This is a genomic window from Paraburkholderia atlantica (assembly GCF_000092885.1).
Lineage (GTDB): Bacteria > Pseudomonadota > Gammaproteobacteria > Burkholderiales > Burkholderiaceae > Paraburkholderia > Paraburkholderia atlantica.
On the sequence record NC_014118.1, the window covers coordinates 2,341,940 to 2,572,625 of the forward strand.

Sequence of the window (230,686 nt, forward strand, 5' to 3'; positions counted from 1 at the left end):
CGAAGAAGCACGCCGTTCGCGGGAGGGTAGGCAATGAACCACTCTGAGCACTCCGACTTCACGGACGTGAAGGGCAACCGCCTGATCGTGCGCTATACGCCGAACGAGCGCACGAATCATTGGATCACCGCGATCTGTTTCATCCTGCTTGCGCTGTCCGGTCTCGCGTTGTTCCATCCGGCGATGGCGTTTCTGTACGTCGTGCTTGGCGGCGGACAGTGGACGCGGATCCTGCACCCGTTCATCGGCTGCGTGATGTTCATCTCGTTCCTGATTCTTGCGTTGCGCTTCTGGCATCACAACTATCTTGACCAGGCGGATATCCAGTGGATGAAGCAGTTCCGCGACGTGCTGAACAATCGCGAGGAACGCCTGCCCGCAATCGGCCGGTACAACGCCGGGCAGAAGCTGCTGTTCTTCGTGATGGTGATCTGTATGCTGCTGCTGTTGCTGAGCGGCATCGTGATCTGGCGACGCTACTTTTCGCTCTACTTCCCGATTGGGCTGATCCGGCTGTCCGCGGTCGTGCACGCGGTGACGGCGTTTTTGCTGATCGTCGGCATCATCGTGCATATCTATGCGGGGCTGTGGGTCAAGGGCTCCATAGGTGCGATGATGCGCGGCACCGTTACCTATGGCTGGGCGCGCAAGCATCATCCGAACTGGTTCAGGGAAATCATCGGCAAGTAAAGTATGCTGATTCGGCGCTGCCCCAGCGCGTGTTTCAATGCGCCGCACGCAGCACCCCGCGCACCGGGCCGCCGCGCCACGTCGATGACGTGGCGGCGGCTTTTCAGTTTTCAGAGGACGATACCTTGGTCCAACGCATTCTCGAAGCCGCCGACATCGAGTCGCTCGATCCCTCGGCAATACCCCGCATCCGCATGCCGGAGCGGCTTGCGGTGTTCGCACCGCGTGCCGCGCGGCTGCGTCAGCTCGCGTCGCGCGGCAATCCGATCGCCGGCTACCTGCGGTTGATGGCGGCGCTCGCCGATGCGCAGCAAGCGGTGCTCGCGCATTTCAAGGCGCAGCCGCCGAGCCCCGAGCTGATCGCGAGCGCGCAACAGTATTCGATGCCGCTGATTCCGGCGCTGTCCGGCGCGCGCGATCCGGCGTGGCAAGACGTGCTGCTGCAACTGCTCGACAGGATCGAAGCCGCGGGCCCGTTGACGCCGCAACTCGTCGCGGTGTTCGAGCGGCTGGGCTCGCTCGACGCCGCCGCGCTCGAAGCGCAGGCCGACGCAATCTTCGCGCAGCGCTTCGCCGACGTCGAGCCGGCGTGCGCGCCGTTCATCATGGCCGCGCTGCAAGTCGTATGGACCGACCTCGCCGCCGACATCGACAAGCGCGCCGTGCCGTACCTCGACACGCCGGGCCTGTGCCCGGTGTGCGGCTCGCATCCGGTGGCCAGCACGCTACGCATCGGCGGCGCGTACGACAACTATCGCTATCTGCAATGCGGGCTGTGCGCGACCGAATGGCATATGGTCCGCAGCAAATGCTCGAACTGCGATTCGACGAAAGGCATTGCGTACCAAGTGGCCGGCTCGCCCGACGCCGACGCGGCCACCCGCGAAGCCGAAACGAAAAACGCCGTGCTAAAGGCGGAGTCGTGCGACGAATGCCATACTTACCGCAAGATCGGCATCCAGGCGAAGGACTACGAGTTCGATCCATTCGCGGACGACCTCGCGAGCCTCACGCTCGATCTGCTGATGGGCGCGGAAGGTTACCGGCGCGCGTCGCCGCATCCATGGCTGTGGCCGGAGCGGACGGCCGGCGGGACGGAAGCGGAGGACGACGAGTCCGCCTGACGGCGGCCTGACCGGACGCAAGTTCAACACGACATAAGGATTGCTCGTGAGCGATGTGAGCAACTCGGAATTGCGCGCGCTGATGGCGCGCGTGCCGTCGGTGGACAAGGTGATGGCGTCGGCGGAATTCGCGCCGCTGATCGGCGAATACGGCCGCACTCAGGTGCTCAATGCGCTGCGCGACGCGCTCGACGCGTGGCGTATCGGCGCGCAATCGGGCGATGCGGCGGCCGACCCGGCGGTGAGCGCGCTCGATACCTCGCAACTGCATGCGACGGTCGCCGCGGCGCTGCTCGCACGCAACGCGTCGCGGCTGCGCAGCGTATTCAATCTGACCGGCACCGTATTGCACACGAACCTCGGCCGCGCGCTGCTGCCCGACGAGTCGGTGCGCGCCGTGATGACTGCGCTCACGCAACCCGCCAACCTCGAGTTCGATCTCGCCACCGGCAAGCGCGGCGACCGCGACGACCTGATCGACGATCTGATCTGCGAGCTGACCGGCGCCGAAGCCGCGACCATCGTCAACAACAACGCGGCCGCGGTGCTGCTCACGCTGTCCGCGCTCGCCGCGAAAAAGGAAGTGGTGGTGTCGCGCGGCGAACTCGTCGAAATCGGCGGCGCGTTTCGCATTCCCGACATCATGAATCGCGCAGGCGCGAAGCTGCGCGAAGTCGGCACGACGAACCGCACGCATCTGAAGGACTATGAACAGGCGATCAACGCGCGCACTGCACTGCTGATGAAAGTCCACGCGAGCAACTACGCGATCAGCGGCTTCACGAAGGAAGTCGGCATCGACGAGATCGCACCGCTCGCGCATGAGCACGGGCTCGCGGTCGCCGTCGATCTCGGCAGCGGCACGCTGGTCGATCTCGCCGAATGGGGCTTGCCGCGTGAGCCGACGGTGCGCGAGACGGTCGCGGACGGCGCCGATGTCGTCACGTTCAGCGGCGACAAGCTGCTCGGCGGCCCCCAGGCCGGATTGATCGTCGGACGGCGCGAGCTGATCGCGAAGATCAAGAAGCATCCGTTAAAGCGCGCACTGCGGGTCGGCAAGCTGACGCTCGCGGCGCTGGAGCCGGTGCTGCGGTTGTATCGCGCGCCGGAGAAATTGGCCGACCGGCTGACCACGCTACGGCTCCTCACGCGGCCCGCCGAGGATATTCACGGCGCCGCTCAGCGTGTCCTGCCCGCGCTTCAGCAGGCGATCGATGCGCGCTACACGGTGGCCGCCGAGCCGATGTTCAGCCAGATCGGCAGCGGCGCATTGCCGGTCGAGGTGCTACCAAGCTATGGCCTCGTGATCCGGATGAGCGACGGCAAACGCGGCGGCCGCCATCTGCTCGCGCTGGAAAAGCAGTTGCGCGAGATGGCGCGGCCGGTGATCGGCCGGATCGCCGACGACGCGTTGCGGCTCGATCTGCGCTGCCTCGAAGCTGCCGACGAAGCGCAATTGATCGCTCAGCTCATCGCGCAACCGCAAAGCAACTGAAGGACGGGCACGCATGATCGTCGGTACTGCTGGGCATATCGACCACGGCAAAACGAGTCTCGTGAAGGCACTCACGGGCGTCGATACGGACCGCCTCAAGGAAGAAAAAGCGCGCGGCATTTCGATCGAACTCGGCTACGCGTATGTGCCGCTCGACAACGGGGACGTGCTCGGTCTGATCGACGTGCCGGGCCACGAAAAACTGGTGCATACGATGACCGCCGGCGCGAACGGCATCGACTTCGCCTTGCTCGTGATCGCCGCCGACGACGGCGTGATGCCGCAAACACGCGAACATCTGGCGATCGTCGAACTATTGGGCATTGGGCGGGGCGCTATCGCGTTGACAAAAATCGATCGCGTCGACGACGAGCGCCTGCGCGAAGTGCGCGATGAAGTGAGAGCGTTCGTCGCTGGCAGCGTGTTACGCAACGCGCCTGTGTTCGAGACCAGCGCGACACGCGGCGGCGATCCGGGCGTCGCCGCACTGAACGCGCATTTGCGCGAGCAGGCCGCGGCATGGCGCATGAAGCGCGACGACGGGCTGTTTCGCCTCGCCGTAGATCGCGTGTTCACGCTCGCGGGGCAAGGCACGATCGTCACCGGGACCGTGGTGGCGGGCAGCGTGAGCGTCGGGGACACGATGCTGCTCGCACCGAAACAGCAGCCGGTGCGCGTGCGCAGCATCCACGCGCAGAATCGCCCCGCCGAAGCCGCTCACGCTGGCCAGCGCTGTGCGCTGAATCTGGCGGGCATCGACAAGAGTGCGATCGAGCGCGGTGACTGGATCGTCGATGCGCGGCTGTCGCAAGCGAGCGAGCGCATCGACGTCGCGTTGACGCTGCTCGCCGACGCGCCACACGCGCTCGAACATTGGGCGCCGCTGCATGTACATCTCGGTACGCAGCATCAGGTTGCGCATGTCGCGCTGCTCGACGGCGATGCGCTTGCGCCCGGTCAACGCGCGCGTGTGCAACTCGTGTTTGAGCGGCCGCTGTGCGCGGTGCCGGGCGATCGCTTCGTCGTGCGTAACGCTCAGGCCAATCGCACGGTCGGCGGCGGGCACGTGCTCGATCCGTTCGCTCCGGCGCGCAAGCGGCGCTCGCCGGAGCGCTTCGGCTGGCTCGACGCAATCCAGACGCTGCTCGACACCGGCTCACTCGACGCGCTGGTGGCGCGCGCGCCGCACGGCATGTCGCGGGCGTTGCTGGAGCGCCTCACTGGGATGCCGGCCGCCGCGGTCGCGTTGCCCGCCGGGACCCGCGCGATCGAACTGCCGGGCCATGACGCGCTGCTGGTCGCCGAGGCGACATGGCACGCGCTCGGGGGCCGCCTGAGCAGTGCGCTCGCGCAATATCATGATCGCTCGCCTGACGAACTCGGCCCCGACGCGTCGCGCTTGCGGCGCATCGTGGCGCCACTGGTCGACGACACGCTATGGCGAGCGCTGATCGACGATGCGGCGGCGCGTGGCGAACTCGTCAGACGCGGACCATGGCTGCATTTGCCCGGCCACGCGGTGACGCTCGACGCCGCCGATCAGGCGCTTGCCGCGACGCTGCTGCCCGAGATCGAGGCGGGGCGTTTCGATCCGCCGTGGGTTCGCGAGCTCGCGAATGCGCATGGTGTGCCGGAGGAGCGCGTGCGTCAGTTGCTGCGCAAGCTCGCGCGTCAGGGCGAAATTTTCCAGATCGTGCATGACCTGTTCTATCACCAGCAGGTGATTCGCGAGCTGGCGTCGATCGCGGCGACGGAGGCGCGCAAGAACGGCGGCACCGTGGCGGCCGCGCCGTTTCGCGACGCGACCGGGCTCGGCCGAAAACGGGCGATCCAGCTTTTGGAATTCTTCGACCGGGTTGGCTATACTCGCTTCCACCGTGGCCTGCACCTCGTGCGCACGGATAGCCGCTGGCTCGATCTATTTTGATGATCTGTCTTGATGACCTGACTGGGCGTACGGTTCCGTCGGTCGCGCTTCATTCGATCACCGTAGGAAGGCATTCGTACCCGGTGGTGCGGCTGGGCTTCAAACCCAGTTGGGGGCGTCAGACGCTCCCGGGTAGGTTCGACTCCTGCTGCCTTCCGCCACATGGGCCTTCCGGGCCATTCCGGCATCTTCTTCCGTTGATGTCCTGTAGATCGCTGATTTTAAAGCGGTTTATGGGTAACGGCGTGCTTGCGGCTACCGTTGACGTCCCGCACAATTTCCTCACGAAGTATGGGTAGCGATGTGGGTTTGTGGGTAGGGAGGGCAACATGGCTGGACGACCGTTGCATCGACTCAGCGCTCTGCGGGTCGCGAAGGAGGTGACGCCGGGTCATTACGCGGATGGCGGTGGCCTCTACATGCAGATCGCGGACAGCGGTGCGCGTTCATGGGTGTTGCGGTTCAAACTGAACGGTCGCATGCGGGAGATGGGTCTCGGTCCACTCTCGCGGGTCTCTCTGGGCGAGGCGCGGAAACTGGCCGTCGGGTACCGTGACATGGTCAGGGACCTGATTGATCCCATTCTCGCGCGGCGTGAGCAGCAGCGAAGGCAACTGCTTGACATGTCTCCGGATAACAATGTGACGTTTCGTGAAGCAACTGAGGCGTTTATCCGTGCGCATGAACCCCAGTGGCGAAATCGCAAGCATGTTCAGCAGTGGGGTAACACGCTCAAAACGTACGCGTATCCGGTGATCGGTGACGTCCGGGTGCGCGACATTGATACCGCGATGATCGTACGCATCCTTCAGCCGATCTGGACGAAGAAGGCGGAGACTGCGCGCCGTGTACGCGGCCGCATCAAGGCAATTCTCGACGCAGAGACGGTGCTGGGTCATCGGGTCGGCAGCAACCCTGCGCGATACGTTGATCATCTGCAACTTGTGTTGCCGCGGTCGAAGAAACGTTCGCAAGTGAACCATCATCCGGCACTACCCTGGGATGACTTGCCTGCGTTTATCCGCGAGCTTGAACAACGTCCGCGGCGTGCTGCGCGTGTGTTGCATCTGCTGATCCTTACGGCGACCCGCACGAACGAGGTGCGTTTTGCGCGGCCCGAGGAGTTTGACCTCGCCGCCCGCACGTGGTCAATTCCTGGCGATCGCACCAAGAGCGGCCGGCCCCTTCGCGTACCGCTGTGTGACCGCGCCGTCGAGATCGTGCGCAACGCATTGCCGAAGGCAAAATACGGATATCTGTTTCCGGGCTGCAAGGAAGGACGTCCGTTGTCGAATATGGCGATGCTGACGCTTCTGAGACGTATGTCGCGGCACGGAATCACCGTACACGGATTCCGGTCGACGTTCCGCGACTGGGTTGCCGAATGTACGGACTATCCCGATTCGCTCGCGGAGGAAGCCCTGGCTCATGTCATCGCATCACAGACAGTGGCGGCTACCGGCGTCGCGACCAGCTCGAGCGTCGGCGCCTGATGATGGAGGACTGGGGAAGGTATTGCGGCGAAAAGAAAGAGGGCGCTGCGATGATGGCGTCGGCTGCATAACATGCGTTCGTTGCATGGTTGTTGTTCAGAGCCAACTCGGGATCGTGGAAACCTATGCACGCTGTGGCTCAATGGCTGGTCGCAGAGTGGCATGTCTGGTTTTTACCCGCGATTTACCCGAACGCTGCGATCGATGCTCCGGGACATGGCCCGGCCTGACGGTCCGTGCGTGGTTCGCGGGGTTGTCTACGCGTCAGAACCATCACGCCGACGGATCGAACTTTGTGCGCGCGTGAAAGACGGAGCGATCATTTGCCGCTTTTTCCTCAGGGGGCATGGTTGGGTACAGTTTGACGCGCGACCCGCGGCCCTGTAGCGCACGCGTGTGGGACGACGGGCAAGCAACCACGCAAAGCCAAAGGATACATCGGCCAAGAAGACAACATCCGGCGTAATTCTGACGAGTCGAGTAGATGCCATCAGACTGTGGTCACGCCAGTCGAAGCATGAGCGTCAGCGGATGAATCGCCGATGGCCGGAAGCCATATGATTCGTAAAACGCTGCCGCGTGCGTGTCAATGGCATGCACGAGCATTGCGCGCACACCGAGATCTCGTGCTACAGCGCTGGTGCGATTGACTGCATCCTTCAGGAGGGATGCCCCGAGCTGAACACCCTTCACGTCCCGAGCGGGCCGACCGAGCACCACAACCGCGATCGGATCTGGCATGTTGCGGCGAACGTTGCCCGTCGCCTCAGCATGGGCCACTGCCCCGGCGGCGAGGGCGGACTAGCACGCCAACGCGAACCTTTGCTTGGTCCTGTTTCCACCGAGACAGACCCTTCGGCAAGATGAAGCCGAGGATGACGGGCAAGCGTCGTCTTGCGGCGAAGGCGATCTCGACGGAGACCGCCAACGACCAGGCGGGTTGTTGCCGCCGTTGCCACACCCCCGAAGCGACGGGGCGGTGGGCCTCACCACGCGAACCCGGATCACGGACGGCACCGGGTGGGCGGCGAAGCACGAGAGTAACCCGATTGGACCACGAGCAACTCGGCCAATAAAGGCGACGGGAGCGCCGTTCAGCGCGCGGCCCGAGCGGCGGATTCCTTGGGCGGGGTAGCCTCGGCCGCACCAATCACGTTGAGGTCGAATCGGAGTCGATATTCGAAGAGCGAGACATTCGGCACGACGGCGATCGCTTCGCGCAAGCTCTCGTTGATCGAGCGCGCGACGATGACGCCGCTGACCGCCTTACCGCGCGAGAGGTTCAGCGACACCCAGCCCATATAGCTCGCGATCTGGCCAATGGCTTTGTCCGGGGCTTCGCCGCGTTTCAATTCGAAGACGACGAAATTGCCGTCGTCGTCGACGGCGAGAATGTCGATCCGCCGGCCACTGCTCGTGGGGTATTCGCGGCCACCCGACACGCCGTCTGAATAGAGGTGCAGGCGCTTGCCGTTTACGGGGATCGATTCGAGGTTATCGGCGATGAACTCTTGCAACTGCCGTTCCAAGTGAAATACGGTGTTGGCGAGTGACTCGGAGTCGTCACTGGATTCGGGTAGCGCCTCGGCGTCGCCGGTCATGTCGCCCAGGAGCTCTTCAGCCTGGCCCGCTTCGCCCGGGCGCTGGATGCGCACCTCCGTCGGCGTTTCGACTACGCTCCACCCCATTTTCTCGAAACCCCGGCGCAGCCGCTGCGAATTGTCGCCGCCGGTGGCCGCCGCAGACATCCCGGGCGGCGTTTGCTCGGGGTGCAGCCGGCACCACTTCTTCATTTCGTGCACTTGCACGCCACCGTCGGGCGTCGCCTCGACAATCAAATAGCGCTTCGGGCTTTGTCGTTCCATGCGCGTCCCTCTTCTCGGCGAGGCGGTGCCTCCGTTATGGGCTGGCACATTTTAGCGGAATGTGCCTGACTCGAAGCGACCAACCCAATGCGAGCGCGACGTTAGAGTTTTCTGGCTTTGCGCGATAATCACGAGGTCGTGAGTGGCGCTGCGGCCGATTGTGTCGAAACGAGGGGGCGCCATTCGCTGCGCGGTCTGCTCCGTTGTGCGTTCATGCAGTCTTACGGGGATGGCATTGGTCGACGTAGGCGTTCTGTCTGGCGCATTGTCACACGAAGATCAATCCGCCTTGCGTAGGGCGTGCTTCATTGCACGTTTGAAAATCTATCTCGATTCTTCACATCGCGGATGCACAAAGATGCACGGCCATTGTCACAGGACCAGCGCGGCGCACTTGAACTCACATCGATCAGTCCCGTACAGGGGGAGGGGCATCAGTATGAACTCCACCTGGATTAGGCTGTCCCAATTGAGGTTTTGGCATCGGTCGGCTTTGATCGGACAGCGTTGGAAAATACGTGACGGTATCGATGACGGTATCGTCACCACCGATCGTGTCGAGGTGCGCCATCTTCGCGATGTTTTGAGCAAAGTTGGCACTGGTTCTCCATTGCGGGCCGGAGAGAGGTGGTAAGTGCCGCCAGTATTCTTCGGTATCGGCGACGGTATCGTGGCAATGTGAACCGGCGGAACGGCCGCCCATACACGGGTCCAGCCCGCAGGTTGACAATCGAGTGGGAGTAATTCAGGTTGTTCTGCAACGGACTGCGGAAGTCGAGACCAGACATGCCAGTCCGCGGAGGATGACGGCTATCCCTTCACGAAACTTGGCGTGAGACCGTATACCGCCAGCGGTGCGCGCGGTTGCCGACAATAGCGGAAATCTGCTGCGGGTCACCGGCCATTGCATAGGTACCGGGCCTACCCAGCAGAGCGAGGTGTTGTGCCTGAAGTGCAGCGCTTAGGTAGCTCACCACGGTACGTAGTGAAATGCCGCGTTCCCTGTTTGCGATCTCATCTGCGCTCGATCGCGGCGTACATCAGACGCTCAACGTTCTATAAAGCGACCGGCCTCGCGAACCCGACACCCATCTCCAGATGTTGCGCAAAAGGGCATCAAGCAGTTTTGGAGATGCCGATGAACCTGCGTCGGACATTGCGTTTTCCGTCTCGGTATTTTCCCCGATAACCGTCCGTCCCAAACTGCAAACAGCCAGACCCAAAATGTCAATCGAGGAGAATTTGACGCTCCTATATTGACTTGTCGATGGTGCCGGTCACATCGGCTTCAAAATGAACTGCGGGAATAGGCCTGGCGGCAGCACATTGGGTGCGTCGCGGATGCTCCGCCGCAGCAGAGTCACACAGCTCCCATCACAGGAATCCGTCCGTGTCCACGACCTCCACGCAACCGGCCGCCAACCACGAAGCCGCATTGGAATCCTTGTATCGCCGAGTGAACTGGCGGATCCTGCCGTTCCTGCTCATCTGCTATTTATTCGCCGCCCTCGACCGGCTCAACATTGGCTTCGCGAAACTTCAGATGCAGAGCGACTTGGGGCTTTCGGACGCCGTGTATGGCCTCGGCGCCGGCATCTTCTTCCTTGGCTACGTCCTCTTTGAGATACCGAGCAACCTCTTGCTGCCCAAGCTGGGCGTGCGCCGCACGATGGCGCGCATTCTTGTGCTATGGGGCCTCACCTCCGCCTCGATGATGTTCGTGCGGAACGTGCCGACTTTCTATACGCTGCGTTTCTTACTGGGCGTGTTCGAAGCGGGTTTCGCACCAGGCATCATTTTCTACCTCACTTACTGGTACGGCGAAGCGCGCATGGCGCGGGCGATCGCTATCTTCCTGACAGCGGGACCGCTTTCCGGCGTGGTTGGCGGGCCGCTCTCGGCGTGGGCCATGACGACGTTGCACGACGCGGCTGGCCTAGCGGGATGGCAGTGGGTGTTCCTCATCGAAGGGTTGCCGAGCGTCGTGCTGGGCATCCTCGCTTGGTTCGTGCTTGCCGACCGTCCCGAGACAGCGCGCTGGCTCTCAAGCGAAGAGCGCGCGACGTTGCAGACGCAACTGCGCGCGCCGGCTGAGAAGACTCACCGCTCGTTTGCGAGCGTTGCCCGCGATCCGTGGATTTACCTGATGGCGGCCGCCTACTTCTGCGTGGTCTGCGGCATCTATGCCGTCAACTTCTGGCTACCCAGTATTCTCAGGGCCGACGGCGTGACCGACCCGATGCGCATCGGATTCTATTCGACAATCCCGTTTATTGCTGCCGTGACCGGCATGGTCGTCGTGGGCCGCAGCTCCGATCGTAGCGGCGAGCGTCGCTGGCACAGCGCGCTGCCATCGTTTGCCGGCGGTGTGAGCCTCGCCATTGCGGCGACGTCGGCCGGCCACCTGGTGACCTCGCTGCTCTTCATGACGATTGCCACGCTGATGATGTTTGCCTCCTACACCGTGTTCTGGGCAATTCCCTCCGATTACCTGAAGGGCGACGCGGCCGCAGGCGGCATTGCGCTCATCAACACCATCGGCCAGTTGGGCGGCTTCCTGAGCCCGACGATTATTGGGTTCGCGACTACAGCCACAGGCTCGTTGCGCGCGGGACTCTATGTGATGGTCGCGCTACTCGTGATCGGCGCGTGCCTGATGGCAATACGACTACCGAGACCCCACGGTTCGATGCATGAGAAAAGCAGCGAAACGTTCGCCGCCGCGAATCACCCCTGAACCGTGCGGGGACGGCATGGAGCTAACGTCTGCGTCCGTGCAGCCGCGTTTGCAGCTCGTGTGCCCCGGGCTTTCCACGTCACAGGCGCTGAGTCGCGCATGCGGTCTAAAGGAGGCGGTACTTGCCGGCAAGTATGACGATGACCCCAGCGTCGCTCACTGCCATGATTCCCGGCTTTCAGCTCGAATCGGACACTTTTCGCCCTGCCGCGCTACCTGGTGCCGGTGATGCGGGCAGAATTAAGAATCGATTGTGCCAAGGCTCGTCGATCAAAGAATGGTCCCAATCGAGGTTTGATCCACTGGAGGTATCGATCGCGATTTTTCAAGACTATGACGCTTACGACGGGGTGGGTTTGGCCGAGCTAGTCAAGCATGGAGAAGTGAGCGCGGACGATCTGATGGATACGGCGATCGCTCGGGTCGAAGCCCGGAACCCGAAAGTCAATGCTTTCTCTTCCTTGTTTGAAGCGCGGGCCCGGCGCGATATCCAGGCTGGATTGCCCGACGGGCCATTTCGCGGTGTACCGTTTGCGCTTAAAGATCTATTTATGCAGTACGAAGGTGAAGTCACAGGGAATGGCTCCCGATTTTTTCAAGGCGTTGTCGCAACGCGCGACAGCGAACTGTTCGCGCGCTACCGCAGGGCCGGCTTTGCGATCTTCGGCAAGACTACGACACCGGAGTTGGGCATTGGGCCGGCAACCGAGTCGCGCGCCAACGGCATTACGCGCAATCCCTGGAATCTCAGTCGGACAGCGGGAGGGTCCAGCGGAGGAGCAGCTTCCGCCGTGGCTGCTGGCATCTTGCCGCTCGCGCATGCGAGCGACAGTGGAGGCTCCACGCGCGTTCCTGCGTCATGTTGTGGGCTGTTCGGGCTGAAGCCGAGCCGCGGTCGGATGCCAATGGGCCCCGAGCGCGGCGAGTCGAGCGGCGGTTTTGGCAGCGCCCATGCGGTGACGCGTAGTGTGCGTGATAGTGCCGCATTGCTCGATGTAACAGCAGGCCCGGATCTGGGCGCACCCTATGGCATTGCGCCGCCGGATCGCCCTTGGAGGGATGAAGTGGGTGCCGCTCCAGGGAGACTGAGGATCGCCGTATGGAGCGAGCCGCCGCAGGGCATCGAGTTGCACGAAAGGTGCGCACTCGCCCTGCAAGATGCGGCGACGCTATGCCGCGATCTGGGTCATTACGTCGAGGAGATGCGCCCCGCTGTGGACATAGGCGAGATAGACCGAAGTGGCATTGTCGTTATGGCAGCCTCCACACGGCTACTGATCGAGGCCAGGGCTGCCGCGCTCGGCCGGCCTCCCGGACCGGATGATCTCGAGCCAGCTGTCCGCGCTTTTTACGAGGCCGCCGACAAATATTCGGCTTTCGACTACGCACGGGCGGTAGCTGCGACCCATCGTGCCAGCAGGGACCTCGCCGCATTCCAGACGAAATGGGATCTTATTCTGATGCCTACGCTCGCTCAGCCGCCAGTTCCCGTCGGCACGATAACTTCTTCGGACATGGATCGGTCCGGCATGCGGCCATTGAGCCGGGCTTTCAACCCGTTTTGTCCACTCGCTAACCGGACAGGCGTACCCGCCGCGTCCGTGCCTCTTTTCTGGGACCAGGATGGCCTGCCAATTGGAGTGCAATTCCTTGCGCGATTCGGCGATGAAGCTACGATCTTCCGGATCGCTGCACAACTGGAGCACGCGCGACCTTGGGCGGCACGCCGCGCGATGTGACGGCGCGTTCAGCACGCTCGTGTCCAACGACCGTGCGGGGGCTTGATGCACGTCATCCGATTTACGAATGCACAGGTCAAACGCGGCTTGTCGATCAAGTTGACGCAGACGCGGCGACAGTCGGCAACGAGTAGGCCCTGACATCGACGATATCCTCGGTGTCCACAGCGCGGACCTTCAACAGTTTCGTGATCTGATCCACGGTGCAACAATCGCGCGCGGTGGAGAAGGGCGGTTCGTTTCGGGCTCCTTGCTCACGGCTCGCACTGAACCGACCTGTGGATCGAAGACGACGAGGCACTTTCTGTATGTAGCCAACCTATGTCGGCATTGCGTGTCCCGTCTGCGCCCGGGTAGATCTGGCGAGCAACATGAAGGCACCACACGGCATGACTACCGGGATACAGCGCCGTCAGCCCGGTTGCGGCCGCATGTTTGCGCGGAAGTCGATCCGTTCGCGATGCACCTGCGGGTGAGCCTCGAACAGTACATCAGTGCGCCCCCAGTGCGGCTGAGGCAACGATTACGATAAACACCGACACCCTTTGCATGCTGCCAGCATTGCGGCTGAGATCGCACGGCGCGGCCAGCCTCATGGCAGCGGCCTGGGCAAAACCTGCTGGCTCGTCGAGCGGACCATCTTCTGGCTTGACAACTTCCGGTCTGCGCATCCGCTTCGAGCACCTGGATTTCATTCACGAAGCTTTCCTTAGGATGGCCCGCTGCATCATTGGCTGGCGATAGCCTCAAAAGTCATTTAGTTGACGCCTCCAGGAGGCGTCATCCGTGCACTAAGGTCGACCCGTACCGGCCCAAACGGTGTTTGCCGGTCATCATCTTTCATCACGATGGCGAACTTCGAGCGCCTCAGATCGGACGCCGGGTAGCGTTCGTTTCGCATGCCGCGACAATCACTTCCGCCGCGCGAATCACGGGCAGATCAACCATGCGGCCGTCCAGGCTGAATGCTTCGCCGCCGTGCGTCGCGGCTTCTTCGAGTACGCGGCGCGCCCACGCCTGCTCGGCCTTGGTATGGCCCAGCGTCTCGTTTACGCCGGCCACCTGGGCCGGGTGGATGCAAAGCTTGCCGCCGAAGCCGAAGGCCCGCGCGCGCCGGGCATCGATCGCCAGACGTTCGGCGTTGCCGGTATCAGTGGTCACGCCGTCGATAGGCGCGGGCAGCCTCGCGCGGCGCGACGCTGCCACGAGCGCGTTGCGCGCGAGGGCCAACTCGGGTTCCTCTGTGGTTGCGTGCATCCCCAGGTCCAGCTGGAAATCGAGGTGACCGAAGGCGAGGCGCGCGACTTGCGGCTCGTGCGCGAGCGCATCGGCCGCATCGAGGCCCGCCAGCGATTCGATCAATGCGACGATGCGTGCGGCTGCGCCGAGCCTTTGCGCCACGCCTCGCAGCGCTTCGGCAGCTTCGGCCTTGGGACACATCACCGTCACGCCTTGCCCCGCCCAGGCGCGCAGCAGCGCGATATCGGCTTCGTGCCAGGGCGTGCCCACAGCGTTCACGCGGACTACTGTTCGCGTCAGTTGCACGGGCGTAAGTTGCGGCAGGTGATGCAAGAGCTGCGCGCGCGCGCTGTCCTTGCGGCTATCCGCCACGGCGTCCTCGAGGTCGATGACAATACAATCCGCGCCCGAATCGAGCGCCTTGGTGAAGCGTTCAGGCTTCGTGGCGGGCACGAAAAGCAGGCTGCGCGCACGGCTCACGGGAGCTGCCAGGTTTGCGCACATGGGTCAGATCACTCCATCGGCATGAAGCTTCTGGATATCGGCCTCTGACCGTCCCAGTTCGCGCAGAATCGCCGCGCTGTGTTCGCCCAGCGCGGGCACGGGATCCATCCGGACATCGAAGCTATCGACATTGGCGGGCGGCAGCAGCGCCTGAAGCTCACCGGCGGGTGAACCGATGGTGGCGAAACGCTCACGCGCCCTCAACTGCGGATGCGTCCACAAATCGCCGACCTGATTGACGGCGGCATTGGCAATCTGCGCCTCATCGAGACGCGCGATGACGTCCTGCGCCGTCAGGCTGGCAAACGTCTGCTCGATGACCTCCTTTAAGGCCGCGCGGCTTTCCACGCGGCGCACGTTGGCATTGAAGCGCGGGTCGGTTGCGAGTTCAGGGCGGCGCAATACGGCGTCGCAGAACAGCTTCCATTCGCGCTCGTTTTGCAGACCCAGCATCACCACCCGGCCATCGCCCGTCCTGAACGGACCATAGGGATAGATGGTGGCGTGCGCCGCGCCGTTACGTCCGGGCGGCTGCTGGCCATCGTAGGCGTAGTACATTGGAAAGCCCATCCATTCGACCAGCGCTTCGAGCATGGATACTTCGACATGTGAGCCCTCGCCGCTGATGCCACGTTGCAGCAGCGCGCTCAGAATGCCCGTGTAGGCGTACATACCGGCCGCGATGTCGGCAATCGAGTTGCCGGCTTTGCTGGGCTCTTCCGACGTACCTGTGATCGAGAGAAAGGCTGCCTCGCTCTGGATCAGCAGATCGTAGGCTTTCTTGTCGCGATAGGGCCCATCGGCGCCATAGCCCGAGATATCGCAGACGATGAGTTTCTTGTGCTTCGCGTGCAGTGTCTCGAACGACAAACCCATGCGCGCGGCTGCGCCGGGCGCAAGGTTCTGCACGAGGACGTCGGCCTCGGCGATCAACTCGCCCAGCACTGCCTGAGCCTCGGGCTGCTTGAGATCCAGCGTCAGACTTTCCTTCGAGCGGTTGGTCCAGACGAAATGCGAAGCCAGTCCGCGCGTGCGATGGTCGTAAGCGCGGGCAAAATCGCCGACGCGAGGACGCTCTACCTTGATTACGCGCGCGCCCAGGTCGGCGAGCTGACGGGTGCAGAACGGTGCGGCGATCGCGTGTTCCAGGGTGACGACAGTCAGGCCGCTGAGCGGGCCTTTGCGATTGGGTTTTGACATGGATTTTCTCGTCTTTCGTGTTGATCGCCCGATGCTATTCAACTTCCGCGCTGGCCTGCATCGCCAGCTGGCCCTCGAACCCGCGCGCCCATAAATGCGCCGTGCTGCCTTCGAGCTTGCCATTGACCGAAAACGGCGTGGTGTCGAACAACGGGCTCACAGCCTTGAATTCGAAGCGGCGCACGATCTTGTCCGGATGCGCGTGCCGCAGCGTCTCCATCAATAGCGTGGCGATTAGCGGCCCATGCACGACGAGGCCCGGATAGCCCTCTTCCTGCATGGCATAGGGACGATCGTAGTGAATGCGGTGACCGTTGAAGGTCAACGCCGAATAACGCATCAGCAGCACGGGGTCGGGTGTGACGGTGCGGCCGAACTGCTCATCGTCGGGTGCGGCCGCGGGCTGGGGCGTGGCGGCGCCGGGCGCCGCCGCGTCACGGTAGACAATGTCCTGCTCTTCGCGAATGGCGACGCCGTTGTCGCCGCTGATTTCGTGCAGCACGGTCACGAACACCAGTTGGCCGCTGCGCCCGAACTTGCTCTGAACGCTCGTGATCGTCGAGACGCGCCGAATCGGCTCACCGACGCTCAGCGGGCGTGGAAACCTCAGCCGCCCGCCGGCCCACATGCGGCGTGGCAACGCGATGGGCGGCAGAAAGCCGCCGCGCTTCGGATGTCCGTCCGTACCGATGCCCGACTGGCGCTCGCCTGGCAGAAAATACAGCCAGTGCCATAGCGGCGGCAGTTCGGAGGTCAACTCCCCGGCATCGCCGGCGTCCAGCGTGGCCTGCATGAGACGCACAGGCGCCTCGGTGACAAGGTCTGAGGTTTCCGCGTGGCGGCCCACCCAGGCCTCGAAGGAAGCAGGGCTTTCAAGACTCGTATGCATTGCGCTCTACCCGAGGAATCAGAATGACGGCCGCTTCGGGCCTTACAGTGCCTTGACCAGTTCGGGCACGGCCGCAAACAGATCGGCTTCGAGACCGTAGTCGGCCACGCTGAAGATCGGCGCCTCGGCGTCCTTGTTGATCGCGACGATCACCTTCGAATCTTTCATCCCCGCCAGGTGCTGGATCGCTCCCGAGATGCCGCAGGCCACATACAGCTGCGGCGCGACGATCTTGCCCGTCTGGCCCACCTGCAGGTCGTTCGGCGCGTAGCCCGCGTCCACTGCCGCGCGCGACGCGCCGATCGCCGCACCAAGCTTGTCCGCGAGCGGCGTGATGATTTCCTTGAACCTCTCTTCGCTGCCGAGCGCCCGGCCGCCCGAGACGACGATTTTCGCCGCCGTCAGTTCGGGGCGGTCGCTCTTCATCACCTCGCGGCTTACGAAACGGCTCTTGCCGCAATCGGCCACAGCCGCCACCGTTTCAATCGCGGCGCTACCGCCGGTGGGCATCGCCTCATCGAAGCCCGTGGCGCGCACGGTGATAACTTTGACGGCTTCGTCCGATTGCACGGTGGCAATCGCGTTGCCCGCATAGATGGGGCGCTCGAAGGTGTCGCTGCTCACCACCCGGGTGACTTCGCTGATCTGCGCCATGTCGAGCTTCGCCGCGACTCGCGGCGCGACGTTTTTACCGCCGGTGGTTGCCGCGAACAGGAGATGGCTGTAGTTGCCGGCAATGGCCAGCACCTGCGCCGCGACGTTTTCAGCGAGACCGTCCTTCAACGATACGCCGTCGGCGTGGACGACCTTGGCCACGCCGACAATCTGCGCGGCCGCCTGGGCAGCGGCTGCGGCGCACTCACCGGCTACCAGCACATGGACTTCGCCGGCACAGGCTGCGGCCGCGGTGACCGTGTTCAGCGTGGCGGTTTTGATCGAAGCGTTGTCGTGTTCTGCAATAACGAGTGCGGTCATTTCCATCGGCTCCTTAGATCACTTTGGCTTCGTTCCTGAGTTTGTCGACGAGCGCGGCCACATCGGCCACCTTGACGCCGGCCTTGCGGCCTGCGGGCTCCGTCACCTTGAGCGTCTTGAGCCGAGGCGCCACGTCGACATCGAGTTCCGCAGGCGTGACGGTCTCAAGCGGCTTCTTCCTGGCCTTCATGATGTTGGGCAGCGTGACATAGCGCGGCTCGTTCAGACGCAGGTCGGTGGTCACGACGGCGGGCATGGAAAGCGACAGGGTTTCGAGGCCTCCGTCCACTTCGCGCGTCACGTTGACACGGTCGCCGTCCACTTCGACCTTCGAGGCAAAGGTCGCCTGCGGCAGGTCAGCCAGTGCCGCAAGCGTTTGACCGGTCTGGTTGGCGTCGTCGTCGATGGCCTGCTTGCCAAGGATGACGAGGCCGGGCTGCTCCTTGTCCACGAGTGCCTTCAGGATTTTGGCGACGGCCAGCGGCTGCAGTTCGGCATCGGTTTCGACCATAATGCCGCGGTCCGCACCGATCGCCAGGGCGGTGCGCAGCGTTTCCTGGCACTGCACTACACCGGCGGAAACGGCGATGACTTCGGTGGCCACGCCCTTTTCCTTCAGGCGCACGGCTTCTTCCACGGCGATCTCGTCAAAGGGGTTCATGCTCATCTTGACGTTGCCGATATCAACGCCGCTGCAATCGGCCTTGACGCTAACCTTCACGTTGTAGTCGACCACTCGTTTGACAGGTACGAGAATCTTCATTACGCGGATTCCTTTTCGAGGATCAGTAGGAACGCGGAAGCTGCAGCACGTGTTCGGCCACATGTCCCAGGATCATGTTGGTGGAAATGGGCGCGACCTGATACAGGCGCGTTTCGCGAAACTTGCGCTCCACGTCGTATTCGCACGCGAAGCCAAAGCCGCCATGCGTCTGCAGGCAGGCGTTGGCCGCTTCCCAGCTGGCCTTGGCGGCGAGGTACTTGGCCATGTTGGCTTCCACGCCCGCGTTCTGGCGCGCGTCGATCTTCTGGCAGGCGCGCCAGCGCATCAGGTTGGCCGCTTCGAGTTCGATGAAGGATTCCGCCAGCGGGAACTGGATGCCCTGGTTCTGGCCGATGGGACGCCCGAACACGTTGCGCTCGCTCGCATAGTCGCGTGCCTTTTCGAGGAACCAGTAGCCGTCGCCGATGCATTCGGCGGCGATCAGTGTGCGCTCGGCGTTCAAGCCGTCGAAGATCACTTTGAGACCCTTGCCTTCGGTGCCTAACAGCGCATCTTCGGGCAATTCCAGATTGTCGAAGAACAGTTCGTTGGTCTCATGATTGACCATGTTGAGAATGGGCCGCACCGTGAGGCCGTTGCCGATCGTCTTGTCCAGTTCCACGATGAAGCAGGAAAGCCCATCGCTCTTCTTCCGCACCTGGTCGATCGGCGTGGTACGCGCGAGAAGAATCAGCAAGTCGCTGTGCTGCACGCGCGAGATCCACACCTTCTGGCCGTTGACGACCCAGCGGCCGTCCTTTTTCACAGCTGTCGTCTTGAGCTTCGTGGTGTCGCTGCCGGTAGTGGGTTCGGTCACACCCATAGACTGCACGCGTAGCTCGCCCGCGGCGATACGAGGCAGATAGCGCTGCTTCTGTTGTTCCGTACCACTGAAGACGATAGTGTTCATCACGTACATCTGACCGTGGCAGGCGCCCGAGTTGCCGCCAGATCGATTGATCTCTTCCATGATGACCGACGCCTCGGCCATCGACAGTCCTGGTCCGCCGTAGTCCTGCGGAATCAGCGCGGCGAGCCAGCCGGCCTTGGTGAGTGCGTCGACGAATTCCTCGGGGTAGCCGCGCTTCTCGTCGATGTGGCGGTGGTAGTCGGCCGGGAAGTGGTCGCACAGCGCGCGCACTGCGTCGCGAATCTCCTGGTACTGGTCGGGGGCGGAAAAAATGGAAGCACTCATGGAGGCGGTCTCGATCGTTGCTTGTGTTGATCCATAGTAATATTTGATGGATTTACAGAAAAATAGAATTCTTTGATCGAGGCATCAATTTTCGGAATAGAGGTGTCCGCGATGGATCTCAAGCAACTGCGCGCCTTTGTGACCGTGGCCGAGACCGGCAATGTCACGCGCGCTTCCACCGTACTGAATCTCGTACAGCCCGCCGTATCGCGCCAGTTGCGCCTGCTCGAGGAGGACATGGGCACGGAGCTGTTCGACCGCAGCCGCCATGGCATGCAGCTCACGTCTTCGGGCAAGACCATGCTCGAATACGCGCACCGCATCCTCAACGAGGTGGCGCGCGCCAAGGCCGAGATCCAGCCGACCGAAGGGCCGGTCGCGGGAATCGTGAGCATCGGGCTCCTCGCCAGCACCTCAGATCTGCTGGCCACGCTGTTGACGAGCGAGGTCGCACGGCGCTACCCGCACATCCGACTACGGCTGACGATAGGTTACGCCGGACATCTGCAGGACTGGCTTGAAGCCGGCGATGTCGACGCCGCGCTGCTCTATGGCCAGAAGGAAACACCCGCATTGCATGTGAAGGCACTGATCGAAGAAAGCCTCTGGGTGGTGTCGGAGCCATCCGCGAAGTTGTCGCGTAAGCGCCCGCTCGCGTTCGCACGCGTCGCGCGCGAGCCTTTCGTGCTGCCCTCTGCGCCGCGTGGCCTGCGCGCCTTGATTGAGCACGCCGCCGCCGCTGCTAATCTGACGCTGCAGGTATTCGCCGAAACCAATGCGGTTAGCGTGCAAAAGGAACTAGTTGCGCAGGGCCATGGCTGGACGATTCTTCCGGCCGTATGCGTCAGGCAGGAAGTCGAAGACGGTCTGCTGTGCGCCGCGCCGCTGGCCTCGCCGGGTTTGCAGCGCACCATCGTGCTGGCGGCGCCCAGCAGTCGCCAGGCTACGGCGCCGGTGCGCTGCGTGGTGGGTGTGCTGATGGACTGCGTGAAGAACACTTTCGAAGAGGGCCGGTGGCCCGACGCGCGCTGGCTGGGCTAGGCAGGTGGATTTGGAGGGCTGAACCTCACGCAATAGCACCGGAGATCGTTATTTACCGTTCCTGCTGCAATGGCGAGATGTAATCGGGGCGCGACCGAAACGAGCAGTTTGCCGAGCGGCGCCTCGGCGAGCTTGAACGTCAAAACTTATGGTAAATCCCGATGCTGGCTCCAAGTTGCCCGGCGCCGAGCAACGTCTGCGTTTGGGTGTCTATGCCCATATTGCTCGCGGCCGTGTTCCAGACCTTGCCGACATTCCCATAAAGCGCCGTTCTTTTGGAAAGGAGATATTGGGTTTGAAAGGCCACGGAAGTCGGTTTCGCATCGATGCCGGTGACCTGCTGATGGTACACGCCCAGCGCGACGAACCATGCAGCGCTTAGTTGTTCGGTGGCGCCTGTCCAAAAGAGATTCGAGTTCTGGATCTGACCATCGACGATCGTGCGTAAATGGCGGTAGCCCGCAAACAGCGAGGTGTCCTTGAACGTATATCGCCCGGCAGCCGCGATCCGCTGCGCGCGTTCACCCGTAGTCGGCGCGGTGATCGAGAGGGCGGGTACGAAGAGCCCGAGTTGGTATTGATTGGCGACGAGCGGGCCGTGAATGTCATCGTAGACGAGCGCCACCATCGCGGTCTTTGTCGTGTAGTCGATGGACGCTGAAATCTCCTTCGAATTCCTTGCCGCGCCTGCCGTCGTTCCGAGCGGCGCGTCGACCGCATCGTGCCCGAAGCTGTACACCACGTTTTCGTGAAACGGGCCGTCGGTACGCGTATAGCGCACGCCATTGTCGACGCGCGACGTGAAGCCGCCATCCTGAGTGAGCAAACTCACGTTCGATCCCAATAGCGGGTCGAGATAAAGCAGGACGTCGTAGAACGGGGTATAGACCCTGCCGAAGATGATCTTGTTGTTGTCGTTCGCCAGCCCCACCCACGCCGATCGCCCGAACAGACGGCCGCCTTGCAAAGACGCCCCGGTATTCGGATTGAGGCCCGCTTCGAGCTTGAAAATTGCCTTTATGCCACCACCCAGGTCTTCGGAGCCGGTCAATCCGACCAGGCTGCCGTAGACCTCGCCCGAGCCCGCCTGCACCACCGAGTGACGCGTCTTCTGTGCGTTCGTCTGGTATTCGATACCGGTGTCGATGACGCCGTAGAGCGTCACGCTGCTCTGTGCAGATGCCATCTCGGGATAGATCAGAATAAATAGTACTACGATAAAAATCGAAGGGATTTTTTTCATGGCGAAGGAATGAGATCGAATTGTTTTTGCGGGTTGCGCCTTGCACGTCGACGGGTCGGGCGCTCACGAATTCTTAGGCAGAGCGTCCGCGTGTATCGGGCAGGAGTGGTTCGCAGAAAGGCGGCGGCTGGATGAGAGGTACATCAGGATTACCGCGCAAACACACGAAACGCCCAGCACAGTCACGAACGCGGTGAGTAGGCCGTGCGGATCGCCCTTCATCCGGTCGCTGAGCGCGCCGACCGCCGCCGGCCCAAGGCTGGCGCCGATCATGTAGTTGGACATCAGGAACACGCCCGTGGCGCGCCCGCGCATGCGGTTGGGCACCACGAGTTGGATTGGCGTGACCATGAACGTCGTGACAGCGGAGAACACCGCTACCTCGCAGGCATAAAACCAGTAGGCCGTCGTGGCCGTATCGACGAGTACGAAGGCGGCGATCAACGGAATCTGTATTGCCAGCACGATCGAAAGGCGGCGCAGCAGCGGGCTGAGCAGGTCACGATTATTCAGCTTGCGCAGCAGCAGTTGCGAGAGGAAACAGCCGCTCAAGCCGACCGCGAGGAACATCACGCCGAGCGGCCGGCCGATGGTCGACGCCGTACCGAAGCCTTCACGGATCATCACGCTCGGAAACCATGTCAACAGCACGAATAAGCCCGACGAAATAAACACCCATCCCGCGTAGTACAGCACCAATTGCGACGAGCCGGAGAGCATCTTCAAGGTGGCCCGCGTGGAGATGTCGTTTTCGTGGCCGCCGACCTCGCGGCGCTTCGGTTCGCGTATCAGCAAGAGCAGCGCGGACAAGATCAGACCGGGCAGACCCAGCACGATAAAAACCGCTTGCCACGGAGTAAAGTGCCCAGCCATCGGCAAGGCGATGCCGCCGGTGTCTGTGAAGTGCCGCAGCGCGGCGCTGCCCAGGATGAGCGCCATGCCACCGCCGATATATGGCCCGGTGTTGTAAACCGAGGTGGCTCTCAACAGCGCGCGGCCCGATAGCATGTCGGAGAGTATCGAGTATGCGGCGGGCGAGCAGCCCGCTTCGCCCATAGCAGTGGCCGTGCGCGCGGCGAAAAACTGGCCGAAACTGCCACTCAGCCCGCACGCCGCAGTTGCCACACCCCAGACGGCGACGCAGGCGGCGGCGATCCTGACACGATGGTAGCGATCCACCAGCCAGCCGAGCGGAATTCCCGCGAAGGCGTAAAACGAGCTGAATGCGAGCCCCTGAAGCATGCCGATCTGCGTATCGCTCATCGAGAAGGCATGGCGGACCGACTCGAACAACAAGGGCAAGACTTGTCGGTCCATGTATGAGAAAGCGAACGACAGCGCCAGCAATCCAGTGGCCACGATGGTGCGCCACGCCGGTACACCGGAACGTGGACCATGCTCATATTCACGCATGTTTTTGCCTTCAAAAGATGAGTTTCAGTATGGAAAGCTCAGTCGTTGCTGTCAGTCACAGAGATAAGGGCTTTCGCTTCACCGCCGAACAGGCACGAATTGGCGCGTCGCCTGTTCCGATTCCGTTCAGGAAGCAGTCGATCGTTCAGCGCCACCGCCCCGAAGTGATCGGAGTGGATATCAATGTAAGTGCGTCAATTTCTTTGTAATTGACATCGTGGGACAGACGTTTTTCAGAATGGGACATGCGCCCAAGGGGAAAACCCTGACGAGGTCGGACGGGCGGGAGGGCGTTGACTAGGCGCCACCCAAAGCGGACAGCGCCTCATGGAGTTTCAGGTCAATGCTACGAAGAGGGTTCGCCGTACGCGGCAATACGTTATTGAACCGCAGGGCGATGCTTGCGCTTCCACTCCGAAGCGCTGCAACCGAAACTGCTCTGGAACCATCTGGAAAACGAACTCAGACTGCCGAACCCGACCGCTTCCGCAACCTCGGCTAGAGGTATCGAATTCAGCTCGATCATCCGCTTGGCGGCGTCGCTGCGCACCTGCTGCAACAGCGCCGAATAGGAAAGTCCGCGGCTCGCGAGCCGCCGGTGCAGCGTGCGACGGTTCATGCCCAGAATGTCGGCCAGCGTGTCGGCGTTGTAATTCGAATCATGCAATTGCTGGCTCATGATTTGTGCGACGCGGACTTCGAAATGATCGGGCGCGCTCATGAGCGTTTGCTCTATCAGCGTTTTGGCCTGGCGCCGCAGAACTGCCGGAGATGCAGTGACTTTCAGGCTCAACGCGTCGCGCCCAAGCAGAATGCCGCTGATGACCTGATCGTAGCGCGGTTCGCAGCGCAGGAAGGCGCTTTGTGTGATTGCGTGAGTGTGACGGGAATGTTCATGGCACACAGTCGAGGGGTTCCAGTCGGAACCAACCAGCCAGCGAATAAGCTGGACGAGTCCGCAGGCGGCGAATTCCATGACCTGCGTGGTCGGGTAGTCGGAAAAGATCCGAAACGAGAGAAACGGATTGCCAAAGCGCGTATCGAGACTGACGTAGATGCCATCACAATGATGGTGCAGATGCGCAACATGCGTGCGCAACGCGTCGCCTAGTGTTTCTTCTTCGCGCAGCAGCAGGCTGACGAGCCCGTAGTCGGGAACGCCGCGCGCGATCGCTACCCGTGCGCCGAAATCGTTGCGACCCGACTCGACGGCGGAGAGATCCAGTAGCCGCACGAACGCGTCCAACGGAATGAGGCTGTCCGGATGATCGGCGAAATCCTTGCTCAATCCCACTCGGCTCAGCATGGCTTCGCCGTCGATGCCGACTTCGCTGGCCGCCTTCAGATAGCCAAACAACGTCCCGCTTCTCACGACTCTTTTCACTGTGCCGTCTCCCACGCTCCGCGAGCTGCTTTGCAAATTGTGTCTCTATTAGAAAAGCCGATGTCCCAAATTGTCAACTGGTAAATAACTGGTTCTTTTAAAGTCATCGACATGACGGGGTGTGTCAAGGCATGCCTCCTGCCGCTGGCATTGGATTGAATGCCGTGCGCCAAGCCGCTTCGATTCATGTGTTTACCCGCAGCCATTGCGCGCGGGGCGTTTCCTTAACTTTGAGCTGCGCGCAAGCGCACGATGCGAGTTCCCGATGACCGAACAGATAACGATGCAACCGTGGCAATGGCCCGAATCCGAATGGCGCAGACGCGTCAACCGCGTTCGCGCCGGGCGCAGACTCCGCCCAAAAACGTGGGAGGGCGGCACGAAACTCGCCGTGGCGTTGTCATTCGACTCGGACCACGAAACGAACGAGTTGCGCGATGGCGGGGTATCCATCAATCGTCTTGCGTGGGGGCAATATGGCCACCGCGTGGGCGTGCCCCGTTTGCTGGCGTTGCTGGAAAAGCATGACGTGCCTGCGAGTTTCTACGTGCCTGCGGTTACCGCGCTGCTGTATCCGGACGAGCAGCGGCGCATCGTGGATGCCGGCCACGAAATCGGCGTGCATGGCTGGATCCACGAACTCAATTCGAAGCTGGCGCTCGAAGATGAGCGCGATCTTCTCTCGCGCTCGCTCGATACGCTGGAAGACGTGACCGGCAGACGCCCGACAGGATTTCGCTCGCCCTCGGGGGACTTTTCGGAGAACACGCTTCAGCTTTTGCGCGACCTCGGCTTCGTCTACGATTCCTCGCTCGGCGCGGACGACGACTGCTACGAACTCGATCTGAACGGTGTGCCCTCGGGCGTCGCAGAGATTCCGTTCGACTGGGTTCGCGACGACGCCGTATATTTCCTGATGCATCGCTTCCAGGGACTGCGTCCTTACACGCCGCCCACGGGCGTATTCGACATCTTCAAGCGCGAACTCGATGCCGCATACGAAGAAGGTGGATTGTTCGAACTGACGATGCATCCGCACGTCATCACGAACCGCTCGCGCATCTGGATACTCGACGAGTTGATCAAGTATGCGAAGAGTCTGCCGGGTGTGTGGTTCGCGCGGCACGACGAGGTCGTCAACTATGCCTTGCAGCATGCAGACGCGTAACGGGAGTCATCGCATGAAAGTCCTGATTGCAGGGTTCAAACACGAAACCAACACGTTCGCGCCGGATCTCGCGCCCTGGTCCTCCTTCGAGGCCGGTGAGATTTTTCCGCCGGCCGTGCGTGGCGAGCCAATGCTTGCCATGCTCGACAAGGTACCGGTCCCGGGCATGGGCTTTTTGCGCTTCGCACGCGAACAGGCGTGGGAGCCCGTGCCTAGCCTCTGGTGCGGGGCAGTACCGTCGTCCTACATCACGGCTGAGGCATTTGAAAAGATCAGCGCAGAAATCTGTGCAGACGTAAAAAGAAAGCAGTTCGAAGCAATATACCTGGACCTGCACGGCGCCGCGATGGCAGAGGGAGTCGACGACGCGGAGGGCGAACTGCTGGCCCGTATTCGCGCGCTCGTTGGAGACGACATGCCGATCGTCGCCAGTCTCGATCTGCACGCGAACGTCACGCACCAAATGCTCGCTTGCGCCGACGCACTGCTTTCGTTTCGCACTTACCCGCATATCGATTATGTCGAAACGGGCGCACTGGCGGCGGAGGCGTTGCGCCGCCGGCTCCTGCACGGCCGCCGCGAAACGATCCACTACGCGCGACTGCCGTTTCTGATTCCGGTGAACTCGCAGAATACGACCTTCGGAAAGCCGAAAGAGATTTACGAGCGCCTGGCGCAAATCGACGTAGAACTCGGCACTCTGTCCAACTTTTGCATGGGTTTTCCGTCATCTGATTTCGCGGAATGCGCGCCGATGATCTGGAGTATCGGCGAGAAAGCGCAAGAGGCCGTCGCGCAACTCGAGGCCATGGCGAGCGAGCCTACGCAATGGCGGCTGAACGTGTATTCGGCGCAAGACGCCGTGAAGGAAGCCATCCGGCGCGGCAAGGAAACCGACAAACCCGTAGTGATCGCCGACACGCAAGACAATCCCGGCATTGGCGGTACGGGGTCCACGACGGGCATGCTGCACGCGCTGCTCGAAGCGCGCGCGGGGGCAGTTTTCCCGCAGCGTGTCGCGCTCGCTGTTATGAACGATCCCGCGTTCGCTGCTCAAGCCATCGAGGCCGGTGTCGGCGGGCGCTTTTGCGGGCGCCTGGGGCAGCCGTCGATGCTGTGGGACGGTCCCAGCGATCCGCCGGTGGAAGGCGAGTTCACGGTCAAGGCGGTGAGCGACGGCTGGGTAACCTACAAGGGGCCCAAGATGACGGGGTTTCTTGCCGAGCTGGGACCCTCCGCGTGCGTTGAAATCGACGGCGTGCTGGTCGTCGTTGCCAGCGCCAAAATCGGTGCGCAGGACAGGGAGATTTTCCGCTTCGTCGACGTTCACCCGGAGCAGATGAAGATCATCGTGGTTAAGAGCAGCAACCACTTTCGCGCCGACTTTGCGCCGCTTGTCGAGAACGAGCGCACGGACATCCTGACGGCCAAGGCGCGCGGCGCGATGGCGGTGGATCCAGGCGACCTGCCGTGGCAAAAACTGCCCGACACAATCCGTCGACGACCTTGAGGCAAAGAGGGGTAATGGGGCAAGCCGCGCAGGCGCGTCGTGAATGATGCGCTGCCGGTTTGCCAGCGTCGCGAGCGCGCCTGCCCGGATGGCCGGCGGCTCGCGACGTCAACTATTGAAGCTGGAGAAACGCGCATGAGTGTTGGATATTCCGCACAGGTGAGTGCAGGCGGGTGGCCCGCCAGCGAAAACGATAGCGATCCGCAAGAGACGGCGGAATGGCTCGAAGCGCTGGAAGGTGTCGCGCATCACGTTGGCATCGAGCGTATTTCATTTCTTTTGCAGCGACTTACCGACCACGCGAGCCATCTCGGTGCGCCGCCGGATGCGCATAGGCTTTCGCTGTACCGCAACAGCATTCCGGTCGAAAAACAGCCGCCGTATCCGGGCAATTTGGCTATCGAGGAGCGCATTACATCGATCATCCGCTGGAATGCGCTGGCTATGGTCGCGAAGGCGAACAAGGCTTACGGAGAACTCGGCGGCCATATCGCGAGTTACGCTTCGGCGGCGGAAATCTTCGAGCTGGGTTTCAATCACTTCTTTCGTGCCGATGGGCCAGCGGGCAAAGGCGATCTGGTCTATTTCCAGCCGCACTCGGCGCCAGGCATCTATGCGCGTGCGTTTCTCGAGGGGCGTCTCGCGCAGGAGCAACTGGAGCGCTTCCGGCAGGAAGTGGATGGTGGTGGGCTCTGCTCGTATCCGCACCCGTGGCTGATGCCCGAGTTCTGGCAATTTCCCACTGGATCGATGGGAATCGGGCCGATCAGCGCAATCTATCAAGCGCGCTTTCTGCGCTACCTGGAACATCGGGGAATTGAGCAGACCGCCACGCGCCGCGTCTGGGGCGTATTCGGTGACGGGGAAATGGACGAACCCGAGTCCATCGCTGCGTTGTCGCTCGCGTCGCGTGAAGGCCTCGACAATCTGACGTTCGTGATTAACTGCAATTTGCAACGGCTCGACGGACCAGTACGCGGAAACGGTCAAATCATTCAGGAACTGGAATCGTTGTTTCGGGGCGCGGGCTGGAACGTCATCAAGGTGATCTGGGGCTCGGACTGGGATGCTCTGTTCGCTCGCGACCGCAATCACGCGCTGTTGCGCAGGCTTGCGAACACGGTCGACGGTCAATATCAGACGCTCGGTGCGAACGATGGCTCGTATAACCGCGATAACTTTTTCAATCTCGATCCCGAACTGGAGAGCCTGGTTTCGCACATGTCGCCGGAGGAGATCGATGCGTTGCGACGCGGTGGTCATGACTTCCGCAAACTGCACGCTGCGTTTTCTTCCGCCGTGGCGCATCGTGGCCGGCCCACAGTGATTCTCGCCAAGACGAAGAAGGGCTTTGGCATGGGCCAGGCCGGCGAGTCGCGCAACACCGCGCATCAGCAGAAGAAACTCGACGTTGACGCACTAAAGGCGTTTCGCGATCGATTCGCGCTGCCGCTCAACGACACACAGGTGGCGGAGATGGCGTTCTACCGACCCGACGAAGACAGCGAAGAGTTGCGCTATCTGCGTAGACGGCGCGAGGCGCTCGGAGGCTATCTGCCTCGTCGCGCGACGCTTGCCGACGTCGTGGCCGTGCCGCCTATTCAAAGGTATGCAGAATTCGCGCTGGCCCCCGATGCGCGCGAAAATTCCACCACCACCGCGCTCGTGCGGATGTTCACCAACCTGCTCAAGCATCCGGAGTTGGGCGCGCGCATTGTGCCCATCGTCGCGGACGAAGCACGCACCTTCGGAATGACAAGTCTGTTCCGGCAGGTGGGGATCTATTCTCCGCACGGTCAACTCTATGAGCCCGAGGACGCCGGCTCGATGCTGTTCTACAAAGAGGCGAAGGACGGGCAGTTGCTGGAAGAGGGCATCACGGAAGCGGGCGCGCTGGCTTCGTGGACCGCCGCGGCGACCTCCTACAGTGTGAACGGCATTTCCATGCTGCCGTTTTATATCTACTACTCGATGTTCGGGTTCCAGCGCGTAGGCGACCTTATCTGGGCGGCGGCGGATCAGCGCGCACGTGGCTTTCTCGTCGGCGCGACAGCGGGACGCACGACGCTGTCGGGCGAAGGACTGCAGCATCAGGACGGGACGAGCCATGTGGTCGCGGCCGCGGTGCCGAACTGTCGCGCCTATGATCCGGCGTTTGCCGGCGAGGTGGCAGTGATCGTCGATCATGGTGCGCGGCGCATGCTCGAACAGCAGTGCGACGAGTTTTACTATTTGACCGTGGTCAACGAAAACTACACGCATGCACCCATAGGGCTGGATCAGTATTCCGACATCGTTAAGGGCATGCGCCGGTACGGCACGCGTGGCGACGGGCCACCCAGCGTTCGGCTGCTTGGCTCAGGGGCAATTCTTCGCGAAGTCATTCTCGCGGCGGAGTTACTGGAAAAGGACTGGCATGTTCCGTCGGAAATCTGGAGCGTGACTAGTTTCTCGGAGCTCGCACGAGACGCGCGCGCGGCGGAACGCTGCGATCTCTTTGGAGGAAATGGGTCGCACACGAGTCACCTCAAGCGCTGTCTGCCGGGCACGGTGCCCGTAGTTGCGGCGAGCGATTATGTGCGTGCTTATGCTCAGTTGATCGGTTCGTATCTGGAAGCACCTTATACCGCGCTTGGCACTGACGGTTTCGGCCGCAGCGACACGCGTGGAGCGTTGCGGCGTTTCTTCGAAGTGGATCGCTGGCATATCGCTACGGCCGCGCTCGCCTCAATCGATCGGGAAAAGCACGCCGCCGCCCTGAAGCGCTATGAGATCGACCCGACGGATTCGCCTTGGGAGAGGTGAAGCTTTCTTGAAAGCGAAGTAAGTTGGCGTGGCGGCGGGCACCAGGTCCGCCGCTTTTTTTAAGCGCTGCGTAATTTACTGAGGCGCGTTAAAACGGCGGTCATTCGTTGATAGCTGGCTCGTCGTTACGTTCCAGCGATGGAGGCAACCACCCAAACGTTTCGGGCGCCCATTCGCTGAATACCGGATTATCTAGCGGTACGAAGTCGCCGAGCGTTCCAACATGCTTGCAGCCTTTCCAGCCGGAATACTGACAGTGAGGGTCCGCGACCATTCGATAGATTTACATGAAATATTTCGACGTTATCGGCTTCATCTTGCACGGAACCGCCCTGCTTGTTACGGGGCGTATCGACTGACGCGTGCGGGCGTTGCCCATTCAGCCGTAATCTTTCACACTGCGCGAGCCTGACGGCCGAAATGGACCCGGCATCTGTAAATAGTCGGCGCTGTGACTTCTGTGACTGGCCATGACGACGTTCAGCAGGCGCGCCACCCGGCGCTTTGGTCCCGAACCAGTACCGTCACCTTGCGGCTACGGAATACTCAGACACTTCCGAGCACGCCCTTTAGCAGCGCCTGCGCATAGCTCACGTCGGGAAGCTGCTTCGCGAACAGGATCCGGTACACGACAGGCGCGATCACACGATCGAAGAGCACGTCGGTCTCAGGCGGAGTCTCGCCCCGCTGGATCGCGCGAAGCCGAATTGCGTCGAGCTGCTGTTGCGTCCTGCTCGAACAAAGCTGCGCATTCTCGCTGCTACCCGCTCCTAATATTTCGCATAGCAACGCGCGGCCGGGGCCCGACGCTAGTTCGTCAACGTATTCGTCGAGCCAGCGGGCGAGGTCGTCGCCCAGCGTGCCGGTATCCGCCGGCTCCGAATCTGGCCGCAAGCGTTTTACCGCGACGTCCGAGAGCAGTTGCGCCAACGTTCCCCAGCGTCGATAGATCGTCGAGGGCGTGACGCCCGCTGCGGCCGCGATGGCCGGCACAGTCAATTCGGCCGGAGCGACTTCTTGCTGAAGGCTTTCGACAGCGCTGAAAATCGCAGCCTGGATGCGGGCGGCCCGGCCGCCCGGCCGCGGTGCCGCTGCCTTGACTTCGGCGGATTCAGCCTGGAGTTTCGTCGTCACGTGTCCCTTTCCCAATGTGGCGCCACCCGGCGTCGGCGATATCCGCAAACGCAAAATATTTGCTTTAGTCTCGCGAATGGCGATAAACTCTAATAATTAGCTTTTACCACGAACCCTCCCTAAGGTCACGCGCGCCTGACTGAGCCGGAGAAACCGCGGCGACGCGCCGCGCGCCCGGTCCCTTGATCGCGTTCGGGACCCACTTGCGAGATAGCCCGATGAATAATTTAGATATCCTGTCCACTCCATATCGACTGAAAAATCTGCATCTGCCCAATCGCGTCGTCATGGCTCCGATGACGCGCGGCTTCTCGCCCGGTGGCGTCCCTACCGCGGATGTGGCCGCTTATTACCGGCGGCGCGCGGAGCATGGCGTGGGCCTGATCATCACCGAGGCAACTGGCGTCGATCGACCTGCTTCGGTCAACGAGCCAGATGTGCCGCTCTTTTACGGAGAGGCTGCGCTCGCCGCATGGAAAAAGGTCGTCGACGAGGTCCACTCCGCCGGCGGGCGCATCATGCCGCAACTGTGGCACGTGGGGCAAAAGCGTTCGAACAACAAACCGAATTGGCAACCGCCGGCACCTTATGAAAGTCCGTCCGGTCTTTCCGTGACCGGCAATGTGGCCGGAAAGCCCATGACCGACGGGGACATCGCAGACACGATCGATGCCTTTGCGCGCGCCGCCGCGCAGGCCGAGCGGCTCGGCTTTGATGGCGTGGAGTTGCACGGTGGCCATGGCTACCTGATTAACCAGTTCTTTCTCGCGGAGTTGAACACGCGTGATGACGCGTACGGCGGCGCGACGCTCATCGAACGCTCGCGCTTCGCCGTGGAAATCCTGAAGGCGGTTCGGCGCTCAGTTAGCGCCGACTTCCCGGTGATTTTTCGCTTTTCGCAGTGGAAGCCGCAAGACTTCGAGGCGCGCCTTGCCGAGAGCCCGGAGGTGCTGGGCAAATGGTTGAACGTTCTTGTGCACGCCGGCGTAGACGCCTTCGACTGTTCGCAACGCCGCTATTGGGAACCCGCTTTCCCGGAAGCCGACGAGACGCTCAACTTCGCCGGATGGGCGAAAAAGTTGACGGGTGTAACGTCGATTGCCGTGGGGTCCGTTGGTCTTGGCGGGGACGTCTATGGCTCGTTTGCCGGCAAGCGGTTCAAACCCGCGCCGCTCAAACCACTGCTCGCGCGACTGGAACGAGACGAATTCGATCTCGTCGCGGTGGGACGCCCTCTTTTGCAGGACCCGGCGTGGCTGGAAAAGGTGTTGGCGGCGCGCACAGATGAGCTTGCTGACTTTACGCCGGAAGCGCTTGCCTCGCTGAGCTGAATTGCGTCGATGCGGTACATGTTCACGTGGAAAGTGGACAGTCGATAGGTGACTGAAAGGGATCGAGGTTCTCATGGCATCCGCGAAAGTTGCCGATTGCGGATTTCGGAATACTGGGCATCGGCAACGTAAACTTTTGCTTATGCAAACTTGAAACAGCGATGGGGCGGCTCGTGTGGGTCTCCTCGCTTTGGCAGTGTGCGTTGGGAACGGGTGATCTGAACCTGGTGGTATCTGTTGACTGGCAATTGAACAGCGATCCCGAACTCCTGGTCCATTGGGGGGCGGGCGTGGCACATTGTCCGGGGCGGGACGGGCTGAGCGGCCTGAATGCGAGCCCGAACCTGCTGTTGCAGGAAGTATGGGTACGATTATGGGTATGTGACGGTTGGTCGAGGCGGGAGTCATACCTGGCGGCGCTGTCCGGGCGGGAGTTGTAGTCGGCTGCCTTCCGCCATAAGGCTTTGCGCGATTTCGAGACTCCCGTGTAGAGGTAACCATAAAACTTCCGTTTGGAAGCTATATGGTGAATTTTTTGCCGCAAGTTGTAACAAGCTGCACGTTCAGGAGGGCTGGGCGTCTCGTTCTCCATCGTGTGCGGTATAGACGGGCATCACCGCTAGAAGCGGTTCCAACTTGCCATGCACTACGTCTCTATCCGCTGATGCGGTAGCTCAGGATGCGCGTGCGACACTTCTTTATCTGATTTTGCGCATGCCTCGGCTACGGTTTGGAGGCGCTCTCCTCCGATGCGGGGCGTCTAGAGACCCGCGCTCAAGCGCGCCAAGCTGCGCCCGCGGATGCAACGACGGTCCGTCGTTTTGTCCACGCCAAGTCCTCGCAATTTAGCGAATTGCAGGAGTTTCTTGACGGTCGGATATTCCCCTTCCGAAATCATGCGAGTCGTCTCGATCGATACACTCTCGCTAAGGAAAGCTTCTCGCTTTTGGTGGGCCTCTTGGAGCAATTTGTCGCGCTTGTCGTGGGTCGATTTCGCAATTTGTCGACACAGATCCGGAAAGTGAGCGTATACCTGACTCGGCTCTAGATGTAGTGCTCTCGCAGCGGACGTCAAGCTGTCAAATGAATGTTCGCCGGTTGCGACTTTCGTCAGGAACTTCCGGATTTCTTTCCAGTCCCTCGGTCGGGTATTGGCGCGGGCGTGCCTGCGAGAGTGTCGGGCGGGAAGCGGGAGGGGGCGGCTGCATTTGAAATCGTCGATTCCCATGACCAACTCACGCAGGGTACTTGGAGACAGTACGAGATGTCGATAAGCGTGTTGGCTTGTGGAGGTCCCGCATCACGCCAATATCGGGGGCTGGACTTCGATACGCCAATGTGCTCACAAAACGCAGCCGCGTTCCCATCGAAAAAACGGCGAATGCCTCGATCAATGACTTTTGAAATGCTTCTCCTGCCATCTGCAGTGGTTGTCGGCGGGTGATTGGCGAGAAGATTTGCAACGCATTCTGCTGCCCAAGCCTCATAGTGCTGTTCCGCTGTTAGTCGCGCGGGCAGTGACTCAGCTTTTTCAGCGCCGAGCCATCCTTGGCATCGGGAGCAATAGCCGCATAGCTGTCGGGAAGAAATTTCGAATCGCCGCTGGTATCCGCATGTGGGGCAGTGGTTACTGAGACGACACTGATGGCGCTGACAAATTTTGATCCAACGAATCGACCAGATTGCATCTCGCGTCGGTGACCGTGTCCCAGGACGGCATTTGCGCCTGTTCGTTTCGGAACTGGAAGCGTGTTCGAATAGAGTCCTGTCAGGGTGGTCGCGCCCTTCAATGAGCCGAAAACCGTCAAGCAACTCTTTCGCGAGAGTTTCTCTCTGCATCAATCTGAGGTTGCCACGCTCAAGAATATCGGCTGTGATTCTTTCTATTTCCTCGTCGATTGCTAAGTCAACTGCTTCGTCCAAAATCTCCTTTAACAGGCCAATGCAGCCGAGCGACATGACGAAGTGAACCGCACCGAATTTTGTGGAGGCTCGAATTCTTGAGAGAATCGAGCCATGAACAAGAAGATAACGGAGTTTTCCCCGGAAGTCCGGGAGCGCGCAGTGCGTCTGGTGCGCGAGCAGCGTAGCGAACATCCGTCGATGTGGGCGGCGGTCGAATCGATTGCGCCGATGATCGGCTGCACACCGCAGACACTGCACGGGTGGGTCAAGCGCGACCAGGTCGACCACGGGGAGCGCGAAGGCGTAACCACGGACGAGCGCGAGCGCCTCAAGGCCCTGGAGCGCGAAGTCAAGGAGTTGCGTCGTGCCAACGAGATTCTCAAGGTCGCGAGCGCGTTTTTCGCCCAGGCGGAGCTCGACCGCCGTTTCAAGTCCTGAAGGCCTTTATCGATCAGTATCGCGACACCTTCGGGGTCGAGCCGATCTGCAATGTCTTGCGGATTGCCCCGTCGGGCTACCGACGCCATGCTGCGCAGCTTCGCGATCCTGCCAAACGCTGCACCCGCGCCAAACGCGATGAGATTCTGCAACCAGAGATCAAGCGCGTCTGGCAATCCAACATGCAGGTCTATGGCGTGCCGAAGGTCTGGAAGCAGATGAATCGCGAAGGTATTCCGGTGGCACGCTGTACGGTTGCGCGGCTGATGAAACTGCAAGGTCTGCGTGTCGCGGTTCGCGGCAAGCGGGTTCGCACGACGACGCCCGATACGAGCGCGCCGCGCCCGCTGGACCGGGTCAACCGGCAGAAGGCTGAGCGGCCGAATCAACTTTGGGTGTCGGATTTCACCTACGTCTCGACCTGGCAGGGCTGGCTGTACGTGGCGTTCGTAATCGACGTGTTCGCCCGTCGCATCGTTGGCTGGCGCGTCAGTTCGTCGATGACCACGGACTTTGTTCTGGATGCGCTTGAACAGGCGCTGTATGCTCGCCAACCGGGCGACGACGGGACTTTGATACACCACTCCGATAGAGGGGCGCAACTTAGGTTCAAGGGGTCGTTGCAACACCTGATGTTTATGACGCGAGTAGTAGATCTCTCAGTGCTTCTGCTGGTGCTTTCCATCCAAGGCTTTTACGCGGTCTGCAATTCAGTGCGTCTGCGACGGCATCGAGTTCACGCTCCGTGTACCGACTGATGTCAGTGCCTTTCGGAAAGTATTGACGTAACAGACCGTTTGTATTCTCATTGGTCCCACGTTACCACGGGCTTTGAGGATCGCAGAAATAGATCTCCAGACCCGTATCGATTCGAAGCTGCACATGCTGGGCCATCTCTGCGCCTTGGTCCCACGTGAGTGATCGTCTCAACCGCTCTGGCAATAACACGATCTTGGCAGCTATGGCATTACGGACAGCCTCCGCTCCTCGTTCCCTGCCAGCCTGGACGCTTTGGGACGTTCCGCTGCACGCTCTGCTTTCCACTGAGCAACCGTCGCCCTGTATATCAAAGTACCACCACGGGTTGCAGCGTTACGGCGCAACTCGCGTGAGATGGTCGAAGGTGAGCGCTGCAGTCTCCGCGCGATCTCACGAACCCCGCAACCCTGTGCCCGCAGCAACGCGATTTCTTCGCGTTCAGAAAAAGACAGATAGGGCCCACCGCCCGGCGTCAGTTCGATTGGCGGCATTCCTCCCGCCTCACGAAACCACCTTGGTCCCAGAGGTTGCGACACGCCACATTCCAGCGCTGCAGCCTCGGTCTCCATGCCCTGCCGGATACAGTTCCAGAACGCTCGCTTTGTCTCGAGTTGATTGACACCAGGCCTGCCAGGCGATCGCATTATTGGTCTTCCCGTCTTTTCCGAACCCCAGCCCTGTGGTCGTCCCATTTGACACCTCCTTTAGGAGATGTTGCAACGACCGGTTGAATCCGCCCAATACGTCAGCATTCGATACAGCGAACGTTTGGCCGAGGCGGGTATCGAGCCGTCCGTCGGTAGCCGTGGCGACAGCTACGATAACGCGCTGGCTGAAACGATCAACGGCCTGTACAAGACCGAACTGATTCATCGGCGTGCGCCGTGGAAAACGAGAGAATCCGTTGAACTGGCGACCCTGGAATGGGTGGCTTGGTACAACCATCATCGGCTGATGGAACCGCTCGGCTATATCCCGCCTGCCGAGGCTGAGCAAACTACTACAGGCAACTCAGAAATGCCCCTTAAGTACCCGCATTAACTTAAACCAACCGGCCTCCACGATTCCCGGTGCGGTTCAATTTACATGGGCGTGATGCTCGCTACATGCTGCGAGCAGTTCCCGGCGCGCGTGCGCGCAAGTGGCTTCAATCTCGGGTACAACCTCGCGTCGGTTTTGGCGGGGGGCACTGCGCCGTATCTGGCGACATGGCTGATCTCGGCAACAGGCGATGCAAAGGCGCCCGCCTGGATGCTGACGATCGCCGCGCTCCTTTCTTTGGTGGCCGCGCTGTCGCTGAGTGAAACGGCGCGGCGACCTTTATCAGTGGCCTAGCCGTGTCACCGGGCGGAGATGGAACTACCGTCCGTACACCTGCGCGCTATGTAAAGAGGTAAGGCCGAATTGGCTCGATTTCGTCTGGCAGCTCACGATCGCACAGTTCGAGTACCGACCGTTCTATGTTACGCGTTATCGCATCGAGCGCGAGTGCATTCTGCGCGAAGCTAAACGGTTCAGCAACTTCGCTGGCGATTGCTTCGAGGGCAATCAGCGTGTATGAAATGAACACGCAAAGCAGCGGAGTAAAGAATTCTGTTGAGTCGACAAGGCCGAACGGCAGTAAAACGCAATACGTATACACGGTACGGTGAAGCAGTACGTTGTATGCAAAAGGGATCGGCGTGGAAGCAATACGCTCGCATCCACCGACGCTTTTTCCCAGTTCATTGAGTTGCAGGTCGAACATCCAGAGCTGTGTGCCGGAAGCGAGCCCCCGACTCTGCAGGTCGGCGAGTCGCAACGAATTGCGTTGAGAAGCGCGACGGGCTGGTAGCGCCTCTTTCGCAGCGGCTCTGTTCGAGCGCGTCCAAGAAGGCGAATGAGGTCCGCGCTCGAATCCGTTCCGCGCAACTGATGCTTCAATGAATAGACGAATGCAACGAGTGAATGCGCAAGGGCGATCTTGTCAGTACTCGCCGGGACGTAACAGATAATCTGTGATGTCAGCTCACGCGCGGAGATCAGCATATTGCCCCAAAGGCGACGGGCCTCGTCGAATCGCTGATAACTCGCATTATTACGGAATGCAAGGAAGATGGCGAGTGTGAGACCGAACAGCGTAAATGGCGTCGTGTTTAGCGGGATCTTTGCTCCGAAGATGCGTCCGTGCGTTGCGACAGCCACGCTGCTGACAATCGCCATCAGAAAGAGCTGGGGAGAAATCGACCGCAATACAGAGCCGTCGTTCCAAACGAACAGCAGTCGGAACCAGTTCTGCTTTGGCATCAAAATCATGTCGTTGCTCTACCTGTGGAGCGAGCGATTCACGAGAGAACGGCGGCCCCCAGCAACATGCATTGGCATATCCCGAGCCGCGGCGTGTGCGGTCAGTGATAGCCGGTATCTCGCGCGCTCACTTTGCCCCGGAATACTCGATATTGCATCGCGTGATAGACAAGGTTGAAGGGGAGAATCATCACCGTACCCACCAGCGAGAAAAGCTGGCTCGAGTGGCTTGACGACGCCTGCCAGATCGTCAGCGATGGCGGAACAATGTTCGGCCAGATGCTGATCAGCAAGCCGCTGTATCCGAGGAAGGACAGCGCAAGCGTCAAAATGAAAGGCATGGCCTCAGCGTACGACCGGAGCGACCGCACGATCCCCCACACACATGTAATCACGAGGATCGGCACTGGCAGGAAATATATGAGGTTACCGCCGCCAAACCAGCGATGCGCGACCATTGGCAAACCGACCACCGTCCATAGGCTCACCACGGCGATTACACCAAGCAGCACGTACACCAACGGCCGCATCAACAAACGCATCTTGAGTTGCAGCTCACCGTCCGTTTTGAGAATGAGCCAGCCACAGGCTAGCGAGGCGTATGTGACGAGCAGGCCGATACCGCAGAATAGACTGAAAGGAGAAAGCCAGTCGAACGCGCCTCCAACGAAACGCCCATCGACAATCGTGGTGCCCTGTAGCAGCGATCCCAATACGATGCCCTGACAAAGCGTCGCGATGCCCGAACCACCAATGAACGCGAGGTCCCACGCGTGCTGCGTGCGGTTCGCCTTCGCGCGCAGTTCAAAGGCGGCTCCACGAAAGATCAGGCCCACGACCATCAGGATCAGCGGTAGGTAGTTTGCCGGCAGCAGCGTGGAATAGACGACCGGGAAGGCGCCATATAGGCCAGCGCCGCCGAGCACGAGGAAGGTTTCGTTGCCGTCCCAGACCGGCGCGACCGTGTTTAGCATCGCCTGGCGATCACCCTTCGCTTCGAAGAACGGGAACAGCAGTCCGATGCCAAGATCGAATCCATCCAGCATGATATAGAGAAAGACGCCGAGCGCGATTATCACCGCCCACAAGACCGCGAGCTCGATTTGCATCACGTCATTCTCCTTGCAGTGCTTCGGTCGCACGGTTGCTCATCACGCACGGGCTCTGTCGTTCGAGATTCGCGCGGTGCTCTTCTGGCCCACGTCTCATCAACATCAACATGTAGTAGATGCCGGCGCCGAACACGAGGAAATATACGAGAACAACGATCAGCAGCGAAACGCCCACCTGCTGCGCATCGACCGGCGACAGGGAGTCAACCGTTCGCAACACGCCATACACCGTCCAGGGCTGACGGCCGACTTCTGTGGTGATCCACCCCGCCAACAGCGCCACGATTCCAGAAGGCCCCATGACGAACACCAAACGCTGATACCAGCGTGCCTCGAAGAGTTGACCGCGTATCTTTAGCAGTAGGCCTGCCAGCGCCGTAAGCAGCATCAGAAAACCGAGGCCGGCCATGAGTCTGAACGACCAGAAGACGACCGGCGAGTATGGGCGGTCCTGAGGGGGAAATTCCTTGAGGCCCCGAACTGCCCCGTTCCAGCTATGCGTCAGGATGAGGCTACCGAGGTGCGGTACCTGAAGCGCGTATCGTGTCACCTGGGCATTCATGTCGGGTAGTCCGACAAGATTCAGCGCAGTACCGTTTGTTTCGGTATCCCAGAGTCCCTCGATCGCCGCGATCTTCGCCGGCTGATATTTGCGAGTGTTGATGCCATGCGCGTCACCGATGGCGATCTGTATCGGTGTCAGCAAAAGTAGTATCCATAACGCCATCGAGAAACTGCGTGTGATGGGTTTATCGCGTCTACCGTGCAACAAATGCCACGCGCCGCAGGCTGCGACGATGAACGCGGCCACCACGAAGGCGGCTATCGTCATATGCGCGAGGCGATACGGAAACGAAGGGTTGAAGATCACCTTTAGCCAGTCGACGGGCACGATGCGGCCGCTTACGACCGCGAATCCTTGCGGCGTTTGCATGAAGCTGTTCGAGGCCAGAATCCAGAACGTGGAAATGAGGGTGCCGGCCGCTACCATTATCGTCGCGAAGAAATGTGCGCGCGGACTGACGCGATCCCAGCCGAACAACATCACACCGAGAAAGCCGGCCTCGAGAAAGAATGCCGTCAACACTTCATAGGTAAGGAGCGGTCCCGTGATGTTACCCGCCACGTTCGCGAACCCGGCCCAGTTAGTCCCGAATTCATAAGCCATCACGACGCCGGAGACGACTCCCAACCCGAAACCAACGCCGAAGATTTTCGACCAGAACTGGAACATATCCCTGTACGAAGTATCGCCCGTGGATAGCCAGCGCCATTCGAGCACAACAAGAAAGTTCGCGATGCCGATACTAATCGCTGGAAAGACGATATGAAACGAGACCGTGAACGCAAACTGCATTCTCGCAAGGTGATAGGCGTCGAAGATTTCCATGATGAGCTAGTGCTTCCGGGTAATGAAAGGAGTCGCGTGGCAACGCGACGCGGCTGGCGCCACGGTCTCACGGCCGTCCTTGATGACACTTCTTCTGGTATTCAGCGGGCGGCAGGTATCACCCGGACTGGCACCGACTTGTAAGCAGGCGTGCCGCATTCCTTGTCGAGGTGGTCGAGCGGCACCAGAACATTGGCCTCCGGATAGTACGCAGCGACTGAGCCCTTCGCGATCGCGTACGCGATTGCGGTGATGTTTTTCAGTCGAAGTTGGCGGCCCGAAGTGACCGTCTCGATATCGACGAGATCGCCGTGCTCGAGTCCGTGCTCCTGAAGATCGGTCTCATTCATGAACAATACGTCGCGTCGGCCGAATACGCCGCGATAACGGTCATCCATCGCATAGACCGTGGTGTTGTATTGATCGTGGCTGCGAATGGTGATGAGGCGAAGCGCCTTGATGTCATCCGGAGCGTCTGTGCCGCTCCCGATACCTTCGTAGACGGAGAACTCGGCCTTCCCGGAAGATGTATGCCACTGCCGTTCGGTTGGGGGTATCGGGAGACGAAATCCGCCCGGGTGCCTGATCCGCTCGTTGAACGCTTCGAATCCAGGTACGGTGCGTTCGATCAGATCGCGGACGTTGTCGTAGTTGGCGATCAGTTCTGTCCACGCTACCTTGCTGTCGGGCAACGTCGCGCGTGCTATGCCAGCAACGATGGCGGGCTCGGAGCGCAAGTGTTCCGACGCCGGGGTGAGCTTGCCAGCAGACGCGTGGACCATCGACATGGAGTCTTCGACGGTGATTGACTGATGGCCTCCTGCCTGCACGTCGGCTTCGGTGCGGCCGAGGCATGGGAACAGGTACGCTTCCTTCGAGACGAGCAGGTGGGTGCGATTGAGTTTTGTGCCGATGTGTACACTCAGGTCGAGCCCCGTTATGGCGGGGAAAGACCTCTGTGCATCGGGCAATGCGACTGCGAAGTTTCCGCCGAGAGCGATGAGCGCCTTTGCGTTGCCGTCGATCATCGCTTGAACCGCTTGAACTGCGTCATGACCGTGAGCCGACGGCGGGGTGAACCCACACGTCTCTTCAATCAGCCGAAGAAAATCTGCGGATGGCTTCTCGGTGATGCCCACAGTGCGATTCCCCTGGACATTTGAATGTCCACGTAGAGGACAGATGCCGGCACCCGGCTTGCCAAAGTTACCGCGCAATAGCAAAAGGTCAGCAATCAGGCGTACGTTTGCCGTACCGTTGCAATGCTGAGTGATCCCCATTCCATACGTGACGATCGTGGCATTGGATTTGGCGTAGGCGAGCGCGACCGCTTCGAGATCCGCGCGCGAGAGGCCACTTTCCTTCTCTATCCGGTCCCACGGGACCGCTTCGATACTGGCGGCGAATGCATCGAATCCCTGCGTGTGTGTTGCGATGAACTCACGATCAAGTATCTGTCCTTGATCGCGCTCCACCGTTAGCAGTGCCTTCATGATACCTTTCAGTGCGGCCGCGTCGCCGCCGGCAGCGACCTGATAGTAGGTCGATGCGATGCGCGTCGAACCATAGGTTGCCATTTCGACCAGGTTCTGCGGATCCGTGAATCGTTCAAGCGCTCGCTCGCGCAACGGATTGAAGACGATGATGGGGACATTGCGGCGTGACGCTTCGTGTAGCGTTCCCATCATGCGCGGGTGATTCGTGCCCGGGTTGTGGCCAATCGAAATGATGAGTTCAGTCGATTCAAAATCGTTCAACGAGACGGTCCCTTTGCCGATGCCGATCGACTGTGGCAGCCCCACGCTGGTTGCCTCGTGGCACATATTGGAACAATCAGGAAAATTGTTCGAGCCGTACTCACGGGCGAATAGTTGGTACAGGTACGCAGCTTCGTTCGACGCGCGACCTGACGTATAGAACTCCACCTCGTTCGGCGAGAGTCCCCGCAAAATTTCGCCGACGCGCGCAAACGCGTCCTCCCATTCCACCGCACGGTACGTGTCGCTCGCGCGGTCGTAGACGAGGGGATGGGTGAGACGGCCCAGATCCTCCAACTCGAAGTCACTTTTTTGCAGTAGGGACGTAACGGTGTTGCGCGCAAAGAACTCCGGGGAAACACGCCTGGTTGTCGCTTCCCATGTGACCGCCTTTGCTCCGTTCTCGCAGAATTGGAAAGTTGAGCGGTGTTCCTTGTCGGGCCATGCACAGCCAGGACAATCGAAGCCGGCGGGCTGGTTCACCCTCATCAGCGTGATCGGGGCTGATATGTTGTCCATCTGTCGGCGGATGGCCTGTGCGGTGGCTTTCAGCGCACCCCAGCCGCCGGCGGGCTCGTCATACGGGCGGATGCCCGGCACGTTTCGTCGCGTCGTCATGTGAAGTTCCGTCGAGGAATTCTCAGCGATACCTGCGACCGTATCGTTGCCGATCCTGGGAGTTCAGTAGCGAGTTACCGGATCGGAACGAGGTCAGCGATGGCGCTATACAGAAATCAACCCAGCTTGTAGGAGGCCGCTCCAGTGCCCGCGAGTTTTCCGCCGTTGACGATCAGGTACTCCGCACGGATGGCTCTCCCTTCGAGGAAACACTCCAGGATCTCGCGCGTACCGGCCGCATACCGCGCTTGTGCCGACAGCGACGCCCCTGAAATGTGGGGTGTCATCCCCTCGTTCGGCATACTGCGCCATGGATGTTCGGCCGGAGCCGGTTGCGGGAACCAGACATCCCCACCGTAGCCGGCGAGACGGCCGGACTGGAGTGCGCGCGCGACCGCATCGGCGTCGCACAGCTTTCCACGCGCGCAATTGATCAGATAAGCCCCCGGCTTGATTTGCGCCAGCATTGCATCGTTGAACATGTGTTCGGTCGAGGGATACAGGGGGCTCTGAAGATTGATCACGTCGCATACCCGGACCAACGACTCAGCGCTCGAATGAAAGGTGACGTTCAACTCCCTCTCGAGTTCCGGGGAGAGTCGATGCGGATCGTAGTAGTGCAGGTGCACGTCGAACGGTTTCAGCCGTCTCAACACGGCAAGCCCGATGCGGCCGGCTCCGATCGTACCGAAGTGCATCCCTTCGAGGTCGTAGCTACGAGCGACGCAGTCGGCGATGTTCCAGCCCCCATTCACTGCATACTGATGGGAGGGCAAGTAGTTGCGCACCAACGCTAACACCGTCATCACGACGTGCTCCGCTACGCTGATACTGTTTGAAAACGTCACTTCGGCGACGGTAATGTCACGTTCTGCCGCTGCCTGAAGGTCTACGTGATCTGATCCAATGCCTGCAGTTAGCGCGAGCTTCAGCTTCTTTGCTTTCGCAATGCGTTCGCGGGTCAGATAGGCCGGCCAGAAGGGCTGTGAGATAACGATGTCCGCGTCGCAGAGATGGCGTTCGAAGATTGAGTCCGGCCCGTCTTTGTCGCTCGTCACGATCAGTTCATGACCTTGACTCTCGAGATAGTGACGCAGACCCAGTTCTCCCGACACGGAGCCGACCAATTCCCCGGGCTTGAACCCCAACGGTCCCTTAGGCGAGGGAGGACGTTGCCCGCCCGGGTACGATGCAATCGACGGAACGTCTGTGCGGGCGTAACTCGGCGGATAGCCAGTCACGGGATCAGGGAAGAGCGCACACAGGATCTTTGCCACCGTTTTTCTCCTAACTTGTGTATAGCGCCATTAGTGATGCGCTACCCGCAGCTTAGGGGCGGTTCGGTGCGTTTCGTTGCGTCGCCAGATCAGATTTTGTGCAATCGCATGGCGGATTATCGCCTGGCGAAGCTAGTCGCTCATGTCGGCTTGGCGAGGATGACTGCGTGTGTCACGACTGCAACCGTGGCTAATTGTCCGCAGACGGGAGCGTGACCTGAAAAGTGGTGCCGCATATTTGATTGGGAACTGCAAGCAGACTTCCGCCGTGGGCGTGAACGATGGAATGTGCAACGGATAGGCCAATGCCCATCCCGGTTTCCTTCGTTGTGAAGAATGGCTCGAAAAGCCGATCGACGTGCGCTGCGGGAAGACCTGGTCCCGAATCCGATACTTGTATTTGGACGTCGCCCCCGTCGATCACAGATGTCTCGATGTCCAGCGTTCGTCTGCCTTCATTGACCGCGCTCATTGCTTCAATCGCGTTGACAATCAGGTTGAGCACGACTTGCTGCAGTTGAACCCGATCTCCACTAACGAATGGTGCGGGGGCAGCCAGTTTTGTTTTGATCGCAACGCCGTTCTTTTCCGAATCACGTCGAGTAATGAACAGAACTTCGTTGATGGCCGAATTGATATCAACCGTTTCCTCGCGGGCTGGTGTCTTGCGGACCAGATTTCGTATGCGATCGATGATATCGCCCGCTCGCATCGCGTCTCGGACAATCAGATTCAGTGCGTCGCGAGCCCTGTCGACATTTGCGGGAGCCGCGGATAGCCAGCGCAATGCTGCGTCGCCGTTCGCAGCCATTGCCGCGATGGGTTGTTTCACCTCGTGGCTGATCGTTGCAGTCAGTTGCCCGATCGTGGACAGCCGATTCGCATGGGCCAGTTCACGCTGCACTTCGCGAAAGCGGATTTCGCTTTCTCGCGCCTCCGCCTCCGCGAGTTTGCTCGCGCCCAAATCGAGAACAAACGCTACCCCTTCCTCGTGCAATGGCGGAAACATTGCGGCGCCAACCAAAACCGGAACGCGGCTGCCGTTCTTGCGGAAGTATTCCTTCTCGAGTGGCGGTAGAACGCCGTCTTTGCGAAGTATCGGCTCGTGAACGGTAAGGTCTCGCTCCAGCCATTCGACGGGAGTCAGGACTTTCCAGTTCAGTTCCCCCCGCTGTAGTTCCTCCCGGCTGTATCCGACCAATTCAAGGAAGGCGGCGTTAGCGTCCAGCAATGTTCCATCGAGCGAAAAGATCGAAATGCCGATGATATTTGCATCGACGAGTCGCCGGATTCTCGCTTCCCGGTCCGACAATTCCCTGTAAAGGCGTGCGTTTTCGAGCGCAATTGTCACTTGCGATGCCAGAACATTGAGTGCCGCGACGCGAGAGTCGACGAACGCGCCAGCGGCGAGTCTGTTCTCAAGGTACAGAGCTCCCGCCAACTGGCCTTGGCGCAAAAGAGGCATGCACAGCGTCGCACGTACACTATGCGCAGCGAGATACGGGTCCGCACCTAATACAGGGTCGGCAGCACTATCGCTAACGATGGCAATTTCCCGTGTTCGCAACACGTAGTTCACGATTTTCATCGCAAGGCGGCGCTCGTCAACAGCGACGCTTTCCTGCTCGACGATGACCGTGTCTTGACGGACGGTTGCTTCCGCCTCTATTCGTGGTCCGCCTGGCGGCAGGGTGAGGATCAACACGCCACGGTCGGCGCCCGCGTGCGTAAGGACCGCTTTCATGAAAGTGTCGATCACATTTTCCAGCACGATTTCGGACGAGATGCGTTGCGACACCTCAATCAACAGACCGAAATCGAGGTCGCCCGCCTGCGACTTTATCGTGTCGCGGGCGAGGCTGCGGCGTTCGCCGGCGGCAAGGTGCGGATATGTCTTGTCGAACTGTTGGACCTTCCCCGTCGCACCCCAACGCAGATAACAGTAGCGTGCGTTGCGAAGATAGGCATCCGAGATGATTTCGAAGCCGCGCGCGCGATAAAAACGTGCCGCCAGTTCGCTCGCGATTGCTTCCTGATGGGGAAAGTCGCTACCGCGAGCCGACCGGATTGCGCGTTCGTAGGATTGCTCCGCCTCGATGATCGCGCCTTCGAGACGCGCAACCTCCGCGTTGACCAGCGCTGCACGATCCTCGAAATTCTTGGGCCAGTTGCTCGCCCAACACTTCAAAAGCGTATGGTGATAAGCGATCCGCTTCAAATGCTCATCACGTTCGTCAACGGATACATGTTCAGCGCGTGCGGCCAACGTAAGCGCGGCATAGAAATGAAATTCCGCCTCTTCGATGAACATCGACGAGGTCCACAACAACGATCGGGCCTTTGATAGCGCAATAACCGCCGTCTCGTAGTCGCCGGCAAGATAGCGTGCCTGCATTTTCCGCGTCCAGTACCAGCATTCCGCAATGGCTAAACCGGGGTTCTGAGCCAGACGCGATTCGAACGCCTGTTCTTCGAAATGCTCGTGATCGAACGATCCGAGGCGGCGAGTTTGGCCACGCATCGAGCGGATAAAAGCGAGCTGCGTCGAGACGATGTCGACGACAAGCGCATATTGCGCCTTTTCGGCGAAGATCAGGCCGTCTTCGGCGTGGCTTTGGACATTTTGCAGCGCTTCGCCCGAAAACAGTAAATTCGTGTTGAGGTGATTGCGGGAAAACGACGCGTACAGAAGGTCTCCGGCTTGATTCGCAGACGCGAAAGTCCGTCTAAATAAAGGTTCTGAAAGGCGGACGTGTTCTATCCAATTCAATGTGAAAGCTGCGAACACGAGACAAGTGCTCGCATGAAAACGGTGATGCGCATTGAGTTCGGCGATCCGGTAGCCAGCCTGGCTGAGACGAACGCCAATTTCAAAATCACCAAAACGGGGGCCGGCAATTCTGCTCAGGGTTCCGTAAGCGACGCAGGAGGCTTCACAGTTTCCGTTCGCGAGGCTAAGGTTGATCGCCTTGCACGTGATAAACGAATTAAGATTGAAGTCGGTGAAGCAGGCGGCAGACAAGAGACGCGTCAACACTTCCACGGTCATCAGCGTGGTCGGGTCGGTCATCGGGGGGAGCTTGACGATATCCGTGACTGAAAGACCGGCCATTCTTCTCCGAAGCTCTTCGTACTCTTGTTTGACCTCATCGTCGGCAGGGTGGGCCGAGCATGATATGCCTGCATTCCGCAAAAATTCGAGGGCTATGGAGACGACTCGATCGTTTTGGTCCAGGGTGGTGCAGACATCCATTCGGCTGACTGTAACTCGGCCTTGATCAGGCAGACTCATGGCCTTCGTTGACAGTTCCGTCAACCGGCGTTCCGCGTCCGAGAGCTTGCCGGTAAGAAATTCGCACTCCGCGATCTCCAGTTCAAACCGAAAGTGGATATCGGACTGCCGCTCGGTTTGGCCGTGGGCGAAGAGTGCCGCGCCGGCGTTCAGGTAACGCAGCGCAGCGTCGTAGGCTGCAGTACGCTTGGCACGTATGCCGGCACGAAGATTAATCTCCGCAACTGCCTCGCGCTCTTCATTGGATGTGACACCGCTCAGGGCACGATTGAACTGGCTGGCGATTTCAAAGAGTCCGTCGTCGTTCTCGTCTGAGAGATGGCTCGACAATCGCCGGGCAAGCGTGAGATGAGTTTCAGTGCGTGCGCAGTCGGGTGTGAGGCAATAGGCTGCCTCCTGAACGCGGTCGTGCGAGAACCGATATGCGTTGCCGATCCTTTCAACGAGTTCCTGTTGCACAGCACTTCGCAGGCTCAAATGGATTGCATCTTCGGTCGCTTGCCGGACGATTGCCAGGCTGTGGGCTGTTGCGGTGTTGCCGAGGCATGCGAGGTCGCGAAGAATGTCAAGACAATCACGCGGTAAGCGCTGGAGTCGGGCGCTCATCAAGTCGGCCACATTGTCGGTGTAGCCGGCGCTCTGAATGGGCTGAATGTCCCATGACCAGCGACCCGCGGCGTTGTCTTTGACAATCAATTGCTCATCGGCAAGCGTGTGAAGAAACTGAATGACGAAGAACGGGTTGCCGGCAGTTTTTGTATGAATGATATTTGCCAACGGTTCAACGAGCTCGTCGTTGGAACGCAGCACGTCGCCAACCAGCGACACGACTTGCCCGGGCTCCAGTGGCGCGAGCTTTACTTCCTCGATGTCAGCACCGATTGCCCTGGTCGCGGCAATTTTCTGCGCGAGCGGGTGGGACTCGTCGACCTCGTTATCGCGATAGGCGCCAATTAGCAGCAGATGGCCCATATCGGATTGCCCGGCGATGCCGCCCAAAAGATCGAGCGTAGCGGCGTCTGCCCACTGTAGATCGTCGATGAACAGTATGAGCGGGGTGTTCTCGCGTGCAAAGGCGTTGATGAAGCGGCGCAGCACAAGCTGGAATCGGCTTTGAGCCTGTTGAAGCGGTAGCTCAGGCGCAGCAGGCTGTTCGCCGATGAGCAGTGCCAGTTCAGGAACGAGGTCGGTAACGAGTTTCCCGTTCGGCCCTAGCGCTTCGCGAATGGCGTTGCACCAGTGGCTTACTTCGTCTTCCTGTCTCGTGAGCAACTGCTTGACCAGATCTTTCAGCGCTAGCCTGAGGGCCGCATAGGGCACGTCGCTATTGTGCTGGTCGCATTTTCCAGCAGCGAATGTCCGTTGCGAGACGACAAGGGACCGCGGCAGTTCCCATACCACGGAAGATTTGCCGACGCCAGAGTACCCAGAAACGAGTACTACTTCGGCGCAACCGCACAGCAGCACCCGCTCGAATGCACTCACCAGTCGGGCCAATTCTCGCTCTCGGCCGTACAGTCTGGCCGGTCCAGCGAACCGGTCTGGCAGATCGGCCTCGCCAGCGTTGAATGGACGAATGTCACCGTGAGCGGACCATTCTTTCATGCAAAGGCGAAGGTCGCATTCGAGGCCCGCTGCACTTTGATAGCGCTCCTCGGGCCCCTTCTCTAACAGTTTGATGACGATAGACGACAACTGAACCGGCACCGACGGTGATCGCACGTGCGGCGGCACGGGTTTTCTCGACGTGTGACTGTGAATCCACTCCATTGGCGTATTGGCCGAAAAAGGCAGCGTTCCAGTCAGCATGCGGTAGAAAACCACGCCGAGGCTATAAAGATCGCTGCGAGCGTCAATGGAGCGCCTCAGGCGGCCTGTCTGCTCGGGCGCCATGTATGCCATCGTGCCTGCGATCACATCAGGAGGAGCGGCAGGCCCTTGGTGAGGCGCAATCTCGGAGGCGATTCCGAAGCCGGTGAGTCTGATCCTTGCGTTGACTTTGTCGACGTAAAGATGAGCAGGCTTCAGGTCCTTGTGCACGATACCGCAGTGATGCATGCGTGCAACGGCGGTCGCCGCACTGATGGCCAGCGTCAAGAAGTGACTGATAGGAAGCGCACCGGTCAACAAACGCTCGAGCGGCTCGGCCCCATTGTTGTCAAGGACCAGACTGGGGCGGTCGTTCTGGCGCTGCAATTCGAGCGGACGGATGGCCCAAGTCTCGTCGAGCTTATCTCTCAGCCGATACTCGTTCGACAGGCGCTCGAATGTGGCGATATCGGGTGCGGCGCTTGTCGGTCGGGCTACCAGCAGACATCTGCGAGTTCCATCTTGGTCCGTGGCTGACGCTCTGCAATAGGTTACGTCGGCGTCTTCGTGAACGATGTCCGCGATACTGATTTGAGTGAAGTGAACTGCCGGCGAGGCCGCGGCCTCAGTGATTGAAGAAGGCAGAGTCGTCGGTCTATTCATGGCTGGGCGGATTTGGCTCGCGGTTGACCGTTTCAATCGCGCACGGTAGGTCCGGCAGGGCCTTTGACGAGACCCAATGCCTCGGCCTTCAGTACGAAATCGGCGAAGGATGGCGATTTCATTTTCTTCATCGCCTGGCCGCGATGGAGCTTGACCGTGATTTCGCTGAGATTCAGTTCGGTGGCAATCTGCTTGTTGAGCAGTCCACTGGCAACCAATTCCATGATTTTGCGTTCACGCGGGGTCAACGATTCATACTGCTTGCGCAGTGCCACCGCGGATTGCTCTTTCGCGCGCCTTTCCCGGTCCACCTCCAAAGCGGCAGTGACCGCTTCGACCATATCCTGACCGCGAAAAGGTTTCGGCAGGAAGTCGACTGCGCCAGTCTTCATTGCGCGAACCGACATCGGAATGTCGCCGTGCGCGGTCATCAAAATCACGGGCAGCCCAAGCTGGCGGGCAATCTGCTCTTGCACCTGGAGCCCGTTTTGTCCTTTGAGCCGAACGTCCAGAACAACGCAGCTGGGCACATCAGGAAGATCCATCGCCAGAAATTCTGTTGGGCTGGCAAATAGTTTGACGGTCAGGTCGACGGAGTCCAACAATGTCTCGACCGCTTGGCGCATCGCGCTGTCGTCATCGATCACATAGACGATAGAGTCGATGGCATCGTCCGGCATGTTCGTCATTGCATTCCCCGTCATTAGGCTCAAAGGCGAGACCGGTGCCCCAATATTCCCGCGTGGGTCGTTCCGATCGACATTCGACATTCTAGCCAAAACGTATGGCAAGAAATCGCCTTATATAAGCCTAAAAGAGGAGCTAACGCTAGCTGCGCAGTGATGTGTTGCCACCGACGGCGTTCGGGACGGAGTCTGCGCTCCGTCCCACGCGCGGATGCTTTACTTGAACGACCGCGGCTTGAGCAGGTCGGCGAGGCCGACTCGGTGCAGCATTTCCGAACGAAGACGGTCGAGTACAGTGAAACCGACGTTCGCGCCGTCTTCGGTGGGATCGATGTGGACTCGGAAGGGGCGCTTGCCGAACGGCGCATTCACGACATCGACGACCGCGCTTGCCACGAGTCCCGCATCTGCATCGGGCGGCACGATCGCCGAGAACGCCGTCTGCACCTGTTCGCCAAAGCCGGCATATGGACCGTTGTCGTATTCGCCGGCACGGTCCTTGTCGTCAGGTAGCCCCGCGTGGGCGAAGTGGTTCGTGCCTTTCGTGAACGCGCCGGGCACGATGAGGGATGTCTCGATCCCCCAACGCGAGAGTTCGCGAGCGTACTGGACCGCGATCGCATCCATGGCGGCCTTTGCGCCGAAGTACGGTGCAAGCCACGGCGGCGTGCCACCGGCAGAGCTGCTGCTCGAAATCCAGACCAGCAGGCCTTGCTGTTGATTACGCATATGTGGCAGAACCGCACGGTTGACGCGCTGCGTGCTGACGACGTTCACGTCGTACAGCGCCGCGTACTGTTCTGGCGTGAAGGCTTCCGCGGGACCAAACACCATGTGACCGGCGTTGTGAATCAGCACGTCGATCTTGCCCTCGTCGCCGATGACCTTCGCGACGGCCGCTGCTACCGAACGCTCGGATTGCACGTTCATCTCGACTGGACGCAGAGCGATTTGTTCCCTTTGCGCGAGGTTGATCAGTTGCGCGGCCACCTCGGCATTGCGTTCGGCGATGTCGCGCATCGACGCATAGACCGTGTATCCAGCTCGCGCGAGTGCGACGGAGATCAGACGCCCGAATCCGCTGGACGCCCCGGTGACGAGTACTGTCTTGCTCATGATTTCTCCAGAGTGGTAGATCGATTACCGTGTTGTGGTCAGCCAGGGTGATTTTCTTGCCGGCGGTACGACGTCGATTGCGAGATCGAGTGAATTCTTTCAAATTCGAACGTGATGCCTCAAGTGCACGACAGAGGCTCGTTCAATTCGTTTGCGCCGGATGAATAGCGGATTCCGATCTTGACCCAGCAAGGAGAAGCAGAGCGAACAGACTCGCCACGCAGGCGAGCAGAATGTACCAGGTCGGTGCGTAGTGGCTGCCGGCCCAGAGGTTGAGCGACGCGACGATTAACGGTGCTGTCCCACCGAATAGCGCGACGCCGACGGAATACACCAGCGACAGCGACAGCGCGCGTTGACGCTCCGGAAACATGCGCAGAATTTCGACGATGGCAGGGCCGCCGCCTGCCATTGACAGCCCGGCGAACAACATGATCGCGGCGAGCAGGGACGAGTCACTGCCCGCAGACGCTGCGAACCGAAAAGCGGGAAATACGACGATCATGGTCATGACCCGCGACAGTGCAATGATGCGGCTGTTGCCGAAGTGATCCGCCAGCCAGCCGCCGGCCACCGACGCCACGACGCTGATCAGGCCGACCAGCATCGTCGCAGTGGCGGTGAGTTTCGCGGTCGGTACTGCTCCGCCGACGCCGAAAGCAGCGGTGTACGCTGCCATGTACGTCGGCACTGTGCCGCCAAAGATGAGCAGGAGCGCAATCAACCACTGTCTGCCGTGGCCGGACGTGTAGGTCCGCACCGGAAGAACCGTCGTTGGTTTGCGCCAATCCTCCTTGATGTGGCGACGCAAAAGATACTGCAGCGGAACGATCGCGGTGGCGAGCGCAAACGGCAGTCGCCATCCCCACCGCTCGACTTCGGCTGGCGGCAGCACCTGGACAATCGCCATCCCGCATAAGCCGGACGCGATCAGTGCCAACCCCTGACCGGCCATGAGCCACCCGGCGTACCAGGATTGCCGTTGCGGAGGGCAGGACTCCATCATCAGCGACGCGGACACGCCCATCTCCCCGCCGATTGCGACACCCTGAACGAGCCTGCAAAGCAGCACCAGCGTCGGAGCGGCCAATCCGATCGTCGAATAACCCGGAACCGCTGCGACGCCGAGCGTGCCTATGGTGATCAGTAGCGAAGTCAGTAGCAAAGCCGGCTTGCGGCCCGCGGAATCCGCATGCAGGCCGATCAAGATCGCGCCGAGCGGACGGGCCAGGAATCCCGCGGCGAAAATTCCGAAGGAATAGACCATGCCGGCAGCGCTACTGGAGTGCGGGAAAAACGCCTTGTTTATAAACGCGATAAACGTTGCGTACGAGAAGTAATCGAAGAATTCCAGTGCGTTTGCAATTACCACGGTCGCCGCAGTCCGTTTGGTCATCATGTGTGCGGCCTCAACTGGGTAATTCGCGCGGAAGGTGGGCATGTCGATTTCTATGGCGTTGCCTGACCCGTGCAATGCCGGGCAGTCTGTCATCAGGAATCGCGGCTAAGCGTTGCCGCATTGTCAGCATGGACGTCCACGGTATCGTTGACGCCTGTTTCTGGACGCGGCAGCGTAAAGCAGAAGCGAGTTCCGGTTTTCCCGGTGGACCCCACCCAGATCTTGCCCCCGTGCGATTCAACGATCGATTTCGAAATCGGCAGGCCCATCCCCATGCCATCGCGCTTCGTGCTGAGGAAAGGCTGAAAAACGGCCTGTGGATCGGCACTGTCGATGCCGCAACCGGAGTCGACGACTTCGAACAGCACCTGCGTCTCGCTGTAACTTACGGCCCTGACTCGCACGAAGGCCTCGCCATCCCGGCCGCGTGCTTCGATCGCGTGGACGCTGTTGATCAGCAGGTTGGTCAGAACCTGCTGGACATGGATGTGATCAGCGAATGCCGTTAGCCCGGGCTCGACCTCTTTGCGCAGCGAAATCGACTTCGCATTTGCTTCCGGCGCAACGAGGAGCATCGCTGATTCGATGATCTCCGCACAGTCGAGACGCCGCGCTTGTATCGGTGCGTTGCCGAGAAAACCGCGCAGCCGGCGGCAAATCTCGGTCGTGTCGTCGGTCCAGCGAGCTGCATTGCGCAGCGCGGCTACCGCCTCCGTCACGTGGGGTTCCTCGCGGCCGAGCCAGCGAATCGCGGCCTCGATCGCCGTGCGGATCGCAGCGAGCGGTTGACCGATTTCGTGGGTAATCGATGCGACCAACTGGTCGACCGTCGATACCCGCTGCGAGTGCGCCATCTCGGCGCGCAGCGCATCGAGCCGAGCGCTGTTTTCCTTGTACTCGGTGACGTCGAACGCGTAGAAGTGAAGCCGTCGGTATTGCTCGATCTTGTCGGGCAATGCGCAGCGCCAGACGATCGGTACCTTCCGTCCTTTCAGCGACGTGAGTGTGCGCTCGCCCTGGCACGACGCGTGGCCAAGCAGCATCCCGCGCAAGACCTGTGAGTTACTGAATCGATCGGCCGGCAACAACTGACGCGACCACGCGTGAAATATCTCCTTTGATTCAGCCTCGAAAAGAGAAAGGGTGGCTTCGTTAGCGTCTACGATCGAATGCAGGCGGCGCAGTTCGTCGATTAACCCCGGATTCGCTTCTATGTACGCATCGAGGTCCGTAACGCCGCTTTCCCTCAGAGCGTCGATTCGCCGTTTGACCTCCGACCAGTCTTCCACAAGAATCGGAATTGGGGCGAGACGGAACAGCTCCTGAGGCACGGCTCCCGCAATGCCGGCAGCGTTGACGGCGTTCGGCATTGCTTGAGAGGAGGTCGTCGCAGCGGTCGGATCGATCGTGCTGGAGGGGCCATCGAGCGAAGCGGTCGGTCCAGGTTTGATCATCGCTGTATCTGGAAATACGACTGAACGGATTTCGAACCGATTCGAAGGTCTGCGGAGCCAGCAGATAAGGTTGTGGCTGGTTCCTGTGCTGTCTTCGACAATAACAGCACGAGCGGGTGATGGCCACTACACCATGGTATAAGCCGCTTTCGCTATTGCTTAGGGCGTTAAACGCTGGTTTAGCCGACTCGAATGCGCCGTTGATCTTCCGAAGGGTGGCCGACTGCTTGTAACGGCCGCTATGCAGCCTTTAGCGACTGCGCCGGGAGACCGAAGTCGACGTGGCGGGCGGTGATCGGCTGCCCCGCGCGCCGGCCACCGCGAGGAATGCATTGCGTCAGCGGTTACGCTTTTCGCTATCCAGCTCCGTGAGCAACGCGGGTGCGTAACGTTCGCCAGCCGCTGCGCCTTTCGGCACCGCATGCTCTATGTCGGCAATGTCGTTCGCGTCGAGTTCGACGTCGAGCGCGCCGAGTGCCTCGTTCAGCCGCTCGCGCTTGCGGGCGCCGACGAGCGGCACGATATCGTTGCCTCGTGACGCGACCCAGGCAATCGCGAGCTGAGCGACAGTCACGCCCTTACGATCGGCGACGGCCCGCAATGCCTCGACGAGTGCAAGGTTATGTGCCGCATTTTCTCCCTGAAAGCGAGGGCTGATCGCGCGAAAATCGTTCGTGCGCGTTCCCGGCTGCCAGTGCCCGCTGATGAGTCCGCGCGAAAGCACGCCATACGCGGTAACGCCGATACCCAAGGCGCGACAGGTCGGCAGGATCTCGTCCTCGATGCCCCTCGAAATCAGGGAGTATTCGATCTGCAGGTCGCTGATGGGATGAACGGCCGCCGCGCGACGGATCGATTCGGAACCGAGTTCGGACAGACCGATATGGCGCACATATCCCGCCTTTACCAGATCCGCGATTGCTCCGACCGTGTCCTCGATCGGGACGCTGGGATCGAGTCGCGCGGGCCGATAGATATCCACATGGTCGACACCGAGGCGCTGCAGTGAATAGGCCAGAAAGTTGCGTACTGCCGCCGGACGGCCATCGTAGCCGTGCCAGCCTCGCGCGGGATCGCGCAGTGCACCGAATTTCACGCTGATGATGGCCGAGTCCCGACGCGACGGCGGGATGCCCGACAGTGCGTCGCGAATGAGCAACTCATTGTGACCCATGCCATAGAAGTCGCCGGTATCGAGCAGCGTGACGCCGGCTTCGAGCGCGGCGTGCAACGTGGCGATGCTTTCCGTGTGGTCGGCCGGTCCGTAAAAATCGGACATGCCCATGCAGCCGAGGCCGAGCGCCGACACCGTCGGGCCATGTTGCCCCAGGGTACGCGTTTTCATGTTGCTTTCTCCAGAGTGAATGAGAAGTGTCCGCTTCAATCGCGCGACGCTGCCGCGCTCTGGGCTCGCGGTGCCCATTTTTCCTCGACGCGGCCTAGCTTCCAGATGGCAATCGACACGAGCCACGTCGCGACGAACAAGCCGGCGATTGCAAAGCCAATCTCGTCGAGGTCCAGCTCGGCGAGCCACGCGAATGCGCCGTGATGCAGATCGAGCCGCTCCCGAAACAGGCCGAGTATTTCGAGCGTGCCAATCAGCAATGCCACGCCGATCGAGAGCGAGGTTACGACGATGTTGTAGTAGATCTTGCGCACGGGGCGTGAGAGCGCCCACCCGTACGCGACGTTCATGAACGAGCCGTCGAGCGTGTCGAACAGCAGCATTCCGGCAGCGAAGAGCACGGGCAGACACAGCGTGGCGTACCACGGCAGGCCGGACGCCGCACCGGAACCGGTGATCACGAGAAGCGCGATTTCAGTCGCGGTATCGAAGCCAAGGCCGAACAACAAGCCGACGATATACATATGTGCGGACTTGCTGACGATTCGCATGAACGGTGCAAGCAGCCGGTTCAGGAAACCGCGCCGGTCGCTTAGCGCATCGAGGGATGCTTCGTCGAAGTGTCCATGTCGAAGTTGCCTGAACAGTTTCACGATGTCGATCAGCGTAACCAGATTGAACGCAGCGATCAAATAGAGAAACGCGCCCGAAACACTAGTACCGACGATGCTGGTGAGCGCATGAAAGGCCGAATTCTCGCGATTGATGTATCCGGCAACCGAATGCACACCGAGCGCCAGTAGAAGGGTCAGCGCGAACACTATGGTCGAATGACCGAGCGAAAACCAGAAGCCGACCGATACTGCCGGCTTGCCCTCGCCGGCCAGCTTGCGCGTCGTGTTGTCGATCGCGGCGATGTGGTCCGCGTCGAACGCATGACGCATGCCGAGCGTGTAGGCGGTTAGGCCAACGCCGATGCCGAACGCCTTCGAACCCACGCTGAGATGCAATGGATCGACGAGCATGATCAGCGTGCCCCACCCGACAATGTGAAGTAGCGCGATAAAGACGAGCAGCGCAAACAGGTTTGCGCCTTGGGCCGGCGTGGAGGGTAGTAATGCTATCGAGGGGCGAGCCTCGGAATGCTTCAGTCGGAAATCGGAGGGCATGGACGTCTCTCGCAAAGCGGCCGGAAAGTGCGAACCCGCGCGGCGCGGGTTCACACCGCGCGTCAGATCCTGGGCACATACGGGAAGCTGGTGCTCGGCTTCCGGGATACGGATTCCTTGCCGATATGTTGGCTGACAGGCGTATTCGCCGCGATAGTGAACATGACGTCCGGCGCGTTGTCAGTCAATGAGCGGCCGTTCCAACTGGCCATGCCAAAGACTGCCCGGGTGCCGACGGCGTAGGGCAGGATGTTCGGGAGGAAGCGATGTGCGACGGAGGTAGCGTATCCGATCGGATCTTCAGCCGTCCCATTGGCCCTAACCGCGCCTGCGACGGCCTTGATGATCGTTTCGCCGAACGTGGCGAAGTCGTCCGCTGGGTTGCCCGCATTCAGCCGGTTACCGAGATCCTCGTTGAACTGCGTGAAGAGCGGATGAATCATTGGGAGGCCAACGCGGTTGATCGAGCGCCAGCCGCCCGCGTCAGTTGCCAGCGAGGCGACCGCCCACACGCCGATGCGACGGTCCGGCCCAGCCAGCGCGAGGAGTTCGGCATCGGGAATCTCGATGACGATCGAATAGACAGTATGACCGGCGAACAGGTTGCGAGCATCTTTCGGCGTCCATGCGCCCAGCTCGAGCGGTGTGCCATCCTGGAAGGCGTGGCCTACCGCGTGCAGTACGTCGGCCTCGATCCAGAACGGATCGCCTGCCTTGCCAGCCCACGCCCGCAGCCCCGACGCAGCGGTAACCACGGCTTCGGTGGCGCCTTCAACGACAACTTCTCCCGGTGCGTGCGGGTCCACCGCTCTGTCACCGGCAATGCGGCGCAATATAAAGCGTTGCTTGCCCTGCGCTTCGCGGTCGCCAAACGTCAGGCGATATGTAATGTCCTCAACGGCATCCGCGTTCGTGTCAATCTTGAATTCGTACATGCCTTCCGGATGGTAGCCGGGAACCATGACCTCGCCCAAAAACGAATGACAGACGTTGATGACGAGCACCGTGCCAGTCTGCCCTCTGAAGCAGTAAAGGTCGGTGATATCCAGGCGAATATCCTGGCGCGCAATAGGGGAGTCCAAATGGTGGGACATGGCTTTATCCTGTGGGTCGTGAGGTAATTTGGCGCGTTTGCGTTGTTCGTACTCACGGCACCCGGGCAGATCCCGGCGAATACCGAAAGCAGCCGTCCAATACGCGATGGCGACGGGGATAGCGTGCCACTACCAGACCATGATCGCTGTCGAAGTCAATGGTCCTTTTTTGAAATCCGCACGGCAGCGGAAATACATTTGCGCGCGCCGTTTCGGAGCAGAGCAGCCGGCCGCCCCAAATCCGTGCCTGCCAGACTGACGTGGAAACAGTGGCGTACCCGGTGCGCATATGCGGAGCAATCAAAACTAATACGTAGATATAGTTGCCACACCGGGAGATATAGTGTTGACTGCGACGTTAGCCGTCTAGAATAGCTGGCAAGCGCCCCGCTCAAAACGCTGCCCGCACGAGGACCATTCGCTTGCCTCCCGCCATGATTGTCTCGGTCGTTGACGATGACGAAAGCGTGCGTCTCGCGACTGGCATGCTCTTGATGTCACTGGACTGTGATGTCCTGCTATTCGCGTCGGCTGCCGCGTTTCTCGACTCAGGCCGACTCGGCGATATTGATTGCGTGATTTCGGACGTGCAGATGCCCGGAATGGATGGCCTCGAAATGCAACGCACGCTTATCGAAAAGAAGATTGCGCTTCCTATTATTTTTATCAGCGCTTTCGGTTCTGACGCGATGCGCAAGCAAGCTTTCGCCAACGGCGCGGTGTGCTTTCTCGACAAACCTGTAACTGGCGCCGACATACTCGCGTGCCTCGAAAAAATAGGCAAAAGAACATGAATTACGGCAGCATCAGGAGAGCGGGGCATGAGTTCAAAGTATGACGAAACGGGGGAAGCACTGAATCGGATCGTCTACGTTGTCGACGACGACGATTCAATGCGGGAGGCTCTGAGTACTCTGCTGCGATCGGTGGACCTGCCCGTCGCAGCGTTCTTGTCGGCGCGAGATTTCCTGGCGTTCGAGAAGCCAGACGTACCGAGCTGTCTGATTCTCGACGTGCGCCTCAAAGGGCAGAGCGGACTTGCGGTGCAGGAGCAGATCGCTACGAGCAACCTCCGTATTCCGATCATCTTTATGACCGCCCACGGCGACATTGCCATGACGGTCAAGGCGATGAAGGCAGGTGCGACGGACTTTCTTGCGAAGCCGTTTCGCGACCAGGACATGCTCGACGCCGTCGATCAGGCATTGGCAGCCGACGAAAAGCGTCGCAACACGGAGCGCGCCTCTTCGGCGCTCAGGAGATGCTACGAATCGCTTACTCCACGGGAGCGCGAAGTTATGGCGCTCGTTGCATCAGGGCTGCGTAACAAGCAGATCGCCGCGGAGATGGGACTCAGCGAAATCACCGTCAAAATCCATCGCGGGCAGGCGATGCGGAAAATGGAGGCGAGCACGCTCGCCGACTTCGTACTGAAGGCCAAGGCACTCGGAATCGGAATCAGCCCGGACGAGAGCTGAGAATTTGGGCCACGCCAGCGGCATACACCATCGGTCCATCCCCTAGCGCCATCGTATAGCCCGGTTATGCCACGGCCCGATGGCCCGCGTCGACCCTAGTCCCTATACTTCTTCAGGCACGAAAGAGCGGCGCCTACGCTCGAGATCGTTCCGGCTACTGGATGCTGGAGACCAAAGCGAAGCACGCGTTTTCTCGCGACCGACATTGGTCTCCCGGACTGCGAATCAGGCGAGTCCGACGCAATTCCATCAGCAGCGGTGCGAGGCGATAGCACGGGCCCGTTCGTCGTTAGCGTCTTTTCCACAGTCCAGGAGCATGTCATGACAGAATCGATCAAAGTGGCGTTGGTGACCGGCGCTTCCGGTGGCATCGGTAAGGAAGTCGCTCTGCGCCTTGCAGAAGACGGATTCGCCATCGTAGCCAACTACGCTGGTAACCCAGCCCATGCGGATGAATTGGTAACGGAAATCATTAGCCGCGGCGGTCGTGCGATCGCAGTGCCTGCCAACCTCGCCAATGCCGACGCAGTTGCAGACCTATTTAGCCGCACGCTTTCAGAGTTTGGGCGTCTGGACGCGGTCGTAAACTGCGCAGGCATCATGCCCCTCAAACCGATCGAGCCAGATGCGATCGAGATCTTCGATCGCGTAATCGACGTGAATCTGCGTGGCAGCTATCTTGTGATGGCTCACGCGGCGAAGCATTTGGGACCGGGCGGACGGATCGTAGCCTTCACGAGCAGCGTTATCGCAAAGTCGTTTCCAGGATATGGCGCGTATATCGCATCGAAGGCGGGTGTTGAGGGGCTCGTTCGGGTACTCGCTAATGAGATGCGCGGGAAGGGCATTACCGTGAACGCCGTGGCACCGGGCCCGGTTGCCACGGAGCTATTCCTCAAAGGAAAAACGGCGGAACAGATTCATCAGCTCGCGCAGCTTGCGCCGCTGCAGCGGCTCGGCGAGCCGGCGGATATCTCCGGCACCGTGTCGTTTCTGGTCGGCAAAGACGGCGAGTGGGTAAACGGACAGGTTCTGCGCGTGAATGGAGGCTTTGCCTAATCCGACGTGAATGCTTCCCTTCGTGACCGGTGCTCACCGGTCGCTAGTGTGTTCTTGATGGCGGTCTCTGGACCGCCTTTTTTTTTGCGCGATGAACGCGAACCCGGCTCGAGAAAGCGCGCGAAAACATCTATATCTCGCGACTAATACCGAAGTATGGGGCCGAGATACAAATAGCCAGAAACTTCCCGAAAAATGCACCTAAAAATCAACCAATCGGTAATTGCATAGTACGTCAAGCCAACAAAGCGGTCTCTCTGCTGTCGGCGGTATTAGCCATACCAAACCGGATGGCCAATCGGCGAATCGATTGTAGGGCTAGTGGCGATTGGGCTTGTGGGCTACCTTTGAACTTGAATAATTGCTCATCATCGCGCCGCTGTGAAAGACCGAGGCGGCCGGGAACGGAGATAAACCATGAGTAGCGTGCTCGAATGTCCTCAACCTGCAACCGGCGAGTTGCCCCTCGTAGCTCGCGGGCGAATCGATCAAGAAGATCGCTGGCGGAATCCCGAGGCAAGGCTTCAGTCCTCCCCGGATGTACTCGTCCAGCGATGGACCCATACGGGGAGCACGCCGCTTGATGTCTCGAGCGACGGGCATCCGGCGTTGCACTGCATCGCGCTGAACCTGAAGTGCACGTCCCTGACGTTTGAATACGCAGGGCGCCCGCTGATTCGCGGGCGCGTGCCTGCGGGCGTTGCCCACGTGGCTGCCCCTGGGGCGAGCGCAAGGGCTAGTTACTCGATGCAGGGCGACGTCCTGCACCTGTATGCATCCCAGAAGGCACTGGGCGAATGCTACGAAGACCTGTTCAATCGCTCACCAAACGGCGACCTCACGCTTGCCGGCGAGTGCCTGCTGCGGGATCCGGCGATCGAACGCCTGGGCCAAGCGCTCGCAGTCTCGCAGAGTAGCGACGCAGCCCTGGGCAAGATCTATATGGAAAGTGTGAGTCTCGCGATCGTTTCACGGCTTGTGAGCCGTCAATACGCGAAGCAGCCGCGCAATCAGCGTAGCAGCTCCGAATTGCCAAAATGGCGCATGACGCGCGTGATGGAATTTATCGATGCCAACCTTGCGGAGCCCATCGGTCTCGAGGAAATGGCGCAAAGTACGGGACTGACGCGCATGCACTTCGCGGCGCAATTTCGCGCGGCCTGCGGGCTGCGTCCACACGAATATCTGTTGCGTCGTCGGATCGAACACGCCCAGTCTCTATTGCTCGAGACTCGACAGAACATGCTAGACATTGCGCTGAGTTGCGGCTTTCGCTCACAGGCGCATTTTACCACGGTCTTCAAGCGCTTCGTCGGGGCGGCACCGCTTGCATGGAGAAAGAGAATTGATGAGCATTGATAGCAACGTGCGGCAGTTCCTCTTGCACAGCGCGGAATATCTGTTCGACTTATCGTGGGCGGAAGGTGCGCCCGCAAAACAGATGCGTGAGTCGGAGTGGTCGCTTTTCAGCAGTCCAACAGACATAAAAGGAATCAATATCATGGAATTGCACTCCAATGTTGTCGACCCGTGGCTGATGACTATCGGCCTGCTCGGATCAATGTCAGGTGAAACAGACGCGGACTACCTGGCCGCATCGGCCGTCGTCCCCAGGCTGAGCCGCGCGCCTGAAAATGCAGTGCGTTGCGTCACCATACGCGTCGTGGAGCGGTCAACCGCAACGCGGATAACGCTCGCGTGGCGAGATCCATTGCGGTGCGCGTATGGAGATCAGGAGTGGTATCTGGCACGTGCCCCCCGTTCAGGCGTATGTGCAGTGAGCGGCCGCGAGATCCGGCGCGGCGAGAATGTCTATCGGCCACGGCCTCGGAGGCCGCAGCCACTCAATGCGGACGAGATGATCCGCATGGACGCATTGGACCACAGCGCGGACTGCTGATCGCTGGCATGCCACATCCTCGCCTGCGGTGCGCGGACGTGCAATTCCGACACAGGCTTTCTGATCGTCGAACAGTACGCCCGATCGAACTCCAATAATGCGCATGCGCAGCATTTTGGCGGTACATCGCCCGCCGAGCGCTGTGCCATTCACTAATCATGGTTTCAACTGAGTAAGGAAATTTCAACATGAAGCTGACGCTGAAGGACAATACCGAACTCTTCTATAAGGATTGGGGCGCGGGCCGAGCGGTCTTGTTTTCGCACGGTTGGCCGCTGAATTCGGACGCGTGGGACCTGCAGATGATCCATCTTGCGGAGCGGGGCTATCGTGTGGTCGCGCACGACCGCCGCGGTCACGGCCGATCAAGCCAACCGTGGGACGGCAATGACATGGACCGCTATGCGGATGATCTCGCTGAATTGATCGAATACCTTGATCTGCGGGATGCGGTACTCGTCGGACACTCGACCGGCGGAGGGGAAGTGGCGCGCTATATCGGTCGTCATGGCACGCATCGAGTAAGGAAAGCCGTGCTGGTTGCCGCCGTGCCCCCGTTGATGCTCAAGACCGCAGCGAATCCGCTCGGCCTGCCCCTCGCCGTGTTTGACGATATTCGCCATGCTGTGCTCGCCAACCGCTCTCAATACTTCAAGGATCTGGCGATGCCATTCTATGGATTCAATCGCGACGGCGCGTCGGTATCGCAAGGGACGATAGACGCATTCTGGTACGCAGGCATGCAGTGCTCGATCAAGAGCGCCTACGATTGCATTAAAGCGTTCTCGGAAACCGATTTCACCGACGACCTCGAAAAGATGACCATCCCCACGCTTGTTCTCCAGGGCGATGCGGACCAGATCGTGCCGCTTGAAGACTCCGGTAGCCTGTCCGTAAAGCGGTTGCCGAATGGCGTGCTGAAGGTGTACCCAGGCGCACCGCACGGGATGTGCACGACGCACGCGGAGATGGTCAACGCGGATCTGCTCGCATTCCTCAAAGACTGACGAACCTAGGGATCGCCTGCACTCGGATCGCGTGGAGGCCCACGAGAGGATACGGCCATGGAATATGGAGATCCCGGGTACCCGGTAATCGAAAAAGCGGAAACCATGATGAATGCGCCGGTTCCGGGCCGCATTGCCGTTTCGTTGCGCACTCGCTGGAGGGGACGCCTCATCAAACTGACCGCACTTTGGGCGTTGATCGAACTGCCCGTAGAATACTGGGGCGCACAAGATATCGCAGAACGGTTTGCGCTGGGAATTTCCGCAGCGCTTTGGCTTGTTCTGTCCTTATTTGCGCTCAGAGGGAGCGGGATCGCACGCAGCGCATTTGCCTTTCTCTGTGCGCTGAGCGTCGTCGCGATCGTACCGGCACTGCCCGCCGAGTACGCAACTTACAGACTCGCATTCTGGTTTTCTCTCATCGAGAGCGCGTTGAAAGGTGTGCTTTTCATCGGTCTTCTGACACGTAACATCGCGCAATCGGCATGATGTAACTTCAACAGACCAATTCCGGCCAGATACCTCGGTACGCTGGCCGGTCTTTCACAGTGGTTTGCCTGCGGTCATTGACTCAAGTGTGCGCGGATCTCTTCGCTGATTTGTTGCAATGCAGCTTGTGTCGACGGAACATTGCGCAGCGCATTCAGAAAAACGAAGTCGTGGATGGTGCCGTTGTAACGCACGGCGGTGACGCTGACGCCGGATTCCTTGAGGCGACGCGCATAGGCTTCGCCGTCGTCGCGCAGCGGGTCGTTCTCGGCTGTGATGATGAGCGCTGGCGGTAGACCCGTGAGTTCTTGAGCACTAGCACGCAGCGGTGACACGTACGGATTTTCGCGTGTCTTCGCATCCGGTGCATACAAGTCCCAACCGTATTTCATAAAGTCGCGAGCAAGAAACCGGCCGGTCGCGTACTTCTCGTAGGAGTCTGTATTGACGCTTGCATTTGTGGCAGGAATCATCAGCACCTGGAAGCTGACCTTGGGGCCATTTCGATCCTTCGCCATCAGCGTGAGTGCGGCGGTCATGTCGCCGCCGACCGAGTTGCCGGCGATTGCGATGCGGGAGCCGTCGGCGCCGAAGTCGGCAGCGTGCTGCGATACCCACTCGAGGGCGGCGTAGGACTCGTCAAGTTGCGTCGGGAAGCGTGCAGTGGGAAGCGGCGTGTATTCGACGAATACGCCAACCTGGCCCGACCCGACGACGAGATCGCGCAACAAACGCTTGTGATTCTCGAAGTTGCCGACAATCCAGACGCCGCCGTGTATAAACAGAAGTACGCCCGGTTTGCCTTCCACATGGTCTGGCTTCATGATGTAAATCTTCACGGAGCGTCCATCTTCGTTGATCGTCTGTTCCGTCGTCGTGACCCCGGACATATCGACAGGCGTCTGATTCTGGATTTTCGTCAGGATGTCCTGCGGCTGGGGTTGCGGCAGCGTCCAAAACGGGCTGCTGTCTTTGTTTATCTGGGCAAGGAATTGGCGCACTTGTGGATCGATGTGCGGATCGGTCGCTGGGTTCGGGGCCAGTTGCGCGGACGCTTGGCTCGAGAGTAGGGCAGCCCCACAAACGGCGAGAGCCGTGACCATTTTTGTTTTTGCGAATGCGGTTTTCATTGGCGTTCCATAAAAGTAATTGACGCGTGGTTAATAGAGGAAATCAAGCAGTTGTTTCACGTACCGAATAAGTGAAGCGGGGAAGCGGAAGACCGCGATTGAGGTTGCAAATCTAGAAGCCGAAATCGGATAACCCAGGATGATCGTCGGGACGCCTTCCCAGCCGCCAGTGAAATTTGCGATCGGTTTCCTTGATCGGCATGTCGTTGATGCAAGCTAGTCGGCGTTGCATCAGGCCTTGGTCGTTAAACGCCCAGTTCTCGTTTCCGTAGGATCGGAACCAGTTGTTGGCATCGTCTCGCCATTCGTAGGCGAAGCGCACTGCGATACGGTTGCCATCAAACGCCCACACCTCCTTGATCAGTCGATATTCGAGTTCCCGGCTCCACTTGCGCGCTAGAAACTGGACTATCTCCTCTCGGCCGGTGATGAATTCGGCACGGTTGCGCCACTGACTGTCCACGGTGTAGGCGAGGGCGATCTTCTCCGGGTCCCGGCTGTTCCAGCCGTCCTCGGCCGCCCGTACTTTATGAGTTGCGCTTTCAAGCGTGAAAGGCGGAAAGGGTGGGCGCGATTCGTTGAGCGTCATGAGTTTTTCCAGTATGGATGACTGAGAAAGCACGGGGGGGCGGCCTCCCGCCGAAGTAAGGCGCGTTGGTTGTCACTACGCACCTCGCTACTACGTCCCAGGCTGATACTTTTGTGGGGAATCACTGCGCGAGCCGCGACCTCAACTCGCCGGCCATTGCCTTGATCGCGGCCTTTGTCGCTGCGTCGTTGGCCAGGGCATTCAGCAACCCGAAGTCATGGATCGTGCCGTCGTAGCGTATCGTTGCGGCCTCGACGCCGGCCGCGTCGAGCTTGCGTCCATACGCTTCGCCTTCGTCGCGCAGCACGTCGAACTCGGCCACCTCGATCATCGCCGGCGGCAACCCCTTCAACTGGTCAATCGTTGCCCGAAGCGGCGAAGCATAGATCTCGCTGCGCTGCGCTTGGTCCTTCGTGTAAGCGTCCCAGAACCATTTCATCATCGGACGTGTCAGGAAATAGCCTTGCTGGTATGCGTCGTACGACCCGTCGCTAAAGCCGTGGTTGGTTACCGGCCAAAGCAGTCCCTGGAAGCGGATCGCTGGTGCGCCCGCGTTCTTCGCCATCAGGGACACGACCGCCGCCATGTTGCCGCCGACGCTGTTGCCGACCACTGCGAGCCGGCTGCCGTCCACCCCGATTTCGGTGCCATGCGCGGCCACCCATTTCGTCGCTGCATAGGCCTGGTTGATTGCAACCGGGTAGTGCGCTTCGGGCGACGGCGTGTAATTCACGAACACGGCCACCGCACCCGACTGCACGACAAGGTCGCGAACCAACCGTTCATGCGTCGGGAAATCGCCGAGAATCCAGCCGCCGCCATGGAAGAACATGAATACCGGCAGCGCACCGATTGCACCTTGCGGACGCACGATTGTTACCGGAACACCCATACCGTCCTGCTCGATCGTTCGCTCGGATACGTCGATGCCGGACAGGTCGACTCTCACGCTGTTTTGTGCGTCAGTCAGCACCTGCCGCGCCTTCTCGGGTGTGAGCGTTTCGAGGCCGGGGCCCTTCTGACTGTTCAGCGCGTCGAGGAAATGCGTTGTGGCGGCGTCGGGTGTTGCACTCGTGGTTGGACCAACAGCAAAAGACGTGGTCGATGCAACAATGGCGGCGGCAATCAGCAAGGGTTTATGAATCTTCACGAGAGATCCTATTGTTCCGTTTAGGTTTAGGGGGCGATGGTCGCGGGGTTCAAGTAGTGTCGAAATGACCTACGGTCTTACGTGTGGGGCAAGAACAGTTGGCCTACAAGGTCCACCGACGGTTACATCTTCCTCTGCGCGCTACGTGCGGGTGTTTGCGCGCGTGATTCATTTTTGCGAATAAGAACGACGATTTCGCATCGTGAGCCTGTAACACCGAAACAATTTGCGGTTGCAAAACACCGTGCGATTTCGAAAAAAAATTCGCTGCTCACTCGTTACGATCGTCAGCGCTTTGCCCATCGTTATTCACAAATTGGGTGGTGGAAAGTGATGGACGCACACGAGAAGTTCATTCGCGGCTTTATAGTGGCCTAGTGGAGCGTGATGAACCTCGTCCGCTTCGATCCGGTATGAAGTGGTCTCCGCGAGCTGTTGCTTCGCTGCGTCCGAAGGCCTCTTTCCGTAGTGGCACGTATTTGCGCGCTCTCGTCTTCAACCCCTGCTATTCACCCTGGCACTCATAGCTCTGTCGATCGTGGTTCTCTGCCGCACTATTCGCGCGCTGATGTTCGAACAAATGTTCCGTGCACCGTGTCTCATCAAACCCATCGTTGGATAGCACGCATTCGACGGCCCGAAAGGGCCGCTTACGTTGAACCGATGGAGAAATCCATGTCATCGAATCTCTAGCAAATTCCTTGATATGCACGTTCAGGAATGAGCGTGGCACAGAACGAAAATCGCTTAAAACTAATGTATGGCACGAGCGCACCATTGCGCACTGGCGTGAGCCGGAGCCGTGAGCCGAATCTCGAACGATGTGGATCGTGCATGAATTATGGACAGAGGTTGCGTAGCCGTGCGAATACGCAAGCATGTGATCGTAGGTGCAGGCAAATTGTCGCCTTGTGCAAGGCAGAACCAAACCGAGCCTTCGGAAACGGGGCCGCTAGACGGATGTAACTTACGGCATCATCATCAGCCCCGGCGTGTATTGACTCAGCCATGGGACCGAACATGATTGACCAGTATTTAGAAGACCCGCCAGAAACTGTGCTCAGGACGAGTTCATTTTTCTTACAAACTTCCATGATTGTTTCGATAGTCGATGACGACGAGCATGTACGGCTTGCCACCTGCAATCTCTTGAGGTCGCTGGGATGTGACGTCCGCGCGTATTCTTCAGCTGAGGCATTTCTGGACTCCGGGCGTCTTGGCGATGTGGGTTGCGTGATATCCGACGTACAAATGCCCGGAATGGGTGGTATAGAAATGCAGCGCAAGCTAAACGAAATGAACGCCGCGTTACCGATTATCTTTTTTAGCGCGTTTGATTCAAATGCCACACGTACAGAGGCGCTCGACAACGGTGCACTGTGCTTTCTTGACAAGCCACTGAATGGTGATGCGGTGCTGGCATGCCTCGAAGGACTGGGCCACACTCGTTGAATATCCATTTGCGCGATTCACGATTGCCTGTCGCGATCGCCTGGAGCAGATTTTCTTTAACTGGACTTATCTGTCGGCAACGTCTCTGCCCATGAATCTATTTGACAGTGAGCACGTCTCACGGCCGTATCGACGCGTGGACGTATGTATTCTGCTGATCGCGGCATTGGTGGCGGTCGCGGTATTCATGATCGACGCATTTACGGCGCTCGATATTGCAGTGGCGGTGTTCTATGTGGTGGTCCTACTGCTCGTTGCATCTACTGGTTCGCGCGCGGCCGTGCTCAGCACGGGGGCAGCGGTCGCGATCCTTACGCTGGCTGGGTTCGGATTTTCGCACGATACCGATTATTCCTGGGATGCAGTTGCACGCTGCGTCGTTAGCTTGGTCGCTATCGGCACGACATCGCTCCTTTCGCTTCGCAATCTTACGAACACGGCACAGCTGCGTGAACTGATCGACTTGCTCAACCTTACGCACGACGCCATATTCGTCTACGACCTGACCGGATCGATCACGTTTTGGAATAACGGCGCCGAGACGCTTTATGGCTGGCCCGCGGAGCATGCAATCGGCCAGCACATCGACAAACTGACGCAAACGCGTTTCCCAAATTCAGAGACCGAGATCTACGCTGCACTGGTAGATCGCGGACATTGGGCCGGCGAATTGCAACGCGTGTGCCGTGATGGCCGCCACGTTACCGTTGTGAGCCGCATCGCACTTTGGCGCGACGCGAAGGGAAAACCAAGGGCGATCCTTGCGACGAGTAACGATATAACGCTGCATAAACGTATGGAAATGGTCCTCAGCCAACGACAACAGGAGTTGCGTGCGGCGATCGACACGATCCCGGGAATGGTTTGGAGCGCATCAAACGAAGGCGAGGTAGTGTTTGTCAACCGACGTTGGGAGGAGTCGGGTATGGACACGGGAACTCAAGGCGCGGACCTATGGCAGGCAATCGTGCATCCCGACGATCTGGACCGCATGCGTTGTGACTGGCAAATATCCGTGGCTTCGGGGCGCGCTCTCGACAACGTTTCGCGCGTGCGGCAACGCGATGGAGATTATCGCTGGATGCATATCGCGGCAGAGCCCCAATACGACGCTGGCGGTGCGGTGCGACGCTGGTATGGCGTGAACACTGATATCGAGGCGCGCAAGATTGCTGAGGAGGCGCTGAAGCGCAGTGAGGCATTCCTCGTCGATGCCCAGCGCTTAAGCAAAACAGGTAGCATCGGCATTTCGCCGGTAAATGGCGACATGCTCTGGTCAAGCGAGGCCTATCGGATCTTCGGATATGAGCAGCGCCCCGAGATCGAACCGAGTCTGGAACTGATCCTCGCGCGTACTCATCCTGACGACCGCGCAAAAGTGGAAGCCGCCCACCAATACAGCGATGCAATCGCGCCGCTCATCGACATCGAATATCGCGTACTGTTGCCAGACGGCTTGCTCAAGTACGTGCACTACGTAGCTCATCTCGGACCACCCGCCTCAACCGATCTTGCTTATGTCGGTGCACTGATGGATATCACCGACGGACGTCAGACCCAGGAAGCACTTGCGCGCTCTATGGCGGAGCTTGCGCATGTCACGCGTATGACTACGCTCGGCGAGCTCGCGGCTTCGATAGCGCACGAAGTGACACAGCCCATTGCCGCTGTGGTCACTTCAGGCGATGCGGCTTTGCGGTGGCTCCGGCGCGATCCGCCAAAGCTAGACGAGGTGGAGCGCTCGGTCGGTCAGATGATCAAATCGGTAAAACGAGCCAATGAGATCGTGCGGCAGATTCGCGCGATGGCACAAAAACGACCGGCACCGCGTCGTGAAGTATTTCTGGACGATGCGGTGGACGGGATGGTGCAGTTGATGGCGCCGGAGTTTCAGCGTCAGGGCGTGCACTGCGAGGTTCACCGTCCGATCGAAAGACCGCGCTTGCTCGCTGACGAAGTGCAACTCCAGCAGGTCGTCATCAATCTGCTGATGAACGCCATGCAAGCAATGTCAGGGCTTGAGAACGGACCTCGGCTGATCCGCATCTGTACAGAGGTGCTGGAGGGACGCGAGGTTCGGCTCAGCATTCAGGACAGCGGTCCCGGGATCGCTTTTGAAGACCGCGAACAGCTTTTCCGTCCGTTCTTCACGACCAAGGCGAACGGTATGGGCATGGGTCTTTCCATTTGCCGTTCAATCGTGGAGGCTCACGGCGGGAACATCGGCGCCGACGTTGCGTCCGTAGTGGGCGCTGTCTTCCGCATCACGCTGCCGCTATATACCGGACCACAGGAGAGTAGGGGTACGGCCGCGATGAACGGCGCACTCAGTGGCCCGCGCGATGAGGGGCTCCTGCGAAATTGCTGAAACCAGTCACAGGCGCACCGGTCGTCCGGTGTCTTCGTCCACTGAACAGTACATCAGAAAATGACGCGATCCTCAGTACCGCCGTTTCCCCAAGCCGTCTTCTCGCCGGTCACGCGCAACGCAATTTTCATCGTCGCGACCATCAACGATGACGCCGCGAGCCGGGCCACCGTGCGCGCCTGGTGCGCCGATGTCGCGAATCTCACGCGCGCCATCGGCAAGCGTGTGCCATCAGGCAATCTCACATGCGTCGTTGGGTTCGGCTCGCACGCGTGGGACGCGCTTTTCGGTGCGCCTCGTCCGGCTGAACTCCACCCGTTCCGCGAATTCGGCGCCGGTGGGCGTGTAGCGATGGCGACACCGGGGGACCTGCTTCTGCACATTCGTGCGAACCACATGGACCTTTGCTTCGAACTCGCCACAGAATTGATGGCCCGCCTCGAAGGAGCGGCGACGACCGTGGATGAAGTCCATGGCTTTCGCAAATTCGATATGCGCGCAATGATCGGCTTCGTCGACGGCACGGAAAATCCGGTCGGTGAAGAGGCCGTGCATTTCACGGTGATCGGCGACACAGACCCGAACTTCGTGGGCGGCAGCTACGTGCTCGTGCAGAAGTACCTCCACGACATGAGACGTTGGGGTGCGCTGTCAGTAGAAGCGCAGGAGCACATCATCGGCCGCACGAAGCTCCGGGACATCGAGCTGAACGATTCGGTGAAGCCGAGCTGGTCGCACAGTTCCCTGACTACGCTCGAAGATGCCAACGGGGACGAGATCAAGATTCTCCGGGACAACATGCCGTTCGGCAGGCCCGGCTTTGGCGAATTCGGCACGTATTTCGTCGGCTATGCACGCTCTCCGCAGCCCATCGAACAGATGCTGGAAAACATGTTCGTCGGCCGACCGGCTGGAAACTACGACCGCCTGCTCGACTTCAGCCGCGCCGTGACGGGCGGACTGTTCTTCGTGCCGTCCGAGCCCCTGCTCAAGGCGCTTGCCGAGCGCGAACCAGGAATCGCTCACACCATCACCGTCGCGTCGGCATCGTCCCGGGACACCGCGGACGCGCAGACAACCCAGAACAAGCTGTCCGGCGACGGCTCGCTTGCCATCAGATCACTCAAAGGAGCACCAAGGTATGAATAATCTCCACCGCGAGCTGGCGCCCATCTCCAGCGCGGCCTGGTCGCAGATCGAAGATGAAGTCGCGCGCACGTTCAAGCGCCTGGTCGCAGGCCGCCGAGTCGTAGACGTTACGGGATTGGGCGGTGCCGATCTGGCAGGCGTCGGCACGGGGCATCAGAACGGCATCGAGGCGCCGCTCGAAGGAATTCGCGCGAGCCAACGCGAAGTCAAACCGCTCGTCGAGCTGCGGGTGCCTTTCGCGCTGTCACGCCACGCTATCGACGACGTCGAACGCGGCGCTGAAGACTCCGACTGGCAGCCCGCTAAGGACGCAGCGACGCGGCTCGCGTTTGCGGAAGACCGCGCGATCTTCGACGGCTACCGGGCCGCGCAGATCACAGGCATCCGCGAAGCTGCGTCGAACCAGGCGCTGCTTCTGCCCACGGACGCCGCAGGCTATCCGGCCGTGATCGCGAAGGCGCTCGAAGAACTGCGCCTTCAGGGCGTGGACGGACCGTATGCGTTGGTGCTCGGCACGAACGCCTATACAACCGTGAGCGAGGCTAACGAGCAAGGCTATCCTCTGCTCGAGCATATTCGTCGCTTCGTCAGCGGCGAGATCATCTGGGCACCGGCCATCGCTGGGGGCTGTATCCTCAGCACACGCGGTGGCGATTTCGCGCTCCACCTTGGGCAGGATGTGTCGATTGGTTATTTGAGCCATGATGACCAAACCGTGCACCTCTATTTACAGGAGAGCTTCACGTTCCTGCTTCAGACGTCCGAGGCCTGCGTAACGGTTCGGTCGGAATAGACGTGTTTGAGATGAGGTCGGGGGAGACGGCCGCACCGGAGCGGCCCTTATACGACCGCTTCATCCGTGTTATTGGCGCTCTGCGACGTTCTGCGTCTGGACGTAGGCGAGGCGGCGATCGGCGTTTTATTCGGGAGGTCTTTTCGTGCGCCGGCACGCCGGCACTCGCGAGAGCCCCCTTACGATTCAGGTCCAGTCTTTAAAGTCCCCGCGCAGATGACGAACCGCCGGCGAGTGTTGCAGGCGAAGGAAGCGCTTATGCGCGATCGTCGATGAGGGCACGATCCTTGAAGACGGCATCGCGATCGTTGAGGCGGCCGCCGCTGCCGGAGCACCGACACTCAGCGCGACTTCCTCCAGAGGAAGTTGTGTTTGGAGGCCGATCTGCAATGCCACCGACCTGAGCCCCGGTCCGACCGCTATCGAACCGGCAATGGCAATGCACATTCCAATCGCGACTGTTGCAGGGTTGAGCAAGGTTCTGCGCGCGGTCTTCAGGTATCCATTCACGCTGTGCCTCCACGGCGATGTTAGACAAGTTGTGCGGTATCCGACCGGGCGCAGAAGCGTGCGATTGTGCTGCCTGAGCAAGTTCCGAGTCGCCCAACGACGTTGACTTCGCGGACCGGAGGATTGGGAGAATCGAGGGCTATTCTCAACATTCTGTCCAAAGCACGATTACACCGTGAGTACAATTTTTGGTAATTGCACGCGCAATGAAGACGCGGCAGAATCGGGACAAAAACGGCGTGGAATCAAGAGAGCCAGGGCACTCGTGCATCAGGAACAACCGAGCGCTTACAATCCACCCAACACACTGAAACTTCGACGGCGATGCGAATTCTCGTAATTGAAGACGAGGCGAAAACTAGCGCCTATCTGAAGAAGGGCCTGGAGGAATCCGGCTATACGGTCGACATTGCCGCGGACGGCGCGGAAGGCCTGATTCTCGCGAAGGAATCGGAGTACGACGTGATCGTGCTCGATGTGATGCTGCCTTCCATCGATGGGTGGACGGTGCTCAAGACACTACGCGCCACGCAAACCACGCCTGTGCTGTTCCTCACAGCGCGCGACGACGTAAGCGACAGAGTAAAGGGCCTGGAGCTGGGCGCCGATGACTACCTCGTGAAGCCGTTCGCGTTCGTCGAACTGCTCGCGCGAGTGCGCACTCTCGCAAGACGCGGTCCACCGCGAGAGAACGACGTGCTGACGCTCGGGGATCTCGAAGTCGACGTTACGCGCCGGCGGGTGAAGCGCGGCGGCAAGCGCATCGACCTCACGCCGAAGGAGTTCTCACTGCTGCAACTGCTGGTGCGCCGCCAGGGCGAAGTGCTTACGCGCACGCAGATTGCCTCGTACGTGTGGGACATGAACTTCGATAGCGACACAAACGTGGTGGAAGTGGCCATTCGCCGCCTGCGCGGCAAAGTGGACGACGACTTTCCTGTCAAGCTGATCCACACGGTGCGCGGCGTGGGCTACGTGGCCGAAAGCAGAGAGCCCGCCTGATGGCCGCTCGTTCGCTGACCACCACGCTTGCGCTGTGTTTCGCCGGCACGACGCTGGCAGTGTTCGCGTTGGTAGGCAGCACGCTCTATTTCACGCTCGGCCGCGAGGTCAAGCGGCAGGACGATCTGGACATCGTTCTGATCTCGCGACATACGCGCCGCCTCGCACAGGAGCTGCACAGCGCGCAGGATGTGCGCGAGCACGCCGAGCGGCTGACGAGTCAGGTGCTGGGCGATGCTGCGCTATCCATGAAAATACTCGACGCGGCGGGCGCGAAGCTGGCGGAGCACAACACGCAAGGCATCGCCGATGCCGGTTTTCCGCAGGCCATCCTCGCACGGCGTCTGGGCTCGGCACAACGCATTACCGAAGGCGACATCGTGGATTGGCGCAACGCGCGTGGCATTCCGGTGCGTGGACTCGCCGCGCAAGCGGCGCTCACCGACGGGACGCCAGTGACGATCGTCATCGCGCGCGACATGACCGATCGCTGGCTGCTGCTCGACCGTTATCGCGAGCGGCTTTACGTGTTCGGCTTCGCGGGCATGGCGCTCGCCTTCCTGATGAGCTGGCTGCTCGTGCGCGAGTCGCTGCGTCCTCTGCGCGAAATGTCGGCACGCGCTGCCACGGTCACGGTCGATCGGCTGGATACGCCCATCGAAGTCGAGCGCGCGCCGAGCGAGCTGCAAGCGCTGACGAAATCGCTGAACGCGATGCTCGACCGTCTGCACGGCGGCTTCGAGCGCATGTCGCAATACACGGCCGATCTCGCGCACGACATGCGCACGCCGCTCGGCAACCTGCGGGGCGCGACCGAAGTCGCGCTGACGCGCCCGCGCAGCACGGCCGAATACGAGGCGCTGCTCGAATCGAATCTGGAAGAGTGCGACCGGCTTTCGCGCATGATCGAGAGCGTGATATTCCTTGCGCGCGCGGAGCACCCGCAGTTCATGACGACGCTCGCGGAGTTCGACGCCGAGGAGGCGCTCGCGCAGATCGCCGACTATTTCGAAGGTCTCGCCGATGACGCGGGCGTCCGGATTCGCGTTGAGGGGCGGGGGCGCCTGCGTGCGGATAAGGAGTTGTTCAGGCGCGCCGTTGGCAATCTGCTCGCGAATGCGCTGCGCTACACGCCGCGCGGCGGTGAGATCACGCTGAGCGTGCGCGAGACGCCAACGGCGGTCGAGGTGACGGTGACGAATCCGGGTGCGCCGATCGACGCTGAGTTATTGGAGCGCATTTTCGACCGCTTCTATCGCGCCGACGCCTCGCGGCGCAACGAACCGGGTACTGGCGCTTCGGCAGGGCTCGGGCTCGCCATCGTGCGCACGATCATGGGCCTGCACGGTGGCTCGGCACGCGCGGAAAGCGATCAGGCAGGCACGCGATTCATTTTGATGTTTGCGCGGCCATAGCCTTTGTGCCCAGGTTGGCCAAAGACGCGCGGTCCCATCCGCCACCCAGTGCCTCGAGCAGATGCACGCTCGCATCGAGCCGTCGCCCGGCGATCTGCTCTTCGTTGCGCTCATTCGCGAGCGCAATGGTCTGGGCCGTCACCACGTCGAGATAGTTCACCGCGCCCGCCTGGTAGCGATTGGTCGTGAGCTTGAGCGACAGTTGCGCGGCAGCCGTTGCGCGCTGCTGGCTTTGGGCCTCGTTGGCTAGCGTGTTCAGCGCGCTGAGGTTGTCTTCGACCTGCTGGAACGCCGTAAGCACGGTTTGCCGGTAGCCGGCCACCGCCGCGTCGTATTGCGCGTTCGCGCCTTTGAGCGTGGCATTGCGACGGCCGCCGTCGAAGATCGTGCCCGCGAGTTGCGAGCCGAGCGACCAGAAGAGACTGGGCGCCGTGAGCCACGGCGCGAAGAAGGTGCTTTCGAGGCCGGCCGAGGCGGACAGCGTGAGGTCCGGATAGAACGCAGCATGCGCCTCGCCGATTCTCGCATTCGCGGCCGCCACTCGCCGCTCGGCGGCGGCAATGTCGGGGCGCCGTTCGAGCAGCGCCGAGGGCACGCCGGCGGGAATCGATGGCACGACGACCGGTTCGACTTGCGCTGGCAGCGCGAACGACGAGGCCGGCACGCCGATCAGCGTTGCGATAGCGTGCTGGCGCTGCGCGCGTTGCACGTCGACGTCGCTGTCCGCCGTGCGTGCGCTTTCGAGTTGCGTTTGCGCCTGTGCGACAGCCGAGGCGTCGATCGCGCCGTCGGCGAGCTGCTGCTGCACGATGCGCAGCGCGGCGGCGTATGCCGTGACGGTGTCGTCGAGCAGTCTTTTCTCGCGATCCAACGTGCGCAACGCGAAGTAGTCCGCGGCAAGCTGGGTCGCAACCGACAGGCGCACCGACTCGAGATCCGCGGCGCTTGCCTGCGCGTTGGCGTGGGCCTCGAGGGTGGCGTCCTTCACACGTCCGAACAGATCCGGCTCCCAGCTAGCCGCAACGCCCGTCGAATAATCGGGCATCGTCTTGCCAGCAAGCGAATGGTCGACCAGATTCTGCGAGGTGCGGTAACGCTGCGCCGCCACACCGGCCGTGACGGTGGGCGCATAGCCCGCGCGCTGGTAATCGATCATGGCACGCGCGGCCTGCAGGTTGGCGACGGCCTCGCGCACGGTCTGGTTCGACACGTCGACGCGCGCTTCGAGCGCGTCGAGTTCGCTATCGCCGAAAAGCGTCCACCACGCGCCGCGCGGGTAGGCATCGGCGGGCGAGGCGACCGTCCAGCCGGAGGTTGCCGATGGCGTCGCAAAGTGCGCGGGCACCTCGACCGAGGGCGCGTGGTAGTGCGGCAACGTGGTGCATGCCGCGAGCGAGGCCACCGTGCATGCAGCGACGATTCTGCGCAGTGACGTGAGAGGGCTGTCGAACATGATGGATCTCTCCGTCTAAGCTTTGCTGCCCGGAGCGGCCGTTGCCGCCACGCGCACGCTTTGGCCGTCGGCGATCGCGTCGCCGGGATTGTCGATCACGCGATCCGTCGGCGAGAGTCCGGTTGCGACCTCGACGTAGGTGCCGAAGTCGCGGCCGATCGTGACCTTGCGAAGCTGCACCTTGTCGTGGGCGTCCACCACCGCGATCGTGACACCGTCCGGGCGAAACAGCAGCGCGCTCACGGGCAGTTCGAGCGCGGGCGTCGCCGTGGTGAGCGACAGATGCACCTGCGCATAGGCGCCGGGCATCAACGCGCCGTCGCGGTTATCCATATCGACTTCCACGCGCAACGTGCGGCTCACCGGGTCGATCACGTTCGAGCTGCGCGCGACGCTCGCCTCGAAGCGGCGGCCCGGATACTGCTGCGTCGTCACCGACACCGCTGTTCCGGCGCCGACCAGGCTAGCGTCGTCCTGGGGAACGTCGACGTAGATGCGAAGCCGGTCGGTCTGGGCGATGTGGAACAGCTCGCCCGGCATCGTGGCGAGGCCGGGCGTGCCACCCGCCGTGACGAGCGCACCCACCTGCACGTTGCGCGCAGTGATCACGCCATCGAAGGGTGCCGTCACCTTCTGGTATGAAACGAGCTCCTGCAGCCGCGCGACGTTGGCCTGCGCCGCCTGCAGCGTGGCGAGCTTGGCCGCCGCGTCGCTGGATTTTGCCTGCGCGTCCTGCTGCGAAACCGATTGCGTCTGCAGCATCGTTTGCCAGCGCTGTGCGGTGGTGCTCGCAAAGCGATAGTTCGCCTCGGCGGTCGCTTCGTCGGCACGCGCCTGCTGGAGTTGCGCGTCGAGTTCCGGCGTGTCGATCTGGGCGAGCGTCTGGCCGGCCTTGACGTGCGCGCCGATGTCCGTGTACCAGTGCTGGACGTAACCACTCGTGCGCGCGTAGACCGATGCGTCGGCCCAGGAAGAGACCGAGCCGGGCAGCAACAGGTCTTGCGTCGACGGCGCGCGCGTCGCGGTGACGGTCGACACCACCAGCTCACGTTGCGCTGCGACCTGATGCTTCTGCGCCGTGCGGGCTTCGAGGCGCGGCGCGATGCCGGCGGTGAGTAACACCCCGGCAACACAGGCGAGGCCGATGGCGATCGTGGTTCCCCGTGCGGCGAAACCGGCGCGGGCGGGGTGCTGTGCTTCGGCGTCGCTAGGCTCGGGCGGAAGGTGCGGATTCATATTCGGTCCTTATTCAACGAAGGTGGTAGCGCTGGCGCGTTCATCGTCGCTGGCGTCGCTGGTGTCGCGGGCGGCGCGGCGCTTCGCGAGCCAGCCGTGCACCATGCCGAAGATCACCGGCACGAACACGAGCGTCGAAAGCGTGCCGATGGCGAGGCCGCCGATCACGGCGCGCCCGAGCGGCGCGTTCTGTTCGCCGCCGTCACCGAGACCGAGCGCCATCGGCAACATGCCGATCAGCATCGCGAGCGCCGTCATCAGCACCGGGCGAAAGCGATTGAAGCCCGCGTCGAGCGCGGCGGCGAGCGGCGCCATACCGGCGGCGAGCGACTCGCGCGCTGTGTTGATGACGAGAATGCTGTTGGCCGTCGCGATACCCATGCACAGGATCGTGCCCGTCAGCGCTGGCACGCTGAGCGTGGTTTGCGTGACGAACAACATCCACGCGATACCGGCCAGAGAGCCCGGCAGACCGCTGACGATGATCAGCGGATCGAGCCACGACTGGAAATTCACGACCATCAGCAGGTAGACGAGCGCGATCGCGAACACGAGGCCCGCGGCGAGGCCGCTGAACGACGTGTTCATCGACTGCACCTGGCCGCGCACCACGATCGACGAGCCGGGCGGCAACTGCGCGCGTGCGGCATCGACGAGGCGGTTCACGTCCGAGGCGACGCCGCCGAGGTCGCGCCCTTGCGTTGACGCAAAGATGTCGAGCACCGGCTGCACGTTGTAGTGCGAGACGACGGCCTGCTGCGCACTTCGCGAGACGGTTCCCAGCATGCCCAACTGGTTCTGCGGCTTGACCGACGCCGATGGCGTGGTCAACGGAACATTGGCGAGCGTTTGCAGCGAGTGGATGTCGTATTGCGGCACCTCCGCAATCAGCGGATAGCTGACGCCGTTGCTCGGATCGAGCCAGAAGTTTGGCGAGGTCTGCGAGCTGCCGGACAGCGCGATCAGCAGGTTCTGGGCAACGTCGTGCTGCGTGAGGCCGGCTTGCATGGCCTTGGTGCGATCGACGTTCACGTTGATCGTCGGCTCATCGCCGGGCTGCTGGATGCGTGCATCGACGAGCCCGCGCACGCCGCGCATCTGATCGAGCAGGCGGTTGGCAACCTGTCGGTCCTGCGCGAGCTTGTTGCCGACGATCTGCACGTCGATCGGCGCGGGCAGGCCGAAGTTCAGTATCTGGCTCACGATGTCGGCGGGCAGGAACGCGAAGGTCACGCCCGGAAACGCCGTGTCGAGCACATTGCGCAGCTTCGCCACATATTGCGCGGTGGGTTTGTGCTTCGGCGCGAGCGTGACGAGGATGTCCGAGTCTTCGGGGCCGATGGGGTCCGACGAATCGTAAGTGAGGTTGATGCCACTGACCGGCACGCCGATGTTATCGAGCACCGCGGCCTGTTCCGCCGGCGGAATGACGCTGCGGATTTTCGCTTCGACTTCATCGGTGATGCGGGCCGTTTCCTCGATGCGGGTGCCCGTGGGCGCGCGCAAATGCAGTCGGATCTCGCCGGTATCGACTGCCGGGAAGAAGTCGCGCCCCGTGAACGGCAACAACCCCAGCGAGCCCAGACAGAGCGCGAGCCACAGTGCGACGAACCGCCAGCGCTTCGCGATGGCTGCCTGCAAGACCGTGCGATAGCGGTTGCGCAGGGCCTCGAAGCGCTTTTCGAAGCCCGCCTGGAAGCGCGTCAACGCACCGCCTATGCCGCGCGCGGGTGCGGTGTTCCGCGAGCGCGCGCGCAGCAGATACATCGCGAGCGTGGGAATCAGTGTGCGCGAGAAGAAGTACGAGGCACACATCGCGAACACCACCGCTTCAGCCAGTGGCACGAACAGATAACGCGCGACGCCGGAAAGCAGAAACATCGGCACGAAGACGATGCAGATCGACAGGGTCGAGACGAAGGTCGGCACCGCGATTTCGCCGGAGCCGTTAAGGATCGCGTCGTGCAGCGGCGCACCGCGTTCGAGATGGTGCGTAATGTTCTCGATCGCGACCGTGGCGTCGTCGACGAGGATGCCGACGGCGAGCGCGAGGCCGCCGAGCGTCATGATGTTGATGGTTTCGCCGAGCGCCGCAAGCGCGATGAGCGAGGTCAGCACGGCAAGCGGAATCGTCACGGCAATGATGAGCGTGGCTCGCCAGCTGCCGAGAAACAGCAGGATCATGGCGGCGGTCAGACCCGCCGCAATTAGCGCCTCGCGCACGACACCCGTGATCGCGGATTTGACGAACACCGACTGATCGCCGAGCGGCGCGATCTTCAACGCATGCGGCAGACCCGCCGCGATCTTCGGCAGCATGGCCTTGACCTGGCCGATGATCGTGAGCGTCGAGGCGCTGCCGGTTTTCTCCACGGTGAGAAGCGCCGCGCGCTTGCCGTCGGCGCGCACGATATTGGTTTGCGGCGCGTAACCGTCGATCACGTGTGCGACATCGCGCACGTACACCAAACCGCCGCTGACGGTCTTGATTGGCAGATCGTTGAGCGCGGCCACCGTTTGCGTGCTGCCATTCATTTCGACGTTGTACTCGCGCGAACCGATCTTCGCGGTGCCGCCCGGCAGGATCAGATTCTGCGCGTTCACCGCGTTGACGACGTCGATGGGCGCGAGCCCCTTCGCCTGAAGCGCCTTCGGGTCGAGTTGCACCATGATCTGCCGGATCTTGCCGCCATAGGGCAGCGGCACGGCTGCGCCTTGCACCGTCGCAAGCTGCGTGCGAATGAAGCTGTTGCCGAGATCGTAAAGCGTCTGCTCGGGCAAGGTCGTGCTCGACAGCCCCAATTGCAGCACCGGCACGGTCGATGCGTTGTACGTGATGATGTTCGGCGGCAAGGTGCCCGGCGGCAGGATGCGCAGTATCGACGCGGCATTCGAGGCCGCCTCGGCAATCGCGCGGTTGATGTCCGCGCCCGGATGAAAGAACACCTTCACGACCGAAACGCCGTTCAGCGACTGCGATTCGATGTGTTCGATGTCGTCCACGTCCGAAGTCAGCGCGCGCTCATAGTTCGAGGTGATGCGATGAGCCATGTCTTCGGCCGAGAAGCCGTTATAGCTCCAGACAATGCTGACCACCGGAATGTTGATGTTCGGAAAGATGTCCGTGGGCGTGCGCATGATTGCGAGCGGGCCGACGATGAAAAGCAGCACGGCGAGGACGATGAACGTGTAGGGCCGCTTGAGAGCCAGTTTGACGATCCACATGACTTGTCCGGTTTGAGGCAGGGAGAACCGCGCTCGACGCGACGGGGTTGACGCCAGTATCGGGATGACGCGCTGACCCGTTGCTGACCTCGACATTACGGATTCGTCATCTATGGATGTGCCGCCCAGATAACGAACTCGTAATCAACAGGTCAGCTTTAGGTCAGCGCTGCGCGACCAGAATGCAGTCAACCTTCGCGACATCGCCGAGGGCGGCTGAAGCGGCATCGCTTCCGATGCGGCGGCCATTCATTGAGAGGTGAACATCATGAAAGCACTCGTTTCCACAATGCTCGTTGCCTGCGCGTTGGCTGTACCGGTTGCCGCGTTCGCACAGACCGCCACGGCGCCGGTAACACGCGCCCAGGTATTGGCTGACCTGGAGCGTCTGGAGCAGGCAGGTTATCGGTCTGTGGCCTCGGATCCGACCTATCCCGCCGACATCCAGCATGCCGAGGCGATCGTCGCGCACGAGCATGCTCAAACGGCACTGCCGGGAGGTTCCGCGGTGGGCGGCGTGTCGATGAAGGGCAGCTCGGATTCCGGCGCGCCGGTGGTGGCGTACGCTGGCGAGCGTTCGATATATGCAGGGCACTGACGGTGGGGGCGCGGCGCGTCTGGCTATGGGGCCAGCCGCCGCGGTCGTCATCGGTGGCAGAGCGACCGGACCGGAGCGGCGGCTTCGTCGGACCGATGGGCGCAATCATCATGGGCTTCATCGCCGGCGCGTTTTGCTACTGGGGCGTGAATGGCGTCAAGCGCCTGCTTGGCATGGACGATTCGCTCGACGTGTTCGCCGTGCACTGTATCGGCGGCATTGCGGGCGCATTGCTCACCGGCGTGTTCGCCTCGCCGAAGCTGGGCGGCACTGGCGTCTATGACTTAGCCTGGCTGGCGCACATAGTAGATGTCCCATTCTGCTTCGCCCGTACGTATGAAGCCATAACGCTGGTAAAAGCGGTTTGAATCACTGCCGCGTAATGCACCGAGGCGGATTGGCATGCGTTGCACGTCGGCGGTCGCGAATACTTCCTGCAAGACGGCCGCGCCAATTCCTTTTCCTTGGTGCTCCGGCAGAATGTAAAGGTGGTCCAGGAGCCAGTGGTCTTCCTGCGGGCGAATCAGGATAAAACCTGACTGAACACCATCGACCTCTATGAATCGACACAGCGCGGGATCGAACGACGCGAGGAAGCGCTCGCGAGCACGTTGCGGATCGAAACGACCGATCCGCTCCAAGCTCTCGCGCATCGCGGCGATACGAATGGCTACGAGTGTATCTGCATCCGATTGGGTTGTATTGCTGAAGGCGATGTTCACTGGGAGCGGTTCCTGATCAAAGGATTGTCGCGGAAAAGCGTATCTCTTCTGTTGACTTGACTCGATTCTTGACGATTTTCGCGCTGGTGTCGAAGGTCCGCTCCTGGCCTAGCACCGGCCCCCGGCCGAGCTTGACGATTGTCCGAGCCGCGCGTTTCATGCAAAAGGTATGACTCATCCCACTCCGGACTCTCAACGTTCCACAAAACGGACGTTCGATCTCCCGGATCCGCATGATTACCCACGCGGTTATACGCCTTCGAAGGTCATGCGGATCACCTCCCGCACGGCGTCAAGGGAAGCGCCAGGCTTCAGCGCGGTCTCGAAGATGCTGAAATGCTGCCCGTTGATTTCTCTTAGCTTCCGAAAACTCTGCTTCGGGCCCAGGTACCAGTTGCGGCGGACAGCAAAGTAGTCCTCAAGCAAAACGAACAAAAGCCAGTGAAGACGGAAGTTGCCCTCCACGTCCCCTTTCGCTGCTCTCTCAAGCATCTTCTCTGCCCAGATTTTTCTTACTTCTAACTCGGGGATTGGCACATCCTCAGGCCCTGCGTCAAAGAGCGTCTTCACACCATCAAGAACCTTGTCGCCAAAACCGTTCTGCTGGAAAAGTACTCGCCCGCCGTTGATCCTGATCCAACTTGGATCGGCTTCGTCATTCGATGTGTGTACGAATAGATCGAGAAACAGACCATTCCATCGCGACGCGACGCGCTGGCGGTCACCGGTATTTCGAAAGGCAATTACGTCAATATCGCTCGTAGCCTCCCAATCGTCACGTGCACGGGAACCATAGAGAATCGCAGTGTGGCACCCGTATGTTAGACGCAGGTCTGCGGCAAGAGATTCGATCAACTCGTCGTTAGTCATTTTCTACCGGCACGTGTTGGAGATGTCACGATAGTCGCGGACTTTGGCGGCGATGCGGACGACGGCCCTCGGCCGACTAGCGCCCGACGGCCGAGCGCGGCGATCGCATCGGGTCACGCAGTCCATGCAAACGGCATGACACGACCGGAGGCCCTCTCTTGGCTGTTCCGACCGCGGACATTGGATCATGTGTCGCCGGCCGAATTGTTCAGGAATAGTTTCTGATTAAACTACTCCACCGTGCTTTCAATGGAGGACGACGTGGCGAGTGTTCACATCGATGTACTACCGCGTGCAATTTTAACGGCACGCCTGAAACTTGTACCGGCATGTGAGCAGTTCACGCATGAGTTGCGGGAATACTCCATTGAAAATCGCGCTCACCTGCAGCCTTGGGAGCCGCTTAGAGCCGAAAGCTTCTTCGAAACCAAATCAATTCGCCGACGGCTGTCCATGATGGCGCACAACAACAACTCAGGAGTCGCGGTGCATCTACTCCTATTTTCGCCTGGAACCGGCGAACTAGTCGGTGAATGCAACTTCACCAACATCGTGCGCGGTCCCTTTCAGGCATGTCATCTTGGGTTTTCGCTTGCAAAACGGTGTGAGGGACAAGGTCTGATGCGCGAGGCATTGACCGCTGCGATCACCTATATCTTTGACGAAATCGGACTGCACAGGATAATGGCGAATTTCAGGCCAGAAAATGTTCGTAGCGAACAACTATTGAAACGGCTAGGGTTTGAGCGTGAAGGCTTGGCTCGGTCCTATCTAAGGATCAATGGGGTATGGGCGGACCACGTGCTCACATCGCTAATCAACCAAATTCCAGAACGTTGAACCAGTCTTGCAGCATTCGCTCCGACCTTTCTATCTCGTCAGACCTGGGCTCGCGGCGCCGTCAGAAGGGCGGAAATAAGTTGAGTCTACCGAAAAACGGCCCAACGGATCTTCATCGTCAGCGATCCATTTCGTCACGTCCGGGCCGCAGTCGCCGGTCGTCGGCTCAGGCGCACGGAATATCCAACAGGGTCCGGATCCGCTTTCCCATCTCGAACGCGCGAATCTCGTAGCCAAGTTCTCGGTACAGATTGACCGCCTGTTCGTTAAACTCCCAAACGGCTAGTCTGATATCGGTGGCACCCTGCTTCCGTGCCCACTCTTCTGCGAGTTTAATAAGAGAGCTGCCGACCCCGCGTCCTCTGATATGTTCTGAAACTGCGATGGAGCCGATGCGACCAACGACCATCGGCTGCAATAGCGGGCTTATCGGCTTCACCACCTGAATCGTAATGAAACCGACGGCTTTGCTGCCAAGCTCTGCAAGGAACGTCGCTCGATCTTCTCCTTGGAGGCTGGAGAGCCAGTGCGGCTCGTCGCGGCTGAATTTTGTGGTGGCATCTGCGTAGATGTCGGGGCGTGCTAAGTGATGGCTCGCATTCAAGATTTGACCCAATTCGCAGATTGTCAAAACGTCTTCGATGATCGCGCGTCGATAGCTTATCGGGTAAGTCATCGTCAGCCCTGAGCGGAGAAATAAAAAAGGCGCCTTAGGCGCTTTGATCGTCGCATACGGAGTTTGACCGGCGAGGTCGCATTCGATGCTGCCGACATAACGAACCACGGCGCAACAGTTTGCGACGGTGAACATGAAGACTGAATCGATACGTTACGGAGTTCCCTGTGGCCGATATTGGCTGATCAAATTTAATTTGTGAACCGATCGACGTGTCTCGGCGGCCAAGCTGACTTTGGGGGGCGCCTCAGTGCGACCCACAGCGACGTGCGGACTGCCTGTAAGAAGACCGATACGCGATAGGGGCGTCAGGCGCTCCACGCCGCATTTTGCAAGACGAGCCGATAGCCATCAGGATCCTCGAATGTTCGACCCGACACGTCCCAGTAAGGATTGAACGACTTTACGCAAACAAATTCATTTTCGACAAGGCGATCACACATCGCACTCCACCCTTGTCGATCCGGTATGTAAAACACCAGCAAGTCCTCACTCGTTGGGCGAGGCATCACGGGATTTTCGCTGCAATGGGTGAACTCAAAATGATAGTCCATCCCGGGACTTCCAAGCATCACGCCGTCGAATCCCTGATGATCCTGAAATCTGGCCAGCACGGCCAGACCAAGCGCTGAGCAATACATGCGTTCAGTACGGGCAAGCTCGGAAACGGGCCGAGCGACTCTGAGATGCATTTTCATCGAATAGGTATCGTGGAGATCGTTGCAAAGGTAGCAAACATCGGCTTGCAACACAAAGCCGAGCGACAATCCGGGCCGAAGGATGTCCATCTGAAGGCCGAACCGCTTACACCTGCTTTGTGAGTGGCCGGCGAGGAATTCGGTAAACGCAGGATGTGTACTTTGGCGTCGCGCGGGTTTCCACGATGACGCCGCCTAACGATTCGGCAATGGGCCGGCTGGGGCAGTTCTCTTCAGCGACCGGATAGGTGAAGCTTGCACAGCCAATGGTTCGCGTTGCCCATTGCGCCGGGTTGATTCAATCTGGATTTCTGTCGGCCGGTGCAGCATCTCACGTTTTCCGTCGAGGTTTGTCTATATCCACCAATAATCGACGAATCAGAAACATGTGTCGAAGGACTCTTCATGCCGGACCATCGCCCGATGCGGGCAGCAGTCGCCGGCCAAGGAAGGCAACTTAGCCGCCCACGATGACAAACTTCGGCATTGGCACGCAAGCCAATTCCAGTCCCCGCGTGGTGCGGTACGTTGAAACTGAATCGCCCGACCAACCACAATTACGATAGAACGGTGCCGCGTTCAGCGTCGCATCGAGCCGCATTGCGTCAAGGCCGTGATCGGCGGCCAACGCCTGAAGAAAATCCAGCATCTTGCGTCCAATACCGCGACCCATATGAGACGGTCGGACGAAGATCGCGTCGATTTGCCCGCTTGCGAGCGTAAGCATCCCTGTTCCGACAACCGATCCCCGATCGACGGCGACATAGAAGTCACGTTCCACAACGCTAACCCATTTGTCGCTTGGCGAGCCATCGACCCACGCCGACAGGGTCGCTCTGCGATAGTGCTTAGCGCACGCAGCATTTACCGACGTTTTACGGATATCCCACGCGTCGAACGCGTCGTCGCACTTCGCTTTTCGTATCGTCAGCACGCAACGCTCCTTGATTCGAGCGGCCCACACGGCCCCGTCATGATTCGCGGGGCCGTTGGCGAAGGCTGTATAGCTCGTCCATTTGTTATGGGCTCTTACGCTAGCCGCTTCAATTCCCGCAACGACAAACCATGCATGATCCGGCTCCTGTTTTTTTTGGTGCGGCTCGATTCCACTAAACTTGTTCATGCCGGCGGTGTTCGCACCATGACTCTACGCCGCCGTTCGGCTTGAACAGAGGATGGCTAGCTATCCAATTACCAAAACTAGCAAGAAAGGCTGACTAGAGGAAGCAATCTAAAGCGACGTTCTGTGCATAGAGAACGCCCCGGTATTTTTGGTGCGCGAAATCCCCAATGCGATGCATTTAGGGAATTATTTATAAGGTCGTTGCGCCAGGGTAGTGAATTTCCGAAAGCTGGACCTTCAGATTTTCCTGGCCAACGTTTTCATATCGGCTGCCGCCCGTCGATGCTAGTCATTTGATATACAAAGCAATCTTCATCAACCGGGGAGCAATGCCGCTTTACCTTCCAAAGCCCGAGCGACGCGTTGGCCTGAAACGAGTGCAGGCACCAATACGGCGCATTGGCGTAGCGCGGCCTGGAAGCAAAAATAGTTTGCTGTCATCAAACAAATTTTGACACCGTTTTTTTACTGATATCTTTAGTTACAGATATGAAACGTGATGACAGAAAAAGCGCGGCCCCTCTTGTGATGGGAAGCAAGATTAGAGCGCTGCGCAAGCGACTCCAGCGTACCCTGGACGAAACTGCAACGGCGGCGGGAATCTCGAAGCCGTTCCTTTCTCAGGTCGAGCGAGGGCACGCGACGCCGTCCATTTCGTCATTGGCCGGTATTGCGCAAGCGCTTGGAGTAACCATGCAGTACTTCGTCGAAACGCCAACCGAAGCGAAATCGGTGCGGCGTGCAGACGAAAGGCAGTACTTCAGCTTTGCCGACTCGGCGAATCAGTTTGCTCGCCTCACCAACGCAGCGGTCGGTAGGCAGCTGGACGCGATTCTCGTCCGAATGCCTGCAGGTCAGCCGCCGTCGGAAGTGACGACACATGCTGGAGAGGAGTTTCTCTATGTTCTCAGCGGTCAGATATCGCTGAGCCTGGAGGGCTGTACGTTTGTGCTTGATCCAGGTGACAGCGCACACTTCGAGTCGACGGTTCCCCACGGCTGGGCCAATGCGGCTAGCGAAGAAACCGTGATTGTCTGGGTAGGTTCGCCGAGACTGTTTTAAGCATTGGTAGCTTCGCTGCGTTCGCGGCGAATCTCCGTTTCATACATTTTTCAGTCGGAAATGTATGAATCTATGTCGATTGCATCGTGATCCATCGATTCCTTGCGAACGATGGATAGGGATTGGTTTTGCCTGAAATTTCTAATAACCGCGTTAAGTACATTTTCGTCTCCTATTTGATTTTCACCGAAATGGATGAAGGGTGACTTCGGTTGTGCGCATAGTCGGTGGTATGCGGGGGTCATGAAGTAACGGGGCGGTCTCGGACGGGTGCCGCACGGGGGAAAGTGCCAAAGGTGTTCTCTGGCATGTCGACTTGGGTCAATGACACACGAAGGGAAAAAATGAAACTCACGGTTTTGGGATCTGCCATACGGAAAATAGTGTGGGCAGAGATTGCGCTGACAGCTGCGCTTGGGACCACGGCGTTCGCACAGGTTCAGCCGGCAGCAACCGCGGCGGCGACGAAAACTGACACAGCCTCCGCTCAGAAAGATGGGCAAGACGCGAATGCGACGGCCGCCGCACCGACCGCAGCATCGGGCGCTTCGGCGGGCACCTCCTCGGTCAAGCAGTTGCAGAAGTTCGAGGTGACAGGTTCGCTGATTCGCAGCGCAGACAAACAAGGCCGCACTGAGGTTCAGGTCATCACCGCGAAGGAAATCCAGCAAAGCGGCTACACGACCGTGGCCGACTTCCTGCGCGGCACGGCCGTCAACTCCGCAAGCAGTTGGTCCCAATCGACGGCTTCGAGCTCGGCCCCCGGTGGCGCAGGCCTTGCACTGCGCGGCCTCAGCGAAAAGTACACGCTCGTGCTCATCGACGGGCAGCGTGTGGCCAACTACGCGCAACCCGTCAACTTCACCGACACGTTCTTCGACATCAACACGATCCCGATGAACATCGTGGAGCGCATTGAAATCGTGAAGACGGGCGCCGTGTCCGTGTATGGTTCCGACGCGATCGCGGGTGTCGTGAACATCATCACGAAGAAGAACTTCGAGGGCTTGCAGCTCGACGCCCTGCTCGGCAAGGCGCAGCATCCCGGCAACGCTGAGGGCACCTTCAGCATCCTGGGCGGTGTCGGCAACCTGACTTCCGACCGCTGGAACATCACGGCGGCCGCAAGCTACTATCGTGACAGCGGCTCGACGCTCGCCGACCGCGACATGACCAAAAACCAGGACTTCACGCAGTTCCCGGGCGGTAACGCGGCGCCGCTAGGTCCGAATCAGCAGTCGTACTGGCAGCTCGCGGACGGTACCCATCAGGCGTTCAATCCGTGTCCGCCGGGCAGCAACGCGGCGGCGACGGGCGGCCAGTCGTGTACGTACAACGTGGCGAACAGCACGTCGCTGATCCCGTCAACGACACGCCTGAACGCAAAGGTGCGCGGCACTTTCAAGATTGACGACACCACCGAAGCCTACGCGGGTTTCTGGGCGAGCCGCAATGAAACCGTGCAGTTGAACGGTCCGGCGTCGCTCAGCAGCACGACGAACGTGTTCGACCCGTCGACGGGCTCGGTTTCGCCGGTCCCGCGCACCGTCTCGGCTTCGAACCCGTTCAACCCGTTCGGCGTTCCTACGCTGATCAACCTGACGTTCCCAGACAACACACGAGTCACCGATACAACCTCGACGTTCCTGATGGCGAACACGGGCGTCAAGGGCTCGTTCGACACACAGAAGTTCGGCGCCTGGGATTGGTCGGCGGAGTACGCCCATTCGCAAAGCACCGTCGCAAGCACCTTCAGCAACCAGCTAAATGTGGCCGGCCTCGAGAACATGCTCGCGAACGGCACCTACAACTTCTCGAACCCGAGTTCCACGCCAAATGGCCTGAACGGCGTGTTCCAGGATGACAACCAGCTGTCGATCACGAAGCTTGACCAGGTGCTCGCGAGGGCCTCGACGACCAGCCTATTCACGCTGCCGGCAGGCGGTGTGGGCTTCGGTGTCGGCACTGAGTTCCGTCACGAGTCGACCGTCATCAACTCGCAGACCTATGCGACGCAAGGCATCACGGCACCTGCGAACGTGCAAACCGTGGACGGCGAGCGTAACGTCGCGGCCGCCTTCTATCAGATCGACATTCCGATCATCCGCAACCTGACGTTTACGCAGTCGGGCCGTTACGACCACTACAGCGATTTCGGCGGCGCCTTCTCGCCGAGCTTCGCGCTACGCTTTCAGCCGGTTCGCATGCTGACGACGTACGCATCGTACAGCCGTGGATTCCGCGCGCCGACGCCGGTCGAGAACTCGCAATCGGTCTATCTTGGCCACCAGAACCTGGTGGACCCGAACGATCCGAGCGGCACGCCCACGAAGCATTTCACGACGGAGCAGACGACCGGCAACCCGAACCTGCAGCCTGAGCACACGAAGAACTACAACATCGGCTTTACGCTGTCGCCGGACGCGACGACGGACTTCGGTGCGGCCTTCTACAAGGTGCACATCGACAGCGTCATCGGCACGCCCGATCCGAACGCGATCATGCAAGCGAACGATCCCAATATGGTCGTGCGTAACCCGGACGGCACCGTTCGCTACATCAAAATGCCGTTCCAGAACCTGGGCTCGCTCGATACGGACGGTTTCGATCTCGATTTCCGCAAGAGCGTAGGCACGAAGTACGGCACGTTCACGCTGTCGGGAGACTGGGCCTACGTCTGGCACTTCAAGCTGAAGGGCGGCGGCGTGACTCAAGACTTCGCGGGCAACAACCTGGCGCTGCTGCAGCCGTTCGGCGCGAGCAACCCGCGCTGGAAGGGCAATACGAGCCTGAGCTGGGATTACCGCCAACTGACCACCACGCTCACGTGGCAGTACACGGGCCCCTACACGAACGCGGTTGCGGCCGAGTTCGGCGATGGCGGCACGCTGTCGGTTGCCTCGTACAGCCAGTTCAACCTGGTGGCTACCTATCGCGGCTTCAAGCACTGGACCATTTATGGCGGTATCCAGAACCTGTTCGACAGGAAGCCGCCGTTCGACGTCGAATGGCAGTCGACTCCTGACATCACGGGTTACGACCAATCGCTGTACACGAACCTGGGCCGCTTCTTCCAGGTGGGTGCGACTTATCGTTTCTGATCGCGGCAGGCCGGCGCCCGACCGTGCGACGCACGGTCATGCGCCGGCCCGCGAGTAATGGCAGTGGCAAGAAATCCCTTGTGAACAGCCTCATCCGCGGTTCGAGTCGCGACAGCGCCTCGAACATGGAACAGGCGAATCACGCTGCGAGGATCGAAGGTATGAAAGTAGAAGCACGTATGGCCCCGACATCATCCGTGAACGCGGGCGGGGTCGCGAGGCCCGGGCGCCCGCGCGCATTCGGGCGCAAGCAACAAAATCCGGCTCGCCGCTTCGGCGGCATTGCTGTCGTCATCGTCCTGCACATCGTGCTGGTCTATGCGCTGCTCAACGGCCTCGCGACGAAGGTCGTACAAGTCATTCAGCATCCCATCGAAACGAAGATCATCGAGCCGGTCAAGCCGCCGCCTCCGCCGCCCCTGCCGGAGGTGAAGCTGCCGCCGCCCAAGTTTGCGCCGCCGCCGCCTCCCTTTGTGCCGCCGCCGGAGGTGCCGGTCCAGGCGCCGCCGCAGCCCACGATCGCGCACCAGGCCACGCCGGTGCAGTCGGCGCCCGTGACGGCACCACCCGCACCGCCTGCGCCGCCCGTCAAGGCTGCTGCGCCGGTGCGCACGGAAGTCGGTGTCGTCTGCCCGAATTCCGATCAGATCCGCAGCTCGATCGCCTATCCGAAGGAAGCGCAGGAGAACGGCGATACCGGCGATGTGGTGATCGAATTCACCGTCGATCCCGAAGGACATCTTGGCAACCTTCGTGTGGCCAAGTCGTCGGATCACGACAGTCTGGACGAAGCGGCATACAAGGCCGTCAAGCGGTTCAATTGCATCGCGCAAGGCCAGGCCGTACGCGTGCAGGTGCCTTTTTCGTTCAGCCTGAATTGACTCGAGATATAGCAAACCGCGCCCCGCTGCGCCCGCGGTGCAGGCAACGAAAACCTGCACCGATGGTTTAACCCGATTTCTTAGGTTCAACGATTGAACTGGAGCTCAACATGAATAAGCGTTCCGTCGCCACCCTGGCAACCAGCCTCCTGATCGCCGCCGCCGCGGTGAATATTCTCCTGGCACCGCAAATCGCGCATGCTCAAGCAAGTGTGCCCGCCTCCGCCGCGCCCGCCGTGGCAGCACCGCAGATGAACGCGTCCGCCACCGCAGCCGACGAGCCGTCGCCGCCGCCCGCCCCGGCGGCGACGCAGTCCGTCGAGAACCCCTACGGTCTCGGCGCGCTGTGGAAGAACGGCGACTTCGTCGCGCGCTTCGTGCTGCTTCTGCTGGTCATCATGTCGATGGGCAGCTGGTACATCATGGTCACGAAGTTCTTCGAGCAGTTCCGTGCCAACCGCCGCGCGAAGCATGCCGACGAGCAATTGTGGAGCGCGCCGTCGCTCACCGAAGGTGCCCAGCAGCTCGATGAGTCATCGCCGTTCCGCTTCATCGCAGAGACGGCGATCGAGGCAGGGCAGCATCACGATGAGGCACTGCTCGAAGCCGTCGACCGCAACACATGGATCGACGTCTCGGTGGAGCGTGCGATCACGAACGTGTCGAACCGTATGCAAGACGGTCTCGCGTTCCTCGCGACAGTCGGCTCGACGGCCCCTTTCATCGGTCTGTTCGGCACCGTCTGGGGTATCTATCACGCGCTGACCGCGATCGGCATCGCGGGCCAGGCCTCGATCGACAAGGTGGCTGGCCCCGTCGGCGAAGCGCTGATCATGACCGCCATCGGTCTTGGCGTCGCGGTGCCGGCCGTGCTCGGCTACAACTTCCTCGTTCGCCGCAACAAGTCGGTGATGGAGCGCGTCCGTGCGTTCGGCGCCCAACTCCATGCCGTGCTGCTGGCCGGCAGCAAGCGGTCGGCCCGTCCTGTCGTGGTGCGTTCTGCCGCGACTGCCCCGTAACCTGCAGTCCGAAGCCTGAGCGAGGTCCATCATGGCCATGAGCGTGGGGCAAAACGAAGATAGCGACGACGTTATCGCCGCCATCAATACGACGCCGCTCGTCGACGTGATGCTGGTGTTGCTGATCATTTTTCTGATCACGATCCCGGTCGTCACGCATACGGTGCCGGTGCAACTGCCGAAAGAGACGATCCAGCCGCTACAGACGACACCGACGAGCATCGAGATCGCGGTCAATCGCGACGGCGATTTCTTCTGGAACGAGAAGCACGTGGACAGTGCGACGTTGCTGTCGCGGCTGAAGGACGTCTCGGTGATGCAGCCGCAGCCCGAGGTGCACGTGCGCGGTGATCAGAGCACGCGTTACGAGTTCATCGGCCGCGTGATCACCACCTGTGAACGTGCCGGCATCGCGAAAGTGTCGTTTATCACTGAGCCGCCCGCGCGCGGCGGCTAGGAGGCGAATATGGGAATGAACGTTCCTTCGGGCGGCGCTGGCGGTGACCCGGAAGTAATGGTGGACATCAACACCACGCCGCTCATCGACGTGATGCTGGTGTTGCTGATCATGCTGATCATCACGATCCCGATCCAGATGCATGCAGTGAAGATGAATCTGCCGGTCGGCAATCCGCCGCCGCCGCTCACGCAGCCTGAAATCGTGCAGATCGACATCGATTTCGACGGCACGACCACCTGGAACGGCACGCCGGTGCCGGACCGCGCCGCGCTCGAGGCAAAGCTTGCGCATGTCGCGGCCGAGCCCGTGCAGGCCGAGATTCATCTGCGTCCGAACAAGCTCGCGCCTTATAAGGATGTGGCGGCCGTCATGGCGTCGGCGCAGCGCGTTGGCGCCACGAAGATCGGGCTCATCGGTAACGAGCAGTACATGCAATAAGGACGGTGTGATGAGAATAGTCAATCGGCGGCTCAAACAAGCCTTGTCGGCGGCCGTCGTCGGCGTGGCCTTCTGCGCGGCAGCGCTGCCGGCCGCGGCCGACACACTGCGTCCCGAAGTCGGCAGGCCGCTCAGTGCGGCCCAGGACCTCTATCGGGCGCACAAGTACAAGGACGCGCTGGCCAGGATCGCGCAAGCCGCGGCCGTGCCGAACAAGACGCCGTACGAGATCTACATGGTCGAGGAAATGCGCGGCGCGGCGCTGATGGCGGACGGCGACGAGGCTATGGCTGCCCAGGCCTATCAGACGCTGCTCGGCACCGGGCAGTTGAAGGGCGACGACGAGCAGCGCGTGAGCGCGACACTGGCAGGCATCTACTTCGGCCAGCACGACTATGCGCGTGCGATCGCGACCGCGCAGCGCTACCAGAAGGCGGGAGGCAGGGATCCGCAGATGAAGGAGCTGCTCGTGCAGTCGTACTACCTGGCCAACGACTGCGCAAGCGTGGTCGGTGCACTGAAGCCGGCGATCGACGTGCAAGTGCGCGCCAATCACGCGCCCGATGAGTCGCAATTGCAGCTATTGAGTACATGCGCGCAACGCAGCAAGGACGACGCGACCTATCGCACCGCACTTGAGGAGCTCGTCGCTTACCATCCGAGGCAGGCGTACTGGGACAACCTGTTCTCGGCGATTCGCGCGAAGCCGGGCTACTCGCCGAAGCTCGACGTCGACGTGTACCGGTTGAAGCGCGCCAACGGTGCGTTGGGCTCGGCGGATGACTACATGGAGATGACGCAGCTTTCGCTCGTCGCTGGTACGCCGGCCGAAGCGAAACTGGTCATCGATCAGGGCTTCGCCTCGGGCGTGCTTGGCAAAGATGCGACGGCGGAGCGCGAAAAGCGCCTGCAGGCGCTCGCGGCGAAGCGCGCGCAGGCGGGCAGCGATGCCGAAAATCCCGTCGCGCCCGTCGACCAGGGGTTCAACCTTGTGTTCGCTGGTCACGCCAAAGACGGACTGGCGATGATGGAGTCGGCGATCGCGAAGGGCGGCCTCGACCATCCGGATCAGGCGCAGCTGCATCTGGGCATCGCCTACTACGTGGCGGGACAGAAGCCGCGCGCGATTCAGGCTTTCAGGGCGGTCAAGGGGGCCGACGGCTCCGCCGACCTTGGCCGGCTGTGGACCCTGATGGCGTCGAAGTAAGCCCATCGGCCGGGCTCGCGCCCGGCCATGCGCTCCGATCCGATCAATGTCACGCCGGCTTCCGTCCGGCGTGCGCACAAGCACAGTGACAATGAAACTTCTGACGTTCCCCTCGTTGCGCCGGCTCGCGCCGTTTGCGACGATGATCACGCCCCTGATCGCCGCGATGTTCGCGACGACCGGCGCGACCATCGCGTTGCCGGCCGACGCCAAACCGGCGATTGCGCAATTCGGCGAACCGAAATACCCAGCAAATTTCACGCATTTCGATTACGCGAATCCTGACGCGCCGGCTACCGGCGAATTGACTCTTCAGAATTACAACGACAACCAGAGCTACGATTCGACGAATCCGTTCATCGTGCGCGGAATGCCCGCGCCGGATATCAGTAACCTGATGTTCGACACCCTGATGCAACGCAGCTGGGACGAGCTGGCGTCCGAATATCCGCTGATCGCGGACGATGTGGTGCTCGCGCCCGACCAACGCTCGGCGACGTTCCACATCAATCCGGCGGCGCGATTCTCGAACGGCGATCCGATCACCGCACAGGACGTCAAATACTCGTTCGATACGCTCAAGAGCGCGCAGGCGTCCCCGTTGATTTCGTCGCAGTTCGTGCAGATCAAGCGCGCGACGGTGCTCGACCGCCTGACCGTGCGCTTCGACTTCGTCGACAACTCGAGATCCAATCCGTTGATCGCCGGCGATCTGCCGGTGTTTTCGCCGAAGTGGGGCATGCAACAGGATGGCAAGCGCCTGCCGTTCGATCAACTGTCCGTCGATCCGCCTATCGCGAGCGGCGCTTATCTGATCGAGTCGCGTAAGAACGACAAGCAGATCACCTATCGCCGCAACCCGAACTATTGGGCCGCAAACCTGCCGGCGCGGCGTGGGATGTTCCGCTTCGAGCGCGTGACGTTCAAGCTCTATGTCGACCAGTACACGATGCTCGAATCGTTCAAGGCGGGCAACGAGGATGTGCGCGTCGAATACAGTTCGACCCAGTGGGCGCGCAAATATGTCGGTAAGAACTTCAAGTCGGGGTTCCTGCACAAGGGCGAATTCGAAGAGGGGCCGGCGCAAATGCAGGGCTTCATCATCAATACGCGCAAGCCCCAATTCCAGGACCGGCGGGTTCGCCATGCGCTTGCGCTTGCATTCGACTACGAGTGGATGAACCGGATGATGTTCTACGGGCAGTATCGCCGGCTCAACAGCTTCTGGCAGGACAGCCCGTTCGGTGCGGCCGGCCTGCCCAGCGAGAAGGAGGTGAAGCTGCTCGAGCCGTTCCGCGCATCTTTGCCGCCGGAAGTGTTCGGCCCGATGGTCAAGCTGCCGAACACGCTGCCGCCCGGCTCGCTACGGCAGAACCTGCGGCAGGCGCGCGACCTGCTCGCCGACGCGGGCTGGCATTACCGCGACGGCGCATTGCGTGATGCGAGCGGCAAGCCGATGACGATCGAGATCATCGATAACCAGCCGGGCATGGACCGCATCATCATCCCCTACACGCAGGCGCTGCAGACGCTGGGCATCCACGCTTACTTCCGCGAACTCGACAGTGCGCTTTATCAGAAGCGGCTTGACAACTTCGAGTACGACATGACGACGTACATTTATCCGCCCGTCACGGTCCCCGGGCCGGAGCTGATACGCCGTTTCACGAGCCCTGCTGCATCGCAGGTCGGCTCGGAAAACTACATGGGCATTCGCTCGAAGGCCGTCGATACGCTCGTGCACGCGGCTATCGCGGCCGACACGCTCGATGACCTCGAGACGGCCACACGCGCGCTCGATCGCGTGCTGATCAACGAGTACTACCTCGTGCCGCAGTACTACATGCCGCACGCGCGGATCGGCTACAAGTCGACCATCGGGTTCCCGACGGTGACACCGATCACGTATCAGTACGAGGACTGGGTCATCAATTACTGGTATCGCAAACCGCAGGCGCAGACAACCGCCGCAGTGCATTGAGGAGCGTCATGTTCGCCTACATTCTCAGACGTCTGCTGTTGATGGTGCCGACGATCATCGGTGTCGTCACGCTGACTTTCGTCGTGACCCAGTTCGTGCCGGGCGGGCCGGTGGAGCAGATGGTGACCCAGCTTCGTCACGGCCAGTCGCGCCAGGGTGCGGACGGCGGTGGCGGCGGCAGCGGCTATCACGGCAACCAGGGCCTCGACCCGCAGCAGATCGAGCAGATCAAGAAGCAATTCGGTTTCGACAAGCCGGCGCACACGCGTTACCTGCTGATGTTGAAGAGTTACGCGACGTTCGATCTCGGCCAGTCGTACTTCCAGCACAAGAGCGTGTGGGAGGTCATCCGCAGCAAGTTGCCGGTCTCCATTTCGCTCGGGCTCTGGACCGTGATGCTGACTTACGCGGTGGCCGTGCCGCTCGGCATCGCCAAATCCGTGCGCAACGGCTCGCGCTTCGATGCGGTGACGAGCGTACTCGTCCTCGTCGGCTACGCGATTCCCGGATTCGTGCTCGGCGTGCTGTTGCTGATGCTGTTCGGCGGCGGCACGTTCTGGCAGCTCTTTCCGATGCGCGGACTCACATCCGACGACTTCGCCGATCTGTCCGCCGTGGGCAAGGTGCTCGATTACGTCTGGCACATGGTGCTGCCCGTGACGGCGTCCGTGGTCGGCAACTTCGCGATCGTGACGATACTGACGAAGAACACATTTCTCGAAGAGATCGGCCGGCAATACGTGCTGACGGCGCGCGCCAAAGGCGCGCCCGAGCGCGACGTGTTGTGGAAGCACGTGCTGCGCAACGCCGCCATTCCGCTGTTGACGGGCCTGCCCGCTGCGTTCGTCGGCGCGTTCCTGAACGGCAACCTGCTGATTGAGACGCTGTTCTCGCTCGACGGCATGGGGCAGTTGTCCTTCGACTCGGTGATTCGCCGTGACTACCCCGTGGTGCTCGGCTCGCTGTTTCTCTTCACCCTGATCGGCCTTCTAACCAAACTCATTGCTGATGTCTGCTATGTCATCGTCGACCCCCGCATCCAATTCGACAGCGTGGACCGCTGAGGCGCCCGTGGCGCCGGCCGCGCCGGTCTCGCCGTGGCGACGCACGTGGCTGCGCTTCAAGAGCCAGAAGCTCGGCTACTGGAGCCTGATCATATTCGTCGCGCTGTTTGTCGTCAGCCTTGCCGGCGAACTGCTCGCCAACGACAAGCCGCTCATCGTGCGCTACGACGGGCACTACTACTTCCCGATCCTGAAGGAGTATCCGGAGACGCAGTTCGGCGGCGATTTCCCCGCGAAGACGAACTATCTCGATCCGTATATCCGCTCCCGCCTGGAGTCGAACGGGAATTTCGCGGTCTATGCGCCGAACCGCAACTACTACGACACGATCGACTATTTCGCCGAGCGGCCGTTTCCAGCCCCGCCGAGCGCCGCGAACTGGCTCGGCACCGATCAGTTCGGGCGCGACGTGCTCGCGCGGCTGCTCTACGGCTTTCGGGTGTCGGTGCTGATGGCGATCGCGCTGACCTTGTCAGGCGTGTTCTTCGGCGTGTTGACGGGGGCGTTGCAGGGCTTCTACGGCGGACGGACCGACCTCATCGGCCAGCGCCTGATCGAGATCTGGTCGTCGATGCCGGACCTCTATCTGCTCATCATCTTCGCTTCGATCTTCGAGCCGACGCTTTGGCTGCTGTTCATCCTGCTATCGATGTTCGGCTGGCTGCTGCTATCCGACTACGTGCGCGCCGAATTCCTGCGCAACCGCGCGCTCGATTATGTGAAGGCCGCGCGCACGATGGGACTCTCGAACTGGCAGATCATCTGGCGTCACATATTGCCGAACAGCCTGACACCGGTCATCACGTTCCTGCCGTTTCGCATGAGCGCGGCGATCCTTTCCCTGACGAGCCTCGACTTTCTCGGCCTCGGCGTTCCGCCGCCTACCCCGAGCCTCGGCGAACTGTTGCAGGAGGGCAAGAACAATCTCGACGCCTGGTGGATCTCGGTATCGGTGTTCTCCGCGCTCGTCGCCACGTTGCTGCTCCTGACGTTCATGGGCGACGCACTGCGCAACGCGCTCGATACCCGCAACCGCGGCTCGGCGTTCGGAGGTGCCCGATGAGCGAAAACCGCAAACCTCTGCTCAGCATCGAAGATTTCTGCGTCTCGTTCGGCGACAGGCAATGCGTGTTCGACGTCAACCTCGCGATCGGCCGTGGCGAGCGTGTCGCGCTCGTCGGCGAATCGGGCTCGGGCAAGAGCGTGACGGCGCTGTCGGTGCTGCGCCTCGTGCGCGATGCCAAGCACACGGGCCGCATCGTCTTCGATGGAGAGGACCTGCTGACGAAGAGCGAACAGCAGATGCGCGGCGTACGCGGCGCCGATATCGCGATGGTGTTTCAGGAGCCGATGACGGCGCTCAATCCGCTCTATACGGTGGGCCAGCAGATCGCGGAGAGCCTGCGGCTGCACGAGGGGCTGCGCCCGAACGCGGCGCGCGAGCGCGGCATCGAGTTGCTGCGCCGTACGGGCATTCCCGAGCCCGAACGCCGCATCGACAGCTACCCGCACCAGCTCTCGGGGGGCCAGCGCCAGCGCGCGATGATCGCGATGGCGCTCGCGTGCCGCCCGCGGCTGCTGCTGGCCGACGAACCGACCACGGCGCTCGACGTGACCGTGCGCCAACAAATCGTCGACCTGCTGATCGGTTTGCAGGAGCAGGAGGCGCAGGAGCGCGGCATGGCCGTGCTGTTGATCACGCATGATCTGAATCTGGTGCGGCGGTTCGCGCAGCGCGTCGCCGTCATGGAGAAGGGCGTGCTCGTCGAAACGAATACGACGGAGGCGCTGTTCGCGAATCCGCAGCATCCCTATACGAAGCGATTGCTCGACAGTGAGCCGCGTCGCGCAGTTGAGAGCGTGCCTGACGATGCGCAGAACGTGCTGTCGATCGAGGGGCTCGCGGTCGACTATCGAATGAACGCGAAAGGCTGGCGCTCGTTGCTCGGGAGGACGGCGTTCCGCGCGCTGCACGAAGTCGACCTCACGCTGCGCCGGGGCGAAACGCTCGGCATCGTCGGGGAATCCGGTTCCGGCAAGTCGACGCTCGCCTCGACCGTGCTCGGCTTGCAACGGCCCGCGACCGGCGACGTCAAGGTGGCCGGCAAGCCGCTGCGCGAATATCGATCGTCCAGCAAGGCCTGGCGTGCGCTGTCTGCGCGCATGCAGGTCGTGTTCCAGGATCCGTTCGGCTCGCTTTCGCCGCGCATGACGATCGAGCAGATCGTCGGCGAGGGGATGCGGGTTCATCGTCCTCAGCTCGACGCACCTGAACGCAGGGCGCGTATCGTAGAGCTGCTCCAGGAGGTCGGTTTGTCCGCCGACGTGCTGCCGCGTTATCCGCATGAATTCTCGGGCGGTCAGAGACAACGGATCGCGATTGCCCGCGCGCTTGCCGTAGAGCCCGAACTGATCGTGCTCGACGAGCCGACGAGTGCGCTCGACGTATCGGTGCAGCAGCAAGTGCTCGGCCTGTTGACGCGTTTGCAGAAGAAGTATGGGCTCAGCTACCTTTTCATCACGCATGATCTGGCCGTGATCCGCGCGATGGCGCACCGCGTGGTCGTCATGAAAGCCGGCCGGATCGTGGAGACCGGCGACACGCTCGACGTGTTCGACGCACCTTCGCATCCCTATACGCAGTCGTTGCTCGCGGCGTCGATTCTGCAGAACGCCGTAGCGCTCAAGGAGAACATTGCATGATCGAAGAACTCTGGACATCGGCCGCGCGCGCATTGCGCAGCGATGCCGATTTCTGGTCGGTGCGTTTCGTGGACGAACGCAAGGACGAGCACGTCGTGCGCAACGACGTGGCCTTGCCGCTTTCCACCGCACGCGAGCGCGGCGCGATGGTGACGGCGTGGGCCGGTGCGGGCGCGGGCTATGCGGCGACCGCGGATCTTTCGGCAAGCGGCCTGCAACGCGCGCTCGACATCGCCACCGCACGTGCGCAGGCGAGCGCGGCACACACGCTCATCGACCATCGCGAGATTGCGCGGCCGACGCAAAGCGGCAGCTATGTGTCGCCGAATGCACAGGGCGCTCTGCCGTCGCGGCGCGAATGGCTTGAACGGCTCGCGCACGAATGCGCGGCTGCAAACCTGGGCGAGCGCATCGTCGAGCGCGTGGCCGGCATGCAAGTGACGCACTGCGATCAGCTTTACGTGACGAGCGATGGCGTGCGCATCGATCAACAGTTGCGCTTTCTCATGCCGAGCCTTTCGGCAGTCGCGCACGGCGATGGCGACACCCAGGAGCGAACGCTCGCGGGCCACTATGGGACGCTCGCGCAGGGCGGCATGGAAATCCTCGCGCGCTACGGCTTTGACGGCGCGGGTGCGCGCGTGGCCGACGAGGCGCTGCAACTGCTGGCCGCGCCGAACTGTCCCAGCGGCCGCCGCGACCTGCTGCTGATGCCCGACCAGATGATGCTGCAAATTCACGAATCGATTGGCCATCCACTCGAACTCGACCGCATTCTCGGCGACGAGCGCAATTTCGCGGGCTGGAGCTTCGTGAAGCCGGAGATGTTCGGTCACTACCAGTACGGCTCGGAATTGCTGAACGTGACCTTCGACCCGGATGTGCGCGAAGAGGCTGCCGCCTACGCGTTCGACGACGACGGCAGCGCCGCCAGCCGCCAATATCTGATTCGTTCTGGCGTGCTGGAACGGCCGCTCGGCGGCGCGCTGTCACAGCAGCGGGCGGGACTCCCTGGCGTGGCGAACTCGCGCGCATCCAACTGGAACCGGCCGCCCATCGACCGCATGGCGAACCTCAACATTGAACCCGGTGAATCGTCGCTCGACAGGCTGATCGCGGGAATCGAGCATGGCATCCTTATGAAAACCAACACGTCCTGGTCCATCGACGATCATCGCAACAAGTTCCAGTTCGGCTGCGAATTCGGCCAGCTGATCGAGAACGGAAACCTCACGCAGGTCGTCAAGCGTCCGAACTATCGTGGCGTTTCCGCGAGCTTCTGGCGCAGCCTCGCCGCGGTTGGCAATGCATCCACGCGCGAAATCTACGGCACACCAATGTGCGGCAAGGGTGAACCCGCGCAGGTGATCCGTGTGGGTCATGCGTCGCCCGCTTGCGTGTTTTCGAACGTCGAAGTATTCGGAGGCGCGTGATGACCGGGATGCTTTTCCCGCGCGGCGTCGAGGCGATCGACTGGCACGCGCGCTTCATGATGCTCGCCGACGCAATTGAGCGCCTGCGCCGACCCGGCGAGACCGTGCTTAGTTCGTTTTCGGGCGAGCAGTCGGATTTCATCCGCTTCAACGCGGGCAAGGTGCGGCAAAGCGGTCAGGTGGAGCAGGGGCGATTGACACTGCGGCTCGTGAACGGTGCGCGTCAGGCGTATTTCACGCTCGACCTGAGCGGCGACACCCACGCCGACGTGCGTGACGTGGACAAAGCGCTCGCGGCGCTGCGCGAAAGCCTGCTGGACGCGCCCGACGATCCCCATGTGCTGTTCGATAGCACGGCGTGGTCGCGCAGCACGCACCGCAGCGGCAGGCTGCCGGAGCCGCAAGCGCTCGTCGAACTCGTCGCGCAGTGTGCGCAGGGTCTCGACTTCGTGGGCTTCTACGCGGGCGGCACTGTCTTGCGCGGCTTCGCCTCGACCTCGGGTAGCCGCGGCTGGTACGAAGTGGAGAATTTCAATTTCAGCTGGTCCCTCTATCAGCCCAAGGGGCGCGCGATCAAGACGACCTACGCGGGCGACGCGTGGGACGACGTCGTGTTCGCGGGCAAGGTGAGCGAGGCGGCGGCGCGCTTGCCCGTGTTGCTGCGTACGCCGCGCGTGCTCACGCCGGGCGGCTATCGCGCCTGGCTCGCACCGGCGGCGCTTTCGGAGCTGGTCGAATCGATGGCCTCGAATGGCTTTTCGGCGCGTGCCCAGGCGAACTCGATGAGTCCACTCTACAAACTCCACACCGGCGCGTCCGCGTTCGACACGCGCGTGGCGTTGGCGGAATCGCTTGAACTTGGCATCGCACCCGGTTTCAACGACGACGGCTATCTACGCGAGAGCGTGCCACTGATAGACGCGGGTCGCAGCGTTGGCCAGCTAACGAGCGCGCGTTCTGCGCGCGAGTGCGGGCTCGAACCGAACGGCGCACTGCCGGAGGAACTGCCCACCTCGCTTGCGATGGCCGGCGGCGACCTCGTCGAGGACGACGTGCTCGCACGTCTCGGTACCGGACTTTATGTCGGCAACCTGTGGTACGTGAACTTCTCGGACCGCATGAATTGTCGACTGACCGGCATGACGCGCTTCGCGACCTTCTGGGTGGAGGACGGCGAGATCGTTGCGCCCGTCGACGCGATGCGCTTCGACGACAGCCTGTATGGCCTCTTTGGCGAACGTCTCGAAGCGCTGGGCGCGCGTACGGAACTGCTGCTCTCGGACTCTACGTGGGGACAACGCGCGGCCGGCGGCATGCAACTGCCAGGCGCGCTGGTGAAGTCGTTCGAGCTTGTGTTGTAGCGCGGCGCACAGGCCGGGTGGTCACGCATTACGGAAGTGCAGCACGACGTAAAACAACAAGGAGGCACAGATGTCGACCGACTCAACTTCGGACCAGGGCGAGCCGCTCACGCTGCGCGCGATTGGCGTGCGCGACGCCAAACAGTTGCACGCGTTGATCTACGCGCCGTCGATGTCGCACGGCGATCCACAAATACCCTTTCGCTCGGTGGAATCCACGCGCGAGTGGATCGAGAAGCGTCCGCCGCAGCACATCGAAATCGGCGCCTGGGTGGGCGAGCAGTTGATCGGCCACGCCCAGCTCGAGGTCGGCAGGACTCGTCGGGCTCACGTCGGCGCGATCGGCGTCGGCGTACACGGCGACCGTCGGCGTCGCGGCGTGGCCACACGCCTCGTGGGCGAAGTGATCGATCTGGCCGACAACTGGCTCGGCCTACGTCGGCTCGAACTCAAGGTGTTCGTCGACAACGATGCCGCCATCGCGCTGTATCGCAAGTCCGGCTTCGAGATCGAAGGGCGGCTACGTGGCTATATGCTGCGCCAGGGCGTCCTTGTCGATGCGTATCTGATGGGGCGCCTGAGCGCGCCACTGCCTCACATTACGGAGTGACGCTCGATGAATCACCATGGTGAAGCCGTGGCGGCCCACGTCGCGTTCGCGAAGACGGTGCGTCTACGCGCTGCCGAACTCGATGATTGCGAGGCGATCGCCGCGCTCATGAACCTGCCTGGTGTGCGGCCCGGCATTCTTTCGCACGGTTATCGCACCGCCGCATCGCTGCGCGACTGGCTCGAGAATCTCGCAGCGAATTCGATGATAGTCCTCGCCGAATGTGAAGGACGTTTGATCGGACAGGCTGGACTCATGGTGCACACTGGGCAGCGCGCGCACAGCGCTTCGCTTGGCATCGCGGTGCACGACGCGTATCACGGCTGCGGCGTGGGCTCACTGCTACTCGGTGCGCTACTCGAAGCCGCCGACAATGCGCTCGGCCTGCGCCGCATCGAGCTCAGCGTATTCGCGGACAATGCCCCGGCGATCGCGCTGTACCAGAAGTTCGGCTTCGTGATGGAAGCGCGCGCACGGGCCGACGCTGTACGCGACGGTGCGCTGCACGACGTCTTCCATATGGCGCGCGTCGCCAGCGCGCCCGAATTCGGTCCGGCGCAAGTGCCCACGGATTCCACGGCAGCCCTCTGACCCAGGACTCCACACGTGCCTTTCTTCTTCATCGACAGACCGGTTTTCGCGTGGGTGATCGCGTTCGCCGTGATGGTGGCCGGTGCGCTTGCCACCACGCAGTTGCCAGTCTCGCAGTATCCGCGCCTTGCGCCGCCGCGCGTCGTCATCTCCGCGACTTACCCCGGCGCGACAGCCGAGCAGATCGACAGCGACGTCGCGAGCCTGATCGAGCAGAGCCTCGACGGCGCAACCGGACTCTCCTACTACGAGACAACGAGCGACGGGCTTGGCGAGCTCGAGATCGATGTCATGTTCATGCCCGGCACGAATCCCGAGCTGGCGATGGTCGACGTGCAGAACCGCCTGAAGCAAGTCGAGCCGCGTTTGCCGCGGCAGGTCGTCCAGCAGGGCATCAGTGTCTTCAACGCGGCGAATACGTTCCTCATGCTCGTCACGCTCGTGTCGACCGACGGCGCACGCGATTCGACGACATTGAGCGACTATCTGAACCGTTATCTGCTGCGCGAACTGAAACGCACACCCGGCGTCGGCTCGGCTGAACTGTGGGACGCCGACGAGGCGATGCGTATCTGGCTCGATCCGGTGAAGCTGCGCGAATACAGCCTGTCGCCCGCCGACGTTAGCGCCGCGATCCGTGCGCAGAATTCGACCGTCACGGCGGGTGCGATCGGCGATGCGCCGGCCACGGCCGGGCAGGCGCTGACCGCGTCCGTCAACGTGCATGGGCAGTTGCGCACGCCGGCCGAGTTCGCCGCGATCGTGCTGAAGGCGCAACCGGGCGGGGGCGTGGTGCGGCTTGGCGACGTGGCCCGCGTCGAGGTTGGGCGCGACAGCTATACCTTCTGGTCACGCCTGAACGGCCATTCGGCCGCGACCGTCGGCATCCAGCTCGGGCCGCTCGGCAACGCGCTCGCTACGTCCAACGCGATCCGCGCGCGCATCGACGCATTGTCGAAGACCTTGCCAGCGGGCATCGACGTGCGGATTCCCTACGACGGCGCGCACTTCGTCAAGATTGCCATCAAGGAGGTCGTCCTGACGCTCTGCGAGGCGATCGTCCTCGTCTTCTGCGTGATGTGGCTGTTCCTGCGCGAAGTGCGCTACGCGCTCGTGCCGACCGTCGTGATTCCCGTCACGCTGTTGGGCTCGTTCCTCGCCATGCACGCGTTCGGCCTCTCGATCAACGTCTTCACGTTATTCGGGCTCGTGCTTGCGATCGGCATTCTCGTCGATGACGCGATCGTCGTCGTGGAAAACGTCGAACGGATCATGCACGAGGAGGGACTGGCGCCGCGCGAAGCGACGCGCAAGGCGATGCGGCAGATCGGCGGCGCGATCGTCGGCGTGACGGCCGTGCTCATTGCCGTCTTTCTGCCGATGGCGTTTTTCAGCGGCGGTGTGGGCGGAATCTACCGGCAGTTCTCGATCGCGATGATCTCGGCGATTCTGGTCTCGGCGTTCATGGCGCTTTCGCTCGCACCTGCACTCTGCGCGAATCTCCTCAAGCCGCCTCGGGACCGTAACGCTTTGCGCGGCGGTGTCGCCGCGCGCTGCCTTGCGAAGTTCTCCTCGGGCTTCGATGGGGCGACGCGTCGTTACGGCGTCTGGGTGGCGCGATGGCTCGGGCGCTCGAAGCTGGCCTTCGCCGTGCATCTCGCGCTGATCAGTGCGGCGGCGGTGCTCTACGCGGCGATGCCCGGGGGCTTCTTGCCGACGGAAGACCAGGGGCAGCTTCAGGTGATGGTGCAGCTGCCGTCCGGTGCTTCGCAGGAGCGGACCTTCGCGGTGCTGCGCCAGGTTGAATCGATCCTGCACAAGGAGCCCGCCGTCGAAAACGTGACCTCGGTGATCGGGTGGAGTTTCGCGGGCAGCGGGCAGAACGTCGGCATGGCCTTCGTGTCGCTGAAAGACTGGGAACGACGCAATGTCGATGCAGTGACCTTGCGCGAAAGACTGAACCGCGAATTCGCCAGGATCCTCGACGGCGAAGTGTTCGCGCAGTTGCCGCCATCGGTGCCCGGGCTCGGCCACGCCGACGGTTTTACGTTCCACCTCGAAGATCGCGGCGGCGTGGGCAAGGAGGTGCTCGACGCGGCGCGCGAGCGCCTGATCGGACTCGCGAAGCAAAGCCGCATGCTGGCCGATGTGCACTCGGAGACGCTGCCTGACGCGCCGCGCGTAACAGTCGAGGTTGACCGCATGAAGGCCTACGCGATGGACGTGTCGTTCGATGCCATCGCCGACGTACTCGGCGCGACGTTTGGCACGTCGTACATCGCCGATTACCCAGCGGGGGGACGCATGCTGCGCGTGCTCGTCGGCGGCGATGCTGCGACCCGGATGACGGACACCGATCTGCTCACGCTCACGGTGCGCAACCAGGCGGGCAAGATGGTGCCGTTCTCGGCCTTCGCGTCGCTGCGCTGGGCGCGCGGGCCGAGCGTCCTGACGCGTTATAACGGCTACCCGGCGCTCGACGTGACGGGCCGCGCCGCGAACGGTTACAGCTCCGGTGCCGCGATGGCCGAGATGGAGCGGCTCGCGGCCCAGTTGCCCGAAGGTATCGGGTTCGAGTGGGCCGACGTGTCACTCGCCGAGACGCAGGCGGCGCAACAAACGCCGCAGTTGCTGGCGTTGTCGTTGCTCGCCGTGTTCATGGCGCTCGCGGCACTTTACGAAAGCTGGACGATTCCGTTGTCGGTGCTGATCGTCGTGCCGCTCGGCATCATCGGCGCGGTTGCAGCGATGTTCTTGCGCGGATTGCCTAACGATATTTACTTCAAGATCGGCGTGGTGACCGTCATCGGCCTCGCGGGCAAGAATGCGATTCTGATCGTGCAGTTCGCGCGCGATCTGCATGCGCGCGGAGCGGGTCTCGCCGATGCGATCGTCGAGGCTTGCACGATGCGCTTTCGACCGATCGTCATGACGTCGGCAGCATTCCTAGTCGGTGTCGTGCCGCTTGTGTTCTCAACGGGCGGTGGCGCTGAAAGCCGACACTCGATTGGCACGGGTGTCTTCGGTGGCATGATTGTCGCAACAATACTGGGGTTGATTTTTACGCCGGTCTCGTTTTATGTCTGCACACGGGGCATGCGCAGGCGGCGTCGTGCAGAGGGCAAGACGGCGCGGAACCGGCGTACGCTGGAGGCCGCGCTCGATCGCGTCGTTACGGTGGAGGCGAAGCAGGGCGATTAGGGCAGCTATCGCTTGCGTTAAAGGAATTCATATCCGGACAACGCAAAGGACCGACATGCTCACCACTCTCTGCACACGCGTGCTGACTTTCGCCGCCGTCGGGCTGTTGTTGCAGGTCCAAACTCACTCACCCGGCACTGGGAAAACGTCGCTGACGCGACAGGCGTCGCTTATCGTAGCTATGCGACAGACCATCTGCGGATAGCGAAGGGATTGAGCGGGCGAGTGCAGCACGGCGAATTCGCCGGCTCGCCGTCCCGACTCTGCTACACGCATTCCTGCATTCCTGCGCTTGCTCAGGTAACGGGCACGAACTCTCCTCCGGCGAAGAACCACGCCGACATCGTCCGTGCCAGTTCGAGCACCACCTCCGCGTCGGTCCGGCCGGAGGACGCGCGCACGTGCAACGAATGATCTGCGTCGTCCACCACATGCAGCGTGGCGCGTGGCCCCAGCGTCTCGACGACCGACCTCAGCAGGTGAATTTCCGCCAGCTTGTCGCGCGTGCCCTGCAGGAAGAGAATCGGCACCGTGACGTCCGCCAGGTGCCGTGCCCGCTCCACGCCGGGCGCACCGGCCGGGTGCAGCGGGAACGCGACGAAAGCGAGGCCACGCACACCGTCGAGTGGGGAGATGGCTTGGGCCTGGGACGTCATGCGGCCGCCGTACGACCTGCCGCCGGCGAAGAGCGGCAGGGCTGGCAGCCGCCGGCGGGCCTCTGCGACGGCCGCCCGCACGGCAGCATGTGCCACGGCCGGTGAGTCCACCCGCTTGGAGCCCCGCTCCATGTACGGAAACTGGTAGCGCAATGTGGCGACATTGGCCGCCGCAAGCGCGTCGGCCAATGACGACATGCCGGCGTGCTGCATGCCCGCCCCGGCACCGTGCGCGAAGACATACAGGGCTCGCGCGTCCTCCGGCACTCGGAGGAGCGCAGAGACCGTGGTGCCGTCGGGCAGTGCCATGGAAAGCGATTCTGGGACGTCCATCGTATTCAGGTCGTGTCGTTGTGGCCTTAGCGCCGATTCTGCATCAATGAGGCGTTGGGGAGCGGTTGTGGCGGCCTCCGGCGAGCAAATTGCGGAGGACACTGCGTGAACCCGGCCAAGAAGCGCCCTTCGCAGGCGACTGGATTTGGACATTCAGGCGTCCGTTGCGCCCGAAGAAGCGGCCATTCAAATTGCGCTGATGGCAATTTACCGGGCTGGGGAGCGATTGGACAAACTATCCGCGTGGTTGCCGGGATGACCGCTTAGGCCACCCCAACCTTTCATGCGACGCGCTCAGGGCCAGAACCGGTCTCAATGCAGGCCAATATTTCTATCGCCGATGGGCCGCCGCTTCAGGCGCCGTGTCGTGGTATTCCTTGAATTTCGTGATTCTTCCGTTTTCGATCGTGAACACGTGAGCCCACTCGTCTTCATACGTAATGCCCGTTGAATTTACGCGCCAGCGCTGCACCCCAAGGACGACGACCTTGTCTTCGCTGGCAACAAAATCGAGAGGTTCGAACCTTTCGGCAGTCTGAGTCGCAGCAAGCACACTGAAGAATTCCGCGACCCCCTGAGGGCCGTGCCTTCTACCAGCGAATGGGATGACCTCTGTAGGCCCAGGTATGAACCAGTCGACATTGTCGGCGAGCGTTTTCAGGACGCCCGCGATGTCGGCTTTGCTGAAAGCATCGTATGCTTGCTGCACCAATTGAACATTTTGTTGCTCGCTCATTGCACCTCCCCTAATCGCCGATTGGAGATCTCCCCGTATTGCCACAGAATCGAGGCCGTTACCAGATCATCATAGTCAAGTCACCGAAAACCGTGCGCTCGCCGGCCAGCAAAAAGCTGAGAACCTGCCGGCCGCTCCAGGCTCATGGATGGCCGTTGGATCCTCGAAAGCTGCCGTTGACGTGGTGCCGGGTCGAACGGCAACTAGGGGTCGTCAAGACTCGTTCGCAGTTCCGGAAGCCGACGTTCGAATACACCGCATCGCGACAGCAAGGCGGCGAGCTGCAGACGCATGGCGGCCCAATGGCGAGCGTCGGCAATGGCCGATCGTCAGTCGCTCGATTTGCACGTTCATGGGCGGCCGGGGTAGCTCGTGGGGCCTTCTTGTTGGCTGGGCACCGCCGGATGATGACGGAAGACTCTCGATTGAGACCGGCCTTTTGTATATCTCCTATCTGATATTACTGCGGTGCGAGGTCAGGCGCGGGCTCGGGACGATACGCCATGGGGCACGTTGCTGAATTCTACGGTTCGTTATTTTATAGAAAGCAAGTGAAAGCAATATGTAGGAAATTAATGAATTTCAAACACGGCAGCGCGAGGATTGCGTATTGGGTGGGGAGGCACCGGCCAGTCACTCGCAACGAAGGCGGTTAATTATCAAGAAGAACGCTTCCCTCGAACGGGGGTGCCAGTATGGAAAGACTTCACGACGGGAGCAATCATTGTCCGATTATCGTCATGACTAGCCTCGATCCTGGACGAATGTTAGTAGCATCCGCTAATAACTTTTTGGATACGTTTTTATTTCCCACACCGACTTTCATTTCCGCTACGTTACCGGGTACTTGCGGATGGAAAACTTTCTACAGCTTTGGGTCGTGGCGGGTAGGGGGCGATTGCACTGCCGCTGTCAGGCTTGCCGAATATGGGACCGGGGAGGCGCAACCCGGTCGGGCTGCGGCACTCGCACGTATCAGTTTCTGTTTTTCGTCACGAACGCAAATTTCAAATGATCTATTTTTTTGACTGGCGAGACCTTGTCGAGCCATATGTAGGCGCGCGCTGCAATTCCGATTTTAGATAATCGATACTTTTTCTCGGATGTTTGCGATCGCGATTATCTTTTGGTTCGCGCTGGGCATGATCGTCGGTGGAAACGAACGTTCGGAATCCGGCTGGTAGGTGCGGAAAGGGCTAATTGGACAAAGGCCGTCTACGTTCATCGCACTCTGACGCTAGTCGCCCAGGCTTTTCAATAACGCTCTCTTTAGCGGCGCCGCTAACCCCAACCGATTGCCAGATAACTGTCTTGTAGCTGTAAAAAGTCTGTGTTCTAATTCTGCCTAAATTTTTAGGCCGACCAGCATGCACCGATCGTGTGTGAGACCGGGTTGGCCTGACAAGCAAGTCACGGTTTCTTCTTCAAGGGCCATTACCCCTGACCAAGGTAGTGTTCATGGTCCAGCGGAAACCGCGGGGGACGAGCGCTAGAACTGCTACCAGCGCTCTATACGGTAGCCTGCCATCCGCGCAGGTTCGCCCAGCCCTGCTGTGGGTAGCCTGATTCAAAGAAAACTAAAGAAAGGCGCTCACGTTGACGACAACCCGTCAGCGGGGTTCTGCTCGCGCACAAGCTGCGAGCGTGATCCTGCGCGCTCTTCGACAGACTTTTGTACCTTGTGCCATACGCTCGCAAACGAAGCGGGCGCCAGCGTCGTTGTCCTCATAGTCAAGCATCTCCGGAGAGATCCATGTCGAACAGTTTGCAGAAATGGGTGGGGCGTAACCGTCCGCCGCGTGTCCAGATCACCTACGACGTCGAAGTCGGCGATGCGGTCGAGAAGCGTGAGCTTCCGCTCGTGGTCGGCCTGCTGGCGGACCTTTCGGGGCATCCGGCCACGCCGCTGCCCAAGCTCAAGGAGCGCCGTCTGGTCGATATCGACCGTGACAACTTCGACGAGATCATGGGCAAAATCCGCCCGCGACTCGACCTTTCCGTGCCGGACACGATGAAGGGCGAAGGCAATATCAAGGTCGAGTTGAAGTTCGAAAAGTTCGAGGACTTCCACCCGGAAAGCATCGTGAATCAGGTGCCGCGCCTTGCGAAGCTGCTCGAAGCGCGTCAGCAACTGCGTGATCTGCTCGCCAAACTCGACGGCAACGACGAACTCGATTCGATGCTCGAGCGCATCGTGCAGAGCAGCGAAGAACTCAAGAAAGTTCAAAGCCAGGCTCAAGCCAGCAACGCACCCGCGGCCGAGGCTGCAGGTGACGCACCGGCTGAATAAGCCACGACTGGCGTAACTGGCATAACGGGCGAAACCCAAACCGCCCAGTAGTGGGCGCAATGAACTTTCAAAGGTGATTCACATGGAAAGCACTAATGCAGCCGGCGCAGCCGGTAGCGAAGCCCAGACCCTCGACGCCTCGGCAGGCGCCGAGCTGAGTCTGCTCGAGCGCATCGTTCACGAAGGCAACATGGCCGTCGAGCCCTCGCAGAGCGGCTACGCGAAGCAACTGATCGGCCAGCTCGCGTCACAGATCCTCGACGAAGGCATGCGCACGAGCCCGGACAAGAGCGTCGTCGCGATGATCAATGAGCGCGTCGCCGAGATCGACAAGCTGCTCTCGGATCAGCTCAACGCGATCATGCACGACGAAGCGTTCCAGACGCTCGAAGCGTCGTGGACCGGCCTGCACGACATGGTCTATGGCACGGAAACGGGCCCGCGCCTGAAGCTGCGTCTCCTGAACGTGACGAAGAAGGACCTGCTCAAGGACCTCGAAACCGCAGTCGATCACGACATGAGCGCGCTGTTCAAGAAGGTCTACGAAGAGGAATACGGCACGTTCGGTGGCCATCCGTTCTCGATGCTGATTGGCGACTATTCGTTCGGTCGTCATCCGCAGGACATCGCCCTGCTGGAGCGCATCTCGAAGGTAGCCGCTGCGGCGCATGCCCCGTTCATTGCGGCGGCGGCCCCGAGCCTGTTCGACCTGAAGTCGTTCACGGACCTCGGTGTGACGCGCGACCTCTCGAAGACCTTTGAAAGTGCCGAACTTGCCGGCTGGCGCTCCTTCCGCGACTCGGAAGATTCGCGCTATGTGTCGCTCGTGCTGCCTTCGTACGCTGCGCGCCTGCCGTATGGCGCGAAGACGAAACCCGTCGAGAACTTCAACTTCGAAGAAGATGTCGACGGCAGCGATCACAGCAAGTACCTGTGGGCCAACTCCGCCTATCAGCTCGGCCTGCGCATTACCGACGCATTCGCGAAGTACAGCTGGGCGACCTCCATTCGCGGCGTCGAAGGCGGCGGCAAGGTGGAGAACATGGTCGCGCACGCGTACAAGACCGACGAGGGCGATGTCGTCCTCAAATGCCCGACGGAAGTGACGATCACCGACCGTCGCGAGAAAGAGCTGAATGACCTTGGCTTTATCGCGCTCGTGAACTCGAAGGGATCGAACTTCGCGACGTTCTTCGGCGGTCAGACGACCAACCGCCCGAAGCTGTACAACAAGGACGCAGCCAACGCTAACTCGCAGCTTTCGGCGCGCTTGCCGTACGTTCTCGCAGCCTCACGCTTCGCGCACTATCTGAAGGTGATGATGCGCGACAAGGTGGGCAGCTTCCAGTCGCGCGGCGATGTCGAGGCGTATCTGAACAACTGGATTGCGGACTACGTGTTGATCAATCCGTCGGCTTCGCACGAACAGAAGGCGCGCTTCCCGCTCGGCGAGGCACGCGTGGACGTGACGGAGGTGCAGGGCAAGCCAGGCGCGTATCGCGCGACCTGCTTCCTGAAGCCCCATTTCCAGATGGAAGAACTGACGGCGTCGATCCGTCTCGTCGCGGAACTGCCGGCAGCGGCGGCCTGATGATCGTGTGTGCGGCGCAAGCCGCACGCACGAGATGAATTGATCACCTATTGAGAAGAGACAGCTATGGATACCGTTCTGCTGCAGATAAAGGACATCAAGGGTAATTCGACACTGGAGGGCGCGAGCGAACATATCGTCCTGTATTCGTACTCGCTCGGCGTCACGATGCAGATGAACAACGACGTGGGCCGCACGGAACGTACGCTCGGTCGTCCGAACTTCATCGAATTTAACGTCAACAAGGCAACCGACCAGTCCACGCCGGCGCTTTACGCAGCTTGCGCCGGGGGCACGAAGCTCGGGGAAGCCAAGATTTCGATCGGGCGCAACGAAAACAGCAAGTTCATGCCGCTGATCGAGTACACGCTCAGCGACGCCATGATCTCGGCGATCACGACTTCGGGCTCCGGCGAATCGCAGGATAACGTGACGATCAACTTCTCGAAGATCACGACCACATACACGCAGCAAAACGTCGACTCGACGAAGAAGGGTACCGCGTCGTTCGGCTGGGATCTGGCCGCGAACAAGCCTATTACGGTGTCGGCTTCCTGATCCTCAACTGCGCACCGCCGGCGGAGTCTGGAGCTTTTCGGTCGGTGACACCCGGAGCTTTCGCTTGATGCCCGCAATCGTAATCGGTTCACCGATGCCATTGTTCGATCGCCTCGCCGCCAGCGGCGAGGCGCAGCTTGCCGGCGAAGACGGGCTGCGGGCGTCGATCGCGCGTGAACTCACGCGACTGCTCAATACACGCTCTCGTTTGACGTTCGACGAATTTGCCGAAAGCGACGGGAGCGTGATCGATTACGGCGTGCCCGATTTTTCGCACCGGTCGCTGCATTCGGGACCGGACCGTGATCTGATAGCCGCAGCGATCGGGCGGGCTATTTCGCTGTTCGAGCCGCGCCTCGCCAATGTCGAGGTTGCGTTTGCCTTCTCCGCTGCGCACGCGCAGCGGGCAATTCTGACCATCAGTGCTCAAATGCGTGCTGGCCAAAGCGTCACGCACGTGGCATTCGAGCTGGCCGCCAACGGCCATACGCTCGTCGCGGCGTGAGGTAAGCACTCAAGCTCACATGCCGGCCGACGACATCCTCCAATACTACAAACGCGAGCTTTCGTACCTGCGTCTGCAAGGTGCGGAGTTCGCGCGTCGCTACCCGAAAATCGCTTCGCGTCTCGCGCTGCACGGCACCGAGTCGCTCGACCCGCATACTGAGCGTCTCGTCGAGGCGACCGCATTTCTCGCCGCGCGCGTGCATCGCGATCTCGACCAGGAGTTCCCGCAGGTCGCTTCAGCGTTGCTCGAGAACGTGTGCCCGACGCTCGTGCAACCCGTACCGTCGATGACGGTCGCGCAGTTCGACCTCGATCCGAGCCAGGGCAAGGTGACGGCCGGTTTTGCCGTGCCGCGTCACACGGGCCTGCAGGCCCGCACGGAAACGGGCGACGCGTGTCGCTTTCGCACGGCGTGGGATACGGTGCTGTGGCCGATTGGCATCCGCCATGCGGCGTTCGGCGAAGACGCCACGCTGCGTCTCACGCTGGAATGCGCAGAGGGTGTCGACTTCGCAGAGCTGGAGATCAGGCAACTTCGCCTGCACCTCCACGGCGACTGGATGGTGACGATGCCGCTCTACGAACTGCTGGTGTCGGGTGTAACGGACGTCTCGGTGCGACCGGAAGGCGCAAGGGCGCCGTCGTTGTTGCCCGCGCGCGCGTGGCGCGAAGTGGGCTATGGCGAAGCGGACGACGTGCTACCGCGCCCACGCCACGCGCAGCCGGCGTATGCGCTGATGCAGGAATACTTCGCGTTTCCGCGCAAGTTTCATTTTTTCGATCTGCACCATCTCGAAGGACGGCTCGGCAAGGGACGCCGTTGCGAGATCGTGCTGCACCTGAACCGCACTCCGCGTGGTCTCGGCATGCTGCACGCGGGGCATTTCCAGCTCGGCTGCGCGCCCGTCATCAACCTGTTCTCGCAGACGAGCGAGCCGATCGTCGTGGATCACCGTCACTATGAGTACCGCCTCGTTGCGGACCAGCGGCGCGAGTCGATCACGGAGATTCACTCGATCGAGTCCGTCGTCGCGTCGCATCCGACTCTTGGGGCCGAGGCGGCGGTGCCGTGCTTTTCGGCCATCGATCACGTCGAGGCCGATGGCGACACCGTGTTCTGGTCCGCGCGCCGGGAGCATAGCCTGCGAGAGAACGTGCAGGGCACGGACATGTTCCTGAGTTTCGTCGATTCGGCCAACGTGCTAGCCGATCCCGGCGCACCCGTGATCTACGCGAACGTGCTGTGCACGAATCGCCGTCTTGCCGAACAGGTGCCAGTAGGCGCTCGCATGCTGATCGAGAAGGTCTCGCAGAACGTGCGCGTGCGCTGCCTTTACGAGCCGACCGCTCAGCGCAGCCCTGCACTCGGCAGCGAAACGCTATGGCGGCTGATCTCGCTGCTCACGCTCAACTATCAGTCGCTCGTGAGCGGCGCGACGGGCCGCGCGCAGTTGCAGGAAATGCTGCGGCTGTTCGCCTCCGACAGCACGCGCGAGCAGGACCAGATTCGCGGCATCCGCAGCGTGGAGGCCCGCAGCGCGACCGCGCATGTCGGCAGCGACGCATGGCGCGGCTATTGCCGCGGCACCGAGGTCGCCGTCGAGTTCGATCCCGAGACCTTCGTGGGCGGCTCGCCGTTGCTGCTGGGGGCCGTGCTCGCGCGCTTCTTCGCGATGTACACGTCGGTCAATTCCTTTGTACGGCTGGTGGTGCGCCGTGGAGACGAGATATGGAAGCAATGGGAGCCGATGACAGGCTGCCAGCAGCTGCTCTGATCGCGCGTCTCAAGGCGAATCCGCAGCGCTTTGATCTGTTCCAGGCGATCAGTCTGCTGGAGCGAGCCGCGCCGTGGGCGCGTGCGCTCGGCCGTGGCAATGGGCTGGGCGAGGCGGTCCGCCTCACCGGCCACGTGTCGCTTGCATTCGAGCCGAGCGACGTCCACAGCGTGCGCGAGAAGACGTCGGCGCAACAGGACGGCATGCCCTCTGACACCAGTGTGTCGTACGCGCCGCGTGCAACCTGGACGCTGTCCACGCCCGTGCTTACGCTCGCGGGCGCCAACGGCCCGCTGCCAATGGCGTACACCGAACTCGTGCTGGAGCGCCGCGCGCAGCGCGACACGGCGACGGCGGACCTGCTCGACATCTTCAATCACCGCTTTCTGTCGTTCCTGTATCGCAGTCGCAAGAAGCACTCGCCGGGGCTCAATTGGCGCTCGCCACACGCGAGCGCGATCGCGGCCTCTCTCGACGCGCTCAGCAATCTGGGCCTGCGCGACGGCATGCGCGGCCCGCGTGACGCGCGGCTGTGGTTGCGCCACGCAGGGCTGCTGAGCGCCGCGCCACGCTCGATGACGGGACTCGTCGCGATGCTTGCCGACCGCCTCGGGCTCGAAGTGCGCGGCGCGCAATTCGTCGGCGGCTGGCGCGAGGTCGACCGCGCCGACTCGCTGCGCCTCGGGCGCGCGGGGGCTGCGCGGCTCACCGGTGTGGCCGTGCTGGGGCGCCGCACGTGGGACCAGGCGAGCGGCATCTGCCTCGAGTTTCCCGGCCTGACCAGGGCGCGCTTCGAGGCGCTTTTGCCCGGCGGCGCCGATCACGCGCTCGCCGCGTGGCTCGTTCGCGCGTATCTGCAGCAGGATTTCGACGTGCAGTTCGTGCTGCATCTCGCGTCGCAAACCACCGCCTGCGAAGTCGGTGGCCCGCGCGCGTCCCGCCTCGGCTGGACGACGTGGCTGGGCGGCTCGCGCCATACCACTCACGCACCGGCACCGGTACGCCTCGCGCTGAGCGAGGCCGCCGCGCCCGCGCCGAAGGTTCACTAAGGAATCCGCGCATGGATATCGATATTCGCACGCTGTTGAGCCGCCTGAATCCGGAATGCAAGCTCGCGATGGAACAGGCCGCGCAGCTGTGCGTGCGACAGACGCATTACAACGTCGACGTCGAGCATCTGCTGCTCACGCTGCTCGAATCCGATGCGCCGGACCTCAAGGCCATTCTTGCGCACTTCGCCGTCAAGCCCGAAACGCTGAGCGCGCAGCTGCAGAAGACGGTTGATGGATTCAAGCGCGGCAATGGCCGCACGCCGGCGCTTTCGCCGAACTTTTCGCCGCTCTTCCAGGAAGCGTGGCTGCTCAGCTCGATGCTGCTCGGCGAGCAGCAGATCCGCTCGGGCACGCTCGTTCTCGCGCTGCTCGAAGTCGATACTCTGCGCGGCATGCTGCTCGAATCGGCCCCCGCACTGCTCAACTTCCCGCGCGCGGCCCTGCGCGACCGGCTCGCGGCGATTCTCGCGGGCTCGTCCGAAGATGCGGGCGGCTCGCACATGCCCGGCCAGGACTCCGAAGCGGCGCAGCCTGGCGCGGCGTCCGCGTCTGCATCGTCTGCGGCGCGAGAGACGGGTGCGATGCCGAACATCGCGGGCGGCGCTGGCGGAAGCGGCCGCAAGTCGGCGCTGGAGTTGTATACCGTCGACATGACCGGCCTCGCGCGCGAAGGCAAGATCGATCCGATTCGCGGACGCGACGCTGAAATCCGCCAGTTGATCGACGTGCTGCTGCGCCGCCGCCAGAACAACCCGATCCTCACGGGCGAAGCGGGCGTGGGCAAAACAGCCGTGGTCGAGGGTTTCGCCCAGCGCATCGTGCAGGGCGACGTGCCGCCCGCGCTCGTCAACGTGTCGGTGCGCTCGCTCGATCTTGCGCTGCTGCAGGCAGGCGCGGGCGTGAAGGGCGAGTTCGAGAACCGGCTCAAGTCGGTGATTGCGGAGGTGAAGGCGTCGCCGGTGCCGGTCATCCTGTTCATCGACGAGGCGCATCAGCTGATCGGCGCGGGCGGCAGCGAGGGCCAGGGCGACGCAGCCAACCTGCTCAAGCCGGCGCTCGCGCGCGGCGAGCTGCGCACGATCGCCGCGACCACGTGGGCCGAATACAAGAAATACGTGGAACGCGATCCAGCGCTCGCGCGGCGCTTCCAGGTGGTCAAGGTCGAGGAGCCGAGCGAGGCCGTCGCGATCGACATGCTTCGCGGCATGGTGCAGAAACTCGAAGAGCACCACGGCGTGGAAATCCTCGACGACGCGGTGCGCGACGCCGTGAAGCTGTCGCATCGTTACATCTCCGGGCGCCAGTTGCCGGATAAGGCGATCAGCGTGCTCGACACGGCGTGCGCCCGCGTGGCGATCGGCCAAAGCGGCACGCCCGAGGAAATCGAGGCGCTTGGCCGCACGATCGAAGCGGCCGAGCGCCAGCTTCGCATCCTGCGCCACGAGGCGGCCACGGGGGCCGATCGTGCTGACGCCATCGCTGTGACTACGAAGCAGCTCGACGACGCGCGCGCGCAGCGCTCGCGCCTCACCGACAAGCTCGCCACCGAAAAGCGCGCAGTGGAGGAGATCCTCGCGTGGCGCAAGAAGATTCGCGGCTATCTGTCGGACCCGGACAGCGCGGCCGATGGCGAGGATGCGGCATCGCTCGCGGTGAATCTCTCGCGCCTCGAAAAAGGCCTTGAAGCCATGCAGAACGACGAGCCGATGGTGCCCGTATGCGTGGACTCGGAGACGGTCGCCCAGGTCATTTCGGGCTGGACCGGCATCCCCGTTGGCCGCATGCTCGCCGACGAGCTGCACACCGTGCTGTATCTCCAGGACAAGCTTGCCGAGCGCGTAGTCGGCCAGGACGAAGCGCTCGACGCGATCGCGCGGCGCGTGCGAACGTTCCGCGCCGATCTCGACGATCCGGGCAAGCCGGTGGGTGTGTTCCTGCTCGTCGGGCCGAGCGGCGTGGGCAAGACCGAGACAGCGTGCGCGCTCGCGGACATGCTGTACGGCGGCGAGCGCAACATGATCACCGTGAACATGTCGGAGTTTCAGGAGGCGCACAGCGTGTCCGGGCTCAAGGGCGCGCCGCCGGGATATGTCGGCTACGGACGTGGCGGCGTGCTCACCGAGGCCGTGCGCCGCCGTCCGTATAGCGTCGTGCTGCTCGATGAAATGGAGAAGGCGCACCCCGACGTGCTGGAGCTGTTCTTCCAGGTGTTCGACAAGGGCGTGATGGAAGACGGCGAAGGCGTGCCGATCGACTTCAAGAACACGCTCATTCTGCTGACCTCGAACGCCGCGCAGGATGTCATTACCGAAGCGAGCCGGGGCGGCCGCCGCCCGCCGCCCGACGAGTTGATCGAGAAGCTGCGCCCGGCGCTGCTGCGGCAGTTCAGCCCGGCTTTTCTGGGGCGGCTCGTGCTCGTGCCTTACTACCACCTCGGCGACGCGCAGATCAACGCGATTGTGAACCTGAAGCTCGAACGGCTCGCGCAGCGCTTCGAGCGCAATCATCACGCTGGCCTCACGTGGGACGATGACGTGGCCACGCTGATCGCGCAGCGCTGCAAAGAAGTGGATAGCGGCGCGCGCAATGTGGACCACATCCTCACGCAGTCCGTGCTGCCGGAGCTCGCGCGCCAGGTCCTCGAGCGCATTTCGATTTCCGAACCATTTGGCGGCGTGCATCTCGCGCTGAGTCCGACCGGCGCGATCGAGTTCCGCTTCCTCTCCAGCGAGGAGGCGTAAGCGCATGTCGACGCCCAGCCAGTCGAACTGGTTTGCATCGGTCTCGACGCCGTTCGGCGCGGACGTGCTATTGCTCGACGGTTTTGGAGGCCATGAAGCGATCTCGGAGCTATTCAGCTTCGATCTGCGGATGCGTTCGACGAACAAGGCGCTCGCTCCCGACGAGATCGTCGGCAAAAGCGTGACGGTGACGCTCAAGGACCAGAGCGGTGTCGCAAGGTATTTCAACGGCATCGTGACGCGCTTCGCACATGCGGGAGCGGACGCGCAGCACGGCTTCTATTCGGCGGAGCTTGCGCCGCGCCTATGGTTGCTCACGCTCGGGCGGGACCGCGTGATCTGGCAGAACCAGTCGGCGCTCGACATCATCAAGAGTGTGCTGGGCACGTTCGGCGTCACCTTCGAGGACCGCACGAAGAGCAGCAGCGCCTATGGCGTGCGCGAATACTGCGTTCAGTACGATGAAAGCGCCTTTCACTTCATCTCGCGGCTGATGGAAGAGGAAGGTATTTTCTATTTCTTCACGTTCGCGGACGGTGCGCACACGATGGTGCTCGCCGACGACCCTTCCGCTCACGACGCAACTCCGGCCGGCAACCTGTATTTCGACGCCGACGCGAATACCGCCAGCAGCGCGAAGCGACTCGATTCGTTCGCGATGGCGCGGGGCGTCATACCCGGCGAGCACATCGTCAGCGACTACGACTACACCAAGCCGGCGACGATGATTTCATCGTCGAAGGGTTCGTCGAGCTTGCCGACCGGCGCGCGTTATACGTTTCCCGGCCGTGTGGCCACGGCCGGGCAGGCGACCCATCTATCGACCACTCAACTCGAAGCGCACAACGTCACGCAGCAGGTGGGGCAGGGCGCCAGCGGGTACTACGGCCTCGCCGCCGGCACCACGTTCACGCTCGGCGGGCATCCGGACAGTTCGCTCAACGTGAGCTATGTCGCGCGCTCGGTGCGGCATACGGCTTCGAATAACGCCTACAGCAACGAATTCGAGGTATTTCCTGTCACCGTGCCGTATCGCGCGCCGCTCGCGACGCCCCGGCCGCTCGTGGCGGGCACGCACACGGCGAAAGTAGTCGGCTCGACCGATGAGGAAATCTGGACCGACGCGCAAGGCCGTATCAAGGTCAAGTTCCACTGGGATCGCACAGAAGAGGCCGACCAGAACAGCTCCTGCTGGGTGCGCGTGGCGCAGTCGGTGGCCGGGCCGGGCTGGGGGCACCTGTTCCTGCCGCGTGTGGGGCAGGAAGTCGTCGTGAGCTATGTGGATGGAGATCCGGACCGGCCGCTCGTCACCGGGTGTGTCTACAACGGAGAGAACGCGACGCCCGTCACGCTGCCGGCGAACCAGACGCAGAGCGTGATGCGTTCCCGCTCGTCGAAGAAAGGCACGGCTGGCAACGAGATTCGCATGGAGGACAAGCTCGATTCGGAACAGCTGTACTTCCACGCGCAGAAGGACATGACAGTCGAGATCGAGAACGCTCTTTCGACCACCGTGAAGGCCGGCGACGAAACGCACACCGTGACGCAGGGCAATCGCACGATCTCGGTGAGCAAGGGCAACGAGTCGCACACCGTGAAGGGCACACGCACGCTCGACGTAACAGACGACGAAACGCACACGAACCACGCGAAGTTCACGCACAGCGTGACGGGCGATCACGCGCATACGGTCAACGGCAATTACACGCTGAAGGTGGGTGGCAATCTGGTAATCGAGGTGACCGGCTCGGTGAGTATCAAGGCCGGCTCGTCGTTCGCGAGTGAAGCCGGCACCACGCACTCGAGCAAGGCCACGACCACGCTGAGCACCGAGGGCATGACGGTTTCGCACAAGGCGTCGGCGCAGCAGACGGTCGACGGCGGCGGCCAGCTCGCGCTCAAGGGCGGCATTGTCCAGCTCAATTGAGGAACGCCATGTCCGCACCTATGCCTGCTACCGCCGCGTTGTCCGTCGCCGGGTCCGCCGAGGCCGTGCAGCCGACGGTGGTCGAGACGCACGATGACACGGGCCGCATCGTGAGCCGCACGGAACTCGTCAACGGTGTGCCGCACGGCGAGAGCGTGCAGTACGCCCCGAACGGAGGTGCGCTGCTGCGCGCGAGCTACGCGTTCGGCCTGCTCGACGGCATGTTGCGCACGTTCGACGCGCAGGGGCGCCCCGTGCAGGAAGCGCAGTACCGCATGGGCCAGCTCGATGGCGCAATGTCGGTGTATCAGGACGGGCGCCTCGCGGGCAGGCAGCAATACGTGGCAGGCGTGCTGCACGGCGAGAGCACGACGTACGCACCCTCCGGTCTCGTCACGTCGCGCATGACCTACGAGGCTGGCAAGCTCGAACGTGATGCGCTCTTCCTGCATGACGGTGTGGTGATACGACGCGCGCGCTTTGCGAAAGGCAGGCTCGAAGGCGAGACGCGCGAGTATGCCGCCGACGGCACGCTCGCGCAGAGCCTGCCGTACCAGGCGGACCTGCTGCACGGCACTGCGCGCCGTTACGCACCCGACGGGACCGCGACACACGAGCGCGTCTATCGCCAGGGCAAGCCGCAAGGCGACTGGCGAGCGCTCGACGCATCCGTGCCAAACGGCGACGCCGCGCGTGGGCCGCGCATCGTCAAGCAACTGGAAAAGTGGGTGAGAGGGTAGACATGGGAATTCAGGTGACTTCGGGCGCAACGCTCCAGTGCAGCTTCGGCGCCGCGCCTGCGACGCTGCAGGTGTTGCCGCTCAACCGCGTGATGGCGGGTGCGCCGGCGGCGAACATCATGGACTCCAAGCCGCTCGTCAACATCATGCCGTTCGGGCAATGCAGCTCGATGGCCAATCCCATGGTGGCCGCTGCCACGGCCGCGGCATTGGGCGCGCTCACGCCGATGCCATGCGTGCCCGCGACGGTCGCGCCGTGGGCGCCGGGCTCGCCGACGGTCACGATCGGCGCGATGCCTGCGCTACAGAACTCCTCGAAGCTGATGTGTATGTGGGCCGGCGTCATCCAGGTCGTCGCGCCCGCGCAATTCACCACGCTAACCGCCTGAGGGCGAGACAGATATGCAATACGTTTTTTCGATGACTTCGCGCATGGTGACGATCGCCGTGAGTTGCGCGCTCCTGCTATGCGTGCTGCTGTTCCTGCTCGGTATGGAGATCGGCGCTCGCATGAGCCGCCCGCCCGCGCAGAGCGCCGCGCCCGTCGCCGTTTCCGTCGCGCCGCAGTCCGGCGCAGCCGCCCAGTCTTCGCTCGACACCGGCGATATGGCCGCTGCACCCGCACCCGCTTCTTCGACTCCTTGAGACCGCCAATTCCATGTCGTCTTTCTTTTCCGCTTTTCTGCCCAATGACGTGCGCGGCTCGCGAACCGCGCTCCAGATGGGCGCCCTGTGGCGCAGGATCGGCGCATCGCTCGCTGGCGCCGCGCTTGCCGTCGCAGCAGGTACCGCCGCTGCGACGCCGGCGAGCCCCAGCGCGCCCGTCGTCGCGAACGCAATCGCGGCTCCGGCCCCGGCCAGTGCGCCCGTCACCACGTCGACCGGTCTCGTCCAGATGCCGGACGGCCGCCTGCTCACGCCCGAGTTCGCACGCATCATCGGCCGCGGCGAACTGGTGGTTGCAGTGCTGAGCGTGGACCAGCCGCCGTTCTTCGAGGAACGCAACGGCAAGCTCGAAGGTCTCGACATCGATCTCGCGCGCGATATGGCGAACAAGCTCCACGTGAAGGTGCGCTTCAACCGCGACGCGCATACCTTCGACGACGTCGTGAGCCTGCTCGCGCGTGGGCAGGCCGACATCGCGGTGAGCAAACTTTCGCGCACGCTCACGCGTGCGACGGTGATCGCATTCAGCTCGCCTTATCTGCGCCTGAATCGCGCGCTGCTGCTCAACCGCGTGAAGTTCGCGCAACTCGCGCACGGCCGCTCGGTGCCCGAGGTCGTGCGCTCGTTCGACAGCACTATCGGCGTAGTGGCGAACTCGTCGTACGCAGGCTACGTCGTGAACAATTTCCCGCATGCACAGGTACGCAGCTATCCGACCTGGGACGACGTACTCAAGGCGCTCAACGCGGGGGAAGTCACGGCCGCCTATCGCGACGAATTCGAAGTCAAGCGCGTGCTCAAGGTCGATCCGACCGCTTCGCTGCGCCTGCGTGTAGTGACGCTGCAGGATCTGGAAGACACCCTCGCGATCGGCGTGAACGTGAACGATCCAGCCCTGCTTTCGTTCGTCAACCAGTTTCTCGCCGAGCGCAGCGTCAAGCTCGACGTGAGCGCGGTTCTCCAGGCCGCGGACCACTAATCCAAAACTCTGCGAAAACAGCACGAGAGAGACCACCATGAATTCCAGCAGGATTTACGCATTCGTTCTCAACCCTTGGGTGGTGATCGGCAGTCTCGCGCTTGGCGGCGCGTTTGGCCTGTTTCTGCCGGACCTGGCGCAAAAGCTCGGCTTCATCGGCGATATTTATGTCGACCTGCTGAAGATGACGACATTGCCGTTCATGATCTCCGCAGTGATTTTCAGCCTGCAGAGGCTCTTTCGCGATGGCGGCACGTCGCGGCTGCTCATGCGCGTGATCTCGGTGTTCCTCGGCGCATCGGCAACGGTCGCCGTGGTCGGTGCGATCGTGCTGCTCGTCATGCACCCGGGCGCCAATATCTCGACGGCGACGATGCAGACCTTCGGCCTGATGGTCGGTAACGACACTTCAACAAGCGACACGGTCATGAACCTGTATGGCGCCGACCTCCCGGCCAAGTCGCTGAATTTGTCCGACGTGCTCGCGAGCCTTGTACCCACCAACATCTTCGCGGCGCTCGCCAACGGCGATGCGCTGAAGGCGCTCGTGTTCGCGCTGCTGTTCGGCCTGGCAGTGGGCCGCGTGCCGGAGCGCATCTCGGTGGGCCTGAGCCAGTCGCTCGAAACCATCTATCACGCATGCCAGAAGCTCATGCACTGGCTCAGCTACCCGCTGCCGCTGATTCTTTTTTGCATGAGCGCGGCGCAGCTCGGCAAGTCGGGTGTGGGGCCCCTGCATGCAATGCTGCAGTTCGTGCTGGCTTTCTTCGTCGCGTCGGCGCTGCTGCTGGTGCTCGCGGCCGTCATCATCTGGAAGCGCTCGAGCCATAGCCTTGGCAAAACCCTCGACGCGCTGCGCGCGCCGTTCGCGCTCGCGCTCGCCACGCGCAACAGTGCGGCCTGCATGCCGAGCATGATCGAGAGCCTCGCGGACGGACTGGGTTTCGCGCGCTCGCGCGTCGAGCTGCTCGTGCCGCTCACGATCTCGCTGTTGCGCGTGGGACCGATGGTCTATTACGTGTGCGCGACGCTCTTCATCGCGCAGCTCTACGGGCATTCGCTCGGGCTGGTCGAGGTGGTGACGGTGCTGCTCGCCTCGGTGCTCGCGGGCTTCGCGTCGGCGGGCATGACGGGTCTCGTGACCGTCTCTCTCGTGGGCATGACTTGCGCGTATCTGCGCCTGCCGTTCGAGGCCGCGTTCATCCTGTTTCTCGCCGTCGATCCGATTTGCGACATGCTCCGCACACTCGTGCTCGTGATCGGCAATGCGGCGGCTGTTTCTGTGATCTGCCCGCGTCCGCTCAAGATCTAGGAGCCTCTGATGGCAATGATCGGCATTCTTGGCGGCATGGGACCGCTTGCGACCGTCGACTTCATGGACAAGATCGTGCGCCTGACCCATGCGAACAGCGACCAGGAGCATCTGCCGCTGCTGGTGGCGAACCTGCCGCACATCGAGGACCGCTCGAGCGCGATCATCGACGGCGGCGCCGATCCGTTGCCGGCGCTGCTCGACGGCATCGATCTGCTGAACCGGAACGGCGTGGGGCTGATTGCGATTCCGTGCAACTCGGCACATCACTGGTACGAGCCGATGCGCGCGCGCAGCAAGGCGCCGGTTCTGCACATCGCGCAGACGTGCGTGGCGGCCGTGCCGCGCGCAGCGCGCCGCGTGGCGTTGCTCGCCACCGGCGGCGCGCTCGTTTCGGGCTTCTACCAGCAGGCGCTCGCCGATCTCGACATCGAGCCCGTGCTGCCAGACGAATCGATGCAGTTGCGCGTCGCGGCGTGCATCCGCGAGGTGAAGGCGGGCAAGCTCGATGCGGCCGGCGCCCACCTCGAAGACGTGCTGATCGCGCTCGCGAGCCAGGGTGTGGGCACGGCGCTCATGGCCTGCACCGAGATTCCGCTGGCAGCGCGGCACATCGCGTCGCCTCCGCTCATCCTCGTCGACAGCTCGCTCGAACTCGCGCGCGCCACTGTGAAGTACGCGTGCGAGCGCGGCTGGAACCGTCCCGCATGAAAGCACTGCATATGCTCTCGCAGAGCACGCTCGGACTGATCGTCTGCCTCGCGGCGGGCGGGCTGTGCGGCGTGTTCGCCGAGCCGGCCGGCGCGGCCGCGTACTTCGTCGGGCAACTGTATCTGTCTGTCGTCAACATGGCGGCGATTCCGCTGCTGGTCGTCGCGACGTTTTTTGGGCTGCGCCAGGTGATCGCGCTGCCGCGTCCGCGCACACGGGTGGGCACCATCATGCTGCTCGCGTTCGCCCTCGTGGTGTTGAGCGGGATCGGCGGCACGCTGATCGGCGTGCTCGCCATGCCCGGTCAGCATCTGTCAGCCGAGGCGCATGCGCATCTCGGCGAACTCGTGCGCAATAGCGCGAGCGCGGACGAAGTGCGGGTCGCGCTGTTCGACCGCGGCGCGGGCAGCGCCAGCGCCGGGTCGGGCCTGATCGGTGTCGACGATATCTTTCCTGACAACTTTTATCGCGTGCTGGCGCAGGGGCATTCGCTCGGCATTCTGACCGGCACGATCCTGTTCGGCCTGGCGTTCGCGGCGCTCTCGCGCGAGCAGACGCGCATGCTGAGCAGCGTGTTCGAAGGCGTCTACCGTGCGCTGGAAACCATCATTGCGCAGGCGAACCTGCTGATTCCGGTGCTGGTGTTCGGCGTTGCCGCGCATCTCACGTCGCATACGCAAGGGGTGACGCTCGAAGCGATGAGCAGCTTCCTGCTGTGCTTCGCGCTCTCGGCTGTCGCGCTCGCCATCCTCGCGCTCGCGACCATCGCGGCGCGCGCCAGGCAGCCGCTGCTGCAGGTGCTGAGCGGCCTGAAGGCGCCGCTGCTGATCGGCCTGACCTCGGGTAGTGCGACCGCGCCGATCCCGCACACGATCGAGGCGATGAGTGAGCGCCTTGGTTTCAGCCGCGGAGTAGCGGAACTCGTGGTGCCGTTCGGCTCGGTGTTCGTGCGCGCGGGCTCGGCGCTCTATTACGCGCTAGCGACGGTATTCGTCGCCAATCTCTACGAGCGGCCGCTCGGAGCTGGCGAAATCGCGCTCGTGTGTGCCGCGGCAGTCGTGGCGGCCTTCGTTTCGGCGGGGCAGAGCGGTGTGGCCGCCGTAGGGTACACGGGCGTGGTGCTGTCGATGCTGCATCTGCCTACCGAGGCGGCAGCCGTGCTGTTCGTGTCCGTGGATCTGATCTGCGAAGGGCCGCGCAACGTGCTGAGCCTGCTTTCGGTTTGCACGGTGATCGCACTGGTGTCGGCCGGACTGCCCTCCGAGCGTCAGGTAGCCGTGCAGGTGCAAGGCGGCGCGGCGGGGTTGAGCCCCGTGCTGCGCTTCACGTTCACGCGCGGGCAACTCGCGCTGGCGGCGGGCTGCGCGGTGATGGTGGCCTCGCTGATATTGCTGATGGGAATTGGAGTAGGAGCGAGATGAAGAAGGTGGGATTGCGTTTGCGCGCACGGCTCGCGCGCGGTGCGGCCGCATTGCTGGCGGCCTCGGCGGTCGCGCTGGCGGTCGGCGGCTGCAGCATGCTCGGCTTGAGCGGCGAGAAGGCGAAATGGTCGCAAGTGACCTTCACCGCCAGTGACGACGTCAACAACAACAGCCCCGTTGCCGTAGATGTCGTGCTCGTCAGCGACGCCGCGATGCTCGCGCGGCTCGCCGAGATGCCGGCGTCGAAATGGTTCACGGCGCGCGACGACCTCGTGAAAACGTATCCGAAGAACCTGCGCTATCGAAGCTGGGAAATCGTGCCGGGCCTGCATCTGGACGTGAGCGGCGACGCATTCGCGGGCTCGCGTGTGGCGGGCGCGTTCGTGTTCGCCAACTATCAGGACCCGGGCGCCCATCGCGCGCGGATCGAGCATTTCAGCGGCCATATGGTGGTGCAGCTGGACAGCAACAACCTTACCGTCGTGGATTCGAAATGATGCATGACCGCAATATGGCAGTACCCGAGCGGATTGAGTGGTTCGAGGGCATGTTGCTCTCGCCCCAGCATTTTCAGCAGATGGCCTCGCGCACCGATGCGCTCGTGGCGTGGCAGACGCTCGCGGCGGCGCCGTTCAGCTGGGGCGTGCGACGCCTCGTGTTCGACAACGGGCTGCTGCCCGCAGGGCTGCTGCGCGTGCTGGAACTCGACGCGATCCTGCCCGATGGCACGGCCGTCACCTACCATGCGCAGGCCGCGGGCGCGGAGCGGCTGGAATTGTCGCTGGAGCCGTTCGCCGACGCGCTTTCGAACGGGCCGCTCGACTTCTATCTCGTGCTGCCCGGCGCATCGACGATGCGGCGAGCGGCGCAGGTCAGGCGCTTTCGCTCGACGTCCGTCGCGCCCGTGGAGGACCTGGTGTCCGACGCGCCGCCCGCCGACATTGCGCGCCTCGTCCCAAACCTTGCGCTGGCGGCGGGCGAGTTGCCATCGGCGATGCACGTGTGGCTGCGGCTTGGTTCGCTGTACAAGGACAACGAAGTCGTGCGGCTAGGCGAACACCAGCCGCCGCTTCTCGAAGTCGCCCGTGACAATCCTTTGTGGACGAGCGTGGCCTCGCTGCTGGGTCAGTTGCGTGGCAAAGCAGCATTCGTCGCGCGGCAGACCGCGAATCCTTCGTCGCGGGTTGACGATCGTCTTACACAGCTGGAGCTGAAGGACCGCTTGCGCAGTCTGCTGAGCGCGCTGCCGCTTGCCGAAGCGGTGCTGCGCACGCCGCATCTGCATCCGCTTGCGCTGTATCACGCGCTTGCCGCACTCAACGGTTCGCTCGCCATGCTCAAGCCCGGTGGACTACCGCCCGTGCCGCCCGACTACGATCACGGCGATCCGCTGTCGGTGTTCACGCCGCTGCTGCGCTCGCTGCGCGAGTCGATGTCGGAGGTGAACGAGGAGCATCGCGAGCACAAGTTCGAATTCCGCCATGGTGCGTTCGAAATCACGCTGCATCCGGACTGGATCGGCGAACGGCTCGTCGTGGGCCTGCGCGGCCAGTCCGATCGCGACCTGCTCGCGTGGATGGACGGCGCGGTGATCGGCTCGCAGTCGGTCTATGCCTCGCTGCGCAGCCGCCGGGTGCTCGGCGCGGCCCGGCGCGGCATTGACTATGCGGAAGATCTCGGTTTGCGCTCAGGCTCGGGCTACCTGCTGTTCGAGGTGACGGCGGAGGCCGCGCTCGTGCTCGCGAGCGAAACGCTTGTCATCGGTAACCCCAACGAAGGAACAAGCGCGCAGCGACCGCAGGAAATGCTGCTGTTCGTGAAGGGATGATGCAAGCAACGATGAACGCAATGAAGACGTTAAACGCGAAGGCACGCTGAGCATGGCACGCATCCGACCAGAAGCAGAAGAAGACGATCTCGTGACGGAGCAGTTCCGCACCTTCCTCGACGAGCTGATGATGGCTCAGGCGCGCTTCTCCGAACTGCCCGACGCAGACCCGGATCTCGCCGCGCAGGGATTGAGCCGGCACCTGCTGAACCTGCTGGAGATCCAGACGCTGCAATCGCGGCGTGACAGCACGCGCTTCGAAATGGAGATCGTCGCGGACGCGCGCTACCTGAAGGCCGTGCTCGCCGATGAAATCCTGCTGAATACGCCGTGGGCCGGACGCGAGCGCTGGACCGCGTATCTGCTCGAATCGACGCTGTTTCGCACCAACGTGGCGGGTGACCTGGTGTTCCGCCGCATCGAGCAACTGCTGTCCGAGCGCGAAACATCGCGCCGCAGCATCGCACGCCTTTATCTGTTCTCGCTCGCCATGGGCTTCCAGGGCCGCTTTCGCGGCGCGGACGCCGCCGAGCGCCTGCGCAGCTACCGGGAGGAACTCTACGAGTTCGTCTATCAGCGCCGCGCCGATCTGGGCGGCCGCGACCGCGTGCTTTCCGAGATCGCCTATGCGAACACGCTCTCGCATGTCGCGCCGCGCAAGCTGCCGACCGTGAGCCGCTGGGCGATGATTTTTATGCTGGTAGCCGTGTCGCTGCTGGCGATTTCCGAGGTGCTCTGGCTGTGGCAGTCGTGGCCCGTGCGCGAAGCCCTGCACGCCGACCCCGTGACGGGGGTGAGCCGATGAATCCGAACCATGTGATGCTCGCGCGTTCAATGACGTCGTCGAATCTGTTTTTCGTGGGGGCGCGTTCATGCTGACGAGCAACCTGTTCCTGCTTTCCATCGCGGTGCTTACGCTCGTTGCGTGCGCGGTGCTCGGCGCGGTGATTTACTTCGCGTTGCATGGCTCGCACACGAAGCCCAGCGCGGAACGCAAGATCGTGCGCCTGCGCTCGGACTCGCTGCGTAGCGCCTTCCGCCAGGCCGTTGAACTCATCGAAGGCAACATCGCCACGCGCGCCGAGCGCTACAACATTCCGTGGATCATGATCCTCAACGAGGGCGACGATCCGCGTCCGCTGCCAATCGCCCAGGCGGGCGTGGCGAGCGTCCTCGGCGCCGACGCGGCGAGCCCCGCGGCCACGCAGGGCATCTCGTGGCACTTCTTCGATCGCGGCATCGTGGTGGACATCAAGGCGGCCTATCTGGGCTCGCCAGACGATGATGGCGACGGTAAGCCATGGGACGAATTTCTGAGCCTGTGCCGCAATTATCGCCAGCAGCGTCCGTTCGACTCGGTGGTCATCACGGTGCCGGCCGCTACTCTGCTGGCTGACGATACCGACGCACGCCTCGAGCTCGTACGCCACGCGAAGCTCGCGCACCGCCGCCTGTGGCTCGCGCAGAATCGCTTTGCGATGCGCTTTGCCGTGTACGTGGTGGTGACCGGCTGCGAGTCGTTACCGGGCTTCGCGACGTTCGCTCGCGCGCTGCCCGAGCCGCTGCGCGCGAGCATGCTCGGCTGGTCTTCGCCTTACGATCTCTCGACCACCTACCAGCCAGGCTGGGTCGGCACGGCGATGAACAGCATCATGCGCTCGGTCTCGGACGCGAGCGCCGAGTTGTTCGCGCTCGATTCCTCGCACCTCGATGCGCGCCAGTTCCTGCAACTGCCCTCGCGCATCGACGCGATGCGCGCTCAGCTTCAGCTTTACGTCGACGAGCTGCTGCGCGCGAGCGCGTATCACGAGCCGTTCTTCTTCCGCGGCATTTACCTGACCGGAGATGCGAGCGAATTCGCGCAGTGGAGCGTGACGCAGGCCACCAAGCCGACGGTGGAGGGTGACGCACTGTCCGCGCTCGAAGCGCCCTCCGGCGAGTCGCACGACGCGCTGACGGCGTATGCGGGGAGCGGCTCTCTCCATGCAGCGGAAAATATGCACAGCGCGGAGATGGGCGACGGCCGGCGCGAGCCTGGCGGCCAGTTCAACGATCTGATGCTGCAGCCGGCATTCCTGCGCGATCTGTTCGAGAAAAAGATCTTCCTCGAATACGGCCTCACGCGGCCTTCCCGTTCGCAGCACCTCACGCGTCCCGTGCTCAACCGCGCCCTACGCTGGGGCGGCATTGCTCTGCTGGGAGGCTGGGGGCTCGGGCTCGTCATCGCGACGGTGCAGCTTAGTCATCGCAACGGCGAGCTGGTCGCGGCACTTGGCGCCCTGCGGCGCGACTCGGCTGAGCGAGCGAACGCCGCGCAGCAAGGCCAGGATCTGCCCGCCGACTGGTATCGCCGCAAGGCGCTCGCGTTGATCGCGATGAACCAGAACCTCAGGACGAGCAGCGGCTGGACGATCTTCATGCCGGGCTCGTGGGGCTTCGTCGATGACCTGAACGCACGCGTGAAGGATCGCTTCGAGCGCGAGTTCGGCGAGATCGCCGTCGCCGCACTGGAGCGCGAAATGTACGCGCACGTTAGCCAGCTCACGGGCGTGGGGCGCGATCCAAGCTCGGGTCAGCTCATCATCGGCGACGACTGCACGGCGCCCGATGCTGGCCGCGTCGGCGCGCCGCTCGGTCTTGCGGTCGACGATCTGCCGCAGATGCACGCCCTCCAGCTCTATGTGCACAACGTCGATCAGCTCGACGCCGCGCTGCAGGCGCTACAGCGATTGCAGCAACCCGCGCCCGACAACGCGGACTCGTTGCGGCTCGTGGTGCGCTACGCGCTCGGCGCGGACCTTCAGGGCAACGTGGCGGGCAGCGTGCCTTACTTCTACCGCGATCAGGACCGCCGCAGCGTAACCGGCAACGGTACGGCCGGCGTCAATCTCGCGGCCGTGCAGCAGGCGCTGCGCTGCACGCTCGACAAGGGCGCGCAGCAACTCGACGCCGCCATGTTCACGGGCAATCCACTGCTGGTCGCGGAGCGCTCCATCTCCGATCGACTGGGTAGCCTCACCGTAGCCGACTCGGGCGCAGGCGACTTTACGAAGCTCACGGACGGCTATCGCGCGGTGGTGGCAGGGATCGACACGCAGCGCGACCTGCTCGCTTCGGGTAAAGGCGGGTGGATTCACCAGACGCAATTCACCCCGGGGCCGACGTACGACCGCACGCTCGCGCACGTGGCGCAGAGCCGCCTGCTCGGCGCTGACCTCGCGGCGCAGATTCGCCACCGCGACGACAGCGCTTTCCAGGCCTTCCGCAGCGAGTTTGCGCTGCGCTTTGGCAGTGCGGACAGCGGCATCGTCTGGATCGACAAGGACGCGCGCTACAGCATCTCGCCGGCCCGGGCCGCATTGCGCGACGGCTTGTCGGGGCTGTTGAGTCAACCGTTCATGATCGCGCCGCGCAACCGCGAATTGCCCACCCTTACCGACGGCTCGACGATCGTGTGGGACCGCGCACAGCTCGACCAGGCGCTCGCGTTGGGCGACGTGCGCAAGCGTTTCCTCGCCGAGGGTCTTGCGAATCTGCCGGCGGCGGCGCGCCCCGGCATCGAGACCGCACTCGATCTCCAGTTCGCGCGTCTGATTCTCGACCAGACCGCGGCGGCCGCAAACGTGACCACGGCGCCGGCCGACCTCGACAGCGCAGCGTTCGAGGCGGCGCGCGCGCGACTCACGCGTATCGACGCGCTGCTGACTGAGCTTCACGCGAACGCGCAACTGGAGGATATCGACACGCTCGTGTCGAACGACGCCATGGCGCACCTGCGCCGCGTGGACGACGCGCTCACGCAATCCGAGCTGTACGCGACGCGCCAGGACGTGAGTGCCGACAGTGCGCACAACTCGCGCTCGCCGATTCTCGCGGCGTTCGGCGTGGCCGATGCGGCCGCGCTCGCGCCGTATCTCGACCAGCAGTCGTCGCGTGCGCTGATGCTCGGCAAACAGGCTTCGGTGTATCTCGCCGCGCTCGATCCGAGCGGCGCCGCTTCGCCGCTCGCGCAGCGCTGGCAGGCGATCAACCGCGACCTGGAGCGCTATCGCCTGAAGAACCCGAACAGCAGCCTGTTGCGTCTCGAACAATTCGCGCTCTCGGTGGCGGCCGATCCCGGGCCGGCGGGCTGCATGTCGAAGTTCACCGGCCGGCCCACCACGAACGGCGGTGATGACTACTTCGCCACGCTGCACGCACGGCTGTACGATCGCCTGCTCGCGCGTTGCAGCCAGGGTTATGTGTTCGACATGCGTCGGCAGTGGGGCAATTTCGCCACGGCGTTCAACGAGAGCGTGGCAGGGCGCATGCCGTTCGACAACGGCGACATGCTGCGCGTGGCCACGCGTAATAGCGGCATGCCGGGGGTGGCCGACTTCGGCGAACTGGGGCAGGTGCTCAAGCGCTACGAGCCGGTCTCGGAGACGTTCCATGCGTCGGGTGCGGGTGCCTCGTCGGCGATGACGAACTACAAGGTGCGCCAGTTCATCGAGAACTTCGACCAGGTGAAGACGCTGCTCGCGCCGCTCTATCCGTCCGACGATGGAGCGGCCACCGGCTACGACGTGAACGTCGAGTTTCGCGCGAACCGGAACGGCGAAGTCGCGGCGAACCAGATAATCGACTGGACGCTCACCATCGGCTCGCAAAGCCTGTCGATGAATGAAGCGCCACACGCGCTGCACTGGGACTTCGGCACGCCCGTCTCGCTCGTGCTGCGCTTCGCGAAGGACTCGCCGCTGGCGGCGGCAGAGGACGCACAGCAGCGCGCCTACTCGACGGATGGGCGCACGCTCACCTGGCAGTTCTCCGATCCGTGGGCGCTCATCACGTTCATCAATCGCCAGCGCGCGGCCGACGCCAGCGGCCGCGGCGAACGCGCTTCGCAACTGCTGAAAATCGAGTTCCCGCTGGGCACGGCGAACCCCGCCGACCTTTCGTTATTGCCGAAGCAGGCCCATGGGCGCGTGTATTTGCGCATCGCGCTGATGCCCGCCGGCAAGAAGACACCGCTGCCGTGGCCCGGCAGCTTCCCGGTGCGCGCGCCGGAATGGAGCGCACTATGAAACAGGCATTTCCCATGGATGTCGAGCTGGGCCTTCACGTGGATTTTGACGCGTTGTTGGCGCCCGTTCCCGATAGTGAAGACGGCGCAGGCGTTTCGCTGCGCTACGACCCGGTGTACCAGCAGATCCGCGAAGCGCGCCACCAGGACGATGCGAGTGTGCCAATGGGCGAATGGGAGCGCCCGCTCGTCAAGGCCGACTGGAAGCGCGTCGCGGCGCTGAGCAGCGACGCTCTCGCGACGCGCAGCAAGGACTTTCAGCTCGCCGCGTGGCTGTGCGAGGCATGGACGAATTTGCATGGTGTCGAAGGCCTGATGACTGGGACACGCTTGCTGACGGCACTCGTCGAGCGTTACTGGTCGAGCGCATGGCCGATGCTCGAAGCCGGCGATGCCGATGCACGCGTAGCGCCGTTCGTCTGGCTCAATGACACGCTGGCTCTCGTGCTGACGCTGCACGTGCCGTTACTTGTCATCGACGAGCGCGAGCCGGCGCAGGTCAACCTCGACGAGTGGCAGCGTGTCGTGCTGGACGGCGGCGATGCCGGGGCGGCGAACCTCACACGCGATCTACTCGACAAGCACGTGAAGAGGGGGCGCAACCTTCCTGCGCTCGTATCGCTTCATCGACAACTGGAACTGGCGCGAGCGGCGTGGGGGAATTTCGGGCATCTGCTCGATGAATTGCTGCTAGACGACTCGCCGCATCTTGGCCGGGTCGATGACGTTCTGATGCGTCTGACACGCGCCGTGAGCAGCCTGTGCGGTTCTCAGGCGCTATCCGCCGCGCCGCAGACAATCGCGGCGGACGACGCCGGCGAAAACTCCGCGCGTGCGTCAAGCGCGGCTACACACCTCGCATCGATGGAAAACGCCATGAGCCATGCCACGCTGGAATTACCGTCGCCGATCGCTGCTATCAGGTCTTCGCCCGCGAGAGTGGAAAGCCGCGCGCAGGCCTATGACTTGATCGAACTCGTGGCCAGTTACCTGGCCGAGCACGAGCCGCATAGCCCGACTCCGTATTTGCTGCGACGCGCGGTGTCATGGGGTGCGATGTCTCTACCGGAGCTGATGCGCGAGGTCTTGCGCACAGAAGGGGATACCTCACGATTCTTTGCGATGCTCGGACTCGAATAACGGATTCATTTTGAATTTTCCGAACACACAACTGTGCGTTCATATCATGCTTGATCGGGGGATGACATGGCTGAGCGGTTTAACGCAGATCCGTTTGTGCAGGCTGAGGCGGAAGTCAATAACAAAAGCTGGGATGAGCAGATTCTTCATTCAAGACTCTTTCACAGCACCCGCAGTGCTTTTACGAGCCTCTTTTCGTCAGATAGGGGGTCTGCCGCCAGCAAGGGTATTGGGGCTGCCATTGGCATCGGAAAGCTGTTTCTGTCCTTGATCCCTGTGCCCGTTGTCGGCTCGGTTGCGGGAGCGATCATCGAGGGCGTCAGTGACTTCGCTCGCGGCAAAAGGCTCGAAAGTAACCTCGATGCCGCTAAAGCTGCCGGGGATAAGGCCAACCTGGCGAAATTCGAAATCAAGGATCTGACGGTAGAGAACCTCGACCGGTATCGATGGAAGGTCGCACATGCGTTCGAGTCGCTGAACGGTGGCATTGCGGAGTTCAATAAAAAGCCGCCTGCGGACCGGACCTGCGATGACATCTATGCGATGGCGCTTCTGATTCAACAGGTCGAACGTCGAAATCAAAAACTTCGGGACGAACTGGGGAAATTCAAAATAGCTCTGGATCACGTGGAAGAATGGATCGGAGATCTGGAAAGAAAGCAGTCCGTCGATATGCATAAATTAAAGGAAAGCCTTAAGAAAGGCACCAGCGATACCGTAAGGGAATACGGGGGGCACAAGGGTTCGAACGAGGCCGAGGCCACGAAGATATTGGCGGCGCATGCCACCTGCGAAAAATGGTGCTGCGTCAAGGAAACGGCGAAGTACGATCCCACCAGCTGGCCAAAGCTCAAAAGCAGGATAGGCGCAGTTTCACTGGCGGCGGCGCCGGTGGCTTTTTCGGCGGTCACGGTTAAGGCTGGCGACTATCGAAACGACTCGAGTAACTCGAGTATGAAATAGGGTAGTGGCGGGCAAGCGTGATTGCGCATCGGCTCGCTCACCGAGCATCCATGTTCGCGTTGCCTGAAGTTCAATGCGGAGAATTCGATCCCGCACAGCAGCCGTTCATCGCTGATATTGACGTTGCGCGGCTCGCGCCCTCGACCGGCCTCATTGGAGAAAGAAGATGGGCAGTGCACGCACCGTACCGAAATATGCCAGCAAGCGTGGCGCCTATTGCGCGACCGAAGACGACCTCATCCCGCCGGGAATGCGTCTTCTGTTAAACAGTTTCGCGCCAAAGCAGATCAAGGAGATTCAGAGCGACCAGGACGCTACCACTTGGGAAAAAGCCGCGCTGGGCCTGCTCGCAGACGAGGATCAGCAGACGAAAGTCGGTTTCCAAAAAATTTCGTCCGTCGAGATCAACGGCGCCTACGTCCTATCCGGGACAAGCACGGGTCACGACTTGATGCCCCGCGATGTCCGCCTCCTGGCCGACGAGCTCCATGTCGCGGGACCGAACGTCGACATCACTCAGCGCACTCCGCCGGCCGAGTTGAGCGCACCTCATACTGGTGTCCACAACGTCCACCGTCTGTACCTGTCGGCGGCGTTCCGCTTGCTCCTTGGCAAGGGAGGGAACACCGGCGTGGCCGCACTGATTGTGTCCTCGCAGGGGCAGATCCTGGCCTGGGGAAAGAAGAACAGTGACCATCCGTTGCTGCACGCGGAAACCAGCGCGCTGCTGATGTACGGCAGGCGCTTGCCGGCAGGCACACGCATCTACTCGACGCTTAAGCCCTGCAAAATGTGCCGCGCCGCGATCGAGCATTTTTCCACGGAAAATGACTTCCTGGCCTACTACGGCCAGGACGATCCGACCGCAGCGGCGTCGGGCCGTGTAGACAGCGCGAAATATGTGCACATGGCACATACGACCACCGTCGGCGAACGGCCCGTTTGGGATTTAAAGAGCACCGGAATAAAAAGATCGGTCTCATTCAACCTTAATGACAGATTCGATACGGCGCATAGCAGGGATCGGAGCCTCGGCATCATTGACTTCATTAAGGGCGAGCGACAGACAAGTCAGCTAAACATGGCGGCTGGCTACCTGGCCATCAAGCAGAGAAAGTACACCGATCCGTAGCGATCCGACCCGACGCTATCGGATCGGTACAACACGAACGTCGAGAAATGCCTGGACCACATCGTCAAAGTCATGGCGCAGTTGGGGATTCCAGTGCTGCGCGGAAAATAGGCTCAGGGCAACAGCCGGAATAGCCGATCATTCATAGGTCGAAGCGGCGAGTCAGTTGTTGTTCCTGGTCAATGACGATCCTTGGCGATGCGGACGGTTCGCAGCGAAGGATTGAAACGCTCAGCCGTTTGACGAAGCCAGTTGGATTCGTCCTGTCCGGAAATGAGCGGGCTCATTCAGGAAAATAATGCACACGCCACGCAGGCTGGTCGATGTTCCGTTTCAGCCCAGTCCTGCCAGCACTCACGTGCGTCGACCCTAACGAGTCAGACTATGTCCGACGGGTAGTCATGGCCTCAGCCAGCCACGGCTGATCGGCCATGCGAGCAGCGTACGATAGAGCGTGATCACCAGATCTGTCATCGCCGTGCCGCCCGTTTGCCACAGCCGCGCAATCGCCGCATAAGCGATGCACGCGACGGCCGCTGCCCCGATCATGTCGAGCGGAAAATGCACGCCGAGAAACACGCGTGCCCAGGCGACGATGATGCCCACAACGAGTGTCATGCCACCGAGCCAGCACATCCGTCCGAACAGCAGCGGCAGCGCAATGCTGGCAAAGATGGTGGCGTGATCGCTCGGAAACGACGAATCGGGCGCATGCGCCAGGAACGTGTGGCCGAGCCCGATCATGAACGGCCGGGGGTGCTGCCACACGAGACCGATCAACTGATTGACGCCGAGCGCCAGCAGCGCGACGCAGCAGGCACGCAGGGCCACCTCGCGCCGCTGGCCGTCCCCGGAAAGCCACATCATCACCAGTATGAGGGGCACCAACCAGATCAGATAATTTGCAGAGACGAGCGCCGTGCTGACTACCCATCCGGGCGTTGCCGGCGTGCCGTTGATCATCAGGAAGAGCGCTTGATTGAATGCTTCGATGGTATTCATTGCGTCGTTTCGTGCTGAAGATGAAGCCTGCGTCAGGCGCCGTGTGTTTGCGGCTGCGGCGCCTGGCTACACATGACAAGCGGCGCCACACGGCGAAACCTTCCCGACGCAGGCCGGGTCTTATTCGATTGCCAATCAGCGGATCGTCCTCAACCAGCCGTATTCGCATCCGTCATCATGTTCCCACCGGTTCCCTGACACGGCGTCGCAAGCTTACCGACCGGACGCTTAACGCAACATTAAGGGGTGGACACCGCGCCGCGTCGCCTTCACTCTGGCGTTAGCCTCGGGTCCGTAGACTGCTTGATGTCGCAACCACGATGTCGCCCGTTTAAGGAGAACCGATGAAAAAGCTGATTATTGCCTGCCCGATCGTCACGTCCGCCGTAGAGGTCCACGCGATATGCGCAGGCCCTCGTGCCGCAGCGACGGTCACGACGGTCCACCAGCTTCGCGACGCAGGCAAGGACGACCAGCGCGTCGCACCGCGCGGCCATATCGTGAAATCGATCGGCGACGAAAACTACCGGTTCGCCGACAGCACGGCAGAGATCCCGCTCAAGATCGACCACAAACTCTGGCCGGCCGGACGGCCGCTGAACGAGACGAGCACCATCGAGCTGACCGGCAAGCGCAACAAGGAAATCGTCGGCACATCGAAGGTCAAGGTCCATGACATCAAGGTGGTGCAGTAATGGTTGCCGGCCCCCTGCACACGTCCCGGCTGTTTGCACGGGAATGGGCGACGGCGCCCTGGTCGGTCGGTGCCATCTGCCCGAGCTCACGGCGACTCGCCGCGCGCCTTGCGCGGGAGGTGCCGGCAGGCAACGGTGTTGTCATCGAACTCGGTGGCGGTACCGGCGCGGTCACGCACGCGTTGCTCGAAAACGGCGTGCGAACCGACCGGCTGATTGTCGTCGAGCGCTCCCCTACCTTCGTGCGGCATCTGCGCGGGCGATTCCCGGACGTGCCGGTCATGCACGCCGACGCTGCCCGCCTGGCCTGGTGCCTGCCGCTAGACCTGCGCGTCGATGCGATCGTGTCGTGCCTGCCGTTGCGCTCATTGCCTCATCGCGAGGTGGATGAGATTGTCGACCAGTGGCGGCAGGTTCTGCGTCCAGGTGGTGTCGTCATTCAGTTTACCTACGATATCCGGCCGGACCGGAACGTCGTGAATGCCGGTGGTATGGGCGACTTTGTCATGCTGTCGAGCCGGATTATCTGGGCTAACCTGCCGCCGGCCCGTGTTGTGACGATGCAACTATGAGCGGCACAACGCGCGTCCGGTTGTTTCTGCCGCCGCCTCGCACCTGCATCGCCAGCACTAGCCTTCTTCCGCTTCCCGCACGACGAGCGGCGGTAGCGGGCAGTCGAGCGTATCGCAGATGGCACGGAGCAGCTCCGCTTCGCGGACGGTGACCTGCTGGTTTGCCAGGATGCAGGCCGCGCAGGCGGCGACGATCCGGCGCTTGATGGGCGGGACCGATTGATTGAGCGTTTGCAGGGCCGCGTCGAATCCGTCGAGCGAGCATTCTTCGCGAGGCCGCAAGCGGTGGGCGTGCTCGCCGCCGATGTAGCCGCGCATGCCCGCATCGAAAGCCCGGGCGGACTGGTCGGTTTCCGGCTGGCCTTCCCAGGCCAATAGCGCCAACACCGTCGCCACCGGGTCCGCAAGGCTCTGCAGGGAACTGCGCACTGGACGCGCCCGGCGCTGCGGGAGGAATTGGGCGTCGAGATGGCGATGCAGCACGCAGCGAAGCGTGTACTCAAACAAGCTCAGCCGCTGGTCGGCGATCATCAGCATCTCGACCTGAGCGCGGAATGCATGATGCTGTCGCGGCGACATCTGCCGCAGTGCTGGCAGGCTCAGGTCCAGAAGGGGCAGCCGATGCGTGTCCGGCAGAGCCTGGACAGGGGCGATCAGCCGCAGGGTTTCGGCGTAGTCCTGCGGCTCGGCGCCGGCCTTCAACCGGGTCAGTTGGAGTTCGCGCAGGTCTGCCCCCGGGTCCATGAGAAGGGCGTATACCAAGGCGCGTGCACTAAACGGCTCCTGTGCGGCGAGCCGGAGCACGTCTGGCATGCCCTCGTGTAGCCCCTGCGCATAGCTAATCAGTTCCGGATCGATGTGGCCGACCCGGGATACCGTTTCGTCGGCGAGCCCCAGGACCGGCACCGGCACCTGCGGAAGCCCCGGTAACGTAGGAGCCCCGCCGAACGGCGGAGCGTGGCTGAGCCGGGGGCCTTCAGGTTCTTCCCGATCGACACCAACCGGCCGCACCTCCGGAAACCGGCCGTCGAACTGAGGATTGAGACGGCGGATGCGCTCGACGAGGGGCGGGTGGGTAGCTAGCAGTCCGGCGAGTCCCTCGCCAGCGAAGGCGTTGGCGAAAAACATGTGACCGACCTCTGCGGCTTGTGGGTTGCCGATGCGCGACCCCTCGGCTAGCCCACCGATCTTTTTCAGCGCCCCGCCGATTCCGTCCGGGTTGCGCGTGAACTGGACGGCACTGGCGTCGGCCAGGTACTCGCGCTGCCGCGACACCGCCGCCATGATCAGCCGACCGAAGAACGCTCCCACGAGGCCGAGCACAAACACGCCCAAGCCCAGCAGCACCATGCCGCCCTGGGCATTCTGCCTGCCCGACGAGCGGCCCCTGGAAGCGAACATGAGGCCGCGGCCGATGATGGACAACACCATGATCCCGAAGATCAGGCCGATCAGCCGGATGTTGAGCCGCATGTCGCCGTTCAGGATGTGGCTGAACTCGTGGGCCACCACGCCTTGGAGCTCGTCGCGGGTCAGGTAGTCGAGGCAGCCCTGCGAGACGGCGATCACGGCATCTCCCGGAGCGTAGCCGGCTGCGAAGGCATTGATCCCGGGCTCATCCAGAATGTAAACGGGAGGCACCGGCACTCCCGCAGCGAGGGCTATCTCCTCGACGACGTTGAGCAGCCGTTTCTGCCTCGCGTCGGTAGTCGTGCCTGGCACCTCCACACCGCCCAGCATCAAGGCGACGGCCTGGCCACCGGAAGCGAGCTGGGTCACCTTGAATGCGCTGGCACCACCGACCACAAGGCCCACCCCCAGCGCCGCGAGCAGGAGCATCTCCGGCTGCCACCAGGACACCGGCGCGTGGACGCCATACAGGCCGAGCGCCACCAGCAACCCGTAGACCAAGGCGATCAGTATCAGAATCGCCAGGGCGAAATAGACCACCAGCTGAAAGGTCTTGCGTCGGGCCGAATCCTGTTGCTGAAAGAAATTGGTGGTCACGGTCAGAGCGGCTTGGGGAGCATGAGACGCAAAGAGCGTTGGCGGTCCCGGCTTAGCGGAACGACACCTTGGGCGCTGCGCGCTCGGTCTCTGCGGCTTCCAATAGCGTCGCCTCCTTGAAGCCGAACATGCCGGCTACCGTCACCGCCGGGAAGACCTCACGCCGGATGTTGTACTCGGTGGCGGCATCGTTGAACGCTTGCCGCGCGAAGCCGACCTTGTTCTCGGTCGAGGTCAGCTCTTCCTGCAGGGCGAGCATGTTCTGGTTGGCCTTGAGGTCCGGGTATGCCTCGGAGAGGGCAAAGAGCCTGCCCAGGGTGCCGCCCAGCAGAGCCTCGGCCTGGTTGAACCCCTTGATGGCCGCCGGGTCGCTGGGATTGGCGGCGACTTTCTGCTCGGCAGCCATCGCGCTGTTGCGTGCCTTGATGACGGCGTCGAGCGTCTCCCTCTCGTGGCTCATATAGCCCTTGACCGCTTCAACCAGGTTCGGAATCAGGTCGTAGCGCCGCTTGAGCTGCACGTCGATCTGGGCAAAGGCGTTCTCGAAGCGCTTCCGGGCAACCACCAGCCCGTTGTAGATGCCCATTAGCCAGAGCGCGAACAACAGCCCGATGCCCAGGAGCACGAGCAGGGTGATGATGACGGGACTCATTGGCCGTGACCTCCGACGAGAGCACTGCTGGTTTGGACCATCGTATGACTATGGAAACAGGATAAACGAAATGGCGTTCAATTCAATCAAGTCGGGATGCCGATATAAGTAAAACGGCGGATATTCAAGCGCAATGCACGAATTCCTTTCATTGCATGGTTGCTTCTTTCATGACCGGTTAGCCAGGTCGACGATAACTAACGAACTCGAGCTGACGATATGTGCTGAACTGGTGAGCGGGAAAGGGAATTCGTCGAGACGAGTCTTCATCGGACGAACTGCTCGGCTGGCTGCGAGGCTGGCCTTCCTATTCTTCAAGTCGTCGGCTCTGCGGCCACGCTGTCACGAGCGTACGTTTGCGTCTGTCGCTTCGCGCAGGTCTTTCCACGTCCGTTGCACCGTCACGATGGCGCGACTGCACCGCTTCGTCACTGCGTCAGCGCCGATCCGGCTAGCCACCGTGATTCACCAGAACGCACGCATGGCCTTTGCGTTTGGCGATCGCGGCAGCATAGTCCTCGGAAAACGCTCGCTGCGCGAAGCAGGGCGCCGAGGTCGCGAGCAGTGCATCGACCTGCGCGAACTGTTTGTCGAACACCCATGGCCGGCGCGCGAGCGTGCGGTCATTGAGCCAGTAGGGACTCCAGTCTCGGGTCGTCTCGATGACCTCGCGTGCGAATTCCGGCCCGTACTCGAGCGCGCCCTCGATAACAACATCGATATATGACTCGACGAGCGGAAATCTCGCGTCAGGCACCGGAAGCCCTTCCCCGGGAGCTTCGCCGTCGGTCTTCGGCACGTAGACCCAGACAGTTCCCTGCGTCGGCAGCGGCTGCCATGACACCGCCTCGATAAGCGCCCGCGGCACCTCGACGCGCACGTATCCCTTCTCGCGCTCGTCGAACGCAGACATGTCGTTGCCGACAACGGGGTAGATCACGCCATTGATCGTCATCGGCGTCTCGCCCTCGAACGGACGCCGCAGGCCGAGCGCCGTGAACCCGGAGGTTGCGCGGTCGCTCCAACTGCGCACATAGCCGAACGCCGCCGCGACGCGCACCGGAATCGCCGCAACCGGCTTGCCGGCCGTGGCGGTGCGCGATGGCGTGTTGATGAGCGATCCGTAGCCGAAAATGAACTGCGTCGGCTGATCGGGAAGACGCGTTCCCCAGAAGTCGGTGGTCTGCGCGTGCGCCGCCGAGCCAACCAGCGCTAGTGCTACAACGAATCCTCGAATCTTTGCCATCGCCGACATCGTCATGTCTCCGTCCAACGCGTTACCGTAGATGTTCGCTTCAGCCAGGCGGCCCGGCAAACGCGCGCACCAAGCCTCAGGGTCGTCCTACTCTTTATGGGCCATCGCTAATTGTGAAGCACAAACGGGTGCCTCGGCATCGAAATCGACGACGCGCCAGATTTGTGAGCCGACTGAAATCAAATCTGGCGGCAGGACCGACGCACCGAGCGATTCTAAGTCGAAAGCGTCCTGTGCGAGCCGGCACGTACAATCCGGTAGATCCGGATCGCGTTGTCATGCCAGATGGCGCGGCGCGCGGTGGCGTCGAGCCTCATCTCTTCCATTGCGGTCGCGAAGGTCCGCACCAGATTCGGATAGGTGGCGCGCAATCGCACAATAGGGAAGTTGCTGGCAAACATGCAGCGCCCGGCGCCGAAGATTGCGATCGCGTCGCGGATGATCCGCCGGTTCTCTGCTTCGTTCCATGAGGCATCGCGCTGCCCACCGAGGCCGCTCTGACGAATTCGAAGATCTTTCGACCATGACAGGAAAGGACAGACCTGATGCCGAGCTTTGAGCGCGCCGGGATGGCTGCGCTGATCGACTTCGTCTGGCGCACTGCGTTTCGCCTCGGATTTCCGCTCGCCCGCGCGTGGTGGCACTTGCGGCGGCCTCGCCATGAGGGCGCGCTAGTCGCAATTTACGTCGGCCAGTCGCTACTGCTGCTGAAGTCATCGTACCGTGCCGAATGGGGGTTCCCGGGCGGCAGCGTCCGGGCCGGTGAGACACCTGCCGCCGCGGCGCTGCGCGAAATGGCTGAGGAGATCGGGCTTGGGTTTCACCCGTTACTCCCGGCAGGCAGCGCAGCCGGCGAGTGGGACGGGCGAAGGGACCGGGTGCATTTCTTCGAAATACGCCTCGATCGCCTGCCCGATCTGCGGCTGGATCATCGCGAGATCGTCGCCGCGCACCTGGCGTCGCCGCAGGAATTGCCTGGCTTCGCGGTGACAGGCGCGGTCGCCGCGTATCTCGGCAGGGATGTGCGCGGCTAGTCGAGCCGTTTGTCTTGCGTGGCCGTTCGAGTCCGCGCGAGGCTGCGCGAGGCGCGGGCGATATCGCCGGCGCGCCGTCGGTGTGACGCGGGGCTCCGCGCGTTACGCGTTGCGCGATCATTCGCGGGCCCATGGCCAGTAACGCATCATCCGATATGCGCGAGCACGATCAGCGTCATCGTGACGACGATAGCACCGCCGATTCGCGTGGCGATCTGCGCGAAGGGCATCAGTTGCATCCGGTTCGCCGCGGTCCGGATTGCGACGTCGCCCGTGCCGCCCCGGCCGCTATAGCCCTTGACCGCTTCAACCAGGTTCGGAATCAGGTCGTAGCGCCGCTTGAGCTGCACGTCGATCTGGGCAAAGGCGTTCTCGAAGCGCTTCCGGGCAACCACCAGCCCGTTGTAGATGCCCATTAGCCAGAGCGCGAACAACAGCCCGATGCCCAGGAGCACGAGCAGGGTGATGATGACGGGACTCATTGGCCGTGACCTCCGGCGAGAGCACTGCTGGTTTGGACCATCGTATGACTATGGAAACAGGATAAACGAAATGGCGTTCAATTCAATCAAGTCGGGATGCCCCTCCCGCCCCATCCGTCGGAGATCATCGTTAGTTATCGTCGATCTGGCTAACTGGTCATGAACTCGAGCTGACGATATGTGCTGAACTGCTCGGCTGGCTGCGAAGCAAGTCGTCAAACTATCAAGGCGCGCGTCGATGTCTCACTGCCTGCGCGAAGAACAATGCGGTTGCGCACGAGCATCTCCGCCCATCCTTGGGGCGACACCATATAGTCGCTGCAATCGCCATACTCGATGATCGAGTCGCTGAAGACTTGGGAGCCGCGATATGAAAAAGCCTCGAAACCAGGCTTGTTCGTCGCGAACAAATCGAACTGCGTGCGCGGCAGAAGCGCCGAGAGCACACGGTGAATCTCGATGCATTGATCGGGTTGAATGTCGCCGTAATCGCCTTTCAAATACATCGGATCGTTGCCGCATCTGTTTCGAACGAACAACACCTTTTTGCCGTCTAGTTCCTTGACGAAGCGATCAATTCTCCGGGCATATTTCTTCCGCAAGTCCGGAAGCTGCTTTTCGAGGTCGTCCACAATCACACGACCTTCTTCATCTCTCGCGAAATCGTGGTGATACATGAGATTGAACCGCGTATCGACGACGGTGCCTCGATCCGCAGGAATAGCCAGACGCGACGGGTCGAAAAGGCCGCTGAATCGCGCATCGAGAACGTCGAGCAGCGCATGGAATGGCGTCATCCACCAATCGAACGGATAAGCCATTCCCGTCTTGAAGTGATGGCGGATATTCCAGGTCACTTCGCAATTCGAGCCAATGCTTATGACACGATCGTACGATCTGGTGCGCAGATTTTTTCGGTTGAAGACGGCGAACTTCTCGAGGAACTTGAGCTTTGCTTGCATGAAAGTTGCGGTGGCAATGCATATAGCACCGGAACTTTAAGTAAAACAAATCAACGGGGCCGAGTGTGTGATGTGCATCACAAATTGCGACGCATGGAGTGAAATGCTTACCCGGTGCAGCGTCGCTCCTGCCTAGGGCCGATCTCGAACAACGGGTCTCAGGAGGGGCGCGATTGCCCGACGGTAGCGCCTTCGCCCATCGCCTTCGCACGCAGTTGCAGCTCAGCCTCGCCCCTCGCAAGCTTGGCAAGCATTTCCGCATTGCGAACGATCAGGCGTCGATAGTCACGTTCGATCACCTCTCCGTCGATAAGAGAGCGGATCGCGCGCGATACTGTTTCGCGGCTCACGTTGGCCATGATCGCAATGGCCTGCTGGTTGGGTAGATTCTCGATTGTCAACAGGCCGCCTGCACTCGTTCTCATGGAAGCCTCAAGCACTGAATAGACCCTGGCGTAAGCGCGCGTCAGACCCAGCATCGACCGGTAATTCGAAGCCTGGCGAATCGTGCGGCACAGTCGTTGCAACAGCGCCTCCACCACTGCGGGATTACGGTAAAACAGCGCTTGCGCCTGATGCTTCGGCAAAAAGCCGACCACTGATTCCGTGATCGCAATGATCGAAGCCGAGCGAGGACCGCCGTCGATAATCGATAGCTCGCCAAAATAGTCACCCGGCTCGACGAAATCGAGTCCCACCTCGCGGCCATCTTCCGACAGTGCGATCACCTGCAGGCGGCCGGACATCAACATTAGTAGAGATGAACCAGCATCGCCCTTATGAACGACGAATTCCCGCTTTGAGAAGCGGCGATAGCGAATGTGGCGGCTGGTCTCTTCAATGACTTCGTTCGCGACGTTGCGTAGCAGCTTTTGTTGTTTCAAGAGATCGATGGCCTTTAATGGGCCGCCATTGATCCTTTCTTCTTCGGTCGACATCTCTCTCAATTGTAATTTGCTGACACAGGCACGTAGGACGATATGCGCATCGAGCGACGGCATCTGTGACGGCCGTCACATCCTAATTACAAAATTTCGCTAATCATTACCGGATTATTCGATCGCAGTGCCTTGAGGATCTCGGGGAAAAGATCAGATGCAGGAACGCATACTTCGGGGGGGCCGTTCGGCCGCACTGCAATTCGCTGTTTGCACGGCTTTTTTTGTGCATCACGACGCGCATGCGGAGTCCGTGATGGTTGGCAATGCAGTCCTCGTGATTGGACAGGCGTGTGCACAACGCGCGCAAACGTTTTGCAACCCGCTTGCCAAAGGCACCGCCATTGAGCAGGGCGACACCGTCGAGACGGGCAAAGATGGCTACGTGTACATCACCACGGTCGATCACGGCTTTATCAGTGTGCGACCCAATTCATCGCTGACATTCGAGCGCTACGAATACGACCCGGCCGATCCACGTAAGACGGTCATCAAGTTGTCGCTGATCAGCGGCATGGTGCGCGAGATATCGGGTACGGGTGCTCAGGCCGCACGCGACCACTATCGGATGAACACGCCGGTTGCGGCGCTCGGCGTGCGCGGCACCGATTTCACCGTGTTCACCGACGAAAACGTGACGCGCGCAGACGTGCGTAGTGGCGGCATCGTGATGACGCCGTTGGGCGCCGGCTGCTCCGCGACGGGCGAGGGACCTTGCGAGGGCTCGGCTGCGGCACAGCTATTTGCTGGCAAACCGAACGAATGGCTGCAGGTGTATCGCGGCAGCGCTCGCCCTGTCGTTATCGACTCCGGACCGTCGCGGGTGATGTCCGAGCAGGCAGTGGCCGAGTTGAAGAGCGAGGAAAGCAGCGCTCGCGCGGCGACCGCCCAGGCACCGGTCAGTCCGGGCGTAGCGCCCACGGAGTTAACCTTCTCGCCGACGACACCCGCCCCCGCCCCCACCCCCGCCCCCGCCGCCGATCCGGCGACGCCGGCAGCACCAGCGGTACCGGTCGTCGTCCCAGAGCCCGAGGCGCAGATCTTTTGGGGACGCTATAAGTCGCTGGGTTCGTACGGCGCGGACACGACGTTGACGGCGCTGGTGCAGCAAGGCAGCGAACAGGTTCCCCTGCCGGGGACGGGGCCTTTCGCGATGACCCGCGCGCCGCAGACGGAGATGGTGATGCCCACCTCCGGCATCTTGAAGTTCGGGCTTCAGGCGGCGCAAGCGTTCGTGGTCAATGCAACGACGGGCGCGGCGACAGAGTCGCAGATCAGTAATCCGCTACTCTCGATCGACTTCGGCACGCATGCTTTTCAGACGAGCATGAACCTCAGCGCAAACGGCACGAACTATGCGATTTCGGGAAGCGGCAGCGTGACTTCGGACGGCAAGCTCGTCAGCGAATGGGGCATTTCGCGGGCGATCGTCAGAGGTGTGCTCGCCGGCAAGAATGCCACGCAGGCGGGCTATCTATTCCAACAGTCTCTCGGCGGGAGCAGTACGGCCTATGGAGCGACCCAGTGGTCCCGGTAGTAGGTCTTGGCACGCTGGACCAAATTCGCCTCACGATATTCGTCCTGATCTCACTGCTAGGCTGCTTGCTGGCGACCGGAGCATGGTCGCCTGAACCATATCGCCGGCTCGGCTACGCGCTCGACGACTGGCAGCAGAAGCAATTGATCACGGCCGCACCGGACTCGCGCATCGCTCTCGTCGACATCGACGAGCGATCGCTCGATGCGATCGGGCCGTGGCCGTGGCCACGCGCCGTGATGGCGCGGCTCGCGCAGACGCTGTTCACGCGTTATCACGCGAAAGCGGTCGGCCTCGACATCATGTTTCCCGAAGCGGGACCGGACGACGGCGATCGCGCACTGCTCGACGTCGCCCATCAGTATCCGCTCGTGTTCGCGCAGGCATTCGCACTATCGGGGGGGGAGGGGGCGCCTCATGCGGGGCATGTCGGCGGCGCGCTGCCGGCAGGCACACACGTCGCCTATGCGCCGGTGGCGTCGGGTTTCGTCGGCAATTTCTTTAGCGATCCAGATGTCTGCATCGGGCATGTGACACCGCACGCGAGTGCGGACGGGGTGGTCCGTTACGTCGCCCCGGTGATCCAGTACTCGAACGCCGTCTATCCGATGCTCGCATGGCAGCTGATCCATTGCCGCAATGCGAGCACCTTGCCGCTCGCATCGCTTGCCAGCCTGCCGATTAACTCCGAAGGCCTGATGCATGTGCCGTTCCGGCATTCGTTTCAGTCGCTCGACGTGGTATCCGCTTTCGATGTGCTCACGCAACGGCTGCCATCCTCCCTGCTGGCGCACCGTTATGTGCTGGTCGGTTCGTCGGCGCTCGGGCTCACGGATCACGTCGCATCGCCGATCGAACCATGGCTGCCGGCGGTCATCGTGCATGCCGAACTGCTTGGCGAACTGCTCGATCTGGGCTCGCACGACGATACACAAGCGCAGGCGGCATGGCTACCGATCGTCTGGGCGGCATGCTCGATCGTGATCTTCGCAGTGCTGTTCCGCCAGCAACGCGCGACGATTGCGCTGGTGTTGATCGTCGTGACCACGTCATTGTGGCTTGGTCTGCTGGCTTCGACACGCAGTGTGCCCATGCAACTGGCCGCACTGCCGCTGATTCCCGCGGCGGTGTTCCTGCTGGTGCAGGCACCCGTCGAGTGGATTTACTCGCAGGCAGCGATGCGATCGTTCGAGCGCCGCTTCAGCCACTATTTGCCGCCGACGGTGCTGCGCGAAATCATTCGCGAGCGGGGACACGCGACCTTCAGGCCGGAGCGTCGGCAGATATCTGTGTTGTTCGTCGATATCGAAGGCTACACGCGTCTCGCCGAGCAGATGCCACCTGAGCATCTGCTCGCGATGACGGAAATCGTGCTGACGCGCTTGACCGGCTGCGTGCATGACACGGAAGGAACGCTGGATAAATACATGGGCGACGCACTGATGGCATTCTGGGGCGCGCCGCGCGCGCAGCCCGACCATGCGGATCGCGCACTCGATTGTGCGAGCGCGATGCTGCGCGAGTTGGCGGCGCTCAATCACAGTGGGCTTCCTGTGTTCGACGGTAGGACGATTCGCGTTCGCATCGGCGTGAATAGCGGACCCGCGGTGGTCGGCGAGATCGGCTCCAGTTCGCGCAAGTCCTACACCGCGATTGGCGACACGGTCAACGTGGCGTCGCGGCTCCAGGAGTATGCGAAGACGCTCGAAACCACATTGCTGATCGGCCACGAAACTGCGCGGCAGAGCGTACGTCATCGTCTGAAGACCTGCTCTCAGGTGGCACTGCGCGGGCGCGATACCGCCGAATGGCTTTATACGATGCACGAAGACGATACCGATGCGATTCAATGAGCGGCGCATTCACGCGCTGCCGTCGGGGGGGGCATGGCGCGCAATCGTCGGAGTGGCGCTGCGTGCGCTCGGCATCGGAGTGATGAGCGCACTGGTATCTCACGCAATTGCGCAGACCCCGGACGGTCTCTTCGATCAGACCATCGATGAAGATCTGCAAGCGCAGGCCGAGGCTGCGATGAGTGACGGAGATCGCCAGCGGGCCCTATTGCTGCTGAATGAAGTGGTACGGCGTGACCCCCGCCAGGCAGGCGCGCTACTTGACGCGGCGATTCTGTATTGCCAGTTGGGGGAGCGCACGCGCTCGCAAGAAACGCTCGCGCGTATCGAAGCAAAATACGACGTACCACCCGCCATCGAGGAGCTGATCGTCTTCTATCGCGCGAGCGCGTGTACACCGAGTGGTCCGCGGCCGCAGTTGATCGCGAGCGTCGGAGCGGGCGTCACTTCGAACGCGAATTTTGGACCGTCGAATCCCGTCGTGACTTTCGCGCCCAGTGCGCCAGTCAATTCGCTGAACCTCGCACCCGAAAGCCTTGCGCACGGTGACCAGTACATTGAATCGGCGGTGCAGGGCGAGTTGCCGATTTCGTCCGTGCCAGGTCTGACACTGCTCGCTGGACTGACCAATCGTCAGTACCGCAGTCAGCACAGCTTCGACCAGCGCTCCGCGACGATCGGTCTGGCCGACAGGACTAGTGTGATGCGTGGCGAGCTTTATAACCAGCTCACCGCAGACATGCTGTGGCTCGGCACACGCGTCTATCAGCGCGATATCGGCTGGCACGCGAATTTCTGGCTGCCGCCGTCGGCATGGCGGTCGATGCTCGCGCGCGGCGGCCTCGATCTGACGGTGCTGGATTCCGCTTATCTCGGCAACTCGCTCTATGACTCGGTGTATGTCGAAGTGCGTGCGGCGTTCCAGGCTCGCATCGGCGAGCGCACCTCGGTGCAACTATTCGTCGGTCCAGCATGGGACAAGCCGTTGAACGGACGGCCCGGAGGATCGCAGCACGGTTATTCGGCCTGGCTGTCGGCCGATTACGACATGGCCCGTCATGGCCAACTCGAAGCAGTCTTGCAACAGCGAACGCTCATCGACGCGGATGCGTATGACCCAGTATTCTTCGGCACGCTGGGTCGGCACCAGACCCTACGCGCGGCGTCGCTGCGCTACACGTATCCAATGGTGCGCGGCTGGTCGGTGTATGCCCAAGCATCGGCAGGGCGGATCTCCAATTCAATTTCGCTCTTTGCGTACTCCGTGTACAGCGGCTCGCTCGGTCTGTCGTGGAAGTACTAACGCGACAAGCGCCGCGCTAATCGCTAGAATAGATTCACTTCACCGCCAGGTTCGCGCAATGAAAAGTCCGATCATAATTCCCGAGTCGAATACAGCAACTACTCAGGACCAATCCGTGTGTCTGGAATGGCAAGGATTGCAGCATCAGTCGTACGACTCGGTCGACAATCTGCTGCGCGAGTTCACGCATGCCGCAACGACGCATGCATCGACCCATGCAACGAACGAGGCCGCCGCCGTCGAGGTCACGGTGGTGGGCCAATTCGATGGCTTGCTGCCGCTGAGTCACTATCTGTTGTAGGGCGTACCGCTGGCCGCGGATACGCCTTCCCAATACCCTCTACGCCAGCACCTGCGCGAGCGACTTCGAGTAGGCCGCGGCGATCGCAGTCCAATCTCCCTCTGCTTCAACACGGCGGCGCGCATTGCGCGTCATCGCATCGCGCTCCGTCTGCGTCAATTGCAACATCGCTTCAATGCCATCGGCGAAGTCGTTGGCTTCTGCGCACAGGTATTCGTGGCCGGCGCGATAACCGAGTCCGCGCGCCCCAAATTCGGTACTCACCACCGGCAGACCCACAGCAGCGTATTCGAGCAATTTCAGGTTGGTCCCTGAGCCGGAAATTACCGGGTTCAGGCCCAGGTCGCTGATTTCAAGCCACGTGGCCTTTTCTGCATCGCTGACCACACCCACGAGACCGACGTTGGAGGGCAGCTCCCAGGTCTGGACCGAATGGCAGACCGAACCCAGTAACACGAAATGAACCGACGGCAAGCGTGTGGCCGCTTCGACGATCAAGCGCGCGGCATCGATGTTCGGGCCGTGCGCGCTGCCCATGAAGAGGGCCAGCGGATGCGCGACACGCAGCGCCGCGCGGCGGCGCTCCATCTGCGCGCCTGCGCGTAACGGCGTCGCCGCGACGTCGATGCCGTTGGGAACGACGATCATCTTCGCGGCATCACGTGCCGTCACGTAGAGCTCGCCCATGCGTTCGCGATCCCGCTCCGAGCAGGCGGTGACGAGCGTCGCGTCGAGTACGGCACGGCGCTCCAGCGCGAGGACCTGATCGACGGCCCATTGATGGGGGCCGTAAATGTCGGCCTTCAGATCGGCTTCGACATTGTGCGCTTCGTAGACGAAGGGTTTGGACGTGACTTCGCGCAATGCGGGCATTGCGTACGGATGCGAGCACACGATCAGGTCGGCGCGTCGCGCGAGTGCGTCGATCGCGTCTAGCCATTCGGGGGCCGCGGCTGGGTGCAAAGCTGCCGCGATATCTTCAGCGGAAGCACCCAGTGAGCGTTCGAGCTGATACTCGGCTTCAGCGAATTCCTGTGACTTCGGCACCAGTTCCTCGGTAAACCCATCCGCGAGATTGCGGGTACCTCGCATCCCCACTGACGCCAGATTGACGAACTGCACGTCGAAGTGTTCGGCGACCCGTTTGTACAGCCCATGCAGGCGCAGCTTGCCGCCACTGATCACCGGGGTGATCGGATAGGTATTGAGCACGCCAAGTACCGGCTTCACGCGCCTGGCGACGATCGCCGGGGCGGCGACTGTTGCGTCGGCTGCCTGATTGTCGGAAGCCACTTGTCGGCCGGCCGCGAGCAGCGCGTCGCACAGCGCGGTCCAACTCAGATGTTCAACGCTCTTGCGCCCGGCCAATCCCATATTTCGCGCTTCGGCAAGATCGCCGCAAACCCGCCGCAACGCGCCGGCGAGCGCAGGCGCATCCGGTTCGACGACCAGTCCCGAGCGCTGATGCTCGATCAGTTCGAGCGGACCGCCCGAATCCGTAGTGGTGATGACCGGCTTCGAGGCCAGCATCGCTTCGAGCGTGATGAGCCCGTAGTCTTCATCACGCGGCACGAACGGCACGCAGACTGCGCGCGCATACTCCTGCGCGAGCTGAACATCGGTGATGCGTCCGAGAAAATGAATGCCGCGATGGCCAGCGGCGGCCGCGCGCAAGCGCGCTTCATCGGGGCCGCTGCCGGCAATATGCAGTGGCACCTCGACCTTGCTTTGCCGGTAAGCCTCGATGATCAGATCGATACGCTTGGCCGGGTCCAGACGGCTGGCGCTGAAGATCGCTTCCTGCGGGCCAGGCGCGAGCCCCTTCAGACCGGTCGGATGATGATGCACCGCGATCTTCACGCCGGCGGGGAAATAGCCTTCGCGGGCCGCGACCACCTGCGAAATCGCGGCATAGTGAACGATCTTGTCAGGCCGCATCGCGATCGCGTCGAGCAGGCGTATCACCGCGCGCGTGACGGGCCCTGGAAAAGCCCAGCAAGCCGCTTGCGGCGCGCGCTGCCACGCTGCGTCGAGCGCGTCGAGCAGTTCGTCGAGTTCGAGGTTCGCCGCATCGCGCTTGACGAGCGCGTCCACGATACGCGCCGGCATGCCGAGCGCGAGCAGTGCATCGGGTTCGAACTGCGTCGGCATACCCGATGGGTAGCAGTCGTACAGGCCGCGCAACGTGTGCTGAAGATAGACGACGTGATTGCGATGTCGAATCGCCCAAGCGGGGTACTTGGTGCTGATCACCATGTCGAAGTGATCGAGATCGAGGCGCAAGAACTGCCGATAGCTGGCCAGCAGTTCGCCCATGTTGCCTTCGCGGGTCGGCAGTTTCATCAGTTCCGCCACGATTCCCGGCCGTGCGTTCAGCGCGTCGAGCAAGCCCCACCACAGGTTCTCAGCGCCGCCGATCACAAAGGGGACCGGGCTCGGCGCGACAATGGCAATTCTCATGGGGAATTCAGATTAGAGAGGTTGGGTAAGCTGCTCGATCACGCCGCGCCACGAGATGTCCGCCGCCCGGTAGGCTTCGAGGCCGCGCACGCCGGCCTCGGCACCCTTGCGCGGATGTTGCGCGAGCCAGTCGAGGCGCTGGGCGAGCGCCTTGGCGTCGGGTGGCTCGATCCAGCCCGTTTCGCCGTCGCGAACGAACTCCAGAGGTCCGCCGGAGTCGGTGCAGGTAATCACGGGTTTCGACGACAGCATCGCTTCGAGTGTGATGTACCCGTAGTCTTCATCGAAAGCCGGAAACACCACGGCCAGCGCGCGTGCGTAAAAGGCGCGCTTTTCGGCCTCGGTCACATGTCCGATCAGCGCGACGCGGCTACTCACATCATGTTGTTCGATGAGCCGGGCAAGCGCCTCGCGCTGACCGCCGTCGCCTGCCAGCAAGATCTTCAGCGGCGAGTGCATATGACGCGCCGCTTCGATCAACAACGATTGCCGCTTCAGCGTTTCCAGGCGACTCGGGAAAAATACATACGGCAAAGCCTGTTCGCAGCGGAACGACTCCGCGTCTGCCGGCGGATGATAGAGCGGCGTCGCTTCGATCCGGTTGAAGTCGCGCAAGCGCGCGGCGACGCGCCGCGAATTGGCGAACACCAGGTTCGCGCGCGAGAGCGCGGCGTTGTCGAACGCGATCACCTGAGCGCGTAGCTGCTTAAGAGCGGCGGTTGCCTGCGCGGCATCGTACAGTTCATAGACCGCGCGATGCTGGTGCATGACCCACACCCGGTGATTCGGGTGGCTGATTCCATAGCCCGGAAACTGCAGGCTGATCACCTGGTCGATCGTGACGCCGTTCGGACGGATGAAGTCGAACGACTGCGCGTGTTCCATCGCTCGCGCGATGTCCTTTTCCGGCGAAAAGCGAAACGGCAGGCGCAGCAGCTCCACCTCATGTCCCGCCTGCTGCAACTCACGGACTACGCCGGCAATGTGATACGAGGCGCCACCATGCATGAATGGCACCATGTTCGCGGTCACCAGAATCTTCACGCTGGCGCTCCTGCTGCGGTCCGTTTGCGTCCATACACCGCGAAGTCCTGCGGACCGCAGAGATGGCCGTTGACGCGCTCGGTCAGCGGATCGTTGCCCGGCACCTTCGCTTCATCCGGGTATGGGCTGCTGCGAATGATGTCAATCTCTTTGAAGTGGTGATACTTCAGCAGGAACGTAATCGCGCTCGGCGTTATCGGGTTGCGGTGTGTGAAGTCGTGATAGAACGTGTGACTGCCGACCAGTATGTTCTCCGGGTTCGGCGTTTCGAACAGGACCGAACCGCCTTCCACCAGCACCCGGTAGCTTTCCTGCACGAGCGCGAACAGATAGTCGAATGGCAGATGCTCGATGATATGAAAACCGGTGACTGCGGCGACCGAGCCTGTGGGCAAGCTGCGCAGATACTTCAGCGCGTCCGTATTGCGGGCATCGAAGCCTTGCGCAAGGCAGGCTTTGACCATGACCGGGTTGACGTCGATACCGGTTGCGTCATGGCCTCGCTCGCGCACATACGAGAGCCATTCGCCCCGACCGCAGCCGATATCCACGATCTGATGCGTGAGTCTGACCGCGCGCGGCACATTCGTCGCGAGCCAGTCGTCGTAGATCGCCAGCTTCGCGCGCACGCTCTCACGCGTGCCGCGATTGGCATCTTCGAATGCAAGGTAATAGGCGTCGATGATTTCCGGCGCCACTGTGAGGTCTTTTCGGAGCTGTTGCTGCAGATCGTGCACGCGTCGTGATAGTTCTTCGGACTGAGCAGATAGCTTTTCGGACTGCGCAGCCTGGCGCATGACCGCGCCGACGGTGTTTTCGAAGCGGCCTCGCCACGCGACCAGTGAACGGGAGAGCAGGCGCCGCGCATAGACGCCGTCGGCGTATCGCCCGGCTCGTGACGCCAGCGCGCTGAGTCCCGCATGGCGCAGCACCTTCTGCGCGAGCGTCACGCCAATGGCGAGCCGGAGTCCCGGCACCTGCACGCCAGTGCGCCTCCCTTCTTCCGACATGCTCAGCTTCGCCAGTAGCACGAGCCGGCTGGCGCCGCTCTTCAGTTGACCGACGTAATTGGCCCGGCCCGCAGGATCGGACTCGCGGCGTAACACGAGCCGATAGGCGCCATCGACGAAAGCCTCGTCCTCGGCAATGATCAGCTGTTCGATCGATGCGGGAGCGCAAAGGCCGGCGACATCCAGTCCGGCTCCGGCGGGCGATACGGCATGTCCCTGCGCAGCCGTTGCAGTTGTGTCGCTCGGGCCGGCATGGGCAGCTGCTTCCGCCTTGACACGCGCAATCAGATCTTGAAGTCCTGCGTTGGTCATGATTCTTGTAACGTGGGTTGTTCCAATTCCCGTACAGGGAATTGAGCAAATTGCGCCGGCACGTAGCACAGTCCGGAGAAGGGCACATGCTGAAAGCCGGCGATTTCGAAAGTCGCGGCCGCGTCCCACCAGTGCTGGCAATCGTGCACGTGGGTGTCGTCCGAATGCAGGGCGACCGTGACCGTATATTTGCCAGGCGCGAAATTCAGCGGCAGACAAAAGCGGCAACAAATGCTATTGCCCGCGGAGAAATGTGCCTCCTTGCGCAACAACGCGGTATTGGTGCCGAACACGTCCTGGCCAAAACGATCGCGAATCAGAATGCCGACTGATAGCTGGACATCCTGGTCAGACTCGCATTCGAGGTCGATCGTCACTTCTTCGCCGGACGCAAATCGCATGGCCGGTCCGAAGCGACCTGACAGCACCACGTTGCACACGCGGGTGCGCAACGCACCGTACGATTCCGGCGTCGACTGGTTGGCTTGCGGCGCGTCGCTATCGATGCCCGCAATCAGCCGGTAATAGATCTGCGCGGCTTCTTCCGGCAAACCGTCGTAGACGACTTCGCCGCCCGAAAGCAGGATGGCCCGATCGCATAGCAGCTTCACGGAATTGATGTCGTGCGACACATACAGGATCGAGCCACCTGCGTCGCGAAACTCGCGAATGCGCTTCAGACACTTCTGTTGGAACCGCGCGTCGCCGACCGCGAGCGCTTCGTCGACGATGAAGCACATCGGGTCCGCGTGAATCGCCACCGCGAAGCCGAGCCGCATGATCATCCCGGACGAATAGGTACGCAGCGGCGCGTCGATGAACTCAGCCAGTTCGGAAAAGGCGACGATCGCGTCGAAACGTTGTTCGATCTCTTCGCTCGTCATGCCGATCAGCCGCGCATTCACCGCGATGTTCTCGCGACCCGACAGCTTGCCGTCGAAACCGGTGCCGAGTTCCAGCAGACCCGCAATTCGCCCTCGCCGCACGATCGACCCGGCATCGGGCAACAGCACGCCACTCACGAGCTTGAGCAAGGTCGATTTGCCCGCGCCGTTCTGGCCGAGCACGCCGATCGCCTCGCCCTGTCCCAGTGAGAAAGAAACGTCCCGCAGTGCGGCATGCACGCGATGCCGCGGCTTGCGGGAAAAGCTTTCTATCAGGCGGTCAGCGGTGCGGTTGTAGATCTTGAAGCGCTTCGAGAGCCGTTCGATCTCCAGAACTGGTGGACCGTTCTGCGCGTGTGTCGTCACAACGTATCCCTCAGTTCAGATTGCAGCCGGGTCAATAGAAGGCGCCCCGCGAGCAGGCTGAGCACCGCGGCGCCGAACAGTGCGAGCAGTTCCTTCGGCTGCGGGTATTGATGCCATACGATGATCGCGTGCACCGAGTCGATGGCCCAGAAGATCGGACTGAAGTGCAACCCTTTCGCGGCCCACGGTGGCAGGATCGAAGCGAGGTAGACGACCGGCGTGAGCCAGAAGCCGAATTGCAGCACCACGTTCAGCACATTCTTGATGTCGGGAATGAACACGTCGAGCGTACCGAGGACGATGCCAATGCCATACGCGAACGCGCTCAGAAGCAGCGCAACGACCGGCAGCATCAGCCATTGCATGCCGATCGGATGACCGATGACGAACAGGAACATCGCGAAGAACGCCATCGTGATCGCATATACCGCCCACTCGGCGAGCACGATATGCAAGGGCATCACCCACAGGTCGACGCTGATCTTGCGGATCAGATGCGCCTTCGAGCTATAGACGGGGGTAAGCCGGTTCAGCAGGTTCGCGAACAGGTTCCACGTGAGCAGGCCGCCGATCAGATAGACGGTGTACAGATAAGGATCGGCATCCGCGCCGATGCGTGTGCGCATGAATTGGGAAAACACCGTGCTGAACAGCACCACGAAGGTCAGCGGCTGAATCAGCAGCCAGGCGGCGCCCAGCGTATTTTCCCGATGCCGGTCGATGAGATCCTGACGCGACAGCAGGAGGACATGCGCGAGGCTTGTTCTTAATGTATGCATGAAACGGATTCGAGGTGGATCACGGCGCCCTTCGGAACCGGCTGTGTCAGGCGACGACCTGTCGGTAGACGGCGAGCGTTTCCTCGGCAGTGCGCTGCCAACTGAACGATTGTGCACGGGCGGTGCCGGCCGTGATCAACCGCTCACGCAACGCGCGATCGTCGATCAGCGCCAGCATCGCTTCGGTGAATCCTTCGACATCGGTCGGCTCGCGCATGATGCCGGCATCACCTGCCACTTCCCGAAGCGCGTCGGCCGTCGAGCACAATACCGGCACGCCAGCCGCCATGCCCTCGATGATCGGTAGCCCGAACCCTTCATAGACGGATACATAGACGATCGCGAGCGCGCCCGCGGTCAGCAGCGGAATGTCGTCGTCGGACACATAGCCGAGCTTGCGCACAGAGCCTTCACGCAAACCCGGTTCGAGTGCGCGGTGCAACCTGTCCGTCAGCCATCCTTCGATGCCGATCAGCACGAGCGGGAACTGACGCCGGACCGCGGCCGGCAGGCGCGCATGCGCGGCCAGCGCGGTTTGCAGATTCTTGCGAGGCTCCAGCGTGCCCACGGCCGCGAAGTACTGGCCATGTGCGAGACCGTGGCGGCTCAGTACGTTACTGGTCGCTTCGGAGGAATACGGCTGGAAGCGCGTCGACACGCCGTTATGCACGACCTTGATTTTCTCGGGCGCGACTGGAAAGCAAGCCTGTAATTCTTGCCGAACGAACTCCGAAACCACGATGACCCGATCCGCGCGTTCGAGCGCGCGTGGAAAGTTCGCCCGCAATAGCGCGAGACGCTGCGCAGGGTGGTACTCCGGATAACGCACCCACGAGATATCGTGAGCGGTGATCACTGTCGGCCCGCGAAAGCGAAACGGAATGAAATTCGGATCGTGATAGACCTGCGGGGCACGCCGCCGCCGGATGCCCGAATCGAAACGATACTGCTCGACGTGTGGCATGAAACGGTATGCGGAGGGCAAATACTTGCGCGCAAAGCGTTTGGCACCGGCTGCTGCGATGGTGCGCCACGACTTCGTCGCTCGTGCATCCCCCGCGGCGGGCGGTGTCGTGCCGCTCTCATGCGACGAAGACCAGTGCGTGCCGTAAAAGAACCGCACGCTATGTCCCCGATGAACGAATTCGCGAGCCAGATTTGACGCGTACTGGCCAATACCTGTAAGCGGCGTGAGTAAAGCGCGCCCACCCATTGCGATGTCGAGCTGAGCGTCGGAATAGTTGTTGTCGAGCAAGGTACTGCCTGCAATAAGGATTCTGGGAGCAGCGCAAGTATCGGGTTTGTTTTCGCGAATAGATGTGACGGCCGTCACATTTCGCGCGCGATTGATCGAGCAGAATGAGCGCCTTCAGAACGGACCGGCGCACGGGGTGTCGGCCAAAGAATGACCACACTAGAAGTGAATCGAGAGGCGTTGCGAGACCGGCGTAACGAGCAAAGATGACCAGTAAAGTCAGAGTGCCGTCGAATGAAATCATTCAGGCGTTGTTAGGCTACCGCCGCGTGTTTCGCACGCTCGGCGCATTTAGCATGCTCATCAATCTTTTGATGCTCGTGCCGTCCATTTACATGCTGCAGGTATATGACCGCGTGCTGCCAAGCCGTAATGGCGTCACGTTGGCGATGCTGACGCTGATGATGCTCGGCATGTACGGGTTCTCGAGCGTGCTCGAATATGTGCGCAGCTTTATCGTGATCCGCATCGGCGGCAAGCTGGACATGCACCTGAACAGCCGCGTATATACCGCTGCGTTTGAAACGAATCTCAAACAACAGGGCGTAAATGCGGGGCAGTCTCTCAATGACCTGACCACGATCCGGCAATTCGTGACCGGCAATGCACTGTTCGCATTCTTTGATGCACCGTGGTTCCCGATTTATCTGGCGGTTATCTTCATCTTCAATGTCTGGCTCGGCGTGTTTGCATTGGCGGGCTCGGCGATCCTGATAGCACTGGCAATCGCCAACGAACGTGTTTCACGTCGTCCGCTGTCGGAGGCGACCAGCTTGTCGATTCGCTCGACCACACTCGCCACCGCTAATCTGCGCAATGCCGAGGTCATCGAGGCAATGGGCATGCTGCCCAGCCTGATGGCGCGCTGGTCGGTCCTGAACGCGGGCTTTCTCTCGCGCCAGGCTGAAGCGAGTGAGAAAGCGGCACTGGTCGGCAATGTCACGAAGTTCTTCAGGCTCTCATTGCAGTCCCTCGTACTGGGCATCGGTGCGCTGCTCGCGATCGACGGCAAGATTTCTCCGGGCATGATGATCGCGGGTTCAATCTTGATGGGTCGCGTATTAGGTCCGCTGGAAATGGTGATTTCGGTCTGGCGTCAGTGGAGCGGCGCTCGCAGTGCGTACGACCGGCTCGTCGAACTGCTCAAAAACAATCCGGTGCGCCGAATCGGCATGACGCTGCCGCCGCCGACCGGACGGTTGACGCTCGAAGGCGTGAGCGCCGCGCCGCCGGGGATCCGTGTGCCGGTGGTGCAGGGCCTGTCATTCACGATCGAGGCCGGCGATGTGGTCGGCGTGATCGGACCCAGCGCGTCCGGGAAGTCGACGCTCGCACGGCTGATGGTCGGCGTGTGGCCTGCCGCGGTCGGCACCGTGCGGTTGGACGGCGCGGACATCTATCAGTGGGACAAGGATCAGCTCGGACCACACATCGGCTATCTGCCGCAAGACATCGAACTGTTCGGCGGATCGATTGCGGAAAACATTGCACGCTTTGGGCAAATCGAATCGGAGAAGGTCATCGAGGCGGCGAAGCTCGCCGGGGTCCACGAGATGATTCTGCGTCTGCCGCAAGGCTATGACACGTTGGTTGGCGATCGCGGCGCCGGGCTCTCCGGTGGCCAGAAGCAACGCATCGGTCTGGCGCGTGCGCTGTATGGCAATCCGTCGTTTATCGTGCTCGACGAACCGAATTCGAATCTCGACGAAACCGGCGAGGCGGCGCTCAAGCTGGCGATCGAGCGCTTGCATGCAGCTGGCAAGACCGTCGTGCTGATTACGCATCGGACCAGCATCATTGCGGCTACGACCAAGCTGCTGCTGCTCGTCGAAGGCCAGCTCAGGATGTACGGGCCCACCGCGCATGTGCTGGCGGCGTTGCAGAATGCTCCCGCGAATACGGCGGCTGCGCAATCGGCTGCTGCAAAAACGACCGCCACGGCTAGACCTGCCGCGACGGCTCAACCGGCCGCCTCAAACCCGGCTTCGTCCAACCCTCATCAGCCATCCAACGCTCAATCAGCGGATGCGGATGCCACAGTCTGACCTGCAGATTTTCCATGGTTAATTCCACAAGCAAGAAAGCGGCGGCGCCTGCCATCGAGGTGCTCGGCACCGGATTGCCGCCGGTCGTCAATGTCGATGAATCGCGTTACGTCAAGATTGGCTGGATCGTCGTACTGGTCGGCATCGTAGGCTCGTTGCTGTGGGCCGCATTCGCGCCCCTCAGCAAGGGCACAGAGGTTCAGGGAACGGTGGTGGTGGCCGGCAATCGCAAGACGATCCAGCACCCGACCGGTGGCATCATTCGCGAAATCCTCGTTCAGGATGGCGATCAGGTGAAGGCCGGGCAAGTGCTCGTCAGGATGAACGACGTGCAGACGCGCTCGCAGAACGCGACCATCCGCTCGCAGTACCTGACCGAGCTCGCCACCAAGGCGCGCCTCGTCGCGGAGGCGACCAATGCGAAGACCATCGCCTTCCCGCGTGAGTTGACGGACGGTGTCGCCGCACACGACCAGGAGGCCGAGGCCGACGTGCAGCTGCAGGAGCAACTGCTGAGCGCGCGCCGGCTGGCACTGAAGGCGTCGATTGGCGCGCTGCAGGAGAGCATCGCCGGATACCAGGCGCAGCTGGCTGGCGAAAACGACGCGCATGCTCAACGGCTGCTCGAGCACCAGGCGCTGCAGGACCAGTTGACCGGCGTTCGTGAGCTGGCGATCGAAGGATATGTGCCGCGCAGCAAGCTGAAGGACCTCCAACGTCAGGAAGCCGTGCTGAACGGCGAGATTGCGCGCCAGGCGGGCACCGCCGGGGAATTGGCGAGCCAGTCCGCCGAGGCGCGTCTGCGTATCGCACAAGCGCAGGAAGACTATATGAAAGAGGTGCGCACGCAGTTGAGCGACGTGCAGCGTGACACCGAGGCATTGCGTAGCCGGCTGGACGAAAGCGAATTCAACCTTGCCAACAGCGAGATCCGTTCCCCGGTTGACGGCACCGTCGTCGGGATGAGCGTCTTCACCGAAGGCGGCACGATCGGCCCCGGCGCGAAGCTGATGGATGTGGTGCCGACTGGCGAACCGCTGGAAGCGGAAGGGCACCTCGAGGTGAACCTGGTCGACAAGGTTCGCACGGGAATGCCGGTCGACATGATGTTCACCGCGTTCAACCAGAACACCACCCCGAGAGTGTCCGGCACGCTGACGTTCGTGTCCGCCGACCGCCTCGTGGACGAACACACCGGCGCACCTTACTACCGGGTGCGCGCCAAAGTGACCGAGCAGGGCATGAAACAGTTGCGCAAGCTGGATATCAAGCCGGGCATGCCGGTCGAGATATTCATCAATGCAGGTCAGCGTTCGATGCTGAGCTATCTGCTCAAGCCGATCTTCGATCGCGCACACACTGCATTCACGGAGGACTGAAGTGCAGCGCGTTTTTTCACTTCGGTCGTCTGACGCCGGTTCTACCGGCACGGCGCAGGCCGTTCCACGCCTGCGCACATTGTTGCTGGCGATGTCGGTTGGTGCCGCACTGATCGCGCCGCGTCCAGCGCTTGCGCTCGGCCTCGTCGATGCGTACGAAGCCGCGCTGGGCCATGACCCGATTCTCGCGGGCGCGGCGAAGCAGAAGGAAGCCGATGACGCGAATGTCGGGATTGGCCGCTCGTATCTGTTGCCCAACGTCTCGGCGAATTACGCGCGATACCGCGACATAACCGATACGAAGAACATGGGTACGTCGTATGGGGACTATTCCACACATCAGGTCTACGGTGCCTATTCCCAAGGCGTTTCGCTGCGTCAGCCACTGATCAGTTTCGAAGGCATTGCGCGCTATCGCTACGGCAAGGCAACCGCGCTCGCCGGGGACGCGACGTTCGACGATAGCCGGCAGGATTTGCTAGTGCGCGTGTTAACTGCCTATACAGATACCGTCTTCGCGGAAGATCAGTTGTCGCTCGCGCTCGCGCAGAAAAACGCGTTCGATGAACAGTACGCCGGCAATCAGGCGATGTTCAAAAACGGCGAGGGGACCCGCACGGATATCCTCGAAACGAAATCGAAAGCCGCGCTGGCAGAGGCCGATGTCGCCGACGCCCGCGATAGCCTGGATAACGCTGCGCATGCGCTCGAAGCGCTGACCGGTTTGCCGGCGTCGCTCGATGTCGCGGGTCTTGACCGGCTGAAGGACGACTTTCAACCGGTGCTGCCCGAGCCGCTCAGTTTCGATCATTGGCACGATGTTGCGTTGGAAAACAATGCGCAGTTGATCGCTGGCCGACACTCAGTTGAAGCGGCGCAGCAAAAGATGAAGATCGTGCAGGCGGGCTTTTATCCGCGCGTGGATCTGGTAGCGAGCGTTGGCCAGAATCAATCGACCCAGACCAATGCGATCGGTGCTCGCTATCTGACCAAATCGGTCGGTGTTGAAGTCACGATACCGCTGTATTCCGGTGGACTCGTGCGCGCGTCGACCCAACAGGAGCAGGCTAATTACGAACGTGCGCAATTCGAATTGCAAGACAAGACCGACAAGGTGTTGCTCGACCTGCGCAAACAGTACAACCAGTGCGTGAGCAGCATGACGCGCATCGACTCCCTCAAAAGCGCCGTCGAATCCGCGATGCTGCAGATCGTGGCGACCCGCAAAAGCGTTCAGGCGGGCGTGCGCACGAATGCCGACGTATTGACGGCTACGCAGCAGCTGTATACGGCCAAGCGCGATCTGGCGCACGCGCGTTATCAGTTCCTACTAGCAGAATTGCAACTCAAACACGCTGCGGGGATATTGACCGAGCAGGATCTGGTGGAGATTGCGCAGTCGTTCGTTCCACCTGGCCAGGCGGCGCCGCTCGCCAATGCCGTGGTGCCGACAGCGCGGATTCATTGATCAATAGAATGCGCCACGCCCAGTCACGCGTCGGTGTGGCATTGGCGTGGCGGTTCTTTTTACTTTTTTTACTTAAAGATTGTGCTGGCACGCACAATCTTGTCTGGGCATCTGCACTAAATTAGGTGACATCGCGGTCCGGCAGCATTCCCATTTGCTGAGTGCCGCGCAATCTCACCGAAACAGATCATGAAGCCCGATTCAATCACAAAGCGAAAGGCCGCAAGCGGCAAAAGACTCGGTCTACGACGCTGGATCGTGGACTGGGCCATCGAGCCGGCCGCTACCTCAGGCCATATCAGCCTGTCGTTATACGTGGCGGGAGAGTCGGACGACAACGTTTGCTCGTCGACCACCCGGCATTTCCTGCTCCGACAGGATCGGTTAAGCGAATTGATCGATGCGCTGAACGGGACGCTGCAGCATTCAAATGCCAGCCGCCTGCTCGAAGAACAGGCGCGCACAGCTGATCCTGCCGTGGGCAATGACGCGGACACCCCCGGGGAGTCTGCAGAAAAGGATCAGCCGGATTTGACGTCGAACCACTTCGCACTCGGCGCTTATGGCCTCGTGGGTAATTGACGGCAGCGGCATGCGATTTCTTTAGGGTCACGCTTGATTTTAACGTTTGCGTCTCTTATGCCGGAGTGTTGGCTGGTCCTTCCGGTTGGCAAGGCCGGTCCCAGCCCGAGAGGCGAAACAAGCGCTGATGCGCTGCCGCGCCCAGCGCTCGTATTCTTTGCAAGGCTTTTTTAAAAGCTCTTTCCCGCATCAATTGCCTCTTTCTCAGGTCCGAGTTGCCCAGAAAAAAAGCAACTCTATCGCCGAGTCTCCAACTATTTGCACTTTTGTGCGCGCCATCACAATTCGCGAACATCCCGACGTTGAAAATCCATCTGCGTTGTAGCTTTGTGGAAAACCGTCGGGTGATTCAAGTCAAATGAATCTGACGCGTCGACTCCCTAACGGCTCATGACGTATCACACATGTGTTGATTATTCGGACTCTATCGGAGAAGAATCAAATGGCTGCAGCACAATATTACGAAGAAGTACAACAGGCGTATCTGGCTTATTATGGCCGCCCGGCTGACCCCGCAGGTCAAGAATACTGGGCAATGCGTTTGGACAACGCCGGGGGCAACCTGAGCTCGATCATCAACGAGTTCGGTACGTCGACTGAATCGACCGCCCTGTACGGCGGCTCGAACATGGCAGCGCAAATCACCGCGATCTATCAGACGCTGTTCGGCCGTGCTCCTGACGCCGAAGGTCTGAACTTCTATCAACACGGCATTAACAGCGGCGAATTCACGCTGGCTTCGGTCGCGCTGAACATCTTCTACGGCGCGACGGGCGACGACAAGGCTCAACTGGATGCCAAGCTGGCCTACGCTGACGCATTCACGAATGCTCTGTCGGAATCGGTATCGGCGCAAATCGCCTACTCGGGCAAGACCGCTTCGGACAATGCTCGCGCAGCCGTCGCAGCCGTGACCGATACGGCTTCGGAAGGCACTGCAGTCGAGAACCTGGACACGACGCTGGCGAACATCAATGCGGGCGCTGTTGGACAGACGGTTACGCTCACTACGGGTGTGGATGCCGTCACTCTGAAGGGCAACAACAACGTCGTTAACACTGTGTTGACGAACAACGGCAACGCTATCACCGGCACGAACCCGTCGACGCTGACCGCTCTGGACAGCATCAAGGGCACCGGCACCGGCAACACCCTGAACATCGTTGACGCATCAACTGGCGCCGCTACGACGCTTCCGGGCGGTATTTCGGTTAGCGGTGTCCAGACCGTAAATCTGCAAACGGTGAACGGCGTTGGCGCTGCACTTGCTACGCCGTTCGACGTGAGCGGCTTCACGGGCCTCACGAGCTTCAACGTGACGACCTCCACTGGCGCTGATTTTGTCAAGGCAGCTGGCACGACGGCGGTGAACGTTGTCGACACGTTGGGTAAGGTTTCGGTGGTTGGCGGCTCAACTGTTGCCGTTACGACTGACGCTACCTCGGCTGTCGGCATCACCGGCGCGGCTGGCAAAACCACTGCAGTGACCGTCAACGGTGGCGGGAGTGTCACCATCATTGACGCAAATTCTGCAACCACCGTCGGCGCGGCAGGCACCACCTATGCGGTCCATAACGCTCCGGCCACCGCGACGGCCAACACCATCGCAACCGTCACCGTTAACGGCAACAGCGGTGCTGCCGTTATCGACAGCGACGCGCTGACCACGCTGAACCTGAGCAACGATTTTGGCGGCTCGGTGACGATTAACAACACGACGGCAAAGCAATCGCTGGCGCTGAACCTGTCGAACGTTGGCTACGACGCAACGGGCGCTGCGGCAGCGGAAACCATCGCTTCGGGTGCGACCACCCTCAACGTAGCAGTAACTGGTGCATCGGACGTGGTGATTAACGATGCAACGGCAACGGCCCTGAACGTGTCGGGTTCGGCGGCACTGTCGCTGACGGGTACGCTGACTAACCTGAAGGCCGTTACGGTCGCGGGTTCGGCTGGCCTGACGGCTGACCTGTCGGGTGACGCCAGCCTGACCGACGTCAACGCATCTGCGACCTCCGGCAACAACACCCTTACGCTCGCGAGCGGTGTGACCTACGAAGGTGGTTCGGGTAACGATACGGTAACGCTGAGCGCTGCTCCGACCGTTGCAGTTGATGGTGGCGCGGGTTCCAACACCTTGGCCCTGTCCGCCATCGGCAACCTGTCGTCCCTGACCAAGGCATCGCTGGCTAACGCCACCAACTTCCAGACCTTGGAACTGACCGGTGCTGTCGGCGGTTCCGGTGCTACGCTCGATGTTTCCGGTCTGCCGACCGGTATGGTCAATGTCGTTGTCGACACGCACACCGACGCAGCAGCCCTGACGTTCTCCAATGTCGCTTCGGGTTTCAGCTTCACCGAACTGGATTCGCAAGCTAAATCTTCGACGATTACGGAGAAGACGGACGGCTCGGCTGACGTGCTGAACCTGACGATGGGTAACGCCAAGAGCGTGGCACTCACCGACTCGATTACTGCGTCGAGCTTCGAAACCGTCCACCTCGTTGCCAATGCCGACACTTCGGCCGGAGCGGTTACCCACATCGTCAATGTGAGTGATGCTGCAGCAACCTCGTTGACCATCAGCGGTTCGGCTGGTGTCGACCTGTCCGGTGCCACGTTCGGCGCACTGACCTCGATTGACACGACTGGTGTCGCAGCGAAGGAATCGGTGACCATTGCTTCCGGCGAAACGTCGACGAATGGTGTGACGGTCAACGTTGGTGCAGTGGACTTCACGTTCACTGGTGACGCGGATGCGAAGCATACCGATACCATTACGGCAGGCGACGGCGTAGTGAGCATCACGGGTAGCGCCGCTGGTACGACGGTCGTGACGGCTGGTAACGGCGCAGCTGACATGGTCACGCTGTCGGCGGCGACCAACAACTCGGTCACGCTGGGTAACGGTGCTGGCGACCAGGTCACGGTCGGTGACGGCAACAACTCCATTACTGTTGGTAATGGCGGTACGGCTGCCGCGCATGACTCCATCACCGCTGGTAACGGCAACAACACCATCGTGGCAGGTTCGGGTGTGAACGACATCACTGTCGGTTCGGGTCTGAACACGGTGACGACGGGTGCCAATGCTGCCACGACGGTCACGATTGCGGCCGGCGTCAACGCCACGACCTACACGACGCTGACAGACTTCTCGACCAAGGGTGAGACGATTTCGTTCACTGGCGCGGCGGCTAACGCCCTCACGCTGGGTTCGAACATCACATCGAGCCTCGACGCGTCGACCTCGACGTTCAAGGACTTCGTGAACTACGCCGTCGAGAATACCGCAGCGCATACGGTCAGCTGGTTCACGTTCGGCGGTAATACGTACGTTGTCGAGAACGAGTCGCATGGCGCGACGGGATTCACTGCTGGGCAGGATACGGTCGTGAAACTCAGCGGCACCGTTGACCTGAGCCACGCAACGGTCGGCAACGGTACGCTCGTCCACGCCTAAGGCTGCAGTACGGCGGCGGTTGATTGCCGCCGAACTCCGGTTGTCGGATAGGTGCAGCCGCACACAAGTCGAATGACAGCTGGGGGATTGGTGACGCGGCTGCGATAAATCGCTGACGGGCTTCGGCCCGTCACATTTCCCCCCATGCGGACGTCCGTCCACATGGGGGGATTTTTCTTTCTTGGATAAGTAGGTGAAGTTTTCCGCGTTCCCCGCGTTTCTAGGCCACGCCTACGACCAAGCAACAAAAAGAACACTTGTCCACGCCATGCAACTCCGGAATTTCATCGTCCTGCTGACGATGGCCACCGCTTTGCCCTATGTCGCAGTCCCGCTTCTGAATCTCGCACCGAACATCACCACCCTCGCCGAGCTTCTGGCACTGATCGAATTCGCAGGCGGCGGCGCACACGTCGCAGCTGGCTACTACTTCTTTCTGGAAAAGGAAGGCCGCTCCATCCTGCTTGCGCACTGGCCGCGAACCATCCTCGTTCCGCTGTGCATGGCGCTCGTCTACGGCATGATCTTCATGAAAGGCACGCCGGCGCTGAAGGCCGCGGCGCTGCTCTTCTATTTCATCTGGCAGACCTGGCATTACCAGCGCCAGAACTTCGGCGTATCGAGCTTCATGATGCGCGCCGGCCAGCAACCACCGCTAAGAAGCAGCGAACGGCTGCCGATGCAGATGGCCGTCATTGCCGCCATCCTCGCGCTGGTCAAGCTCTACAACCTCGGTACCGACCTCGTGCAGCCGCCGGTAGTGCACGTCATCTGGATTGCCGCCGCGTGCCTGCAGGCTATCGCTATCGCGACCGCGCTGGCTGTCGCGCTCTCCATTCGCCATCAGCAGGGTGCAGCCCGCCGCATCACGATCATCATGCTCGGCACGCTCTTCTACCTGCCAAGCTTTCTCTATACCAACCCGATCAACGCCGTCCTCTCGTACGCGCTGGCGCACGGCCTGCAATATCTCGTCTTCATGGGCTATATCGGTGACCGTCAGGAGCGCCGGTTGAGCAGCTGGGCGCGGCTCATCGTGCTGGCGCTTGCTCTTGGCGCGCTGATGATCGTCATGCAGGCGCGTAACGGTCAGCCTGTTCGGGAGTTTGTTTTCGGTGTGTACCTGTCGATTGTCATGACCCACTTCGTGATGGACGGCATCATCTGGCGCCTGCGCCACGCCCCGCAGCGGGCGTACATGGGACGTATCTTCTCGTTCATCTTCGCCCGGCCCGCATGACCGCAAACCGTTCGCCCGCCCCTCGGGTCGCCTGGCTCGAAGGGCTGCGGGGCGCAGCCACAGTCCAGGTTTTCCTGCTGCATTATCTGACTGCGTTTTTCCCCGGCGCCAATGATCGGAACGACGCACCGTTTCACTTTGGCTGGGAGGCCTGGATCGCCCGGCCTTCGCCGCTGTTCTGGCTGTTCGACGGCTATTCGGCGGTGTATGTGTTCTTCCTGCTCAGCGGGACAGTGTTGACTTATTCGTTTCGGGCCGCGCCCCTGCAAATACCGCGGCAAGTCGTGCGGCGCGTCGCCCGCCTCATCGGGCCGGTATTCTTCGCGGCAGCGCTGGCGAGCCTCCTGTTCTCACTGCTCCCAGGCAGCCACGTCGCCGCAGGCGCCGTCACCGGTTCAACGAAGTGGCTCGCGACCATTGGCCCTGACCCGTTCTCGGTGAGCCACTTCGTGCGCGAAGTCGCCGTTGAATCACTCTTCACCGGCTATCAGTGGAGCACGCTCTTTCCGCCACTCGAACCGCGCCTCGATACGATTGCTGGCTCTTTCAACGCGCCGCTGTGGACGCTGCACTGCGAGCTGTGGGGGTCTTGCCTCGTGATGGCGCTCGTGGCGACTCAACACGTGAGCCGCAAGCTTTATCGCGGGTTGCTGATCGCGACGCCAATCCTGTTCTGGAGCCATCCGCTGATGCTGTTCGTCGCGGGCCACCTGTTGGCGGACTTCGCCCAGCGCGAGCGCGATAAATCGGTATGGCAATCGCTCATGGCGGCAGCATCGCTAGCGCTCGGCGTCGCATTGTGCTGCACTCGCGACTGGCACGTGGTCAACAGCATCCGTCAATGGCTCACGCCGCTCGCCGTGCGGGGCGACGACCTGTTTCACTTCCAGAGCCAGCTCGGAGCCTTCTTCGTTTATCTTGCCGTACTCGCATCGGTTCGTCTGCAACGCTGGCTTTCGTCCCGGCCGTTCCTGCGCCTCGGCAGGCTTTCGTTCAGCGTCTACCTGGTGCACTTCCCCGTGCTCTTCACCATCAGTTGCTCGATATTCCTGATGTTTGCGCCGCTCGGCTATGGAGTGGCCGTCGCAGTAGCGTGTGGGGTTGGAGTCGTTGTCACGGCGCTATTGGCACTCGCATTCGAGCGTTGGGTGGATGGCATCGCGGTCCAGTTCGCGCGAAATCTGGGCAACGCGCGCACTGTGCGCGCACATCACGGAATCTAGAGTTATCGGGATTAGACTAGGATGCGCTAATATTCCACGCCTTCCATTACGCATTGGCTCTTATTTAGTACGCGACGAAACCTTGATCGCGTGCGCGTGCATTACGATGACTACTCAAATAAAAATCGAGTCCGAGGCCGAAGTTCAACGTGACACGGGAGTTTTACGCGCGAACCTTGTTCGCGTGGCAATTCCGATATTCTCAATCCTGATGCTTTGGTTTGTGGCGAGAGGGGTGATTGTCGGCACGCTTTCTAACATGGAGCGGTTCAATGGTCACTTTGTGAGTGACGGTTTCAGTTGGACCGCACCGGACATCAGCCTTCGGTTGCCGGCGGGCGCACCCACCGGCATGCTAACGATCGTCGGGAATGCAAGTCACGATTTGGTCTTGACCGTTTCCTGCCAAGGTTCGCCTGACTTTCAGATCAACGTTCAACGCGGGCTAATCCGGCAAACTCTCCCCCCGGTGTCCGCGTGTCGCGATGGTGCCATGCATATCCGGTCAGACTGGAGCTTTGTGCCTTCTCCGACCGGCGATAGCAGGAAACTGGCGTTTCAGGTCTACGAGGTACGGTCTGGGGGGAAGGTAATTCCTCTGGTTGATCTCGTCTCGGCCAGCCGTGGCATCTATGCGAAGGAAGCGGTTCGAGTCTCAACCGAGCCGGAGGACGTCCTGACCAACCGCGCAGATGCCGGCTGGTACAAGGGCATCGTGACTACCGGGTATAAGTACAACGGGGACAAACGGGAGCAACAGAACGTCGCGTGGCCATTTCTCTATCCATACCTGGCTAAGGCGGCCCAGACCCTCACCGGCCTCAATGTAGAGGCAGTCTTGATAAATTTGAACGCGGCACTGTTGCTCGCGGCAATGTTTGCGCTTTACGCATTAGGCCGCATGAGTCGACTTTCGCAGTGGCAATCATTGCTCGCTCCCGCGTGGCTGGCCTTCAATCCGTTCGCGTTTTTTCTTGTCGGCGGCTTCAGCGAAACTCTGTTCGTCGCACTCGAGTTCGTTGGCCTCGTCTTCATGTTGAAGCGATGGTATTACGCCGCAGCAATCGCCGTCGCGCTGATGTCAGCAACGCGCTTTGCCGGCGCCTTCGCCTACTTCTGGATCGCAGGTCTCATCATATTTGAGCCGTCGCTCAATGCCAGAAAGCGCATCTTCATGCTCGCGTCCACGGCCGTATTGAGCAGCTTTGGTATCCTGGCTGACATCGCGGTCAAATGGAAAACCACGGGTTATCCGCTTGCCGCGTTTCAGGTGCGCGCAGCGTGGACGCCGAGTCGATTCGGGCCTTTCAAACTGTTTCTCCGACCTTTGGATCTAATGCATGGGGAGTACGTTTTCGCATGCCTCCCGTTGATAGCGCTGGGGACATACGCGATTTACTGCGTCCGGGAAGCAACGCGCGACAAATATGACCGTAGGACGCTGCTTCTACTCTGTGGCGGCCTTTCAATGGCAATTTTGTCCATCGTCATCAGCGGAGACTTCCACGCCAATGGCCGGTATTTCCTGACGTTTGCGCCTGCGATCATTGGGATTTTGCGTGCTGACGGAGCCTCCACAAAATGCCCGCCTGTTCTTGGCATCGCCATGACCGTCGGCGCGGCATTTATGGTTTTCAACACCGTTCTCATTGAGATGGGGTTCCCTCCCAACTAAAAACATCTGTCACTGCTCCTTTTGCATGACCGATGTTGTACAATCCGGTCCGTTTCTTAAAGCCTGATCCCCGATAGCTCAGTCGGTAGAGCGCCGGACTGTTAATCCGTAGGTCCCTGGTTCGAGCCCAGGTCGGGGAGCCAAATGCGGGAGTAGCTCAGTTGGTAGAGCGCAACCTTGCCAAGGTTGAGGTCGCGAGTTCGAGCCTCGTCTCCCGCTCCAGCGTTACGTCATCTAGGCGGCCCATGTGGCTCAGTGGTAGAGCACTCCCTTGGTAAGGGAGAGGTCGGCAGTTCGATCCTGCCCATGGGCACCATCAAACATTCGCACCGGCAATCAATCTGCCGGCTTCTTCGCGATCAATCCCACGCTCGCTTGTAGATGATCAGTCAGTCACATCGCTCGAGCCGCCGGGTTTTTCACTCATCGACGTCCATCGAAAGTCATCCCGCTTGGCCAATGTGACCTGTTTGTGATTGCGATCACAGCTTCTCTCGAACACCGGCGTATATTCTGCGCACTGACAGAAGCCCTTGGTATGCAACAGGTAAAGAACGGTACGTCACACGACGAAGACGCACGAGATATGACGCTCGCAACGGTACAGCGATGGCGCATCGATTCGACGAGCCTGAACGTGACCGTCCATCTCGACGCGGACAGGTTTCCGTCGAGCCCTGTCGCACCCAATCAGCGAGGCTTCGGATGCGGAGCAGGCACGTCAGATGATCCGTGACCTGAGTGCGGCGGTGCTGGCACTGGAACTTCAGCGACACGCTGAACAGGCAGTCCATCTCCCTGATCCTCTCCGAAGCGACGCGACGCCACGCCGAGCACGCCGCGGCCGCCGCGCCACCGAAAAGGCGCAATTTGCTTTGCAGTGACTCAAAAACCGGTACGGATCTCTGCGCGACCTGAGTCGCTTCAACTTGGCGTTCGGCCGGTTGCGAGGTGGTGCAACGCGACACGATCCCGAATGCGGATCGCCTTGCTTTCCCGTTCGACAATCCCACGCTTTTCGAGCGACGTGATCACACGCGACACCGTCTCGCGGCTCACGCCCGCCATCGCTGCAATCGTGACCTGATTGGGCAGTTCGACTAGCGATGAATCGAAGGACGCACTCTGGTTGATGGCTGCCTCGATCACTGCGGTCACACGCGCATCCGCACGCGGCTGGCTTCGCGAGCTGCGCGCCACGATCAGCCCTTTGGCGCGCCCCGCGATCAGTTTATTCAGCGAGCGCGCCACGTCCGGGTCGCTGAGGAGCCGGCGGGCGTGCGCCCGGTCGAGCAGACCGACGGTACTGCGCTTCGTAGCAATGATATTGCCCAAGGTCGGCGCGCAGTTGAGGATCGAAATCTCGCCCGTACACTCGTCGGGATTGACAACGTAGAGCAGGAGCTCGACACCATCCTCGGAGTATGTCGACACACGGAGCTGTCCCTCGACGAGGAAGATCAGCGGCGACTCTATGGCCCCCTGATAGCAAATGTGATCGCCCTCCTCGATGTGTACAACCTTGGTGAGCCTGGTCGTGTTGCCGACTAAGTCGCTTCGCGCCTCGCGAAGCAGAATTTGCTTTCTCAACATTATTCGAATTACGTATGCGGGACTACTGAGATAGAGCAGAAAAACTCGGCACGGAGAATGCCGGTAACTAAACGTAACGCAAACTACAATTAAGTAATGAAGAGAATGGAGCAGACGCATAAGAAAAATTTGCTTGGTGCTTTCTGCGCGGCACTGCGCCGCCTTTATGCGTGCTGCATGAACCCGTGGGGAGCTGCCTTTAAAACGTGTCCAGACGGACACCATTAAGCATACTCCCCGCACAAATTCCAAAGGCGCGGGCAGCGCGCCGGAATACTCCGCTAACGGGACAGCGCCCGGCGTCGGTAATCATTTTAGTAAGCGGCGTGGCTAAATGCGCCATTTGAGGTCAATGCGGCTATTGGCGAAAACTTGTTCATTTTAACGTTTGCGAATTCAGGAATATCAACTCCGCACCCGGATTGCTGCACGGTTCAGCTCATAATTTATTTCCTCTCGCCGAGATGAACGCAAGTGCGTTCATCGTGCTCGCGGGAGATCTGCAACATCGTTTTCGAACGCGCGGTGCACCCAGACACAACTCAGATTGCGGTGGAGCAACTTGCTTAAACCGATCAGATGAACGCCGCGCTCGTTGAAGAGTGGGGATGCGGTCAACGTGCTGATGCGCTAAGCCCAGGACACTGCACCCAGATCTGTACCGACAGGCACGACCTATGCTTTGCGATCTCACCGGACGCCACCACCCTAAAACGCCGTAGAATCCCCAAGCACAGTTCGCCTTCGTGCGATGCAACCGAGTTTGTGCGACCCGCGGTCGCCGCTTATCGGGAGACAGTCATGGCTGCGCGTTCAATTGCGTCTCTGACGCTTTCCTTCGGTCTGGTATCGATTCCGGTCAAGCTCTACTCGGCGACCGACAGTGCTTCAGGTGTGGGATTCCATCTCCTGACACCTGACGGCGGGCGGGTCAAACAGCAGTACATCTCCGAGGCGACAGGCGAGGTCGTGGCGCGAGCCGACATGAAGAAAGGCTACGAGTTCGAAAAAGGCCAGTTCGTCGTTTTCACGCCAGACGAACTGAAAGCGCTCGAGGAAGGCGCCACGCATGTCGTTGAGATCGTCTCCTTTGTGCCGGAGAAGTCAGTCGACCCGCTGTATTACGACAAGGCTTATTTCATCGCCCCCGACAAGCGCGGCGGCAAACCGTACAGCCTGCTTCAGCAGGCGATGCGCGAAAGCGAACGGTGCGCGCTCGCGAAATGGTCATACAAGGGGAAGACACGCATCGTCCAGATTCGCTCAGCCGAGGACGGCATGGTATTTCAGCAACTGTTGTTCGCGGACGAAGTTCGCTCGCTGACTGAATTGCACATCGAGCATGTAGCAGTGACGAGCACCGAGCTGCAGCTCGCGCTACAGATAATCGACCAGGTGTCCGAAGATTCGTATGACCCGACGGCGTACGAGGATGAGGAGAAGAAGCGCATCCTGGCAGCCATTGACCAGAAAATCGCCGGCAAGCAGATCGTGTCTCCGGCCGAACCCGGCATGGAGTCGGGCGCCGAAGTGATTGACCTGATGGAGGCGCTTCGTGCGAGCCTTGGCCGCAACAAGACCAAACAGGCCGCGCCGGCAAAAGTCGCGCCCGTAAAGAAGGCGTCGGCAGCCGCTTCCGATGAGCTTGCCTCCAAACCGAGGCGACCGGCGAAGAGGGCGCCCGCCAAGGTCGAAGAAGCGGCTCCCGCCAAGGTTCGGGCGCGCAAGTGAAAAGGCGCAATGCCTCGCACGACTACTCGTTGCGCAGTCTCCAGTCGATACTCGGTGTCTCACGACGAGTGCTGTCCGGTCTGATCGACGCTGGATTCGTGCAACCGTCGCGTGGTCGTCGTAACGAGCTCCGGTTTACGTTCCGCGATGTCGTGTTGTTGCGCACGGCTTTCCAGCTTCAGTCGGCGAAAATCGCGTCGCGAAAAATTCTACGGGCGCTCGCGCGGCTCAAGGCTGAATTGCCTGACGAGCTTCCGCTGACCGGCATCCGCATTACGGCTGTCGGTGATTCAGTGGTCGTCAAGACAGGCGAGTCACAATGGGATGCGACCTCGGGCCAGCTTCTGCTCGATCTGGAAGTGGCGCCCGTCAAGGGCGAAGTCGCGTTCCTTGACGCTGCGCCCCGGAACATCGTTGGCCGGGAAAAGCAAACCGAGGAGTGGTTTGCTCTTGCAGAGGAGCTTACCGATACCGACGTCATCGGTGCTGAGCAGGCCTATAAAAAGGTGCTCGAGTTATCGCCGATTCCGCACTACGACGCTTATAACAACCTTGGCGTCCTGCTTTGCGAGGTCGGAATGAAGTACGACGAGGCATTATCCGTCTTTGACCGGGCGCTCGAGCATTTTCCGGAGGACGCGCTGTTGCACTTCAACCGCGCGGTCGCTCTGGAAGAACTGGAGCGATACGACGCAGCAGTGCAAGCCTATGAACGATGCATCGAGCTCAATCCCACTCATGCCGACGCTCACTTCAATATTGCACGCCTGAGCGAGATTCGAGGCGACAGGCAGAGTCTTCTAAGGCACCTGAGTGCGTATCGCCGGCTAAGCAGGTGACGCGCACTCGACTGACCTGCGGAGCAGGTACTTACGCGGCGCTATGGCTGCGTGCGGCGCGCCCGCCCCTGCGCGCAGAACCGCTCAGCTCCTCTGTGGTTAGAAAGAATTGGCTGTTGTCCGCCAGCCGTGAAATCGAAAAATCGATGAAGGTTCTCACGCGCAACGGTTGCTCTGTTCTGCGACGGTAGTAGACGTAGATCGATTCGCGCTGGGTCACATGCTGAGTGAGCAAAGGCACGAGCCGTCCCGCGCGGATGTGTGACACCGCTGAGAAGCTTCCGAGTTGCCCGATCACCAGTCCGGCCAGTACCGCTTCCGCCTCCGCGTCGACATCGTTCGAGCACACCGACGCAGCCATCTCCTTGTACACGATCTCTCCGCCGATCATGAATTCCCATGGCGCGTGCTTGCCGGTATTCGCGCGCCGATACGCTGAGCAACGATGCGCATCGAGGTCATTGACGGTTTTCGGCGCGCCGTACCGTTCAAGATAGGCCGGTGACGCGCACACGATCAACTGAATCGGCAGAAGCCGTCGGGCAATGGCGCCACCGGAAGGCGGCGAGCCGCCGCGAAAGCCGACGTCCGCGCGATCGCTGACCAGATCCGTGAAATGATCGTCGAAACGCACGTCGATCTGCACGTCAGGGTATAGCGCCGCAAACTCCAGGATCAACGGCAACAGTACCGTTCGTCCGAGCGCTGTAGGCGCGCTCACACATAGTGGCCCCGCGACTTCCTCTTTTGAACGGCGAGCATCGTCGATCGCAGAAGACAGCATCGCGAGGGCTGGCTCGACACTTTGCAACAGCCGTTGTCCCTCGTCGGTCAGGCTCAGCTTGCGTGTGGTCCGATGGAAAACCTGCACGCCAAGCGATTTTTCCAGCTGCATCACAGCGTGGCTTGCCGCCTGAGGCGAGATGCCCAGGTCTACGGCTGCCCGGCGGAAACTGCCGAGCGTCGCCGTGCGGACAAAAACCGAAATAGCCCGGACCTCGTTCATCGTCGCCCCCCCCATTAGCAAATTTTAGTTGATTATGAGTCTAACATCCGACGGCTAGTGCACAGCATGAGAAACGCTACGAAACAGCAGTTCATGCGCGTCTGGGCTATTACGGGTGCCTCGCGCGGTCCAGGCGCGCTGATTGCGCAGGCGGCGCTTGACGACGGAAATGCAGTCCTTGCCGCAGGGCGCAACGTCGAGGCGATTATCGAGCGTTTCGGCGAAAGTCCGGCACTGCTGTCGGTCAAGCTCGACGTGACTGACGAGCAGCAGGCCAAAGCCGCCGCCGCGGCAGCTGTCGCAAAGTTTGGTCGGATCGATGTGTTGATCTACAACGCCGGGTTCGGCCAAGATGTAAGTAGCACGCACGCTGTCTCACCCGAAGTGGTACCTAAATCCTGTTCTATTAAGAGGAGTATCTGATGTCGAACAACGCTCAAGTCCGCCCGTCGCTGCCGCCGTTCACGCGCGAATCCGCAATCGAAAAGGTTCGCCTCGCCGAAGACGGCTGGAATAGTCGCGACGCAGAGAAGGCGTCTAAGGCGCAATCGCGCCGAGTTTGCGAATAACCGGAAGAAGCCCGTGCGCTTCTCGAGCGCAAGTGGCAGGCGCTAATTCCTGCCAACTATCGAAAGCGCAGACTTTCGCGAGAGAGCTCGCTGACCGAGGTACACCCCATCAATTTCATGCCCCGCACCAACTCCGTTCTCATCAGAGCCAGTGCCCGCTCAACGCCAGCCTGCCCGGCAGCTGCCAGTGGGAACAGATAGTAACGTCCGACGCCAACGGCTTTGGCCCCTAGAGCCAGCGCCTTCAGAACATGGGTTCCACGTTGCACTCCTCCATCCATGATGACGTCCAGCTTGTCGCCCACAGCATCTACAACCTCCGCAAGCTGATCGAATGCGGCTCTCGATCCATCTAGCTGCCTGCCGCCATGATTGGAGAGCACGATGCCAGTACAGCCGATTGCTGCCGCGCGCTTCGCGTCCTCGACAGACATCACCCCCTTGAGGCAAAACTGGCCATCCCAGTCACGGACCATCTCGGCGACGTCGTCCCAATTCATCGAAGGGTCCAACATTTCCGTGAAGTAGCGGCCAATCGACATGGCACCGCCGCCAAAGTCGACGTGGGTCTCCAGTTGCGGCATGGAAAAGCGCTCATGCGTGACGTAGTTCAGAACCCATCTGGGCTTCAGCGCGAATTGGAGAATACCGCCCAAAGTAAGTCTGAAAGGGATGGTGAAGCCTGTACGCAGGTCGCGCTCGCGGTTTCCACCAGTGATACTGTCGACCGTCAGCATCATCACATCAATGCCAGTCTCTTTGGCACGTTGCATCATTGCACGGTTTAATCCGCGGTCCTTATGGAAGTAGAACTGGTACACCTGCGGTGTCGGGAATGCTTTGCGTAACTCTTCCATGCTGACTGTGCCGAGCGAAGAAACGCCGAACATGGTTCCGTACTTCGACGCCGCCGCCGCCACTGCGCGTTCGCCTTCATGGTGAAAAAGGCGTTGCAGTGCGGTCGGGGAACAATACACAGGCATCGCCAGCCGCTGGCCGAGCACTTGCACCGAGAGATCCACGTCACCTACTCCCCGCAACACATTGGGTACCAGGTCGCATTGCTGGAAGCTCGCGGTGTTCCGGCGATAGGTCACTTCGTCGTCGGCGGCGCCATCGATGTAGTTAAAGATCGGGCCCGGCAGCCTTAGCCGTGCCAGCTCACGGAAGTCGTGAAAGTTATGGCAATCGCTTATCTGCATATTGCGCTGGTAGACATCGAGGCAACTGGCGCGATCCTGTTCCGCATGTTCGGATCTCAATGGGCACGCAGAAAAACAAGCTACGCCTTCCGCTCCTGGTCAATGTGCTGTGGCGAACACATGGATGAAAAAAAATCGATTGGCTCGTCGCTCGGATTCCGGAGTGAGGTAGCGGTTCCAGCGGGAAGTAGGTCGCCGCCGATTTGGCCTCCCGGAAGGCCAAATTTCAGGGACGGTCAGTTCTCATGCCGCGTTTTCCTCATCGTCGCCGGGTCGCGCACGATGGTGACCGCGCATGGCGCGTAGGCGAGCACCTGGCGGGCGACCGAACCGATCAGCCAGCGATCGAACGGCGTATGCCCGCGATGCCCCACGACGAGATGGTCGATAGCATGCCGCTCCGCGTACAGCACGATCTCTTTCGCCGGCGGCCCGACCACCAGATCGAACTCCACGGCTCCGTTCGAAGCGGCGAGCTTCGCCTTGACGTCGTCGAGGATCTCGTTGGCATGGCGCACTTCCAGCTCGATCAGACTTTTTCGCTCGACTTCGATCGCACCCCAGTCGGGCGTTCGCGCGACGACGAGCACATGCAAGCGCGCGTCGAAACGCTTCGCTAGATCGACAGCGAAAGTAACGGCATATTGCGCGGATGCCGACCCGTCATAACCTACCAGCACGTTCTGCATGATCTGCTCCTGTGCGGTTCGAACCGGGCGGTGACTTCGTCTGACGAAATCGATCGGGCCATCTGCGTGAACCGCGAGCTCTCCCCGACTTTGCGATGTCGGCGCGAAAGCATGCGTGATCCACTCGCGAACCTGCCGGGCGGATCGTCATGCGGACGACGTCGGCACCTGCGCTGTTGAATCAGTTGTCGTCGCTTCTTGACGGGAGATGCTCGTGAGGTTCGGGCTCTGCCGCGTCGGCGTTAGGAAGGTCGTCTGGGGCCGGATGTTGCTGGCCCTTCGGATCGGGCTGGCCAGTCGTGCCGGCGGATGTTTGCGCGGGGTCGCGAGAGGTGCCGGTCGGCTCAGCGGATGGATTGGAGGTCATGGTGTGCTCCTGCGCTGATGAATGCAGCTTCTATCATGATAATCCCCCTGACTGATTAGAGTAATACGCGCTGTCGCGCCCGACGGCAGTTTCTAGCCACGGTCTGGCGATTCTTGACCTAGACTTTAAGTCTTGTTGAATTGCATAGACACTTTCAATGTAAGTTGATGCGGCGATCGATAAGCAAAAGGAAGGTGTTATGGCTATCGTCGTACACAACATCACTGTGGGTCCTCCGAGCTGGGGCGTAGCGTGACGGCGAGCGATGCCGCGCCCGCTACGGGCGCCTGGCGACATATCGTGCGCGCGCAGGGCATCAGCCTGTCCTACGGCAAGATACGCGCGCTTTCCGGTATCGACCTGGCCATTGGGCGCAACGAGATCGTCGGCCTGATCGGTGACAACGGCGCGGGCAAATCGACGCTGATCAAGGTGTTGACCGGGGTCGTGCGGCCGAGCACGGGCAAGCTGTTCATCCGGGACGAGGAGGTCGACTGGAGCCGCTTTTCCGTGCGCGAGGCGCACCGATTGCGCTTCGAGACGGTCTATCAGGAAAAATCGCTGGGCGAGAAGCAGCCGCTGTGGCGTAACTTTTTTGTCGGCCGGCAAATCACCAACCGGTTCGGTTTCATCAATGTTGCCGAACAACGGCGCATCGCCAACGAAATATTGAAGCAGCAGCTCGGATTCCGCGGCGTGGGGATCGACGCGGATTCATTGATTGCGAAACTCTCCGGTGGCGAGCGCCAGGGCATCGCGATCGGACGGGCAATGTATTTCGAAAGCGATCTGATCATTCTCGATGAGCCAACGGTTGCGCTTGCCATCAGCGAGGTGCGCAAGGTTCTCGACTTCGTGCGCTCGATCAAGGCGTCCGGCCGCGCTTGCATCTATATCGAACATAACCTCGCCCATGTGCACGAGCTCGCCGATCGACTGGTCGTGCTCGATCGTGGCCGGATCGTCGCGGATTTCAAGTCGGGTGAGATGAGCCTCGAGGAACTCACCCGGTTCTTGATTTCGCTTCAGCAGAGCGGGCACGGGCCGGCGCCGGTTGCGGGGACACGGGCGTGAGCGATCCGATAAAAGAAAAACGGCCGGCGCGGCTAGTGTTTTTTCGTCTGCCAGGTTTTGCTCGCGTGGAGGGATTGCCGAGCGTGGTCGTGTTCCTGTTGGTGGTCGGCCTGTTCATGGCGACCGCACCGCGGGTCTTTTTAGGCTGGCCGATCTACTTCTCCTTCCTGACCACCGTGCCGCCGCTGGTGGTGTTGGCGATCGGGCTGACTCTGGTGATTGCGGCTGGAGAAATCGATCTGTCGTTCCCGTCGGTGATGGCATTCGCGGGCTTTCTGTTCGCCTGGTGCGTGAACACCACCGGATCAGCCTGGCTAGCCGTCATTGCGGCGTTGGCTGGCGGCGCGCTGGTCGGCGTCGTGAACGGGGTGTTGGTCGCGGTGGTCGGTGTGCCGTCGATCATCGTGACGATCGGCACGCAATTCCTCTGGGCCGGTGTTGCTTCGATTCTTTCCGGCGGGCTTTCCAATGCGCTACAGCAACTCGCCAGCGGTTCGGCCTATGCGGTATTCGCGGGCACGTTGTTCGATGTGGTCCCGATGCAAGCGATCTGGGCGCTCGGGCTCGCCATATTCATGTGGTTCATCCTCAATCGGCACCGTTTTGGCGAGCACGTGCTGTTCATCGGAGACAACCGCAACGTCGCGAAGGTCGTGGGCATCAACGTGCCGCGTGAGACGGTGAAACTGTTCACGCTGATGGGTGTGCTGGCTGGTTTCGCCACGGTTCTGCTCACGCTCGAGAATCTGAACTACTTCTCGACCCAGGGGCAAGGCTACCTGCTGCCGGCGCTGGCCGGCGTGTTCATCGGCGGAACGTCGGTGTTCGGTGGCACGGCGACGATCGTGGGTACTTTCTTCGGCACCTTCGTGATTGGCATGTTGGAGGCAGGAATCGTTGCGACAGGTATCGCCGGCTTCTGGGTACAGGCGATCGAAGGGGTGGTGTTCATCGTCGCCGTGATCCTGCATCTGTTGGTCGAGAATCCCGCCAGGCTGCGCGTATTGCGCGAAAAACTCAGGTTTGGCGGGCGATAAAGCCGTTAAATCAGGAGATAGGAGCAGAAATGATCAAGATCATGACGGGATTCCTGCTGGGGGCGAGCGTCCTTGCGTTCGGCCTCGCGCCAACCGCCGGTGCCACCGAGCCGACCACGACGGGACCGCTCGGCGCCGGTATGACGATGTATATGCAGATGGGCGGAAACCCCGGCGACGGTGCGACGCTGCCACGTCAGACCGGGGCTGCGGACGCGGGGCATGCCCTCGGCATCAAGGTGATCGAGCAGTTCTCGGCCTGGAGTCCGGAGACGATGCTTGCGCAGTTTCGCCAGGCGATGGCGGCGCATCCGACGTGTATTGGCATCATGGGCCATCCGGGCGATCCAGCCTTCGCACCACTGATCAAACAGGCGGTAGACCAGGGCATCATCGTTACCGTCGGCAATACACCGCTGCCGGAAAACCAGAAGCTCTACGACGCGAAGGGCTTCGGCTACGCCGGCGTCGAACTCTACATTGGCGGGCAGATCACCGCTCAGGCGATGCTCAACGCCGGGCTCAAGAAGGGCGACGAGGCGCTCGAATACGGTGTCTTCAACGAGAGCGTGCGCAGCCAGTCTGACCGTGGCCTTTCCGAGACGCTGGAAAAGGCCGGCGTGAAGGTGACGAGGCTCAATATTTCTCCCCAGGTGGATGCCGACTCATCGCTCGCCGTGCCGATCCTGGTCGCCTTCATCCAGGCGCATCCTGATCTGAAGGCGATCGGCACGCAGCACGGCGGCGTGACCGGGTTCATTCCGCAGGCGCTCCAGCAGGCTGGCAAGAAGCCGGGGCAAATCATCGTGGGTGGCATCGATCTGGCGCCCGCCACGATTTCCGGGCTGCAGAACAAGTACCTCACCGCGACGCTCGACCAGCAACTTTATCTGCAGGGCTTCCTGCCGGTTACGCAGTGTGTGCTCTCGGCTGCTTATCATTTCGCGGGACTGACGATCAACACCGGCGCAGGTGTGCAAACACCCGCGACGATCGATTCGCTGATCCCGCTGATCAAGCGCGGGATTCGCTAAGGACGAGTGATGCGCGATGGAATGGCTCGAGCGCCGTCAGTCGGGCCTCCAGGCGTTCGAAGGTTGTCTGCACGACTTCGACAGCAGGTTCGCAAACGAACCGGCCTTCCGGGTCACGGAGCGGGTGCGCCAAGTTTGAGCGTGCCCGTCACGAACTCGCGCACGGTCTTCCTGGCATCGATCGCGGCCTTTTCGTCGTATGCGAGGGTCGCTCCATACTCGACGCAGGGATCGCTGTAAGTAAATAGCTGGCCAGTCGCTGCGTCCATGATCTGGCCGTTCTGTGCTTCGCTCAGTTGACAGCTTCTTATGGTCTGCGCCTTGGCGAGAACGATGGGCTTCGCCGCGGCTTTCCAGTCGAACATATGCTGGGCCCCCGAGTACTCGATGAATTTGATGTCTTTTCCCTTGGCTCGCAGTCTTTCGACGTATGCGCGGCATGATGCGACAGGAGCAAATTCATCTGCACTGCCATGAAAAACGAGCACCGGCTTGTCGTCGAAATCGTCATCGGCTCTGAAGGTCGTATTGCAGTTCGGATAGAACGCGATGTACCCGGCGAAGCCCTTGCCGGAAGAAGAGCCATGCAATCGTTGAAACCGTTTGAGATCAGCATATAACGCTGGTTGGCCGCCGCGTGATTCGCCCATCAGTATCACCCGCTCTGGATCAATTCTCGGATGCTTCTGCAGCAGGTCGAGTGCGCGATACGCGTCCTCGAGCTGCACTAGCCGGCCCAGTTGCCCCTGGTCGTTGAGCGTGTTGACGACACCACGCCCCGCAAAGCTCTCGACGACGAAGGTGGCGACGCCCATCGCAAGGAATTCCTGCTGCCAGTCGGTGATGCCGCTGTTGATGCCTCCCGATGGATGAAGAATGACGATCGCAGGAAGACGATCCGAACCCGCCCTGGGTAGGCTCAGCACCCCGGCAACGGTGACCGGCTTGCCCGGTTCGTGTCCGCCGAGGAACTGTTCGTCGGTGAGCGTTACCGACTGCAGCGGTAGAACCTCTGTCCGCACTACCTGTGCAGCGATCAACGTGGGAAAGGCCGCCGCCACACTTAACGTTGTGACCAGGCATAGGCGCCGCAGTCTGGCACCGGATCGCGCGAGTAGAGACATGGCGACATCCTCCTGACCGCAACGGCGTGTCTGCCCAATAAGGTCTCTTTGAACATAGACGATTGAATGGGCTTCTCAAGAGCGAGGCGGCGCCGAGCCTCGACGTTCTGAAGAATGTCTTATAAGTTCTGGTCCGGCACTGGCTCAAACATTGCTGACCGAGGCCGTGGAACAGTTGCAGGGCGTGCATCGCAGTGAGCCATTGGCGTGTCTACACTCTGCTACGCGCCCTATGTCGTATTATTCGTGGTAAGTCCGCTGCTGACCGTGGTCGTGAGGCGCCCTCGCACGTGGCCGGCCCCGGCGCGCGATGCGTTTCCAACCTGGTGCAAGCGTTCTCCCACCCGACGAACCGGGCACGCACTCTAACCGGCAGTCGGCAACACTGTAAGGAGCAGTCACGATGAAAATGCAACGAAACGCTCCCCGGATCGCCTCGACCCTGCTCGTCGCGGCGTTCACACTGGTTCAGGCTGGCGTCGCAGTGGCGCAGACGGCTGCTCCGCAGAGCGCCAGCGAGATCCACAGGACCGGCATGCCACCGACGCAGCAGCAGGGCGACATATCGTTCGTTACCGGCGGAGTTGGTCGCGACGAGTCGACCGCGCTGCGGCAGGCACGCAGGCAGTGGCCGCTGTCTCTGCAGTTCACGGGACCCGGTGCGAGCTATGTGGCCGACGTCCAGGTGCAGATCGCCAAAGGCGGCGCTTCCGTGTTCGAGGCCACGTCGAAGGGGCCGTACATGCTCGTGCGGCTGCCTCAAGGGCGCTATACGATCAGCGCCACTTACAGCGGCGTGACCAGAAAGCAGACGGTGAACGTCCGCGGCAATGGCAGCGCGCGCGCGACGTTCTCGTTTCCGTCCGGCGGCCACTGAGCGCAGTCCCGGCGCCGCGCCGAAGATCGCGCGGCGCGTTCGTTTGTTAACGCGAAAGCCTTATGCCTTTAGCATCTTCTTGCCGTTCGCCCCGAGCAACGGCAAGTCGCGGATCCGGACACCCGTCGCGTCGTCGATCGCGTTCGCGAGCGCCGCGGCGGCCGGGCCTTGCGCCGCTTCTCCGACACCGAGGAATGGCAAGCCCGGCCGGTCGATCAACAGCACGTCCACGCGTTTGGGTACGGACGAGAAGCGCATGATCGGATAAGTGCTCCAGTCATAGCTCGTGATGCGTTGCGGATCGAAATGCGTTTCTTCATAGAGCGTCCAGCTCGTGGTTTGCAAAATCCCGCCTTCGATCTGATTGCGCACGCCGTCAGGATTCACGATCTGTCCGCAATCGACGGCTGCGACGACGCGCTCGATGCTGAGCTCGCCGGTATCGCGCATCACCGTCACGTCCATCGCGACGGCAAAGTAGGCCATCAGGTTCTTGTATTGGGCAAACGCAAAGCCGGTGCCGTGTGAACGCGGGCTAGCGTCGCCCGTTAGCGCGCTGCGGGCACGCCAGCCGAATTGATCGGCTACTGCGCGAATCACGCCATGTGCGCGCGGATCATCGAGATGTTTGAGGCGAAACGCAATGGGGTCGGCGTGCGCGGCTCTGGCGAGCTCGTCGATGAAACTCTCGATCGCGAACACGTTCATGTGCGCGCCGAGCGAGCGCATCGCGGAGACGCGGATCGGCATCGTGGGCACGAAATGATGCTGCACGTGCAGGCTGGGCACGCGGTAAAGCGGAATGCTGTTGCGGTCGCCTCCGCCTTCCGGCATCGGAATCGGCTTCGGCGGCGCGGGGGTGAACGGTTGCGCAAGTAGCTGCGCGGGCAGCAGGCGGCCCGCATTCTCGATACGGTTGTTATGCGTATTGCTCCATAGCTCGTAACGCCAGTCGGCAATCATGCCTGCCGCATCGAGCGTTGCCTTCGCGTCGACTGTCATGGCCGGGCCGAACGGCTCCCACATGTGTTCCTGTTCGCGCATCAATTGCACGCGCACCGGGCGGCCAGGCAGCTCGCGCGCGATGAGGGCGGCGTCGGCCGCGACATCGTCCGCGCCGTTGTGTCCGTAGCAGCCCGAACCTTCCACGTGCACGCAGCGCACCTTGCCGGGCGGCATCGCGAGCATTTCGGCAATGCCCGCATGCAGCGGAAAGACGCCTTGCGTGTGCGTCCACACGGTCATCACACCGCCGTCGAGCTGCGCGACCGCACACGATGGCCCAATCGAGCCATGCGTCAGATACGGCCTCGAATAGCGCGCCCGCAGCGTCGCCATGGGTGCGGCCGTGCCGGTCGCCGTGCCCTGATCGGCCACCGCGATTTCCTGTGCAGGCAGACTCATCAGCAACGCGTGGACGTTCGCCGGATCGGGCAGCGGCGGCCCCGAGCGCCACTGCGCGGCGAGCGCAAGCTCACGCATCGCGAGGATGGCGCGCCATTCGTCGTCGGCGACCACCGCGAGGTAGCTGCCGTTGCGCACGACCTTGACGACCCCGGGCAGCGCCTCGACGCGCCCGCTATCGACCGAAACGAGCCTCGCGCCATAAGACGGCGGCCGCACCACGCGGGCATGCAGCATGCCGCGCGGCCGCAGGTCCTGGACATAGCTCGCGCCGCCCGTCACCTTTCCCGGGATATCCACGCGCGGCAGCATATGGCCAATCAGCGCGTAGGCCGATGGCGGCTTTGTCGGCGCGTCGGGCTGGGCGTTCTGATGGAGGTCCGCGTGTTGCACGGCTTCGCCATAGCTGACGCGTCGTCCGTCGGCGGCAATCACGGCGCCGTCGCGTGTCGTCAGGGCCGCTGCGTCTACGCCCAGTCGCGACGCCGCACTCGCGACCAGCAGCGCGCGCACTTGAGCGGCGGCGTTGAGGATCGCGGTGCCGCTGTCCGCCATCGTGTGACTGCCGGCGGTGTAGCCTTCGTTCGGCGTTCTGGTGGTGTCGGCGGTGATCAGTTCGATCGCATCAGGCGCGAGATCCAGCTCTTCCGCGGCGACCTGCAGCAGCGCGGTGCGAATGCCCGTGCCCAGCTCCGCTTTGCCGGTGAAAACGCTCACGTGACCGTCCGGGGCGACCTTGATCCACGCATCGAGCAACGGCGTGGTCTTGAGACTGCCCGGCAGCTTAGGGGCGCCCGCATTGAAGGTGCCCGCTTCGGTGGTGGTTTGCGCGAGCGCGGCCACCGCTGGCGCGATCGCGAAGCTCACCATCAGCGAGCCGCCAACCAGGAAGCGGCGCCGCGTAGCGTCATCCGGGGCGCTGCCTTGGGCGGCGGAGAATGGGCGGCCGGCGCTCACGACTGCGCTCCCGCGCCCGTACGCGGCGAACCGGTCGCGACTTGCCGGATCGCCGCGAGAATGCGCATGTGCGTGCCACAGCGGCACAGGTTCGGCTGCATGTAGCGGCGGATCTGTTCATCGCTTGGGCGCGGGACTCGCTCCAGCAGCGTTTGCGCTCGCATGATCATGCCGGCGATGCAATAGCCGCATTGCGCGGCCTGTTCGTCGATGAAGGCTTGCTGAAGTGGTCCCGGATGTTGCGCGCTGCCGAGTCCTTCGACGGTTCGCACTGGCCGCTCGCCGACGGCCACGACCGGCATGAGGCACGAGAACACCGGTTTGCCGCCGACGCTGACCGTGCATGCGCCGCATTGACCGAGACCGCAGCCGAACTTCGCGCCGTCGAGCTGCAACTCGTTGCGCAGCACGTAGAGCAACGGCGTCGACGGGTCGACATCGACCGCATGACTGACGCCGTTGACGTTGAGTGTGATCATCGTGGCAGGCCGTCCTTGCGAAATTGCGCGACCGCGCGGGCGTCGAGCGTGGGCCACGCGTCGCGTGCGGTGAAGCGTTCGCGCGTGTAGTTGGCGAGCTCCGCTATCTGTGCATCCGTGAAGGTGTTGGCAAATGATGGCATGAAGGGCGCGCTATCGCTTTCGTGCCAGTCGATTCCATCGAGGAGAAAACGGACCATGTTGCGTGGGCTGTCGGCGTTGACGGCCGTGGAAAGGGACAGCGACGGTCGAGCGCCCCCGTTCGACATCGGCGCGCCTTCGGCATGGCACGAGGCGCAGGCCGCGGCGAACAGATTCGCGCCGCCGCCGGGCGCGGGGGACACGGGCGCGGACGAAGCGGAAGGCGAGGCGACCGGATGCTCCGGCACTTTTGGCCCCCGGGATGGCAATGCCAGCAGATACGCGGCCATCGCCTCTACGTCGGAGGCGGAGGCGTCCGCGAGCGTGCGCGTGACCGGGCGCATCGGACCTGCTGCCGCGCCATGGGCGCTGGCGAGGCCCGTGCGCAGATAGCCGACGAGCTGTGCCTGCGTCCAGGGCGTGGGACGTGAAGCGAGGTCCGTCAGCGCGGGCGCATCCCATCCTTCGATCGTGCCGCCTTGCAGCGCGTGGTCGCGGCGCTCGGCGCCGAGGCGGTCGAGCGGCGTGTGACACGCACCGCAATGACCGAGGCTTTCGACCAGATAACGCCCGCGTGCGAGGTCCGGCGCTTCGGTCGGCGACGGTGCCGCTTCGGTACCGGTATGCAGGTAAAAAAGATTCCACACGGCGATGAGGGGCCTGAAGCCGAGCGGGAAGATCAGCTCGTTATGCGGCGCAGGTGCGATGACGGGAGCGCGGCTCATCAGCCATGCATACAGCGAGCCGATATCGGCATCGCTCAGGTGCGTGAAGTGGGGATACGGGAATGCGGGGTAGAGCAGATGACCGTCGCTGGACACGCCGCGCCGCATCGCGCGTTCGAACGCGTCGAGCGTCCAGCCTCCGATGCCGGTCTCGTTGTCCGGGGTGATGTTGGTCGAGTAAATGACGCCAAAAGGCGTTTGCAGCGGCAGTCCGCCCGCGAGGGGCTGGCCGCCCGTCGCGGTGTGGCACGTGACGCAATTGCCAATCGCCGCGAGCTTCGCGCCGCGCGCCGCGGCTGCGGTATCGCTGTCGGCCGCGATGGGCGCGGTGACGGCATCCGGCGCGGGCTCCCGTGCATGCGCGGCGGGTCCGCCGTACGCGGCCATCAGGGCAACCAGAACAACGGTCACGCCTGCACTTGCCACCCGTCCCTTCATCTGGCCTCCATCGCCGAACCGTCCGCGCATCATCGTTGCAGGATGCGTCGCGCGGCTTTGAGCCGCGCAAGCGGCGTTCCTGATAGCGGCTCCTCTAGCCGGCAGCGATCGCGATGGCGATCTGCACGAAAAGCACTTTGACGATGGTCATCGACGGAAAAATCATCGCGTACATGACGTCGGGCTGATCCGTCGGCGCGATGCGGTTGGCGAAGGCGAGAATCGCGGGATTGCCGGTCGCGCCGCAGATCACGCCGACCGAGGTATCGAAAGACAGTCTGAAGATCCACAGGCAGCACGCAGCCGTGACGCCGACGAGCACCAGCAGCGTAATCACGCCATAAAGCAGCAGCAGCGGTCCGGCGGTGCCGACGGTGGCGACGAACTTCGGTCCGCAAGACAGGCCTACCTGTGCGAGAAAAATCGTCAGCCCGAGATTGCGCAGCACGAGATTTGCAGAGAGCGGCATCACCCACACGAACGGTCCGCTGCGGCGCGCCTTGCCGAGGCACAGCGCGACCAGCAGCAACGCCGCGAGACCCAGGCTGAACGCGCCGAGACCGGGCGCGCGCAACGGGATCGCACCGACCAGCAGCCCCGCTGCCGCGCCGATGCCCAGACAGATGAAACTGAGGTCGGCCGTGCCCTTGATCGAATCGCCGAAGAACGCGCGGACCTTCGCGCGATGCGCGTTACTGACGAGCAGGCCGACGCGGTCGCCCGCTTCGAGGATGAGGTCTGGCGTCGACAGCAGATCGGCGTCGCCGCGCCGCACGTGCGCGACCGCGCAGTTCACCCCATCCGGAAAGCGCAGATTGCCGAGCGCCGTGCCGACCACCGACGGACTCGACGCGAACACGCGCAGATAGTCCAGGTCTTCCCGATGACTCGAGATACGCCCGGGCTGTGCTTCCCCGCATAGCGCCGTTGCTTCGTCGAGCGGACGGCGCTCGGTGGCGGTCGCAAGGAGAACGTCGTCGGCGCGCAGCGTGAAGTCGTCGCTGGGCAGCTGATTGTGATGCGCGCGCCGCACGGCCGCGATCACGACGCCGGCAGGCAGACGGGTCGAGAGCTCCGACAGCGTGAGACCGAAGAGACTGGCATTGCGCAGCGCGATTTCAGCGGTTTCCAACACCTTCGCGGGCGGTTTCGGTATTTTGGCTTTCAGGGCCGCGTTCAGCACATAGAGAAACAGGATCGGCCCGGCCACGCCGAACGGATAGGTGACGCTATAAGCCACGGCGGCATTGGTGCTTTTCATCGATGCGATGGCGACCTGCAGGCTCGCCGTGCTGGTGCCGCTGCCCGCGAACATGCCGAGCGCATCGGCGAGCGTGATGCCGAAATGGATGAAGGCGCACGCCACCAGACCTGAAGCGATCACGCCCAGACAGGCGGCCGCGTTGGCCTTCACACCGTCGCGGCTGGTGAGTCCGCGGAAGAACTGCGCGCCGTATTGAATTCCGATGCCATACAGAAACAGCAGCAGACCGAGTGTGCCCAGCAACGCCGGTGGCGCGGATTTCGGCGCGAACGCGCCGAGCGCCAGCCCAACGAACAGCACGGCCCCCGAGCCCAGAGCCACGCCCTTGATTGTGATTTCGCCGACCAGGTAGCCGAGCGCAATGGTCAGAAAGAGCGCTAGCAGCGGCTGAGTTTCGAGGAAAGTTCTGACTGCTTCCATGCCGCCCCCTATGTACGCGTCGCTCCTATCGCATTGCGCCCGCGAGGTTGCCCGAGCCGAGACCCACGATCAGATCGAGTGCGCCGTTCTTCAGCGCTTGCGTGGCGACCACGCCCGCCGCTTTCAATCCGGCCGCGTCGATGCGCGACGCATCCGATAGCTCGACACGCAACCGTGTGGCCGCCAGCGCGTCGAGCTTCAGGATGTTGGCCGCGCCGCCCAGCGCCGCACGGATCTTTTCCGCGCGCTCCGTTTCCTGCGGCGAGTGTTGCGCCGAGGCGGCGACTGCCGCTGGAGCCGCGGCAGTCGCCGCCGCGCCTTCCACGCCAGGTGCGCCGGCCGCCGGCAGATCCGCTTCGGCGCCCGCTGTCTTCAGATAGTCCTGCATGTCGGTTTTCATGTTCTCCGACAACGGCCCGAAGATCGCCTGCACGCCGTTGCCCACTCGCACCACACCCGCAGCACCGAGCGCCTTGAGCTTGTGTTCGTCGACGAGCGCCGGGTCCTTCACGGAGATGCGCAGCCGCGTGATGCAAGCATCGAGACTCGTGATATTGGAGCGGCCGCCAAAGGCGAGCACCAGTTCGCGCGAGCGTCCGCCCGCGCCGCTCGCGGCAACCGCCACGGTGTCCGCCGTGTCGTCCTCGCGGCCGGGTGTCTTGAGGTTGAAGCGTGTGATGACGAAGCGGAACACGCCGTAGTAGATCACCGCGTAAATTGGACCAAGGATGAAAACGTACCAGGCGTGCGTGGCCTTCCCGCCAATCAGGTTGAACATCAGAAAATCGATGCCGCCTTGCGAGAACGTGAAGCCCATGCGCATGCCCAACGTGTTCGCCACGAACTGCGCCGACGCCGCCAGGCATGCGTGAATCAGGTACAGCACCGGCGCGACGAACAGGAATGCGAATTCGATCGGCTCGGTGATGCCGGTGAGGAAAGAAGTCAGCGCGGCGGAAACCATCATGCCGCCCACAGCCACCTTCTTCTCCGGCTTCGCGCAATGCCAGATCGCGATCGCCGCGGCCGGCAGGCCGAACATCTTGAACAGGAACGCGCCCGCAAGAATGCCTGCGGTGGGGTCGCCCGCGAAATAGCGGGTGATGTCGCCGTGAACCTCCTTGCCGGTCGTCGGGTCGACGAAGCTGCCCATTTCGAAGAAGAACGGCACGTTCCAGATGTGATGCAGACCGAACGGAATCAGCAGACGTTCGACGAAACCGTAGACCGTTGCGGCGGTGCGCGGGTCCGAGACCGCCGCCCAATGCGAGAAAGCCTTGATTGCGCTGCCGATCGGCGGCCACACGAAGGACAGGATCGCGCCGAGCACGATCGAGCCGATCGCGGTCACGATGGGCACGAAGCGCTTGCCGGCGAAGAAGCCGAGATACGGCGGCAACGTGATCCGGTAGTAGCGATTGAACATCCAGGCCGCAAGACCACCGGCGAGGATGCCGCCGAACACGCCGGTCTGGATCGACGGTATGCCCATGATCGTGTCGGTTTCGATGCCCTCGATCTTGGCGATCACACCGAGCGTGGCCGTCATCACCAGATACCCGATCGTTGCCGCGATGCCCGAGACGCCATCGTTCTCGGTGAAGCCGAGCGCGACGCCGATCGCGAAGATCAGCGGCAGGTTCGCGAAAATCACGTCGCCCGCGTTCTTCATCAACGCGAGCACGACGATCGGCACGTAACCGTGGAAGTCGGTTGCGCCGAGACCGAGCAGCAGGCCGGCTACCGGCAGCACAGCGACGGGCAGCATCAGCGATTTGCCGATCTTCTGCAAGACTCCGAACGCATGCGAGAACATGGCTGATCTCCTGTTGATCCGCTCAGTCGGCAAAGCGCGACAGATGCGCGCGGACTTCCGCGGCGGTGCCCAGAACCAGCACCTCGGCGGCGAGTTTCTTTGCTTCGTCGGTCGTTATGCGTGCCAGCTGGGCCTTGATCGAACCCACTGCGGGAATGCTCACCGATAGCTCGTCGATGCCAAGGCCGACGAGCACCGGCACCGCCATCGCATCCGACGCGATGCCGCCGCAGATGCCGACCCATTTGCCGTGCTGGTGCGCGCCGTCGACCGTCATGCCGATCAGACGCAACACCGCCGGGTGCAGTGCGTCGGCCTGCTTCGCGAGTTGCGGATGGCCCCGGTCCATCGCGAGCGTGTATTGCGTGAGGTCGTTCGTGCCGATCGAGAAGAAGTCGACTTCGCGTGCGAGCGGCTCGGCGATCAGCGCGGCCGCCGGGACTTCGATCATGACGCCCACTTTCACGCTCGCCGCGCGATCGCCGGCTTCTTCGAGCAGGATCTTGCGCGCCGCCCGAACTTCTTCGACCGTCGTGATCATCGGGAACATCACGTGCAGATTGCCGAGCGGCGCCGCGCGCAGGATCGCGCGCAGTTGCGTGCGGAAGATGTCGGGACGCTCCAGGCTCACGCGCACACCGCGCAGGCCGAGAAACGGGTTGTCTTCCTTCGGCAGCGGCATATATGACAGCGGTTTGTCGCCGCCGACGTCGAGCGTGCGTACCACCAGCGTGCGCTCGCGGCCGAGCGCCTCTGCGACGGCGCAATATTCAGTGGCCTGTTCGTCTTCGGTTGGCGCGGTGTCGCGCGCGTCGAACAGGAACTCGGAACGCAACAGACCCACGCCTTCCGCACCGCCAGCGACCGCGTCGCGCGCTTCCTGCGCATTGCGGATGTTCGCGACGACTTCGACGCGGTGGCCGTCGGCCGTCATTGCGAGTTTGGTTGCTGCGAGCTTTTCGTCTTCGCGTTTGGCGGCCTGGCGCCTGATGCGTTCGCGCGCCTTTTCCAGTTCTTCGGCGCTCGGATTGCGCCGCAAGCTGCCGCGCGAACCGTCGAGCACGACGGGCGTGCCGTCGGCGAGTTGCAGCGCGCGCGCGTCGATACCGCAGATCGCCGGAATGCCGAGCGAGCGCGCGAGGATCGCGACGTGGCTCGTCGCGCCGCCGGTCGTCGTGCAAAAGCCGAGCACCTTGCTGCGATCGAGCGACGTGGTGTCGGACGGCGAGAGTTCCTCAGCGATCAGGATCGACTCTTCCGGCACGTCGATCTGCGCCTGCTTCACGCCGGCGAGCAGCGCGAGCACACGGCGGCCGACGTCGCGGATATCGCCGGCGCGTTCGCGCAGCAGCGGATTGTCGAGCTTTTCGAGCATGCTTGCCTGGTTTTGGAACGCATCGCGCCACGCGAACCCGGCGCCCTTTCCCGCGCTGATGCTGCTGATAGCGGCGTCGTTGAGGTCAGGATCGTCCAGCAGTTCGAGATGCGCGTCGAGGATCTGCGCTTTCGACGGATCGGTGAGCGTCGCCTTGAGCCCCTCGATCTGCTGACGCGCCTGATGCTGCGCCGCTTCGAGTTGCGCCCGTTCGCGTTGCGGCGACTCGCCCGCTTCGTTCACCTCGATCACTTGCTGGCGGAACTGCACGATCTTGCCGACCGAAAGCCCAGGCGAAGCGGAGACGCCGATGAATTCGTCGGCGTCGGCGGGAGCCGACTCGCGCGGCGACACTGGCGCAGCCGGTGCGCCTGGCGCGGTCGCCGCGGGGGCGGGCGCATCGCCGGGCTTTTCGCCCGATCCCTCGGCAAGCAGTCGCGCGACGGTGCTGGCCGCCTCCGCCGCGTCGGGACCGCGGGCCTCGATGCGCAGCTTGTCGCCGAGCTTCGTTGCGAGTCCCATGATCGCGACGACGGACTTGGCGTTTGCGCTGGCGTCGCCGCGCAGCAGCCGGATATCGGACTTGAACTTCTTCGCCTCGACCGCGACGACCGCGGCGGGCCGCGCATGCAGGCCCGCCGGATTCGGCAGCGTGATCTCGCCGGAGAGGATCGCGCCGGTGGCGCTGGCCGTTTCCTTGTCGTCCGTGCCGCCGACCATTTCGACGTACAGCGCGACATCGGTGCCCGCAACGACGAGCCCTTTCGCGGGAACGTAGCGCGTGACGAGATCGCCATTGGCGATGACCATTTGCGTGAGCAGGCTGGTTGCTTTTGCGCCGACCACGATCGGGTCGAAGCGGATCAGCGGCGTGCCTGCAGCGACGGTGTCGCCTTCCTTGACCAACGGCATGAAGCCCTCACCGCGCAGCAACACGGTGTCCAGCCCGATATGCAGCAGCACTTGCAGACCGTTGTCGCCGGTAATTGTTGCGGCGTGGCAAGAGCTGTGGAGTTGCGTGACCTTGCCGGCAAGCGGCGATAGCAGTTCATCCGAGGTCGGGTCGATCGATACGCCATCGCCGACCATCTTCTGGGCAAAGACCGGGTCGGGCACGCTGTCGAGAGGAACCAGTACGCCCGACAGTGGCGCCATCAACTCGATGCGCTGAGGACGCTGAGGAGCTTTCATCGCCAAGACTCCTTTACATTGACGCTCGCCTGAGGTGGCTCGACTCGAGCCGCGTGAGCGCGACATTCATACGTGCGGTCGGCACGATTGCCGGTTACGCCGGTCACCTAGTTGTGAGCGGCGCACGTTACCAAAGCGTCGGTGACAAAAACTCGGGAAACCCTACAAGGTCGCGCACGTCGCCCGTATGCGCAAACTGCTGCTTACCCCTCGATGCGATTGTTCTCACCAAAGCCTCGGCAGTCTGATTTCGTTTGTGCGTGACATCTCGGCTTTCAGGATGATTGCCGCCCACGCAGCCTCGACCGGGGGTGGGCGGGAAAACGTCGGGCGCGCTGCGACGGCGCTGTTTGCGTGTGTCGGCCACCTCGCGCCTGGGGGCGACCGCTCGCACCGTGGTCCCGGAAAAAGGACCCGGAAAGCGCTCTGAAAGAGAGCATATGTTACTGAGCGCAGATTGCAAGACAAGACGATTTCGGAAATGGATTTCCTGAATTTTTCGAATTCCCGGTGGAAGACGGACACGGCAATTATTAATTGGTGCGTGGCGCGGTTTGTACTTCCGTGTTTTATACGCTTAGCGAAGCGCGGCGTCTGCTTCGTCTGCAACCACATTTACCGTGTCGAACTCGATAAGCAGTTCCGCACCCAATGAGGCGCTGACGGATGCAATCGGCATATTGGGGCGGTTTTCTTTCCCGAATACGATTTTTCGAGCGCATCAAGCGCGCGTTGATAATCCGGGGACTGGAAATCCGTCAGTATGCGCAACGCGCTGCCTTGCAAACGATTTCCTCATTCAGAACATCATTTATGAAGTAAAGACGATTGATTTAGGTGGCTGGGGTGAGCGTGGAGTGTTCATATCGCTTGAGTGAATCCCATGCAACTGTTGTAGTTGTAGCGCGCACGGTCCATGCACGCTTGGACTGTTCCGTATCTGGCCATTGGCTTCGCGATAGCCCAACACAAATTGTGATTGTCTTCCCATCGTTGCCTGCACTCGGTCTTTTCGGCCGGAGAAAGCCGAAAGGAGGCCGCCACCTGGTTGATGTCATTACGGGAGGATTGGAAGTACTCGAATGGCTGCGCATCGCTAAGCGGCGTCGAGACCGGCGTGGCGATGGTCCCATCGGGTAGCACGTCGCCGGGGCGAGCGAACCAGATGTCTCCCAGGTACTGATCAGGCCAGTCGGGATAACTATCACGGAGCCCTATTGGACACGGCGAAAAATGAAGTCCTCAAGCGGCCGCGAACACTGCAATACCGCCTTGGCGGCCCGATGCAAGCACTTCGGCGCGACTTACGAGATTTTCTAACATCGTGGAAGACCGTCAACGAAACGCATCACGCCGCTGATGACGAACGCTTTCGTGCTGGCGCATATGAAAGAGGCTACGCGGTCGTTTCGGCTGTTAGCGGAATATTGCCGCCCGCGCATTGTTCAGCCACACCTTCTAGTCTTTTCATCGTACGACTCTTGTTCAAACGTGAGGCCCCGCCTAAAGTGTCGGGCTTCAACCTGGAATCAGGGTCATCATGCACATCGATACACCTACGACTTCAGCATCCCTCGAAGGGAGTTCAACGTCCGCAAGTCAATGGCTATCCGTCATCGCTGTTGCGGTAAGCGCGTTCGCCTTCGTGACGGCCGAGTTTTTGCCTGTCGGCCTGTTGCCGCAGATCGCACACGATCTCGGCGTGTCGCCCGGTGTCGCTGGCCTCATGGTCACCACGCCCGGCTTGATGGGCGCGATATTGGCGCCGACGCTGATCGTCAGCGCGGGCCGCATGGACCGTCGGTACGTTTTCCTGCTCCTCACCACGGGACTGTTGATCTCGAACATCGTGTGCGCCATCGCCCCGAACCTCGCGATCATGCTGGTAGGACGAGCTCTGCTTGGCGGCGCATTGGGCGGCTTCTGGACTCTGGCGACCGCGGCCGCTCCTCGACTCGTGCAAGCAAAGGATGCCGCCAAAGCGACCGGGACCATTCTGACCGGCGTGACCTTCGCAACCGTGATCGGCGTGCCGCTCGGGACGTTCATCGCGTCGTTCGCATCGTGGCGCCTGTCGTTCGCCGCGACCGCGGGCCTAGTGTCGCTCGCCCTGCTGGCGCAAGCGTTCCTCGTGCCTTCGTTGCCGTCGGCATCGGCATTGCGGATCGCCGATTTCAAAACACTGCTTGGCCGGCCTCATACGAGGCTGAGCATGGTGATGGTCGCGCTCGTCTTCGGCGCGCATTTCTCGACCTACACGTACATTGCTCCGCTGCTCGAACACGACTTCTCGTTGAGCGCCATCACGCTGTTGCTGTTCGGATTCGGTCTGATCGGCTTCTTCTCGAATGCGTTGGCGTCGATGGTGATTTCGGACCATCTGAAGAAATCCGTCGCCGCGATGGTCCTGCTGCTATTGGGCGCGATGTCGTCGATGTTGCTGCTCGAACATTCGCCGATCGGCGAGACCGCGGGAATGCTGCTGTGGGGAATCGCGTTCGGAGCGCTGCCGCTTTGCTTCAGCGTATGGATTCAGCGCAGCACGACGGACCTGCCCGAAGCGGGGTCGGCGATGTTCGTCAGCATCATCCAGGTGGCGATTGCGGCGGGCTCGGCAGTGGGAGGCACCATTGTCGACCGGGCGGGAATTCACGCTGACTTCACGCTGGGACTTGGACTCGCGCTGCTGGGTCTCGTGACACTGCAACGGCTTGCTGTGCTGGAACGACCGGCCGCTGCGTCTGCTCTTGATTGCGCCTGCGATGCGTCGGCTGACTGACGCAACAGAACCAAAACAGAACGAAAACGGCGCGAGACCGCACTCGCGATACCCGGCCGGGTCGACGATCCGGCCCGCCAGACGACGAATGCGTCAAACAGCCTTCTTCACGACTCTGGGTTGAAACGGCGCGTTGAGCGGCACGTCGCCAGCGGCCTCGTTGCGGGCAGCGCTCGTCGACAGATAACGCAAACAGCACACGCGCAGAAACGACGCGAAATTCAACGGCTCTTCGCCGCGCAACGCGATCAGTTCGTCGTGCAGCTTCACGACGAACTGGGTCGTCGTCACGTCCTCGCGGTTGGCGATTTCCTGAAGCACGTCCCAGAAGAGATTTTCGAGCCTCACCGTGGTCACGACGCCATGAATGCGCAGCGCGCGCGTGCGCGACTCGTAGAGGATCGGATCAGCGTTGACATAGACGTTGCACATACGGTCAGCCCTTCTCGCAAGTGATGACGACGCAGGACGCGAAGCGCGCGGTGCGGTCGCTCATGCCGTCGTGAACGAGCGTAACACGCTTGCTCGCCCGCGATGCCGCGCTTCGGTCCTGGCACTCCTTCAATGCGCGATGCGCGTGCCGAGCAGCTCAAGGAATTGCGCGATCCAGTTCACGTGCGAGGTCCACGCGGGTGCGGTGACGAAGTTCTCGTCGGTGATCGCGTCGGGCCAGTCGAGCGCCACGTATTCCGCGCCCGCGAGCTTCACTTCGGGCGCGCAGGCCGGATACGCGGAGATGCGCCGGCCTTCGATCACGCCAGCCGCAGCCAGCAGTTGCGCGCCGTGGCAGACCGCGGCAATCGGTTTCTTCGCTTCGGCGAATTGGCGCACCCAGCCGATCACCTTGTCGTTGAGTCGCAGATACTCGGGGGCGCGGCCGCCGGGCACGAGCAGCGCGTCATATTGCGCGGGGTCCACCGACGCGAAATCGGTGTTCAGCGTGAAGTTATGTCCGCGCTTTTCGGTGTAGGTCTGATCGCCTTCGAAGTCGTGGATCGCGGTGCGGATCGCGTCGCCCGCGCGCTTGTCGGGCGCGACGACGTCCACCTTATGACCGACTGCCCCCAGTGCCTGAAACGGCACCATCAACTCATAGTCTTCGACGAAATCACCGGCGATGATAAGAATGCGCTTTGACATGCTTCGTGTCCTCTCGAATCGGGTTGGGAAAGGCGAGGCGGACGCGCTATCGCGGTGTGCGCAAAGCGGCCGTTGAAAAGCAATATAGCGGTCGGCGCAGCGGGCGGGGTAATACGCGGCTAAATGCGGACCAGGGATTTCACTGAGCTGAACGCAATTCAGCCCTCAGGCGAAAGAAAAAGAGTCGCGCCCGATTCGAACGCGACGCTTCTGTCATTGGAAAGGTCCATTCAACCGCGCAGATTCGACACACATCGCTGCAGCACCTTGCGCAGCGTATCGACCGGAATTTCCGTTACTCCGTCCAGCATGGACGCTTCGAGCATGTCGATCGCCGAATCGCATTCCTTCAGTACCCGGCGCCCTTCGTCGGTCAGAAACAGATGAATCAGCCGGCCGTGGGTAGGATGCCCAGCGCGTCCGACCCAACCGTTGGCCTCCATCGTCTTGACAACTTCGTTGGCCGACTGCGGTGTGATGAACGAGCGTTCGGCGAGTTTCGCGTTGGTCATCGCGCCGCTGGCGCTGATCACCGAGAGCGCGGTGAATTGAGGCAAGGTCAGCCCGAATTCACCCAGTACATCGATCAAACTGCGTTTGAGCAGGCGGTCCAGTTGGCCGACCACATAGGAAACGCGGGCAGGTGGCGCACCGGTTTTCGTTGAACCGGCCTGTTTGGCAAGGGGCGTTCGCCGCTTCTCCATTGTCTTGATCATTATCAGGTTGCCTTAGGTGTTTCTACCAGGCATATCATATTCTACTTTCAATATCAGGCATCCTGAGACTAGACTCATCGTCAATTCCGGGGGTGCTATGGGAAGGATTCTGATAAGTGACGCAAAGATCATTGTCAGAAATCTTCTCCTTCCCATGGCCGCTTCGTCGAACAACGAAGCGTAGCTTGCCACTGGTAATTCAATCAAAGGTTAAGGAGACGTCATGTCAAGTGTTGCTAATCGGTCGAGTGCCGTGGGCTCCAGTACTGCACTAACGTTGGGATTGTGCTTTCTCGTCGCGGTGCTGGAGGGTATCGACCTGCAGTCCACCGGCGTTGCGGCGCCTCGAATGGCGCACGAGTTCGGCTTGTCGGTCGGGCAGTTGGGGCTCGCTTTCAGCGCCGGCATGTTGGGGCTTTTGCCGGGCGCGATGATCGGCGGCAGACTCGCCGATAGGATCGGCCGCAAGCGCGTATTGATGATCTCGATGGCGGTATTCGGCATCTTCTCGATCGCGACCGCGCAGGTCTGGAGCTTCGAAAGTCTGCTGATTGCCCGCTTGCTGACGGGCATCGGGCTCGGCGGCGCGATGCCGAACCTGATCGCGTTGTCTTCCGAGGCGGTCGATCCGCGTCACCGCAACACGGCGGTCAGTGTCATGTATTGCGGTATGCCGGTCGGCGGCGCGCTTGCCGCAATGATCGCCGTGCTGAGCGCGGGTGCTACCGCGTGGCGTCATATCTTCTACGTGGGCGGAGTCGGACCGCTGATCATCATTCCGCTGCTGATCGCGTTGCTGCCTGAGTCACGCGAATTCGCGGCAGAGTCGCGCGAATCGACTAAAGCGGACAAACCGCTGCTTTCGACGCGCGAAGTGCTGTTCGGCGAGGGGCGCGCCGCGGCGACAATCGGCATCTGGATCAGCTTCTTCTGCACGCTGATCGTTCTTTACTTCCTGCTGAACTGGTTGCCGTCGTTGACCGTGGGGCGTGGCATGAGCCGCTCGCAGGCTGGGATTGCACAGATCTTTTTCAACGTCGGCAGCGTGATCGGCGTGCTCGGCATCGGTCTGCTGATGGATCGGTTCAGACAAGGCCTGTCAGTCACGGCAGTCTATGCGTGCATCGTCGGTGCATTGGTCGCGCTTTCGCAGGTCGCCAGCATCGAGACGTTGTCCGTTGCCGTGCTGTTTGCCGGCATGGGCGTCGTCGGCGCGCAGTCGATGCTGTATGCGCTGTCCGCCGCCAGCTATCCCACCAGCGTGCGGGGTACGGGAGTCGGCGCCGCGGTGGCGGTGGGACGCGTCGGTTCGATCGTCGGCCCCGCCGCTGCCGGGCAATTGCTGTCGATGGGAAAAAGCTCGGCGCTCGTCATCGGCGCGAGTGTGCCCGTGACGATCATTGCGGCGATCACGGCATTGCTCGTCATTCGCTCCAACGCCGCGAAACGCTAAGTACTCGTTGATGGACCCAGCTTGGCCCGGCGTTTTCGCGCCGGGCCATTTTTCATGCTTCATACCCGATTCGTCATGCCTCGGTCCGCAAGCCGAGCAACCTGACGGCGTTCTCTTTCAGAACCAGCGGCTTCACTTCGGGCTTGATGTCGAGTGTGTCGAAGTCCTCCAGCCAGCGGTCCGGGCGGATCAGCGGGAAGTCGGACGCGAACAGCACCTTGTTGCGCAACAGCGTGTTCGCATACTTGACCAGCTCGGGCGAAAAGTACTTCGGCGACCAGCCCGACAGATCGATATACACGTTCGGCTTGTGCAGCGCGATCGACAGCGCCTGCTCCTGCCACGGCCAGGACGGATGCGCGATCACGATCTTCATGTCGGGAAAATCGACGGCGACATCGTCGAGGTAGATCGGCTCCGAATACTTGAGACGCAAGCCGCCGCCACCGCGCATACCCGAGCCCATGCCCGAGTGTCCACTGTGAAAAACCGCCGGCAGCCCGTACTCGGCGATTACTTCGTATAGCGGGTAAGCCATGCGGTCGTTGGCGAAAAAGCCCTGCATCGTAGGGTGAAACTTGAAGCCGCGCACGCCGTGATCCTCGATGAGCCGCCGCGCTTCGCGCGCGCCGAACTTGCCTTTATGCGGATCGATGCTGGCGAACGCAATCATGATGTCGGCGTTGTTCTGCGCGAACTCCGCGACCTCTTCGTTCGAAATGCGACGGCGCCCGATGTTCGCTTCACAGTCGACGGTAAACATCACGAAGCCGATCTTGCGCTCCCGATAGTGCTCGATCGTTTCGGGAATGGTCGGGCGGCGCCCTTGTTTGAGCACGGTGCCGAAGTATTTGTCGGCGGCTTCGTCGAATTCCTTTGCAAACAGGTCTGGCGGTTGGCAGCACGACACCTCGGCATGCACGTGGGTGTCGATGGCTTTCAGTTGATCGATGTCCAATGGCGTCTCCTATGTGTAATTGAAGCGGATGCGTCAGGCTGCGCGAAGATTGCGCACGCACGTCAACAGCAGGTCTTTCAGCGTCTGCGAACCGTGTTCATCGATTTCGCCGAGCATCGATTGCTCGATCCGGTCGGCGGCACCGTCGCACTGAGCCAGCAATGTTTCGCCGGCCTTCGTCAGCGACAGCAGCCCGACGCGACGGTTGAGGGGATCGGCCACACGCGTGACCCATCCATTCGCTTCCATCGATTTGACGACCGCGCTGGCCGCTTGCGGCGTGATCAACGAGCGCTGCGCGAGCTGCGCGTTCGACGAACGCGCTCGCGCCCGCAGCACCGACAGAGCCGTGTATTGCGGCAACGTCAGACCATGCGACGCAAGCGCTTCGGAAAGCTGCTGCGTGAGAATCTTGTCGAGCTGTCCGGTCAGGTAGCTGAGGCGCACCGGAGCGGCGGCATGCCGTCGATCGCGCAGGTTGCGCCGCGCCGGGGCGCCCGATGTCGTTGCAGACCCTGACGGCTTTCTCGTGATCGTCGGCATAGGCGGTTAGGGGTTTGTACCAAGACCTCTACATTGTACTTTACTTATCAGGTCGCCTGATATTAAATTGCACTCAGGCCGCGAGGGCGGCATTGATACGGAGATGCAGATGAGTTACGAAGGACGCTGGAAAACGGTCAAGGTCGCGGTGGAAGGCGGAATCGCCTGGGTCACGTTCAATCGTCCGGAAAAGCGCAACGCGATGAGCCCGACGCTGAACAAGGAAATGATCGACGTTCTCGAGACGCTCGAACTCGACGCCGAAGCCCAGGTTCTCGTGCTGACCGGCGAAGGCAGCGCGTGGACGGCCGGCATGGACCTGAAGGAATATTTCCGCGAAGTGGACGCGGGTCCGGACGTGCTGCAGGAGCGGATTCGCCGCGACGCGAGCCGCTGGCAATGGCAATTGCTGCGCATGTACTCGAAGCCGACCATCGCGATGGTCAACGGCTGGTGCTTCGGCGGCGGCTTCTCGCCGCTCGTCGCCTGCGATCTGGCAATCGCAGCGGACGAAGCCGTGTTCGGCCTGTCCGAAATCAACTGGGGCATTCCGCCGGGCAACCTGGTGAGCAAGGCGATGGCCGATACTGTCGGTCATCGCGAAGCGCTGTACTACATCATGACGGGCGACACCTTCACAGGTCCGCAAGCTGCGAAGATGGGTCTCGTGAACAAGAGCGTGCCGCTCGCGCAACTGCGCGACGAAACGATCGCTCTCGCGGCGAAACTGCTGAACAAGAACCCCGTCGTGCTGCGCAACGCGAAGCATGGCTTCAAGCGTTCACGCGAACTCACGTGGGAGCAGAACGAAGACTACCTGTACGCGAAGCTCGACCAGGCGAATCATCGTGATCCGGAAGGCGGCCGCGAACAGGGCTTGAAGCAGTTCCTCGACGACAAGAGCATCAAGCCGGGCTTGCAGACCTACAAGCGCTAAGCGGCGCACTTCAGCGGTACGACTGAGGAGACGAATACATGCATCAAACGAACCTGTTGATTGGCGGCGCGAAACGTGCCGCGTCGAACGGCAAGACCTTCGAGCGCGTCAATCCCGCGACGAACGCGGTGGCCACCCGCGCGGCGGCGGCTACTGTCGAAGATGCCGATGCGGCCGTCGCGGCCGCGGCGCGCGCGTTCCCGGCATGGGCGGCACTCACGCCTACCGAGCGGCGCAAACGCCTGCTCACCGCCGCGGATCGCATGGACGCGCGCACGGCTGAGTTCATCGCGATCGGCGCGGCCGAAACGGGGGCGATGGCGAACTGGTACGGCTTTAACGTGATGCTCGCGGCCAACATGCTGCGCGAAGCCGCGGCGATGACGACACAGATCGACGGCGCGGTGATTCCTTCGGACGTGCCTGGCAGCCTCGCGATGGCCGTGCGTCAGCCGTGCGGCGTCGTGCTCGGCATGGCGCCGTGGAACGCACCCGTGATTCTCGCGACGCGCGCACTTGCGATGCCGCTCGCGTGTGGCAATACGGTCGTGCTGAAGGCGTCGGAAGGTTGTCCCGGCGTGCATGCGCTGATCGGCGAAGTGCTGAACGACGCGGGTCTCGGCGACGGCGTCGTCAACGTGCTCACGCATGCGCCGGAAGATGCGCCCGCGATCGTCGAGCGTCTGGTTGCGAATCCCGCCGTGAAGCGCGTGAATTTCACCGGGTCGACGCGGGTCGGCCGCATCGTCGCCGAGCTTTCGGCGCGCCATCTGAAACCCGCGCTGCTCGAACTGGGCGGCAAGGCACCGGTGCTCGTGCTCGACGACGCGGACCTCGACGCTGCCGTCGAAGGTATCGCGTTCGGCGCGTTCTTCAATCAAGGGCAGATCTGCATGTCGACGGAACGCGTGATCGTCGATCGCAAGGTTGCCGATGCGTTCGTCGAGAAGCTCGTCGCGAAAGCGCGCACGCTGAAGGCTGGCGATCCGACCCAACCGGGCTCGATCCTCGGCACGCTGGAGAGCGAAGCCGCCGCGCGGCGCATTCGCGCGCTCGTCGAAGACGCCCGCGAAAAGGGTGCGAAGCTGCCCCTCGGTTGCGAGGTGAACGGCGCGATCATGCAGCCGGTGATCGTCGAGAACGTTACCCGCGAGATGAAGCTCTACGCCGACGAATCGTTCGGCCCGGTGGTGACGGTGCAGCGCGTGGACGGCGACGATGAGGCGCTGACAGTTGCCAACGATAGCGAGTACGGCTTGTCAGCCGCGGTGTTCAGCCGCGATATTGCGCGCGCGATGAACGTCGCGAAACGCATCGAGTCGGGCATCTGCCACATCAACGGCCCGACCGTGCACGACGAGGCGCAGATGCCGTTCGGCGGCGTGAAGGCGAGCGGTTATGGGCGCTTCGGCAGCAAGGCGTCGATTCCCGAGTTCACCGAGTTGCGCTGGATCACGGTGCAGACGAGCCCGCGTCATTATCCAATCTAGGCGTCGGCTCGCGGCCGCAATGCTTGCGGCCACCCCATCCTTGCATGAGACAGCGACGCCGTTTCCTTGAGAAACGGCACAAACAGGAGACAGGTTTTGGAATCGGAGCACAGCCACGCTAGCTCTCTGGCGACCGGATACCGGAGCGTCGCCATCGGAGCGCCTTCCTCGCGGATCGAGAAACGCGGCGACTGCTGGTACCTCGAGTCACTCGAACCTCTGGGCCCGTTTCCGGAGCGCTTTACCGACCGCTTGCTGAGCGGCGCACGCGCGCATCCCGACCGGCTGCTCGTTGCACGACGCGATGCCAACGGCGCGTGGCAGGGCATCACGTACGCGCAAATGCTGGAGCGCGCGCGTGCGATCGGGCAGGCGCTGCTCGATCGCGATCTCAGCGCGGACCGCCCGTTGGTGATCCTGTCGGGCAACAGCGTCGAACATATGCAGCTCGCACTCGGCGCGATGTGGGCGGGTATCGCTTATGCACCCGTGTCGCCGGCCTATTCGTTGATGTCGGGCGATTACGGAAAGCTGCGCCATGTCCTCGAACTGCTCAAACCGGGTCTGGTCTACGCGGACGATATCGGCGCATATACAACGGCGCTCGATGCCGCGCTGGGTAGCGACGTAGAACGTGTCAGCGCGGTGAGCGTGCCAAAAGCACCGGGGGTGACGCGCTTCGACGCATTGCTCGACACGGTCCCGCGCGACGTCGACGCGGCCAACGCGCGCGTGAATGGCGACACGATTGCGAAGTTCCTGTTCACGTCCGGCTCGACGAACCTGCCGAAAGCCGTGCCGACCACGCATCGAATGCTCGGCGCGAACCAGCAGATGCTGCTCGAAACCTTTCCGCAGTTCGGCATCGAGCCGCCGGTTCTCGTCGACTGGCTGCCGTGGAATCACACGTTCGGCGGCAGCCACAACGTCGGCATCGTGCTGTACAACGGCGGCACGCTCTATATCGACGACGGCAAACCCGTGGCCGGCAAGTTCGACGAGACGCTGCGCAATCTGCGTGAGATCGCGCCGACCATCTATTTCAACGTGCCGAAGGGTTGGGAAGAACTGACCATCGCGCTGGAAAAGGATGCGGTGCTGCGCGAGCGGTTTTTCTCGCGCGTGAAGATGTATTTCTTCGCGGGCGCCGGTTTGTCGCAGGCGGCGTGGGAGCGTCTGGAGCGCGTGACGCTCGAACATTGCGGAGAACGCATCCGCATCATGGCCGGACTCGGCATGACAGAGACCGCGCCGTCGTGTCTGTTCACGACGGGACCGATATCGTGTGCCGGCTATATCGGCTTGCCGCCGCCGGGATGCCAGGCCAAGATCGCGCCCGTCGATGGTAAATTCGAAGCGCGCTTTCGCGGCCCTCACGTGATGGGCGGCTACTGGCGCGCATCGCCGGCGCTACAAAGCAGCGTGTTCGACGACGAAGGCTACTACCGCACCGGTGACGCCGTGCGTTTCGTCGACCCGCAACGTCCCGAACTGGGCCTGATGTTCGATGGCCGCATCGCGGAAGACTTCAAGCTGGCCTCGGGAACCTTCGTCAGCGTTGGACCGATGCGCGCGCGCATCATCAGCGAAGGGGCGCCCTACGTTCAGGATGCCGTCATTACTGGGATGAATCGTGACGAAGTCGGCGTGATGATTTTTCCGCGGCTCGACGCGTGTCGCGCATTGGCGGGTTCGCCCGCGGATGCGAGCGCGGAGGACGTGCTCAACACGGCCGCCGTACGCGATTTCTTCAGCGAGCTCGTCGCGCGGCTGAATCGGAGTGCGACAGGCAGTGCGTCGTTCATCGCCCGCATGCACCTGCTGAGCGCGCCGCCGTCGCTGGACCTCGGCGAGATCACCGACAAAGGCTCGATCAATCAGCGCGCCGTGCTCCAGCACCGGGCCGCTCTCGTGGAAGCCATGCACGAAGCCGACGCAGCCGACGCAACAGTGATCCATGCGCGCAAAGGCAGCTAGTCCGGGGACAGTAAGAAATGACGTTGACTTATCAGGCGCCGCTGCGCGACATGCGCTTCGTGATGGACGAGTGGCTCGATGCCGCGTCGTGGTGGCGCTATGTGCCCGATTGGCAGGACCTCGACTCGCAGACGGCGCAGCAGGTGCTGGAGGAAGCGGCGCGCTTCGTCGAGGAGCGCATCGCGCCGCTGAATGCGAGCGCGGATCTCGAAGGATGTCGGTTCGAAGCGGGCAAGGTGACGACGCCCGGGGGCTTTCGCGAGTCCTACGCGGAGTTCGTCGAAGCGGGTTGGCCGACGCTGTCGCTCGACGCCGAGCATGGCGGACAGGGCTTGCCGCAGCTTCTCGACGTCGCACTCCAGGAAATGCTCGCGGGCGCCAATCATGCGTGGCTGATGTCCCCTGGGCTTACGCACGGCGCGACTGCCTGCTTGCAGACGCATGGCAGCGAACGCGTGAAGACGGAATTGCTGCCGAAAGTCGCGAGTGGGGAGTGGCTATCGACGATGTGTCTGACCGAGCCCCAGGCCGGCAGCGACGTCGGCCTGATCCGTTCGCGTGCAGCGCAAGCGCCGGGCACCGACGGGTATTTCATCGACGGTAGCAAGATCTTCATCAGCGGCGGCGCGCACGATTTGACGGAGAACATCGTTCATCTGGTGCTCGCCCGTTTGCCCGATGCGCCATCCGGTACGAAAGGGTTGTCGCTGTTCGTCGTGCCGGAATGGCTCGAAGACGGCGACGGTGGGCGCTCGCGCAATGCTGTCTATTGCGAAGGCATCGAAAAGAAAATGGGCCTGAAGGGCAGCCCGACTTGCACGATGCGCTTCGAACGCGCATTCGGTTGGCTCGTCGGCGAGCCGCATCGCGGCCTCGCTTGCCTGTTCGTGATGATGAACGCGGCGCGCCTGCAGGTCGCGATGCAGGGCCTCGGGCATGCGCACACCGCGTGGCAACGTGCGCATGCGTACGCGCAGGAACGCGCACAGATGCGCGCGGTGAGCGTCCCGCCCGGCGCGACCGTCCCAGCGGGGCAGGCTGCGCCGATCGCGTTTCATCCGGCCATGCGGCGGATTCTGATGGAGCTGCGGGCGATCGTCGAAGGCGAGCGCGCGATCGGTTACTGGACCGCGCATTGGCTCGACATCGCCGCGCATCATGCCGATGCCGCCGAACGGGAACAGGCGGCGCAGTTCGCATCGTTGCTGACGCCGGTTGCGAAGGCGTTTTTTACGGCCAATGGTTTCGACGCCGCATCGAAGGCGTTGCAGGTGTTCGGCGGCTACGGATACATCCACGAGTACGGCATCGAACAGACGTTGCGCGATAGCCGCGTGTCGATGTTGTACGAAGGCACCAACGAGATTCAGGCGATCGATCTGCTGGTGCGGAAGGTGCTGCCGGACGGGGCGGGGGCGCTCGATGCGCTGCTTCGTCATGTACGCGCGGAAGCGCGGTTGTGCCAGCAGTCCGATCCGCTGGTTTGTTCGGCGGGTGCGAAGCTCGAACAGCTCGCGGAGATAGTCGGGAACACGACGCGGTCGATCAAGGCACGCCACGCGCAAGACCCGGAGACGGCCTACCGCGTCGCGGACGACTATCTCGCGATGCTTGGCTGGATGCTGCTGGCGTTCGCGTGGGCGCGCACGCTGCGAATTGCGACGCCGCAATGCGAGGCGGACGCGTTCTATATGCAGAAGCGGGACACGGGCCGCTTCTTCTTCGACTATCCGCTCGCGGCCTTCGCTTATCGCCGCAGCCTCGTTGAAGCCGGTTGCGAGGCAGCGCTGCCGTACGTTTGAAAGCCAGCTCGACAATCCCGACGATTCGATTCGCCAGCCGATCCGACGAAGTTCGCCCAAGCCGATGACGCCATGCCATCATGTACCTGGCGCCGGCACACCTGTCGTGTCGCGGCTGCCACGAAAAGGAGAGTGCGATGACTGAAGCTGTCGGAAACGCGGCCAACGCGCGTGTCGCGTGGATTGCCGGGGTGGGCGCGAGCGCCGGGCTAGGGGCCGCGCTCGCGCGTCGCTTTGCTCGCGAAGGTCTGCGCGTCGCGGTGACGGGCCGCTCGCGCGATCGGCTCGATACGATCGTCGACGAAATCCGGCGCGCCGGAGGGCAAGCGGACGCGCTACCCGGCGACGTGACGAGCGAGAGCGAACTCGCCGCCATTGCGCGCCAGCTCGCCGGCCACGGCACGCTCGAAGTCGCGATATTCAACGCTGCCGGCGCAACCCGTGGACCGACGCTCGAACTGAGCGCCGAGCAGTTCGAGGCGGCATGGCGGGTCATCACGCTCGGTGGTTTTCTGTTCGCGCGAGCGTCGTTGCCAGCCTTGCTGGCAGCCGGGCGAGGCTCGCTGCTATTCACCGGCGCCACCGCGTCGCTGCGCGGGCGGCCGCCGTTTGCCGCATTCGCCGCGGCTAAAGCGGGCTTGCGCTCGCTCACGCAGAGCCTCGCTCGCGAGTTCGGGCCGCGCAATATTCACGTGGCGCACGTGGTGGTGGACGGCGGCATCGACGGCGAACGTCTGCGCACGTCGGCGCCGCAATACGTGGCCGAGCGCGGCCCGGACGGCCTGCTGAACCCCGACGACATCGCCGACGCATACTGGCACCTGCATCAGCAGGGACGCAGCGCGTGGTCGCAGGAAATCGATCTGCGGCCGTTCAACGAGTCGTTCTAGCGACGCCCGATCAATACCGCTCGGCCACGTATTTAAACGGATAGTCTGGTTCCTTATAGCCGTCCGGCTTTTGCCGTTTCGGCAGCGAGACCTTCTTGCGGGCAGGCTGCTTATACGGAATCCTCTGAAGCAGGTCGCTGATGATGTTCAGCCGCGCGCGCCGCTTGTCGTTCGAGTTCGCTATGTACCACGAGGCGAAGTCGGTGTCCGACGCCGCGAGCATCTCATCGCGGGCACGCGAGTAGTCATACCATCGGCTATAGGATTTCAGATCCATCTCGGTCAGTTTCCAGAGCTTGCGGCCGTCGTTGATGCGTGCTTCGAGCCGGCGGGTCTGTTCCTCGGGGCTCACCTCCAGCCAGTATTTGAGCAGGATGATCCCCGAATGAACGATCGCCCGCTCGACGAGCGGCACCGCCTTGAAGAAGCTCTGCACGTCATCCTCGGAGCAAAAGCCCATCACGCGCTCCACGCCCGCGCGGTTGTACCAGCTACGATCGAAAATGACGACCTCGCCCGCGGCCGGCAAATGCGGCACATAGCGCTGCATATACATCTGGCTTTTTTCGCGTTCGCTCGGCGCCGGAAGGGCGACCACGCGGAACACGCGCGGACTGACGCGCTCGGTCATCGCCTTGATCGTGCCGCCTTTGCCCGCGCCGTCACGTCCCTCGAAGACGATGCAGATCTTGGCTCCCGTTTGCACGACCCATTCCTGCAGCTTGACGAGCTCGACATGCAGATCGAACAGCGCCTTGCGATACTCCTTGTAGGGCAGCGACCTGTCTTGTTCGGGCTGCCCGTTTTCCGATTTCGTTTTGGCCATACTCTTCTCCCCAGCGCGGACTGTTCCAGGGTACTGCGCAATGATCCATTCCCAAGGTAGAGTGCGACGCGAAGCAGGGCCATACGACCTTGGTCCAATATCGCCGGTACAGGGTGCGCTGTATGCTTTGGGCGTTTGCTCGCGCGTGCCCGATCCGACTGTTCTCGCCGTACCTCGTCCACATGCCGGCAAAGCGCGCGGGATAGTTCGACGCCATCGCCACGGGAGGCCTCATGGATGCCACCGGTCACACGGAGCGGGAAAACGTCGGCGATAGGGAGCCGGTTCTCGATGTCGTCGATCGAGTGTGCGAGTTATGTTTCGGCCTCTTCATGGCGCTGACGTTCGTTGGCACCGTCTCGGCCGTCGGCGCGGGTGCGGACGCGGGGCACAAGATGTTCTATACCGCACTCGGCTGCAATCTTGCCTGGGGTCTCGCGGACGCGGTGATGTACCTCGTGCGTACGCTGGTGTCTCGCGGCAGACGTATGACGGTCGCGCATTCCGTGCGAAGCGAGCCGGATGCGGCTGCGGGCGTTCGGGCGCTTCGCGACGCGATGGCGTCATGGCTCAAACCGTTGATCGGCGACACGGAGCTAGAGTCCATCCGCAGGCGTGTTGCCGCGCGTCCGGACTTGCCGCAGCGCGCAGTATTCGTGCGCGACGATTTGATCGCCGCCGCGTCTATCTTCGTGCTCGTAGTTGCCGCGACGTTCCCCGTCGCGCTGCCCTTCGTGCTGTTCGCGCATGTCCCGACGGCGCTGCTCGTCTCGCGCGTATTGACCATAGTGATGCTGTTCGGCAGCGGCGTGGCGCTCGGCCATTACGCGGGATTTCGCGGCTGGCACGCCGGCCTTGCGATGGCGGTGGTCGGCGTGCTGCTGACCATGGCGATCATCGCACTCGGCGGATGATCGATGTCCTCTGGCTTCGCGTTTCGCTCAGCATCGACACTGCGTTACCTGTAAGACCAAGGTCCGATTTCGCAGTGGTTTCAGCGTGACATCATGTATCTGCAAGCGTTGTAGTCGTCGCTCCGGTTGTCGAAGAGTCGACGCTTCCAATGCTCGCTACGTGCGGCCGGAAGATCGACGCGCGGCGGTGGCATTGATGGTTCCTTGGGCGGCTATGCCGCTTCACGGCAGAGAAAAAAGATCGAGGCTTCCAGACATCGCGACTGGCGACTCGGATCGTAACCAGAACGGAGTCGAAAGTGAACAGACGGAACTTTGTGCACACGCTCGCGCTGACATCAATGGCCGCGAGTCTGGCTTTGGCGGGTTGCACGACGACCGGAGGCAGTGGCGAGAGTGCCACGACCGACGCCGCCAAACGGCAGGAGATCGACGCGGCCGTGAACGGAGCGCTGTCGAAACTGTTCGATACGGTGCAAGGCTCGCGTGAGCTCGTATCGAAGGCGCAGGGCGTGCTGGTGTTTCCTTCGGTGAAGAAGGCGGCGTTCATCGTTGGTGGCGAGTACGGTGAAGGCGCATTGCGCGTCGGGGGGGCGACGGTCGGCTATTTCAGTACCGCCGCGGCTTCGTTCGGACTGCAGGCCGGCGCGCAGTCGACCGCGGTGTTCTTCCTGTTCATGACGCAGGCTTCGCTCGACAAATTCCGCAACTCGAAGGGCTGGTCGGCGGGTGCCGATGCGTCGGTCTCACTGCTGAAGGTCGGAGCTAACGGCGCGATCGATACCTCGTCGGCGACCGCCGAGGTCGTGGCGATGGTCTTGACCAATGCGGGCTTGATGGCCGACGTGTCGGTGGCGGGCACCAAGGTTACGCGCCTGAATTTGTAACAGGACGCGGCAAGCAGCGACATTCGATCGATCGATCATTGCGCTGTCACACGGCGGCGCGTCGCATGCATGGCGACGCGCCGAGCATGGTTTTTGGCGGACTCATCTCACCTCACCTGGCCTTCCTATCATCCCTCCCGTTGCTCCCACGAAACGCTGCTAGCCAGATGCGCTCGCGACTCGTCGCGACGCTGCCTTTGATTTGCACTGACCGTCCTGTTTATTCAATACCGGTAGAAAAGACCAAGCGGAAACGCGCGTTCCCGCCGCCGCGCTGCGTTTAGTCATCCGTCTGGCATAGTTTTATTTTTAATCGAGGAATGCAAATGATTCGCACTGGAATGGCGTGCTATAAATCGTTGACTTCCGTCAAAAAACATATAGCGGAAAGTTAATGAAATTGGAGAATTAGCGTTGCGAATACCCGCTGTCTATGTGATTCGCAATGCATGAAAGCTTCACGGTTGAAGTTGCCATTTGAAGGCGCTATCGGGCCGGGCGTGGTTGCGACTCATACTGACATCTTTCGGCTTTGCTAACTTTTTGGGCCTGTGCGAATGGACAGTATGAACACCGCGCCGCGCGCCGATAATTAACTGCCTAACAAACTCATACGCCATTTGCCGGTTGATGGCGGACAATGCAGAAAACCGTTGAGTATTTTCCCGAGTAAGCGGCATAAATTACGCTTTCCTGTCGGTAATTGATTCTGGATGGCCTATACTGACTTCCAGCACCAGACGTGCGAAGTACCGCTTGTGAAGTCGATTATGTGGTTCGAAGCCCAACGATAAAGACGTCGCAGTTGTACGGAATCCGTTCGCACTGGACCCGGAGGTGCCAATGATTAGTCTGATCGTGCATGGCAGACACCTGGCGATCGGGGTAGCGGGAATTCTCACGGCGCTGCACGCGCAATCGCGCCACATCGGTCAGAGCAGCCCGTCACAGATCGACAATGCGCGCAACGACGGTCCTCCGCTAGCCTGGCACCACCATTCCAGACAGTCTTCACCCAGGCATCATCGGTCTCAGCGCGCTCGTGGTATCCCCGGCGGGTCGAGCGGGCAGAGCACCCGCGATGCCCACGAGCCGCCGTACGGGTTGCCGGCGTGGCGGCGCTATGTCGCCGCTTGCGCGTCATGGCTGCGAGGCAAAGGCGATAGCGGCACGCGGCGCATGCTCGACGCGAGAGTGCCGCTGGGCGAGACGCTCGAAATGTTGCCGGTCCCGATCGTCACGATCGATCAGCGGGATCAGATCATCTTCGCGAACGCGCGGGCGGCGCAACTGTTCGGCTACACGAAAGAAGAGCTGATCGGCGCGCCGAGCGCCAAGCTATTTCCGATCGATGGCATCAACGCCGATCGTGCGGGCCCAGGCAACCGCGGCGCGAAGATGCAACTCCACGATGTCACGACCACGCAGAGTCTGATCGCGCGGCGGCGCGACGGCGGCGGCTTTCACGCGGAGGCGGAAACCACCCGCTGCCGCGTGCACGATCAGGAATTGCGGATCACCGCGATATCGGATTGCAGCGCGTGCGGCGAAGTCGATGGAAATACGAGGGATCTCGCGCATCTCGCGCGCGTTTCTTCATTGGGCGAACTTGCCGGTTCGCTGGCGCACGAGTTGAAACAGCCGCTTACCGCAATCCTCTTCAACGCGCAGGCCGCCCGCAAATTCCTGGATTCGGAGACCACCAACGTCGTGGAACTGCGCGAGGCGCTCGAAGACATCGTGGCCGACAATTGCCGCGCGAACGACGTGCTGCAGAAGATCCGCGCCTTGGTGCGCAAGGGCGATGTCGAGTTGCAGTTGCTGGACGTCGGCAACGTCGTGCGCGACGTCGCGATGCTCGTGCACAGCGATGCGTTGACGCGCGGCGTGCACACGAGCTTCGACATCCCGGAGAATCTGGCGCTGATTTGCGGCGACAAGGTTCAGCTTCAGCAGGTGATCCTGAACCTGCTGCTGAATGCTTTCGACGCGGTCAAGGCTTGCCCTGCCGCGGACCGCCTCGTCGAAACGACGGTGCGCGAGGACGCGGACGGACTGATACGGATAACGGTAAAAGATCGCGGCCAGGGCCTCGACGTCGACAGCATGGAAAGGATTTTCCGGCCATTTTTCACCACCAAACCGCAGGGGCTCGGGCTGGGTCTTTCGATCAGCCGCACGATCGTCACGGCACACCGCGGCCGGCTGTGGGCGGAAAACAACGAGGGGAAAGGGGCATCGTTTCATGTCGCGCTTCCCGTCGCGACCGATATCCGACAGAGACTCGTGCCCTGATCATCATGAACCAGACCAACACTCGCGTCTTCATCGTCGATGACGACGGCAGCGTGCGCAGCGCGCTCGCGCGCTTGCTGCGCGCCTCAGGCTACCAGGTCGAATGCTTCGACAGTCCGGAGGCCTTTCTCGAACGAGCCGATTTGACGAGCATGCCGGCCTGCCTCGTTCTCGATCTGCAGATGCCGGGCATGACGGGACTCGAAGTGCAGCGCAAGCTCGATCAGCTGCTGCCGATCGTGTTTCTGACCGGTCACGGCGACATCGGCTCGAGCGTCGACGCGATGAAAGGCGGAGCGGTCGACTTCCTGCCCAAGCCGGTGCGCGACTCGCTGTTGCTCGCCGCGGTGGAGCGCGCGCTCGCGCGCGCATGTGTGGAAAGCAGGCGGCGCCACGAACGCGAGGAAATAGAAGAGCGCATGCGGCATCTGACCCGCCGCGAGCGCGAAGTGATGGAGCTCGTCGTGACCGGCCGTCTGAACAAGCAGGTTGCGAGCGATCTGGGCGCGGCCGAAAAAACGATCAAGATTCATCGGGCCCGCGTGATGGAGAAGATGAAGGCCCGATCGATCGTCGAACTCGTTCATCTGGTGCGCAAGGGCGGCCTTTGTACGGCCGACGAAGAATAATCGCCCGACCCCGGGCGCCGGCTCCCGCGTTGCGCCGCCACTTTCAGCGGCGCTGGCCGACACCGCTAGTGGACCAAAGTCTTATATCTCATCGGGGTTTCAACCAGTACGCTAAGGCATCAGAGGTCCCCTTTCCGGAGCGGCCGCGCGTTCGCGCTGTCATATGGTCAACCCTAACCAATTCGTTGCGGTGGTGGACGATGACGAGTCGGTGTGCCGAGCTATCAAGCGTTTGCTGCATTCCGAAGGTATCAGGGCGGAGACGTTTTGCAGCGGTGACGAGTTCTTGAATGCGCTTGCGGCAATTCCGTCGTATCGGCCTGCCTGCGTGATTCTGGACGTCCAGATGCCGGGAACCAACGGTCTGGAAGTCCAGCGTCAGCTCGCGCAAATGGGCGTGCCGGTCATCATGATTACCGCCTATGAAGATATCTCCGTCCGCCAGGCCGCGCTCGCGGCCGGCGCGGCCGCGTATCTGCGCAAGCCTTTCACCAGCGCGATTCTGTTCAAGGCGGTCGAGGTGGCCATCGGCGGTCCGCCGCCGACACCCTGAACGCGCGCGTCTTCGCGCCGGATGATATGAGACCAAGGTCCGATTGTCGTCGTTTCTTCGGACCACCAAACTGAACTCAGTCAACGCGTCGAACCGAACGCCGGCTGCGCCGCACCGAACTCGAGACCGCACAGGCTACGGCGTGTGCGTGCCCTTGCGCGTGCGAGGCGCCGCGCTGAGCGTGGCAGCGTTCAAGGATAAAAGCGGGAGCGCAAGTGATGAAATCAATTTCGGTTTGTCTCGCGATTCTGCTCGGTACCGCTGCGATGCAGGTGGGGGCGGCGGACTTCGACGGCAGCAAGCGGCTGATGTGCGCGACGATCGACGCGCACGCCTGCGATCCGGGCATCGCCTGCACGCGCGCGTTGCCCGCGGATCTCGGTCTGCCGAAATTCCTGACTATCGACTTCGACAAACGCGCGATCGTCGGTCCCGCACGCACGACGCCGATGCTCTCGGTCACCAAGGACGCGGATCAGGTGGTGATGCTTGGCAATGAGATGGGCTTTGGCTGGACGCTGGTCGTCGATTCGACGGACGGCGAGATGACGCTGACGATCGCGAACAGAAACGATGCCTTCGTGCTGTTCGGTAATTGCACGCCTTTGTAATCAGGCGGAGTGCACGATGAAAACCGTACCCGTGTGTTTGGCCTCGCCGCGGCCGGATTCTCGCGGCGCTCTCCGGTTGCTCGCCGTCGTCGCGGCGCTGACGCTGCTCACACCGCTCGCGTCGTGCAAGAAGGAGGTCCCGCCGCAGGTCGCCGCCGTGCCTGAAGTGACCGTGATGACGGTCGCTCAGCAGGACACGCCGGTCGATTTCGAATTCACCGCGCAAACCCAGAGTTCGCGCGAAGTCGAGATCCGCTCACGGGTGGACGGCTTCCTCGATAAGCGCATGTATACCGAAGGCGTGCTGGTCAAGACCGGACAAACGCTGTTCCAGATGGACCCGAAGCCGTTCGAGGCCGCGCTGCATACCGCGAAAGGGCAACTGGCCCAGCAGCAGGCGCGTCTCGAAGTCGCCAAGGCCAATCTCGCGCGCGTGGAGCCTTTGGCGGCGCAGAACGCATTGAGCAAGAAGGATCTCGACGACGCGATCGGCAACGAGAAGCAAAGCGCCGCCGCGGTGTTCGCCGCGCAGGGCGAAGTCGATACCGCGATGCTGAACCTCGGCTACACGACGATCAAGTCGCCGCTGAACGGGCTGTCGAGCTTTGCGCGTCAGCAGGATGGCAGCTACGTGACGGCAACCGGCAACAGCAGCTTGCTGACCTACGTGTACCAGCTCGACCCGATGTGGGTGAACTTCAGCATCTCCGAGAACGAAATGCTGAAGTACCGCGACGAAATCGCGGCCGGACGACTGCGCTTTCCCCCGAACAACGATTTCTCCGTGCATCTGATTCTCGCCGACGGCACACCCTATGCCCAGCAGGGCCAGATCGACTTCGCGAACCCGGCGTTCAACACGGAAACGGGAACCTTCCTCGTGCGCGCGACCTTCGCCAACCCGAAAAACACGCTGCGTCCGGGGCAGTTCGTGAAGGCCCGCGTCGGCGGTGCGATCCGGCCCAACGCGACGCTGGTGCCGCAGCGCGCGGTGCTGCAGGGCGCGAAGAGTCACTTCGTATGGGTCGTGGGTAACGATGGCAAGGCGCATCAACGAGTCGTCGAAGTCGGCGAGTGGCAGGGCGACAACTGGTTCGTGTCCGATGGACTGAAGGCGGGCGAGCGCATCGTCGTGGATGGCGCGCTGCGCGTCACCGCGGATTCGCAGCTGAAGATCGTCAAGGAGCTGCCAGCGGTCAAGGACTCGGCGGCCGTGGCGACGGCTGCATCGCAAAGCGGCGCGGCAGCGGCGCCCGCTGCCGAGTGACGGGGCGCCCACATGAATATTTCGCGCTACTGCATCGACCGGCCGATTTTCGCGTCAGTCATCTCGATCGTCATCACGCTCGGCGGCGCCATTGCGATGTTCGCGCTGCCGGTCGCGCAATACCCGGACGTCACGCCGCCGCAGATCACCGTGTCCGCGACTTACCCGGGCGCGAGCGCCGAGGTTGTCGCGAACAACGTCGCCGCGCCGATCGAGCAGCAGGTCAATGGCGCGGACAACATGATCTACATGAACTCGTCCAGTTCGTCGACCGGCGCCTTTACGCTCAACGTGTACTTCAACATCGGCACCAATCCCGAACTGGCCCAGGTCGACGTGCAGAACCGCGTGAATCTCGCGCTGCCGCAACTGCCGAGCTCGGTGCAGTCGCAAGGCGTTCAGGTCCAGAAGAAGTCGTCCGCGTTCATGATGGTGATCGCGGTCTATTCGCCCACCGACCGCTACGACGCGACCTATATCGCGAACTTCACGAACATCTACGTCCTCGACGCGATCAAGCGGATTCCCGGCGCGAACCAGTCGTCCATATTCGGTAATCCAGACTACGCGATGCGAATATGGTTGAAGCCAGACCGAATGGCGCAACTGGGCGTGACGGCCGCCGACGTGCAAAAGGTCGTCTCGAACCAGAACCAGCAGTTCGCGGTCGGCAGCATCGGACAGTCGCCAACGGGCTCGGCGGTGCAGCAGTCGTTCGCGGTCACGACCACGGGGCGGCTCGCCGAGCCGTCGCAGTTCGACAACATCATCGTGCGCGCGGCGAGCGGCGGCGCGGCGATCGTGCGCTTGAAGGACATCGGCCGCGCCGAGCTGGGCCAGAAGGACTACTCGATTCGCAGCCGCTTCCAGGGCAAGCCGGCCACCGTGTTGGCCGTGTATCAGCAGCCGGGCGCCAATGCGCTCGAAGTGTCGAAGCAGGTGCGCAAAACGCTCGCGGAGCTGAAGAAGTCGTTTCCGGAAGGCATGACCTACGAGATCGCGATGGACACGACCGAGTTTACGCGGGCGTCGATCTCGGACGTGATCCACACGTTCTTCGAAGCGCTGGTACTCGTCGTGATCGTCGTGTTCGTGTTCCTGCAAAGCCTGCGTGCCACGCTGATCCCGATCGTCGCGGTGCCGGTGTCGATCGTCGGCACCTGTATGTTCATGCTGCTGGTGGGCTTTTCGATCAACATGCTGACCTTGTTCGGCATGGTGCTCGCGATCGGTATCGTCGTCGACGATGCGATCGTGGTGATTGAAAACGTCGAGCGCAACATGACGGTGCACAAGCTGTCGCCGAAAGAAGCCGCGAAAATGGCAATGGACGAAGTCGCCGGACCGGTCGTGGCGATCGTGCTGGTGCTGTGCGCGGTGTTCGTGCCGGTTGCGTTTCTGGGTGGCATCACCGGGCAGTTGTACAAGCAGTTCGCGATCACGATCGCGATTTCGGTGGTGCTGTCCGGCATCGTTGCGCTGACCTTGTCGCCGGCGCTCGCCGCGTTGCTGCTGAAGAGCACCCACCACGAGAAAAAGGGCTTTTTCCGCTGGTTCGACAATCAGTTCGCCCGCATGACGGCGGGCTATACGCGCGCGGTCAAAGTTGTCATCAAGCGCTGCATCATGGGGCTCGTGTTCTTCGTGGCGTTGATCGCGCTCTCGGTGCTGATGGTGCGCTCGATTCCGTCCGCGTTCCTGCCGCCCGAGGACCAGGGCTATCTGCTCGGCGCGGTCATCATGCCGGACGCCGCGAGCCTCGACCGCACCGGCCAGGTATCGCAACGCGTCACCGACTACTTCAAGGAGCGGGAGGGGGTCGGCAGCATCACCACGATCGATGGGTTTAGCCTGCTCGACAGTCAGAACAAGAATAATGCCGGCACATTCTTCGTCGGCCTGAAGGGCTTCGACGAGCGCTATACGCGGGCCAACATCAGGACGCAGAATGCGCGCGCGCTTCTGCTCGACGCGTATAAATACTTCTCGAACGTGCAGGAGGGCATCGTTCTGCCGGTCAATCCGCCGTCGATTCCGGGGCTCGGCACGACGGGCGGCACGGAGGTATGGATCCAGAGCAAGGGTGACGGGAACATCTCACAGCTCGCGGGCGTGGTCGACCAGTTTTTGCAGAGAGCGCGGGCGCGTAAAGAACTGACTCGCGTGACGTCCACATTCAATGCGTCGTCGCAGCAACTGATGGTCAACGTCGATCGCGACAAGTCGGAGACGCTCGGCGTGCCGGTCGAAGACGTCTATAGCGCGATGCAGACGATGTTCGGCTCGCTATACGTGTCGCAGTTCAACCGCGCGGCCCGGCTGTGGCAGGTGATCCTGCAGGCGGAGCCGTCATATCGGCTGAAGCCGACCGATCTCGATCAGATCTTCGTGCGCAGCACCAACGGCACGATGGTGCCGATCAAGGCATTGGCGACCTATCGCTATGTGACGGGCCCGGACCTCGTCACCCGGTTCAATAACTTCCCGGCCGTCAAGATCACGGCGAATGCCGCACCGGGCTTCAGTTCCGGGCAGGTGATCTCCACGCTCGAAGAACTCGCCGCGCAAATGCCGGACGGCTACGACATCGCGTGGAGCGGTGAAGCGTTCGAGGAACGGCAGTCGGGCGGCACCTCCGGGCTCGTGTTCGTGTTCGGTATGGTGATGGTGTTCCTCATCCTCGCCGCGCAGTACGAGAAGTGGACGCTGCCGTTCGGCGTATTGATGGCGGTGCCGTTCGCGCTGTTCGGCGCGCTGCTCGCGATCATGCTGCGCGGCCTGTCCAACGACGTCTACTTCCAGATCGGCTTGACGATGCTGGTCGCGCTCGCCGCGAAGAACGCGATCCTGATCTTCGAATTCGCGGTGCTCAATCGCGAGACCGGCGCATCAGTATTCGATGCGACGATGACCGCGGCGGAAGAACGGTTGCGCCCGATCGTGATGACCTCGCTCGCGTTCATTCTCGGCTGCGTGCCGCTCGCGATCGCGACGGGCGCGTCGGCCAACAGCCGCCATTCGATCGGCACCGGCGTGATCGGCGGGATGCTCGGCGCGACGGCGATCGCGGTGTTCTTCATCCCGATGTTCTATTACTTGCTCGAATCGATGTCGTCGCGCTCGAAGGGAGGCAAAAAGTCGAAGCCGGACGCGCAGCACAGTGGCGGCGCGGGACGGGAGCCCTCGGCGGTGGCAGGGCCCGGTGCGTCGAGCGAGGCGCCGTCCGCGCCGCACCAGGGTGAATGACATGCGCGGCACGGCACCGAAGCGTTTGCTCGCATCCGTTATGCTGCTCGCGCTGAGCGGATGCCTGCTAGGCCCCAACTACCAGCGCCCGGCGGTCGACGTGCCGGCCACCTATCGTTTCGCCCAGGGCGAGGCCGCGGGCATCGCCAACGCCGCGTGGTGGGAGCAGTTTCAGGACCCGGTGCTCAATCAGCTGATCGCCACCGCGCTGCAGGACAACCGCGACGTGAAGGTCGCGGCCGCGCGGGTCGACGAGTTTCGCGGGATGTTCGTCACCACGCGTTCCGGGCTGTTCCCGCAAGTATCGGCAGGCGCCGACGCGTCGCGCCAACGCGTGTCGCAGGTCGAAGCCGTGACGGTGCCGAAGGGCGTGAGCCCCGTCTACAACCAGTTCGACGCGACCCTCGCGGTGTCCTGGGAACTCGATCTGTTCGGCAAGGTGCGCCGCGAAACCGAGGCGGCGCGCGCGAATCTGCTCGCCAGCGAAGAGGGCCGCCGTGCCACGATTCTGACGCTGGTCAGCTCGGTCGCTTCGGCCTATATCAATCTGCGTAGTCTGGACCGGCAGCTCGAGATCGCGAAGGAGACCGTGCAAAGCCGGGCGGAATCGGTGCGCGTGTTCGAGGCGCGTTTCCGCTACGGCGAGGTCTCGCAGATGGAACTCGCGCAAAGCCAGTCGGAGTATCAAGCCGCGCAGGTGACGGTTCCGCAGCTCGAAGCACAGATCGGCCAGCAGGAAGACGCGTTGTCGGTGTTGATCGGCAGGAATCCCGGCGCGATTCTGCGCGGCCGTGAGCTGTCGCAGATGGGCACGCCGCCGATTCCCGAGGGGCTGCCGTCCGAATTGCTCGAACGCCGTCCCGATCTGCTGGAGGCAGAGCAGACGCTGGTCGCGCAAAACGCGCTGATCGGCGCGGCGCGCGCGTTGTACTTCCCGTCGATTTCGCTGACCGGGCTGTTCGGTTCGGTCAGCGCGCAGTTCTCGAATCTGTTCACCGGACCGGCGCGCGTGTGGTCGTTTGCGGGCAGCGTCACGCAGCCGATCTTCACGGCGGGCAACATCACCGGCCAGGTGCATCAGGCCGAAGCGCGCCAGCAGGAAGCGCTGTACTCGTATGAAAAGGCGATCCAGGTGGCGTTCCAGGAGGTCGAGGACTCGCTGATCTCCGTGCAGAAGACACATCAGGCACTCGATGCGCAAAACCTCCAGGTCGAAGCGCTGGTCACGTATGCGCGCCTCGCGAGGCAGCGTTACGAAGGCGGCTATACGAGCTATATCGAAGTGCTCGATGCGGAGCGCAGTCTGTTCAACGCGCAACTGAGCTATGCGCAGACCCAGGGCGCGGTGCTGACCTCGTACGTCACGCTCTACAAGGCGACGGGCGGCGGCTGGGTCGCCGAGGCGGAAAAAATGACGATGCCGCCGGCCGCGCCGCAAGCGTCGCCGGCGATGGCGCCGGTCTCGCAGAACTTGACCGCGCCGGGTGGAACGCCGGGTGCAGTGGAGGCGAGATGACGGGCGACGAGCTGATCGCGTGCGCAGAGTGCGACCTGCTTCAGCTCGGCGCGCCGCCCGCGGCCGGCAATGCGTTGCGCTGCCAGCGTTGCCGCGCGGAGCTCAGGCGCGGACGCTCGAACGGGCCCGAGTATGCGCTCGCGTTCTCGTGTGCGTCGGCGGTGCTGCTCGTGATCTCGAACGCGTTTCCGATCGTCGGTCTATCGCTGAACGGCAATGTCGTGCAGACGACGCTCGCGGGTTCGGTGCGCATGCTGTACACGCACGGCGCGTGGCCGCTCGCGCTGCTGGTCGGACTCACGACGATCGTCACGCCGGTGCTGCAAACCGTCGCGATGCTGTGGCTGCTGCTGCCGCTGCATTTCGGGCGCGCGCCGTGGCGTCCGGTCGAGTTCTTTCGCCTGTTTCAGCTCGCGCGGCCGTGGGGCATGACCGAGGTGCTGATCCTCGGTTTGCTGGTCGCGCTGGTCAAGCTCGCGCATATCGCGAAGGTGGTGCCGGGCACCGCGCTGTGGTCGTTCATCGCGCTGATGCTGCTGCTCGCGGCCGCGGCGGCGACGTTCGATCCGCGCGAGGTGTGGGCGCGCATCACGGCGGCGCGTGGCGCGCAAGCATGGCAGTTGCCGCCGATCCGCGTGCGCCGCAACGCCATCACGGCGTCGGCCTATGGGCTCGTGCTGTGCGAAGAGTGCGGGCTGCTGCTCGAGCAGCCCGGCGGCGCCGGCAGGCATGTCTGTCCACGCTGCAAGGCGCCGTTGCACCAGCGCAAGCCGGCGAGCCTGTCGCGCACGTGGGCGTATCTGCTGGCCGCGATGGTGCTCTACATTCCGGCCAACGTGCTGCCCGTGATGGACACGAGTTCGCTGTTCGGCACGCAAAAAGACACGATCCTGAGCGGCGTGGTCTATCTGTGGGTATCGGGCTCGTGGCCGCTCGCGGTGCTCGTGTTCATCGCGAGCATTGCCGTGCCGATGCTGAAGATTCTCGGCATCGGTTATCTCGCGTTGTCGACGCAGCTTCGCTGGCAATGGCTGCCTGGGCAGCGCACGCGGATCTATCGGCTGATCGAGCTGATCGGGCGCTGGTCGATGCTCGACATCTATGTGATCACGATGCTGGTCGCGCTGGTGCAGTTCCAGGCGCTGGCGACGATCAAGGCCGGACCGGCGGCGATCGCGTTCGGCGCGGTCGTGGTGCTGACCTTGCTCGCCGCGATGGCGTTCGATCCGCGCCTGATGTGGGACGCAATGGAGACCGAACGTGTCCACTCCGACTGAAGAGCCCGAGCTGCCCGCCGCGGAGCCGGTGCCGCGCTCGCGCTGGCGGATGCAACTGGTCTGGCTGGTGCCGATCGTGGCGATCCTGATCGGCGGTTGGCTCGCGGTGAAGGCGGTGATGGAGCGCGGCGAGCAGATCAGCATCAGCTTCAAGACCGGCGACGGTCTCGAAGCGGGCAAGACGAAGCTCAAGTTCAAGGACGTCGATATCGGCGTGGTCGAGGCGGTCTCGCTGACGCGGGACCACAAGCGCGTGGTGGCCAAGGCCGAGGTGACGCGCGATGTGTCGGATCTGCTGGTCGACAACACGCGCTTCTGGGTCGTGCGTCCGCGCATTTCGGGCGGCACGGTGTCGGGGCTCGGCACGCTGCTGTCGGGCTCGTATATCGACGTCGACGTCGGCAATTCGCCGAAAGCGCGCCGCGATTTCGTTGGCCTCGAGGAGCCGCCCGCGATCGCGAGCGACGTGCCGGGGCACGAGTACACGTTGCACGGAGTTGGACTCGGCTCGCTCGACGTGGGCACGCCGGTCTTTTTCCGCAGAATCCAGGTGGGCCAGGTCTCGTCGTTCCACCTGGACCCGGACGGCCGTGGCGTCACGGTGAAGGTGTTCGTCAACGCGCCGTACGACCGGTTCGTGAGAACCGACACGCGCTTCTGGCACGCGAGCGGTGTCGACATGTCGTTCGACAGCAACGGTTTGCGCCTCGAAACGCAGTCGATCGTGTCGATCATCATTGGCGGCATCGCGTTCGAATCGCCGCCAGGATCACAGGTAGAGACGAGCGCCGATAGCGGCACCCGGTTCGAGCTGTACCCCAGGCGCGCCGACGCGATGGAGCAGCACGATCGCATCGTCGACAAGTACGTGGTGAATTTCACAGATTCGGTACGCGGTCTGACCGTCGGCGCGCCCGTTGATTTCCGCGGCGTCGTGATCGGCGAAGTGACGGCGATCTACACGCGCTTTGATTCGAAGACGCGCCATTTCAGCATTCCGGTCGAGATCAATCTCTATCCGGAGCGGTTCACTTCGCGCTATCAGAACGACGGCGACGGCGGACGGCTTGCCGCGGACCCGCGCGCGCTTGCGAACTTCCTCGTCGAGCGCGGCTTGCGCTTCCAGTTGAGAAGCGGCAATCCGCTGACGGGCCAGCTCTACCTCGCGGTGGATTTTTTCCCCGACGCGCCGAAGGCGTCGATCGACTGGACCAAGACGCCGCCCGAAATGCCCGCGACTCCGCGCACGCTGCAATCGCTGCAGGACTCGGTCACGCGATTGCTGACCAAGGTCAACAACATCCCGTTCGAGGATATCGGCAAAGACGCGCGCTCGACGCTGCGCACCACCAACGCGATGCTCGGGCAACTGCACACGCAGGTCGTGCCGAAAGCGTTCGACACGCTGCTGTCGGCGCAATCCACGCTCAATTCCGCGAACGCCGCGCTGCAGCCGGACTCGTCGCTGCAGCAATCGACGGAGGACGCGATGCGTGAACTGACCCGCACCGCGGCGTCGCTGCGCACCTTGGCCGACTATCTGGCGCAGCATCCGGAATCGCTCGTGCGCGGCAAGTCGGAGGACAAGAAGCCATGACAGATGCGATGGCCCGCTTTTCAGCCCGCTTTTCGGGCCGCCTCACGGCCTGCCTGATGCTCGCGCTCGCCGGCGCTCTGCTCGGCGCCTGCAAGTCGCCGGCGACGAACTTCTACACGTTGAGCCCTGACGAGTCGTTGAGCGGCACCGGCGCGAGCCGGCCGATCGCGGCCGTGATCGGTCCGGTCACGATTCCCGAGATCGTGGACCGGCCGCAGATCGTCACGCGGATCGGCAACAACGAGGTCGAGGTCAACGAATTCGACCGCTGGGCGCAGCCGCTCGGTGGCGACATCGGCCGGGTGATCGCGGCCGACCTCGGCGCACTGCTGAACTCGCAGCAGATTTCGGTGTTCGATGCGGTACGCGATCCGTCCGTCGTCTGGCGCGTGCGGATCGACGTGATGCGCTTCGAGTCCGTTCCGGGGCGCGACGTTACCGTCGACGTGCTGTGGGCCGTGCGTCCGCCCGGCAAGATCCGCGCCGTCACCGGCCGCTCGGTCGCGCGCGAGAGCGTGTCCGGTCCCGGCTTCGAGCCGATCATCGCCGCGCATGATCGCGCGCTCGCCTCCGTGAGCCGCGATATCGCCGCCGCGGTGCAGGCGAACCCGTCTCAGTGACGCGTCGAATTGCGCCACGTCAACACGCACGGCGCCCGACACCGTGTGCCGCGGCGGGTCGCGCGCATAATAAGACCTTGGTCCGATTGCCACAGGTCAGGGCCAACTCCACGATTCAATCGATGCACGGCGCGTGCCTCGGCACCGATCGTGACGCGCACCTTTCAGGAGTCTTCCGATGGACGCTGAAACGCTGTTGTCACAAAGCCAGGACATTGCTTCGAAAATCAACCACGTGCTGCAAAAACGCACGCAAATCGCCCAGCAGCATCTGAACCAACGGGTCACCGAAACGCTGGGCCTCGATCACGATGGCGCTCCGAGCGCAAGCGCGATGCCCGCGCCATTCGATCCGCTCAGCGCGTGGCAATACACGGTGGATGCCGCGCAGCGTTCGCTGCTGTTCTGGGACACGCTGTACCGGCGCGGCAACGAATTCGTCGAACGTAGCGCCAGCGGTCCCACGCCGGTGTTGCATTTCGAGTACGACATGCTGCTCGATGGCCGCACGTTCGAGCGGCCGGTCAACTATGCGCTGCTGCAACTTCGTCCGCTCGAAGGCGTGGGCGTCGATGTGCGCAAACGCCCGTACCTGATCATCGACCCGCGCGCGGGGCACGGCCCGGGCATCGGCGGCTTCAAGGACGATTCGCAGGCGGGCATCGCGCTGCGCGCGGGCTATCCCGTCTACTTCGTGGTGTTCTTTCGCGATCCCGAGCCCGGTCAAACGCTGCTCGACGTGTGCAACGCCGAGCAACGATTCGTGCGCAAGGTGCGCGCGCTGCATCCCGACAGTCCGAAGCCCGCGATCATCGGCAATTGCCAGGGCGGATGGGCGGCGATGATGCTCGCCAGCTCCGACCCCGAGGAGACCGGCCCGATCGTCATCAACGGTGCGCCGATGTCGTACTGGAGCGCGGCCTGGAGCGAAGGCGAGGGCGACAACCCGATGCGCTACTCGGGCGGCATGCTGGGCGGCGCGTGGCTCGCGTCGTATGCGGCGGATCTCGGCAACGGCAAGTTCGACGGCGCGTATCTGGTGCAGAACTTCGAAAACCTGAACCCCGCCAACACGTTCTGGGACAAGTACTACCACCTGTACTCGAACGTCGATACCGAACCGCCGCGCTTTCTGGAATTCGAGCGCTGGTGGGGCAGCTACTACCGGATGAATCGCGAGGAGATCGAATGGATCACGCGCAACCTGTTCGTCGGCAACAAGCTGTGGTCGGGCGGCGTGACGAACAGCAGCGGCCAGGCTTTCGATCTGCGTGAAATCCGCTCGCCGATCATCCTGTTCGCGTCGATGGGCGACAACATCACGCCGCCGCAACAGGCGTTCAACTGGGTGGCGGACCTGTACGGCAGCACCGAGGAGATCAAGGCGCGCGGCCAGGTGATCGTCGGACTGACGCACCAGAACATCGGGCATCTGGGCATTTTCGTGTCCGGCAAAGTCGCGAAGAAGGAGCACAAGCAGATCGTCTCCGTGCTCGAGACCATCGAAACGTTTCCGCCCGGGCTCTACGGCATGACTATCAACGAGACCAGCAACGCGGCCGGAGAGATCGAATACGAGGTGGAATTTCATGAGCGGCGGCTCGAGGAGATCTCCGCGCGCTACAACCGCTTCGGCCGCATCGACGAAAAGCCGTTCGAAGCGGTCGCCGCGGTGTCCGATGTGAATCAGCGCATGTATGAACTGTTCGCGCAGCCGTTCGTGCAGGCGATGTCGAACGAAACGAGCGCCCGCATGCTGCGCCAGTTCCATCCGCTGCGCTGGCAGCGCTGGGCCGTTTCCGCGCTGAACCCCTGGCTTGGCTGGCTGCCGGCGGCGGCGCAGTCGGTGCGTGAGAATCGTCAGCGGGCCGGCGCGGATAACCCATGGAGCAAGCTCGAACGCAACGGCTCGCAAATGATCAGCGCATCGCTCGACTATTACCGCGCAATGCGCGACGCGGCGACCGAGGCCAGCTTCTTCAGCGTGTACGCGAATCTGTATGCGACGTATCTGAGCAAGCCGGCCGCCGACG

General features: G+C 61.9%; 178 protein-coding genes, 4 tRNA genes, 11 pseudogenes and 1 other annotated feature (2 of these 194 cut by a window edge). Of the genes and pseudogenes, 120 read left to right on the top strand and 73 right to left on the bottom strand.

Features of this window, described 5'->3' with window-relative positions; all coding sequences use genetic code 11:
- The 7 genes and pseudogenes from fdxH to BC1002_RS26545 form a co-directional block, all read left to right on the top strand.
- Positions 1–37 carry the final stretch of a formate dehydrogenase subunit beta gene (fdxH, locus tag BC1002_RS26515; RefSeq protein WP_013093075.1) on the top strand. 887 nt of this gene lie to the left of the window's left edge, so only the last 37 of its 924 coding nucleotides appear in the window; the start codon falls outside the window, past its left edge; the stop codon is at positions 35–37.
- A complete protein-coding gene (locus BC1002_RS26520; RefSeq protein ID WP_013093076.1) occupies positions 34–690 on the top strand; it encodes a formate dehydrogenase subunit gamma in 657 nt (218 codons plus the stop codon). The genes fdxH and BC1002_RS26520 overlap by 4 nt, the downstream gene beginning before the upstream one ends.
- Positions 691–815: 125 nt before the next feature.
- The gene (fdhE, locus tag BC1002_RS26525; protein WP_013093077.1) at positions 816–1,814 is read left to right on the top strand and encodes a formate dehydrogenase accessory protein FdhE; all 999 of its coding nucleotides are present in this window, start codon (positions 816–818) and stop codon (positions 1,812–1,814) included.
- A gap of 46 nt (positions 1,815–1,860) precedes the next feature.
- Entirely contained in the window at positions 1,861–3,309 is a 1,449-nt protein-coding gene (selA, locus tag BC1002_RS26530) for an L-seryl-tRNA(Sec) selenium transferase (RefSeq protein ID WP_013093078.1), read from the top strand.
- A 13-nt stretch (positions 3,310–3,322) separates the two neighbouring features.
- Entirely contained in the window at positions 3,323–5,236 is a 1,914-nt protein-coding gene (gene selB / locus BC1002_RS26535; protein ID WP_013093079.1) for a selenocysteine-specific translation elongation factor, read from the top strand.
- 65 nt (positions 5,237–5,301) lie between these two features.
- Positions 5,302–5,397 (top strand) — tRNA-Sec (locus tag BC1002_RS26540).
- Positions 5,398–5,565: 168 nt separating this feature from the next.
- Positions 5,566–6,800, top strand: a pseudogene (locus BC1002_RS26545) (tyrosine-type recombinase/integrase).
- Between the two features lie 1,023 nt (positions 6,801–7,823).
- Here the strand turns inward: BC1002_RS26545 and BC1002_RS26555 are convergent.
- Complete coding sequence (locus BC1002_RS26555) at positions 7,824–8,594, bottom strand: endonuclease NucS domain-containing protein (protein ID WP_013093081.1); 771 nt, start codon at positions 8,592–8,594, stop codon at positions 7,824–7,826.
- 409 nt (positions 8,595–9,003) lie between these two features.
- Positions 9,004–9,297, bottom strand: a complete 294-nt coding sequence (locus BC1002_RS37955) for a hypothetical protein (protein WP_157874757.1) — start codon at positions 9,295–9,297, stop codon at positions 9,004–9,006.
- 687 nt (positions 9,298–9,984) lie between these two features.
- Between BC1002_RS37955 and BC1002_RS26560 the strand changes: the two genes are divergently transcribed.
- The 3 genes and pseudogenes from BC1002_RS26560 to BC1002_RS38520 form a co-directional block, all read left to right on the top strand.
- On the top strand, positions 9,985–11,331 hold the full coding sequence (locus BC1002_RS26560) for an MFS transporter (RefSeq protein ID WP_013093082.1): 1,347 nt from the start codon (positions 9,985–9,987) through the stop codon (positions 11,329–11,331).
- A 134-nt stretch (positions 11,332–11,465) separates the two neighbouring features.
- Positions 11,466–13,070, top strand: coding sequence for an amidase (locus BC1002_RS26565; RefSeq protein WP_238537971.1), 1,605 nt, complete (start codon positions 11,466–11,468; stop codon positions 13,068–13,070).
- Positions 13,071–13,585: 515 nt separating this feature from the next.
- Positions 13,586–13,814, top strand: a pseudogene (locus BC1002_RS38520) (IS5/IS1182 family transposase); the annotation flags it as partial.
- Positions 13,815–13,937: 123 nt separating this feature from the next.
- On the opposite strand, the gene BC1002_RS26570 reads toward BC1002_RS38520, so the two are convergent.
- From BC1002_RS26570 to BC1002_RS26595, 6 genes are read right to left on the bottom strand one after another with little or no spacing between them, the layout of a single operon-like run.
- Complete coding sequence (locus BC1002_RS26570) at positions 13,938–14,813, bottom strand: HpcH/HpaI aldolase/citrate lyase family protein (RefSeq protein WP_013093084.1); 876 nt, start codon at positions 14,811–14,813, stop codon at positions 13,938–13,940.
- A gap of 3 nt (positions 14,814–14,816) precedes the next feature.
- On the bottom strand, positions 14,817–16,013 hold the full coding sequence (locus BC1002_RS26575; RefSeq protein ID WP_013093085.1) for a CaiB/BaiF CoA transferase family protein: 1,197 nt from the start codon (positions 16,011–16,013) through the stop codon (positions 14,817–14,819).
- A 34-nt stretch (positions 16,014–16,047) separates the two neighbouring features.
- Entirely contained in the window at positions 16,048–16,902 is an 855-nt protein-coding gene (locus tag BC1002_RS26580) for an HTD2 family dehydratase (protein ID WP_013093086.1), read from the bottom strand.
- Positions 16,903–16,944: 42 nt separating this feature from the next.
- Complete coding sequence (locus BC1002_RS26585) at positions 16,945–17,877, bottom strand: electron transfer flavoprotein subunit alpha/FixB family protein (RefSeq protein ID WP_013093087.1); 933 nt, start codon at positions 17,875–17,877, stop codon at positions 16,945–16,947.
- A 13-nt stretch (positions 17,878–17,890) separates the two neighbouring features.
- Positions 17,891–18,640 carry an electron transfer flavoprotein subunit beta/FixA family protein gene (locus BC1002_RS26590; RefSeq protein WP_013093088.1) on the bottom strand — a complete coding sequence of 250 codons (750 nt, stop codon included), beginning with the start codon at positions 18,638–18,640 and terminating at the stop codon, positions 17,891–17,893.
- 22 nt (positions 18,641–18,662) lie between these two features.
- On the bottom strand, positions 18,663–19,835 hold the full coding sequence (locus BC1002_RS26595) for an acyl-CoA dehydrogenase family protein (protein ID WP_013093089.1): 1,173 nt from the start codon (positions 19,833–19,835) through the stop codon (positions 18,663–18,665).
- A 111-nt stretch (positions 19,836–19,946) separates the two neighbouring features.
- Here BC1002_RS26595 and BC1002_RS26600 point away from each other — a divergent pair, with 111 nt between their 5' ends.
- The gene (locus BC1002_RS26600; protein ID WP_013093090.1) at positions 19,947–20,876 is read left to right on the top strand and encodes a LysR substrate-binding domain-containing protein; all 930 of its coding nucleotides are present in this window, start codon (positions 19,947–19,949) and stop codon (positions 20,874–20,876) included.
- Positions 20,877–21,015: 139 nt separating this feature from the next.
- On the opposite strand, the gene BC1002_RS26605 is transcribed toward BC1002_RS26600, so the two are convergent.
- Both BC1002_RS26605 and BC1002_RS26610 read right to left on the bottom strand, forming a co-directional pair.
- Complete coding sequence (locus BC1002_RS26605; protein ID WP_013093091.1) at positions 21,016–22,119, bottom strand: porin; 1,104 nt, start codon at positions 22,117–22,119, stop codon at positions 21,016–21,018.
- Positions 22,120–22,182: 63 nt separating this feature from the next.
- Positions 22,183–23,532 (bottom strand): MFS transporter, encoded by a 1,350-nt coding sequence (locus BC1002_RS26610; RefSeq protein ID WP_013093092.1) that lies wholly within the window; start codon positions 23,530–23,532, stop codon positions 22,183–22,185.
- A 29-nt stretch (positions 23,533–23,561) separates the two neighbouring features.
- Here BC1002_RS26610 and BC1002_RS37960 point away from each other — a divergent pair, with 29 nt between their 5' ends.
- Positions 23,562–23,741, top strand: coding sequence for a hypothetical protein (locus tag BC1002_RS37960; RefSeq protein WP_157874758.1), 180 nt, complete (start codon positions 23,562–23,564; stop codon positions 23,739–23,741).
- A 170-nt stretch (positions 23,742–23,911) separates the two neighbouring features.
- Here the strand turns inward: BC1002_RS37960 and BC1002_RS26615 are convergent, their stop codons facing one another.
- Entirely contained in the window at positions 23,912–24,916 is a 1,005-nt protein-coding gene (locus BC1002_RS26615; protein WP_013093093.1) for an AraC family transcriptional regulator, read from the bottom strand.
- Positions 24,917–25,307: 391 nt separating this feature from the next.
- On the opposite strand from BC1002_RS26615, the gene BC1002_RS26620 reads away from it, so the two are divergent.
- The 3 genes from BC1002_RS26620 (at position 25,308) to mdeB (ending at position 30,399) form a co-directional block, all read left to right on the top strand.
- Complete coding sequence (locus BC1002_RS26620) at positions 25,308–26,084, top strand: polysaccharide deacetylase family protein (protein WP_238537972.1); 777 nt, start codon at positions 25,308–25,310, stop codon at positions 26,082–26,084.
- Positions 26,085–26,097: 13 nt separating this feature from the next.
- Positions 26,098–27,594, top strand: a complete 1,497-nt coding sequence (locus tag BC1002_RS26625) for a M81 family metallopeptidase (RefSeq protein ID WP_013093095.1) — start codon at positions 26,098–26,100, stop codon at positions 27,592–27,594.
- Between the two features lie 135 nt (positions 27,595–27,729).
- Complete coding sequence (mdeB, locus tag BC1002_RS26630; protein ID WP_013093096.1) at positions 27,730–30,399, top strand: alpha-ketoglutarate dehydrogenase; 2,670 nt, start codon at positions 27,730–27,732, stop codon at positions 30,397–30,399.
- 546 nt (positions 30,400–30,945) lie between these two features.
- Here the strand turns inward: mdeB and BC1002_RS26635 are convergent.
- The gene (locus tag BC1002_RS26635) at positions 30,946–31,533 is read right to left on the bottom strand and encodes a TetR/AcrR family transcriptional regulator (RefSeq protein WP_013093098.1); all 588 of its coding nucleotides are present in this window, start codon (positions 31,531–31,533) and stop codon (positions 30,946–30,948) included.
- A gap of 218 nt (positions 31,534–31,751) precedes the next feature.
- On the opposite strand from BC1002_RS26635, the gene BC1002_RS26640 reads away from it, so the two are divergent.
- On the top strand, positions 31,752–32,864 hold the full coding sequence (locus tag BC1002_RS26640; protein WP_013093099.1) for an NADH:flavin oxidoreductase: 1,113 nt from the start codon (positions 31,752–31,754) through the stop codon (positions 32,862–32,864).
- Positions 32,865–34,366: 1,502 nt separating this feature from the next.
- On the opposite strand, the gene BC1002_RS37965 is transcribed toward BC1002_RS26640, so the two are convergent.
- Positions 34,367–34,672, bottom strand: coding sequence for a hypothetical protein (locus BC1002_RS37965; RefSeq protein ID WP_157874759.1), 306 nt, complete (start codon positions 34,670–34,672; stop codon positions 34,367–34,369).
- 208 nt (positions 34,673–34,880) lie between these two features.
- On the opposite strand from BC1002_RS37965, the pseudogene BC1002_RS36705 reads away from it, so the two are divergent.
- Positions 34,881–35,809 (top strand): annotated as a pseudogene (locus BC1002_RS36705) (IS3 family transposase); the annotation flags it as partial.
- Positions 35,162–35,278 (top strand) — a sequence feature (AL1L pseudoknot). (Overlaps the previous pseudogene by 117 nt.)
- Before the next feature lie 34 nt (positions 35,810–35,843).
- On the opposite strand, the pseudogene BC1002_RS36710 reads toward BC1002_RS36705, so the two are convergent.
- Positions 35,844–36,658: pseudogene (locus BC1002_RS36710) on the bottom strand (IS30 family transposase).
- 43 nt (positions 36,659–36,701) lie between these two features.
- Between BC1002_RS36710 and BC1002_RS26665 the strand changes: the two are divergent.
- Together BC1002_RS26665 and BC1002_RS26670 are read left to right on the top strand one after the other, a co-directional pair.
- Positions 36,702–36,994: pseudogene (locus BC1002_RS26665) on the top strand (integrase core domain-containing protein); the annotation flags it as partial.
- A 58-nt stretch (positions 36,995–37,052) separates the two neighbouring features.
- A complete protein-coding gene (locus BC1002_RS26670) occupies positions 37,053–37,301 on the top strand; it encodes a hypothetical protein (protein ID WP_041735240.1) in 249 nt (82 codons plus the stop codon).
- A 46-nt stretch (positions 37,302–37,347) separates the two neighbouring features.
- Here the strand turns inward: BC1002_RS26670 and BC1002_RS26675 are convergent.
- The 13 genes and pseudogenes from BC1002_RS26675 to BC1002_RS26735 all read right to left on the bottom strand — a co-directional run bounded on the left by BC1002_RS26675 (position 37,348) and on the right by BC1002_RS26735 (position 58,433).
- Positions 37,348–38,261: pseudogene (locus tag BC1002_RS26675) on the bottom strand (bestrophin family protein).
- A gap of 92 nt (positions 38,262–38,353) precedes the next feature.
- A complete protein-coding gene (gene cydB / locus BC1002_RS26680; protein ID WP_013093104.1) occupies positions 38,354–39,361 on the bottom strand; it encodes a cytochrome d ubiquinol oxidase subunit II in 1,008 nt (335 codons plus the stop codon).
- A 4-nt stretch (positions 39,362–39,365) separates the two neighbouring features.
- On the bottom strand, positions 39,366–40,754 hold the full coding sequence (locus BC1002_RS26685; protein ID WP_013093105.1) for a cytochrome ubiquinol oxidase subunit I: 1,389 nt from the start codon (positions 40,752–40,754) through the stop codon (positions 39,366–39,368).
- Between the two features lie 101 nt (positions 40,755–40,855).
- On the bottom strand, positions 40,856–43,129 hold the full coding sequence (locus tag BC1002_RS26690; protein WP_013093106.1) for an FdhF/YdeP family oxidoreductase: 2,274 nt from the start codon (positions 43,127–43,129) through the stop codon (positions 40,856–40,858).
- Positions 43,130–43,245: 116 nt separating this feature from the next.
- The gene (locus BC1002_RS26695; RefSeq protein WP_013093107.1) at positions 43,246–44,406 is read right to left on the bottom strand and encodes an NAD-dependent formate dehydrogenase; all 1,161 of its coding nucleotides are present in this window, start codon (positions 44,404–44,406) and stop codon (positions 43,246–43,248) included.
- 190 nt (positions 44,407–44,596) lie between these two features.
- Positions 44,597–50,170 carry a trifunctional serine/threonine-protein kinase/ATP-binding protein/sensor histidine kinase gene (locus BC1002_RS26700; RefSeq protein WP_013093108.1) on the bottom strand — a complete coding sequence of 1,858 codons (5,574 nt, stop codon included), beginning with the start codon at positions 50,168–50,170 and terminating at the stop codon, positions 44,597–44,599.
- 32 nt (positions 50,171–50,202) lie between these two features.
- Positions 50,203–50,859 carry a response regulator transcription factor gene (locus BC1002_RS26705; protein WP_013093109.1) on the bottom strand — a complete coding sequence of 219 codons (657 nt, stop codon included), beginning with the start codon at positions 50,857–50,859 and terminating at the stop codon, positions 50,203–50,205.
- Between the two features lie 213 nt (positions 50,860–51,072).
- Positions 51,073–51,972 (bottom strand): SDR family oxidoreductase, encoded by a 900-nt coding sequence (locus BC1002_RS26710; protein ID WP_013093110.1) that lies wholly within the window; start codon positions 51,970–51,972, stop codon positions 51,073–51,075.
- Positions 51,973–52,114: 142 nt separating this feature from the next.
- Entirely contained in the window at positions 52,115–53,413 is a 1,299-nt protein-coding gene (locus BC1002_RS26715; RefSeq protein ID WP_013093111.1) for an MFS transporter, read from the bottom strand.
- Between the two features lie 50 nt (positions 53,414–53,463).
- On the bottom strand, positions 53,464–54,741 hold the full coding sequence (locus tag BC1002_RS26720; RefSeq protein WP_157874760.1) for a sensor histidine kinase: 1,278 nt from the start codon (positions 54,739–54,741) through the stop codon (positions 53,464–53,466).
- Positions 54,742–55,162: 421 nt separating this feature from the next.
- A complete protein-coding gene (locus tag BC1002_RS26725; protein WP_013093113.1) occupies positions 55,163–56,170 on the bottom strand; it encodes an aldo/keto reductase in 1,008 nt (335 codons plus the stop codon).
- 35 nt (positions 56,171–56,205) lie between these two features.
- Positions 56,206–57,339, bottom strand: coding sequence for a Nickel transporter NicT (gene nicT, locus BC1002_RS26730; RefSeq protein ID WP_013093114.1), 1,134 nt, complete (start codon positions 57,337–57,339; stop codon positions 56,206–56,208).
- 62 nt (positions 57,340–57,401) lie between these two features.
- A complete protein-coding gene (locus BC1002_RS26735) occupies positions 57,402–58,433 on the bottom strand; it encodes a DUF4331 family protein (protein WP_013093115.1) in 1,032 nt (343 codons plus the stop codon).
- Between the two features lie 434 nt (positions 58,434–58,867).
- Here BC1002_RS26735 and BC1002_RS26740 point away from each other — a divergent pair, with 434 nt between their 5' ends.
- From BC1002_RS26740 to BC1002_RS35705, 7 genes are all read left to right on the top strand, one after another.
- Entirely contained in the window at positions 58,868–59,227 is a 360-nt protein-coding gene (locus tag BC1002_RS26740; RefSeq protein ID WP_013093116.1) for a response regulator transcription factor, read from the top strand.
- Between the two features lie 27 nt (positions 59,228–59,254).
- A complete protein-coding gene (locus tag BC1002_RS26745; protein WP_013093117.1) occupies positions 59,255–59,911 on the top strand; it encodes a response regulator transcription factor in 657 nt (218 codons plus the stop codon).
- Between the two features lie 321 nt (positions 59,912–60,232).
- Positions 60,233–60,970, top strand: coding sequence for an SDR family oxidoreductase (locus tag BC1002_RS26750; RefSeq protein WP_013093118.1), 738 nt, complete (start codon positions 60,233–60,235; stop codon positions 60,968–60,970).
- 417 nt (positions 60,971–61,387) lie between these two features.
- Complete coding sequence (locus BC1002_RS26755) at positions 61,388–62,329, top strand: helix-turn-helix domain-containing protein (protein WP_013093119.1); 942 nt, start codon at positions 61,388–61,390, stop codon at positions 62,327–62,329.
- Positions 62,319–62,870, top strand: a complete 552-nt coding sequence (locus BC1002_RS26760) for a DUF3331 domain-containing protein (RefSeq protein ID WP_013093120.1) — start codon at positions 62,319–62,321, stop codon at positions 62,868–62,870. The genes BC1002_RS26755 and BC1002_RS26760 overlap by 11 nt, the downstream gene beginning before the upstream one ends.
- A gap of 188 nt (positions 62,871–63,058) precedes the next feature.
- The gene (locus BC1002_RS26765; protein ID WP_013093121.1) at positions 63,059–63,877 is read left to right on the top strand and encodes an alpha/beta fold hydrolase; all 819 of its coding nucleotides are present in this window, start codon (positions 63,059–63,061) and stop codon (positions 63,875–63,877) included.
- A gap of 57 nt (positions 63,878–63,934) precedes the next feature.
- Entirely contained in the window at positions 63,935–64,366 is a 432-nt protein-coding gene (locus tag BC1002_RS35705) for a hypothetical protein (protein ID WP_013093122.1), read from the top strand.
- Positions 64,367–64,440: 74 nt separating this feature from the next.
- Here BC1002_RS35705 and BC1002_RS26775 read toward each other — a convergent pair whose 3' ends face one another.
- From BC1002_RS26775 to BC1002_RS26785, 3 genes are all read right to left on the bottom strand, one after another.
- Positions 64,441–65,496 carry an alpha/beta hydrolase gene (locus tag BC1002_RS26775; protein WP_013093123.1) on the bottom strand — a complete coding sequence of 352 codons (1,056 nt, stop codon included), beginning with the start codon at positions 65,494–65,496 and terminating at the stop codon, positions 64,441–64,443.
- Positions 65,497–65,608: 112 nt separating this feature from the next.
- Complete coding sequence (locus BC1002_RS26780; protein ID WP_013093124.1) at positions 65,609–66,085, bottom strand: nuclear transport factor 2 family protein; 477 nt, start codon at positions 66,083–66,085, stop codon at positions 65,609–65,611.
- Positions 66,086–66,206: 121 nt separating this feature from the next.
- Positions 66,207–67,235 (bottom strand): alpha/beta hydrolase, encoded by a 1,029-nt coding sequence (locus BC1002_RS26785; RefSeq protein WP_013093125.1) that lies wholly within the window; start codon positions 67,233–67,235, stop codon positions 66,207–66,209.
- A gap of 1,092 nt (positions 67,236–68,327) precedes the next feature.
- On the opposite strand from BC1002_RS26785, the gene BC1002_RS26790 reads away from it, so the two are divergent.
- The 4 genes from BC1002_RS26790 (at position 68,328) to BC1002_RS26805 (ending at position 72,997) form a co-directional block, all read left to right on the top strand.
- Positions 68,328–68,687, top strand: a complete 360-nt coding sequence (locus BC1002_RS26790) for a response regulator transcription factor (RefSeq protein WP_041735443.1) — start codon at positions 68,328–68,330, stop codon at positions 68,685–68,687.
- A 91-nt stretch (positions 68,688–68,778) separates the two neighbouring features.
- A complete protein-coding gene (locus tag BC1002_RS26795; RefSeq protein WP_013093127.1) occupies positions 68,779–71,055 on the top strand; it encodes a PAS domain-containing sensor histidine kinase in 2,277 nt (758 codons plus the stop codon).
- A gap of 60 nt (positions 71,056–71,115) precedes the next feature.
- Positions 71,116–72,204 (top strand): Dyp-type peroxidase, encoded by a 1,089-nt coding sequence (locus BC1002_RS26800; protein ID WP_013093128.1) that lies wholly within the window; start codon positions 71,116–71,118, stop codon positions 72,202–72,204.
- A complete protein-coding gene (locus BC1002_RS26805) occupies positions 72,197–72,997 on the top strand; it encodes a family 1 encapsulin nanocompartment shell protein (RefSeq protein WP_013093129.1) in 801 nt (266 codons plus the stop codon). The genes BC1002_RS26800 and BC1002_RS26805 overlap by 8 nt, the downstream gene beginning before the upstream one ends.
- Positions 72,998–73,183: 186 nt before the next feature.
- On the opposite strand, the gene BC1002_RS26810 is transcribed toward BC1002_RS26805, so the two are convergent.
- Positions 73,184–73,507, bottom strand: coding sequence for a hypothetical protein (locus BC1002_RS26810; protein ID WP_013093130.1), 324 nt, complete (start codon positions 73,505–73,507; stop codon positions 73,184–73,186).
- A 324-nt stretch (positions 73,508–73,831) separates the two neighbouring features.
- Here BC1002_RS26810 and BC1002_RS26815 point away from each other — a divergent pair, with 324 nt between their 5' ends.
- Both BC1002_RS26815 and BC1002_RS26820 read left to right on the top strand, forming a co-directional pair.
- Positions 73,832–74,509, top strand: a complete 678-nt coding sequence (locus tag BC1002_RS26815) for a heavy metal response regulator transcription factor (RefSeq protein ID WP_013093131.1) — start codon at positions 73,832–73,834, stop codon at positions 74,507–74,509.
- A complete protein-coding gene (locus tag BC1002_RS26820) occupies positions 74,509–75,924 on the top strand; it encodes a heavy metal sensor histidine kinase (protein WP_013093132.1) in 1,416 nt (471 codons plus the stop codon). Before BC1002_RS26815 ends, BC1002_RS26820 begins: the two co-directional genes overlap by 1 nt.
- Here the strand turns inward: BC1002_RS26820 and BC1002_RS26825 are convergent.
- The 3 genes from BC1002_RS26825 to BC1002_RS26835 are packed head-to-tail and all read right to left on the bottom strand — an operon-like array spanning position 75,899 to position 81,838.
- A complete protein-coding gene (locus BC1002_RS26825) occupies positions 75,899–77,377 on the bottom strand; it encodes an efflux transporter outer membrane subunit (RefSeq protein ID WP_013093133.1) in 1,479 nt (492 codons plus the stop codon). The two genes, BC1002_RS26820 and BC1002_RS26825, sit on opposite strands and share 26 nt — an antisense overlap.
- 15 nt (positions 77,378–77,392) lie before the next feature.
- On the bottom strand, positions 77,393–78,613 hold the full coding sequence (locus BC1002_RS26830; protein ID WP_013093134.1) for an efflux RND transporter periplasmic adaptor subunit: 1,221 nt from the start codon (positions 78,611–78,613) through the stop codon (positions 77,393–77,395).
- Positions 78,614–78,622: 9 nt separating this feature from the next.
- Positions 78,623–81,838, bottom strand: a complete 3,216-nt coding sequence (locus BC1002_RS26835) for an efflux RND transporter permease subunit (RefSeq protein WP_013093135.1) — start codon at positions 81,836–81,838, stop codon at positions 78,623–78,625.
- A gap of 268 nt (positions 81,839–82,106) precedes the next feature.
- Here BC1002_RS26835 and BC1002_RS26840 point away from each other — a divergent pair, with 268 nt between their 5' ends.
- Together BC1002_RS26840 and BC1002_RS26845 are read left to right on the top strand one after the other, a co-directional pair.
- Entirely contained in the window at positions 82,107–82,436 is a 330-nt protein-coding gene (locus BC1002_RS26840) for a DUF4148 domain-containing protein (protein WP_013093136.1), read from the top strand.
- A gap of 74 nt (positions 82,437–82,510) precedes the next feature.
- Positions 82,511–82,720 (top strand): annotated as a pseudogene (locus BC1002_RS26845) (ammonium transporter); the annotation flags it as partial.
- Here the strand turns inward: BC1002_RS26845 and BC1002_RS36715 are convergent.
- The gene (locus tag BC1002_RS36715) at positions 82,721–83,158 is read right to left on the bottom strand and encodes a GNAT family N-acetyltransferase (protein ID WP_013093137.1); all 438 of its coding nucleotides are present in this window, start codon (positions 83,156–83,158) and stop codon (positions 82,721–82,723) included.
- 249 nt (positions 83,159–83,407) lie between these two features.
- Positions 83,408–84,028: a nucleotidyltransferase domain-containing protein gene (locus BC1002_RS26855; protein WP_013093139.1), complete on the bottom strand. Its 621-nt coding sequence runs from the start codon at positions 84,026–84,028 to the stop codon at positions 83,408–83,410.
- A 249-nt stretch (positions 84,029–84,277) separates the two neighbouring features.
- Here BC1002_RS26855 and BC1002_RS26860 point away from each other — a divergent pair, with 249 nt between their 5' ends.
- The gene (locus BC1002_RS26860) at positions 84,278–84,868 is read left to right on the top strand and encodes a GNAT family N-acetyltransferase (protein WP_049870266.1); all 591 of its coding nucleotides are present in this window, start codon (positions 84,278–84,280) and stop codon (positions 84,866–84,868) included.
- Positions 84,869–85,034: 166 nt separating this feature from the next.
- Here the strand turns inward: BC1002_RS26860 and BC1002_RS26865 are convergent, their stop codons facing one another.
- From BC1002_RS26865 to BC1002_RS26875, 3 genes are all read right to left on the bottom strand, one after another.
- The gene (locus tag BC1002_RS26865) at positions 85,035–85,679 is read right to left on the bottom strand and encodes a GNAT family N-acetyltransferase (protein WP_013093141.1); all 645 of its coding nucleotides are present in this window, start codon (positions 85,677–85,679) and stop codon (positions 85,035–85,037) included.
- Between the two features lie 173 nt (positions 85,680–85,852).
- Positions 85,853–86,332 (bottom strand): VOC family protein, encoded by a 480-nt coding sequence (locus BC1002_RS26870; RefSeq protein WP_013093142.1) that lies wholly within the window; start codon positions 86,330–86,332, stop codon positions 85,853–85,855.
- A gap of 367 nt (positions 86,333–86,699) precedes the next feature.
- Entirely contained in the window at positions 86,700–87,176 is a 477-nt protein-coding gene (locus BC1002_RS26875) for a GNAT family N-acetyltransferase (RefSeq protein WP_049870291.1), read from the bottom strand.
- A gap of 678 nt (positions 87,177–87,854) precedes the next feature.
- On the opposite strand from BC1002_RS26875, the gene BC1002_RS26880 reads away from it, so the two are divergent.
- From BC1002_RS26880 to BC1002_RS26955, 16 genes are all read left to right on the top strand, one after another.
- Positions 87,855–88,427 carry a helix-turn-helix domain-containing protein gene (locus BC1002_RS26880; protein ID WP_013093144.1) on the top strand — a complete coding sequence of 191 codons (573 nt, stop codon included), beginning with the start codon at positions 87,855–87,857 and terminating at the stop codon, positions 88,425–88,427.
- Positions 88,428–88,771: 344 nt separating this feature from the next.
- Positions 88,772–91,528, top strand: a complete 2,757-nt coding sequence (locus tag BC1002_RS26885) for a TonB-dependent receptor plug domain-containing protein (protein WP_013093145.1) — start codon at positions 88,772–88,774, stop codon at positions 91,526–91,528.
- A gap of 161 nt (positions 91,529–91,689) precedes the next feature.
- Positions 91,690–92,409 (top strand): energy transducer TonB, encoded by a 720-nt coding sequence (locus tag BC1002_RS26890; protein ID WP_013093146.1) that lies wholly within the window; start codon positions 91,690–91,692, stop codon positions 92,407–92,409.
- A gap of 110 nt (positions 92,410–92,519) precedes the next feature.
- Positions 92,520–93,428 (top strand): MotA/TolQ/ExbB proton channel family protein, encoded by a 909-nt coding sequence (locus tag BC1002_RS26895; protein WP_013093147.1) that lies wholly within the window; start codon positions 92,520–92,522, stop codon positions 93,426–93,428.
- A gap of 31 nt (positions 93,429–93,459) precedes the next feature.
- Complete coding sequence (locus BC1002_RS26900) at positions 93,460–93,885, top strand: ExbD/TolR family protein (RefSeq protein WP_013093148.1); 426 nt, start codon at positions 93,460–93,462, stop codon at positions 93,883–93,885.
- A gap of 9 nt (positions 93,886–93,894) precedes the next feature.
- Positions 93,895–94,326: an ExbD/TolR family protein gene (locus BC1002_RS26905; RefSeq protein ID WP_013093149.1), complete on the top strand. Its 432-nt coding sequence runs from the start codon at positions 93,895–93,897 to the stop codon at positions 94,324–94,326.
- A gap of 10 nt (positions 94,327–94,336) precedes the next feature.
- Complete coding sequence (locus BC1002_RS26910) at positions 94,337–95,533, top strand: tetratricopeptide repeat protein (RefSeq protein ID WP_013093150.1); 1,197 nt, start codon at positions 94,337–94,339, stop codon at positions 95,531–95,533.
- 91 nt (positions 95,534–95,624) lie between these two features.
- Entirely contained in the window at positions 95,625–97,514 is a 1,890-nt protein-coding gene (locus BC1002_RS26915; protein WP_013093151.1) for an extracellular solute-binding protein, read from the top strand.
- Positions 97,515–97,522: 8 nt separating this feature from the next.
- Complete coding sequence (locus BC1002_RS26920; protein ID WP_013093152.1) at positions 97,523–98,578, top strand: microcin C ABC transporter permease YejB; 1,056 nt, start codon at positions 97,523–97,525, stop codon at positions 98,576–98,578.
- Positions 98,532–99,641: an ABC transporter permease gene (locus BC1002_RS26925; protein ID WP_041735246.1), complete on the top strand. Its 1,110-nt coding sequence runs from the start codon at positions 98,532–98,534 to the stop codon at positions 99,639–99,641. The genes BC1002_RS26920 and BC1002_RS26925 overlap by 47 nt, the downstream gene beginning before the upstream one ends.
- Positions 99,638–101,281 (top strand): ABC transporter ATP-binding protein, encoded by a 1,644-nt coding sequence (locus tag BC1002_RS26930; RefSeq protein ID WP_013093154.1) that lies wholly within the window; start codon positions 99,638–99,640, stop codon positions 101,279–101,281. The genes BC1002_RS26925 and BC1002_RS26930 overlap by 4 nt, the downstream gene beginning before the upstream one ends.
- Positions 101,278–102,714 (top strand): TldD/PmbA family protein, encoded by a 1,437-nt coding sequence (locus BC1002_RS26935; RefSeq protein WP_013093155.1) that lies wholly within the window; start codon positions 101,278–101,280, stop codon positions 102,712–102,714. Before BC1002_RS26930 ends, BC1002_RS26935 begins: the two co-directional genes overlap by 4 nt.
- Complete coding sequence (locus tag BC1002_RS26940) at positions 102,714–104,075, top strand: TldD/PmbA family protein (RefSeq protein WP_013093156.1); 1,362 nt, start codon at positions 102,714–102,716, stop codon at positions 104,073–104,075. The genes BC1002_RS26935 and BC1002_RS26940 overlap by 1 nt, the downstream gene beginning before the upstream one ends.
- 70 nt (positions 104,076–104,145) lie before the next feature.
- Complete coding sequence (locus BC1002_RS26945) at positions 104,146–104,685, top strand: GNAT family N-acetyltransferase (protein ID WP_013093157.1); 540 nt, start codon at positions 104,146–104,148, stop codon at positions 104,683–104,685.
- 6 nt (positions 104,686–104,691) lie between these two features.
- Complete coding sequence (locus tag BC1002_RS26950) at positions 104,692–105,276, top strand: GNAT family N-acetyltransferase (RefSeq protein ID WP_013093158.1); 585 nt, start codon at positions 104,692–104,694, stop codon at positions 105,274–105,276.
- Positions 105,277–105,291: 15 nt separating this feature from the next.
- On the top strand, positions 105,292–108,477 hold the full coding sequence (locus BC1002_RS26955) for a multidrug efflux RND transporter permease subunit (protein WP_013093159.1): 3,186 nt from the start codon (positions 105,292–105,294) through the stop codon (positions 108,475–108,477).
- 296 nt (positions 108,478–108,773) lie between these two features.
- Here BC1002_RS26955 and BC1002_RS26960 read toward each other — a convergent pair whose 3' ends face one another.
- Both BC1002_RS26960 and BC1002_RS26965 read right to left on the bottom strand, forming a co-directional pair.
- Positions 108,774–109,466 (bottom strand): alpha/beta hydrolase family protein, encoded by a 693-nt coding sequence (locus BC1002_RS26960; protein WP_013093161.1) that lies wholly within the window; start codon positions 109,464–109,466, stop codon positions 108,774–108,776.
- A gap of 331 nt (positions 109,467–109,797) precedes the next feature.
- The gene (locus BC1002_RS26965) at positions 109,798–110,202 is read right to left on the bottom strand and encodes a nuclear transport factor 2 family protein (RefSeq protein WP_013093162.1); all 405 of its coding nucleotides are present in this window, start codon (positions 110,200–110,202) and stop codon (positions 109,798–109,800) included.
- A 1,753-nt stretch (positions 110,203–111,955) separates the two neighbouring features.
- On the opposite strand from BC1002_RS26965, the gene tssB reads away from it, so the two are divergent.
- The 22 genes from tssB (at position 111,956) to BC1002_RS35710 (ending at position 138,600) form a co-directional block, all read left to right on the top strand.
- Positions 111,956–112,492, top strand: a complete 537-nt coding sequence (gene tssB / locus BC1002_RS26970; protein WP_013093163.1) for a type VI secretion system contractile sheath small subunit — start codon at positions 111,956–111,958, stop codon at positions 112,490–112,492.
- Positions 112,493–112,574: 82 nt separating this feature from the next.
- Positions 112,575–114,083, top strand: a complete 1,509-nt coding sequence (tssC, locus tag BC1002_RS26975) for a type VI secretion system contractile sheath large subunit (RefSeq protein WP_013093164.1) — start codon at positions 112,575–112,577, stop codon at positions 114,081–114,083.
- Between the two features lie 66 nt (positions 114,084–114,149).
- Entirely contained in the window at positions 114,150–114,641 is a 492-nt protein-coding gene (locus tag BC1002_RS26980) for an Hcp family type VI secretion system effector (protein ID WP_013093165.1), read from the top strand.
- A 67-nt stretch (positions 114,642–114,708) separates the two neighbouring features.
- Entirely contained in the window at positions 114,709–115,146 is a 438-nt protein-coding gene (tssE, locus tag BC1002_RS26985) for a type VI secretion system baseplate subunit TssE (RefSeq protein WP_013093166.1), read from the top strand.
- Between the two features lie 19 nt (positions 115,147–115,165).
- Positions 115,166–116,923 (top strand): type VI secretion system baseplate subunit TssF, encoded by a 1,758-nt coding sequence (tssF, locus tag BC1002_RS26990; protein ID WP_013093167.1) that lies wholly within the window; start codon positions 115,166–115,168, stop codon positions 116,921–116,923.
- Entirely contained in the window at positions 116,878–117,972 is a 1,095-nt protein-coding gene (tssG, locus tag BC1002_RS26995) for a type VI secretion system baseplate subunit TssG (protein ID WP_013093168.1), read from the top strand. The genes tssF and tssG overlap by 46 nt, the downstream gene beginning before the upstream one ends.
- An 11-nt stretch (positions 117,973–117,983) precedes the next feature.
- Positions 117,984–120,716, top strand: a complete 2,733-nt coding sequence (tssH, locus tag BC1002_RS27000) for a type VI secretion system ATPase TssH (RefSeq protein WP_013093169.1) — start codon at positions 117,984–117,986, stop codon at positions 120,714–120,716.
- 4 nt (positions 120,717–120,720) lie between these two features.
- Positions 120,721–122,643: a type VI secretion system tip protein TssI/VgrG gene (tssI, locus tag BC1002_RS27005; protein ID WP_013093170.1), complete on the top strand. Its 1,923-nt coding sequence runs from the start codon at positions 120,721–120,723 to the stop codon at positions 122,641–122,643.
- An 8-nt stretch (positions 122,644–122,651) separates the two neighbouring features.
- On the top strand, positions 122,652–123,383 hold the full coding sequence (locus BC1002_RS27010; RefSeq protein ID WP_013093171.1) for a toxin-antitoxin system YwqK family antitoxin: 732 nt from the start codon (positions 122,652–122,654) through the stop codon (positions 123,381–123,383).
- Between the two features lie 2 nt (positions 123,384–123,385).
- Positions 123,386–123,772 carry a DUF4280 domain-containing protein gene (locus BC1002_RS27015; RefSeq protein WP_013093172.1) on the top strand — a complete coding sequence of 129 codons (387 nt, stop codon included), beginning with the start codon at positions 123,386–123,388 and terminating at the stop codon, positions 123,770–123,772.
- A 13-nt stretch (positions 123,773–123,785) separates the two neighbouring features.
- Complete coding sequence (locus BC1002_RS27020; protein ID WP_013093173.1) at positions 123,786–124,028, top strand: hypothetical protein; 243 nt, start codon at positions 123,786–123,788, stop codon at positions 124,026–124,028.
- 13 nt (positions 124,029–124,041) lie between these two features.
- Positions 124,042–125,028 (top strand): substrate-binding periplasmic protein, encoded by a 987-nt coding sequence (locus BC1002_RS27025; protein WP_013093174.1) that lies wholly within the window; start codon positions 124,042–124,044, stop codon positions 125,026–125,028.
- Positions 125,029–125,065: 37 nt separating this feature from the next.
- Complete coding sequence (locus BC1002_RS27030; protein WP_013093175.1) at positions 125,066–126,340, top strand: dicarboxylate/amino acid:cation symporter; 1,275 nt, start codon at positions 125,066–125,068, stop codon at positions 126,338–126,340.
- A gap of 9 nt (positions 126,341–126,349) precedes the next feature.
- On the top strand, positions 126,350–127,051 hold the full coding sequence (gene cuyB, locus BC1002_RS27035) for a cysteate racemase (protein ID WP_013093176.1): 702 nt from the start codon (positions 126,350–126,352) through the stop codon (positions 127,049–127,051).
- Positions 127,048–128,472, top strand: coding sequence for a dicarboxylate/amino acid:cation symporter (locus BC1002_RS27040; RefSeq protein WP_013093177.1), 1,425 nt, complete (start codon positions 127,048–127,050; stop codon positions 128,470–128,472). Before cuyB ends, BC1002_RS27040 begins: the two co-directional genes overlap by 4 nt.
- The gene (locus tag BC1002_RS27045; RefSeq protein ID WP_013093178.1) at positions 128,469–128,969 is read left to right on the top strand and encodes a hypothetical protein; all 501 of its coding nucleotides are present in this window, start codon (positions 128,469–128,471) and stop codon (positions 128,967–128,969) included. Before BC1002_RS27040 ends, BC1002_RS27045 begins: the two co-directional genes overlap by 4 nt.
- Positions 128,966–130,300 carry a type VI secretion system baseplate subunit TssK gene (gene tssK, locus BC1002_RS27050; protein WP_013093179.1) on the top strand — a complete coding sequence of 445 codons (1,335 nt, stop codon included), beginning with the start codon at positions 128,966–128,968 and terminating at the stop codon, positions 130,298–130,300. Before BC1002_RS27045 ends, tssK begins: the two co-directional genes overlap by 4 nt.
- Positions 130,301–130,352: 52 nt before the next feature.
- On the top strand, positions 130,353–131,105 hold the full coding sequence (locus BC1002_RS27055; RefSeq protein ID WP_013093180.1) for a DotU family type IV/VI secretion system protein: 753 nt from the start codon (positions 130,353–130,355) through the stop codon (positions 131,103–131,105).
- 67 nt (positions 131,106–131,172) lie between these two features.
- On the top strand, positions 131,173–135,366 hold the full coding sequence (locus BC1002_RS27060) for a type VI secretion system protein (protein ID WP_013093181.1): 4,194 nt from the start codon (positions 131,173–131,175) through the stop codon (positions 135,364–135,366).
- Positions 135,363–136,505 (top strand): type VI secretion system protein TssA, encoded by a 1,143-nt coding sequence (tssA, locus tag BC1002_RS27065; RefSeq protein WP_013093182.1) that lies wholly within the window; start codon positions 135,363–135,365, stop codon positions 136,503–136,505. The genes BC1002_RS27060 and tssA overlap by 4 nt, the downstream gene beginning before the upstream one ends.
- A gap of 66 nt (positions 136,506–136,571) precedes the next feature.
- A complete protein-coding gene (locus BC1002_RS27070; RefSeq protein ID WP_013093183.1) occupies positions 136,572–137,468 on the top strand; it encodes a hypothetical protein in 897 nt (298 codons plus the stop codon).
- A gap of 166 nt (positions 137,469–137,634) precedes the next feature.
- Positions 137,635–138,600 carry a Bd3614 family nucleic acid deaminase gene (locus BC1002_RS35710; protein WP_013093184.1) on the top strand — a complete coding sequence of 322 codons (966 nt, stop codon included), beginning with the start codon at positions 137,635–137,637 and terminating at the stop codon, positions 138,598–138,600.
- A 399-nt stretch (positions 138,601–138,999) separates the two neighbouring features.
- On the opposite strand, the gene BC1002_RS27080 is transcribed toward BC1002_RS35710, so the two are convergent.
- Entirely contained in the window at positions 139,000–139,602 is a 603-nt protein-coding gene (locus tag BC1002_RS27080; RefSeq protein WP_013093185.1) for a phosphatase PAP2 family protein, read from the bottom strand.
- A gap of 344 nt (positions 139,603–139,946) precedes the next feature.
- Between BC1002_RS27080 and BC1002_RS27085 the strand changes: the two genes are divergently transcribed.
- Both BC1002_RS27085 and BC1002_RS27090 read left to right on the top strand, forming a co-directional pair.
- On the top strand, positions 139,947–140,297 hold the full coding sequence (locus BC1002_RS27085; protein WP_013093186.1) for a NirD/YgiW/YdeI family stress tolerance protein: 351 nt from the start codon (positions 139,947–139,949) through the stop codon (positions 140,295–140,297).
- Positions 140,297–140,869 carry a class I SAM-dependent methyltransferase gene (locus BC1002_RS27090; protein WP_013093187.1) on the top strand — a complete coding sequence of 191 codons (573 nt, stop codon included), beginning with the start codon at positions 140,297–140,299 and terminating at the stop codon, positions 140,867–140,869. The genes BC1002_RS27085 and BC1002_RS27090 overlap by 1 nt, the downstream gene beginning before the upstream one ends.
- 57 nt (positions 140,870–140,926) lie before the next feature.
- On the opposite strand, the gene BC1002_RS27095 is transcribed toward BC1002_RS27090, so the two are convergent.
- The 4 genes and pseudogenes from BC1002_RS27095 to BC1002_RS36725 all read right to left on the bottom strand — a co-directional run.
- On the bottom strand, positions 140,927–142,876 hold the full coding sequence (locus BC1002_RS27095; RefSeq protein WP_013093188.1) for a M48 family metallopeptidase: 1,950 nt from the start codon (positions 142,874–142,876) through the stop codon (positions 140,927–140,929).
- Between the two features lie 52 nt (positions 142,877–142,928).
- Positions 142,929–143,528 (bottom strand): LemA family protein, encoded by a 600-nt coding sequence (locus BC1002_RS27100; protein ID WP_013093189.1) that lies wholly within the window; start codon positions 143,526–143,528, stop codon positions 142,929–142,931.
- Positions 143,529–143,979: 451 nt separating this feature from the next.
- On the bottom strand, positions 143,980–144,783 hold the full coding sequence (locus BC1002_RS27105; RefSeq protein WP_013093190.1) for a gamma-glutamylcyclotransferase family protein: 804 nt from the start codon (positions 144,781–144,783) through the stop codon (positions 143,980–143,982).
- A 215-nt stretch (positions 144,784–144,998) separates the two neighbouring features.
- Positions 144,999–145,268, bottom strand: a pseudogene (locus BC1002_RS36725) (amidohydrolase family protein); the annotation flags it as partial.
- 60 nt (positions 145,269–145,328) lie between these two features.
- Between BC1002_RS36725 and BC1002_RS27115 the strand changes: the two are divergent.
- A complete protein-coding gene (locus BC1002_RS27115; protein ID WP_013093191.1) occupies positions 145,329–145,817 on the top strand; it encodes an NUDIX domain-containing protein in 489 nt (162 codons plus the stop codon).
- Between the two features lie 146 nt (positions 145,818–145,963).
- Here BC1002_RS27115 and BC1002_RS38525 read toward each other — a convergent pair.
- The 4 genes and pseudogenes from BC1002_RS38525 to BC1002_RS27130 form a co-directional block, all read right to left on the bottom strand.
- Positions 145,964–146,107 (bottom strand): annotated as a pseudogene (locus BC1002_RS38525) (2-hydroxycarboxylate transporter family protein); the annotation flags it as partial.
- A gap of 6 nt (positions 146,108–146,113) precedes the next feature.
- Positions 146,114–146,299 (bottom strand): annotated as a pseudogene (locus BC1002_RS39605) (LemA family protein); the annotation flags it as partial.
- Between the two features lie 215 nt (positions 146,300–146,514).
- Complete coding sequence (locus BC1002_RS27125) at positions 146,515–147,261, bottom strand: DUF1796 family putative cysteine peptidase (protein WP_013093192.1); 747 nt, start codon at positions 147,259–147,261, stop codon at positions 146,515–146,517.
- A 158-nt stretch (positions 147,262–147,419) separates the two neighbouring features.
- A complete protein-coding gene (locus BC1002_RS27130) occupies positions 147,420–148,262 on the bottom strand; it encodes a Crp/Fnr family transcriptional regulator (protein ID WP_013093193.1) in 843 nt (280 codons plus the stop codon).
- Between the two features lie 193 nt (positions 148,263–148,455).
- Between BC1002_RS27130 and BC1002_RS27135 the strand changes: the two genes are divergently transcribed.
- From BC1002_RS27135 to BC1002_RS27150, 4 genes are read left to right on the top strand one after another with little or no spacing between them, the layout of a single operon-like run.
- Positions 148,456–149,736, top strand: a complete 1,281-nt coding sequence (locus BC1002_RS27135) for a FecR family protein (protein WP_238537975.1) — start codon at positions 148,456–148,458, stop codon at positions 149,734–149,736.
- Positions 149,724–151,589, top strand: coding sequence for a CHASE2 domain-containing protein (locus tag BC1002_RS27140; RefSeq protein WP_013093195.1), 1,866 nt, complete (start codon positions 149,724–149,726; stop codon positions 151,587–151,589). Before BC1002_RS27135 ends, BC1002_RS27140 begins: the two co-directional genes overlap by 13 nt.
- Positions 151,576–152,892, top strand: coding sequence for a tetratricopeptide repeat protein (locus tag BC1002_RS27145; RefSeq protein WP_013093196.1), 1,317 nt, complete (start codon positions 151,576–151,578; stop codon positions 152,890–152,892). The genes BC1002_RS27140 and BC1002_RS27145 overlap by 14 nt, the downstream gene beginning before the upstream one ends.
- A gap of 58 nt (positions 152,893–152,950) precedes the next feature.
- Entirely contained in the window at positions 152,951–153,193 is a 243-nt protein-coding gene (locus tag BC1002_RS27150) for a hypothetical protein (protein ID WP_063822915.1), read from the top strand.
- 39 nt (positions 153,194–153,232) lie between these two features.
- Here BC1002_RS27150 and BC1002_RS27155 read toward each other — a convergent pair whose 3' ends face one another.
- The 6 genes from BC1002_RS27155 to BC1002_RS27180 are packed head-to-tail and all read right to left on the bottom strand — an operon-like array spanning position 153,233 to position 161,303.
- Complete coding sequence (locus tag BC1002_RS27155) at positions 153,233–155,653, bottom strand: glycosyltransferase family 4 protein (protein WP_013093198.1); 2,421 nt, start codon at positions 155,651–155,653, stop codon at positions 153,233–153,235.
- 12 nt (positions 155,654–155,665) lie between these two features.
- Complete coding sequence (locus BC1002_RS27160; protein ID WP_013093199.1) at positions 155,666–156,697, bottom strand: glycosyltransferase family 4 protein; 1,032 nt, start codon at positions 156,695–156,697, stop codon at positions 155,666–155,668.
- Positions 156,694–158,019, bottom strand: a complete 1,326-nt coding sequence (locus BC1002_RS27165; protein WP_013093200.1) for a methyltransferase domain-containing protein — start codon at positions 158,017–158,019, stop codon at positions 156,694–156,696. The genes BC1002_RS27160 and BC1002_RS27165 overlap by 4 nt, the downstream gene beginning before the upstream one ends.
- Positions 158,016–159,269, bottom strand: a complete 1,254-nt coding sequence (locus BC1002_RS27170) for an ABC transporter ATP-binding protein (RefSeq protein WP_013093201.1) — start codon at positions 159,267–159,269, stop codon at positions 158,016–158,018. The genes BC1002_RS27165 and BC1002_RS27170 overlap by 4 nt, the downstream gene beginning before the upstream one ends.
- Positions 159,266–160,048 (bottom strand): ABC transporter permease, encoded by a 783-nt coding sequence (locus tag BC1002_RS27175; protein WP_013093202.1) that lies wholly within the window; start codon positions 160,046–160,048, stop codon positions 159,266–159,268. The genes BC1002_RS27170 and BC1002_RS27175 overlap by 4 nt, the downstream gene beginning before the upstream one ends.
- Positions 160,049–160,094: 46 nt before the next feature.
- Complete coding sequence (locus tag BC1002_RS27180; protein ID WP_013093203.1) at positions 160,095–161,303, bottom strand: glycosyltransferase family 4 protein; 1,209 nt, start codon at positions 161,301–161,303, stop codon at positions 160,095–160,097.
- A 206-nt stretch (positions 161,304–161,509) separates the two neighbouring features.
- On the opposite strand from BC1002_RS27180, the gene BC1002_RS27185 reads away from it, so the two are divergent.
- From BC1002_RS27185 to BC1002_RS27235, 11 genes are all read left to right on the top strand, one after another.
- A complete protein-coding gene (locus BC1002_RS27185) occupies positions 161,510–163,348 on the top strand; it encodes a type I secretion system permease/ATPase (RefSeq protein ID WP_013093204.1) in 1,839 nt (612 codons plus the stop codon).
- 14 nt (positions 163,349–163,362) lie between these two features.
- The gene (locus BC1002_RS27190) at positions 163,363–164,727 is read left to right on the top strand and encodes an HlyD family type I secretion periplasmic adaptor subunit (RefSeq protein ID WP_013093205.1); all 1,365 of its coding nucleotides are present in this window, start codon (positions 163,363–163,365) and stop codon (positions 164,725–164,727) included.
- 1 nt (position 164,728) lies between these two features.
- Complete coding sequence (locus tag BC1002_RS27195; RefSeq protein WP_013093206.1) at positions 164,729–166,195, top strand: TolC family outer membrane protein; 1,467 nt, start codon at positions 164,729–164,731, stop codon at positions 166,193–166,195.
- A 189-nt stretch (positions 166,196–166,384) separates the two neighbouring features.
- Positions 166,385–166,777, top strand: coding sequence for a hypothetical protein (locus BC1002_RS27200; RefSeq protein ID WP_013093207.1), 393 nt, complete (start codon positions 166,385–166,387; stop codon positions 166,775–166,777).
- Between the two features lie 442 nt (positions 166,778–167,219).
- Positions 167,220–170,240, top strand: coding sequence for a DUF4214 domain-containing protein (locus BC1002_RS27205; protein ID WP_013093208.1), 3,021 nt, complete (start codon positions 167,220–167,222; stop codon positions 170,238–170,240).
- A 193-nt stretch (positions 170,241–170,433) separates the two neighbouring features.
- Positions 170,434–171,480 carry a hypothetical protein gene (locus tag BC1002_RS27210; protein ID WP_157874762.1) on the top strand — a complete coding sequence of 349 codons (1,047 nt, stop codon included), beginning with the start codon at positions 170,434–170,436 and terminating at the stop codon, positions 171,478–171,480.
- Positions 171,477–172,703 (top strand): acyltransferase family protein, encoded by a 1,227-nt coding sequence (locus BC1002_RS27215; RefSeq protein WP_013093210.1) that lies wholly within the window; start codon positions 171,477–171,479, stop codon positions 172,701–172,703. Before BC1002_RS27210 ends, BC1002_RS27215 begins: the two co-directional genes overlap by 4 nt.
- A 106-nt stretch (positions 172,704–172,809) precedes the next feature.
- Complete coding sequence (locus BC1002_RS27220) at positions 172,810–174,378, top strand: hypothetical protein (RefSeq protein ID WP_013093211.1); 1,569 nt, start codon at positions 172,810–172,812, stop codon at positions 174,376–174,378.
- A 67-nt stretch (positions 174,379–174,445) separates the two neighbouring features.
- A tRNA-Asn gene (locus tag BC1002_RS27225) sits at positions 174,446–174,521 on the top strand.
- A gap of 3 nt (positions 174,522–174,524) precedes the next feature.
- Positions 174,525–174,600: transfer RNA gene (locus BC1002_RS27230), tRNA-Gly, on the top strand.
- Between the two features lie 19 nt (positions 174,601–174,619).
- A tRNA-Thr gene (locus tag BC1002_RS27235) sits at positions 174,620–174,694 on the top strand.
- A gap of 608 nt (positions 174,695–175,302) precedes the next feature.
- Here BC1002_RS27235 and BC1002_RS27240 read toward each other — a convergent pair.
- Positions 175,303–175,971, bottom strand: coding sequence for a Crp/Fnr family transcriptional regulator (locus tag BC1002_RS27240; RefSeq protein ID WP_013093212.1), 669 nt, complete (start codon positions 175,969–175,971; stop codon positions 175,303–175,305).
- An 801-nt stretch (positions 175,972–176,772) separates the two neighbouring features.
- Here BC1002_RS27240 and ku point away from each other — a divergent pair.
- Positions 176,773–177,702: a non-homologous end joining protein Ku gene (gene ku, locus BC1002_RS27245; RefSeq protein WP_013093213.1), complete on the top strand. Its 930-nt coding sequence runs from the start codon at positions 176,773–176,775 to the stop codon at positions 177,700–177,702.
- Entirely contained in the window at positions 177,699–178,541 is an 843-nt protein-coding gene (locus BC1002_RS27250) for a tetratricopeptide repeat protein (RefSeq protein ID WP_013093214.1), read from the top strand. The genes ku and BC1002_RS27250 overlap by 4 nt, the downstream gene beginning before the upstream one ends.
- Positions 178,542–178,572: 31 nt before the next feature.
- Here BC1002_RS27250 and BC1002_RS27255 read toward each other — a convergent pair whose 3' ends face one another.
- Positions 178,573–179,547, bottom strand: a complete 975-nt coding sequence (locus tag BC1002_RS27255) for a LysR family transcriptional regulator (protein WP_013093215.1) — start codon at positions 179,545–179,547, stop codon at positions 178,573–178,575.
- Positions 179,548–179,613: 66 nt separating this feature from the next.
- On the opposite strand from BC1002_RS27255, the gene BC1002_RS27260 reads away from it, so the two are divergent.
- Positions 179,614–179,970 (top strand): SDR family NAD(P)-dependent oxidoreductase, encoded by a 357-nt coding sequence (locus BC1002_RS27260; protein ID WP_274380052.1) that lies wholly within the window; start codon positions 179,614–179,616, stop codon positions 179,968–179,970.
- Positions 179,970–180,152: pseudogene (locus BC1002_RS36735) on the top strand (DUF1348 family protein); the annotation flags it as partial. The gene BC1002_RS27260 and the pseudogene BC1002_RS36735, both read left to right, overlap by 1 nt.
- 20 nt (positions 180,153–180,172) lie before the next feature.
- Here the strand turns inward: BC1002_RS36735 and BC1002_RS27270 are convergent.
- A complete protein-coding gene (locus BC1002_RS27270; RefSeq protein ID WP_013093217.1) occupies positions 180,173–181,318 on the bottom strand; it encodes an alpha-hydroxy acid oxidase in 1,146 nt (381 codons plus the stop codon).
- Positions 181,319–181,554: 236 nt separating this feature from the next.
- Entirely contained in the window at positions 181,555–182,007 is a 453-nt protein-coding gene (locus BC1002_RS27275) for a universal stress protein (RefSeq protein ID WP_013093218.1), read from the bottom strand.
- Positions 182,008–182,626: 619 nt separating this feature from the next.
- Here BC1002_RS27275 and BC1002_RS27280 point away from each other — a divergent pair.
- Genes BC1002_RS27280 through BC1002_RS27290 form a run of 3 tightly spaced genes read left to right on the top strand, consistent with a single transcriptional unit; the run spans position 182,627 to position 185,519 of the window.
- Positions 182,627–183,448 (top strand): ATP-binding cassette domain-containing protein, encoded by an 822-nt coding sequence (locus BC1002_RS27280; RefSeq protein WP_013093220.1) that lies wholly within the window; start codon positions 182,627–182,629, stop codon positions 183,446–183,448.
- The gene (locus BC1002_RS27285) at positions 183,445–184,485 is read left to right on the top strand and encodes an ABC transporter permease (protein WP_227717788.1); all 1,041 of its coding nucleotides are present in this window, start codon (positions 183,445–183,447) and stop codon (positions 184,483–184,485) included. Before BC1002_RS27280 ends, BC1002_RS27285 begins: the two co-directional genes overlap by 4 nt.
- 29 nt (positions 184,486–184,514) lie before the next feature.
- Positions 184,515–185,519 (top strand): substrate-binding domain-containing protein, encoded by a 1,005-nt coding sequence (locus BC1002_RS27290; RefSeq protein ID WP_013093222.1) that lies wholly within the window; start codon positions 184,515–184,517, stop codon positions 185,517–185,519.
- A 113-nt stretch (positions 185,520–185,632) separates the two neighbouring features.
- Here the strand turns inward: BC1002_RS27290 and BC1002_RS27295 are convergent, their stop codons facing one another.
- Positions 185,633–186,643 carry a dienelactone hydrolase family protein gene (locus BC1002_RS27295; protein WP_013093224.1) on the bottom strand — a complete coding sequence of 337 codons (1,011 nt, stop codon included), beginning with the start codon at positions 186,641–186,643 and terminating at the stop codon, positions 185,633–185,635.
- Positions 186,644–187,046: 403 nt separating this feature from the next.
- On the opposite strand from BC1002_RS27295, the gene BC1002_RS27300 reads away from it, so the two are divergent.
- The gene (locus BC1002_RS27300; RefSeq protein WP_013093225.1) at positions 187,047–187,520 is read left to right on the top strand and encodes a hypothetical protein; all 474 of its coding nucleotides are present in this window, start codon (positions 187,047–187,049) and stop codon (positions 187,518–187,520) included.
- A 60-nt stretch (positions 187,521–187,580) separates the two neighbouring features.
- Here BC1002_RS27300 and BC1002_RS27305 read toward each other — a convergent pair whose 3' ends face one another.
- From BC1002_RS27305 to ptsP, 6 genes are all read right to left on the bottom strand, one after another.
- On the bottom strand, positions 187,581–189,881 hold the full coding sequence (locus BC1002_RS27305) for a xanthine dehydrogenase family protein molybdopterin-binding subunit (RefSeq protein WP_013093226.1): 2,301 nt from the start codon (positions 189,879–189,881) through the stop codon (positions 187,581–187,583).
- Complete coding sequence (locus tag BC1002_RS27310; protein ID WP_013093227.1) at positions 189,878–190,360, bottom strand: (2Fe-2S)-binding protein; 483 nt, start codon at positions 190,358–190,360, stop codon at positions 189,878–189,880. The genes BC1002_RS27305 and BC1002_RS27310 overlap by 4 nt, the downstream gene beginning before the upstream one ends.
- Complete coding sequence (locus tag BC1002_RS27315; protein WP_013093228.1) at positions 190,357–191,664, bottom strand: c-type cytochrome; 1,308 nt, start codon at positions 191,662–191,664, stop codon at positions 190,357–190,359. The genes BC1002_RS27310 and BC1002_RS27315 overlap by 4 nt, the downstream gene beginning before the upstream one ends.
- Before the next feature lie 94 nt (positions 191,665–191,758).
- A complete protein-coding gene (locus tag BC1002_RS27320) occupies positions 191,759–193,348 on the bottom strand; it encodes an aspartate:alanine exchanger family transporter (protein WP_013093229.1) in 1,590 nt (529 codons plus the stop codon).
- 25 nt (positions 193,349–193,373) lie between these two features.
- The gene (gene ptsG, locus BC1002_RS27325) at positions 193,374–195,164 is read right to left on the bottom strand and encodes a PTS glucose transporter subunit IIBC (protein WP_013093230.1); all 1,791 of its coding nucleotides are present in this window, start codon (positions 195,162–195,164) and stop codon (positions 193,374–193,376) included.
- A gap of 22 nt (positions 195,165–195,186) precedes the next feature.
- A complete protein-coding gene (ptsP, locus tag BC1002_RS27330; protein WP_013093231.1) occupies positions 195,187–197,730 on the bottom strand; it encodes a phosphoenolpyruvate--protein phosphotransferase in 2,544 nt (847 codons plus the stop codon).
- Between the two features lie 620 nt (positions 197,731–198,350).
- Between ptsP and BC1002_RS37975 the strand changes: the two genes are divergently transcribed.
- A complete protein-coding gene (locus BC1002_RS37975; RefSeq protein ID WP_157874763.1) occupies positions 198,351–198,608 on the top strand; it encodes a hypothetical protein in 258 nt (85 codons plus the stop codon).
- Positions 198,609–199,270: 662 nt separating this feature from the next.
- Complete coding sequence (locus BC1002_RS27335; protein WP_013093232.1) at positions 199,271–200,509, top strand: MFS transporter; 1,239 nt, start codon at positions 199,271–199,273, stop codon at positions 200,507–200,509.
- A 93-nt stretch (positions 200,510–200,602) separates the two neighbouring features.
- Here the strand turns inward: BC1002_RS27335 and BC1002_RS27340 are convergent, their stop codons facing one another.
- The 3 genes from BC1002_RS27340 to BC1002_RS27350 form a co-directional block, all read right to left on the bottom strand.
- Positions 200,603–200,941, bottom strand: a complete 339-nt coding sequence (locus BC1002_RS27340) for a ribbon-helix-helix domain-containing protein (protein ID WP_013093233.1) — start codon at positions 200,939–200,941, stop codon at positions 200,603–200,605.
- 129 nt (positions 200,942–201,070) lie between these two features.
- Complete coding sequence (locus BC1002_RS27345) at positions 201,071–201,649, bottom strand: DJ-1/PfpI family protein (protein ID WP_013093234.1); 579 nt, start codon at positions 201,647–201,649, stop codon at positions 201,071–201,073.
- Positions 201,650–201,879: 230 nt separating this feature from the next.
- On the bottom strand, positions 201,880–202,365 hold the full coding sequence (locus tag BC1002_RS27350; protein ID WP_013093235.1) for a MarR family winged helix-turn-helix transcriptional regulator: 486 nt from the start codon (positions 202,363–202,365) through the stop codon (positions 201,880–201,882).
- Positions 202,366–202,588: 223 nt separating this feature from the next.
- Here BC1002_RS27350 and mhpT point away from each other — a divergent pair, with 223 nt between their 5' ends.
- Positions 202,589–203,818: a 3-(3-hydroxy-phenyl)propionate transporter MhpT gene (mhpT, locus tag BC1002_RS27355; RefSeq protein ID WP_013093236.1), complete on the top strand. Its 1,230-nt coding sequence runs from the start codon at positions 202,589–202,591 to the stop codon at positions 203,816–203,818.
- A 73-nt stretch (positions 203,819–203,891) separates the two neighbouring features.
- On the opposite strand, the gene BC1002_RS27360 is transcribed toward mhpT, so the two are convergent.
- Together BC1002_RS27360 and BC1002_RS27365 are read right to left on the bottom strand one after the other, a co-directional pair.
- Entirely contained in the window at positions 203,892–204,776 is an 885-nt protein-coding gene (locus tag BC1002_RS27360) for a 4-hydroxyphenyl-beta-ketoacyl-CoA hydrolase (RefSeq protein WP_013093237.1), read from the bottom strand.
- 33 nt (positions 204,777–204,809) lie between these two features.
- Positions 204,810–205,223, bottom strand: a complete 414-nt coding sequence (locus BC1002_RS27365; RefSeq protein WP_238537976.1) for a MarR family winged helix-turn-helix transcriptional regulator — start codon at positions 205,221–205,223, stop codon at positions 204,810–204,812.
- 205 nt (positions 205,224–205,428) lie between these two features.
- On the opposite strand from BC1002_RS27365, the gene BC1002_RS27370 reads away from it, so the two are divergent.
- The 5 genes from BC1002_RS27370 (at position 205,429) to BC1002_RS27390 (ending at position 212,415) form a co-directional block, all read left to right on the top strand.
- Positions 205,429–206,256, top strand: coding sequence for a p-hydroxycinnamoyl CoA hydratase/lyase (locus tag BC1002_RS27370; RefSeq protein ID WP_013093239.1), 828 nt, complete (start codon positions 205,429–205,431; stop codon positions 206,254–206,256).
- A gap of 38 nt (positions 206,257–206,294) precedes the next feature.
- The gene (locus BC1002_RS27375; protein ID WP_013093240.1) at positions 206,295–207,746 is read left to right on the top strand and encodes an aldehyde dehydrogenase; all 1,452 of its coding nucleotides are present in this window, start codon (positions 206,295–206,297) and stop codon (positions 207,744–207,746) included.
- Between the two features lie 96 nt (positions 207,747–207,842).
- The gene (locus BC1002_RS27380) at positions 207,843–209,723 is read left to right on the top strand and encodes a feruloyl-CoA synthase (RefSeq protein ID WP_013093241.1); all 1,881 of its coding nucleotides are present in this window, start codon (positions 207,843–207,845) and stop codon (positions 209,721–209,723) included.
- A 17-nt stretch (positions 209,724–209,740) separates the two neighbouring features.
- Positions 209,741–211,525: an acyl-CoA dehydrogenase family protein gene (locus BC1002_RS27385; protein ID WP_013093242.1), complete on the top strand. Its 1,785-nt coding sequence runs from the start codon at positions 209,741–209,743 to the stop codon at positions 211,523–211,525.
- Positions 211,526–211,662: 137 nt separating this feature from the next.
- Positions 211,663–212,415, top strand: a complete 753-nt coding sequence (locus BC1002_RS27390; RefSeq protein ID WP_013093243.1) for an SDR family NAD(P)-dependent oxidoreductase — start codon at positions 211,663–211,665, stop codon at positions 212,413–212,415.
- A gap of 10 nt (positions 212,416–212,425) precedes the next feature.
- Here the strand turns inward: BC1002_RS27390 and ppk2 are convergent, their stop codons facing one another.
- Positions 212,426–213,241, bottom strand: a complete 816-nt coding sequence (gene ppk2 / locus BC1002_RS27395; protein ID WP_013093244.1) for a polyphosphate kinase 2 — start codon at positions 213,239–213,241, stop codon at positions 212,426–212,428.
- A 233-nt stretch (positions 213,242–213,474) separates the two neighbouring features.
- Here ppk2 and BC1002_RS27400 point away from each other — a divergent pair, with 233 nt between their 5' ends.
- The 13 genes from BC1002_RS27400 to BC1002_RS27460 all read left to right on the top strand — a co-directional run.
- Positions 213,475–214,155 (top strand): VIT1/CCC1 transporter family protein, encoded by a 681-nt coding sequence (locus BC1002_RS27400; RefSeq protein WP_013093245.1) that lies wholly within the window; start codon positions 213,475–213,477, stop codon positions 214,153–214,155.
- A 299-nt stretch (positions 214,156–214,454) separates the two neighbouring features.
- On the top strand, positions 214,455–215,042 hold the full coding sequence (locus BC1002_RS27405) for a BPSL1445 family SYLF domain-containing lipoprotein (protein ID WP_013093246.1): 588 nt from the start codon (positions 214,455–214,457) through the stop codon (positions 215,040–215,042).
- Between the two features lie 843 nt (positions 215,043–215,885).
- Complete coding sequence (locus tag BC1002_RS27410) at positions 215,886–217,337, top strand: PAS domain-containing sensor histidine kinase (protein ID WP_013093247.1); 1,452 nt, start codon at positions 215,886–215,888, stop codon at positions 217,335–217,337.
- 5 nt (positions 217,338–217,342) lie between these two features.
- The gene (locus BC1002_RS27415; RefSeq protein WP_013093248.1) at positions 217,343–217,966 is read left to right on the top strand and encodes a response regulator transcription factor; all 624 of its coding nucleotides are present in this window, start codon (positions 217,343–217,345) and stop codon (positions 217,964–217,966) included.
- A 163-nt stretch (positions 217,967–218,129) separates the two neighbouring features.
- Positions 218,130–218,519, top strand: coding sequence for a response regulator transcription factor (locus tag BC1002_RS27420; protein WP_013093249.1), 390 nt, complete (start codon positions 218,130–218,132; stop codon positions 218,517–218,519).
- A 218-nt stretch (positions 218,520–218,737) separates the two neighbouring features.
- Positions 218,738–219,130, top strand: a complete 393-nt coding sequence (locus BC1002_RS27425; RefSeq protein WP_013093250.1) for a hypothetical protein — start codon at positions 218,738–218,740, stop codon at positions 219,128–219,130.
- A 16-nt stretch (positions 219,131–219,146) separates the two neighbouring features.
- Positions 219,147–220,397 carry an efflux RND transporter periplasmic adaptor subunit gene (locus tag BC1002_RS27430; RefSeq protein WP_013093251.1) on the top strand — a complete coding sequence of 417 codons (1,251 nt, stop codon included), beginning with the start codon at positions 219,147–219,149 and terminating at the stop codon, positions 220,395–220,397.
- Between the two features lie 12 nt (positions 220,398–220,409).
- Positions 220,410–223,643, top strand: a complete 3,234-nt coding sequence (locus BC1002_RS27435; protein WP_013093252.1) for an efflux RND transporter permease subunit — start codon at positions 220,410–220,412, stop codon at positions 223,641–223,643.
- A 1-nt stretch (position 223,644) separates the two neighbouring features.
- On the top strand, positions 223,645–225,159 hold the full coding sequence (locus BC1002_RS27440; protein ID WP_013093253.1) for an efflux transporter outer membrane subunit: 1,515 nt from the start codon (positions 223,645–223,647) through the stop codon (positions 225,157–225,159).
- Positions 225,156–226,436, top strand: a complete 1,281-nt coding sequence (locus tag BC1002_RS27445; protein WP_013093254.1) for a paraquat-inducible protein A — start codon at positions 225,156–225,158, stop codon at positions 226,434–226,436. The genes BC1002_RS27440 and BC1002_RS27445 overlap by 4 nt, the downstream gene beginning before the upstream one ends.
- A complete protein-coding gene (locus BC1002_RS27450; protein ID WP_013093255.1) occupies positions 226,420–228,033 on the top strand; it encodes a PqiB family protein in 1,614 nt (537 codons plus the stop codon). Before BC1002_RS27445 ends, BC1002_RS27450 begins: the two co-directional genes overlap by 17 nt.
- Positions 228,030–228,653: a PqiC family protein gene (locus BC1002_RS27455; protein ID WP_013093256.1), complete on the top strand. Its 624-nt coding sequence runs from the start codon at positions 228,030–228,032 to the stop codon at positions 228,651–228,653. Before BC1002_RS27450 ends, BC1002_RS27455 begins: the two co-directional genes overlap by 4 nt.
- A gap of 178 nt (positions 228,654–228,831) precedes the next feature.
- On the top strand, positions 228,832–230,686 hold the 5' portion of the coding sequence (locus BC1002_RS27460; protein ID WP_013093257.1) for a DUF3141 domain-containing protein. Its footprint extends 482 nt past the window's final position; only the first 1,855 of its 2,337 coding nucleotides appear in the window; it begins with the start codon at positions 228,832–228,834; the stop codon falls past the right edge of the window.

Coding starts and splice junctions, on each gene's coding strand:
- BC1002_RS26570 (WP_013093084.1), bottom strand. CDS start 14,813: ATGTGCGCAAACCTGGCAGCTCCCGTGAGCCGTGCGCGCAGCCTGCTT.
- BC1002_RS27215 (WP_013093210.1), top strand. CDS start 171,477: ATGACCGCAAACCGTTCGCCCGCCCCTCGGGTCGCCTGGCTCGAAGGG.
- BC1002_RS27125 (WP_013093192.1), bottom strand. CDS start 147,261: ATGCAAGCAAAGCTCAAGTTCCTCGAGAAGTTCGCCGTCTTCAACCGA.
- cuyB (WP_013093176.1), top strand. CDS start 126,350: ATGGCAATGATCGGCATTCTTGGCGGCATGGGACCGCTTGCGACCGTC.
- BC1002_RS26805 (WP_013093129.1), top strand. CDS start 72,197: ATGAATAATCTCCACCGCGAGCTGGCGCCCATCTCCAGCGCGGCCTGG.
- BC1002_RS27370 (WP_013093239.1), top strand. CDS start 205,429: ATGAGTTACGAAGGACGCTGGAAAACGGTCAAGGTCGCGGTGGAAGGC.
- BC1002_RS27440 (WP_013093253.1), top strand. CDS start 223,645: ATGCGCGGCACGGCACCGAAGCGTTTGCTCGCATCCGTTATGCTGCTC.
- BC1002_RS27270 (WP_013093217.1), bottom strand. CDS start 181,318: ATGCAGATAAGCGATTGCCATAACTTTCACGACTTCCGTGAGCTGGCA.
- BC1002_RS27335 (WP_013093232.1), top strand. CDS start 199,271: ATGCACATCGATACACCTACGACTTCAGCATCCCTCGAAGGGAGTTCA.
- BC1002_RS27205 (WP_013093208.1), top strand. CDS start 167,220: ATGGCTGCAGCACAATATTACGAAGAAGTACAACAGGCGTATCTGGCT.
- tssK (WP_013093179.1), top strand. CDS start 128,966: ATGATGCATGACCGCAATATGGCAGTACCCGAGCGGATTGAGTGGTTC.
- BC1002_RS26585 (WP_013093087.1), bottom strand. CDS start 17,877: ATGACCGCACTCGTTATTGCAGAACACGACAACGCTTCGATCAAAACC.
- BC1002_RS26925 (WP_041735246.1), top strand. CDS start 98,532: ATGTCATCGTCGACCCCCGCATCCAATTCGACAGCGTGGACCGCTGAG.
- BC1002_RS26800 (WP_013093128.1), top strand. CDS start 71,116: ATGACGCGATCCTCAGTACCGCCGTTTCCCCAAGCCGTCTTCTCGCCG.
- BC1002_RS27085 (WP_013093186.1), top strand. CDS start 139,947: ATGAAAAAGCTGATTATTGCCTGCCCGATCGTCACGTCCGCCGTAGAG.
- BC1002_RS27220 (WP_013093211.1), top strand. CDS start 172,810: ATGACTACTCAAATAAAAATCGAGTCCGAGGCCGAAGTTCAACGTGAC.
- BC1002_RS27295 (WP_013093224.1), bottom strand. CDS start 186,643: ATGTCTCTACTCGCGCGATCCGGTGCCAGACTGCGGCGCCTATGCCTG.
- BC1002_RS27415 (WP_013093248.1), top strand. CDS start 217,343: ATGAACCAGACCAACACTCGCGTCTTCATCGTCGATGACGACGGCAGC.
- BC1002_RS27060 (WP_013093181.1), top strand. CDS start 131,173: ATGCTGACGAGCAACCTGTTCCTGCTTTCCATCGCGGTGCTTACGCTC.
- BC1002_RS27315 (WP_013093228.1), bottom strand. CDS start 191,664: ATGAAGGGACGGGTGGCAAGTGCAGGCGTGACCGTTGTTCTGGTTGCC.
- ptsG (WP_013093230.1), bottom strand. CDS start 195,164: ATGTTCTCGCATGCGTTCGGAGTCTTGCAGAAGATCGGCAAATCGCTG.
- BC1002_RS26760 (WP_013093120.1), top strand. CDS start 62,319: ATGAGCATTGATAGCAACGTGCGGCAGTTCCTCTTGCACAGCGCGGAA.
- BC1002_RS26945 (WP_013093157.1), top strand. CDS start 104,146: ATGTCGACCGACTCAACTTCGGACCAGGGCGAGCCGCTCACGCTGCGC.
- BC1002_RS27240 (WP_013093212.1), bottom strand. CDS start 175,971: ATGTTGAGAAAGCAAATTCTGCTTCGCGAGGCGCGAAGCGACTTAGTC.
- BC1002_RS26905 (WP_013093149.1), top strand. CDS start 93,895: ATGGGAATGAACGTTCCTTCGGGCGGCGCTGGCGGTGACCCGGAAGTA.
- BC1002_RS27130 (WP_013093193.1), bottom strand. CDS start 148,262: ATGCCGTCGCTCGATGCGCATATCGTCCTACGTGCCTGTGTCAGCAAA.
- BC1002_RS26840 (WP_013093136.1), top strand. CDS start 82,107: ATGAAAGCACTCGTTTCCACAATGCTCGTTGCCTGCGCGTTGGCTGTA.
- BC1002_RS26710 (WP_013093110.1), bottom strand. CDS start 51,972: ATGAGCAAGACAGTACTCGTCACCGGGGCGTCCAGCGGATTCGGGCGT.
- BC1002_RS26920 (WP_013093152.1), top strand. CDS start 97,523: ATGTTCGCCTACATTCTCAGACGTCTGCTGTTGATGGTGCCGACGATC.
- selB (WP_013093079.1), top strand. CDS start 3,323: ATGATCGTCGGTACTGCTGGGCATATCGACCACGGCAAAACGAGTCTC.
- BC1002_RS27200 (WP_013093207.1), top strand. CDS start 166,385: ATGAAGCCCGATTCAATCACAAAGCGAAAGGCCGCAAGCGGCAAAAGA.
- mdeB (WP_013093096.1), top strand. CDS start 27,730: ATGAGTGTTGGATATTCCGCACAGGTGAGTGCAGGCGGGTGGCCCGCC.
- BC1002_RS26830 (WP_013093134.1), bottom strand. CDS start 78,613: ATGAATCCGCACCTTCCGCCCGAGCCTAGCGACGCCGAAGCACAGCAC.
- BC1002_RS27185 (WP_013093204.1), top strand. CDS start 161,510: ATGACCAGTAAAGTCAGAGTGCCGTCGAATGAAATCATTCAGGCGTTG.
- tssA (WP_013093182.1), top strand. CDS start 135,363: ATGAAACAGGCATTTCCCATGGATGTCGAGCTGGGCCTTCACGTGGAT.
- BC1002_RS27400 (WP_013093245.1), top strand. CDS start 213,475: ATGGATGCCACCGGTCACACGGAGCGGGAAAACGTCGGCGATAGGGAG.
- BC1002_RS26980 (WP_013093165.1), top strand. CDS start 114,150: ATGGATACCGTTCTGCTGCAGATAAAGGACATCAAGGGTAATTCGACA.
- BC1002_RS26880 (WP_013093144.1), top strand. CDS start 87,855: ATGAAACGTGATGACAGAAAAAGCGCGGCCCCTCTTGTGATGGGAAGC.
- BC1002_RS26820 (WP_013093132.1), top strand. CDS start 74,509: ATGGCCGCTCGTTCGCTGACCACCACGCTTGCGCTGTGTTTCGCCGGC.
- BC1002_RS26715 (WP_013093111.1), bottom strand. CDS start 53,413: ATGCCCACCTTCCGCGCGAATTACCCAGTTGAGGCCGCACACATGATG.
- BC1002_RS27385 (WP_013093242.1), top strand. CDS start 209,741: ATGACGTTGACTTATCAGGCGCCGCTGCGCGACATGCGCTTCGTGATG.
- BC1002_RS26895 (WP_013093147.1), top strand. CDS start 92,520: ATGAATAAGCGTTCCGTCGCCACCCTGGCAACCAGCCTCCTGATCGCC.
- BC1002_RS27340 (WP_013093233.1), bottom strand. CDS start 200,941: ATGTGCAACGTCTATGTCAACGCTGATCCGATCCTCTACGAGTCGCGC.
- BC1002_RS27100 (WP_013093189.1), bottom strand. CDS start 143,528: ATGAGTCCCGTCATCATCACCCTGCTCGTGCTCCTGGGCATCGGGCTG.
- BC1002_RS27020 (WP_013093173.1), top strand. CDS start 123,786: ATGCAATACGTTTTTTCGATGACTTCGCGCATGGTGACGATCGCCGTG.
- BC1002_RS26755 (WP_013093119.1), top strand. CDS start 61,388: ATGAGTAGCGTGCTCGAATGTCCTCAACCTGCAACCGGCGAGTTGCCC.
- BC1002_RS27255 (WP_013093215.1), bottom strand. CDS start 179,547: ATGAACGAGGTCCGGGCTATTTCGGTTTTTGTCCGCACGGCGACGCTC.
- BC1002_RS27345 (WP_013093234.1), bottom strand. CDS start 201,649: ATGTCAAAGCGCATTCTTATCATCGCCGGTGATTTCGTCGAAGACTAT.
- BC1002_RS26865 (WP_013093141.1), bottom strand. CDS start 85,679: ATGTTCACCGTCGCAAACTGTTGCGCCGTGGTTCGTTATGTCGGCAGC.
- BC1002_RS26580 (WP_013093086.1), bottom strand. CDS start 16,902: ATGCATACGAGTCTTGAAAGCCCTGCTTCCTTCGAGGCCTGGGTGGGC.
- BC1002_RS27260 (WP_274380052.1), top strand. CDS start 179,614: ATGAGAAACGCTACGAAACAGCAGTTCATGCGCGTCTGGGCTATTACG.
- BC1002_RS27190 (WP_013093205.1), top strand. CDS start 163,363: ATGGTTAATTCCACAAGCAAGAAAGCGGCGGCGCCTGCCATCGAGGTG.
- BC1002_RS27165 (WP_013093200.1), bottom strand. CDS start 158,019: ATGACCAACGCAGGACTTCAAGATCTGATTGCGCGTGTCAAGGCGGAA.
- BC1002_RS26915 (WP_013093151.1), top strand. CDS start 95,625: ATGAAACTTCTGACGTTCCCCTCGTTGCGCCGGCTCGCGCCGTTTGCG.
- BC1002_RS27080 (WP_013093185.1), bottom strand. CDS start 139,602: ATGAATACCATCGAAGCATTCAATCAAGCGCTCTTCCTGATGATCAAC.
- BC1002_RS27040 (WP_013093177.1), top strand. CDS start 127,048: ATGAAAGCACTGCATATGCTCTCGCAGAGCACGCTCGGACTGATCGTC.
- BC1002_RS27025 (WP_013093174.1), top strand. CDS start 124,042: ATGTCGTCTTTCTTTTCCGCTTTTCTGCCCAATGACGTGCGCGGCTCG.
- BC1002_RS27320 (WP_013093229.1), bottom strand. CDS start 193,348: ATGGAAGCAGTCAGAACTTTCCTCGAAACTCAGCCGCTGCTAGCGCTC.
- BC1002_RS26790 (WP_041735443.1), top strand. CDS start 68,328: ATGATTGTTTCGATAGTCGATGACGACGAGCATGTACGGCTTGCCACC.
- BC1002_RS26625 (WP_013093095.1), top strand. CDS start 26,098: ATGAAAGTCCTGATTGCAGGGTTCAAACACGAAACCAACACGTTCGCG.
- BC1002_RS26860 (WP_049870266.1), top strand. CDS start 84,278: ATGGAGGACGACGTGGCGAGTGTTCACATCGATGTACTACCGCGTGCA.
- BC1002_RS26900 (WP_013093148.1), top strand. CDS start 93,460: ATGGCCATGAGCGTGGGGCAAAACGAAGATAGCGACGACGTTATCGCC.
- BC1002_RS26910 (WP_013093150.1), top strand. CDS start 94,337: ATGAGAATAGTCAATCGGCGGCTCAAACAAGCCTTGTCGGCGGCCGTC.
- BC1002_RS26520 (WP_013093076.1), top strand. CDS start 34: ATGAACCACTCTGAGCACTCCGACTTCACGGACGTGAAGGGCAACCGC.
- BC1002_RS27015 (WP_013093172.1), top strand. CDS start 123,386: ATGGGAATTCAGGTGACTTCGGGCGCAACGCTCCAGTGCAGCTTCGGC.
- BC1002_RS27155 (WP_013093198.1), bottom strand. CDS start 155,653: ATGAGAATTGCCATTGTCGCGCCGAGCCCGGTCCCCTTTGTGATCGGC.
- tssF (WP_013093167.1), top strand. CDS start 115,166: ATGCCGGCCGACGACATCCTCCAATACTACAAACGCGAGCTTTCGTAC.
- BC1002_RS26555 (WP_013093081.1), bottom strand. CDS start 8,594: ATGGAACGACAAAGCCCGAAGCGCTATTTGATTGTCGAGGCGACGCCC.
- BC1002_RS26950 (WP_013093158.1), top strand. CDS start 104,692: ATGAATCACCATGGTGAAGCCGTGGCGGCCCACGTCGCGTTCGCGAAG.
- BC1002_RS26870 (WP_013093142.1), bottom strand. CDS start 86,332: ATGGACATCCTTCGGCCCGGATTGTCGCTCGGCTTTGTGTTGCAAGCC.
- BC1002_RS35705 (WP_013093122.1), top strand. CDS start 63,935: ATGGAATATGGAGATCCCGGGTACCCGGTAATCGAAAAAGCGGAAACC.
- BC1002_RS27390 (WP_013093243.1), top strand. CDS start 211,663: ATGACTGAAGCTGTCGGAAACGCGGCCAACGCGCGTGTCGCGTGGATT.
- BC1002_RS27300 (WP_013093225.1), top strand. CDS start 187,047: ATGAAAATGCAACGAAACGCTCCCCGGATCGCCTCGACCCTGCTCGTC.
- BC1002_RS26640 (WP_013093099.1), top strand. CDS start 31,752: ATGAATAATTTAGATATCCTGTCCACTCCATATCGACTGAAAAATCTG.
- BC1002_RS37960 (WP_157874758.1), top strand. CDS start 23,562: ATGGAAAGCTCAGTCGTTGCTGTCAGTCACAGAGATAAGGGCTTTCGC.
- tssB (WP_013093163.1), top strand. CDS start 111,956: ATGTCGAACAGTTTGCAGAAATGGGTGGGGCGTAACCGTCCGCCGCGT.
- BC1002_RS26610 (WP_013093092.1), bottom strand. CDS start 23,532: ATGCGTGAATATGAGCATGGTCCACGTTCCGGTGTACCGGCGTGGCGC.
- BC1002_RS26930 (WP_013093154.1), top strand. CDS start 99,638: ATGAGCGAAAACCGCAAACCTCTGCTCAGCATCGAAGATTTCTGCGTC.
- BC1002_RS26740 (WP_013093116.1), top strand. CDS start 58,868: ATGATTGTCTCGGTCGTTGACGATGACGAAAGCGTGCGTCTCGCGACT.
- ku (WP_013093213.1), top strand. CDS start 176,773: ATGGCTGCGCGTTCAATTGCGTCTCTGACGCTTTCCTTCGGTCTGGTA.
- BC1002_RS26775 (WP_013093123.1), bottom strand. CDS start 65,496: ATGAAAACCGCATTCGCAAAAACAAAAATGGTCACGGCTCTCGCCGTT.
- ppk2 (WP_013093244.1), bottom strand. CDS start 213,241: ATGGCCAAAACGAAATCGGAAAACGGGCAGCCCGAACAAGACAGGTCG.
- BC1002_RS27275 (WP_013093218.1), bottom strand. CDS start 182,007: ATGCAGAACGTGCTGGTAGGTTATGACGGGTCGGCATCCGCGCAATAT.
- BC1002_RS26835 (WP_013093135.1), bottom strand. CDS start 81,838: ATGTGGATCGTCAAACTGGCTCTCAAGCGGCCCTACACGTTCATCGTC.
- BC1002_RS26935 (WP_013093155.1), top strand. CDS start 101,278: ATGATCGAAGAACTCTGGACATCGGCCGCGCGCGCATTGCGCAGCGAT.
- BC1002_RS26960 (WP_013093161.1), bottom strand. CDS start 109,466: ATGGACGTCCCAGAATCGCTTTCCATGGCACTGCCCGACGGCACCACG.
- BC1002_RS26600 (WP_013093090.1), top strand. CDS start 19,947: ATGGATCTCAAGCAACTGCGCGCCTTTGTGACCGTGGCCGAGACCGGC.
- BC1002_RS27425 (WP_013093250.1), top strand. CDS start 218,738: ATGAAATCAATTTCGGTTTGTCTCGCGATTCTGCTCGGTACCGCTGCG.
- BC1002_RS26765 (WP_013093121.1), top strand. CDS start 63,059: ATGAAGCTGACGCTGAAGGACAATACCGAACTCTTCTATAAGGATTGG.
- BC1002_RS27090 (WP_013093187.1), top strand. CDS start 140,297: ATGGTTGCCGGCCCCCTGCACACGTCCCGGCTGTTTGCACGGGAATGG.
- ptsP (WP_013093231.1), bottom strand. CDS start 197,730: ATGAAAGCTCCTCAGCGTCCTCAGCGCATCGAGTTGATGGCGCCACTG.
- BC1002_RS26685 (WP_013093105.1), bottom strand. CDS start 40,754: ATGGAAATCTTCGACGCCTATCACCTTGCGAGAATGCAGTTTGCGTTC.
- BC1002_RS26700 (WP_013093108.1), bottom strand. CDS start 50,170: ATGAATAGACCGACGACTCTGCCTTCTTCAATCACTGAGGCCGCGGCC.
- tssI (WP_013093170.1), top strand. CDS start 120,721: ATGTCGACGCCCAGCCAGTCGAACTGGTTTGCATCGGTCTCGACGCCG.
- tssC (WP_013093164.1), top strand. CDS start 112,575: ATGGAAAGCACTAATGCAGCCGGCGCAGCCGGTAGCGAAGCCCAGACC.
- BC1002_RS37955 (WP_157874757.1), bottom strand. CDS start 9,297: ATGGGCGGCCGTTCCGCCGGTTCACATTGCCACGATACCGTCGCCGAT.
- BC1002_RS27145 (WP_013093196.1), top strand. CDS start 151,576: ATGCGATTCAATGAGCGGCGCATTCACGCGCTGCCGTCGGGGGGGGCA.
- BC1002_RS27290 (WP_013093222.1), top strand. CDS start 184,515: ATGATCAAGATCATGACGGGATTCCTGCTGGGGGCGAGCGTCCTTGCG.
- BC1002_RS27010 (WP_013093171.1), top strand. CDS start 122,652: ATGTCCGCACCTATGCCTGCTACCGCCGCGTTGTCCGTCGCCGGGTCC.
- BC1002_RS27310 (WP_013093227.1), bottom strand. CDS start 190,360: ATGATCACACTCAACGTCAACGGCGTCAGTCATGCGGTCGATGTCGAC.
- mhpT (WP_013093236.1), top strand. CDS start 202,589: ATGTCAAGTGTTGCTAATCGGTCGAGTGCCGTGGGCTCCAGTACTGCA.
- BC1002_RS26705 (WP_013093109.1), bottom strand. CDS start 50,859: ATGACGAACATGCCGGACGATGCCATCGACTCTATCGTCTATGTGATC.
- BC1002_RS27030 (WP_013093175.1), top strand. CDS start 125,066: ATGAATTCCAGCAGGATTTACGCATTCGTTCTCAACCCTTGGGTGGTG.
- BC1002_RS26565 (WP_238537971.1), top strand. CDS start 11,466: ATGACGATGACCCCAGCGTCGCTCACTGCCATGATTCCCGGCTTTCAG.
- BC1002_RS26855 (WP_013093139.1), bottom strand. CDS start 84,028: ATGACTAACGACGAGTTGATCGAATCTCTTGCCGCAGACCTGCGTCTA.
- BC1002_RS27055 (WP_013093180.1), top strand. CDS start 130,353: ATGGCACGCATCCGACCAGAAGCAGAAGAAGACGATCTCGTGACGGAG.
- BC1002_RS26595 (WP_013093089.1), bottom strand. CDS start 19,835: ATGAGTGCTTCCATTTTTTCCGCCCCCGACCAGTACCAGGAGATTCGC.
- tssH (WP_013093169.1), top strand. CDS start 117,984: ATGGATATCGATATTCGCACGCTGTTGAGCCGCCTGAATCCGGAATGC.
- BC1002_RS26725 (WP_013093113.1), bottom strand. CDS start 56,170: ATGAAAACGCGTACCCTGGGGCAACATGGCCCGACGGTGTCGGCGCTC.
- tssG (WP_013093168.1), top strand. CDS start 116,878: ATGGAAGCAATGGGAGCCGATGACAGGCTGCCAGCAGCTGCTCTGATC.
- BC1002_RS27430 (WP_013093251.1), top strand. CDS start 219,147: ATGAAAACCGTACCCGTGTGTTTGGCCTCGCCGCGGCCGGATTCTCGC.
- BC1002_RS26825 (WP_013093133.1), bottom strand. CDS start 77,377: ATGTTCGACAGCCCTCTCACGTCACTGCGCAGAATCGTCGCTGCATGC.
- BC1002_RS26670 (WP_041735240.1), top strand. CDS start 37,053: ATGGGCGTGATGCTCGCTACATGCTGCGAGCAGTTCCCGGCGCGCGTG.
- BC1002_RS26735 (WP_013093115.1), bottom strand. CDS start 58,433: ATGTCCCACCATTTGGACTCCCCTATTGCGCGCCAGGATATTCGCCTG.
- BC1002_RS26590 (WP_013093088.1), bottom strand. CDS start 18,640: ATGAAGATTCTCGTACCTGTCAAACGAGTGGTCGACTACAACGTGAAG.
- BC1002_RS26795 (WP_013093127.1), top strand. CDS start 68,779: ATGAATCTATTTGACAGTGAGCACGTCTCACGGCCGTATCGACGCGTG.
- BC1002_RS27115 (WP_013093191.1), top strand. CDS start 145,329: ATGCCGAGCTTTGAGCGCGCCGGGATGGCTGCGCTGATCGACTTCGTC.
- BC1002_RS27410 (WP_013093247.1), top strand. CDS start 215,886: ATGATTAGTCTGATCGTGCATGGCAGACACCTGGCGATCGGGGTAGCG.
- BC1002_RS27070 (WP_013093183.1), top strand. CDS start 136,572: ATGGCTGAGCGGTTTAACGCAGATCCGTTTGTGCAGGCTGAGGCGGAA.
- BC1002_RS27455 (WP_013093256.1), top strand. CDS start 228,030: ATGACAGATGCGATGGCCCGCTTTTCAGCCCGCTTTTCGGGCCGCCTC.
- BC1002_RS27350 (WP_013093235.1), bottom strand. CDS start 202,365: ATGATCAAGACAATGGAGAAGCGGCGAACGCCCCTTGCCAAACAGGCC.
- BC1002_RS26815 (WP_013093131.1), top strand. CDS start 73,832: ATGCGAATTCTCGTAATTGAAGACGAGGCGAAAACTAGCGCCTATCTG.
- BC1002_RS27375 (WP_013093240.1), top strand. CDS start 206,295: ATGCATCAAACGAACCTGTTGATTGGCGGCGCGAAACGTGCCGCGTCG.
- BC1002_RS35710 (WP_013093184.1), top strand. CDS start 137,635: ATGGGCAGTGCACGCACCGTACCGAAATATGCCAGCAAGCGTGGCGCC.
- BC1002_RS27045 (WP_013093178.1), top strand. CDS start 128,469: ATGAAGAAGGTGGGATTGCGTTTGCGCGCACGGCTCGCGCGCGGTGCG.
- BC1002_RS27105 (WP_013093190.1), bottom strand. CDS start 144,783: ATGTCGGCGATGGCAAAGATTCGAGGATTCGTTGTAGCACTAGCGCTG.
- BC1002_RS26720 (WP_157874760.1), bottom strand. CDS start 54,741: ATGCCGAACGCCGTCAACGCTGCCGGCATTGCGGGAGCCGTGCCTCAG.
- cydB (WP_013093104.1), bottom strand. CDS start 39,361: ATGCAAATCGAGCTCGCGGTCTTGTGGGCGGTGATAATCGCGCTCGGC.
- BC1002_RS27175 (WP_013093202.1), bottom strand. CDS start 160,048: ATGCATACATTAAGAACAAGCCTCGCGCATGTCCTCCTGCTGTCGCGT.
- tssE (WP_013093166.1), top strand. CDS start 114,709: ATGCCCGCAATCGTAATCGGTTCACCGATGCCATTGTTCGATCGCCTC.
- nicT (WP_013093114.1), bottom strand. CDS start 57,339: ATGCCCTCCGATTTCCGACTGAAGCATTCCGAGGCTCGCCCCTCGATA.
- BC1002_RS27420 (WP_013093249.1), top strand. CDS start 218,130: ATGGTCAACCCTAACCAATTCGTTGCGGTGGTGGACGATGACGAGTCG.
- BC1002_RS27150 (WP_063822915.1), top strand. CDS start 152,951: ATGAAAAGTCCGATCATAATTCCCGAGTCGAATACAGCAACTACTCAG.
- BC1002_RS26745 (WP_013093117.1), top strand. CDS start 59,255: ATGAGTTCAAAGTATGACGAAACGGGGGAAGCACTGAATCGGATCGTC.
- BC1002_RS26885 (WP_013093145.1), top strand. CDS start 88,772: ATGAAACTCACGGTTTTGGGATCTGCCATACGGAAAATAGTGTGGGCA.
- BC1002_RS26965 (WP_013093162.1), bottom strand. CDS start 110,202: ATGAGCGAGCAACAAAATGTTCAATTGGTGCAGCAAGCATACGATGCT.
- BC1002_RS26750 (WP_013093118.1), top strand. CDS start 60,233: ATGACAGAATCGATCAAAGTGGCGTTGGTGACCGGCGCTTCCGGTGGC.
- BC1002_RS27445 (WP_013093254.1), top strand. CDS start 225,156: ATGACGGGCGACGAGCTGATCGCGTGCGCAGAGTGCGACCTGCTTCAG.
- BC1002_RS26940 (WP_013093156.1), top strand. CDS start 102,714: ATGACCGGGATGCTTTTCCCGCGCGGCGTCGAGGCGATCGACTGGCAC.
- BC1002_RS26575 (WP_013093085.1), bottom strand. CDS start 16,013: ATGTCAAAACCCAATCGCAAAGGCCCGCTCAGCGGCCTGACTGTCGTC.
- BC1002_RS26780 (WP_013093124.1), bottom strand. CDS start 66,085: ATGACGCTCAACGAATCGCGCCCACCCTTTCCGCCTTTCACGCTTGAA.
- BC1002_RS26690 (WP_013093106.1), bottom strand. CDS start 43,129: ATGACGACGCGACGAAACGTGCCGGGCATCCGCCCGTATGACGAGCCC.
- BC1002_RS26605 (WP_013093091.1), bottom strand. CDS start 22,119: ATGAAAAAAATCCCTTCGATTTTTATCGTAGTACTATTTATTCTGATC.
- BC1002_RS27435 (WP_013093252.1), top strand. CDS start 220,410: ATGAATATTTCGCGCTACTGCATCGACCGGCCGATTTTCGCGTCAGTC.
- BC1002_RS26890 (WP_013093146.1), top strand. CDS start 91,690: ATGAAAGTAGAAGCACGTATGGCCCCGACATCATCCGTGAACGCGGGC.
- BC1002_RS27135 (WP_238537975.1), top strand. CDS start 148,456: ATGGTTGGCAATGCAGTCCTCGTGATTGGACAGGCGTGTGCACAACGC.